The 230686-nt window shown below is 53.8% G+C and carries 219 protein-coding genes, 1 tRNA gene and 3 pseudogenes (2 of these 223 only partly in view); 133 read left to right on the top strand and 90 right to left on the bottom strand.

The window, feature by feature from the left end; all coding sequences use genetic code 11:
• Window positions 1–1098, top strand: partial view of a glycolate oxidase subunit GlcF gene (gene glcF / locus AADB16_RS05370; RefSeq protein ID WP_410801852.1) — the 3' portion only. 111 nt of this gene lie to the left of the window's left edge; the window shows 1098 of its 1209 coding nt (coding positions 112–1209); the start codon falls outside the window, past its left edge; its stop codon occupies window positions 1096–1098.
• A gap of 178 nt (window positions 1099–1276) precedes the next feature.
• Window positions 1277–2485, top strand: a complete 1209-nt coding sequence (locus AADB16_RS05375; protein WP_410801853.1) for a multidrug effflux MFS transporter — start codon at window positions 1277–1279, stop codon at window positions 2483–2485.
• A gap of 9 nt (window positions 2486–2494) precedes the next feature.
• Here the strand turns inward: AADB16_RS05375 and AADB16_RS05380 are convergent, their stop codons facing one another.
• Window positions 2495–4240 (bottom strand): SulP family inorganic anion transporter, encoded by a 1746-nt coding sequence (locus AADB16_RS05380; RefSeq protein WP_309043765.1) that lies wholly within the window; start codon window positions 4238–4240, stop codon window positions 2495–2497.
• An 80-nt stretch (window positions 4241–4320) separates the two neighbouring features.
• A complete protein-coding gene (locus tag AADB16_RS05385; RefSeq protein WP_309043764.1) occupies window positions 4321–4713 on the bottom strand; it encodes a globin in 393 nt (130 codons plus the stop codon).
• A 231-nt stretch (window positions 4714–4944) separates the two neighbouring features.
• On the opposite strand from AADB16_RS05385, the gene AADB16_RS05390 reads away from it, so the two are divergent.
• Window positions 4945–5100: a hypothetical protein gene (locus tag AADB16_RS05390; protein ID WP_309043763.1), complete on the top strand. Its 156-nt coding sequence runs from the start codon at window positions 4945–4947 to the stop codon at window positions 5098–5100.
• Window positions 5101–5109: 9 nt separating this feature from the next.
• Here the strand turns inward: AADB16_RS05390 and AADB16_RS05395 are convergent, their stop codons facing one another.
• Entirely contained in the window at window positions 5110–6225 is a 1116-nt protein-coding gene (locus tag AADB16_RS05395) for a sterol desaturase family protein (protein WP_410801855.1), read from the bottom strand.
• 201 nt (window positions 6226–6426) lie between these two features.
• Between AADB16_RS05395 and AADB16_RS05400 the strand changes: the two genes are divergently transcribed.
• From AADB16_RS05400 to AADB16_RS05445, 10 genes are all read left to right on the top strand, one after another.
• Entirely contained in the window at window positions 6427–8151 is a 1725-nt protein-coding gene (locus tag AADB16_RS05400; protein ID WP_410801857.1) for a diguanylate cyclase, read from the top strand.
• A gap of 300 nt (window positions 8152–8451) precedes the next feature.
• Window positions 8452–9738, top strand: a complete 1287-nt coding sequence (locus AADB16_RS05405) for a tyrosine-type recombinase/integrase (RefSeq protein WP_410801859.1) — start codon at window positions 8452–8454, stop codon at window positions 9736–9738.
• Window positions 9739–9769: 31 nt separating this feature from the next.
• A complete protein-coding gene (locus tag AADB16_RS05410) occupies window positions 9770–10045 on the top strand; it encodes a hypothetical protein (RefSeq protein WP_410801861.1) in 276 nt (91 codons plus the stop codon).
• 2 nt (window positions 10046–10047) lie between these two features.
• Window positions 10048–10731, top strand: a complete 684-nt coding sequence (locus AADB16_RS05415) for a hypothetical protein (protein WP_410801863.1) — start codon at window positions 10048–10050, stop codon at window positions 10729–10731.
• A gap of 88 nt (window positions 10732–10819) precedes the next feature.
• Entirely contained in the window at window positions 10820–11014 is a 195-nt protein-coding gene (locus AADB16_RS05420; protein WP_410801865.1) for a hypothetical protein, read from the top strand.
• A gap of 14 nt (window positions 11015–11028) precedes the next feature.
• The gene (locus tag AADB16_RS05425; protein ID WP_410801867.1) at window positions 11029–11403 is read left to right on the top strand and encodes a hypothetical protein; all 375 of its coding nucleotides are present in this window, start codon (window positions 11029–11031) and stop codon (window positions 11401–11403) included.
• The gene (locus AADB16_RS05430) at window positions 11384–13396 is read left to right on the top strand and encodes an AAA family ATPase (protein ID WP_410801869.1); all 2013 of its coding nucleotides are present in this window, start codon (window positions 11384–11386) and stop codon (window positions 13394–13396) included. The genes AADB16_RS05425 and AADB16_RS05430 overlap by 20 nt, the downstream gene beginning before the upstream one ends.
• 481 nt (window positions 13397–13877) lie before the next feature.
• Window positions 13878–14759 carry a TIGR04255 family protein gene (locus tag AADB16_RS05435; RefSeq protein WP_410801871.1) on the top strand — a complete coding sequence of 294 codons (882 nt, stop codon included), beginning with the start codon at window positions 13878–13880 and terminating at the stop codon, window positions 14757–14759.
• Window positions 14749–15363, top strand: coding sequence for a hypothetical protein (locus AADB16_RS05440; RefSeq protein ID WP_410801873.1), 615 nt, complete (start codon window positions 14749–14751; stop codon window positions 15361–15363). Before AADB16_RS05435 ends, AADB16_RS05440 begins: the two co-directional genes overlap by 11 nt.
• A gap of 103 nt (window positions 15364–15466) precedes the next feature.
• Complete coding sequence (locus AADB16_RS05445) at window positions 15467–16252, top strand: hypothetical protein (protein ID WP_410801875.1); 786 nt, start codon at window positions 15467–15469, stop codon at window positions 16250–16252.
• Between the two features lie 116 nt (window positions 16253–16368).
• Here AADB16_RS05445 and AADB16_RS05450 read toward each other — a convergent pair.
• From AADB16_RS05450 to AADB16_RS05465, 4 genes are all read right to left on the bottom strand, one after another.
• Window positions 16369–16444 (bottom strand) — tRNA-Phe (locus AADB16_RS05450).
• A gap of 121 nt (window positions 16445–16565) precedes the next feature.
• Window positions 16566–16838, bottom strand: coding sequence for an oxidative damage protection protein (locus tag AADB16_RS05455; RefSeq protein ID WP_298449145.1), 273 nt, complete (start codon window positions 16836–16838; stop codon window positions 16566–16568).
• A 70-nt stretch (window positions 16839–16908) separates the two neighbouring features.
• Window positions 16909–17976 (bottom strand): A/G-specific adenine glycosylase, encoded by a 1068-nt coding sequence (gene mutY / locus AADB16_RS05460; protein WP_410803590.1) that lies wholly within the window; start codon window positions 17974–17976, stop codon window positions 16909–16911.
• Window positions 17976–20177 (bottom strand): AsmA family protein, encoded by a 2202-nt coding sequence (locus tag AADB16_RS05465; protein WP_410801877.1) that lies wholly within the window; start codon window positions 20175–20177, stop codon window positions 17976–17978. Before AADB16_RS05465 ends, mutY begins: the two co-directional genes overlap by 1 nt.
• Window positions 20178–20380: 203 nt before the next feature.
• On the opposite strand from AADB16_RS05465, the gene AADB16_RS05470 reads away from it, so the two are divergent.
• From AADB16_RS05470 to hisF, 5 genes are all read left to right on the top strand, one after another.
• Entirely contained in the window at window positions 20381–20842 is a 462-nt protein-coding gene (locus AADB16_RS05470) for an SRPBCC family protein (protein WP_410801879.1), read from the top strand.
• 126 nt (window positions 20843–20968) lie between these two features.
• Complete coding sequence (gene hisB / locus AADB16_RS05475; RefSeq protein WP_200202910.1) at window positions 20969–21568, top strand: imidazoleglycerol-phosphate dehydratase HisB; 600 nt, start codon at window positions 20969–20971, stop codon at window positions 21566–21568.
• Window positions 21569–21607: 39 nt separating this feature from the next.
• On the top strand, window positions 21608–22249 hold the full coding sequence (hisH, locus tag AADB16_RS05480) for an imidazole glycerol phosphate synthase subunit HisH (RefSeq protein ID WP_309043747.1): 642 nt from the start codon (window positions 21608–21610) through the stop codon (window positions 22247–22249).
• Window positions 22243–22980, top strand: a complete 738-nt coding sequence (gene hisA / locus AADB16_RS05485) for a 1-(5-phosphoribosyl)-5-[(5-phosphoribosylamino)methylideneamino]imidazole-4-carboxamide isomerase (RefSeq protein WP_309043746.1) — start codon at window positions 22243–22245, stop codon at window positions 22978–22980. The genes hisH and hisA overlap by 7 nt, the downstream gene beginning before the upstream one ends.
• Before the next feature lie 14 nt (window positions 22981–22994).
• On the top strand, window positions 22995–23768 hold the full coding sequence (hisF, locus tag AADB16_RS05490; protein WP_410801882.1) for an imidazole glycerol phosphate synthase subunit HisF: 774 nt from the start codon (window positions 22995–22997) through the stop codon (window positions 23766–23768).
• Here hisF and AADB16_RS05495 read toward each other — a convergent pair.
• From AADB16_RS05495 to gpmM, 4 genes are all read right to left on the bottom strand, one after another.
• Window positions 23765–24556, bottom strand: coding sequence for a divergent polysaccharide deacetylase family protein (locus AADB16_RS05495; RefSeq protein ID WP_410803591.1), 792 nt, complete (start codon window positions 24554–24556; stop codon window positions 23765–23767). The genes hisF and AADB16_RS05495 overlap by 4 nt on opposite strands.
• Window positions 24557–24603: 47 nt before the next feature.
• On the bottom strand, window positions 24604–26001 hold the full coding sequence (locus AADB16_RS05500; protein ID WP_410801884.1) for a S41 family peptidase: 1398 nt from the start codon (window positions 25999–26001) through the stop codon (window positions 24604–24606).
• A gap of 97 nt (window positions 26002–26098) precedes the next feature.
• Window positions 26099–27241 carry a murein hydrolase activator EnvC family protein gene (locus AADB16_RS05505; protein ID WP_309043904.1) on the bottom strand — a complete coding sequence of 381 codons (1143 nt, stop codon included), beginning with the start codon at window positions 27239–27241 and terminating at the stop codon, window positions 26099–26101.
• Between the two features lie 20 nt (window positions 27242–27261).
• On the bottom strand, window positions 27262–28809 hold the full coding sequence (gene gpmM, locus AADB16_RS05510) for a 2,3-bisphosphoglycerate-independent phosphoglycerate mutase (protein WP_410801886.1): 1548 nt from the start codon (window positions 28807–28809) through the stop codon (window positions 27262–27264).
• A 159-nt stretch (window positions 28810–28968) separates the two neighbouring features.
• Here gpmM and AADB16_RS05515 point away from each other — a divergent pair, with 159 nt between their 5' ends.
• Both AADB16_RS05515 and secB read left to right on the top strand, forming a co-directional pair.
• Window positions 28969–29385, top strand: coding sequence for a rhodanese-like domain-containing protein (locus AADB16_RS05515; protein ID WP_298449127.1), 417 nt, complete (start codon window positions 28969–28971; stop codon window positions 29383–29385).
• Between the two features lie 152 nt (window positions 29386–29537).
• Window positions 29538–30041, top strand: coding sequence for a protein-export chaperone SecB (secB, locus tag AADB16_RS05520; protein ID WP_200202903.1), 504 nt, complete (start codon window positions 29538–29540; stop codon window positions 30039–30041).
• A 52-nt stretch (window positions 30042–30093) separates the two neighbouring features.
• Here the strand turns inward: secB and trmL are convergent, their stop codons facing one another.
• The 5 genes from trmL to traF all read right to left on the bottom strand — a co-directional run bounded on the left by trmL (window position 30094) and on the right by traF (window position 35132).
• Window positions 30094–30570 (bottom strand): tRNA (uridine(34)/cytosine(34)/5-carboxymethylaminomethyluridine(34)-2'-O)-methyltransferase TrmL, encoded by a 477-nt coding sequence (gene trmL, locus AADB16_RS05525; protein ID WP_309043742.1) that lies wholly within the window; start codon window positions 30568–30570, stop codon window positions 30094–30096.
• 6 nt (window positions 30571–30576) lie between these two features.
• A complete protein-coding gene (locus AADB16_RS05530; RefSeq protein WP_410801889.1) occupies window positions 30577–31755 on the bottom strand; it encodes an acetyl-CoA C-acetyltransferase in 1179 nt (392 codons plus the stop codon).
• Between the two features lie 130 nt (window positions 31756–31885).
• On the bottom strand, window positions 31886–32632 hold the full coding sequence (locus tag AADB16_RS05535; RefSeq protein ID WP_410801891.1) for a pteridine reductase: 747 nt from the start codon (window positions 32630–32632) through the stop codon (window positions 31886–31888).
• A 9-nt stretch (window positions 32633–32641) separates the two neighbouring features.
• The gene (locus AADB16_RS05540) at window positions 32642–33754 is read right to left on the bottom strand and encodes a multifunctional CCA tRNA nucleotidyl transferase/2'3'-cyclic phosphodiesterase/2'nucleotidase/phosphatase (RefSeq protein ID WP_410801893.1); all 1113 of its coding nucleotides are present in this window, start codon (window positions 33752–33754) and stop codon (window positions 32642–32644) included.
• Between the two features lie 118 nt (window positions 33755–33872).
• The gene (gene traF / locus AADB16_RS05545; protein WP_410801895.1) at window positions 33873–35132 is read right to left on the bottom strand and encodes a conjugal transfer protein TraF; all 1260 of its coding nucleotides are present in this window, start codon (window positions 35130–35132) and stop codon (window positions 33873–33875) included.
• A 259-nt stretch (window positions 35133–35391) separates the two neighbouring features.
• Between traF and AADB16_RS05550 the strand changes: the two genes are divergently transcribed.
• Complete coding sequence (locus AADB16_RS05550) at window positions 35392–35940, top strand: LPP20 family lipoprotein (protein ID WP_410801897.1); 549 nt, start codon at window positions 35392–35394, stop codon at window positions 35938–35940.
• Between the two features lie 98 nt (window positions 35941–36038).
• Window positions 36039–37247 carry a flagellar assembly protein T N-terminal domain-containing protein gene (locus AADB16_RS05555; RefSeq protein ID WP_410801899.1) on the top strand — a complete coding sequence of 403 codons (1209 nt, stop codon included), beginning with the start codon at window positions 36039–36041 and terminating at the stop codon, window positions 37245–37247.
• A 23-nt stretch (window positions 37248–37270) separates the two neighbouring features.
• On the opposite strand, the gene AADB16_RS05560 is transcribed toward AADB16_RS05555, so the two are convergent.
• From AADB16_RS05560 to yegQ, 8 genes are all read right to left on the bottom strand, one after another.
• Window positions 37271–37732, bottom strand: coding sequence for a SufE family protein (locus AADB16_RS05560; protein WP_410801901.1), 462 nt, complete (start codon window positions 37730–37732; stop codon window positions 37271–37273).
• Window positions 37733–38275, bottom strand: coding sequence for a putative Fe-S cluster assembly protein SufT (gene sufT, locus AADB16_RS05565; RefSeq protein WP_309043734.1), 543 nt, complete (start codon window positions 38273–38275; stop codon window positions 37733–37735).
• Between the two features lie 39 nt (window positions 38276–38314).
• Window positions 38315–38668: a HesB/IscA family protein gene (locus AADB16_RS05570; protein WP_309043733.1), complete on the bottom strand. Its 354-nt coding sequence runs from the start codon at window positions 38666–38668 to the stop codon at window positions 38315–38317.
• A gap of 13 nt (window positions 38669–38681) precedes the next feature.
• A complete protein-coding gene (locus AADB16_RS05575; protein ID WP_410801903.1) occupies window positions 38682–39935 on the bottom strand; it encodes an aminotransferase class V-fold PLP-dependent enzyme in 1254 nt (417 codons plus the stop codon).
• A 5-nt stretch (window positions 39936–39940) separates the two neighbouring features.
• Window positions 39941–41230, bottom strand: a complete 1290-nt coding sequence (sufD, locus tag AADB16_RS05580) for a Fe-S cluster assembly protein SufD (protein WP_410801905.1) — start codon at window positions 41228–41230, stop codon at window positions 39941–39943.
• A 12-nt stretch (window positions 41231–41242) separates the two neighbouring features.
• Window positions 41243–42031, bottom strand: coding sequence for a Fe-S cluster assembly ATPase SufC (gene sufC, locus AADB16_RS05585; protein ID WP_410801907.1), 789 nt, complete (start codon window positions 42029–42031; stop codon window positions 41243–41245).
• A 41-nt stretch (window positions 42032–42072) separates the two neighbouring features.
• Complete coding sequence (sufB, locus tag AADB16_RS05590) at window positions 42073–43521, bottom strand: Fe-S cluster assembly protein SufB (RefSeq protein WP_309043729.1); 1449 nt, start codon at window positions 43519–43521, stop codon at window positions 42073–42075.
• A gap of 244 nt (window positions 43522–43765) precedes the next feature.
• Window positions 43766–45085, bottom strand: coding sequence for a tRNA 5-hydroxyuridine modification protein YegQ (yegQ, locus tag AADB16_RS05595; RefSeq protein WP_410801909.1), 1320 nt, complete (start codon window positions 45083–45085; stop codon window positions 43766–43768).
• A gap of 157 nt (window positions 45086–45242) precedes the next feature.
• Here yegQ and AADB16_RS05600 point away from each other — a divergent pair, with 157 nt between their 5' ends.
• Window positions 45243–45599: a helix-turn-helix transcriptional regulator gene (locus AADB16_RS05600; RefSeq protein WP_309043727.1), complete on the top strand. Its 357-nt coding sequence runs from the start codon at window positions 45243–45245 to the stop codon at window positions 45597–45599.
• A 17-nt stretch (window positions 45600–45616) separates the two neighbouring features.
• On the opposite strand, the gene fabB is transcribed toward AADB16_RS05600, so the two are convergent.
• The 3 genes from fabB to AADB16_RS05615 all read right to left on the bottom strand — a co-directional run bounded on the left by fabB (window position 45617) and on the right by AADB16_RS05615 (window position 48742).
• A complete protein-coding gene (fabB, locus tag AADB16_RS05605; RefSeq protein ID WP_309043726.1) occupies window positions 45617–46828 on the bottom strand; it encodes a beta-ketoacyl-ACP synthase I in 1212 nt (403 codons plus the stop codon).
• 11 nt (window positions 46829–46839) lie between these two features.
• Window positions 46840–47349, bottom strand: coding sequence for a bifunctional 3-hydroxydecanoyl-ACP dehydratase/trans-2-decenoyl-ACP isomerase (gene fabA / locus AADB16_RS05610; RefSeq protein ID WP_309043725.1), 510 nt, complete (start codon window positions 47347–47349; stop codon window positions 46840–46842).
• Window positions 47350–47557: 208 nt separating this feature from the next.
• The gene (locus tag AADB16_RS05615; RefSeq protein ID WP_309043724.1) at window positions 47558–48742 is read right to left on the bottom strand and encodes an NnrS family protein; all 1185 of its coding nucleotides are present in this window, start codon (window positions 48740–48742) and stop codon (window positions 47558–47560) included.
• 126 nt (window positions 48743–48868) lie between these two features.
• On the opposite strand from AADB16_RS05615, the gene AADB16_RS05620 reads away from it, so the two are divergent.
• Entirely contained in the window at window positions 48869–49246 is a 378-nt protein-coding gene (locus AADB16_RS05620) for a SirB2 family protein (protein WP_309043723.1), read from the top strand.
• On the opposite strand, the gene AADB16_RS05625 is transcribed toward AADB16_RS05620, so the two are convergent.
• Complete coding sequence (locus tag AADB16_RS05625; RefSeq protein ID WP_309043722.1) at window positions 49202–50056, bottom strand: ion transporter; 855 nt, start codon at window positions 50054–50056, stop codon at window positions 49202–49204. The genes AADB16_RS05620 and AADB16_RS05625 overlap by 45 nt on opposite strands.
• A 104-nt stretch (window positions 50057–50160) precedes the next feature.
• The gene (locus tag AADB16_RS05630) at window positions 50161–51513 is read right to left on the bottom strand and encodes an MFS transporter (RefSeq protein ID WP_410801912.1); all 1353 of its coding nucleotides are present in this window, start codon (window positions 51511–51513) and stop codon (window positions 50161–50163) included.
• Window positions 51514–51804: 291 nt separating this feature from the next.
• On the opposite strand from AADB16_RS05630, the gene AADB16_RS05635 reads away from it, so the two are divergent.
• Together AADB16_RS05635 and AADB16_RS05640 are read left to right on the top strand one after the other, a co-directional pair.
• Window positions 51805–52266 carry a universal stress protein gene (locus AADB16_RS05635; RefSeq protein ID WP_309043720.1) on the top strand — a complete coding sequence of 154 codons (462 nt, stop codon included), beginning with the start codon at window positions 51805–51807 and terminating at the stop codon, window positions 52264–52266.
• A gap of 39 nt (window positions 52267–52305) precedes the next feature.
• Complete coding sequence (locus AADB16_RS05640) at window positions 52306–53811, top strand: MFS transporter (protein WP_309043719.1); 1506 nt, start codon at window positions 52306–52308, stop codon at window positions 53809–53811.
• Between the two features lie 70 nt (window positions 53812–53881).
• On the opposite strand, the gene AADB16_RS05645 is transcribed toward AADB16_RS05640, so the two are convergent.
• Entirely contained in the window at window positions 53882–55153 is a 1272-nt protein-coding gene (locus AADB16_RS05645) for a RidA family protein (protein WP_410801914.1), read from the bottom strand.
• A 243-nt stretch (window positions 55154–55396) separates the two neighbouring features.
• Here AADB16_RS05645 and AADB16_RS05650 point away from each other — a divergent pair, with 243 nt between their 5' ends.
• The 8 genes from AADB16_RS05650 to AADB16_RS05685 all read left to right on the top strand — a co-directional run bounded on the left by AADB16_RS05650 (window position 55397) and on the right by AADB16_RS05685 (window position 61310).
• Window positions 55397–56305 carry an urease accessory protein UreD gene (locus AADB16_RS05650; RefSeq protein WP_309043717.1) on the top strand — a complete coding sequence of 303 codons (909 nt, stop codon included), beginning with the start codon at window positions 55397–55399 and terminating at the stop codon, window positions 56303–56305.
• A 105-nt stretch (window positions 56306–56410) separates the two neighbouring features.
• The gene (gene ureA, locus AADB16_RS05655) at window positions 56411–56713 is read left to right on the top strand and encodes an urease subunit gamma (protein ID WP_100638258.1); all 303 of its coding nucleotides are present in this window, start codon (window positions 56411–56413) and stop codon (window positions 56711–56713) included.
• 11 nt (window positions 56714–56724) lie between these two features.
• Window positions 56725–57060 carry an urease subunit beta gene (locus AADB16_RS05660; RefSeq protein WP_200202876.1) on the top strand — a complete coding sequence of 112 codons (336 nt, stop codon included), beginning with the start codon at window positions 56725–56727 and terminating at the stop codon, window positions 57058–57060.
• Window positions 57057–58760: an urease subunit alpha gene (gene ureC / locus AADB16_RS05665; protein ID WP_410801917.1), complete on the top strand. Its 1704-nt coding sequence runs from the start codon at window positions 57057–57059 to the stop codon at window positions 58758–58760. The genes AADB16_RS05660 and ureC (AADB16_RS05665) overlap by 4 nt, the downstream gene beginning before the upstream one ends.
• Window positions 58761–58780: 20 nt before the next feature.
• Entirely contained in the window at window positions 58781–59311 is a 531-nt protein-coding gene (gene ureE, locus AADB16_RS05670; RefSeq protein WP_410801919.1) for an urease accessory protein UreE, read from the top strand.
• Window positions 59286–60008: an urease accessory protein UreF gene (locus AADB16_RS05675; protein ID WP_410803593.1), complete on the top strand. Its 723-nt coding sequence runs from the start codon at window positions 59286–59288 to the stop codon at window positions 60006–60008. Before ureE ends, AADB16_RS05675 begins: the two co-directional genes overlap by 26 nt.
• Before the next feature lie 31 nt (window positions 60009–60039).
• Window positions 60040–60678 carry an urease accessory protein UreG gene (ureG, locus tag AADB16_RS05680; protein WP_309043714.1) on the top strand — a complete coding sequence of 213 codons (639 nt, stop codon included), beginning with the start codon at window positions 60040–60042 and terminating at the stop codon, window positions 60676–60678.
• Between the two features lie 47 nt (window positions 60679–60725).
• The gene (locus AADB16_RS05685; protein ID WP_410801920.1) at window positions 60726–61310 is read left to right on the top strand and encodes a HupE/UreJ family protein; all 585 of its coding nucleotides are present in this window, start codon (window positions 60726–60728) and stop codon (window positions 61308–61310) included.
• A 94-nt stretch (window positions 61311–61404) separates the two neighbouring features.
• Here the strand turns inward: AADB16_RS05685 and AADB16_RS05690 are convergent, their stop codons facing one another.
• On the bottom strand, window positions 61405–62997 hold the full coding sequence (locus AADB16_RS05690) for an antiporter (protein WP_410801922.1): 1593 nt from the start codon (window positions 62995–62997) through the stop codon (window positions 61405–61407).
• 257 nt (window positions 62998–63254) lie between these two features.
• Entirely contained in the window at window positions 63255–64391 is a 1137-nt protein-coding gene (locus tag AADB16_RS05695; protein WP_410801923.1) for an NnrS family protein, read from the bottom strand.
• Between the two features lie 142 nt (window positions 64392–64533).
• On the opposite strand from AADB16_RS05695, the gene AADB16_RS05700 reads away from it, so the two are divergent.
• The 8 genes from AADB16_RS05700 to AADB16_RS05735 all read left to right on the top strand — a co-directional run bounded on the left by AADB16_RS05700 (window position 64534) and on the right by AADB16_RS05735 (window position 73040).
• The gene (locus AADB16_RS05700) at window positions 64534–65097 is read left to right on the top strand and encodes a Yip1 family protein (protein WP_309043710.1); all 564 of its coding nucleotides are present in this window, start codon (window positions 64534–64536) and stop codon (window positions 65095–65097) included.
• Between the two features lie 158 nt (window positions 65098–65255).
• A complete protein-coding gene (locus tag AADB16_RS05705; protein WP_410801925.1) occupies window positions 65256–66845 on the top strand; it encodes a hypothetical protein in 1590 nt (529 codons plus the stop codon).
• A gap of 1 nt (window position 66846) precedes the next feature.
• A complete protein-coding gene (locus AADB16_RS05710; protein ID WP_410801927.1) occupies window positions 66847–67779 on the top strand; it encodes a hypothetical protein in 933 nt (310 codons plus the stop codon).
• Entirely contained in the window at window positions 67776–69545 is a 1770-nt protein-coding gene (locus AADB16_RS05715; RefSeq protein ID WP_410801929.1) for a hypothetical protein, read from the top strand. The genes AADB16_RS05710 and AADB16_RS05715 overlap by 4 nt, the downstream gene beginning before the upstream one ends.
• Window positions 69546–69548: 3 nt before the next feature.
• Window positions 69549–70121, top strand: coding sequence for a hypothetical protein (locus tag AADB16_RS05720; RefSeq protein WP_410801931.1), 573 nt, complete (start codon window positions 69549–69551; stop codon window positions 70119–70121).
• Between the two features lie 2 nt (window positions 70122–70123).
• Window positions 70124–71467, top strand: a complete 1344-nt coding sequence (locus tag AADB16_RS05725) for a hypothetical protein (protein ID WP_410801933.1) — start codon at window positions 70124–70126, stop codon at window positions 71465–71467.
• The gene (gene pnuC, locus AADB16_RS05730) at window positions 71464–72048 is read left to right on the top strand and encodes a nicotinamide riboside transporter PnuC (protein ID WP_410801935.1); all 585 of its coding nucleotides are present in this window, start codon (window positions 71464–71466) and stop codon (window positions 72046–72048) included. The genes AADB16_RS05725 and pnuC overlap by 4 nt, the downstream gene beginning before the upstream one ends.
• The gene (locus AADB16_RS05735; protein ID WP_410801937.1) at window positions 72021–73040 is read left to right on the top strand and encodes an AAA family ATPase; all 1020 of its coding nucleotides are present in this window, start codon (window positions 72021–72023) and stop codon (window positions 73038–73040) included. Before pnuC ends, AADB16_RS05735 begins: the two co-directional genes overlap by 28 nt.
• A 136-nt stretch (window positions 73041–73176) precedes the next feature.
• Here AADB16_RS05735 and AADB16_RS05740 read toward each other — a convergent pair whose 3' ends face one another.
• From AADB16_RS05740 to AADB16_RS05750, 3 genes are all read right to left on the bottom strand, one after another.
• Complete coding sequence (locus tag AADB16_RS05740) at window positions 73177–76476, bottom strand: carboxyl transferase domain-containing protein (RefSeq protein WP_410801939.1); 3300 nt, start codon at window positions 76474–76476, stop codon at window positions 73177–73179.
• Window positions 76477–76612: 136 nt separating this feature from the next.
• Entirely contained in the window at window positions 76613–77278 is a 666-nt protein-coding gene (gene trhA, locus AADB16_RS05745) for a PAQR family membrane homeostasis protein TrhA (protein WP_410801941.1), read from the bottom strand.
• 92 nt (window positions 77279–77370) lie between these two features.
• On the bottom strand, window positions 77371–78072 hold the full coding sequence (locus tag AADB16_RS05750) for a Crp/Fnr family transcriptional regulator (RefSeq protein WP_309043699.1): 702 nt from the start codon (window positions 78070–78072) through the stop codon (window positions 77371–77373).
• Window positions 78073–78347: 275 nt separating this feature from the next.
• On the opposite strand from AADB16_RS05750, the gene AADB16_RS05755 reads away from it, so the two are divergent.
• Window positions 78348–78485, top strand: a complete 138-nt coding sequence (locus tag AADB16_RS05755; protein WP_410801943.1) for an ExbD/TolR family protein — start codon at window positions 78348–78350, stop codon at window positions 78483–78485.
• Window positions 78482–79282: an energy transducer TonB gene (locus AADB16_RS05760; RefSeq protein WP_410801945.1), complete on the top strand. Its 801-nt coding sequence runs from the start codon at window positions 78482–78484 to the stop codon at window positions 79280–79282. Before AADB16_RS05755 ends, AADB16_RS05760 begins: the two co-directional genes overlap by 4 nt.
• On the opposite strand, the gene AADB16_RS05765 is transcribed toward AADB16_RS05760, so the two are convergent.
• Both AADB16_RS05765 and AADB16_RS05770 read right to left on the bottom strand, forming a co-directional pair.
• Window positions 79283–81250 (bottom strand): TonB-dependent receptor plug domain-containing protein, encoded by a 1968-nt coding sequence (locus AADB16_RS05765; protein ID WP_410801947.1) that lies wholly within the window; start codon window positions 81248–81250, stop codon window positions 79283–79285.
• 195 nt (window positions 81251–81445) lie between these two features.
• Entirely contained in the window at window positions 81446–83128 is a 1683-nt protein-coding gene (locus AADB16_RS05770; RefSeq protein ID WP_410803595.1) for a cytochrome D1 domain-containing protein, read from the bottom strand.
• 332 nt (window positions 83129–83460) lie between these two features.
• Here AADB16_RS05770 and AADB16_RS05775 point away from each other — a divergent pair, with 332 nt between their 5' ends.
• Together AADB16_RS05775 and AADB16_RS05780 are read left to right on the top strand one after the other, a co-directional pair.
• Complete coding sequence (locus tag AADB16_RS05775) at window positions 83461–84249, top strand: CbbQ/NirQ/NorQ/GpvN family protein (RefSeq protein ID WP_410801949.1); 789 nt, start codon at window positions 83461–83463, stop codon at window positions 84247–84249.
• The gene (locus AADB16_RS05780) at window positions 84215–84589 is read left to right on the top strand and encodes a hypothetical protein (protein ID WP_410801951.1); all 375 of its coding nucleotides are present in this window, start codon (window positions 84215–84217) and stop codon (window positions 84587–84589) included. Before AADB16_RS05775 ends, AADB16_RS05780 begins: the two co-directional genes overlap by 35 nt.
• A 147-nt stretch (window positions 84590–84736) precedes the next feature.
• Here AADB16_RS05780 and AADB16_RS05785 read toward each other — a convergent pair whose 3' ends face one another.
• From AADB16_RS05785 to AADB16_RS05805, 5 genes are all read right to left on the bottom strand, one after another.
• Window positions 84737–84976 (bottom strand): cytochrome C oxidase subunit IV family protein, encoded by a 240-nt coding sequence (locus AADB16_RS05785; protein WP_410801953.1) that lies wholly within the window; start codon window positions 84974–84976, stop codon window positions 84737–84739.
• 12 nt (window positions 84977–84988) lie between these two features.
• Window positions 84989–85573 carry a cytochrome c oxidase subunit 3 gene (locus AADB16_RS05790; RefSeq protein WP_410801955.1) on the bottom strand — a complete coding sequence of 195 codons (585 nt, stop codon included), beginning with the start codon at window positions 85571–85573 and terminating at the stop codon, window positions 84989–84991.
• Between the two features lie 10 nt (window positions 85574–85583).
• Window positions 85584–87407 (bottom strand): nitric oxide reductase activation protein NorD, encoded by a 1824-nt coding sequence (locus AADB16_RS05795; protein WP_410801957.1) that lies wholly within the window; start codon window positions 87405–87407, stop codon window positions 85584–85586.
• A 92-nt stretch (window positions 87408–87499) separates the two neighbouring features.
• Complete coding sequence (locus AADB16_RS05800) at window positions 87500–88915, bottom strand: cbb3-type cytochrome c oxidase subunit I (protein ID WP_410801959.1); 1416 nt, start codon at window positions 88913–88915, stop codon at window positions 87500–87502.
• A gap of 10 nt (window positions 88916–88925) precedes the next feature.
• Window positions 88926–89375, bottom strand: a complete 450-nt coding sequence (locus AADB16_RS05805) for a c-type cytochrome (RefSeq protein WP_298449036.1) — start codon at window positions 89373–89375, stop codon at window positions 88926–88928.
• Between the two features lie 185 nt (window positions 89376–89560).
• Here AADB16_RS05805 and AADB16_RS05810 point away from each other — a divergent pair, with 185 nt between their 5' ends.
• Window positions 89561–90478, top strand: coding sequence for an AEC family transporter (locus AADB16_RS05810; protein ID WP_410801961.1), 918 nt, complete (start codon window positions 89561–89563; stop codon window positions 90476–90478).
• On the opposite strand, the gene AADB16_RS05815 is transcribed toward AADB16_RS05810, so the two are convergent.
• Window positions 90447–91094 (bottom strand): cation transporter, encoded by a 648-nt coding sequence (locus AADB16_RS05815; protein WP_410801962.1) that lies wholly within the window; start codon window positions 91092–91094, stop codon window positions 90447–90449. The genes AADB16_RS05810 and AADB16_RS05815 overlap by 32 nt on opposite strands.
• A gap of 88 nt (window positions 91095–91182) precedes the next feature.
• A complete protein-coding gene (cadR, locus tag AADB16_RS05820) occupies window positions 91183–91650 on the bottom strand; it encodes a Cd(II)/Pb(II)-responsive transcriptional regulator (RefSeq protein WP_410801964.1) in 468 nt (155 codons plus the stop codon).
• A gap of 145 nt (window positions 91651–91795) precedes the next feature.
• Between cadR and AADB16_RS05825 the strand changes: the two genes are divergently transcribed.
• Window positions 91796–93484, top strand: coding sequence for an HAD family hydrolase (locus AADB16_RS05825; protein WP_410801966.1), 1689 nt, complete (start codon window positions 91796–91798; stop codon window positions 93482–93484).
• On the opposite strand, the gene AADB16_RS05830 is transcribed toward AADB16_RS05825, so the two are convergent.
• A complete protein-coding gene (locus tag AADB16_RS05830; RefSeq protein WP_410801968.1) occupies window positions 93481–94719 on the bottom strand; it encodes a substrate-binding periplasmic protein in 1239 nt (412 codons plus the stop codon). The two genes, AADB16_RS05825 and AADB16_RS05830, sit on opposite strands and share 4 nt — an antisense overlap.
• 377 nt (window positions 94720–95096) lie before the next feature.
• On the opposite strand from AADB16_RS05830, the gene hemN reads away from it, so the two are divergent.
• The 5 genes from hemN (at window position 95097) to AADB16_RS05855 (ending at window position 100853) form a co-directional block, all read left to right on the top strand.
• Entirely contained in the window at window positions 95097–96515 is a 1419-nt protein-coding gene (gene hemN / locus AADB16_RS05835) for an oxygen-independent coproporphyrinogen III oxidase (RefSeq protein ID WP_410801970.1), read from the top strand.
• 453 nt (window positions 96516–96968) lie between these two features.
• Window positions 96969–98654, top strand: a complete 1686-nt coding sequence (locus tag AADB16_RS05840) for a sodium:solute symporter family protein (protein ID WP_410801972.1) — start codon at window positions 96969–96971, stop codon at window positions 98652–98654.
• Window positions 98651–98782: a putative transporter small subunit gene (locus AADB16_RS05845; RefSeq protein ID WP_309043680.1), complete on the top strand. Its 132-nt coding sequence runs from the start codon at window positions 98651–98653 to the stop codon at window positions 98780–98782. The genes AADB16_RS05840 and AADB16_RS05845 overlap by 4 nt, the downstream gene beginning before the upstream one ends.
• A gap of 156 nt (window positions 98783–98938) precedes the next feature.
• Complete coding sequence (locus AADB16_RS05850) at window positions 98939–99934, top strand: peptidase U32 family protein (protein WP_410801974.1); 996 nt, start codon at window positions 98939–98941, stop codon at window positions 99932–99934.
• Window positions 99935–99947: 13 nt separating this feature from the next.
• Complete coding sequence (locus AADB16_RS05855) at window positions 99948–100853, top strand: U32 family peptidase (protein WP_410801976.1); 906 nt, start codon at window positions 99948–99950, stop codon at window positions 100851–100853.
• On the opposite strand, the gene AADB16_RS05860 is transcribed toward AADB16_RS05855, so the two are convergent.
• The 5 genes from AADB16_RS05860 to AADB16_RS05880 form a co-directional block, all read right to left on the bottom strand.
• Window positions 100844–101536: an MOSC domain-containing protein gene (locus tag AADB16_RS05860; protein ID WP_410801978.1), complete on the bottom strand. Its 693-nt coding sequence runs from the start codon at window positions 101534–101536 to the stop codon at window positions 100844–100846. The genes AADB16_RS05855 and AADB16_RS05860 overlap by 10 nt on opposite strands.
• Window positions 101537–101571: 35 nt before the next feature.
• Window positions 101572–102033, bottom strand: coding sequence for a hypothetical protein (locus AADB16_RS05865; protein ID WP_410801980.1), 462 nt, complete (start codon window positions 102031–102033; stop codon window positions 101572–101574).
• 116 nt (window positions 102034–102149) lie between these two features.
• Window positions 102150–102644, bottom strand: a complete 495-nt coding sequence (locus AADB16_RS05870) for an SCP2 domain-containing protein (protein ID WP_410801981.1) — start codon at window positions 102642–102644, stop codon at window positions 102150–102152.
• A gap of 70 nt (window positions 102645–102714) precedes the next feature.
• Window positions 102715–103386 carry a two-component system response regulator NarL gene (narL, locus tag AADB16_RS05875; RefSeq protein ID WP_200368875.1) on the bottom strand — a complete coding sequence of 224 codons (672 nt, stop codon included), beginning with the start codon at window positions 103384–103386 and terminating at the stop codon, window positions 102715–102717.
• A gap of 65 nt (window positions 103387–103451) precedes the next feature.
• The gene (locus tag AADB16_RS05880) at window positions 103452–105314 is read right to left on the bottom strand and encodes a histidine kinase (protein WP_410801983.1); all 1863 of its coding nucleotides are present in this window, start codon (window positions 105312–105314) and stop codon (window positions 103452–103454) included.
• Between the two features lie 155 nt (window positions 105315–105469).
• Between AADB16_RS05880 and AADB16_RS05885 the strand changes: the two genes are divergently transcribed.
• From AADB16_RS05885 to AADB16_RS05950, 14 genes are all read left to right on the top strand, one after another.
• Window positions 105470–106738, top strand: coding sequence for an MFS transporter (locus AADB16_RS05885; protein ID WP_410801984.1), 1269 nt, complete (start codon window positions 105470–105472; stop codon window positions 106736–106738).
• Between the two features lie 129 nt (window positions 106739–106867).
• A complete protein-coding gene (locus AADB16_RS05890; protein ID WP_410801986.1) occupies window positions 106868–110611 on the top strand; it encodes a nitrate reductase subunit alpha in 3744 nt (1247 codons plus the stop codon).
• Complete coding sequence (gene narH / locus AADB16_RS05895; RefSeq protein ID WP_309043671.1) at window positions 110608–112179, top strand: nitrate reductase subunit beta; 1572 nt, start codon at window positions 110608–110610, stop codon at window positions 112177–112179. The genes AADB16_RS05890 and narH overlap by 4 nt, the downstream gene beginning before the upstream one ends.
• A gap of 9 nt (window positions 112180–112188) precedes the next feature.
• Window positions 112189–112941 carry a nitrate reductase molybdenum cofactor assembly chaperone gene (narJ, locus tag AADB16_RS05900; RefSeq protein WP_309043670.1) on the top strand — a complete coding sequence of 251 codons (753 nt, stop codon included), beginning with the start codon at window positions 112189–112191 and terminating at the stop codon, window positions 112939–112941.
• A gap of 23 nt (window positions 112942–112964) precedes the next feature.
• On the top strand, window positions 112965–113642 hold the full coding sequence (gene narI / locus AADB16_RS05905; protein WP_309043901.1) for a respiratory nitrate reductase subunit gamma: 678 nt from the start codon (window positions 112965–112967) through the stop codon (window positions 113640–113642).
• A 91-nt stretch (window positions 113643–113733) separates the two neighbouring features.
• Complete coding sequence (locus AADB16_RS05910) at window positions 113734–114540, top strand: peptidylprolyl isomerase (protein ID WP_410801989.1); 807 nt, start codon at window positions 113734–113736, stop codon at window positions 114538–114540.
• Window positions 114541–114718: 178 nt separating this feature from the next.
• A complete protein-coding gene (locus tag AADB16_RS05915) occupies window positions 114719–115468 on the top strand; it encodes a Crp/Fnr family transcriptional regulator (protein WP_309043900.1) in 750 nt (249 codons plus the stop codon).
• Window positions 115469–115491: 23 nt separating this feature from the next.
• Complete coding sequence (locus AADB16_RS05920) at window positions 115492–115893, top strand: ribonucleotide reductase subunit alpha (protein WP_309043668.1); 402 nt, start codon at window positions 115492–115494, stop codon at window positions 115891–115893.
• Between the two features lie 185 nt (window positions 115894–116078).
• Window positions 116079–118169: a transcriptional regulator NosR gene (gene nosR, locus AADB16_RS05925; protein ID WP_309043899.1), complete on the top strand. Its 2091-nt coding sequence runs from the start codon at window positions 116079–116081 to the stop codon at window positions 118167–118169.
• A gap of 69 nt (window positions 118170–118238) precedes the next feature.
• Complete coding sequence (gene nosZ, locus AADB16_RS05930) at window positions 118239–120134, top strand: TAT-dependent nitrous-oxide reductase (protein ID WP_298448993.1); 1896 nt, start codon at window positions 118239–118241, stop codon at window positions 120132–120134.
• A gap of 215 nt (window positions 120135–120349) precedes the next feature.
• Complete coding sequence (locus AADB16_RS05935; RefSeq protein WP_410801990.1) at window positions 120350–121615, top strand: nitrous oxide reductase family maturation protein NosD; 1266 nt, start codon at window positions 120350–120352, stop codon at window positions 121613–121615.
• A complete protein-coding gene (locus AADB16_RS05940; protein WP_410801992.1) occupies window positions 121615–122547 on the top strand; it encodes an ATP-binding cassette domain-containing protein in 933 nt (310 codons plus the stop codon). The genes AADB16_RS05935 and AADB16_RS05940 overlap by 1 nt, the downstream gene beginning before the upstream one ends.
• Window positions 122544–123374, top strand: coding sequence for an ABC transporter permease (locus AADB16_RS05945; protein WP_410801994.1), 831 nt, complete (start codon window positions 122544–122546; stop codon window positions 123372–123374). Before AADB16_RS05940 ends, AADB16_RS05945 begins: the two co-directional genes overlap by 4 nt.
• Window positions 123375–123421: 47 nt before the next feature.
• The gene (locus AADB16_RS05950; RefSeq protein WP_309043664.1) at window positions 123422–123964 is read left to right on the top strand and encodes a nitrous oxide reductase accessory protein NosL; all 543 of its coding nucleotides are present in this window, start codon (window positions 123422–123424) and stop codon (window positions 123962–123964) included.
• Here AADB16_RS05950 and AADB16_RS05955 read toward each other — a convergent pair.
• Entirely contained in the window at window positions 123961–125691 is a 1731-nt protein-coding gene (locus AADB16_RS05955) for a thiamine pyrophosphate-binding protein (protein ID WP_410801996.1), read from the bottom strand. The genes AADB16_RS05950 and AADB16_RS05955 overlap by 4 nt on opposite strands.
• A 142-nt stretch (window positions 125692–125833) precedes the next feature.
• A complete protein-coding gene (moaA, locus tag AADB16_RS05960) occupies window positions 125834–126826 on the bottom strand; it encodes a GTP 3',8-cyclase MoaA (RefSeq protein ID WP_410801998.1) in 993 nt (330 codons plus the stop codon).
• Between the two features lie 244 nt (window positions 126827–127070).
• Here moaA and AADB16_RS05965 point away from each other — a divergent pair, with 244 nt between their 5' ends.
• Genes AADB16_RS05965 through AADB16_RS05975 form a run of 3 tightly spaced genes read left to right on the top strand, consistent with a single transcriptional unit; the run spans window position 127071 to window position 128169 of the window.
• The gene (locus AADB16_RS05965; RefSeq protein WP_309043661.1) at window positions 127071–127286 is read left to right on the top strand and encodes a hypothetical protein; all 216 of its coding nucleotides are present in this window, start codon (window positions 127071–127073) and stop codon (window positions 127284–127286) included.
• A 47-nt stretch (window positions 127287–127333) separates the two neighbouring features.
• On the top strand, window positions 127334–127702 hold the full coding sequence (locus AADB16_RS05970; RefSeq protein ID WP_410802000.1) for a YbaN family protein: 369 nt from the start codon (window positions 127334–127336) through the stop codon (window positions 127700–127702).
• A gap of 29 nt (window positions 127703–127731) precedes the next feature.
• A complete protein-coding gene (locus AADB16_RS05975) occupies window positions 127732–128169 on the top strand; it encodes an RrF2 family transcriptional regulator (protein ID WP_298448977.1) in 438 nt (145 codons plus the stop codon).
• Window positions 128170–128204: 35 nt separating this feature from the next.
• Here the strand turns inward: AADB16_RS05975 and AADB16_RS05980 are convergent, their stop codons facing one another.
• Both AADB16_RS05980 and AADB16_RS05985 read right to left on the bottom strand, forming a co-directional pair.
• A complete protein-coding gene (locus tag AADB16_RS05980) occupies window positions 128205–129284 on the bottom strand; it encodes a fatty acid desaturase family protein (RefSeq protein WP_410802002.1) in 1080 nt (359 codons plus the stop codon).
• Window positions 129285–129294: 10 nt separating this feature from the next.
• Window positions 129295–130410: a ferredoxin reductase gene (locus AADB16_RS05985; RefSeq protein WP_410802004.1), complete on the bottom strand. Its 1116-nt coding sequence runs from the start codon at window positions 130408–130410 to the stop codon at window positions 129295–129297.
• A 196-nt stretch (window positions 130411–130606) separates the two neighbouring features.
• Here AADB16_RS05985 and AADB16_RS05990 point away from each other — a divergent pair, with 196 nt between their 5' ends.
• Window positions 130607–131227 (top strand): TetR family transcriptional regulator, encoded by a 621-nt coding sequence (locus tag AADB16_RS05990; protein WP_298448971.1) that lies wholly within the window; start codon window positions 130607–130609, stop codon window positions 131225–131227.
• A 29-nt stretch (window positions 131228–131256) separates the two neighbouring features.
• Here the strand turns inward: AADB16_RS05990 and AADB16_RS05995 are convergent, their stop codons facing one another.
• On the bottom strand, window positions 131257–132699 hold the full coding sequence (locus tag AADB16_RS05995) for a WS/DGAT/MGAT family O-acyltransferase (protein ID WP_410802006.1): 1443 nt from the start codon (window positions 132697–132699) through the stop codon (window positions 131257–131259).
• Window positions 132700–132914: 215 nt separating this feature from the next.
• On the opposite strand from AADB16_RS05995, the gene AADB16_RS06000 reads away from it, so the two are divergent.
• Window positions 132915–133805: a bile acid:sodium symporter family protein gene (locus AADB16_RS06000; protein ID WP_309043655.1), complete on the top strand. Its 891-nt coding sequence runs from the start codon at window positions 132915–132917 to the stop codon at window positions 133803–133805.
• 7 nt (window positions 133806–133812) lie between these two features.
• Here the strand turns inward: AADB16_RS06000 and AADB16_RS06005 are convergent, their stop codons facing one another.
• The 4 genes from AADB16_RS06005 to tmpT all read right to left on the bottom strand — a co-directional run bounded on the left by AADB16_RS06005 (window position 133813) and on the right by tmpT (window position 139544).
• Window positions 133813–135372, bottom strand: coding sequence for a SpoVR family protein (locus AADB16_RS06005; RefSeq protein WP_309043654.1), 1560 nt, complete (start codon window positions 135370–135372; stop codon window positions 133813–133815).
• Complete coding sequence (locus tag AADB16_RS06010; protein WP_410803597.1) at window positions 135369–136655, bottom strand: YeaH/YhbH family protein; 1287 nt, start codon at window positions 136653–136655, stop codon at window positions 135369–135371. Before AADB16_RS06010 ends, AADB16_RS06005 begins: the two co-directional genes overlap by 4 nt.
• Window positions 136656–136728: 73 nt before the next feature.
• Window positions 136729–138651, bottom strand: coding sequence for a PrkA family serine protein kinase (locus AADB16_RS06015; protein ID WP_309043653.1), 1923 nt, complete (start codon window positions 138649–138651; stop codon window positions 136729–136731).
• Between the two features lie 239 nt (window positions 138652–138890).
• Window positions 138891–139544, bottom strand: a complete 654-nt coding sequence (gene tmpT / locus AADB16_RS06020) for a thiopurine S-methyltransferase (protein WP_410802008.1) — start codon at window positions 139542–139544, stop codon at window positions 138891–138893.
• Between the two features lie 74 nt (window positions 139545–139618).
• Here tmpT and AADB16_RS06025 point away from each other — a divergent pair, with 74 nt between their 5' ends.
• From AADB16_RS06025 to lpoB, 4 genes are all read left to right on the top strand, one after another.
• Window positions 139619–140554, top strand: a complete 936-nt coding sequence (locus tag AADB16_RS06025) for a D-2-hydroxyacid dehydrogenase (protein WP_410802010.1) — start codon at window positions 139619–139621, stop codon at window positions 140552–140554.
• A gap of 63 nt (window positions 140555–140617) precedes the next feature.
• Window positions 140618–142105, top strand: a complete 1488-nt coding sequence (locus AADB16_RS06030) for a COG3014 family protein (protein ID WP_410802011.1) — start codon at window positions 140618–140620, stop codon at window positions 142103–142105.
• Window positions 142106–142157: 52 nt separating this feature from the next.
• Window positions 142158–142550 carry a YcfL family protein gene (locus AADB16_RS06035; RefSeq protein WP_309043649.1) on the top strand — a complete coding sequence of 131 codons (393 nt, stop codon included), beginning with the start codon at window positions 142158–142160 and terminating at the stop codon, window positions 142548–142550.
• A gap of 12 nt (window positions 142551–142562) precedes the next feature.
• Window positions 142563–143165 (top strand): penicillin-binding protein activator LpoB, encoded by a 603-nt coding sequence (lpoB, locus tag AADB16_RS06040; RefSeq protein ID WP_200202804.1) that lies wholly within the window; start codon window positions 142563–142565, stop codon window positions 143163–143165.
• Between the two features lie 31 nt (window positions 143166–143196).
• Here lpoB and AADB16_RS06045 read toward each other — a convergent pair whose 3' ends face one another.
• On the bottom strand, window positions 143197–144450 hold the full coding sequence (locus AADB16_RS06045; RefSeq protein WP_410802013.1) for an OmpP1/FadL family transporter: 1254 nt from the start codon (window positions 144448–144450) through the stop codon (window positions 143197–143199).
• Window positions 144451–144647: 197 nt separating this feature from the next.
• Here AADB16_RS06045 and AADB16_RS06050 point away from each other — a divergent pair, with 197 nt between their 5' ends.
• On the top strand, window positions 144648–145982 hold the full coding sequence (locus AADB16_RS06050) for a YihY/virulence factor BrkB family protein (protein WP_410802015.1): 1335 nt from the start codon (window positions 144648–144650) through the stop codon (window positions 145980–145982).
• Here the strand turns inward: AADB16_RS06050 and AADB16_RS06055 are convergent.
• The 4 genes from AADB16_RS06055 to AADB16_RS06070 form a co-directional block, all read right to left on the bottom strand.
• On the bottom strand, window positions 145960–147000 hold the full coding sequence (locus AADB16_RS06055; protein ID WP_410802017.1) for an HDOD domain-containing protein: 1041 nt from the start codon (window positions 146998–147000) through the stop codon (window positions 145960–145962). The two genes, AADB16_RS06050 and AADB16_RS06055, sit on opposite strands and share 23 nt — an antisense overlap.
• A 108-nt stretch (window positions 147001–147108) precedes the next feature.
• Complete coding sequence (locus AADB16_RS06060; protein WP_298448948.1) at window positions 147109–148338, bottom strand: DUF445 domain-containing protein; 1230 nt, start codon at window positions 148336–148338, stop codon at window positions 147109–147111.
• Between the two features lie 105 nt (window positions 148339–148443).
• On the bottom strand, window positions 148444–149178 hold the full coding sequence (locus AADB16_RS06065) for a 16S rRNA (uracil(1498)-N(3))-methyltransferase (RefSeq protein WP_410802018.1): 735 nt from the start codon (window positions 149176–149178) through the stop codon (window positions 148444–148446).
• A 15-nt stretch (window positions 149179–149193) separates the two neighbouring features.
• A complete protein-coding gene (locus tag AADB16_RS06070; RefSeq protein ID WP_410802019.1) occupies window positions 149194–150543 on the bottom strand; it encodes an adenosylmethionine--8-amino-7-oxononanoate transaminase in 1350 nt (449 codons plus the stop codon).
• Between the two features lie 181 nt (window positions 150544–150724).
• Between AADB16_RS06070 and AADB16_RS06075 the strand changes: the two genes are divergently transcribed.
• Together AADB16_RS06075 and AADB16_RS06080 are read left to right on the top strand one after the other, a co-directional pair.
• Window positions 150725–151213 carry a DUF2505 domain-containing protein gene (locus tag AADB16_RS06075; RefSeq protein WP_410802021.1) on the top strand — a complete coding sequence of 163 codons (489 nt, stop codon included), beginning with the start codon at window positions 150725–150727 and terminating at the stop codon, window positions 151211–151213.
• Between the two features lie 38 nt (window positions 151214–151251).
• Window positions 151252–151542, top strand: a complete 291-nt coding sequence (locus AADB16_RS06080) for a type VI secretion system PAAR protein (RefSeq protein WP_410802023.1) — start codon at window positions 151252–151254, stop codon at window positions 151540–151542.
• Here AADB16_RS06080 and AADB16_RS06085 read toward each other — a convergent pair.
• Window positions 151522–151713, bottom strand: a pseudogene (locus tag AADB16_RS06085) (hypothetical protein); the annotation flags it as partial. The gene AADB16_RS06080 and the pseudogene AADB16_RS06085 overlap by 21 nt on opposite strands.
• Window positions 151714–152045: 332 nt before the next feature.
• Between AADB16_RS06085 and AADB16_RS06090 the strand changes: the two are divergent.
• The 6 genes from AADB16_RS06090 (at window position 152046) to AADB16_RS06115 (ending at window position 159602) form a co-directional block, all read left to right on the top strand.
• Window positions 152046–154148 carry an acetate--CoA ligase family protein gene (locus tag AADB16_RS06090; RefSeq protein ID WP_410802025.1) on the top strand — a complete coding sequence of 701 codons (2103 nt, stop codon included), beginning with the start codon at window positions 152046–152048 and terminating at the stop codon, window positions 154146–154148.
• Complete coding sequence (locus AADB16_RS06095) at window positions 154145–154927, top strand: enoyl-CoA hydratase-related protein (protein ID WP_309043640.1); 783 nt, start codon at window positions 154145–154147, stop codon at window positions 154925–154927. Before AADB16_RS06090 ends, AADB16_RS06095 begins: the two co-directional genes overlap by 4 nt.
• 40 nt (window positions 154928–154967) lie before the next feature.
• Window positions 154968–155750, top strand: coding sequence for an enoyl-CoA hydratase-related protein (locus AADB16_RS06100; RefSeq protein ID WP_410802027.1), 783 nt, complete (start codon window positions 154968–154970; stop codon window positions 155748–155750).
• A 23-nt stretch (window positions 155751–155773) separates the two neighbouring features.
• Window positions 155774–156931, top strand: coding sequence for an acyl-CoA dehydrogenase family protein (locus AADB16_RS06105; protein ID WP_410802029.1), 1158 nt, complete (start codon window positions 155774–155776; stop codon window positions 156929–156931).
• A 69-nt stretch (window positions 156932–157000) separates the two neighbouring features.
• On the top strand, window positions 157001–158623 hold the full coding sequence (locus tag AADB16_RS06110; protein ID WP_309043637.1) for a BCCT family transporter: 1623 nt from the start codon (window positions 157001–157003) through the stop codon (window positions 158621–158623).
• Window position 158624: 1 nt separating this feature from the next.
• The gene (locus AADB16_RS06115; protein ID WP_410802030.1) at window positions 158625–159602 is read left to right on the top strand and encodes an NAD(P)H-dependent flavin oxidoreductase; all 978 of its coding nucleotides are present in this window, start codon (window positions 158625–158627) and stop codon (window positions 159600–159602) included.
• A gap of 56 nt (window positions 159603–159658) precedes the next feature.
• Here AADB16_RS06115 and AADB16_RS06120 read toward each other — a convergent pair whose 3' ends face one another.
• The 8 genes from AADB16_RS06120 to AADB16_RS06155 form a co-directional block, all read right to left on the bottom strand.
• Window positions 159659–160639, bottom strand: a complete 981-nt coding sequence (locus AADB16_RS06120; protein ID WP_309043635.1) for a GlxA family transcriptional regulator — start codon at window positions 160637–160639, stop codon at window positions 159659–159661.
• A 106-nt stretch (window positions 160640–160745) separates the two neighbouring features.
• Complete coding sequence (locus AADB16_RS06125) at window positions 160746–161492, bottom strand: amino acid ABC transporter ATP-binding protein (RefSeq protein WP_410802031.1); 747 nt, start codon at window positions 161490–161492, stop codon at window positions 160746–160748.
• Window positions 161493–161505: 13 nt separating this feature from the next.
• On the bottom strand, window positions 161506–162177 hold the full coding sequence (locus AADB16_RS06130; RefSeq protein ID WP_309043633.1) for an amino acid ABC transporter permease: 672 nt from the start codon (window positions 162175–162177) through the stop codon (window positions 161506–161508).
• A 91-nt stretch (window positions 162178–162268) separates the two neighbouring features.
• The gene (locus AADB16_RS06135) at window positions 162269–163027 is read right to left on the bottom strand and encodes a transporter substrate-binding domain-containing protein (protein ID WP_309043632.1); all 759 of its coding nucleotides are present in this window, start codon (window positions 163025–163027) and stop codon (window positions 162269–162271) included.
• A 217-nt stretch (window positions 163028–163244) separates the two neighbouring features.
• Complete coding sequence (gene metF / locus AADB16_RS06140; protein WP_298448915.1) at window positions 163245–164114, bottom strand: methylenetetrahydrofolate reductase [NAD(P)H]; 870 nt, start codon at window positions 164112–164114, stop codon at window positions 163245–163247.
• A 12-nt stretch (window positions 164115–164126) separates the two neighbouring features.
• Window positions 164127–165500 (bottom strand): adenosylhomocysteinase, encoded by a 1374-nt coding sequence (gene ahcY, locus AADB16_RS06145; protein ID WP_410802033.1) that lies wholly within the window; start codon window positions 165498–165500, stop codon window positions 164127–164129.
• A 60-nt stretch (window positions 165501–165560) separates the two neighbouring features.
• Window positions 165561–166751 carry a methionine adenosyltransferase gene (metK, locus tag AADB16_RS06150; RefSeq protein WP_309043630.1) on the bottom strand — a complete coding sequence of 397 codons (1191 nt, stop codon included), beginning with the start codon at window positions 166749–166751 and terminating at the stop codon, window positions 165561–165563.
• 177 nt (window positions 166752–166928) lie between these two features.
• Window positions 166929–167933: an ArsR/SmtB family transcription factor gene (locus tag AADB16_RS06155; protein WP_410802035.1), complete on the bottom strand. Its 1005-nt coding sequence runs from the start codon at window positions 167931–167933 to the stop codon at window positions 166929–166931.
• A gap of 256 nt (window positions 167934–168189) precedes the next feature.
• Between AADB16_RS06155 and tkt the strand changes: the two genes are divergently transcribed.
• The 21 genes from tkt to AADB16_RS06260 all read left to right on the top strand — a co-directional run bounded on the left by tkt (window position 168190) and on the right by AADB16_RS06260 (window position 189372).
• On the top strand, window positions 168190–170190 hold the full coding sequence (tkt, locus tag AADB16_RS06160; protein WP_410802037.1) for a transketolase: 2001 nt from the start codon (window positions 168190–168192) through the stop codon (window positions 170188–170190).
• Window positions 170190–171218 carry a type I glyceraldehyde-3-phosphate dehydrogenase gene (locus AADB16_RS06165; protein WP_410802039.1) on the top strand — a complete coding sequence of 343 codons (1029 nt, stop codon included), beginning with the start codon at window positions 170190–170192 and terminating at the stop codon, window positions 171216–171218. Before tkt ends, AADB16_RS06165 begins: the two co-directional genes overlap by 1 nt.
• A gap of 38 nt (window positions 171219–171256) precedes the next feature.
• Window positions 171257–172417, top strand: coding sequence for a phosphoglycerate kinase (locus AADB16_RS06170; RefSeq protein WP_410802040.1), 1161 nt, complete (start codon window positions 171257–171259; stop codon window positions 172415–172417).
• Window positions 172418–172479: 62 nt separating this feature from the next.
• Entirely contained in the window at window positions 172480–173544 is a 1065-nt protein-coding gene (fba, locus tag AADB16_RS06175) for a class II fructose-bisphosphate aldolase (protein ID WP_298448901.1), read from the top strand.
• 373 nt (window positions 173545–173917) lie between these two features.
• Window positions 173918–174076, top strand: coding sequence for a DUF3465 domain-containing protein (locus tag AADB16_RS06180; protein ID WP_410802042.1), 159 nt, complete (start codon window positions 173918–173920; stop codon window positions 174074–174076).
• Between the two features lie 113 nt (window positions 174077–174189).
• Window positions 174190–174558 (top strand): hypothetical protein, encoded by a 369-nt coding sequence (locus AADB16_RS06185; RefSeq protein WP_410802044.1) that lies wholly within the window; start codon window positions 174190–174192, stop codon window positions 174556–174558.
• Window positions 174559–174717: 159 nt separating this feature from the next.
• On the top strand, window positions 174718–175203 hold the full coding sequence (locus AADB16_RS06190; protein ID WP_410802046.1) for an RDD family protein: 486 nt from the start codon (window positions 174718–174720) through the stop codon (window positions 175201–175203).
• A gap of 305 nt (window positions 175204–175508) precedes the next feature.
• A complete protein-coding gene (locus AADB16_RS06195; protein ID WP_410802048.1) occupies window positions 175509–175880 on the top strand; it encodes a DUF805 domain-containing protein in 372 nt (123 codons plus the stop codon).
• A 148-nt stretch (window positions 175881–176028) separates the two neighbouring features.
• Window positions 176029–177069 (top strand): diguanylate cyclase domain-containing protein, encoded by a 1041-nt coding sequence (locus tag AADB16_RS06200; RefSeq protein WP_410802050.1) that lies wholly within the window; start codon window positions 176029–176031, stop codon window positions 177067–177069.
• A 9-nt stretch (window positions 177070–177078) separates the two neighbouring features.
• The gene (locus AADB16_RS06205) at window positions 177079–177738 is read left to right on the top strand and encodes a 2'-5' RNA ligase family protein (protein ID WP_410802051.1); all 660 of its coding nucleotides are present in this window, start codon (window positions 177079–177081) and stop codon (window positions 177736–177738) included.
• The gene (locus tag AADB16_RS06210) at window positions 177729–178811 is read left to right on the top strand and encodes an endonuclease/exonuclease/phosphatase family protein (protein ID WP_410802053.1); all 1083 of its coding nucleotides are present in this window, start codon (window positions 177729–177731) and stop codon (window positions 178809–178811) included. The genes AADB16_RS06205 and AADB16_RS06210 overlap by 10 nt, the downstream gene beginning before the upstream one ends.
• A gap of 132 nt (window positions 178812–178943) precedes the next feature.
• Entirely contained in the window at window positions 178944–179564 is a 621-nt protein-coding gene (locus tag AADB16_RS06215) for a TetR/AcrR family transcriptional regulator (protein WP_410802055.1), read from the top strand.
• A 321-nt stretch (window positions 179565–179885) separates the two neighbouring features.
• The gene (locus AADB16_RS06220; RefSeq protein WP_200205116.1) at window positions 179886–180755 is read left to right on the top strand and encodes a MaoC/PaaZ C-terminal domain-containing protein; all 870 of its coding nucleotides are present in this window, start codon (window positions 179886–179888) and stop codon (window positions 180753–180755) included.
• Window positions 180756–180770: 15 nt separating this feature from the next.
• Window positions 180771–181205, top strand: coding sequence for a MaoC/PaaZ C-terminal domain-containing protein (locus AADB16_RS06225; RefSeq protein WP_410802057.1), 435 nt, complete (start codon window positions 180771–180773; stop codon window positions 181203–181205).
• Window positions 181206–181256: 51 nt separating this feature from the next.
• Complete coding sequence (locus AADB16_RS06230) at window positions 181257–182876, top strand: class I adenylate-forming enzyme family protein (protein WP_410802059.1); 1620 nt, start codon at window positions 181257–181259, stop codon at window positions 182874–182876.
• A gap of 10 nt (window positions 182877–182886) precedes the next feature.
• Window positions 182887–184323, top strand: coding sequence for an APC family permease (locus tag AADB16_RS06235; RefSeq protein ID WP_410802061.1), 1437 nt, complete (start codon window positions 182887–182889; stop codon window positions 184321–184323).
• 50 nt (window positions 184324–184373) lie between these two features.
• Complete coding sequence (locus AADB16_RS06240) at window positions 184374–185264, top strand: transporter (protein WP_410802063.1); 891 nt, start codon at window positions 184374–184376, stop codon at window positions 185262–185264.
• 158 nt (window positions 185265–185422) lie between these two features.
• Window positions 185423–186286: a phytanoyl-CoA dioxygenase family protein gene (locus tag AADB16_RS06245; RefSeq protein WP_410802064.1), complete on the top strand. Its 864-nt coding sequence runs from the start codon at window positions 185423–185425 to the stop codon at window positions 186284–186286.
• An 89-nt stretch (window positions 186287–186375) separates the two neighbouring features.
• On the top strand, window positions 186376–188751 hold the full coding sequence (locus tag AADB16_RS06250) for a glycerophosphodiester phosphodiesterase family protein (RefSeq protein ID WP_410802066.1): 2376 nt from the start codon (window positions 186376–186378) through the stop codon (window positions 188749–188751).
• Window positions 188752–188945: 194 nt separating this feature from the next.
• Window positions 188946–189164, top strand: a complete 219-nt coding sequence (locus AADB16_RS06255; RefSeq protein ID WP_309043616.1) for a VF530 family protein — start codon at window positions 188946–188948, stop codon at window positions 189162–189164.
• Window positions 189165–189201: 37 nt separating this feature from the next.
• A complete protein-coding gene (locus AADB16_RS06260) occupies window positions 189202–189372 on the top strand; it encodes a hypothetical protein (protein ID WP_309043615.1) in 171 nt (56 codons plus the stop codon).
• Here AADB16_RS06260 and AADB16_RS06265 read toward each other — a convergent pair whose 3' ends face one another.
• Window positions 189373–190899, bottom strand: a complete 1527-nt coding sequence (locus AADB16_RS06265) for a helicase HerA-like domain-containing protein (RefSeq protein ID WP_410802068.1) — start codon at window positions 190897–190899, stop codon at window positions 189373–189375. It lies immediately after the preceding gene.
• A gap of 170 nt (window positions 190900–191069) precedes the next feature.
• On the opposite strand from AADB16_RS06265, the gene AADB16_RS06270 reads away from it, so the two are divergent.
• The 4 genes from AADB16_RS06270 to AADB16_RS06285 all read left to right on the top strand — a co-directional run bounded on the left by AADB16_RS06270 (window position 191070) and on the right by AADB16_RS06285 (window position 193608).
• A complete protein-coding gene (locus AADB16_RS06270; protein ID WP_410802070.1) occupies window positions 191070–191432 on the top strand; it encodes a VOC family protein in 363 nt (120 codons plus the stop codon).
• A gap of 3 nt (window positions 191433–191435) precedes the next feature.
• A complete protein-coding gene (locus AADB16_RS06275) occupies window positions 191436–191903 on the top strand; it encodes a DUF1643 domain-containing protein (RefSeq protein WP_410802072.1) in 468 nt (155 codons plus the stop codon).
• A 33-nt stretch (window positions 191904–191936) separates the two neighbouring features.
• Window positions 191937–192704: a metallophosphoesterase gene (locus tag AADB16_RS06280; protein WP_410802074.1), complete on the top strand. Its 768-nt coding sequence runs from the start codon at window positions 191937–191939 to the stop codon at window positions 192702–192704.
• A 157-nt stretch (window positions 192705–192861) separates the two neighbouring features.
• Window positions 192862–193608: a hypothetical protein gene (locus AADB16_RS06285; protein ID WP_410802076.1), complete on the top strand. Its 747-nt coding sequence runs from the start codon at window positions 192862–192864 to the stop codon at window positions 193606–193608.
• An 8-nt stretch (window positions 193609–193616) separates the two neighbouring features.
• Here the strand turns inward: AADB16_RS06285 and AADB16_RS06290 are convergent, their stop codons facing one another.
• Together AADB16_RS06290 and AADB16_RS06295 are read right to left on the bottom strand one after the other, a co-directional pair.
• Complete coding sequence (locus tag AADB16_RS06290) at window positions 193617–194300, bottom strand: response regulator (protein WP_309043609.1); 684 nt, start codon at window positions 194298–194300, stop codon at window positions 193617–193619.
• On the bottom strand, window positions 194279–195925 hold the full coding sequence (locus AADB16_RS06295; RefSeq protein ID WP_410802078.1) for an ATP-binding protein: 1647 nt from the start codon (window positions 195923–195925) through the stop codon (window positions 194279–194281). The genes AADB16_RS06290 and AADB16_RS06295 overlap by 22 nt, the downstream gene beginning before the upstream one ends.
• A gap of 182 nt (window positions 195926–196107) precedes the next feature.
• On the opposite strand from AADB16_RS06295, the gene AADB16_RS06300 reads away from it, so the two are divergent.
• From AADB16_RS06300 to AADB16_RS06315, 4 genes are all read left to right on the top strand, one after another.
• Window positions 196108–197085, top strand: a complete 978-nt coding sequence (locus AADB16_RS06300) for a Bug family tripartite tricarboxylate transporter substrate binding protein (RefSeq protein ID WP_410802080.1) — start codon at window positions 196108–196110, stop codon at window positions 197083–197085.
• On the top strand, window positions 197082–197528 hold the full coding sequence (locus tag AADB16_RS06305; protein ID WP_309043606.1) for a tripartite tricarboxylate transporter TctB family protein: 447 nt from the start codon (window positions 197082–197084) through the stop codon (window positions 197526–197528). Before AADB16_RS06300 ends, AADB16_RS06305 begins: the two co-directional genes overlap by 4 nt.
• Before the next feature lie 2 nt (window positions 197529–197530).
• Window positions 197531–199057 (top strand): tripartite tricarboxylate transporter permease, encoded by a 1527-nt coding sequence (locus tag AADB16_RS06310; protein WP_309043605.1) that lies wholly within the window; start codon window positions 197531–197533, stop codon window positions 199055–199057.
• Between the two features lie 89 nt (window positions 199058–199146).
• Window positions 199147–199971 (top strand): TSUP family transporter, encoded by an 825-nt coding sequence (locus AADB16_RS06315; protein WP_410802082.1) that lies wholly within the window; start codon window positions 199147–199149, stop codon window positions 199969–199971.
• A gap of 17 nt (window positions 199972–199988) precedes the next feature.
• On the opposite strand, the gene AADB16_RS06320 is transcribed toward AADB16_RS06315, so the two are convergent.
• From AADB16_RS06320 to AADB16_RS06365, 10 genes are all read right to left on the bottom strand, one after another.
• The gene (locus AADB16_RS06320) at window positions 199989–201170 is read right to left on the bottom strand and encodes an AAA family ATPase (RefSeq protein ID WP_410803599.1); all 1182 of its coding nucleotides are present in this window, start codon (window positions 201168–201170) and stop codon (window positions 199989–199991) included.
• Window positions 201171–201172: 2 nt separating this feature from the next.
• Window positions 201173–201802, bottom strand: coding sequence for a DUF2894 domain-containing protein (locus AADB16_RS06325; RefSeq protein ID WP_410802084.1), 630 nt, complete (start codon window positions 201800–201802; stop codon window positions 201173–201175).
• On the bottom strand, window positions 201799–202455 hold the full coding sequence (locus tag AADB16_RS06330) for an OmpA family protein (RefSeq protein WP_410802086.1): 657 nt from the start codon (window positions 202453–202455) through the stop codon (window positions 201799–201801). The genes AADB16_RS06325 and AADB16_RS06330 overlap by 4 nt, the downstream gene beginning before the upstream one ends.
• On the bottom strand, window positions 202455–204194 hold the full coding sequence (locus tag AADB16_RS06335) for a DUF802 domain-containing protein (protein ID WP_410802088.1): 1740 nt from the start codon (window positions 204192–204194) through the stop codon (window positions 202455–202457). The genes AADB16_RS06330 and AADB16_RS06335 overlap by 1 nt, the downstream gene beginning before the upstream one ends.
• Window positions 204191–204895 (bottom strand): DUF3348 family protein, encoded by a 705-nt coding sequence (locus AADB16_RS06340; protein ID WP_410802090.1) that lies wholly within the window; start codon window positions 204893–204895, stop codon window positions 204191–204193. Before AADB16_RS06340 ends, AADB16_RS06335 begins: the two co-directional genes overlap by 4 nt.
• 153 nt (window positions 204896–205048) lie before the next feature.
• On the bottom strand, window positions 205049–205786 hold the full coding sequence (locus AADB16_RS06345; protein ID WP_309043598.1) for a glutathione peroxidase: 738 nt from the start codon (window positions 205784–205786) through the stop codon (window positions 205049–205051).
• A gap of 200 nt (window positions 205787–205986) precedes the next feature.
• Entirely contained in the window at window positions 205987–206232 is a 246-nt protein-coding gene (locus AADB16_RS06350; protein ID WP_309043597.1) for a hypothetical protein, read from the bottom strand.
• Between the two features lie 170 nt (window positions 206233–206402).
• Window positions 206403–207020 (bottom strand): TPM domain-containing protein, encoded by a 618-nt coding sequence (locus AADB16_RS06355; RefSeq protein ID WP_410802092.1) that lies wholly within the window; start codon window positions 207018–207020, stop codon window positions 206403–206405.
• A gap of 54 nt (window positions 207021–207074) precedes the next feature.
• Window positions 207075–207860 (bottom strand): TPM domain-containing protein, encoded by a 786-nt coding sequence (locus tag AADB16_RS06360; protein ID WP_410802094.1) that lies wholly within the window; start codon window positions 207858–207860, stop codon window positions 207075–207077.
• Window positions 207861–208418: a LemA family protein gene (locus AADB16_RS06365; RefSeq protein ID WP_410803601.1), complete on the bottom strand. Its 558-nt coding sequence runs from the start codon at window positions 208416–208418 to the stop codon at window positions 207861–207863. It lies immediately after the preceding gene.
• A 251-nt stretch (window positions 208419–208669) separates the two neighbouring features.
• On the opposite strand from AADB16_RS06365, the gene AADB16_RS06370 reads away from it, so the two are divergent.
• From AADB16_RS06370 to AADB16_RS06435, 14 genes and pseudogenes are all read left to right on the top strand, one after another.
• Window positions 208670–211699 carry an EAL domain-containing protein gene (locus AADB16_RS06370; protein ID WP_410802096.1) on the top strand — a complete coding sequence of 1010 codons (3030 nt, stop codon included), beginning with the start codon at window positions 208670–208672 and terminating at the stop codon, window positions 211697–211699.
• A gap of 216 nt (window positions 211700–211915) precedes the next feature.
• Window positions 211916–213214: an urea ABC transporter substrate-binding protein gene (urtA, locus tag AADB16_RS06375; RefSeq protein WP_410802098.1), complete on the top strand. Its 1299-nt coding sequence runs from the start codon at window positions 211916–211918 to the stop codon at window positions 213212–213214.
• A gap of 98 nt (window positions 213215–213312) precedes the next feature.
• Window positions 213313–214917, top strand: coding sequence for an urea ABC transporter permease subunit UrtB (gene urtB / locus AADB16_RS06380; RefSeq protein WP_410802099.1), 1605 nt, complete (start codon window positions 213313–213315; stop codon window positions 214915–214917).
• 3 nt (window positions 214918–214920) lie between these two features.
• Complete coding sequence (urtC, locus tag AADB16_RS06385) at window positions 214921–216045, top strand: urea ABC transporter permease subunit UrtC (RefSeq protein WP_410802100.1); 1125 nt, start codon at window positions 214921–214923, stop codon at window positions 216043–216045.
• Window positions 216042–216866 (top strand): urea ABC transporter ATP-binding protein UrtD, encoded by an 825-nt coding sequence (gene urtD, locus AADB16_RS06390; protein ID WP_410802101.1) that lies wholly within the window; start codon window positions 216042–216044, stop codon window positions 216864–216866. Before urtC ends, urtD begins: the two co-directional genes overlap by 4 nt.
• 17 nt (window positions 216867–216883) lie before the next feature.
• Entirely contained in the window at window positions 216884–217582 is a 699-nt protein-coding gene (urtE, locus tag AADB16_RS06395) for an urea ABC transporter ATP-binding subunit UrtE (protein ID WP_410803603.1), read from the top strand.
• Between the two features lie 125 nt (window positions 217583–217707).
• A complete protein-coding gene (locus AADB16_RS06400; RefSeq protein WP_309043588.1) occupies window positions 217708–218010 on the top strand; it encodes an urease subunit gamma in 303 nt (100 codons plus the stop codon).
• A gap of 10 nt (window positions 218011–218020) precedes the next feature.
• Window positions 218021–218338: an urease subunit beta gene (locus AADB16_RS06405; RefSeq protein ID WP_309043896.1), complete on the top strand. Its 318-nt coding sequence runs from the start codon at window positions 218021–218023 to the stop codon at window positions 218336–218338.
• Window positions 218335–220038, top strand: coding sequence for an urease subunit alpha (ureC, locus tag AADB16_RS06410; RefSeq protein WP_410802103.1), 1704 nt, complete (start codon window positions 218335–218337; stop codon window positions 220036–220038). Before AADB16_RS06405 ends, ureC (AADB16_RS06410) begins: the two co-directional genes overlap by 4 nt.
• A 20-nt stretch (window positions 220039–220058) precedes the next feature.
• Entirely contained in the window at window positions 220059–220244 is a 186-nt protein-coding gene (locus tag AADB16_RS06415) for a hypothetical protein (RefSeq protein WP_309043586.1), read from the top strand.
• 25 nt (window positions 220245–220269) lie between these two features.
• Window positions 220270–220437, top strand: a pseudogene (locus AADB16_RS06420) (GTP-binding protein); the annotation flags it as partial.
• 65 nt (window positions 220438–220502) lie between these two features.
• Window positions 220503–221081 carry a HupE/UreJ family protein gene (locus AADB16_RS06425; protein WP_410802104.1) on the top strand — a complete coding sequence of 193 codons (579 nt, stop codon included), beginning with the start codon at window positions 220503–220505 and terminating at the stop codon, window positions 221079–221081.
• Window positions 221082–221251: 170 nt separating this feature from the next.
• On the top strand, window positions 221252–223789 hold the full coding sequence (locus tag AADB16_RS06430) for a TIR domain-containing protein (protein WP_410802106.1): 2538 nt from the start codon (window positions 221252–221254) through the stop codon (window positions 223787–223789).
• Window positions 223790–223854: 65 nt separating this feature from the next.
• Window positions 223855–224001, top strand: coding sequence for a DUF4174 domain-containing protein (locus AADB16_RS06435; protein WP_309043583.1), 147 nt, complete (start codon window positions 223855–223857; stop codon window positions 223999–224001).
• A gap of 20 nt (window positions 224002–224021) precedes the next feature.
• Here the strand turns inward: AADB16_RS06435 and AADB16_RS06440 are convergent, their stop codons facing one another.
• Window positions 224022–224345 (bottom strand): thioredoxin family protein, encoded by a 324-nt coding sequence (locus AADB16_RS06440; protein WP_410802108.1) that lies wholly within the window; start codon window positions 224343–224345, stop codon window positions 224022–224024.
• A 289-nt stretch (window positions 224346–224634) separates the two neighbouring features.
• On the opposite strand from AADB16_RS06440, the gene AADB16_RS06445 reads away from it, so the two are divergent.
• Complete coding sequence (locus AADB16_RS06445; RefSeq protein ID WP_410802110.1) at window positions 224635–225273, top strand: DUF1294 domain-containing protein; 639 nt, start codon at window positions 224635–224637, stop codon at window positions 225271–225273.
• Between the two features lie 267 nt (window positions 225274–225540).
• Here AADB16_RS06445 and AADB16_RS06450 read toward each other — a convergent pair.
• A pseudogene (locus tag AADB16_RS06450) lies at window positions 225541–225875 on the bottom strand (thioredoxin family protein).
• Between the two features lie 184 nt (window positions 225876–226059).
• On the opposite strand from AADB16_RS06450, the gene AADB16_RS06455 reads away from it, so the two are divergent.
• The 3 genes from AADB16_RS06455 to AADB16_RS06465 all read left to right on the top strand — a co-directional run bounded on the left by AADB16_RS06455 (window position 226060) and on the right by AADB16_RS06465 (window position 228192).
• Entirely contained in the window at window positions 226060–226470 is a 411-nt protein-coding gene (locus AADB16_RS06455) for a hypothetical protein (protein ID WP_410802112.1), read from the top strand.
• Window positions 226471–226545: 75 nt separating this feature from the next.
• A complete protein-coding gene (locus AADB16_RS06460) occupies window positions 226546–227040 on the top strand; it encodes a hypothetical protein (protein WP_410802114.1) in 495 nt (164 codons plus the stop codon).
• A gap of 222 nt (window positions 227041–227262) precedes the next feature.
• Window positions 227263–228192 (top strand): nuclease-related domain-containing protein, encoded by a 930-nt coding sequence (locus AADB16_RS06465; protein WP_410802116.1) that lies wholly within the window; start codon window positions 227263–227265, stop codon window positions 228190–228192.
• Between the two features lie 50 nt (window positions 228193–228242).
• Here AADB16_RS06465 and AADB16_RS06470 read toward each other — a convergent pair whose 3' ends face one another.
• Window positions 228243–229046: a DUF3750 domain-containing protein gene (locus AADB16_RS06470; protein WP_410802117.1), complete on the bottom strand. Its 804-nt coding sequence runs from the start codon at window positions 229044–229046 to the stop codon at window positions 228243–228245.
• A 154-nt stretch (window positions 229047–229200) separates the two neighbouring features.
• On the opposite strand from AADB16_RS06470, the gene AADB16_RS06475 reads away from it, so the two are divergent.
• Entirely contained in the window at window positions 229201–229917 is a 717-nt protein-coding gene (locus AADB16_RS06475) for an NYN domain-containing protein (protein ID WP_410802119.1), read from the top strand.
• Window positions 229918–230027: 110 nt separating this feature from the next.
• Here the strand turns inward: AADB16_RS06475 and ltaE are convergent, their stop codons facing one another.
• Window positions 230028–230686 carry the 3' portion of a low-specificity L-threonine aldolase gene (ltaE, locus tag AADB16_RS06480; RefSeq protein WP_410803606.1) on the bottom strand. Its footprint extends 352 nt past the window's final position, so only the last 659 of its 1011 coding nucleotides appear in the window; its start codon lies beyond the right edge, outside the window — the gene reads right to left on this strand; it ends in the stop codon at window positions 230028–230030.

The raw sequence follows: 230686 nt of genomic DNA on the forward strand, positions 1-230686 counted from the left end.
TACCAGGAACTCAACGACGAGCGCGACGGCCCCCGAGGCCGCATCTACCTCATGAAAATGTTCCTCGAAGGCGCCGAAGTCACCGAAAAAACCCGTGAACACCTCGACCGCTGCCTAACCTGCCGCAGCTGCGAAACCACCTGTCCATCCGGTGTTCAGTACGGTCGCCTTCTGGACATCAGCCGCAACCTTATCGACAAAGAACTGCCACGCCCCCCGAAAGAAAAGTGGGTGCGCTGGGCCCTGGCGCGAGTACTGCCCAATCGAGTACTGTTTGGGAACTTGTTGAAGCTTGGGCAAACCTTCGCCCCCATACTGCCCGCCAAACTGCGAGCCAAAGTGCCACCGAAAAAACAGGCAAGCCCCTGGCCGGCCGCAAGCCACAACAGAATAGTTCTGGCGCTGGCAGGCTGCGTGCAGCCCTCTGCCACACCGAACACCAACGCAGCTGCCGCTCGAGTGCTGGACAAGCTCGGCATCACCATGGTCGAAGCCCCGGAAGCCGGATGCTGCGGGGCGGTTAACTATCACCTCTCTGAGCACGAAAAGGGCCTTGAGCGCATGCGCCAGAACATCGATGCGTGGTGGCCAGCCATCGAATCTGGTGCAGAGGCACTGATTATGACCGCCTCTGGTTGTGGCGCCATGGTGCAGGACTACGGACACTTGTTGAGAAACGACCCTGTCTATTCTGCCAAGGCCGCGAGAGTCAGTGAGCTCTGCACCGACCTTGGCGCATATTTGCTGAATCAGAATCTCGAAAGCCTCAAGGTGCAGAACACCTCAGGCAAGGTTGCGTTCCATTGCCCCTGCACACTGCAACATGCAATGAAACAGAGCGGTGTTGTGGAGCAGGTGCTTACCAAGGCAGGCATCAACTTGGCCATCACCAAAGACAAGCATTTGTGCTGTGGTTCTGCAGGCACTTATTCGGTATTGCAGCCAGAACTAAGCCAGAAACTGCTGGGCAACAAGATCAAAGCGCTGACCGTGGATAATCCTGACCGCATCGTAACGGCCAACGTAGGTTGCCAAATGCACCTTGAGACCAAAGCTCAAGTGCCTGTGCAGCACTGGATTGAACTGCTGGATCAATAAGTAGTAGGGCTAGCCTGCTCTGTATTCCTTATGATGATTGTGATGCTCCCTCAGTGATTTCCGTCACTAAGGGAGTGTATCTTGCTGCTATGGGCTAGACTGCTAAGTTGTAAGCACGCTAACAATCAATCCACGGTTTCAGCAGCGTCTGCCTGGCCTCTCTCATTTGGATACCGATTTGAATACAACCCCTATGTCCCACCTTCAGCTAGCCGTCCTACTGGGCATGACCGTTGCATTGGGGCCCTTGGCACTTGATGCATACCTGCCGGCTTTTCCGGAAATTGCTGATGAGTTGGGTGTGGGCCATGGGGGCGTCGGCCTCACACTGAGCGCTTATATTGGTGCTTTGGGGCTTGCGCAGTTGCTGGGCGGGCCATTATCCGACCGCTATGGCCGACAGCGGATATTGTTCGCTGGGCTGCTGGTTTTTGCTATTGCCGCCTATATGGTTGCCCAGTCTGAAACCCTTGCAAACATGCTGGGATGGCGGATTGTGCAGGGCATTGGTGGGGCGTTTTGCGCAGTGTCCGTGCCGGCCATAGTTCGCGATCAAACCAGTGGTCAGGATGCTGCCCGGTTGTTCGGGTTGATTGGCTTGGTCATGTTCATTGCACCTGCGGCCGCACCCTCTATTGGCTCGGCATTACTGTATTTCAGCGAGTGGAATGTGATCTTTCTGATGCTGGCAGGTTACGCCGCTCTGCTGGCCGTTGTTCTGCATTTCCAATTGTTTCGGCGCCTACCTCCCCGCCAAACAGAACGCACCCCTGTTGCCACGCTGGTAACCAACTATGGGCTGGTGCTTCGCCATGGTGTAACCATGCGCTTTGTTGGGCTGCAAGCGCTGTGCTTCAGTTCCATGATGGTGTTTATCACACACGCATCGTTTATTTATCAGGAGTGGTTTGGGCTCTCAAATGCCATGTTTTCGGGGCTGTTCGCTGCAAATATAGTGGCTATGGCAAGTTTGAATCTGCTCAACCGTCGCCTGCTAAACAAATATGAATCCGTGCGCATTCTCAGAGTCTGCGTGTTCCTGCAGGCCATTGCTGTGAGCGCGCTGGTAATCTGCGCTTGGGCGGGCGCACCCTACTGGGTGATAGCAGGCTGCATTATTGTTGCAGTTGGGTTCATGGGCGCCATTATTCCCAACAACATGGCCAATGCCCTGGAGTTCTTTCCCCATCTTGGCGGCACTGCAGCAGCAATGTTGGGCGCTGCACAGTTCACGATTGCGGGCGTGATAAGCGCACTGTCAGCCACCCTGGCTGGTGGAGCCTTGTTGCCTATCGTGTTGGTTATGGCGGTGTGCATTTACGGCGCTGCTGTGCTGGCTGCTGGCGGGCCAGCAGCGATTGAGCGTAAGAAGCAGGCCTGGGGTTAGCTGGCAGAACTAGCTTTTGGCGCGCCGAGCCTTTGCAGCATTGCTCTGCTTGGCAATCGAAGCGCGGGAGCTAATACCCTGATCAATGTACAACACTGCATCTGTAATTTGAGGGAACATGTGCTCATTTAGCACATACGGCCCCAGTGTAGATGATTGTGTGAGGGTGTCGCGCACAGGGCCAATCAGGCTAACCAGATAGAATTCAATGCCCTGTTCCCGCAGATTTTCAATCACGCTTTCCAGCATTATTAACGACGTGGTATCGATGCTGCTAACCGATTGAGCATCGAGAATCACGCCTTTCAAAGCACCCTCCGGGCGCTTCTTGATAAGGCTGTATAGCCGGCTTTTGAAATAGTCTTTATTGGCGAAATAAAGGGGTGCATCGAAGCGGAAAATAAGCAGGTCTTTGCGAACGCTGGTGCTCTCGAATCGAGTTATGTTGCGATAGAGATCTTCGCCATCAAGTTTGCCGAGTTCAGCCATGTGCGGTGTTGTGCTGTTATAAATCACCAGCATCAGCGATACCGCTACGCCCACCAGCAAACCCTGCTGTACTCCCAACAAGATGGTGATAACAAAGGTGACCAGCAGAATCAGAAACTCTTTTCTGTCTTGCCGGAACAGCGCCTTCATTTCCTTATATTTGAATAGCCCCAACACCGACATAACGATAATCGCTGCCAGAGCAGCTTTCGGTAGGGGGTAGTCGGTGAACAGAGGCGTGAGGAAAATCACCGTGATCGCAATCAAGGCAGAAGAAATGAGCCCGGACACCTGAGTTAGTGCGCCCGCTTCCCGCATCGCCGCGCTACGAGAAAAACTGGCTGAAACCGGAAAACTGCGAAACATGGCACCCAGAGCATTGGCCAAACCGAGTGCAATCAACTCCTGATTGGGTTGGGCGCTGCGTTTGTCTTTAGGCGATTCCTGGGATTTGCAAATCGACATGGTGCCTACAAATCCCATCAGGGCTACGGTAAATGCCACCGGCAGCAGCTCACCAAGCTTTGCAAGATCAAAATCCGGGAACTGCAACGAAGGGAAACCCTGGGGTACAGAATTGATAACTTCTACACCCGCCTGCCCGGCATGGAAAAGCCCCGAGAGCAGCATGGTGCCAACCAGCAGAATCAGCGCGCTAGGCACCTTTGGCGCACGATGTTTACACAGATATATAAACAGCAGGCTTGCCACAGAAATAGCTACGGTAAGGCCATGCCAGTTGGCTATGTTCAAGAGTAGTTGGTAGCAAAGGTCGAGCACGTTGGCGCTATCAACATGCACTCCCGTCAGGCTTTGGAGCTGGCTACCTATGATGATCAGGGCCGCAGCCGAGGTGTAGCCAACAACTACCGGGTAGGAGAGGAAGTTGGCGATAAACCCGAAGCGAAGCACCCCAAACAGAAACTGAATCAAGCCAACCAGCAGGGTTAACTCAATGGCAAGCTGGAGGTATTGGTCTGAGCCAGGCTCTGCGAGCACGCTGAGGCCGGAGAGAATAAGAATGGCGTCTAGTGCCACCGGCCCAATGGAAATCTTGTTGGAGGTTCCCAGCAGGGCGTACAAAAGCGGCGGAAAGATCGACGCATATAGCCCAAACTCTGGTGGCAGGCCGGCCAGCACCGCATAGCCCATGCTTTGCGGGATTAGCATAACGCCAATAGCCAGGCCCGATACCACGTCCCGCCTTAATGTGTGGGCCGAGTATCCTTGCAACCAGAGCAAGCCAGGCAATAGTTTGAAAAGCATAAAAACAGTTTATCGCTTGAGGGCTGGCATTCAAGTGTGTGGAAATCGATGGGCTGAATCAAGAAGTATCAGTGGGGCGCTCAGTAGGCCCCGCGAATCAGATCGATTCCCGGGGTCAGCACCTCTTCCCATGCATCGCCAAGTTCTTTGGTGTACTCAGGATCATGCAAGCGAACGGTTTTCAGTAGCGAGTCCAGCCAAAACGAGTACCACTCAGGATTGATGTTCAGGTTTGAGCGGTTATGGCTCTCTCCAAGTGCTTTGAGTTTGCGGTCTGGCATACCACGTGCGGTAAGAATCAGTTGCAAAACGCCGTGGCGAAGAAGATGCCGTTGCGCGGGCATGTCTGTATTCACAAAGCGGTTCTTGATGGCATCGGCGCTCGACATGAAATGGTCGTAAAAATCGATAAAAAACTCATCACGGTTGCAGCACCTTCCGTAGCTTTGGAAAACCAGATCGGTGTTATTCATATGCGTTGAGAGGTCCTTCAAAAATAGGGGGCAATTGAGTAGGGCGCTAAGGGTAATGGCTGGCCGTCGTTTCTTCTGTTGAGTTTTGTAAACGAACGAGGAAGCACAGGGCTCGCTAAATACAGCAGAAGGCAGACAGGCTATGAGGTGCGTGTCTTTCCCTATATTCTTTGCAGTCTCGGTAACTGCTAAGATGCAGGGTTAAAACACAATGCCAATGGAGACATCACGATGGCGAAAAAGAAGCTAAGCCCCACAAAGCACAGTGCTGTGCAGCGGGAACTCAAAACCCCCAAGTATCAAATGCGCGTGGTCGAAGACAAAAGCAAATATCGCCGCAGCCGTGACAAAAATGGACGGATGGAGGATTTTCGCAAAGCTGCCTGAAGGGCTGTTTTACGAAAATCCTTCGTTTGTGCTGTTTGATGACACTACTTCAAGGGACTTGCGCTTAGTGCCATTGAGTAGATAGGCACAGCCGTAAAGACAGGCAACTATCACCACCGAAAGCACGGCCTTTTTCCACAAGGGCAGGCTGAACTGTTCAAACAGCAGGTGACTGATCAAAGGGAGGGTGGCTAAAAACAGGGCAATCGCCGTGATTTTTTGCCAGAGGCTTACTTCCGGGTCGTACTTTTTATAGTTCTCAATATCATAGGGCGTCCACGGATCGTTCTCGGTGACATCCGCAGGGCGCCAACCCGTGGGCATGAACCACAGCTTGATCTTGTCCGTCCACTTTCCGGTATTTACTGCGTCTTTCCAAAGCCTTGCCCACCAATCCACATGAGCGTTTAGCGGGTCCCAGCTTCGATAGGGTTTGCGCACACCGTAAACGCAGGGCTCATCATCCCGCTCTTCTGCCCAGGTACCAAAAAGCTTGTCCCAAAACATGACCACGCCGCCATAGTTCTTGTCGACATAGCGGGGGTTAACTGCATGGTGAACGCGGTGGGCAGAAGGCGTGTTAAAAACGCCTTCAATTAGAGGTACCCGGCCAATAGCTTTGGTGTGTATCCAGAACTGGAAGAACTTGTTCAGAAGCAATACCGTTGCGAAGACTTCGATTGGGCAACCCATAAATGCCATTGGAAGAAAGATCGGGAATACCAATGTGTCCTGCAGGGCGCCTTGGCGGAGGGCTACCGTAAAATTGTACTCCTCACTTTGGTGGTGGGGCAGGTGACCATTCCACATAAAGTTGATGGTATGGGACACGCGGTGGCCCCAGTAGTAAAAGAAGTCATAAACGAAGAAGAACAGAATCCATGTGAACGCTGAGCCCATGCTCCATTCAAACAGGCCGAACCTGTTGGACAGATAGGCAAAGATCAGGAACAGGCCACCTTTTGTAAACAGCTCGAAAATCAGCGTGATAATTCCGCAGCTCATGTTGGTTAGGCTATCGTTCACACGCAGCGGAGTCCGGTTTTTACGCCAGAAAAACAGTGATTCCAAACCTATAAACAGCAAGAAAAACGGAATGGAAAAAGCTACAAAGTGATCAGCCATTACTACCCTCATTATTTTTATTGATGGTTTGAAGTTACAGTGGCATCAAAACAAAAGCTTGCGCGAATGCGACACTTTCTTGTTGGTAGACGCGGCCTAACTAGCCACGACTAAAAAATTGCCGTTAAATACAGTTCAAGACGGTAAAGAACGCAGGGCAGGGTGACTTGTTTTGCAAGCACAAGGATAAGGACACCCTCCATGCCTCTCCTGATGAAATTCCCCGCTGCCCCTGGATTGGCGGCTTGTAGGGTTGTTGTGTGCATTATTCTGCTGTGGGTTGTGAGTATTGCAGCGCATGCGGTGCCAACCCTGGATGTAAGCGGTGACAGGGTCCACCTGAAGGACTTTTCCGTCGGGTATTTTGTTGATAGCTCACAATCGCTGAGTTACCAGGAAGCTCGTAAGGAGACTTTCGGGGCAGCAAACAGCACGGCCACTCTTGGTACCGGAGCATCGGTAACCTGGCATCGGATTGCGCTGCACAACTCAGGGGCTGAGGAAAAGGCGCTTTATCTGCACATGCCTATGGCGTACCAGGTGCGCGCAATCGATATTTACGAAGAGGGCTCCCAAGGCTGGGTGAGTCAGGCGGCGGTTGATCTTAACGAAGCCAGTGACAACCCATTGATGCACCGGGGGACGGTAGTCTATCCATTCTCGGTGCCTGCAGGAGAAACGGCGGTTTTATTTGTCCGAAGCCAGTTGTACTCACACCAGTGGTTTGCCGCGGAAATTTACGACGACAAGCATTCGCGAAAGGCCTTGGTGGGTGGGCATCTGGACATCGCACTACTGGTGGGGATGATGATGGCGCTGGTGTTCTATAACGGCCTGCTCTACTTCGCCACCAGCAAGAAAGAAAACCTGCTCTACTCCCTCTACCTCATTTCGGGTGTTGTCTGGATAGCCCTCTCCTACGGGCTGCTTGCCAAAGCGTTCAATATGTACGGAGATGCCGTGTTCATATTGAACCTATCTGTATTTACCATGCCGATTTTTCTTGTGCTGTTCATGATGGTGATTTTCGAAACCCGTGAGTTTTATGTTACCGAACATAGAATACTCAAGGGATTGCTGGCCCTACTGATTGCAGGCCTCGCTTACGGCCTCTTCGATATTGAAGGCGCTTTGATACCCGCAAGCAGCCTGGCAGCACTGATGATGGTGGTCACTTTTTCGGTAAGCCTCTCGATATTGCGCAAAGGCCACCCCTTGGCAAAATTCTTTCTCGTGGGGCATAGCTTCTTTGTCGTGTTCAACGGGTTTGCGGTGCTGTTCTACAAAGGCCTGATCGAGCCTAATTACCTCAACAGCCACGGTGTCGGGGTTGGTATCGTGCTGGAAGCGATCACTCTGGCATTTATCATTTCGTACCGAATCAAAGTGCTGGAAGATATCCGGTCCCAGCAGGATGAGCTCAAACGGCAGGCAGCGACTGATCCGCTTACCCAGCTTTATAATCGGCGGTTTTTTATGACCGAAGGTGAGCATCTGGTTCAGCAGGCGAGAACTACAGGGGAGCAGGTCTCTGTTATTGCCCTGGATATCGATCATTTTAAGGCAGTGAACGACACCTACGGGCACCACGCTGGAGACTTGGTTTTGAAAGATATGGCCGGCATTTTCCAGAAATTCAGCCGAAGCAGGGATCTGGTTGCCCGCTTTGGCGGCGAGGAGTTTGTGATTCTTTTACCTGGCGCCGATCAGGCAGAAGCCGAAGGCTGTGCTGAGCGTATCCGCCAAGGCGTTGAGAAGCATGTGGTTCAAGCCGGCGAAAACGTGACTATTCGGGTTACGGTAAGCTTGGGTGTTGCACAAGTGAATAGTCACATGGAATCGGTGGAGGATGCCGTCAAGAGGGCCGACAAGGCGCTATACGAAGCTAAAGAAGGCGGGCGAAACCGCGTGTGCTTTGTGGTTTGAAAGCGGAATTGCGAAGAATGGATGTTCAGAAACAACAAAACCCGCACAAGGCGGGTTTCATCTGAATTCTTAATGGTGCCCGGAGGCGGAATCGAACCACCGACACGAGGATTTTCAATCCTTAAAAGTGAGCATTTTTTGACGTTGATCTACTTCCCAAAAATACAACTAACTGCATGATATTCAACTAATAGTTGACAATTAAAACACTTCTTTACATTGACTCGCATACACCGGTATTCTCTGAATTTGCTTACATAGTGCTTACACGGCGCTTACATTTTTAGGGAAGGGTTCACGGTGCGAGTTAATCTGACGGCTGGAAGGATCGAGAGCTTCAAGTGCCCCGCTGATACGAAACAATGCTTTCTTTGGGATTCTACGGTGCCAGGATTGGGCGTTCGTGCCACCGTTAAGACAAAGGCTTTCATCTATCAGGGGCGGGTTGATAAAAAGGCAATCCGGCTAACCATTGGCGACGTTCGCACATGGGGTATAGACGAGGCCCGCGCTGAAGCCCGTAGACTGGGTACGCTGCTAGATCAGGGAATTGACCCACGCCTAGAAAAGAAACAGCGCCTTGATGATCTGAAGCAGGAACAGAGCGAATCAAAACGGGCTGATGCCACCGTTGCTGATGCTTGGTCGGATTATATCGAAGCGAGAAAACCCCGGTGGAGTGAGCTTCACCTGAAGGATCACCACAAGATCAGCCAGACCGGTGGTTTACCCCGCCAGCGTGGAAAGGGAAAGACACAACCCGGTGCATTAGCACCGTTGATGAAAATGAAGCTGGCGGACATAAACGCTGGCACCGTGGGGCAATGGCTGGCAAAGGAAGTTGAAACACGACCTACCCGCGCCCGATTAGCGTTTGCCCTGTTTCGCGCCTTCCTGAACTGGTGTGACGACAATCCCCGTTATCAGGGTTTAAGTAGCCCTGATGCTTGCTCAAAACGAATTGCTAAACAGACGTTACCCCGCAAAGGGGTGAAAACGGATTGCTTGCAGCGTGAACAGTTGCCCGCCTGGTTCAATGGCGTTCAGCAAATTCAAAACCCCGTTATTTCTGCATACCTTCAAATCCTGATGCTCACCGGTGCAAGGCGCGGTGAACTGGCAGCCCTGCAATGGTCAGACGTTGATTTTCGGTGGGAGAGTCTTTCTATTCGGGACAAAGTAGAAGGGGAGCGCATTATTCCGTTAACCCCTTATGTGGCTTTCCTGATCGACTCGCTACCGCGCCGGAACGAATGGGTGTTCTCTAGTCCAACGTCAAAGCGTGGGCACCTTGTAGAACCACGGGCACAACACCAAAGGGCGCTAGCGGTTGCCGGAATCGAAGGACTCACCCTGCACGGTCTGAGGCGGTCATTCGGGACGCTTTCGGAGTGGGTAGAAGTGCCCGCAGGTATCGTCGCGCAAATCCAAGGACACAAGCCTAGCGCCACCGTAGAAAAGCACTACCGCCAGCGTCCGCTAGACCTGTTGCGACAATGGCACGAGAAAATAGAAGTCTGGATTCTGGAACAGGCCGGAATTGAATTTGAACCACCGGTGGCGGGCAAACGTCTACGCGCCGTGTAACTGAAACCTGATAGTCGGGCAATTGGAGATGATGACCATAAAACAAGGCAATGTAGCAATCACCGGTGAGGTAACGGAACAGGAAGCCCGCCAGCTTGAACAGTCGCTAGAGGAAACACGATCCGGCAGACTTGGCGCGTTCAGTCTGATGATGTTGTCAGATGATGATATTCAGGAAGAAATGAAGCATGACCCGCTTTATGTTTCTGACTCGCTGGCGGATATACGGGAAGCCCTGGAAGCACACCGGAGGGTGACAGAGCTGATGGAAACAGCGGTGAACCGGCTGGAAGGAATGCGGGGGTAAGAGTGGCTTGGTTCCTGCGTTTGATGGGGAGTCCCATTCATATTGTGATGAGTGACGAGTGGGCTTCGCGTCACCGCCCTCTAACTTTTACGCTCCCTGCCGATGCTGCGTTATATGGCACTGCGGATTCGATAAAGGAGGGGCGAACACCTGAAGGCTATTTTCTGGCGTTTGATGTTGAGTTTTCACCGGATGGTATTTGCTTTGCCCTCGTCGGTGGGGAATTGTCGTTTGTGCCAGAGTATTGGGGGCAAGCATGGCAGGCATCATGCACACCGCCGAGAGTCCTAAAGTTGGCCGAGGTGGCGGATGACTGGTTGGCTTTTATGTTTGGATATCGAGAGTTTGATGGTAAACGGAAACGAGAGAAGAAGGACCGTGCGATTAAAGACTACCTAGTGAACACGGTACATGGGTTGCGATATTTGCACGAACAGGAAGAGGGGGAAGAGCTGACTGTACCCACTGCGGTTGGGCAGGTTGTTGAAGCCCTGACCGATGGGAAGGAGGGGGCGCATTTTCCTGATGACTCCCCGGTGCCCTGGCCTGAAAAATGGGGGATATCGGATAGCGAATCTTCAGACGCACTGCTGAAGGCCGTAAACAGCGACCGCAAGGAAGCAGCCGAAATAAAGGGGTGGAAGATCAAAAAGGGCAGGCCCAAAGGAAAGAAGACAGACGAATAGGGGGAAAATACTTTTTGTCCTATTTCCATTAATCCCTTCCGCTATCGTGGCTCCCGTTGAATGCAACGCAATCTAAGGAGCCATAGTCATGCTGACTACAGAACAACTCGCCGAAAAACTGCACGTTAAGCCCAACACTATCCGGTCTGCACTATGCCGCACCGGTTCGTATATGGGTATCCGCCCTACAAAACTCCCAAACCGCTTTCTGGCCTGGCCTGATGATGCCGTTGAACGGCTGGTGGCTCAGCCGCAAAGCAGCACCGAAAGCCAGCAAGCGTAGAGGGAGGGTTGATCATGTCTGTTATTCAAGTTGAAGCGTTTGAAGCGCCGCTGTCTTGGCCGGTATCAGAAAGTACAAGGATTGTCCTGAAGGACTCGGAGGGTCGTGTGTTCATTACACCCCGCGGTGCGTGTGTGCGAGATGCACGGGCTATTAAGAAGGCAAAAGCGGATGGTCAACCGATGTATGAAAGGAACGGCCGGGTATTCATGCCTCTGGATTGGTTGTTCTCCAATGCTTGGCCTAATGCGAAATTACCCAAAATCAGGAAAGTTTGTCCGGCGGATATTCCGGTGAAGTTTTACACCGCGATGACTGAAAAGTTACCCGGCAGACTCGTAGAGGTGAAGGTGGTAAGGAGCGTGTCTGATGTCTTCAGCAAACACTAAACAAACCACCCCGGAGAAGGCACCGGGGTTAATACCCCCGAACCTGGAAGCAGTGCCAGAGGAACTTCAGCAATACCGGCGATGGGTGGTTTGGAAAGCCGTAGCAATGACAAAGCGCGATGGCACCGTTAAAACGACTAAGGTTCCCCACAACCCGAAAACTGGAAAGCCTGCCAGCACGAAAAGGCCGGAAACGTGGGGCACCTTTGACGATGCCTGTGAAGCCTATTTGATGGATGGTTACACGGGGATAGGGTTTGTCTTCACCGCTGATGATCCGTTCGTGGGGGTAGACCTGGACAACTGTTTTGATGAGTCCAGCAATTTGCGAGATGACGCACGGCGGGCGGTGGATGAACTGCAATCATTCACCGAGAGATCTCCATCCGGTACCGGTCTGCACATTATCTGCGAAGGGGAGTTGCCCGGTGTCGGTCACTGCGACAACAAAGCAGGCCGGGAAATGTACCAGGAGGGGCGGTTCTTCACGATAACTGCTGATGTGGTGGAAGGGTTGGGCACCATTAAAGCAGGCGGTGCTCCCCTCAAAAGGCTGTATTCAGATTGGTTCGGACAATCCGCTAGCAATGATGAAAAGCACACCGTCGGTGATCTGGATTGGGATTCTGAAGCCCCGTTGGTGCCGTTAGAAGATATGCCGGTAGGGGAGAGCTGCAAAGCGCTGATTAGGGACGGTGAAGGGTTAGACAAATACACTGATCCTACCGGAAGTCCTGACCGTTCTGCTGCACTGTTTGCCGTGTGCCGTGAAATGGTGAATGCCGGTGTGAACAAAGAGTCGATCCTGACGGTACTCACCGATAAGGAACACTATTTAGCAAGTGCGGCACTGGATCGAAGGGGAGGCAACCCGGAATCAGCAAAAGAATGGCTGTGGAAATACACGCTGGCAAAAGTGCTGACGGATTGGCGGGAACTGGTGAACCTGTTTGATGACTTGCCACCATTGGAACGGAAAGAGCGGGCACCGGTTCGCCGTGGTTTTCGGTTTATTTCTGGTGCTGAGTTGATAGCCAATATCGCGCCCGTTCAGTGGTTGGTAGAGAAGTACATTGAAGCTAACGCAATGGTGATCCTTTTTGGTGAACCCGGTGTGGGTAAATCATTCGTTGCCCTTGATATGGCGTGTTGTATCGCCACCGGTGAAGCATGGCAGGGGCTACCGGTAAAAAAGGGGCCGGTTTTCTATATCGCTGGTGAGGGGCACGCCGGTATAGGCCGCAGGCTTGCCGCCTGGTGTAAGCACCGAGGGGTGAAGCTGGAAAACATCATGGTGAGCAATACCGCTGTAGCGCTCACCGAGAAAGAGAACGTGATGGCTATCGTGAGGATGATTCGACGGCTGATCAGTGAGCACGGAACCCCAGCGCTGATTGTAGTGGATACATTGGCAAGAAATTTCGGTGGCCTCGATGAGAACAGTAACAAAGATATGGGGCTGTTCGTTCAGCATATGGACCGGCTGAAGCATGAGCTGCATACCACCGTTTTAATCGTTCACCATACAGGGCAGGGGAATAAAGACCGCGCCCGTGGTGCCAGCGCACTGAAGGGAGCTGTTGATATTGAACTCCGGGTTGACGCGAGGCCTGGCGGAACAGTCGCCTTACAGGCAACAAAAATGAAAGATGCCGAGTTACCCGAATCGGTTTTGATGAGGCTTCACGGTGTTGATCTGGGAGAAATCGGAAGCAGTGCGGTAGTGGTCAAGGCTGACGAGTTCGTTGATGACCCCGAGCCACCAATGTCCAAACAGCAAAAGCAAATTTGGGAAATTCTGGTTCACGCAATTGATGAAACCGCCGGTGGTGTTCTGGACAACAAAGCGTTGGTTGAACGGTGTGGTAGTCAGGGAATAAATCCCGCACGGGTATCGGAAGCCAGAAAGCATTTTGAAGTTCAGGAATTGATCACCGTGGCCAAGGAAGGCAAAGCGATAAAAATCCATCGGAATGACCCGATTCTTGATTAACCCTCCCCTCTGATAGTTCGGAAATCCAACCGAACTATCTTTTTTCCTCATCTGGAAGTTCGGAATTATTCGGTTCGATAGTTCGGGAAAGCGAATAACCGGAATCCCTTGTGTCCCAAGCGGTTTGGCACAGGGGAGTTTTTTTGTTCGGTTCGGTGGTTCGGTGTCCCGCAATGTTCGTTCGGTGTACCCCCCTTTAGGGGTACCGAACATGCGAACCGAACTGAACTACTCGGTGATTAGTAACTGAATTGTGGTGCTATAGAGTTTTTGAAAATAACCGAATACCGCGCTCCGCGATCCCCCCGGTGGCTTAACTGGCTGGTAAGGACCCGTTTAAGGTGGGGATGCGAGCATGGTGAGTCTATGTTTTTCTTTAATGGTAAAATTTTCAGTGCTGCGCTATGGTGGTAAACAGTGTAAAAAAAGGTGTAAAATTTCTCGCCTTCATTCGCTGGCTGGCATCGCCAAAGGTAGGAAAATGAAAAAAGTTCTGGCTAAACCTCCACTCGTGCACGCGGTTATTCATCTTAGGTTCTCAGATGTTCCCGCGCTCACAGCTGCATCTCCAGAACTGCTTCATAGCTTGCACGTAAATATGATAGAGGCGGGGTTCTCGGAGAATATTGAGAGCCAGGCCGAGCTGGTAGATGTGATGATTGACTCGGCCACTCAACAAGTAAAACAGCGCAAAGAGTCTAGGAAGCGATACTTATACCGAGCTGCTGGAGAACAGGACATCTTTGAAATAACCCAGAATACTGTTGTTTTAAAAACCACCGACTACAAAACTTTCGAGGAGTTTAGTGGGACTTTCAAAAAGTTGCTTTGCATTTGCCGTGACGTAATTGTTGGTCTGGAAAAGGCTCTATTAAAAAGTATTGGATTAAGATACGTGGATGTGATTGCTCCTGACAATGAAAAAGAGCTCAGAGAGTTTATCTCAGAAGACATTCTTCCTGCGAATCTGAGGGCGCTTGAAGGCCGGCGGCATATACATGGCTTTACCGCCAAACAAGCCGAAACAGCTCCAGGCCAAACCATTAGGGTGGGGTTTGAAGAGTTGCCGTGCAATGATAGGAAGGTTCATAAGGTTCTGCCCGACAACCTTCTTGAGGCTGATAAGAGGTGTGCGTTACTTATTAGTGGCCATAAGGAGTGGTTGAGCGTATCTGGTGAGACTTATGGAATTCTTGACGTTGATCACATCAAAAATTTCATTGGTAGTCCGCAATTTAGTGTGGAAAGTGTCGTAGAGTCTCTTGCTCCTCTATATGAGGATGCGAACAAAGTGTTTTGGAATGCGATTTCTGATGACGCTAAGGATGCATGGGGATATAAGGAGGTCGGCAATGTGGACTAATTCAAGTGGTGTTGCTTCGGCAGCGATGGTAGGTGCATTTCTTTTCTCTACACACGCAGCGGGCATTGAGCTGCCTTCTGAGGATCTGCTGGAGTCACACTCTTATGTAGTGAACTTTGAGGAGGGGCATTGGAGTACTGCCAATATTAATGTGGATAGCGAAGCTGTCGCGAGCGAGCGTAGTGATGTTGCTGCATTAGGTATTGGTGATGTAATTCAAAAAGCGAAAATTTCGCTCGGCCTCCCGAATAAGGATATTGCGCGGATTTTTGGTGTGACGCGTCAAACTCTTTACTCGTACTCGAAAGGACTGGATTCGGAACGGACCGCAAATAGCCAAACTCGTCAGAGAGTTTTTCAGTTGACCCCGGTACTCGAAAGATTGGGGGCGATTTTCTCCAAAAGCCCTGGTGCAATGGCAAAGAACTATGTGATTGATGGTGTGACGTTATTCGATCTTTTAGTTCGAGATGAGCTGGACTTTGAGAAAATTTCTCAGGTGGCTCATGTTTTAAATGAGAAGCTTGAGAAAATCTCCGCATCTAGTTCTCGTCCTTCCGTATCTGGCGATGAGACCCTTCATGAGTTGAGCAAGCACGCATAAGGATTTCTTTGCAGTGACTTCACTGGGGCAGACTCTTTTTCACGACGTTTCACTCCGCCAAGGAAGCTATTTTCGGGTCAGTGACGTGGGAAGGGACGTCTGTGTGTCATGGTTAGACTCATTGCCTCGTGCTGACTTGCGTAAACGCCATAAGTTAATGCCCGAAAATGCACTTCTAGTTGTCATTTCTCAAGACTGCGATATTGCATGTCGTGCGGATAGTGCAGATCCGTGCATTGAATTGTGCGTGTTCAGGCCAATCAAAAGTCGAGACGTGTTTCACGGCAACCAATTCGTGCATAGCGTACGAAAGCTTCAACTAGTGGTTGAGGGGCAGTGGTTTGAAGCTAAGGTAGAAGCTATCGTCACTGTGCAAAAAGCAGAATTGGCTGAAGTGCTTGCCGGAGTGTGTTTGTCTGTGTTGTCAGAATTCGACCGTCAGTGCGTTGTGCGTTGGCGAGCCAATCGTTATTCCAGGACGGCGCTGCCGGACCAGTTCAATGAGCAGCTTTTCAAGGTTCTTGAGCCAGCGCTTCCCAAAATTGATGAGGCTGCGCGGATCGAGGGCTATGAAGGTAAAAGTTATATCAGAGCTTTGTATGTTTGGATTGACTCTCTGGTAGAAGCTGACTGTTACGACTTCGAAATTTTTGCATTGCTCCGCGACGATGTTGGCGATGAAGTCTTTTCAGCTATTCAGGATTTAATCGAGGAGCTGGCCGTAAGTCTTAGCGATGTTTCTGGGTTCAATGATGTAAGCGAAAATTACGTTGATCGAGACAGCCACACATTTGTTTCTTATCTTACAAGGTTTGTGAAATTGAACTTGGATTCTGAGTCTCTGAAGTCTGGTGACTCAGACACCGGCGTTGACCTTGATCCTTCCTGAGGATTGATTTGGCGGGTCCATCTCTTTCATCTTGACTGAACTTGCTTACATATTGCTTACAAGTCTGGCTTAAAAACAACAAAGCCCGCACGAGGCGGGCTAAGTCATTGAATTAGTGGTGCCCGGAGGCGGAATCGAACCACCGACACGAGGATTTTCAATCCTCTGCTCTACCGACTGAGCTATCCGGGCAAGTTGCTATACTGCTGTGCAACGGGGCGCTATTAAACCGGTTTCGGTGTAGTGAGTCAAGGCCGGCCCGGAAAAATATCTGATTCTTTTCAGGGTTGGTCAGGCTTTGATCAAACCGGGGTTATTTCTCCGGTGGTACATAGCCTTCGGCTTTGTCGAAAGGTTCGTTGTTAAAGAAATGCTCCATCTGAGCTTGCAGGTACTTGCGGGTGTTCGGGTCTATCAGGCTCAGGTGCTTTTCGTTGATGAGCATGGTTTGCTCGTGCTGCCATTCTTCCCAGGCCTGTTTGGAGATGTTGTCGTAGATGTCCTGACCCCTGGCGCCTGGCATGGGGGGGAAGCTCAGGCCTTCGAGATCTTTCTGGTGTTTACGGCAGAAAACGGTACGGCTCATGATCGCTCCTGTTGTCAAAGATAAGTAAATAGATGATATCAGATAGTGCCGGCTGAGCGGGCACAGGCTGTTATTGCAGTAGGCTGGCTTGCCCCGGGCTTGTGAGCAACGTGCGGATTGGCGCCGGTAAGCCCAGAGCCAGGGCTTCGTGCCGGTGCAGCCATTTCTGCTGGGCATCGTCCTTCACGGAGTTTTGCCTGGCGACGTTCAGCCGGGCGGGCTGAATGTGCAGATGGTAGTGGGAGAATGTGTGACGAAAACCATCGATCAGCTCCGGCTCTGTGCAATTAACCCCAAGGCTCCTCTCGCAGGCTTCCTGCAGCTCATCTGCTCCATAAGCCGGGTCCAACTCTGGCAGGCTCCAAAGCCCACCCCAAATGCCGCTGGGTGGCCGGCGTTCAAGCAGGATACGACCTTCCGAGTCTTCAAGTATGACCATCCAGGTGGTTTTTTCCGGCTTTGCCTTTTTCGGTTTTGACCCAGGGTAGAGGGTGGTTTCTCCTCTGGCGTACGCCGTGCAGCCTTTTTGCAGAGGGCAGTCCTCGCAGGCCGGGTGGGTGCGCGTGCATACCATGGCGCCGAGATCCATGATGCCTTGGGTATAGTCCCGAACACGTTCATCGGGTGTGTGTGCTTCTGCGTGCACCCACAGCTGCTTTTGTACGGAGGTTTGGCCGGGCCAGCCGGGAACGGCGTGATAGCGTGCCAGCACCCGCTTTACGTTGCCGTCGAGAATGGCAGCGCGCTTGTTGTGGGCCTGGGCAACAATGGCTGCTGCGGTGGAGCGGCCAATGCCGATGAGGCTTTCCAGCTCTTCTTGTGTGGCAGGGAAGGTGCCGCCAAAATCTTCCATAACGGCGCGGGCGGCTTTTTGCAGGTTGCGGGCGCGGGCGTAATAGCCAAGCCCGGACCAGTGGCTGAGTACGTCATCCGTTGGCGCATCCGCCAAGGATTGAACATCCGGGAAGCGCGCCATGAACGCTTGGTAGTAGGGTATAACCGTTGCTACCTGGGTTTGCTGAAGCATGATTTCAGAAACCCAAACCCGGTAGGCGGTGCGGTCGTGATGCCACGGCAGGTTATGCCTGCCGTGTTGGTCATACCATTTCAGAAGGTTGTCAGCGAAGCGGTCTGCTATCACTTGAACAAACCTTTGAGGGCATCCTTTACCTTGTCGCCTGCACCTTCGCCGAGCTTTTCTTCCAGCTTTTCACGTGCCTTTTCCTCAGCTTTATCTTTGGCTCTATCCACTTCCTCATTGGCCTTTTTACGCGCGGCATTTGAAGCGATGGTTTTCAGGGTGTCGCGGAAGCGTGAGCCATCAAAGGAGCACAGGCTGGCTGCACCGGCTGAGAAATCGCCACGGCATTCCACCGGTATAACCACGTCTTCCACGTACTCGGTAACGCGGCAGGCGTTGTCGCGGTGGATATCGCCCACAATCCTCAGGCCTAACTCGTAATCAACCAGTGTTTGCTTCAGGTCAACGGTGCCTTTGCCTTCCAGCTTCATACCGGCGAGTGACGCGACCAGGTCAGTGTTATCGAAGATGTTGCCGTTGATATCCAGGGTGCCGCGCATATCGTTGAATGGCGTAGTGTCGCCCCAGTCATCAGTTGATAGCTGGTCCTGGTTGACCAGGGCAATGCCTTGGCAGGCCAGGTGAGTCAGGTTCATTTTGCGGAACTCGCCTTCCGCAAGGTTGAAGCTGATCTGGCCGTCAGCTTTGTCTCTCAGAGCCGAGATGCGGTTGCCCGAGGTAGTGGCATTCACTTTAAGGTTGGCGCCACCGGCAAGCATGGTGATTTCTGCCAGATCTGCCAGCAGGGGAAGGGTTTGCACATTGCTGACATCTGATTTTATTGTCCATTTTGGAGTGTCGGTGCGGGCATCAATGGTGGCGTTTGCGCCAAAGCTGCCTTCATAGAGCTTGCCGCTCAACTCGTCCACTTTCAGCAGGCCCTTGCTGGCGGTTGTGCTGGCTTTGATCTCGTTGATGGTGAGATTGCTGACAATCAGTTCGCCCAGTCCGAAGTCGATATCCAGTAGCAGGCCGCGCAGGGTTTCCAGTGGCAGGAGATCGCCTTCCGGGCCAGCGGCGGCTGTTTTAGCTGGTTTATCGCTTTCAACATCTGCACCCTCAACCGCGGGGGGTAGGTAGCGGTCGGCATTGAGCGTGTCACCTTGCAAGTCGAACACAATGCCGCCGTTTTCAAGGTTGTAGCTACCCGAACCTTTGAAGGTGGTGTCATCCAGTTTGATTACCAGGTCAGACAACGCAGGTTTGCCTGCGGGGCCGCCGATGTTGGTGGAGAACGCGATGGCCTGCAGTACGGCTTCATCGGTTGTCTCAACCGCAGGTTGTCCCAGGTTTTCGAGCAGATCTTTAAGGGAAAACTCGTTGATGGCCAGTCTGCCTTTCAGGGCTGGCTTGGCGCCGAAGCCTTTAACGTCCAGATTGGTACTCAGGGTCAGGTTTGCGAGGCTGGCGGTAAAGTCGCTCAGCGTTGCTGTTTCATTTTCCAGGTTGGCCTTGGCCGAACCAGACATTTCGGCAGTTACGGATTTGCCACCGAATGGCTCGCCATTCATTTTGAATTCTGCTTTCAGGCCAGACATCGCGAAATCGTTCAGCGCTTCGTTGGCAGCAAGGCGGGCTTCTATGCTTCCGTCTACTGCGAACTGTGGCTGGGCTGTTTCTACACGGAAACCGATCTCCAGCGGAAACTCAGAGCCCAGAGTAATGCTGCTGGCGTTTACCGTGAAATCCTCAAGCGTCACTTTCTGGCCAGTGCCCAGATCGCTGTAGTGCACCTGGGCATTGCTGATCTGCACGTTATCGACATTAAAGTTAAGGGCCTCGCCGTCCTGTTCGTCGCTGGTGCCCGCTGCAGGCGTTTGTTCAGGTGTGCTGGCAACATCCTGCTTATCTTTCGCTTCGCCTTCTGCCGGCTCCGGCATGATGTGGGTCCAGTTGCCTTCGCCCTGCTCGTTGATGGTCAGGTGGGCCTCGAGCCCGTCGAGTACGAAGGTGTCTACCTGGGGCGACATGGCAATCAGAGACCAGAAGTCGATCTGTGCCACCAGTTTTTTCAATGCAACGAGTCGCTCGCCATCCAGAGTGGCCTCAACATCATTCAACTCAAGTCCGAGAGGGATGAAAGACCAACCGATATCGCCTTCCAGAATGAGGTCGAGGTTGGTTTTTTCCTCAACAACTTTTTCGATCTGCGGTTTGTAATCATTTGGGTCGATAACAACCATGGCAATAGCAATCGCGGCAATGGCGAGAACAATTACTGCAACGATGGCGATCAGCACATAACGTATGGCTTTCATGTTTCGGGCGTCCTTTCTTGTTGCGAGAACTGGTGCGATAGCTTTCAGGATTCAAGCCGAATCCGGGTGCGAATAAGCTAAAGGATAACGCAGGGTTAACAAATTAACAGGGTGGGAGTATGACAATGCCGTAGTGTTAGGCCAAAATACCCCCATTGTTTCCGCGCTGAGAATTATTGAATAACCATAAAAAGGAGTTCGCTGTGGCTATTACTGTTTCGATTGAACTGAACCGAGAGCTTGAAATACCGGGCAGTTATGACGAAGTATTCGACCTGCTGGCAGATGTGCCGCGCTCTGCAGCCCATTTCCCAAAAGTGAATAAGCTCACAGACTTGGGCGATAACACTTACCGCTGGGAAATGGAAAAGGTGGGTGTCGACAAGCACGCAATCCAATCTGTATACGCAAGCAAGTATGCTTCAGACAAAGACTCAGGGAAAATTACCTGGGAGCCTGTAAAAGGCGAGGGTAATGGCCTGGTGCGCGGGTCCTGGGTGCTGAATGCAAAAGGAGATAATGCCACCATTGCGAAATTCCAGACCAGCGCTGAGCTTACTCTGCCGCTGCCCGGGCTTTTGAAACTCGCCATCAGTCCTGTTATCAAGCATGAGTTCAACGGCTTGGTGGACACTTACATGGCCAATCTTAAGAAGGCCTTCTGATTTTTTCTGTTCAGACGAACTATCGTAGCGATTAATCCGGTTATGGGACTCCTGAGGGCATAAAAGGTATAATCCCGGAATTGATATTTTCCGGCGTTGTGCCACTTAATTTGCTACGGAGTCTCCATGGCCGAACGTAAGGCTCGGGTAGAACGAAATACCCTTGAAACCCAGATCACTGTCGACATTAACCTCGACGGTACCGGCAAATCCAGATTTGATACAGGCGTACCCTTTCTGGAACACATGATGGAGCAGATTGCCCGTCATGGGATGATGGATCTGGATATCGTTTCCAAAGGCGATTTGCACATTGATGACCACCACACAGTGGAAGACGTTGGCATTACTCTTGGCCAGGCGTTCAAGCAGGCGGTGGGAGATAAAAAAGGCATTTGCCGTTACGGCCATGCCTATGTGCCCATGGATGAGGCCCTTTCTCGCGTTGCGATTGACCTGTCTGGCCGCCCTGGCCTGATTATGGAAGTGCCGTTTACCCGCGCAGTTGTGGGTGGCTTTGATGTGGATCTGTTTGAAGAGTTTTTCCGTGGATTTATCAACCATGCCATGGTGACTGTGCATATTGATAACCTGCGCGGCAAGAATACCCACCACCAGATTGAAACTGTGTTCAAGGCATTCGGCCGTGCCCTGCGTATGGCGGTTGAAATGGATGAGCGCATGGCGATGGCGGGTGTTACTCCGTCTACCAAAGGTTCGCTGTAAGCTGCCGTTCCAAAGCCACTGAAGGACACAGAACCGACCATGAAAACCGTTGCCATCATAGACTACGGCATGGGTAATCTTCACTCTGCCCGCAAGGCGGTAGAGCATGTAGCCCCGGACACCAGAGTTCTGGTGACCGACAACGCAGACCAGATTCGTGAAGCTGACCGGGTGATTCTCCCCGGTGTCGGCGCCATACGTGATTGCATGGCGGAAATTCGCCGGCTGGGTGTGGATGAACTGGTGCGCGAGGTGTCTCGCGACCGTCCGTTTCTCGGTATTTGCGTCGGCATGCAGGCGCTGATGTCCCGCAGCGAAGAAAATGGCGGTGTTGATTGCATAGGCCTGTTTCCTTCTGAGGTCCGCTATTTTGGCGACAACCTGGTAGTCAACGGTGAGCGCTTGAAAGTGCCCCACATGGGCTGGAACGAGGTTTACCATTCGGTTGAGCATCCTCTTTGGCAGGGCATTCCCGATGGCGAGCGCTTCTACTTTGTGCACAGTTACTATGCTGAGGCAGAAGGTAATGCAGACATTGCCGGGCGCAGCCATTACAGCGTTGATCTGGCAGCGGCAGTCGCCCGCAACAACATTTTTGCAGTGCAGTTCCATCCGGAGAAAAGTGCCGGGGCAGGGCTGCAACTACTCAAAAACTTTACTGACTGGAACGGAACATGCTGATTATTCCCGCCATTGATCTGAAAGACGGCCGATGCGTGCGGTTACGCCAGGGCCGCATGGAAGATTCCACTGTGTTTGGTGGTGACCCGGTTGATATGGCCACCCGCTGGGTGGAAGCTGGTGCCCGCCGTTTGCATCTTGTTGATTTGAACGGCGCATTTGCAGGCGAGCCGGTTAACGGAGAAATCGTAAAGGCCATTGCCCGGAAATACCCGGATTTGCCCATACAGATTGGCGGCGGTATTCGTTCAGCAGAAACCATTGAGGCCTATCTCAAAGCCGGCGTGCAGTGGGTGATTATTGGCACCAAAGCGGTTAAAGAGCCTGAGTTTGTGACGGAAATGTGTAAGCGCTTCCCAGGCCACATTATTGTAGGCCTGGATGCCAAAGACGGCCGCGTTGCAACAGATGGCTGGGCTGAAGTCTCCGAAGTGATGGCCGTTGATCTGGCCAAGCGATTTGCCAACGATGGCGTAGAATCTATTGTTTACACCGACATTAACCGTGACGGCATGATGCAGGGCGTTAACGTGGAAGCCACGGCTGCTTTGGCAGAAGAGGGTGGCATTCCGGTAATCGCTTCCGGTGGCGTAACCAATATGGATGACCTTAAGCGTTTGGCGCCGGTTGCCCATAAAGGCATCATCGGTGCGATCACTGGCCGGGCGATCTATGAAGGCACACTGGATGTTGCTGAAGCCCAGGCATACTGCGACTCCCTGCAAGGCTGAATAAGGCACATACTATGACATTGGCTAAACGCATTATTCCTTGCCTGGATGTGGATAAAGGGCGCGTTGTAAAAGGCGTGAATTTTGTGGATATCCGGGATGCCGGAGATCCCGTAGAAGTCGCTCGCCGCTATAATGAGCAGGGCGCCGACGAGATCACCTTTCTGGATATCACCGCAAGCAGTGAAAGTCGCGATACAACCTATGAAATGGTTGAACGCATGGCGGCAGAGGTCTTCATACCGCTTACTGTAGGCGGCGGTGTTCGTGCTGTTGAGGATATTCGTAAGCTGTTAAATGCTGGTGCAGACAAGGTTGCGATAAACACCGCGGCCGTATTCAATCCTGAGCTGGTAAAAGAAGCCGCAGAACGGTTTGGAAGCCAGTGCATTGTGGTTGCGATTGATGCCAAGCAGGTAAGTGCTGAAGGCGAAGAGCCCCGCTGGGAGATTTTTACCCATGGTGGGCGTAAGCCGACAGGGCTGGATGCCGTGGAATGGGCGCGCAAAATGGTAGAAATGGGTGCCGGCGAGCTTTTGCTTACCAGCATGGATAGAGATGGAACTAAAATCGGTTTTGATCTGGGGCTGACCCGTGCAGTCAGCGATGCGGTATCCGTTCCTGTGATCGCTTCAGGCGGTGTGGGCGAGCTTCAGCATCTCGCAGACGGCGTTACCAAAGGCGGCGCAGATGCGGTGTTGGCAGCTTCGATATTCCACTTCGGTGAGCACACCATTCCCGAAGCAAAGGCCTTCATGAGGGCCCAGGGAATTGAGGTTCGGGATTAGTCTTTCTTGGCAAAGGCGGGCCGTATGGTCTGCTTTTCCCCTTCTGCAAACATTTTCTGGTTGTTGTTACGAATAGCCCAGAGCCCGCTCACTGTAGCAATAGCGATCCCCTGCTCATCCAGCAGGGGCAGGTGCTTTTCCAGGTAATCGACCGTCACTGTATGCGGGTGGCCAATGCCGATTGCGCTGCCATTTTCCTTCGCTTGCCGAATCAATTCCTTGAATTGCCGATCTACAAACTCTTCTGTTTGCTCGTGATCAAGAAATACGTCCCGGGTCATTGTAGGAATCTGGTAAGCCGTGGCGACGTCACCTGCAACGGATGATGCAATGGTGCGGCTGTCGACAAAATAGACCGGGTAGCGGTACAGCTCTTTCATAACCCAGTCCATAGGTTTCAACTGCTGGGTTAGCAGGCTGCCCATGTGATTATTCACCCCTTGCACGTAGGGGATGGATTGCAAAGCACGGCGCAGGGTTATGGTTGTCGCCGACTCGTCCATATCCGGCGTTAAGCCTCCTGGCCCAAGGCTGAAGTTCCGGGTGTTGGCCATAGGTATGTGCAGCATGATTTCTTTGCTGCGACTATGTGCCAGGCGCGCGAGCGGGTCTGTGTGGCGGCGATAGGGCAGAAATGCCAGAGTGAGCGGCTGATCCAGGTTGGCCAGACGCTCGCCCTCGTGCAGGTTGTGCCCCATGTCATCAATAATGATGGCGATGGTTGGCGGAACATCCTGTGCCACTGGGTCTGCTGCTGCACTTGTAGCAACGCCCACCAAGGTAGCCAGTGTCAGTCTGGCCAAAAAGGTGGCCAGAGTTAAGCGAGAGAATGCCTTCACTGTGCTGCGTCGGCTCCCTTACGGTTCAGAATGCTCAGTCCTTTCAGCAGGTTAAGTGCTGACCGTAGCTGATAATCCCTGTCTGCTATGGAGCCAGGCTGATCTTCGCTCTTCGATTGTTTGTCTTTGCTTTCCGTTTCTTCGTCCTGACCTATCAGGTGGCCACTCAGATCCGCTTCAGTGAAGAAAGGGCGGCTATCCAGCTCTTTCAGTTCGGCCGGCTTTACTTCAATGTCTGGCTTAATGCCGGTGGCCTGTATGGAGCGACCGTCGGGGGTGTAGTAGCGCGCCGTTGTCATTTTGATGGCGTGGGTTTCGTCCAGCGGGATAACAGTCTGAACGCTGCCTTTGCCAAAGGACTGTGTGCCCATTATGACGGCTCGCTTGTGATCCTGCAGGGCACCGGCAACAATTTCAGATGCAGACGCCGAGCCGCCGTTTATCAATACAACAATGGGCGTGCCTTCCATCAGATCGCCGTCTTTGGCGCTGAACCGAAGGCGGGAGCTTTGAATTCTGCCTTCGGTGTACACAATCAGCCCTTCATCCAGAAGAGCGTCAGCGGTTGCTACGGCTGCCTGCAACACACCGCCTGGGTTGTTGCGAAGGTCTATCACCAGCCCGTCCAGATCGCCGTCGTGCTCTTCTTTCAGTTTGTTAAGGGCTTTCGAAAACTGCCCGCCGGTTTCAGCCTGGAATTGAGTCACGCGCACATAGCCGTAGCCGTTTTCGATCATGCGGCTCTTCACGCTGGTTACCTTGATAACTGCGCGCTCAACATCAATTTCTAAGGGGCCGCTCTGGCCCTCACGCATGATGGTCAGCGTAAGGATGGTGCCAGGCTTGCCACGCATAAGTTGAACGGATTCTTCCAGGCTCATGCCTTTTACGGGCTTTTCATCAAGCTTGATGATCAGATCACCTGCCTGAACGCCGGACTGCTGAGCAGGTGTGTCATCAATGGGGGCAATAACCTTTATAAAGCCATTCTCCATGCCCACTTCAATGCCCAGGCCGCCAAACTCGCCAGAGGTGCTTTCCTCCAGCTCTTCATAGTCCTTGGGCGCCAGGTAAGTAGAGTGCGGGTCGAGATCGGATAGCATGCCTTTGATGGCGCTTTCCAGCAGTTGGCGATCGTCTACCTCTTCCACGTAGGCTGCCTTGATGCGGCTGAACACCTCAGTGAATTTACGCAGATCGTCCAGGGGCAGTTGTTTTTCCGGGTCCGGCAGCGTGATTTCAATACGCTCACCGTCCTGCATACCTTCCAGTACCTGGGAGCTATCTGCCGCGTAATCCTGGGCGAATGCAAACCCGGGTAGGGAGATGAAACAGGCGGCGAGGATGGCTGAGCGCAAAGGTGAGGCTTGGAGTGTACGTCGGACCCGTTTCATTCACATATCCCGTGGTTATTCCGGTAGTTGGGCTGAACCTGCTATATCCCGACAGTATGGCGTCAGCGGGCCCGTTTGTCAGCCCCGCTGCGGGTGTTCAGTTAGTCAGCCAGCGCCCCGGGTTGTCCGGTTTGCCATTATGTCGAACTTCAAAATAGAGTGCCGGCGCTTCGGTTCCGCCTGTGCGGCCCGCTTGTGCAATGGCTTCCCCTGCTGCAACCCAGTCTCCAGGGCTGGTGAACAGGCTACTGCTGTGGCCATAGAGTGTCATGTAGCCATCTCCATGATCAATAATTGTTATCAGCCCGAAGCCCCGGAGCCAGTTCGCAAAAACAACCCGACCATAGTGAATGGCTTTGATCTCAGCTTCTTCGCGGGTCTGAATGATCAGCCCGTTTCTGCGCAGTTTGCCATCGGCGTACTTCTCGCCAAAACGACTAACCACTCTGCCCTGTGCCGGCCACGGCAATTTGTTGCGAAGCGACTGAAAGGGGGCGGATTCATTGGGAGATGGAATGCTGGCGATGGCTTGCTGAACTTCCGAAAGCAGCTTTTCCAGCCGCTTGCGATCGGATTCCAGCTCATCCTTTTCGCTGCGATGGCTGCGGATGTCCTGGTCAAGCGCTGCGAGCGTCTTCTGGCGCTCCAGACGAGAGGCTTTTAGCGCTTGCTGGCGTTTAATAACCCCTTCCTCTGCGCTCGCAAGTTTGGCGCGGGTGCTTTGCACGGCGGCTTGCGTGACCTTTAGTTCTTCCAGGTTCTTATGGAAGGTTTCCAGTCGCCGCACTGTGTCGCGGCTGAGGTATTCGTAATAGGTCATGGTCCGGGCAATGTTGTCCGGATTGATTTCGTTGAGCAGCACTTTCACGGCGGGAGCGTCGCCTTCCATCCAGGCGGTGCGTATCTGCTTTTTCAGGCTTTCCCTCTGGCGCTCCAGGGTGCGCGTCAGTTCCCGTTCTTCACTTTGCAAAGTAGCCAGCTGTTGTTGCTGCTCTTTTACCTGCTCCCCCAGAGATCTGCGCTCGTGAGTCAGCCGGCTGATGGTGCGTTCAGCCGCAGCCAGCTGTCGCTCCAAGGCGGAGCGGTCCTTTTCAGCGTCCGCCAGCCATTTGTCGATTCCCTCAATGCGTTTTTTGAGGGCTTCGATCTGGGCTGGCGTTACCTCTTTCCCAAACGCTAATGGCGCAGCAGCACCCACCAGAAACGTGAGTGCCAGCGTCAGTGCCGCCGTCAATCGCAATGCTGTGGCCTGTTTCCGGATCAACCGATTTTAACCAGGCTGTGCCCGGTCATTTCCTTCGGCAGTTCCAGCTCCATCAATGCGAGCAGGGTGGGGGCTACGTCGCTCAGGCTACCGTCATCACTCAGGCTTACCTCGCGGCTACCTGTGTAGACAAGAGGTACGGGCCCAATGGTGTGTGCTGTATGAACCTGGCCAGATTCGGGGTCAGTCATCTGCTCGCAGTTGCCGTGGTCGGCTGTTATCAGTGCCTGACCATCGACTTCTTCCAGCGCCTCGACTACTCGCTGTACGCACTGATCCAGGCACTCTACGGCTTTTACGGCTGCATCCAGTTTGCCGGTATGGCCCACCATGTCACCGTTGGCGTAGTTGCATACCACCAGGTCATATTTTCCACTCTTGATGGCTTCTACCAGCTTGTCGGTGACTTCCGGCGCGCTCATCTCTGGCTGTAGATCGTAGGTTGCCACTTTAGGGGATGGCACCAGAATTCTATCTTCGCCCGCAAAAGGTGTTTCCTGCCCGCCGTTAAAGAAGAAAGTGACGTGGGCATATTTTTCGGTTTCGGAAATGCGCAACTGTGTTTTACCGAGCCCCGCCAGATACTCGCCCAAACCGTTGACCAGTTGCTCCGGCGGGTAGGCGCAGGAGGTTTTGATATCTGCCGCGTACTCGGTGAGCATCACAAAATCTGCAAGCTTAGGATGTTTCCTGCGCTCAAATCCGTCAAAACCCTCATCTACAAACGTGCGGGTCATTTCCCGGGCCCGGTCAGCCCGGAAGTTCATGAACAGAACGGCGTCGCCATCGTTGATCGTGGCAGCGGGCTCGCCCGCGTTCTGAATCAGGGTTGGTTTAACAAATTCATCGTTCTCGCCGCGCTCGTATGCCTGTTCCAGGCCCGACACCGGGTCTGTAGCTACGAATTCTGATTCGCCCAAGGTCATCAGGTTGTAGGCTGTTTCTACTCTGTCCCAGCGGTTGTCCCTGTCCATAGCGAAATAGCGACCAACAATGGAGGCCACGCGACCTACGCCCAGGCTGTTCAGCTTTGCAGCAGCCTTCTCAAGGGATGGGCGAGCACTGCGGGGTGGCATGTCGCGGCCATCCAGGAATGCGTGAATATATACTTCTTTCGCACCTCGAGCGGCAGCAAGCTCGGCGGCTGCGAGCATGTGGTCTTCATGGCAGTGAACGCCGCCGGGAGAGAGCAATCCCATAAGATGAACGGCGCCGCCATTGCTGATGGCTTTGTCGATTGCTGCGCAAAGAACCGTGTTTTCGTTGAAGGTTCCTTCCTCTATGTCTTTGTCGATGCGCGTCAGGCTCTGATAAACCACGCGACCCGCACCAAGGTTCATGTGGCCGACTTCGGAGTTGCCCATTTGGCCTTGTGGCAGGCCTACAAACATACCGGAGGTGTTGATGAGGGTTTTAGGTCTGGAGGCCCAGAGCTTGTCCCAAAAAGGCGTATTGGCGTTGCTGATCGCGTTATCTTCAGCGGGGTTACGGTGGCCCCAGCCGTCTAGAATTATCAGTGCCGTCGGCTTGCGCAATGCTGTCATCATTCAGTCCGGAGGTAGAGTTGCAGTAAATTTTCAGAAGTAGGCGTGAAGCTTATCCATTTTTACACTTTGAGGCCACAGTCGTCACCTGTATGGTCACCTTCTGTCGGGCGTGCAGGCTGTGTATAATCCGCCCAAACTTATTTTCAGGGTAACCTCATGGATCGGTTGTTTGAATTTGTCGTTAACCACTACATTCTCGCTTCGCTGTTTGTAGCCTTTCTGATCGCTATTCTTGTGTTGGAGTCCCGGCGGGGTGGTGCCAAGATTTCTGCACAGGGTGCTGTTAGCCTGATCAACCGGGACGAAGCCATAGTGGTGGATATCCGTGACCGCAAAGAGTTCGGCGAAGGCCGCATTACCGGGTCAATCAATATTCCGCTGAGCAGCCTTAAAGGCCGTGCTGCCGAGCTGAATAAGCACAAGAGCAAGCAGATTATTGTGGCGGACAAAATGGGGCAGCATTCCGCTATGGCCGTCAAGCAGCTGAACGCAGAAGGTTTCACCAATGTGGTGCGACTCAACGGCGGGGTCAGCGACTGGAAGGCCAGCAATTTGCCGCTGGTAAAAAAATAGCAGCGGCAGCATAACTTGATCTGAGCGCCGATCTGCCGCACTGTTTCACATAACCGATCGTCGCCAGGCAGTAGACTGTCACGGCAGATGTAACTATAACAACGGGCCCTGAGCCCTCTCTAAGACTCCCTACTAAAGCAAAAGGACTTAACATGGCTGAGAATCCGCAAGCCGCCGCAGGCAACGAAAACCAGAATCAAGCTCAGTTTGCGCTTCAGCGTATCTACGTGAAGGATCTGTCTTTTGAGTCCCCGAATTCACCGGTGGTATTTCAGGAGCAGTGGAAGCCGCATGTAAACCTGGATCTGAATACCGCTCACACAAAAGTCAGTGACAACCAGTACGAAGTTGTTCTGTCGCTGACCGTTACGGCGAAAATTGACGACAAAGTTGCTTACATTGTCGAGATTCAACAGGCGGGTGTGTTCCTGGTTTCTGGTATTGACGGGCCGCAGCTTGGCCAGATGCTGGGTGCCTATTGCCCCACTATTCTGTTCCCCTATGCCCGTGAAGCAATTGATGGTGTTGTTAACAAGGGTAGCTTCCCGGCATTGATGTTGGCGCCTGTTAACTTCGACGCTATCTATGCCCAGGCATTGCAGCGCAAGCAGGAAGAGGCAGCCGGTGAAGCCGGTGCCGAGCAGAAAACTCACTAAGCGTTTTGCTCTATCCTGATTAAAAAAACCCGGCAGTTGCCGGGTTTTTTGTTTATGACGTGCTGCCTGGTGAGCCCTCGAACCCTAGCTGCCTCCAGGCTTCGTAAACTACCAAAGCCGCGGTATTGGAGAGGTTGAGGCTTCGGCTATTCGGGCACATGGGTACCTTCAGGCAGTGCTCTGCAGATAGACCCTCGCGTACATCTTCTGGCAGACCGCGGGTTTCCGGGCCGAACATCAGGTAATCACCTTCCTGATAGGCCACCTGGTGATAGTAACGGTGGCCTTTCGTGGTGAGACCAAACAGGCGCTGAGGCTGCTCACTGTCCAGGAATGCCTGATAGTTCTTGTGCACTTTAACTGTGGCGTATTCGTTATAGTCCAAGCCCGCACGCCGCATCTGTTTGTCCTCCAGAGTGAATCCCAGAGGCTCAATCAGATGCAGATTGCAGCCGGTATTGGCGCACAGTCGGATGATATTGCCCGTATTGGGCGGTATCTCCGGCTCGTATAGCACCACATTCAGCATTTGGCTTTAGCGCTCAACTGCAAGGGCAACACCCATACCGCCACCGATGCATAGGGTTGCCAGACCTTTGTGCGCATCACGGCGTACCATTTCGTGCAAAAGTGAAACCAGTATGCGACAGCCAGAAGCGCCAATGGGGTGGCCCAGAGCAATGGCGCCGCCGTTGACGTTCACCTTGTTGGTGTCCCAGCCCATATCGCGGTTTACGGAGATGGCTTGGGCCGCAAAGGCTTCGTTGGCTTCCACCAGATCGAGATCGTCAACGCTCCAGCCCGCCAGTTTCAGGCAGCGTTGGCTGGCAGGAATTGGGCCGGTGCCCATAATAGTGGGGTCTACGCCGGCATTGGCGTGGGCCTTGATGGTTGCCAGAGGTGTCAGGCCCAATTCTTTTGCTTTTTCAGCGCTGCACACCATGACTGCTGCCGCGCCATCGTTCAGGGACGAGGCGTTGCCTGCAGTCACCGTACCGTCTTTTTTGAACGCAGGGCGGAGTTTGCCAAGGCCTTCGGCGGATACGCCGTCGCGGGGCCCTTCATCCTTGCTCACAACAATCGGGTCGCCCTTACGCTGGGGTATAGAAACGGGCACGATTTCACCATCAAAGCGACCGGCTTCTCGGGCGGCAACCGCCTTTTGTTGAGAGGCTGCTGCGAACTCGTCCTGCTCGTCGCGGCTGATGCCGTATTTCTCGACTATATTCTCCGCCGTGATGCCCATGTGGTAGTCGTTAAAAGCGTCCCAAAGGCCGTCGGTAACCATGGTGTCGATCATGGTCCAGTTACCCATGCGCTGGCCGTTGCGGCTGTTGGGTAGCACGTGGGGCGCCTGGCTCATGTTTTCCTGACCGCCCGCAATAATCATTTCAGCATCGCCACAGCGAATTGACTGAACGGCCATATGAACGGCTTTGAGGCCGGAGCCGCACACCTTGTTGATGGTTATAGCGGGTACAGATGCGGGCAGCCCAGCATTGATGGCCGACTGGCGTGCCGGGTTCTGGCCGGAGCCTGCGGTCAGAACCTGGCCCAGAACGACTTCATCGATCTGGCTGCCGGCAACACCGGTTTCCTCCAGCAGTGCTTTAATAACAGCGGTGCCGAGCTGGTCCGCACGAAGGCTGGAAAGGCCTCCGCCAAATGCTCCAATAGCTGTACGCCGGGCGGCAACGATGACGACATCACGCATAGGAAATCTCCAGTCAGGTGAGTGTGCTTCGGCAGGGCGCTGTAACAAGCCTTGCTCACACAGAGTATAAAGTTGCGCGCATTGTAGCCGGAAAGGACGAGCGGGCAAAAGCGTAGGCCCAAACCTCGGCCTACATGTTGAGGCTGCGACCTCCGTCGACGGAAATGATTTGCCCGGTGATAAACGGCGCTTCCGCCAGCAGAAACACGATGGTGCGGGCGATATCGTCTGGTGTGCCGGTTTGATTCAGGGGCGTTTTTGCCAGTATTAGACTTTGGTAGTCCGCATCAACGGCCGCGTCGCCCTCGGGCCAGAGAATGGCACCGGGAGACACGCCATTCACCCGCACCTCTGGAGCCAGATCTTTGGCCCAGGCGCGGGTGAGCGCCGCGAGCCCTGCTTTGCTGGCGCAATAGAGAGGGTGGTCTGCCAGCGGCTTTTCACTGTAGATATCAATGAGATTTACGACACTGCCTGAGCTAGCTTGCAAAGCCGGAAGACACGCCTGCAGCAAGAAAAAAGGCGCCCTCAGATTGGTGTGCATGATGCTGTCCCAATCGTCTTCCGTGGCTTCAGGCGTCGGGTTTGGGTAAAACACCGATGCGTTGTTAACCAGTGCATCCAGCCGCCCCCACTGAGCCGTGGCTTCGGTACCCAAGTGCCTGGTGCCGGAGGTGTTGCTCAAGTCCGCCTCCAGTGCCACGGCAGAGTTTGGCCGCTGCTGATTCATTGATTCAGCAAGGCCGAGGGCCTGAACTTCGCGGCTACGATAATGGATGACGATGTTCCAGCCCCGCTCATGCAGCATTTGCGCAGTGCGAGCGCCAAGGCGGTGGGCCGAACCGGTAATCAGGGCGACAGGTGCATGTTCAGGCATGATGGTTCCTCAGGATAGTGATGTCTGGCTTATGCGCGCCAGACGCTCGGACCGGATTGCATCGCCCAGCTCTTTGCCTGAAAAGCCTTGGTCCATCAGCATTTTCGGGTCAATGCCTGATGCAGCCTTTGCTGCGTTATTCAGTGCTTCCAGTTGTAACCGATTCGTGGTGCCAAGAGCGCATTCAAGCACATTGATCAGTCCCGCAAACCGTTCCGGTCGCCGCCACAAGTCGGCCTTTTCCAGAAGTTGTAGCAAAGTGCCTGCATTTGGCTGCAGCGGGTCGAGCTGATGGAGTGCGGGGATGAAAATCATCGTCAGCCGGGCAAGCTGTTGGCAATCGTTGGGTGCTTTCAGTGCCTTGGCTCTTGCTGCCCCCGTGGGTTCATCAAGTGCGCAAAATAGTGAAGCAAAACGCGCTGCGGTTGAACCCTTGCGGGCGTGAATCCGCTGCAGTGCATCAATCGCCGCGCCAAAGTGCGCCTCAGGTGAAAGTTCTGGAATCAACACGCCGAGCGCGCCGCAGTCTCTCAACACCTGAAAAAACGTCCCGGGGGCATTTTCGTGCAGAGCCCGCTGAATCTCCTGCCATACCCGCTCAGGCACCAAATGTCCCACTTCGCCCTCGGCAACCATAGAACGCATCAGCTCCATGGTTTCTGCGCTAACACGAAAACCCAGGGGCTGAAAACGCGCCGCAAATCGCGCGGTTCGCAAAATTCGGAGGGGGTCTTCTTTAAAGGCCAGTGAAACGTGTCGCAGCTCTCTTGCCTCAAGGTCTTTGCGGCCATTAAAGGGGTCGCTCAACTCGCCCTGTTCGGAGCGCGCCATGGCGTTGATGGTGAGGTCCCTGCGCAGCAGGTCTTCTTCCAGCGTTACATCCGGGGCACTGTAAACCGAGAAGCCATGATAGCCATGCCCCTGCTTGCGCTCTGTACGGGCAAGGGCATATTCCTCATGAGTTTTCGGGTGCAGGAATACGGGGAAGTCTGATCCTACCTGGGTAAAGCCAAGGGCGAGCATTTGTTCCGGGGTTGCACCGACAACTACCCAGTCCCGATCTTTAACGTTCAGGCCCAGTAGTTCATCGCGAACAGCGCCGCCAACCAGATAGGTTTGCATGGGTGGTTCGGTTCCTTTCCGAGAAGTGTCCGGGAATTATCCGTTTCCCGGGCGGGTCAGGCAAACCCGTATATTCTGGTGAGTTCGCCTGACACCGGAAGAAGTGTTTACAAAACAATCAGAATGCTGTGCCCAGCTCCAGAGATGCGCCCATATCCGCATCGCTGAACAGGGCGCCAAGATCAAAGCGAACGCCTAGTAGATTGACTCCCAAACCAGCCGTGAACTGGGTTTCTTCGGCAATGCCATCGTTGTCATCGTTGCTTGCAAGGTTGTAACGAACACCTGCGCGAAGCTGGGCATAGCGGAATGCGTCGAATTCTGCGCCCAAGGCGAGCCACTGGGTGTCATCTTCGAAGCCGAAGGCTTCTTTTTTGGTGAGGTCCAACTCTGCGGTAACAACGTGGTAGTTGCTCGTGTGGGCGATGCCGACGGTTGCCATGGGGCCAACTTTTAGCGTTCGCACTTCCTCACCAAGATCTCTCCGGCTTGCTGCAGAATCGAGCTTCATGGGAATCAGGTTTTTTACCAGAATTCCTGCGTTCCACTGCTTCTCATCTCCAAACGCATACGCAGCACCGATATCCAGGTTAAAGCCGCTTTTATCCGTTTGGGAGTCATCACTGTCGAAATCGTTGTCATCAAAACCGGAAACGGTTTCCGTGTACTGGAAGGTTTGCAGTTTTACGTATTTTGGGGAGAAGCCCAGCTGGAGAGTTTCGCCGTTATTGAGCTTCAAAGCGTGAGCAAAGCTCAGACCCGCCTCCACCACCGCTGAAGCGAGGACCTTGCCGCGGGAATTGAGGTTGACGGTTTGACCGGGAGGAATGACCACCGTGCCGTCTTCAATGTCCTCCAGTACTGCGTCGTCCCTTTCGTCATACTCACCCCTGACTGTAGCGGTCAGATTGCCATTGCTGAAGACACCGACCGAAATCTTCTTTCCGGGAACGGCAACAGCAAGACCCAAGCCGAGGTTTGCGCGAACGGTGTCTTTATCGAAGGCGGCAAGTTGTTCACGCAACTGCCCCGCATGTCGTTGCACTTCGGCTGGATTAGCAGAGTCGATGGCATTCTCAAGCTGATCAATAGAGTCCTGAATGTCATCAACCTGATCAACGGTTTCTTCTTCATCGGCAGCTCGCGCGTTGACAGAGGGCAGAGTGAGGCCAAAATCATCAGCCCAGTCGTGCTGGTCTGCAGCCATCATTGCAGGGTTTGCAGAGGTGGCCGAGGCTGGGTGAGCAATAGCTACGCCAGTGCCACCCATGGCAAAGGAACGTGAAGACATAAACGACTGCGGACTGGCGAGCGCGGAGGAGGTTGCAACGGACAAGCCCACGGCAATGAACAGTCTGGACAGACGATATTGATGCATTTCGGTACCTTTGGGATAAGTATGTGTTTATGAACAATGAGATTACTGAAAGGTTAGAGCAATATGCGTACGGGAACACGGCATAACCGGTAACGGTTTGTTTTTGATATGTAAACGGAGGCAGTTATTTGCCGGTTTAGCGGGCTGTTTTGTGGCTTTAGTAAAGAAGTTTAATTTTATCAGCGTGTTAGGAAAGGTGGCGTGATTTTTTCATGGTTATCGGAAACGGCAAGTTGAAACGAATTCTGGAGACGAAATAATGGCCATCCGCTGGATAATTGTTCCTCTTATGGCTGTCATGCTGGCGGCCTGTGCGCCAGTTGGTGGGCACCGGGACAGCGATAAAAGCAAAATACAAACTGAACCCAAACTTGAGCCTATTACAGTTCGAGTCAGTGGTTTTGGTACCTATGAAGACGCAAGTAAGGATCGGCTGAATACCCGCAAGCGCTTGATGGCGCGCCGTGCATCCCAGGTGGACGCGTACAGAAACCTTGCAGAGCGGGTGTATGGCACGGTTGTGTATGGCAGCTCTACCGTGAACGACTTTGTGCTTCGAAACGACAGTTTCCGAACATACGTGGACAGCTATATTCGCGGTGCAAAGATGGTTGCTGTTAACGAACACAGCGACGGAGTGGTTGAGACCGTAATGGAGCTAAAACTGGAGCCACGTTTCAGGGCTTGTGTATCTAAAGTAGATGCCGATCAGGTACAGGATCTTTGCCCTATACCTATGCCCAGTTACAACGACAGCGTGGGTGATGTTCAGAGCAAAAATGTAGACTCCCTGTACTATCTCGACTGATACCGCTGGTCCCCCTACCGGGTTGTGCCTATGACGGGCCTATGGCTCTTGAAGTGTGAGAAAATTGGAAAAGCGGGTATGAAGCGATGCGTGGGTTTATGAGGCAGTTTGTTCGGTTATCACTTTGGTGTGTTGTACTGCCACTGATGCTGGCTGCCAACGCTCAGGCTGTTGTTCTGGAAGGTGTGGGCCATGCCAGTATCCATAATGAGGATCTTGCGACAGCACGCGCGGAAGCCCGCAATGCGGCCATGCGTGATTTGGCCCTTCAGTACGAAGCACAAGTGAGTACGAGAGACACCATGGAAAACGGTGTTCTTACCGAATCCAGCATTCGCTTGGCTTCCAGCGCGAGGGCGCGGAATGTAAAAGTGATTGATGAGCATCGCATCGGCAACCTCATGCGTGTGACCGTGCGGGGAGAAATTTCTGCCGGGCAAGCCAGCTGTGGTGGCGGAGACGCAGGGCGTTTGAGAAAACGAGTAGCGGTGGCCGGGTTCCCGCTTCTACACCCTGAACAGGCCCGTGTGGGGCGTATTGATGACGCTGGTGAGGTTCTGCCGCAGTTTTTGCAGCAAGGCTTGCGGGAAACTGGGAACTTGCAGGTGTTATCTGCCTCTACCTCTCGTTTGTTCCCCGATTTGCTGAATGCGCCCTCACTGCAGCAGGGGAACAACCGCCTTACCAATGTGATCCAGGTGGCCCGTGAGATGGGCGCCCAGTTTGTCGTGACAGGTGTTATACGGGATCTTGGCGTTGCAGACCCTACAGCTTGGGGCACATCGGTTCTGGACAAAGTTCAGAGAGGTATTGGTGTCGCGGATATGCGTCGGCGTTTCGCGGTGGATCTTGTTGTTCTCGATGGCTTCAGTGGCTCGCCTGTCTATCAGCAACGCTTTGAAACGGCCGCAGTCTGGACTGCCGACGTGGGTAGCTCTACCGGATTTGGCTCCGAAGGATTTCGTAAAACCCAATACGGAAAGGCGGTGGCTGGGGTCCTGGGAGATATGACGCAGGCCGTAACTGAAGCCTTGGCATGTCAGCCGTTTATGACCCGGATTACCCGGGTAGATGGGCAGTTGGTAACGCTGGCCTCAGGAGCAACCGCAGGTTTACGCCCTGGCGATGAGCTGCACCTGTATCGCAGTGCCCGGTATTTTGATTCTTTGGGAGGGACGCCGGAATTGAGTGACAGCCAGATGACGGTCACCCTGAACAATGTTCATCCGGACTTCAGCAATGGCAAAATGCCCAGCATAGGTGGGCAGGTGAACATTCAGCGAGACGATATTGCCATAATCTGGTAACTCGCCCTAAGTCTGTGAACTGGTCACTCAGTTGCTTGTGCCGCAGCAATATCGCGGATCTTCCCGATCATGGAGCGCAAACCGTTGCCGCGGGTCGGGGAGATGTGGCGGAACAGGTCCAGTTGCTCAAACAACTCGTCTATATCGGTGGCCAGCAAGTCTCTTGGGGTTTTCCCGTTCAGCGCAATCAGAATCATCGCGGCAAGGCCGCGTACGATCATTGCGTCGGAATCTATCAGGAGATAGAGCTTGCCACTGGCTTCGTGGAAGTGGGAAATCACCCATACCTGGCTCTGACAGCCGTGAACGTAGTTTTTTTCAATCCGGGCATCGTCCGGAAAAGCCGGTAGCTGTTTGCCGAGATCAATAATAAACGCGTAGCGCTCTTCCCAGTCGTCCAGAAACTCAAAACCGTCGAGTACGTCTTCCAGAGTCGGGTTTTTTCCGAGCGGGTTGTCCAGAAAATCCTGTTCTGTCGCTGGCATTTACAACATTCCCAGTTCGAGTTTGGCTTCGTCAGTAAGCATATCGTTGTTCCAGGGCGGGTCAAAGGTAAGCTCTACGGTTACCTTGTCCACGTTGGGTACGTGCTCTACTTTTACCTTCACATCTTCAGTAATGACGGGCCCCATACCGCAGCCTGCAGCGGTGAGAGTCATCAGGATATAAACGTGATTGCCTTCGGGCGTGCCGTTTTCGATCCGACATTCGTAAATCAGGCCCAGATCCACCACGTTAACCGGAATTTCCGGGTCGTAGCAGTTGCGTATGGCTTCCCATACCTGGTTTTCGTTGATGGATCCGTCTGCCGGCGTGTCAAAACTGCTTTCCAGTGGCTTTTTACCCAGAGCGTCGGCGTTGTGGCCTTCGATGCGAGCGAGGTTGCCATTGACCGCAACGGTAAAGGTACCGCCCAACGACTGCGTGATGGTTACAAAGCTATCTGCCGGAATCATGACTTCTGTTCCGGTGGGAACAAGGCGGGCTTCCACCTCGCGTTTGGTCAGGACGACTTCACGTTCTTGCATGCCTGGTTAAACCTCGTTTGGCGCGGAGAGGGGGCGGAATCAGCTTATGGTAAAGCTCTCACCACACCCGCATTCGGCGGTGGCGTTTGGATTGCGGAACTGGAACATGGAGTTTACGCCTTCGGTAACGAAGTCGATCTCGATGCCATTCACCAGGGAAAGGTGTTCCTCTTTCACAAACACATCAACCCCGTCAATGTGGAATATTCTGTCGTCGGATGAGGCTTCGTCCACCCACTGGGTTTCGTACTTGAAGCCGGAACATCCGCTTTTTCTGATCGCCAACCGAATACCTTTGGCGCTCGATGCTTTGTCGAGTTGCTTGCGTACGTGCTTGACGGCACTTGGCGTCATGGTGACGCCTACGGTCGGTGTGAAGACTTCTGCTGTCATGGTGTCTCCTCCATCAGGCAAACAGGCGCTGGACTTTCTGTAAGGCGGCAAACAATTGTTCCACCTCATCCAGTGTATTGTAGAACGCAAAGGAGGCCCGTGCTGTACCGGGAACTCCGTAGAAATCCATCAGCGGCATTGCACAGTGGTGGCCAGTACGAATGGCGATGCCTTGCTGATCCAATAAGGTTCCTATATCACTGGGGTGCAAGCCCTCGATTTTAAAGGACATTACGGGAACTTTTTGCTTTGCAGTGCCGATAATGCTCATGCCTGGAACGGTTTCAACCAATTGGTTGGCGCGCGCCATCAAAGCATTCTCTGCCGCTTCCATTGCTGGCCTGTCGAGCCCGTTAAGGTAGTCGATTGCAGCACCCAAGCCTACAGCTTCTGCGATTGCGGGCGTACCTGCTTCAAATTTGTAGGGCAGAACGTTCCAAGTGGTGCGTTCAAACGATACCCGTTCAATCATCTCGCCGCCGCCCTGATAGGGAGGCATGTCTTCCAGCAGCGCGGCTTTGCCATAAAGCACGCCAATGCCGGTTGGGCCGAACAGCTTGTGAGATGAAAACACGTAAAAGTCACAGTCCAGTGCCTGCACATCCGGCTGGAAGTGGGGGACTGCCTGGGCGCCATCCAACAGGGTAATCACACCACGAGCCTTCGCCTTGCCCACCAATTCGTTTACCGGATTGATTGTGCCCAGAACGTTGGAAACGTGAGTGATGGCCAGTATACGGGTGCGGTCGTTCAGCAAACGATCAAAGGATTCAAGATCCAGTTCGCCCGCAGGCGTAACCTGAATCGGCACCACTTTTGCGCCAGTGCGTTCGGCAACCATCTGCCAGGGCACAATGTTGGCGTGGTGCTCCATGTGGCTCACCAGAATTTCGTCGCCGGCTTTGAGCTTGGGTGCCAAGCCATTCGCCACCAGGTTGATGGCTTCTGTTGTGCCTTTTGTCCAGATGATTTCCCGGGTACTGCCTGCATTCAAAAAGCTGCGAATGGTTTCCCGGGCACCTTCAAATGCTGCAGTGGCACGGTCGCCAAGGGTGTGGGCACCCCGGTGTACGTTTGAGTGCATTTCCCGGTAATAACGGTCCATGGCATTCAGAACGACGAGCGGCTTTTGTGCCGACGCACCGTTATCCAGATACACCAGTGGCTTCCCGTTCACCTGTTGCGACAGTATGGGGAAGTCCCGGCGTATGGCTTGTACATCAAACGCCGTCTGGGTGGCTGTGTTTGCCATGGACAGGTCATTCATACCGGTCAGACCTCCTGGAATGCTTGATCAAAAAACTGGTTGAGGCGGATTTGCACCGTATCTTTCACGGCATCCACTGGAATCTGGGCAACCAGTTCGTTGATGAACGCCATGGTCAATAGTACGTTGGCTTCACGGATGCCGATGCCCCGTGATACCAGATAAAACAGCGATTCTTTGTCCAGTTGACCGATGGTGGCGCCGTGGGCGCATTTCACGTCATCAGCGTAGATTTCCAGCTCGGGCTTGGTATCGATCTCTGCACCGGTAGAAAGCAGCAGGTTCTTGTTGCTCATATTCGCGTTGGACTTCTGGGCATCCGGGTGAATATGAATTCTGCCGTTGAACACTGCGTGAGATTTATCCGCTGCAATGTTGCGGTAGGTTTCTTCACTGTCGCAATTGGGTGCTACGTGCTCAATGGTGGTGTGGTTGTCGTAGTGCTGTGTGCCTTGGGTTACAACAACGCCGTTGAGTTTGCACTCGGCGCCTTTGCCTTCCAGTCGAACCCGCAGATCGTGGCGCCTTAGAGGGCCACCAAAGCCTACGCAGTGGCTCTCGAAGCGGGAGCTACGTTGCTGGGTTACGCCAGTGGCGCCGATGTGTTGTACGTTCTCGCCGCCCATGCTCAGGCGAATGTTGGTAACATTTGCGCCCTCAGCAAGGGTGAACTCGGTTACGGAGTTCACGAATACTGCTTCCTGGCCGCTGGAAATAAACTCTTCCACCAGTGTGATCTGGCTGTTACGGCCTGCCTCAACAAATATGCGTGGGAAGGCAGATCCGCTGGCGTCGGCGGTCACTTCATGAATGATGAACAGTGGCTGATCAAGAACTGCGTCTGGTTTCAGGCGAATGACGAGGCCGTCTTCAAAACGCGCAGTGTTCAACCCTGCAAATTGCACCGCTTTTGCGTCCAGGGTGCTGTCCAGGCGCTCTGCCAGCTCGCTGGCTTCAGCGTCTGACAGATCACTGAACCGCTGAATAAGAATATCGTTCAGATCCGGGTACTCGCTGGCTTCTGGCACCATTACGCCATTGACAAAAGCCACCTTGTAGCCGGGCACAGCAAGAGCACTGCCGGTTTTGCCCGCAGTGGGCAGTGAGGTAGCCATCTCGTCAGTCAGCTTCAGATACTTGCTGGAGTATTTCCAGTTCTCGGTTTTCCGCGTTGGCATGGGCATGTCTACCAAGGCGGCGCCGCGTTGTTTACGCAGAGCAAGCAGTGGTGCGGGTAGTGCCTGGCCAGCCGGCTGTAGAAACGCGCTGGAAAGAAGACTTGGTGCTGGTTTCATTCCGCGGTCTCCTTAGTTGGCTGAGTTGGAGAGGGCTGAACTGGCTGCAGTTTCATCGTCCTTGATGCCAAGCCATGCGTAACCACGCTCTTCCAGCTCCAGGGCCAATTCACGGCCGCCAGACTTCACAATCTTGCCTTCGGCGAGAACGTGAACGAAATCAGGAACAATATGGTCAAGCAGGCGCTGATAGTGAGTGACCATCAAAATGGCCCGGTCTTCGGCACGCAGAGCGTTAACGCCGTCAGAAACAACCTTGAGTGCGTCGATGTCCAGGCCGGAGTCGGTTTCATCCAGGATGGCCAGCTTTGGTTGCAGCATCAGGGCTTGCATGATTTCGTTACGCTTCTTCTCGCCACCGGAGAAACCTTCGTTTACACCGCGCTTGAGAAAAGCAGGGTCCAGATCCACTTGCTTGGAAATTTCCCGAGCCATCTTCATGAATTCAGCGGCGTTCATTTCTGATTCGCCCCTGTGGTGGCGCATGGCGTTTACCGATGTGCGCATGAACTGCAAGTTGCTAACGCCCGGAATCTCTACCGGGTACTGAAACGCCAGGAACACACCATCCCGTGCCCGCTCTTCGGTCGCTTTTTCAAGCAGGTCTTCACCGTGCATGGTGACGCTGCCAGAGGTAACTTCAAATGCTTCGTTGCCTGCAAGCACTTGGGCCAGCGTACTTTTGCCCGAACCGTTCGGGCCCATAATCGCATGTACTTCCCCGGATTTGATCTCCAGGTTTATACCCTTGAGGATTTCTTTGCCCTCAACGGAGGCGTGCAGGTTTTTGATGCTCAGCATTTGTGGCTTCTCTCTTTAATCTGAAAATCTGTGTATGTAATTTAACCAACAGAACCTTCAAGGCTGACTTCAAGAAGCTTGCCGGCTTCAACCGCAAACTCCATGGGAAGTTCCTTGAAAACGTCCTTGCAGAAACCGTTCACAATCATGGACACGGCCCGCTCCATATCAATCCCGCGCTGGCGGCAAAGGAACATCTGCTCGTCGCTCACTTTCGAGGTGGTGGCCTCGTGCTCAACGATGGCGGACTTGTTCAGGCTCTCAATGTACGGGAAGGTATGCGCGCCGCACTGGTCACCGATCAGCAGCGAATCACACTCGGTAAAGTTGCGAGCGCCATCGGCGCGGGGGCCGAACTTGACCAGACCACGATATACGTTGGAGCTTTTACCAGCCGAAATACCTTTGGAGATGATGGTGCTGGTGGTGTTTTTGCCCAGGTGAATCATCTTGGTGCCAGTATCGGCCTGCTGGTAGTTGTGGGTAAGCGCTACTGAGTAGAACTCACCAACGCTGCCTTCACCGCGCAGGATACAGCTGGGGTACTTCCAGGTAATGGCCGAGCCGGTTTCCACCTGAGTCCAGGAAACCTTGGAGTTCTTGCCGATACAGGCTGCGCGCTTGGTGACAAAGTTGTAGATGCCGCCCTTGCCGTTCTCATCGCCCGGGTACCAGTTCTGTACCGTGGAGTATTTGATCTCTGCATCGTCCAGAGCGATCAGTTCAACCACCGCTGCGTGCAGCTGGTTCTCGTCGCGCATCGGGGCGGTACAGCCTTCCAGATAGCTCACGTAACTGCCTTCGTCGGCAATAATCAGCGTGCGCTCGAACTGCCCGGTGTTTGCCGCGTTGATGCGGAAGTATGTGGACAGTTCCATGGGGCAACGAACGCCCTTGGGGACGTATACAAAGGTTCCGTCCGAGAAGACTGCTGCGTTTAGGCCGGCAAAGAAGTTGTCTGTATGGGGAACAACAGTGCCGAGGTATTTTTGCACCAGTTCAGGGTAATCGCGCACGGCTTCTGAAATAGAGCAGAAGATAACGCCTGCTTTTGCCAGTGGCTCTTTGAACGTGGTAGCCACTGAAACGGAATCGAATACTGCGTCAACGGCTACGCCGGCGAGCTTTGCGTGTTCGTGCAGCGGGATTCCCAGTTTTTCATAGGTTTTAAGCAGCTCGGGATCTACATCGTCGAGGCTCTGTGGCATGTCTTCTTTGCGCTTCGGGGCCGAGTAATAGGAGATCGAGTTGTAATCGACTCGCTCATAGCCCAGGTGAGCCCAATCGGGTTCTTCCATTTCAAGCCAGCGACGATAAGCCTTGAGGCGCCATTCCAGCATGAACTGTGGCTCTTTCTTGATTTCAGAAAGGCGGGTGATAACGTCTTCATTCAAACCGGGCTCGAAGGTATCTACTTCGATATCTGTTACGAAACCGTGTTCGTATTCCCGTTTGATCAGTTCGTTCACCTCTTTGTTGGCGGTCGTCATGATCGTCGCTCCGTATTCTCTCTCGCGGGCTCTGAGGCCCTTTGATTTGCCGGCAACCAAAACTGGTTTGCGGGGCCTGATCTGTTGCTTCTGGTTCGTAATTGTACAATACCAGACTAAATTAGTCAGGTATTAAATTGGGGGGAATGGCAAGTATATCGTAATACACCCGCCAGACGCTAAATCTGACGGGTTTGGAGCGGTTTTGATAGGCGTATATACGGAGTCGATCGCTCCGTGAACGTTAGGCTTCGGGTGGCAAAATGCGGGTGAGGTAACTGTGTTTCAGTGCTTCAGGTGTGTGCGGTGGGCGAGGGATGCGAACTATGTGGCCGCTGCCCGGTGCGCAATCCATAGCGATGCCGTTGCGGTTCTCCATAACCGGTATCGAAAACTGCAGATTGCCAGAAGGTGTAATCAGTTCCATTTGGTCGCCTGGGGAGAATTTGTTTTTCACATCGATGGTGAGCCATTGCCCGTCATCATCGGTGATGGTGCCCACAACTTGTTGTGTGCCCAGATAGGAGGAACCACGCTCGTAGGTCTGGTATTCCTGTGGCATGTGCCTGCGTAGAAAACCTTCCGTGTAGCCCCGGTTGGATAGCGCTTCCAGATCGTTCATCAGCGCCATATCAAAAGGCTTGCCTTGTGTCGCCTGATCTATGGCGCTGCGGTATACCTGAGTGGTGCGGGCAACATAATAGGTGCTTTTTGTGCGGCCCTCGATTTTCAGGGAATGCACGCCCATGGCCGCCAGCTCCGCCACGTGCTGCACCGCTCGCAGATCCCGCGAGTTCATGATGTAGGTGCCGTGCTCATCCTCATAGGCGGGAATAAAGCTACCGGGGCGGTTAGGTTCTTCCAGAAGAATTTCTTTCGGCTCGAAACTTTGAACATCCGCTGCGGCCGATGTGGCAATCAGGTCGCCGGTCTGGTCCTGGGTGTGGGTAACTTCCTTGTAGTTCCAGCGGCAGGCATTGGTGCATGCGCCCTGGTTGGCGTCTCTATGATTCATATAGCCTGAGAGCAGACAGCGCCCGGAGTAGGCCATGCACAGAGCACCGTGAACGAAGACTTCCAGTTCCATATCCGGAACCCGCTCGCGTATGTCACGAATTTCACCCAGCCCCAGTTCCCGTGAAAGAATCACCCGGCTGATGCCCTGGCGGCGCCAGAACTCCACAGTTGCCCAATTAACGGCATTGGCCTGCACCGAGAGGTGGATGGGCTGATCCGGCCATTTTTCCCGCACCAGCATGATCAGGCCGGGGTCGGACATAATTAGCGCATCCGGCTTGTACTCCAGCACCGGTTCCAGATCCCGCAGGTAGGAGCGCACCTTGTCGTTGTGGGGCGCAATGTTCGACACCAAATAAAACTGTTTGCCCAGTTCATGGGCGCGCTGGATACCAGAGCCCAGAGCGGCAGTATCTTTGAAGCTGTTGTTGCGCACCCGCAGGGAATAGCGGGGCTGGCCGGCGTAAACGGCATCTGCCCCATAGGCGAATGCGGTCTCCAGGTGTTCAGGGGTGCCGGCGGGTGCCAGCAATTCCGGGATATTCATGTGGGCTCCGGGTAAATCAGTGGTTGGCTATTTTGCCGCAAGCTAATGTGCTTTCCCTTGATCCCGCTCAAACGTCTTATTGATTATTTTCAGCTAACATGTGTACGCTGTAAGTTGTGATGAGAGTTGGATAGATATGAATCTGGAGGATAAAAAAATGGCGTCAGGCCCCCTGAGCCAGGATGCAGTGCGGGTTTCGTTGGGTAACAGAGTGAGTTCGCTTATCAGCAGTCAGCTTGCCCGAGGCAAGGTGGGCGTTGAGGTGGTGGCGTCTCAGTTGCACATGAGTCGGTACACGCTCCACAAGAAATTGAAGCGGGAAGGTTTGACATTTGCCCGTATACTGGAGGATGTGCGCCGTAAGCAGGCGCTAACTTACATGCAGGATAAAACCAAGCCGCTGGTGGAAATTGCCGAGCAGCTTGGGTTTTCAGAATTGAGTGCGTTCAGCCGGGCATTCAAGCGCTGGATGGGCACGTCCCCGGCTGAATATCGCTCTATCAGGTTGTCCTGAACTTTAATTGCGAGACATCAGAACTTTTTAAATACCAATGTTGCGTTGGTGCCACCAAAGCCAAAACTGTTGCTCATAACGAGATCCAGGTTCTGGTTGTCCAGGCGCTTACGCACGATTGGATAGCCTTCGGCGCCTTCGTCGAGGTTCTCGATGTTAGCTGAGGGCGCGATAAAGCCGTCCCGCTGCATGATTAAGCAGTAGATGGCTTCATGAACGCCTGCCGCACCAAGAGCGTGGCCGCAAAGCGGCTTGGTGGAGCTTAGCGGTGGGATTTTGTCACCAAAGGTCGCTTTCAGCGCCTTCAGTTCAGTTACATCACCAGCAGGTGTACTGGTGCCGTGGGTGTTGATATAGCTGATTTCGCCATCTAGGTTTTTCATGGCCTGGTGCATACAGCGAATAGCACCTTCACCGCTTGGGGCAACCATGTCGGCGCCGTCTGATGTGGCGCCAAAACCAACCAGTTCTGCAATGATGTTCGCGCCTCGCGCCTCTGCATGCTCCAGAGCCTCGATCACCAGGGTACCGCCGCCGCCGGAGATAACAAAGCCATCACGGTCTGCATCATAGGTGCGGGATGCTTTCTCAGGCGTATCGTTGTATTTGGTTGAGAGTGCGCCCATGGCGTCAAACATCAGGCTCAGGGTCCAGTGGATATCTTCGCCGCCGCCGGCAAGCATTACATCCTGACGCCCCAAAGCAATCTGGTCTGCAGCATGGCCGATGGCGTGTGCGCTGGTGGCACAGGCTGAGGTAATGCCGTAGTTGATGCCTGTAATGCCGAATGCCGTTGCAATGGTCGCGTTGATTGAGCTGCCCATTGTGCGGGGTACGCGGTAAGGCCCAACGCGACGAATGCCTTTGGCGCGGTGGGTGTCGATTGCATCGAGAAGCTCAACGGTTGACGCGCCGCCGGTGCCAAATACGGCGCCGGTGCTGTTAGCCGTGAGGTGCTCATTGGTTAGTCCAGCCTGCTCAATAGCTTCACAGGCTGCGAGATAGGTGTAGGCCGCAGCAGGGCACATGAAGCGCAAAAGCTTGCGGTCAATCAGTTCGGGCAGGTTCAGATCAATCTGACCACAAACGTGGCTGCGCAAACCATTGTCACGAGCTTCTTCACTGAAGCCGATTCCAGGAATGGACTCCTTCAGGGAGCGTGTGACTTCTTTTTGATTGGTGCCTAGGCTGGAGACAATCCCCATGCCGGTGATAACAACACGACGCATCTTGTTAACTCCTAGAAATCATCGGTGGAAGTGAACACGCCAACCCGCAGGTCTTTGGCGGTGTATATTTCTTTGCCATCCACTTCCATGCGTCCGTCGGCAATAGCCATTGTAAGCTTACGCCGGATTACGCGTTTGAGGTCGAGGTAGTAGGTTACCTTTTTGTTGGTCGGGAGAACCTGGCCGGTGAACTTCACCTCTCCAGCGCCCAGCGCACGGCCCTTGCCTTCACTGCCGCCCCAGGCCAGATAAAATCCCACCAGTTGCCACAGAGCATCAAGGCCCAGGCAGCCAGGCATAACGGGATCATCTACGAAGTGGACTTTAAAGAACCAGAGGTCGGGATTGATATCCAGTTCAGCTACCAGGCTACCTTTCCCGTAGATGCCGTCATCTGTTCCTATGTGGGTGACGCGGTCAACCATTAGCATCTCGTCTATGGGCAGCCGCGTGGCGCCCGGGAAAAGTTTGCCATGACCACACTTAATCAGGTCTTCCTTGTCAAAATGATCCGGGTTCATAGTGCCATCGTCTCTGTTACAGAATGATTTATTGTTACTTTAGCTGTTATTTCGAGAGTCGCTATTGACCATTAGTGGATGATTAACGCTTAAGCGGTGCAGTTGCAAGTTCGGTTTGTTCTCCGGGGCGGGTTGTAGCGCAAAAAAAACAGGCTCCTGCGAGCCTGTTCATTCTTCAAACCCCTTGGGAAACCTCATCCCCAGGGTATCAGCCTGCGCGGCCATCGGGTCTCGGGCTTGCCAGTATTTTCGTGTAACGCACCAGGAACATGCCGAAGGCGAATATCCAGAGCAGGCTACTGCTGCCAATTCCAGGGTGCCAGGGAACTATGTCGAAGGCCGTTAGTACGCGAATCGTTGCCGCCAACTGGATCGCAATGAATGCGGTAACCATACCTTTGGGCAGTACCAGGGGGCGGCCGGTATGGCCAAGTGTTACCCGGGCGATAACGCCCAGAATGAGACAGCTGATGGCGCCAGTACCTGCAGCATGGCTCCAGGCGTTAGACGGCCAGCCTGCGAAAATGGTGCCAGCCAGAAGGTATAGGGAAACCGGGATCCAGAGAATAGAGAGGTGAAGAACCCATAGGAGGGGTTCTTTGCGAGCCAGCCAGCCCTTCCAGTTAGCGAGGCGCACCAACACAAGAGTGCCGGCAACGACCGCCAGCATGCCTGTGATGGCTTGCCAACCGGTGACCAGTGAGGCCATAAGCAGAATCATGGAAAACAGTGACGCCATATCCAGCGCCGGGATATTCTTTACCGCATCAGCAGTCAGCCCGCGCTGGCGCAACCAGCCAGTGGTGAATGCAGGCGTTATGCGCCCACCCACAATGCTGATCAGTGCCATGGCTGCAATCAGTGCTCCGTGGCTGTATGTCATGTCCAGGCGAGTCACAAAACCAATCTGCATGAGCCACAGCAAGCCGAGAACTACCAACAGCATGAGCTGACGCTTTTGTTTCGCATGCCAAACTCGCCATCCTGCATCCAGCATTACCAGAGGGAGGAATGCCAGGTTGACGCCTTGTACTAGCCACTCTGGCAGATCTGCACCCAGGGCTAGCAGCAGTCGCCCTGCCAGCCATACTCCCCAAAGCAGAAACAGCCGAATGCCATGAGTGCGCTCAGTCTGGGTCCAAACACAGACTGCAGTCAGTAAAAAACCTGCAATCGCAGCGGTCAGAAAGCCAAACAGCATCTCATGCTGGTGCCAGAACAGCCCCGGCATGGCTAATGGCATATTGATAGTGCCTGTTACCTGCAGCACCCAGAGCGGTATGGCGAGAAGTGCCAGTACTGTCATGGACAGGAAGAAAATACGAAACGGATAGCCGAAAAGCTGACTGAAGCTGGCGGACCCAGCGTTAGGGGGTGTTGAAGTAGCCTGCATGTTGGTTCCTGCCGATACATATATGTGAGTTATATGTTAAACGGCTGGGCGCAGAATTAACATACCCGGTTGGTGGTATCTATGCGTACAATGTCTCTATCGTTTTGATTCACAATGGAATGGTTTATGAACTCATACATGATACTGAAGCACCTTCACATGACGACAGCCTACCTCACCGTAGTCCTGTTCACACTGAGATTGCTGCTGGATGCCGTGGGCCGCCCCGGCTGGCGCGCAACCCCGCTGCGCTGGATACCCCACGCCAACGACACAGTGTTGCTGGTCGCAGCCATCAGCCTGCTATTTGTGGGTAGCTGGAACCCGCTTGAGCAGGGCTGGATTCTGGCAAAAATTACACTGTTGCTAGGCTACATCGCCGCCGGATTATTCGCCCTGAAAGTTACCGTGTCACGCCCGGTTCGTGTTGTGGCGGCTGTTCTGGCTTTAGTCCAGGTGTCAGCTATCTTCCATCTTGCCATGGCCAAGCCTGTTCTGTTCTGATTTGGAGAGGCTGACCAGTTCTGCCAGCTGGCTCTGCACGTCTCGCAACTGGCGCGTAATCTCATCGCGCTCATCGTGAGCTTGCTGAGCCTGCTTGGCATTTTGCTCCTCGCTCATCACCTCCAGAATCGCCCCGATCATCATGTTCAGGAACACGAAAGCTGTTAGGAAAATGAACGTTAGATAGAAAATCCAGCTAAGCGGGTAGTGTTCCATCGTTGCATACATAACATCTGTCCAATCCTCGAACGTGGCCACACGGAACAGCGTGAGCATGGAGATGGCAACATCTCCCCAGAGATCGTCATCCACTTTGGCGAAGAACATCGAGCCCATGGCGGCATAGATGTAAAAAATAATGAACATCAACAACGCGATGTACCCCATCCGTGGGATGGCTTTGAGCAGGGAGTTGATCAGGAATCGCAGCTCCGGCACCACAGAGACCAGACGCAATACCCGGAAGACCCGCAATAATCTGCCAAGTAAAACCGCCTCCGAGTTATCCAGAGGAATGAGGCTGCCAATCACGACCAGCGTGTCGAACACGTTCCAGCCATCCATGAAGAAGCGACGCTTGACGGGGCTCGCGGCGAAGCGGAAAAGAATCTCGATCAGGAAAAACAGTGTAATAGCGGCATCCATAATACCCAGTGACTGCTCTACCAGGGGTGGTAAGTCGTAGGTTTTCGCGCCAATGGTCAGGGCGGACAGGATGATTATGGCAATCACTACGCCCTGAAAGAGCGTGCTGGATTCAATACGGTGCAGCTGGTTGAAGCCTGCCGTAGGAGAAAGTTCCAGGGACATGGGGGTTACTGCTCCAGGTGAAATCGAGTGTGCGGATTCTAAAGGCATGGCCAGCGCTGGAACAGTACTGTTACAGAGATTTCAAGAAACTCGCACCAAACAACTTACTGCGGTGGTGATTCTGTGCTGCCGTCCCGGTGCTGCTTGCGATTCAGGGGGTAGAACAGTTGAGGTGATGCGAGCTCCGGCAGGTCGGTTTGCTCCTGGTTGGCAGCCCACTCAACGCGCTCTGCAGAGCGGATGGCGTAATGCATCCAGGCCAGCGCCGCAGCGGCAATGATGAACATCAGCATAAAGCAGCTCTGCCAAATGCCGGTAACGTCGTTCAAAACTCCGAAAGTGAGCGGCAGGATGAATCCTCCCAGTCCACCGATCATGCCTACTACACCACCAACAGCACCCACGTGCATGGGGTAGTAAACAGGGATGTGTTTGTAAACCGCCGCCTTGCCCAGCGACATGAAAAAACCCAGGGTGAAAATCAGAACAATAAACACCGGGAGGCTCATTTCAAAAGTGAAACGAACGTCTCGATCAATTCCGTGTACCACGTAATCTGTAGGGGGATAGCTCAGCAAAAAGGTACAAATAACCGATGCAATAAACGTCCAGTACATCACCCGGCGCGCCCCGAAGCGATCTGACATCCAGCCACCCAGAATGCGGAACAAGGAAGCAGGGATAGTGTACAGGGCCGCAATCATGCCTGCGGTTGTTATATCAAGGCCGTAAACGCCTATCAGGTAGTGGGGCAACCAAAGAGCCAGTGCCACAAAAGCCCCGAATACGAAGAAGTAATAAAGCGCGAAACGCCATACGCGCAGATCCCGCAGGGGCTCCATTTGCTCCATAAACGAGCGTTGCTGCTCGTCTTTTTTTCGGCCAGCTGAGATAGGGTCTTCCTTTGCCAGAAGCATGAAGACGATGCCCATAACCGCTAGCACAGAAGCGTAAATCTGCGCCGTTGTTTCCCAGCCGAAGGCCACCAACAAAAAAGGTGCACCAAAGTTGGTGACTGCGGAGCCCACGTTGCCTGCACCGAAGATACCTAACGCTGTGCCTTGCCGGGCGGGTTCAAACCAGGCAGCTGTGTAGGCCACACCCACAATGAACGCGCCACCGGCAAGGCCAACGCCAAGAGCGCCAACCAACAACATCAGGTATGTAGTGGCAAAGGTGAGCAAGTAAACGCAGGTAGCCGTGGTCAGCATGAGTATGCCTAACACCCAGCGACCGCCGTATCGATCCGTCCAGATTCCCAGGAATAGCCGGCTGATTGAGCCGGTCAGGATAGGGGTGGCCATAAGCAAGCCAAGCTGTGTGTCAGACAGGCCCAAGTCTTCCGCTATGCGGATGCCAATGATGGAAAAAATGGTCCAAACGGCGAAGCACAGGGTGAAGGCCAGAGTGGAAAGGCCAAGTGCGCGATGTTGTTGTGGTCTGGTTGGCGAGTTCATTGCTGCGGCCCTATCTGTCTGCACATACCGGCTTTTTCAAAGCCTCTGTAACCATATCAAAAGTGGGTTTTTCCGTGGGAAAGCATTGGGGGTACCTCCAGCAGGGTGGGCGGGTGGTAGGTGCTGGCAGGGATTTCCTGGGAGGGGGTAGGGCTTCGATTGCTCTGGAGGGGTACCCGCCGCTGAATTTGACTTAAATCAAATATACGCCGCTGAGGAATGTGGGCTAATGCTGAGCAATATCAATTGGCGGAGTGCCCGTGTGGGGTGTGGCCGCCTTCGGAGACTGCTATGAAAATCATGATTGCCTACGACGGCTCCAGGAACGCAAAGCTGGCGCTGGTTCAGACGATTACGATGTTTCGCGAGCTGAAACCTCAGATCACCCTGGTGGCTGTGGCGGAAAACCCCAGAGACATCACTGCCAGTAATGAAGATATGTTTCAGGAAGAGTTGACGGATCTCAAGCGGCACCTTCTTGAGGCGCAGGAAGTTTGCGAGAAAGAGGGCGTCACCTCGGAAACGCTACTTCTGGAAGGCGATGCCCGGAAAATGTTGCTGTATGCCGCAGAGAGCAAAGTTAAGCCCGGCATGATGGTTATTGCCCGCCACAGTGAAGAGGTAGATGGCGGGTTGATTGCTCGTTCATTGACCTACTTTGTGGATGAACTGGATTACATGACATTCGGCAAAGTCAGCTCGTTTCTGGCGCGCCGGGTGCAGTGCCCCCTACTTATCCTGCCCAGCCGCTAACAGCCACTGGCACTGAACTGTAAGCCCCCGGAGGGTGAAATGAGAGTTGCAGACGTATTCCGCTTCAAAAATCCAGAGATCAAGGCACTGCACCTGACCTGGATAGCGTTTTTTATCACATTTTATGTGTGGTTCAACATGGCGCCGCTGGCGTCCAGTATGCTCAAAAGCGTCGACTGGTTGACGGCTGATGATCTACGCCTGTTCGCCATCTGTAACGTGGCGTTGACGATCCCCGCACGAATCATTGTGGGCATGGCCCTTGACCGCTTTGGCCCGCGCCGGGTGTTTTCCATACTGATGGTCCTGATGTCGATTCCGGCACTCACCTTCGCCTTTGGCGACACCATGACCCAGCTGCTGGTCAGCCGCTTGGTTCTAAGCTCCATCGGTGCCAGCTTTGTGGTGGGTATCCACATGACTGCCATGTGGTTCAAGCCTCGCGACATTGGCTTTGCCGAGGGCTTCTACGCAGGCTGGGGTAACTTCGGTTCCGCAGCGGCGGCGTTGACTCTGCCTACCATCGCGCTGCAAATGTATGGCGGCGATGACGGCTGGCGCTGGGCCATTGCCCAGAGTGCGATTGTGATGGCGCTCTACGGTGTTTACTACTGGTTCGCCGTAACAGACGGCCCGGTGGGAACCGTGCACCGCAAGCCCCGCAAAGCCAGCGCGCTGGAGGTTAGTACCTGGGGCGACATGGTAAAACTGATTCTGTGGACCATCCCCTTGATCGGCGTTCTTGCTATCTTGGTATGGCGCATCCAGAACATGGGCTACCTGAGTGTGACCGGTGCGGTGGTCGCCTATGCAGTCATCGTTGCGATTGTGCTCTACCAGATTGTGCAAATCCTGCGGGTGAACTTGCCTATTCTGAAAAAGGGTGTGCCAGAAGACGACAAATACCCGTTCAACAGTGTTGCTGCACTGAACAGCACCTACTTTGCCAACTTTGGTGCTGAGCTTGCGGTGGTTTCCATGTTGCCAATGTTCTTCGAAGAAACCTGGAGCCTGAGTGCGGCAGCCGCCGGTATGGTTGCAGCCTCCTTTGCCTTCGTTAACCTGGTGGCACGCCCCATGGGTGGCATGGTTTCCGACCGCATGGGTAACCGCCGCTTCGTGATGCTCAGCTATATGTTCGGTATTTGTGTGGGTTTTGCGCTGATGGGCTTGCTCAATTCGAGCTGGCCACTGATTATCGCCGTAGGCATTACTGTCTTCACTTCCTTCTTCGTGCAGGGTGCTGAAGGTGCAACCTTCGGTATTATCCCGTCGATCAAACGCCGCCTGACTGGGCAAATATCAGGCATGGCCGGTGCTTATGGCAACGTGGGGGCGGTGGTCTACCTGACTATCTTCACCTTCGTTACCCCTAGCCAGTTCTTCTTTATCATTGCTGGCGGAGCCTTCATAAGCTGGGTGCTTTGCCTGATGTGGTTGAAAGAGCCTGAGTCTGGCTTTGCGGAAGAGTATGAAGTGTCTTCTGTCGATCTGCAGATTGAGGAAGAGGAGCGCCAGCGCCAGGTAGCACTTGGCAGGGCGTGATGCCAATATCAATATCCTGAAGTAACAAAGCCCGCCGGAAGTGATTTCGGCGGGCTTTATTTTGTGATTGTCACGGACTGGGCGGTGTACCTTCTCCGTTCGAAAGAACGGCATCGATTTGAACCAAAGCACCCTCAGGAATAGCTGAAACGCCAATGGTTGTTCTGGCAGGAAGATCACTTTCGAAGAATGTTGTGTAAACCTCGTTTATAGAGTCGATGTCTGCAATATTTTTTACCTGGATCGTTACCTTAACGATATCGTCCATCACGTGATCAGTGCTTTCTATAATTGCCTTTATATTTTGCAAACATTGCCCGGCTTGTTCTTTTGCGCCTCCTGCGACCATGCCACCGGTGCCCGGGTCTAGAGGTAGTTGGCCAGATAAGTGATTGTAATGGGAAAATGCGACTGTCTGTGTAGACAGAGAACTCCGGGGTGCCCGTTCCGTATTGTGTGCTCTTATGACGATTCCGTGCCTGTCTTCGACGGCCTGCGGGGGCGTGCCGTCTCCATGCGATACAACCGCATCAATCTGCACTAACGCATCCAACGGCAATCCTGATGCTGAAATTATTGTCCGTGCCGGTACATAGGCAGCGGCTCTTGCTATAGCTGAGTCAGGGAAAAACGTTGTGTAAACTTCATTTACTGCATCAACATCAACATCCGTTATGTTTCTAAGGAATATGTTGATTTTGACAATGTCGTCAAAAGGAACGTCGATACTTTCTAAAATTGCTTTGAGGTTTTTTAAGCATTGCGCGGTTTGAGCTTTTACACCGCCTGTAACCAACTCGCCAGATTCGGGATCAATCGGTAATTGGGCCGAAATGTTGTTGTAGTGAGAGAATGCGACGGTTTGTGTTGAGGACGAGCTTTGAGGCGCGGCTTTCGTGTTTTTTGCCGCTTTCAAGAGGTCGCATGGCTGTTGTGGGGGAGTGCCTTCACCGTTCGAAATGATGGCGTCTATTTGCAACAATGCGTTTTCCGCAGGCAAAGCTGAAACCGCGACGGTTGTTCGTGTAGGGAGATAGTTCTGGAAGAATGATTTGTACACTGCCTCTACAGCGTCAATATCGGAGATGTTTGTCAGGAATATATTGATTTTGACGACGTCGTCCATAACATGATTAATGCTTTCTATAATTGCTTTTATGTTCTCAAGGCACTGCTTTGTTTGATTTTTGATCCCACCCGTAACCACTGCACCCGTTTCGGGGTCTATTGGTAGTTGAGCTGAAATATTATTGTAGTGAGAAAATGCCACTGATTGCGTCGATGACAGGTTTTTGGGTGCATTTTCCGTATTTCTTGAAACTTTAACGATGTTGTCGCTCATATCGATAGTGCCCCAATGTCATGGCATTTTATGTGGGCTCGAGTCTTGCCACCCCCCGAAATTAATCTTAGACGACGCATTGATCTCTTGCCTGCCATAGAACTTTTTTTGTGTTGTGCCTCCCTCTGATAGCGCACATGGGCGATTGCACTGCTATCTTAATTTGAAAGCCTTGCCATATGGCAAAGTGGTCGATTACCCAGAAGCGTCCACTCCAGGCCACTAATTAAGGTGTTTGACAGAATGACTGTTCTATTTTCTGCACCCGGAAAGAATCAGGTGATTTCGGACTCCGGGCACCGTTTCGATGCGACTCGCCACTGGGCAGCCTCTTTAACTCTGGGCTTCCGCGCCTATGTGGAGGGCGATGCCAGTATCACCCGCATGAGCACCGCTCGCCATTATGGCCCCCTACGAGTGCAGCGGCCGTTCTATCCAGAAGGCCGCGACGGCTGCTGCCACGTGTATTTGCTGCACCCGCCTGGCGGCGTTGTCAGTGGCGATGCGCTCAATATCGATGTCACTGTTGGTGCAAACTCGCACACTCTGTTAACTACACCTGCAGCCAACAAACTTTACAGAGCTGACAGTAACGGCGTTGCCTGGACACAGCACACTCATCTCAAGGTTGCCGATGGCGCTACGCTGGAATGGTTGCCCCAGGAAACCCTGGCATTTGACGGCTCCCGCGGCGAACAAACCCTGCATGTTGATCTAGACGGCAGCGCCAAGTGCCTTGGCTGGGAAATTCTCGGCCTCGGCCGGCCCGCCAGCGACCTGCCATTCGTAAATGGCCGCCTTGAGCAACGCTTTCAGCTCACCCGTAATGGCCGCCCTTTGTGGTTGGAGCGTCAATGTATAGACCCTCATCACCCGCGCTATACCGGAAGATGGGGGCAGGGCGGTGCCACTGTGCATGCCACACTCTGGGCCGTAGGGTTGAGTGAACCGGCTGAAGCCATCTCAATGCTCAGGGAGCAACTACCATCGGGCAGTCATTGGGCTGTTACTTTCCGGCGGAGTGTATTGCTGCTGCGGTACCTGGGTACTGAGCGTAACCAAGCCTGGGAATTGTTTCAGCAGGCACGAAGTATTCTTCGACCACGACTGACGGGGCATCAAGCCATTGTGCCGCGCATCTGGCTAACCTGATTTATACATTACGCCGAGGCAGTCGCTTGGGTGCTGAACAGCGCTTTTGCCCGTCAAATGGCAAGAGCTTTAGAAAAAGCGATTTGGATAACAACGGAGTTAACAATGGAATTAGCACCAAGAGATAAAGACAAACTGCTGTTGTTCACCGCTGGCCTGCTCGCTGAACGCCGTAAGGAAAAAGGCCTCAAACTAAATTACCCGGAATCGGTCGCGCTGATCAGTTGCGCCATTATGGAAGGTGCCCGCGAAGGTCGCACTGTGGCAGATATGATGAGTGCCGGCCGCGAAATACTGACCCGTGATGATGTAATGGAAGGCGTTGCCGAGATGGTTCAGTCCGTCCAGGTAGAAGCAACCTTTCCCGACGGCACCAAGCTGGTCACCGTCCATAACCCCATTGTCTGAGGAGGCGCACCATGATTCCTGGTGAATATCAGTTGAAGAGCGAAGACATTGAGCTGTGCGTGGGGCGGGAAAGCATTTCTATGAGCGTCGCCAACACCGGCGACCGCCCAATACAGGTCGGCTCCCATTATCACTTTGCGGAAACCAACCCGGCTCTGCGCCTGGATCGCAAAAAAGCATACGGCTACCGCCTGGCTATCGCTGCGGGTACCGCTATTCGCTTTGAGCCCGGCCAGACTCGCGAAGTGACGTTGATTCCCTACGTGGGTTTGCGTCGCATCTATGGCTTTCGCGGTGAAGTGATGGGCCCGTTGGATAAGAACCCGAACGAGGGAGCAAAATCATGAAGATTTCCCGGCAAGCTTATTCAGACATGTACGGTCCTACCACCGGCGATCGTATTCGCCTGGGTGATACGGAGTTGTGGATCGAGATTGAAAAAGATCACACCCATTACGGCGAAGAGGTGATGTTCGGTGGCGGCAAGGTTATTCGTGATGGTATGGGGCAAAGCCAGCGCTGTGATGATGCGGTGATGGATACCGTGATCACCAACGCTATTGTTATTGATTGGTGGGGCATAGTTAAAGCCGATGTGGGGCTGAAAAACGGGCGCATTGCCGCTATTGGTAAGGCTGGAAATCCGGATACCCAGCCCGATATTGACATAGTTATTGGTGCCGGCACTGAAATCATCGCCGGAGAAGGCCAGATTCTTACCGCGGGCGCTGTTGATACCCACGTTCACTATATTTGCCCGCAGCAGGTTGATGAGGCCTTGATGAGCGGTCTCACCACCATGATCGGCGGTGGTACCGGGCCAGCAACGGGTTCCGTTGCGACCACCCACACCCCTGGCCCCTGGCACCTGGGTAAAATGATGCAGGCGGTGGATGACCTGCCTATCAATATAGGTTTTCTCGGAAAAGGCAGCGCCAGTGCGCCAGAGGCGCTGGAGCAGCAGGTGAAAGCCGGAGCCATGAGCCTGAAAATCCACGAGGATTGGGGTGCTGCGCCGGCCTCGATCAGCAACGCACTGGATGTGGCTGATCGTTACGACATACAGGTCGCCATCCACGCCGATAGCCTGAACGAATCGGGGTTTGTGGAAGATACTTTGGCTGCATTCAAAGACCGCTGTATCCATACCTATCACTCCGAGGGAGCTGGGGGTGGTCACGCGCCGGACATTATCGTGGCCTGTAGCCTGCCCAACGTGCTGCCATCGTCCACCAACCCTACCCGCCCATACACCATCAACACAGTTGATGAACATCTCGATATGTTGATGGAGTGCCACAACCTGGATCCAAATATTCCGGAAGACGTGGCCTTTGCGGATTCCCGTATTCGTCGTGAAACCATCGCCGCCGAAGACATCCTCCACGACATCGGCGTGATCTCCATGATCTCGTCAGACTCCCAAGCTATGGGTCGTATTGGTGAGGTGGTTTGCCGCACCTGGCAAACCGCCCACAAAATGCGGGTTCAACGAGGCTTACTGCCGGAGGATCAAGAACGCGGCACCGATAATTTCCGGGTGAAGCGTTACATCGCCAAATACACGATTAACCCAGCCATTACCCACGGCGTTGGCCATGAGGTTGGCTCTGTGGAGGTAGGTAAGCTGGCGGATCTGGTGTTATGGAAGCCGGCCTTCTTCGGCGTTAAGCCATCGATCATCCTCAAGGGCGGCATGATTGCCGGCGCAGCTATGGGTGATCCAAACGCTGCTATCTCCACACCACAACCCGTGCATTACCGGCGCATGTTTGGAGCGTTGGGCAGGGCTGCAGCAGCAACCCGAATGACCTTTGTAAGCCAGGCGGCAATGAACACTGGGCTGGAAGAAAAACTGGGTCTGAAGAGCCCATTGGTGGCTGTTAAAAACGTCCGCCAGATGCGCAAGAGCGATATGAAGTTGAATAGCGCCTGCCCAAAACTGACGGTAGATCCGCAAACTTATGAAGTTCATGCAGACGGCGAGCTACTGACCTGTGAACCCCTCACAGAAGTGCCACTGGCTCAGCGCTATCACCTGTTTTAACCGTTTGTAAGGACATCAAAATGCTTGAGTTAACACAAAGGCTGGATGGCAGTTCTGAAGGAGAGATCTACGACACTCTGACCTTGCCATACGAATTGCGCATCCGGGGACGGTTACGGGCCAAGACCGATAAGGGGCGCGACGTCGGGCTGTTCCTTGATCGTGGCCCTGTGCTGCGTCACGGCGATCTGTTGCGCTCCAGTGGAGGTGAGACAGTTCGTGTTTGCGCTGCTGATGAGTCGGTCACGACCGCCTATATTGAAAATGGATTGCCCTTGGCGCGCCTGTGTTATCACCTTGGCAATCGCCATGTAACGCTCGCGCTGGGTGTTGAGGCAGACGGGCGCCATTGGGTCAGGTTTCCGCCAGACCACGTGCTGGAAGAGCTGGCGCAGCTATTAGGGGCAAGCCTGGAGCATCATCTGGCTCCCTTTGATCCAGAGTCCGGTGCTTATGCCCATGCGGGGCGGGAGCACTCACATGGGCATACCCACAGCCACGACCATTCCCATGGACATAGCCATGATGAAGAGCATAACCGTGCACACTGACAACCAGCCCACCGTGCCGAGCGACCTGGCGTTGCTTGGATTGATGCAGCTGGTCAGCCCGGCTTTACCGATAGGAGCTTTTGCTTGGTCGCAAGGCCTGGAAAGTGCTTTTGAGATGGGCTGGGTTCGAAACGAAGAGGAATTGGGGGAGTGGTTGGAAGGCGTGCTTGAAGATGGCTTGAGCCGGTGCGAGTTGCCGGTGTTGTTCAGGCTACAAAACTGCTGGGCCAACGGGGAAAGCCGTGGCCTCGTATACTGGAACGATTGGCTGCATGCCAGCCGGGAAACAGCCGAGCTGAGTGACGAAGGAACACGTTTAGGGCTTGCATTGCTTCGCCTGCTTACCAGTTTGCAGCTTGAGCCCCAAGCTGGGAATGGCAGTGCTCAACTACCCGAAGAGCCGGATTACGTGACGGTGTTTGCCTGGACGGCGTACCAGCGACGAGTGCCAGTGCGCCATAGCATGCTCGGCTTTGTGTGGGGGTGGCTTGAGAATCAGCTCGCCGTTGCGTGTAAGGCCTTGCCTTTAGGGCATACCGCTGCTCAACGCCTGAACGAACAGCTACGCCCGAAACTGGTGGCTGCGGTTGAAAACGCATTGTCGCTACCTGACGAACAAATGGGCCCCATTCTGCCGGGGTTGGCTCTTGGCAGTGCCCAGCATGAAACCCAATATTCAAGACTATTCCGAAGCTGACTGCTTTGAGTACACAGAGGGACAAACAACAATGAAACATTGTTTACGAGTAGGCGTTGGTGGACCGGTAGGTTCCGGGAAAACGGCCCTGTTGCGGCAGTTATGCAGTGCTTTGAAAGATCATTACGACATAGCGGTGGTTACCAACGACATCTACACCCGTGAAGATGCTGACTTCCTGCTGAAACACGAGGCCCTGCCTGCAGATCGCATTTTAGGAGTGGAAACAGGAGGCTGCCCGCACACGGCTATCCGTGAGGATGCGTCCATGAACCTGGCAGCCATTGATGATCTCCAGGCGCGTCATCCAAACCTCGAGCTTGTGTTGGTGGAATCTGGTGGCGACAACCTCGCAGCTACGTTCAGCCCAGAGCTGTCGGATTTGACCCTGTACGTTATCGATGTTGCGGCTGGCGACAAAATCCCCCGTAAAGGCGGCCCCGGCATCACCAAGTCGGACTTGCTGATCATCAACAAGATCGACATCGCTGAATACGTGCACGCATCGCTGGATGTGATGGAGCGGGATTCCAAAAAAATGCGTGGCGATCGCCCCTTCGTTTTCACCAATCTGTATGACGGTGTTGGCCTGGAAGAGATTATCAGCTTCATTCTGAAGCAGGGCATGCTGCCCGAACGTCGACCTGAAAAGCTCACCGATACCGCCTGAGTGCACACAAGCCTGACAACAAACGCAGAGAATAGACGGAGAGTACTATGACTAGAATAACCAAGTTGCTGATGACCGTTGGTTTGATGTTGACCGCTACCCTCGCTGTGGCGCACCCGGGTGAGGCTGGCCACACCCATAGCGGTTTTCTCAGTGGATTGTTGCACCCGATATTGGGCATAGACCATTTGCTGGCCATGGCCGCCATTGGTTTCTGGAGCGTTCGGCAGAACCAGATCATGAAAAAGGCAACGCCGTTATTCGTGGTGGGAGGCATGGTGCTGGGCGCAGCTATCGCCTGGGGTGGTGTTAGCCTCGCGGGTGTGGAAACCGGCATTGCCATGTCGGTGCTACTGGCCGGTGTGCTGATTGCCACCATGGCAAAACTGCCAACTGTTGTCGGTGGCGCGTTGGTTGCACTGTTCATGGTCACCCATGGTTATGCGCACGGCACTGAAATGGCTGCAGGTGCAAGCTTGATGGCATACATGGCCGGCTTCGTTGTGGCTACTCTGGCGATTACCTTTGTGGGGCGTGGCCTGGGAGCTTTGATGTTGAAGGCCGATAACCGTGTTACCCGTGCGTTGGGTGGAGTGGTTGCGGTTGTAGGCGGTGTGTTGGCCGCAGGCTGATGCCTTTGGATAGATAAAGCGTTTTAATCACACTAAAAAGCCCGCCGGGGATATCCTCGGCGGGCTTTTATTTGTCTACGGTTTACTGAGCGTTTTAAGGGTTCTTGATGTATGCGCCCTTGCGCAGATAGAACCACCAGTTAACGATCAGACAAAGCGCATAGAACACTGCGAACCCGTACATAGCCACTTCTGGAGTGCCTGCCTGGATCTGCTGCCCTAGCAGCTTGGGCGCAATGAAGGCACCGTAGGCGGCGATGGCACTGGTCCAGCCAAGCACTGGGCCCTTCTGCTGCTGGTCAAAAATATACCCGATGCTGCGGAAGGTAGAACCATTGCCGATGCCGCTGGCGGCAAACATCACAATGAACAGGATCAGGAACAGCGCGAAGTAGCTGTTGGGATCAGTGGAGTTGTAGGCCAGCATCATCACATAGCCGGTGGCCACCGACGCCACAACCATTACCACAGAAATGATCTGGGTAACGATGGAGCCGCCCATCTTGTCAGAAATCCAGCCACCCACCGGGCGAATCAAGGCGCCTACGAAGGGCCCCATCCAGGCCCAGGTCAGTGCGCTGGGGGCATCCGGGTTCACAACACGGGTAACGGTGCCGTCGGCAGCGACTTCCATCATGTTGCCGAAGATAACGCCAATGGACAGGGGCAGTGCTGCCGAGAAACCAATGAAGGATCCAAAGGTAAGGATGTAAAGCACGGTCATGGACCAGGTGTGCTTGTTGCTGAAAATAGAAAACTGGTTCTTGATGTTGGGCTTGATGTCACCAGGAATCAGGCGCAGAAGAACAACAGTCAACACAATGGTTAATGGCAGGGCCAGCCACATGTTCATAATGCTCAGAGCCCAGACGCCTACAACAGATGTCAGAATTCCCACGCCATAAAGCCCGAGGATCTTGCCGAAAGCTGAAGCCGGATTGCCCGGGTTGGGGGTGACAACTTTCAGGTTGTTCATGCCGAACCAGCCAGCAAAGGCCAAGGGGATCAGGAAAACCAACCAGATAAAACCAGCGTTCTGGATCCAGGTATCTGTGCCGGCTTCAATCCGGCCAATCAGCGTACCACTTGGGCTTTGCAGCTCCATGGGGCCGCCCGCCAGAAAACCGAACATGCCAACGGTCATTACCAGCGGAATCAGGATCTGCATGGTGGTAACGCCGAAGTTGCCCAAGCCGGCATTCATGCCCAAACCATAGCCTTGCTTGCTCTTGGGGTAGAAGGAGCTGATGTTGCTCATGGAGCAGGCGAAGTTACCGCCACCAATACCGGATAACAGCGCCAGTGCCTGGAAGACGATGAACGGTGTGTCCGGGTTCATCAACGCAAAGCCGGTGCCCGCCGCAGGGATCATCAGCAGGGCTGTGGTCAGAAAGATGGTGTTACGGCCGCCGGAAATTTTGATCATGAACGACGCCGGTATCCGCAAAGTGGCACCAGACAAGCCAGCAATCGCCGAGAGAGAGAACAGCTGTTCAATGCTGAAATCAAACCCCAGGTTCTTCATCTGGGTGGTGATCATCCCCCACATCAGCCATACCGCAAAACCCAGGAGCAGGCTGGGAATGGATATCCACAGATTGCGGGAGGCAACTCTCTTGCCTTCTTTCTCCCAGAATTCTTCGTTTTCGACATCCCAGTGTTCGATGTCGGCGTTGGTTTTGGCCATAACAATACTCCCTTGGTTACCCTGCCCTGTGCCGCATTGGGCGCGGTTACCGGGCTTCATGGTTCCATTGTGCAAAGTGAGATGCCCGTGTATTCATGATATTAGTCAAGGAAAAGGTTTTAGCGATGAGGGTCGTATTTTTTGTCAGGGGTGTGGGGTGGGGTGGTTGTTTTAAGTGATTGATATATTGATGGATATGTTGGTGATATCACCAAGGAGGTAGGCGTTTTCGAGCATGGCGCAGGAGAGGTAGCCATTCATTTCCTGCGTTTTTTAGAGTATTTGGCAAGGTGCAGAAGCCTGACTGTTACCCAAAGATAGGCCAGCGCCCAGCAACTTGCGGATAGCCATAACAGCATAGGTGCGCCAAACGGCGAGGGGCCTGCAATGAACCGGCTGATTGTGGCGATAGCAATGAGTGCCGCAATAGAGAAAACTTCTCCCGCAGGCGGTGGCGTGCGATGGCTTCGTTGCCAAGCCAGGCGAAGCATCACGCTGGCGGACAGGGTGCCCAATGCGCCAATGGTAATCAGGTGCAAAGCAGCGGCGGGTCGGGTGCCTTGAATCAGCGCCAATCCTGTAACGAAAGCCCCGATGGCAAGCCAGGAATAGCCCAGAGCCAATACCAGCAAATCAGGGCGCTCCGGGCACAGCCATAGCTTCCAGCGTAAGGTGCGAATGGCCAGTAATCCTGACGCTAATACGAACAGGCTACCTGTTATCGGGTTTGCGGCGGGAAATGCCATAAGGAAAATGGAACACCCCAGAATGAGGATTAATAAGCCCTCGATTCGAGGCTGAACCCGGGCTTCCAGCGGTATACCCTTTTTCTCCAAAGTTCCTGCAACCGCTGGCGCAATGAGGCGCCCTCCCATGAAGGTCATCAACAATAGTAGCCCGGCAATGGCGGAATGCATGAGCGGGAGTGGGCCGGGCAACCAGGCCGCCAGGGGAGAATACAAGGCCGTAGAAAGCCAGAAAACGAGTGTAAGCAGGCAGATCAGCAGAATCAGCGGCCCGACCATTCTATTTCGCCATTTTTTCGCGGCGTTGAAACGGGGCACCACATGCCAGGCAAGCAGCAACGCGAAGGCTGGCCCCAGAAGCTGTGCCAGAAGCGTCTCTGGTATCAGAATCCAACTCAGCCTCGCAGCTAGCCACAGCCCCAGAAGCGGGTAGAGCACCGACACCGGCTGTGGGCCAAGGGTGTAGCCGGCCACAAGGGCAAGCGCAAAGCCGAAAATCAATTCATGGCCATGCCCGGCGCCCAGCAACCCGGCCGGCCAACCTGTGCCTGACCAGACAGCCCAAACAGAGAGCGGAACTGCAATGGCGGCCAGTAGGCTTGCGGCCGGAAAAAACAGCCAGAAGGCCTGAGGTTTCTGTTTACGCATGCTGTTTGAGTTGCTCAAAGTCATCCCGGTTTATTGACGGTTAGGCAAAAGGCGCCTAAAAAGTATAAGTAAAAGTCATCATAATATTGCAAAAGCTGTCCCGTGTGGCAAATGCGCCCGCCTGAGAGCAAGGAGATTCAACATGAACGTTTCAAGCTTGCTTAAACTCCCGTTTTCCAGCAATGGGGGCTGGGATGAACTGCAGCAAAGACAGCTTTCCATACCCGTGCTCGCTTGGTGTGTTGTGGTGCCCATGTCGCTCCTGCCGCCTGTGCTGCTTTACTACGCCGGAACCCATTATGGCGATGATTTTATTGCAGGGTTCGGCGGTAAGGAGTGGCGCTTCATTACCACCATCCTCTTTCTTGCAGAATTATTGACGTTTTTTGTGATGGGTTGGCTGATTCATAGTGTGGTAGAAGGCCACAAGTTGGAGATCAGCTATAACGATGCCTATTTGCTGGCGGCGATTGCCCCCCTGCCTCTTTGGTTGTCATCACTGGCGCTATTGGTGCCGGCAATAATGCTCAGCGTGGTAGCGGTTATGGTCGCGATGGTGCTGTCCTGCACCCTTGTGTATCAAGGCCTGAGAGCCTTGTGCCACCGCAGCCCGGATGACGTGCTAACCATGTCCGTTACTTACACTGTTATGGCTGCCTCACTGCTGGCCTGGGGTATTTTGATGGCATTGGTCTGGGCGTATTAGAAGTTACCGATAAGGCTTCGCAAGTTGCAGTTTGATGTCGATGCCAATTGGTTTGATGAGGGCCGGGTTAGATCCTGAAGTAGCCAATGGCTGATTTTCTGGCATACTGTTGCCGGTTTCAGCTATGGGTTTTGGATTCAAATGGATTTTGGACTTAAATGAAAGGATTAAACCCGTTTTCTCGCATATCTGCATCGCCAACCCGCCCCTCAGCGCGCAAAGCTACCGACGCAAAGTTTGACGTTGCCGCTTTGGTGAATGGTCCGTTCGGCAGTTATGACCAATCGGCTGAAGAGCCATCTTCGGCTCTCGATGAAAAGCTTCGCCAAGCGTACTTCTGGATCGTTAATTATGCGGTAATCAGTCCGCATTATGATGTGGAATATAACGTTTCGGCGCCACAGCCTATAGCGTTTGGTGATAGCCGGACCCCCTTGTATTTGCCAACAGATCAAAGTTATTCCAGCTTCATTCTGCTACCCGTTCTGACCTTTGCAGCGAGACGCAAGTGCCTGTTTATCGGTGGCCCGGGTCGAGGCAAGACAGCCTCTGCTTTATTGATGGGGCTCCTCGCTGGTTACAGTCCCAAAACCGTGAGACGCTCCATGCAGCATGGGCACCCGCAGATGACGGTTGCTGACTTGATCGGCAATCCAATGCCCGCAGACCTGATGAGGGCTGACCAGGAATCGGACATCCGCATCAGCTGGCGCAGCTGGCTGGACATGCGCGTCAAGATTGTCGACGAGTACAACCGCATTCCCACACGCACCCAAAGCGCACTGCTGACCGTCTTGGGGGACAATTACGCCGAGATGTTCAACCAGGTTCATGAGTGCCCGCCGGCAGCCTGGTACCTGACTGCGAATGACGATCAGGGGGGTGGCACCTATCCTGTCATAGAAGCGCTGAAAGACCGTATTGATGTCGTCGTACAGGCTTTGCCGTTCAATCCGAGGTTTCTGGACGAGTTGCTGATCCGCATTGAAGAAGGTGTGGACCCTGCCGATTGTCTGCCTGAGGCGTTGCAGTTTTCAGAAACTGAAATGGACCAGATGGAGCAGAGCATCCGGGCTGTTGTACTTCCATCCGAATTGCGTCAGCGCCTGGAGTTTTTTGCCAGTCAGTTTGAGTTTAGCGAGTATTCCGGTCAGCAGTTTGAATACAAGAGCAAGGACACTTCACGGCTTGCAGGCGTGCCGCGCCACCAGCTAGCGATGCTGGAAAATGGTCGTGACCGCCTCGCAGATCTGGGTTGCCAGACGCGCAATGGGCTGTCCGTGCGCAGCTTGATGTCTCTTGTTATCTACGCCAAAGCAATGGCTTACTTTCGTGGCAATGCCGAAGTTGAGCTGAATGACATAACCCAGATGTTGCCTTTTGTCCTGCATTCGCGTCTTTTTGCTGACGCTGACGCCCCTTTCTTCCAGCAACCCGAAAACGCTGTTCTGTTGAGTGACAAAATTGGCTGGCTGAGGCATTTGTTTCAGCTCAGTTGTCGCGAGTTTGAGCGCCAGGGCCGGCACCGTAATGATGAAGTGGCTGAGTTGAAAGCTGAATTGGACGAAGGCCTTGAGGGGCTCTCATTGAGGGCTTGTCGAAAACGCCTCGAAAAGATCGAGCGAACGTTGCAGCGAATGGCTGAAGGCAGCAAATTGTCAGGTGCTGTTCACGATGATGCGATGACACTCAAATACATACATCAGCGCTATAGCAATTATCAGCGTTGGTTAACCAGTCAGGGTTAATATGCACTCTGGCTGGCTTGCACATTATCTGGTGCGACGGGCCGAGCCGCTCAATCAAGCCTATCGACTTGCACGACAGGGCGACCCGGTTCAGTTCGCAAATACCTTCAGTTGCTTCATTCGGGATGCGCTTGATCCCTTGATGTCAGAACTCGATTGCTGGTCATCAGAGCACAAAGCTGCGCTGACGGAAACGGCGTATCATTGCGGTCTGGCTATGGTTCGTCATGGTTGGTTGACATCAGAGCATCAGGCGGTATCCATCCCTTTGTTCCGTGAGTTATTACCGGCTTGGCTTGCTCCATACCCGGAAGATGCTCCCGGAATGTTAACCCGGTTGCTAAATGCGCTGTCGCACCTTTCCGGTAGCAACCAGCGGGCCCATCTGTTGGCATATTGGAAGACCTGCCTGCCAACACCTGAGGCCGCTCCCGACACCTTGCTGGTTCTTGGCTGGATGTCGGGCCTGCCGCAATTTCGCGAAGCCGCCCTTGAGGGTATGCGGCGTCGCCCTGAGCTGACAGTGGTGCTCGGTCTGGGCGACCCGACACTATTCCAAAACCCTTGGTGGCAAGGGTCACAAGGGCAGTGGTATACCAGCCCTGTTGTGTTGGGCGCATCGGTTTGGCTCGGCGGTGAATTCAGTTCCCGGCCGCAACTATTGACCGATTCGGGGCATACCTTCATCAAGGCAGGAAGCGACTGCTGGCAGTTACATGTGGATGCCTTTGGACAAGCGCTGTTACCTCAGCGTCAAGATAATTTAGAGGGTGTTCCTGCTTTGGAGTATAGGGCAGCCCAGCACCGGCTAGCTCCAAACTGGCGTGAGTTCGACGAGCCCTGCCAATGCCTGGAGCGCCCATATGACTGGGTAGTCAGCTTCCACAATCGCTATGCCGTAATGGTCATCCCGAAAGCCGGAGATCTGCGATGAGTAACCAGGCGAGCCTGGCGCACTGGAAAAAGGAGTGGCAATCCGCGTTGCGTTTGTGGAGCGATCATTTGCAACTGCAAGATCCGCTCTGGTTGTTTGATTTCGGGGAGGCGAAGGAAGCGGGCCTGACGGAAAGTTTTGCGGCCATTCGCCTGACTTCGCAACGGGTCCTGGTGAATCTCCAGGAAGTCGCCGAGCGCAACCTTTCAGACTGTTCGCTGGAAATCCTGGCACACGAAATCGGTCATCATGTGTATGCGCCCGCCAACATGACCCAGCATCTGCAATTACTGGCTGTTATTCGCCAAGCTCTTCCCAGCGTCGAGCATCTGGCGCCAATGGTTGCGAATGTCTATACCGACCTGCTGATTAACAATCACCTGCAGCGCAATACCCGGTGTCGGATGGATAACGTGTATCAACGCCTGAAAGCGGTCGGGGAAAGCCAGTTCTGGGCGCTGTATATGCGTATTTACGAGCGGCTCTGGCAACTGACTCCCGGAGCACTGACGGCGGCCGATATCAGCGCGGAAATGGAAGGGGATGCTTGGCTTGGCAGCCGCATTATCAAGGTTTATAGCAAGGACTGGCTGACGGGTGCCAGTCGCTTCGCCACCCTGGTGTTGAGTTATCTTATTAACGGTGAAAAAGAGGCTCAGGACGCCTTTGCTGCGTTGAGCGATACCGCAGAAGCCGGGTTGGGTCACAGTGGTGCTGGCGTGATCCAGTTGCCCGCCATAAGTGTTATGCATCCCAGTAAGGATCCGAACCTGGCTGATTTGCCACACCCGCCGAGCCCGGGCAGTGAGTCGGAAGACACCGACAACAAACGGCGAGCGGCGGGGCAGGCTTTGCAGCCTCAGGATTATTATGAGGTGATGAGGGCCGCCGGTGTTGATCTGTCCCCGCACGATGCTGCCGTTGGTTACTACCGCGATGCCGTGCGTGCCTACATATTGCCCTTTCCGACCCAGCGACTGCGCGGCCCCAGCGAGCCGCAGCGAGAAGGCACGGAAATCTGGCAAGTTGGCGAGGATCTGGCCGAAATTGACTGGTTTGCCACCCTGCTTGCAGGGCGTGAGCCAATCCCGGGCATCACCACCCACAAAGCAGTGTATAGCCAGGAAGAGATTGAAGACTCTCCACACCAGGTTTGTGATCTGGATTTGTACGTTGATAGTTCTGGCTCCATGCCCAACCCTCAGCAATGCATCTCCTATCCCGCATTGGCGGGCGCACTGCTTTGTTTATCGGCACTGCGGGCAGGTGCCTCGGTGCAGGTCACGCTATGGAGCGGCCCCCACGACTGCCTGACCACAGATGGCTTTGTTCGTGATGAGGTCAGTGCACTACGAGTCCTGACCGGCTTCTTTGGACATGGAACCAGTTTTCCTCTGAAAATGCTGCGCACTACCTATGCCCGCCCCCGTCTGACACCAACTCAGGTCGTGGTTTTGTCAGATGATGGCATCACTTCAATTTTTGATAATGATGAAGAAGGCACGCCCGGAGCGAAAATCAGCGCTCTTACGTTAAGCCACTGCAAGGGGGCAGGGCACTGGGTGCTGGATTTGCCGTACGACTTGGATGGCCCCGAGGTACAGCAGTCTCACTGGCGCAAAAAAGCCGTCGAGCCTATTTTGTTTGGCCAGCAGCAGGGATGGCATGTGCACCGGGTGAGTGGGCTCGAACCCATGCTGCAATTCGCCCGGGCCTTCTCCACCCAGTACTATCATGCCGATGCCAACTCGCAGGATGGGGATTAGGGTATGTCCAATTTGCAGACAGGTCCGGCCATGCATCGTTTGCATCAGCGCCTCTTGGCCTATCCTGAAGGTTCCGCGCCTCAGGGGCAGGATTTGCTCGCTTTGATGCACGATCTGGTCTATCTCCTTAGCCCTGAAGTGACAGGTGCGGAGTTGGCACCACTCGCCAGATTGCCGCAATGCCAGCCTGATGCGATTCCCGCCAGGCGGCCATCCACGCTCATCCTGATGCTCTGGCTGTTGACTGATCCAGTCTTCCAGAAACCCGTTCTGAACGCGGCAGAGTTGGTTGGCTTGTTGCTTTTCGCCGATACTCTGATGGCCGGCGCCTACCCGGACCTTCAGGACGAAGATCAGCGCGAAGAGCTCATTCGGCTGACTCTGAATGGGCTCCGCTTGAAGCCACAGGATGAAACCGATACTCAGGCCAGGGACCGTTTGCTTATGGTCAGTTCAAGTGAGCGCGCCCGGGTTATAGCCGCATCACGGGCCGCTGAAGAGAGGGCGGAGGCCATTCGCCAAGCCCTGGCCGAAAAGCGTGCTCGCGAAGCGGCTGACAAGTACACGCGCGAGTAATTATGAGCGTGCGCCATAGCATTCCAGCACCCTGGCTCGATAGCGAACGACTGCCTGGGCTAAACGGCCGGGCAGCAAGACGCTTGCGCCAGTGTATTGAGCACCCGGATGCCCCTTACTTTACAGGCCGGAGCGGCCACCGGTTAAGCGCTCAGAACATTCGGCAATTATTGGCTGATAAAGCCGCTTACCAAAGCCCCGGGCAACCATGGCTGGCCTCTTTTCTGTCTCGTTGCCGGCAGAAAGTTCCGCATTACCGCAATTACCCCTGGCATCTCAATCTTGATGACTTTCCATGCACAAATCGTAGTGACCTGAGCCGAAACATCGCGGCATTTGTACCTGATGACATTGAAGTGGGACAGCTCATTGCCTATGAAACCAGTGGCACTACCGGGCACCCACTCACGGTTCCATCACTTCCTCTGGTTGCAGCGCGCTACCATTGCTTTCACGAACGGATACTCGGTTGGCACGGTATTGACCTGCAATCGCTTCAGGGCGATACGGGTGTCATGCTGGTGGGCGACCAGCAACGCTGTTTTACCTATGCCTCGGTATTACCATACTGGCACGACAAAACTCTGCTTAAAATCAATCTGAACCCGGCCGATTGGCCAGAGCCGTGCGCCCGGGGTCGCTACATTGATGCCTGTAAGCCGTTGCTTATGACGGGTGACCCACGCAGCCTGAGCACTTTGCTAGGTATGGAGTTCGAGCATAAACCAGTCGCCATCCTGTCCACCTCCATGACATTACTGCAAGGCCTGAAAGACCGGCTGATTCGGCGCTTCGGATGCCCGGTAATCAATGTGTATTCGATGAACGAAGCCGGGCCCATTGCCGCCGATGATGGCAGCGGCCGGGGCCTGCGCCTTGTGCAGCCGACCATGCAGGTTGATGTTCTGAACAGAAATGATCAGCCGGCGGGCCCGCAGAATCGAGGAGAAATTACACTGACCGGTGGGTTTAACCACTGCTTGCCGCTGCTGCGTTATCGCACCGGGGATTATGCTTGCCTGGTGCGTGACGAGCAGGGGCGGTGTTATCTGCAGCAGTTGGATGGCCGCCCCCCTGTGCGCTACAAAACAGCTGATGGTTGGCTTAACAACGTTGATATCACACATCTGTTGCAGCCCTTTGGGCTGGCACAATATCAACTGCATCAGGATCAAAGGGGTGGCCTGACGTTGCGTGTGGAGGGCGAGGTAGATCAGACAGCCCTGGAAAGCGCACTGGTTCAGGCATTCGGCCCCGGTTATCCGGTATGTATTGCAGGTTACCGGGGTGCGACAGAAAAACTCATTCAATACACCAGTGACTATTCAGGAGCCCATGACGGATGACTGGCCTGACCTTACTCGAATATAGCGCCAATGGATTTTTTTTAAGCAGTGTATTTTTGGCCGCCCGCAATCACCGCCATACCTGGACGCTCGGAGTCATTGGCTGCGTGCTGTTTGCAATGCTGTTCTATAAGGTCCAGCTCTACGCAGATGCTACTTTGATGATGTTCTATATCGGAACCAGCCTGATTGGCTGGCAGCAGTGGCAACGGGGTGCTCCAGCGGCTGAAATTCAGCGCACCTCCTGGCAGCTCGTTGGCTTGTTCGTTCTGGTCGCGGTTGCCACCATGCTTGGTTACGGTTACCTGTTGTATCTAAACACGGATGCATTCGCGCCTTTTGCGGATTCGGGTGTTCTCACCTTCAGTGTTGTGGCGCAACTCCTGTTGATGAAGCGGCGCCTGGAAACCTGGTGGTTCTGGCTGCTAGTCAACACCATTGCCGTCCCGCTCTATGCCTCCCGTGGTCTGACATTGACATCGTTGGTTTATGCCTGCTTCTGGCTAAATGCCTGTTATGGCCTGTGGCGCTGGCATCAAGAGTTAAGGACATCATGTCAAAGCGTTTCCGAACCGGCCTAGTTGTCGGTAAATTCTCGCCCCTGCATCTGGGCCATCGTTACTTGCTTGCCAGCGCCCAGGCGGCTTGTGAGCGGTTACTGATCATTAGTTACTCAAGGCCGGAATTTCCAGGATGCACTGCAGATCTGCGTCGGCGCTGGTTAAACCGTTATTTTCCGGACAGCCAGTGCCTGGTTGTTGATGCTGTCGATGCACTAACTCTTGGGCTTGAAATGCCGCTAAACACCGCCAGTGAAGCGTGCCAGCGTCAGTTCTGTGCGGACCTGACTGACCGCTGTTTCGGTTTGCCCGTGGACGCAGTTTTCAGCAGTGAGGACTATGGTCAGGGCTTCGCTGATTATCTTGCTGCGCACTGGCGGCGCCCTGTCTCGTCTGTCCTGGTTGACCGGGATCGGAGCTCCTATCCCGTCAGTGGCTCAAAGTTGCGCGATTGCCCCGATGCCAGCTGGGTGGATAGCGAGGTGTATGCCGCCCAGAATTGCCAGAGAATCGCGCTGGTAGGTGCTGAATCGACTGGCAAAACGACGCTCAGCCAGTGGCTGGCCCAGGAACATGACGGGGTTTGGGTCCCGGAGTTTGGGCGTCAGCATTGGCATGACTGTGGTGGTGTTCTGACATCGGCCGATCTGCTGACCATAGCTCGCACTCAGGTGGAAAACGAGAACCGGGCCGTAGAAGGTGCGCTGTTTGCTGGCAAGACCGCGGTTGTTTGCGACACAACACCCCTGACCACACTGATCTATCATAAGCTGATGTTTGATGAGCCACCTCCGGCAGAACTGGTGGCGCTCGCAGAGCGTCCCTATCACGCCTTATGGTTGTGCGCAGCTGACTTTCCAATGATTCAGGATGGCACACGTAGCCCAGAGTCTTTTCGCCTGCAACAACAGGCTTTATACCACTCGGAGCTGACACGACAAAACATGGCTCACCAGGTGTTAAACGGGCCGATTGAGTGGCGCAAGCAAAGCCTCAGGTCCCACAACATATAAAAACGCGGTCGCAGCCAATACAATGTGAACCCCATAGCGGGCATTAAATACCTGAACGGTTTATCTGCAGAAGGCGCTTGCTTAGGCATCTTAGGTGTGTGCCGTTGTGGCTTTCCTTGTTCTTGAAATAATCTGCTTACCAGGTATCGATCATAGGTCTGCGACGACCCCGCCTTGGCCCAACTTTCTTCGCAGACTTGAGCCCCCGGATAATCCAGCTTCGGGTTTCAAGCGGATCAATCACCGCGTCAATCTCCAGCGAAACCGCCATGTTCAAGGCTTTGCCTTGCTCGTAGTGCTTGGCCACCAGTTTTTCGAAAAGCGCTTTTTGTGCAGCTTCGTCACCCGCTTTCGCAAGCTCATTCTTGTAGCCCAAGCGAACAGCACCTTCGAGCCCCATGCCGCCAAACTCTCCGGTGGGCCAGGCCACGGTGAAGAAAGGATTGTGGAAGGAGCCCGCGGCCATACCCATGGCACCAAGCCCATAGCCTTTGCGCAGCACAAGGGTGAACACAGGAATCTGCAGGCTGGCAGCAGTCACAAACAGGCGGCTGGTGTGGCGAACCAATCCGGATCTCTCAGCCTCTGGTCCGACCATGAACCCCGGGGTGTCGCACAAGCTTACCAGTGGCACATCAAAGGCATCGCACAGCTGCATGAACCGTGCGGCTTTGTCTGAACCCTTGGCATCAATGGCGCCGCCAAGGTGTCTTGGATCGTTGGCAATGATTCCGACGGGGCGGCCTTCAATACGGGCAAAGGCGGTGACCATGCCTGAGGCGAAATCTGGCCTTAGCTCAAGGTAGCTGCCGGTGTCGGCCAAGGTGCGAATCAATGCACGAATGTCGTAGGAGCGCAGGCGGTTTTCCGGAATGCTTGAACGTAACAGGCGTTGGTCGTCGCATTGCCAATCAGCGGTGGCACCCTGGAAATAGGACATGAGCTTGCGGGCTATCTGAGCGGCCTCTTGCTCATTCTCGACCAGGCAGTCCACTACACCATTGGCCACCTGTACCGACATGGGGCCAACATCTTCTGGCGCAAATACACCCAAGCCACCACCTTCAATCATTGCAGGGCCTGCCATGCCTAAACTGGCGTTGCGGGTGGCGATCAACAGATCACTGGAACCGGCGAACACCGCGTTCCCGGCAAAGCAGCGGCCAGACACTATGGCAATGCGTGGCGCCAAAGCGCTTAACCTTGCGTATTGCAGAAAGCTGGGGGTGTGCAGGCCAGCGATCAGGGTTGCGTCATCGGTATCACCGGGTCGTCCGCCACCACCTTCTGTGAAGAAAATGACCGGCAGATGTTGCTCTTCCGCCACATGCAGAATCCGGTCAGTCTTGCGGTGGTTCATGGTGCCTTGGGTGCCGGCAAGCACATTGTAATCGTACGCCAGCACTGCGCAGCGAGCCTGGTCTTCGCTGAAACTGTCACCGTTCACCGCGCCCACGCCCGTTACCAAACCGTCGGCCGGTGTGGATTGCATCAACTCCTCTGCTGACCGACGCTTGCGCTGGGCGGCGAAGGTGAGGGCGCCGTATTCCATGAAGCTGCACGGGTCGCAGATATTGGCAACGTTTTCCCGTGCCGACAGCATGCCCCGCTTGTGGCGCTTGGCCATTACCTCCGGGCGGGCTTCATCCTGAGTCAACCGGTGGCGTTCGAAGGACTCTGCCAGATCCGGGCGTATGTGGTTCAGGTCGACCACTTTCTCCGCCGTCTCTATGTTTTTGGTGCCCTCGCCAGGCTCGATATAGGCAATCGCCTGGCCTTCGCTCACGTAGTCGCCATGTTCAAGTGGAAGACTATGAACACTGCCTGCAACGGAGGCTTGTATCTCATGCTCCATTTTCATGGCTTCAATAATGGCGAGGGTTTGGCCTTTGTGTACGCTTTCCCCTACCGCCACCAGAGCTTTGATCAATTGCCCTTGCATGGGAGCCAAGGCAGCCTCTGTACCTTCCGGAGCCTCTGTTCCGGGCTTGGTGTTATCGGTTTTTTGTGCAGGTCCTGTGGTGGAAAACAGGCGAGGATGCTCCTGCTCGCAGTTGGCAACCAGTGCCGCCATGTGGTCGTCCACATAGCGGGTATACACACTGTTATCTGCAACATCGGATTGGGACAGCAAAGCCTGCAAGAAGCTGATGTTTGTTCTGACACCTTCAACCCGGAACTGGCACAGTGCCCGGTAGGCTTTTCTTACCGATTGGGCGTAATCCTGTGAGCGGCTGTGCACGATAACCTTGGCTAACAGGGAGTCGAAATTAGGGTTGGTGGTGTACCCGTTGTAGCCGTATGTATCGACCCGCACACCCGGGCCACCAGGCGGTTCGAATACACTCAGCGTGCCGCCGCTTGGGCGGGTGGCTCCACTGGCGTCCAGGGACTCCATGTTGATACGACACTGAATGGCAAAACCGTTTGGTGCAGGGATATCGGCTTGTTGTAGCTGAAGACTCTGAAGCGTGGCACCGCCAAACACAGCAATCTGCGCCTGAACCAGATCAATTCCGGTGATTTCTTCAGTAATGGTGTGTTCTACCTGAAGCCGGGGGTTGGCCTCCATGAAGTAGAAGTCAGAGCCGTTTGCATCCACCAGAAACTCAAAGGTACCAAGGCCTGCGTAGTTTACCTCCTTTGCCAGGCGTAATGCCGCTTCCAGAAGTCGGTTCCGGGTAGCTTCGGAGAGCGTGGGGCTGGGGGCTATTTCAATCAGCTTCTGGTTGCGCCGCTGAAGGCTGCACTCACGCTCCCACATGTGTACGGCGTTTCCAAGGCCATCGCCCAACACCTGAACTTCGATATGGCGAGCTCGCTCAATGAGCTGTTCAACGTATAGATTGTCGTCGTCGAAAGCCGCCTTGGCTTCACGGGCACAGGCGTGGAAATTGGCTTCAATATCATCGCCTGGCTGAACAATTCGCATGCCCCGGCCACCGCCGCCGGATATCGCCTTAATTACAGCTGAGGCATTGCCACTCTGGTTGGCAATGAACGCTTTAACCTCGTCGAGGGAGGTGCGGCCTTGGGTGCCGGGCGTAATGGGCACGCCACACTTCTGTGCGAGCTGCCGTGCTGCAGCCTTATCCCCAAGCTGTTCAAGCGTGTTGGCATCGGGGCCGATAAACGTGATGCCTTGCTGCAGGCAGCGGCGAGACAATTCCGGATTCTCGCTTAAAAAACCGTACCCTGGGTGCAGGGCATCGGCACCTGCCTCAATCGCGGCCGCTATGATCGCCTCAATATCCAGATAGGCCTGAGCACCTTTACCGGGAAGCTTTATAGCCTGAGCCGCGTGTTGGATATGCAGGGATTGGCTATCGTCTTCAGAGTAGACCGCAACACACTCCAGCCCCATATCTCCGGCTGCTCTGGCGATTCGAATGGCGATTTCGCCGCGGTTGGCGATCAGTAGCTTGTTGAATTTCACTCACGCACCTTTTGTTCTGATTATCTTGTTCCGTGATTATGCGGTTGCCCAGGATTGTCTGGGCCTGGAAATAGCCAGCATAAATGAATGTGGATTCAATACATCAGAAGGGTAGCACGCTTATTAATCGCTGCCATCATGTAGCGTAAGGAAGGACACCATAATAAATGGCACTGAAATGGCAGGCACTGCCGCCGATTACGAACAGGTGCCAAACCGCGTGCATGTAGGGAATGCGGTCGGCCAGGTAAAAGGCAACGCCGGCGGTGTAAACGATACCGCCAGCAATCGTGAGGGTGAGCGCGGTTTCGTTCAGGCTTGCCACCAGATCTGAGGAGGCAAACGTGATGAGCCAGCCCATGGCTATATAGATACCCACCCGTGCCAGTTTGAAGCGATTGGCGAAGATAACTTTCAAGACGACACCCGTTATAGCAAGCGACCAGATTATTGCAAAGAGCGTCCAGCCCACGGTGCCGCGCATGTTTACCAGCAGGAATGGGGTATAGGTACCGGCAATCAGCAGAAATATGGCGCAATGGTCGAGAGTTTTGAAGGCTTTTTTAAGTTCAGGCCGGCGTGAGCCGTGATACAACGCGGAGGCCATGTACAGCAGAATCAGAGATGCGCCAAATATACTGAAACTGACGATTTTCCAGGTGTCGTTTAACTGCGTGGCGCCAACAATTAACGCGATGGTTCCGATTACGCTTAGCAGTGCGCCTATGCCGTGGGTGACGCTGTTCAGAAGTTCTTCTATTCGCGAGTGCACTGATTTGGAAGAAGGTTGTAATGCAGCCATTGGGATAAAGTCCGTGTTTTATCGTGGCAACACGGTACTTCAGCGTACACGTGTACGCAATGACTAACGGTAGCAGTTTTGCGAGCTATTCCTCAGTACTTTATCGCGCCGGTTTTGAGCCGGGAAAAGGTTGCAGGCACCACGCCCAGCCATGAGGCAAGCTGGTTGTCTGGCACACGTTTTACCAGCTCGGGGTACTCTTCAAGCAGCAATTGATAGCGTTCTTTGGCCGACATGGTGTGCTTACGAAACTCCCGCATGCTGGTAAGTTCTGCCAACTCTTCGGTGAGCGCCATGGCAAACTTGGGCCAGATGCCATCACCGTGAGAATGAATTGCGGCGCGGAAAGCCGCGAAGTCGGCGACCCATACGGTGGCGGGTGTGACCGTGGTGAGGCAAAGAGTGTTGCGTACCGTGCGGCTGCGGCCAAACACCGGCCACACCATATCGCCTTCGGTAAAGAAGTGGTGTATTGCCACCTTGCCACTGGGTGATTCCCGGAACAGCCGCATGATGCCGTGCTGAATCAGGTATACATTGGCCCAAGGGGTGTCGTGTTTTTCCATATCCGCTTCGGCATCGACCCGGCGTTGGTGAAACAGTCGCGTCAGGTCGCTTAAAAACCGTGCTTCCGGGGTGTCTTGCTTTTCGGTCAGGCGTATTCCAAATACGCGGCTCAGCCCGTTGAGCAAGGCCATTGACTGTGGCGCTGTCCCGTACTCGATGATGTCCGGGTTGTTTTCTCCGAGCATGCAGGGGGAGGAAGACAGTTCTGGGGTGGTGCTGCGGGTCATTGCGTAGTCGCCATTGGAATATGTGTCAATTATCCTAGCAGAGAGATGCTACAGGAAATGACTTAAATCATTAAGGCTTTTTCATTCACTCGATAATGACTTAGTGGCTGGTGAATTCTGGTCAGGCGGTTAAGATGGATTTCGTGTGGCGTTCGCGGTTGTGATACGCAATTTGAACGATCACAATTTGTTGAAATGTAACGGCCGGCAGGCAGCACAAGGCGGGTATCCCTGGCGGGTGTTGCTCGTTGAATTGAGCGCATCGGAAACACCTTATGAGAATTTCTCCGCCGATAGCCCGGCGCGACTTCAGTAGTAATGACAATCTGGTGCCGCTGATCAACATTATCTTCCTTCTACTCATGTTTTTTATGATCGCGGGGCGTATTGCCGTAAGTGATGTGGTGCCATGATTTGTCATCGACACTGGGCTGTGGCCTTTGTTACCTCTGTGGCGTTGCACGCATTGGCGTTTTCGGTGTTAGTTCTTAAGCCTGATCAAGGCGCAGGCTTGCCTGGTCACTATGGCATTGAGGTGGAGCTGAGTATGCTGGGGGAAGGGGCGCAGGCCAGCGGAGAAGATAAGGAGCCGCAGGCGGATGTGGCACCACCGGCTGAGCGGGCCTCCAAAGTCGAGCCTGAATCCGCACTAGAGTCAGAACCCGAACCCGAGCCCAAACCTGAATCTTTGCCTGAGCCTGTACTGAAAACCAGACCTGTGCCGGCGCCAGAGCCAAAACCAGAGCCCAAACGGAAGCCCGCGCAAGCCTCAGCCGAGGTTTCAGACAAGCCGATAGGTGCCGAGGTCAGCCCGGCAATCCCCAGCGCTGGAGCTGGCGTGAGCTCAGGCCCTGAGGACGCAAGGTCTGGAGGTGACAGCGCAGGTGGCAGTGCTGCGGGGGCCGGGGCCAAAGCCGCTGATGCGCGCAAATTATGGCATGCAGAAGTGGCAGCGCATCTGGCACGCCATAAGCACTACCCCATGCGGGCCCGGCGTATGCGGCAAGAAGCGGTGGTCACCCTGAGCTTTGTGGTTGCCCGTGATGGCAGTGTCAGAACATCTGAAATTACCGGGCCTTCAGAGCACGCTGAATTGAACCGTGCGGTCGAGGAAATGCTGCAGCGGGCGGAACCTCTGCCCCGGTTCCCGGTTGATTTACCGGGGCAGGAGGTTCGCATGACCATTCCAGTTGAATTCAAACTACGGTAATCAGAAATTTAGCTGAGTACTCACGTAAACCGTCCGACCCCTTTCAACATGGCGATAGTTCGGCGACTTGTCTGCCAGGTGCTCATCCCCAATGTTGTCAATGCCCGCGCGCAAGGTGACATCTTCGCCGAAGTCTTTGGCCACGCTGGCGTTCCAAAGTGTGTAGGCGGGCAGGTCGTCGGTGTCGGCACGGTATTGGCTGCCGGTGTACTCTGCGTTCAAGCGGGCCGATAGACTAGCGGTTGCTTGCCAGTTCAAAAACGAGTTAAAGGTTCTACGTGGCCGGTACTCCAGTTCATCCCCGGTACCCAGGTCTTTGGTTCTGAGCCAGCCGAAATTGTTCTGCCAGGCAACAACAGGGTGGAGTTGCCAGGAAAACCCGGCTTCCAGTCCTGTAAGGCGGGCTTCGTCAACGTTGGCGAACTGAAATACAGATGTTTGTGGCGGTCTGGCTATAACAATTGGCTTGTTGATAATCAGGTCGCTTGCTTCGCTATGAAACACAGTAGCATTGAGACCTATAGCTTCGCCCTGCCAATCGATCGATAATTCATAAGAATCGATTTTTTCCGGCTTGATATCGCTATTGCCTATAAATTTGAAAAAGGGCACCGGTGTACTTTCATAGCTCGGTGAACTTTGCTTCAACGTTGGCGCACGGAATCCGCGGCCATATCCGCCCTTAACGATAAGCTGTGGTGTTGCTTCCCAAACCAGATAGGCGCGCGGGCTGGCTTCGCTGCCATAGTCTTCCTGGTGATCGTAACGCAGGCCTGCCGTCAGCAGCAGTTGCCCGGTCAGAGCGACCTCATCCTGCAAAAAGACAGCGGTATGATCAGCGTCGCTTTCGCCACCCTCAAGCTCGGTATTTTCAAGAGTTTCATGCCGTACTTCGGCGCCCACCGTTAGCCAGTGGTTACCAAGGGCGCGGCTGGTATGGGCATCGATAATTTCATCGGTAAGCGTTTGCGGGTCTGTGGCGGCTATGCCGGCTGTGCGCTCATTGCTAACCTCGACGTTGCTGCGGTAGGCCCGCACCTGGCTCACCCAGTTGGTAAACTCACCGTTCCAGGTTAAACCGAACCCGGATCGATCCACCTCGTAACGATTCTCATAATAAACCGGTGGTGCGGGTGGTCTGCTTCCTGCTTGGGCGTCAAATTCGCGTTCCTCGTTACTCATCGAGAATTGCAGTTCCAGTGTTTGCTCAGGCGTAAGCTCCAGGAAAGCCGCAACGCTGCCGCGATTGGCCTTGCTGCCTTCGAGTTCACTCTGGCGGTTGTCTGCCGGATTCTGCGTTCTGTCCTGGCGCGACGTCTCCCCGGTAAAGCGCAGTCCCAGGCGCTCGGTAACAAGGCCCGAGGTGTATATGGATGTCAGTCCGCCGTTCACACTGTCATCACTGGCTTCACTGTTTGCCAGCGTTGAACCACGCAGCAACAGGTTGGTTTCCCATTCCTTGCCAGGCTTGCGGGTAATCGTATTGATGACGCCGCCCAGAGCGTCGGAGCCGTAGAGCGTAGACATAGGGCCACGGATGATCTCGATGCGCTCTACCGCCGACATAGGGACCCAGCCGTATTGGTAGTCGGCGTGGCCGAATACATCATCACTGGCAGGAATACGTCCCCCATCTATGAGTGTGAGCACGTGCTTGCTATCCATGCCGCGCAAGGAAATGGATTTGCGCCCTATGCCACCACCCTGCGTGAAGGCAACTCCGGGCTCGCCAGCAACTGCAGACGGAAGGGAATCGGCATGGCGCGCGTCCAATTCTTCACGGGAAATTACGGAGCCGGAAGCCGGTGCCAAGCGCGTGTCAACGGGTGATAACGTGGCCGTTACCGAAATGGTATCTAATGTAATGGCCTCTGACGGTAGGGATTCAACAGCCTCTTGTGCCCACAAAGCGGGGGCTGGCAACAGAACTGCAGCAAGGCACAAAAGGCCTGAATGGTTGTTGGTCACGGGTCGCACCAAGTTACTCAAGACGAAAGATATGGTTTTGAAGCTCAACTCGCTATTCCTAATGCCTGGTCGCAAACTCAGTTGGCAAGGCCAATACTGAGGGCCGGAGGACGGTTAATGCGGGCGGCTACCATATTCAGATACTGTTCTGGAGCCGCCACGTTCGCCAGCAGGCTTGCGCCTGCTTAACGTTTTCTAGTAGACGTCGTGCTGGGTGTTATAAACGTTGAACTTGCCAGTCGGAGTGACCAGACGTTCGTCGTCGATAACCTTCAGCAGTTTGCGGGTTTTGTCATCCACCACCACAATGGCTGACCTCTGCTCTTTGCCATTCCATACAGAGAACCAAACCTCGTCACCTGCCACGTTATATTCTGGCTGAACGACACGCTTGGGGCCTTCGCCCAGGTTCGCCCACTCTGCAATCGGCAGTACTTCGTAGCCGCCTTCGAGGTTGTCGATGTCATACACCGCAACGCTCTGGCTGACGGATTCTGCAGGGTTTAGCGCCGTATCAACGTACAGGTTCTTAGACTTGGGGTGAGTTTTGATGAACAGTGAGCCGCCGCCCTGACCGTTGAGGGTGCGAACGACTTTCCAGGCTTTATCCGGATGTCCTTCGGGATCGGTACCAATCATCTGGATGGTGGGGTCGCCCAGGTGGCTGGTTGCCCAAACCGGGCCATGCTCAGGATCTACAAAGTTGGCGCCACGGCCAGGGTGAGGGATTTTCCCTACATCCACCAGGGCTTCCAGATCACGATCTTTGGAGTCAACAACGGCAATCTTGTCGGACTGGTTTGCGGCAGTCATGAAGTAGCGCATGCTGCTGTCCCAGCCGCCATCGTGCAGGAATCGGGCAGCATCAATGGTGGTGGTACTCAAGCTGTCGAGGTTTTCGTAATTGACCAGCATGATCTTGCCGGTTTCTTTGATGTTAACAATGAACTCGGGGTGCGCATGGGATGCCACAATAGCGGCAACCCGAGGCTCGGGATGATACTCCTGGGTGCCCACGGTCATGCCCCGGGTGGCCACGATCTTTTTAGGCTCCAGGGTTTGGCCATCCATAATTACAAACTGCGGTGGCCAGTAGGCACCGGCAATGGCGTACTCGTCTTCATAACCTTTGTACTTGGAGGTTTCGACCGAGCGAGCTTCCAGGCCAATCTTGATCTTGGCAACGGTGTCAGGATGCTCCATCCACAGATCGACCATGTTGATCAGCGCATCGCGGCCAATAACAAACAGGTAGCGGCCAGAGGCCGACATGCGGGAAATGTGTACCGCATAACCGGTTTTGATAATTTCCACGATTTCTTTGGTGTCGCCATCAATCAGGGCAATCTCACCGGCATCCCGCAGAGTGACGCTGAACAGGTTTTGAAGATCCAGGTTGTTCATCTGTTTATTGGGGCGATCTTCAGGCGCTATAAGCACTTCCCAAGTGTTTTTCATGTCGGCCAGGCCCCACTCTGGGGGCGCGGGTGGCTCGTGCATCAGGTACTTCGCCATCATCTCGACTTCGGCTTCACTGAGCTCACCCGAAGTGCCCCAGTTCGGCATGCCGGCTGGTGAGCCGTAGGTGATGAACATTTTGAGGTAGTCGATACCCCGCTCCTGGGTAACGTCTGGCGTCAGTGCCGAGCCAGTGGCACCTTTACGCAGTACCCCGTGACAACCTGCGCAGCGTTCGAAGAAAATCTTTTTGGATTTTTCAAATTCAGCGTCAGAGAGATCGGGGGCTCCTGGGGAGCGGACGATCTTGGCCGACTCCGAGTCAATGGGGCTTGGGGTGCCTTCGTATGCAGCTTCTGTGGAATCGGGATGGGTAGTTGCAGCGCTTGCATTCATCACGCCAAAAGACGCGACAGACATGGCAAGCACCAGTGGTTTTAATAGTGGATTGTTTGCTCTCATCAGGCTATCTCCTTGAATTAGAGTGCTATTAGATTTCTCTTCTTTAGTCTGATGAACATTGATTAAAATCAGATGTATGCCATTTGATTAATGGGTACCCACCCATGGGTATAACCAAAGAGTTGTTGTAGTAGAGAGCGTTTTTAACCAGTATTATGAATGCATTTAAAGGGCGGTAGAATCTATGCCTATCGCTGCGCCGAATGAATGAAAAACAGGTGCTTGCAGTTTTCCTGAATGGGTTTGCGGCTTTGCCAGAACTGATAGTCAGTAACAGAGGGTTGTGATACATGACGTTTTACCAGCCAGTTGGTAATGAAATAGAGCTGTTCCAGGCAGCAGCCGATAACGGCCTGCCGGTTCTTATCAAAGGCCCCACAGGCTGCGGTAAAACCCGGTTTGTGCGCTATATAGCGGAGAAACTCAATCGTCCCGTTTACACCGTTGCCTGCCACGACGACCTGACGGCGGCTGATCTGGTTGGTCGGCACCTGATAGGCCCCGAAGGCACCTATTGGCAAGACGGCCCCTTGACCCGAGCCGTACGCGAAGGCGGTATTTGCTACCTCGACGAAGTGGTCGAAGCCCGAAAGGACACAACCGTGGTACTGCACCCGCTGGCAGACGACCGCCGGGAGCTGCCCATAGAACGTACCGGTGAGCTGCTTACCGCTGCGCCCGGCTTTATGCTGGTGGTCTCCTACAACCCGGGCTACCAGAGCCTGCTCAAGGGCATGAAGCCCAGTACGCGCCAGAGATTCGTATCACTGAGGTTTGATTACCCCTCTGAGGAGGCGGAGCAAACCATCGTGACGGAAGAATCCGGATGCGACCGTGATCTTGCCAAGCAGTTGGTGAATCTTGCGACAGCCTTGCGCAACCTGAAAGATCACGATCTGGAAGAAGCTGCATCAACCCGGCTGCTGATACATACAGCGCTATTGATTCGCGCTGGCCTGCCAGCGGCGGAAGCCTGCCGCGCAGGCATGATCGAACCATTGTCAGACGACGAAGCAACCGTTATTTCATTGATGGAGGTGGTATATGCAGTATTCGGGCGCCCAGAAGAAACCCGCTAGCGGAGCGATTGTTCCCGTTGTCTGGTATTTGCTGAACTTGTTGGCAACGCCGGTAATTGGTTTCCTGGCTTTGCTCTGGCTGTTTATGAACAGTTCAGAAACGAATGGACTTCGCAGGGCTCATACCCGTGCCGCTATGTTCATGTCGCTGCTGGGCTTTATTCTGATCAGTACCGGGATAGCTCTAAGCTGGGTGTTCATCGGCGATGTGGGCCACTTCGGTACATTTGCTCTGGTATGGGCAATCGCGCTTCACACAGGGTTTGTATTGTGGGGAATGATTTCCCTAGCGCAGGCTATGTCTGAGAAGATGCCTTATTTCCCGGAGAAATGGCTCTAACTCCAATGTTGATGGCGTCAGGGAAGACAGCTTTCCAAAACTGTGCGGAGCCAAGCGTACACGGACGTATTCACAGCGTGTTTTGGAAAGCTGTCTTCCCTGACGCCCTGCACGGTGTTTGATCAAAGCTTGGAGGGCTGACTCTCATCATGTGATCGTATGAAACCCCGCAATTGCAACAATCACCACCGGCGCCCAGGACTGGGCAATCATCCTCCACCCGCGTGGTGCATTCTTCATCTCCATGAAGTGATCTACCAGGAGCATGGCTTTCACAATCACCATTCCGAAAACCAGCCAGGCCAGAAACTCAGGCCCGATACCGGCCTTTAGAGCGATCACCGGCAAGGCCGTGCAAATCATTAAAGCAAAATAGACAGTCAGCATCCCAAGCCCTCCCTAGGCCAGTACGTAAATCATCGGAAACAACACCAGCCACACCAGATCCACCATGTGCCAGTATGAAGCGCCAGACTCCATGCCGTTCATATCCGAACCGTCGTAGTCACCGTTGCCGACTTTAACCGCAAGAATAACCAGAATGACCTGCCCCAGAATGACGTGCATGAAGTGAAAAAACGTCAGAAAAAAGTAGAACATGAAAAACGTGTCTGTACCCAGGTTGTAGCCCTGGCTGTACAGGTTCACGTATTCGTACATTTTGCCCACGGTGTAAATGCAGGAAACCGAAATTGCCAGCCACAGCCGCCATTGCACACCCGAGTGCCTGTTACGGAGCTGATGGACAGCCGTTGCGACGAAATAGCTGGCGGTGATCAGCGCAGCAGTATTCAGCAGCCCGATTAATGGGTGCAGCACTTCGCGGCCAGCGTGGAAGGTGGCTGGGTCCATACTGCGGGCAACGGCAAAGCCGATGAACATAATGCCGAATACCGCCAACTCGGCGAAAATGAAGATCCATACGGCGATGTCACCGGGAAGCTGGCGAGTATCGGTTTCTGGAGCAAGGTTAAAGTGAGTCATATCGCTCCTGTCATTGCGTGAGATTCAGGTAGAGTTTCGGTAGCTGCAAGGGCAACTGTGCCGGGTCGCGGATGACCACGAAGTTGCTGCTGCCGAATACATAGGGCAGGTATTCGCTAGCCTCGTCATCAATGGTGACGCAGAAGGGGGTCAGCCCGGCTTTCTGTGCTTCCTGCACTGCCATGCGTGTATCTTCCACGCCGTAGCGGCCCTCGTAGATATCCAGATCGTTAGGCTTACCGTCGGTCAGCAGCAACAGGATTTTTTGATGCTCATGGCGCGTCTCCAGCAATTTTGTTGCCTGGCGAATGGCGGCACCCATGCGGGTATAAAAGCCCGGTTCCAAAGCCTGTATCCGGCCCCGAATGGTGCTGGTATAGGGCTCGTCGAAGCTTTTTAGATGGTGAAACCGTACATGGTCGCGGCGCCGGGATGAAAACGCGAACAGGGCAAAGGGATCGCGACTTGCCTGCAAGGCTTCACTGAGCAGTTGCAGGCCGTCACGGGCAACGTCGATAACACGCTGATGGTTGTTAATGTAGGTTTCGGTCGATAGCGATATATCCGCCAGTACCAGGCAGGCAAGGTCGCGCTGGCTTTGCTGGCAGCGGCGGAACAGCTTTTGGTCGATAATGCCCCGGCCGCGCCGGTGTTGTACTTCCCGTTCGAGGCAAGCGTCAAGATCCAGCTCGTCGCCGTCCAATTGCCGTTTTTGCCACTGTTTGAGTGGCTTAAGCGCGCTGAACTGCCGTTGCAGACGCTTGGCAGATCGCCGTAGTGCCTCGGGAAGCTCTGCGGGCACAGCGTCCTTTGCGAGCAGTGGCTGAAGGCAGCAGAAGGCCTCGCGGTAGCTTTGGCTGCGCCAGTCCCACTCTGGCAAGTGAATGCCTGGGCCGAGGTGCAGGTCATCATGCTCTTCTGAGGGTAGATCCAAATCAAATTTGATAGCTGATGACGTTTCTTTGCGGTCGTTGGATACGGAGATCATGTCCATGTCATCTGCCACGGCTTCTGCATCTTCTTCGTCGGTATCATCCCCCGCCCGGTCAACCGGAATGAACTCAGTCCAGGAGAACAGGCTTTCTAACCGGAAGATCATCAAACCCTGATTGCGGTCAAAGGCTTCTACCCGCTCTGCCTGCTTGCGCTTGTTCTTTTTTGTGAGGCCGCCCGGGCTGGACTGAGTGTCTTCATCGCCGGTTACCTGTCCGCTGGATTTTCCTTGCTCCAGAGCCGGGTAGAGCCAGAGGATGACAGGCCAGGGATCCGTGTCCGCAGGCGGCAGGGCAGGGACACTGCCCGGGTGAATCAGTGCCTGGCAGATAGCCTGTTCGCGGATGGCTTCCGGGTCGGTCAGGCTGTCCGGGTCAGGGCGCCAGTACAGAACATGCTTGACCAGACGCTGGTAAACATTTTCCAAGCCTGGCCAGCGTGAGAGAACATCCTGTACCAGAGCCTGGTTGCCGGTAAACCAATCACTGTCCGCTGCGGCCGGGGTGGCCGCAAGTGCAGCCAGCCAGATGTAGAGATCCCGGTTTAACTGCTTCGATGGGAATCGGGCAACTTTTTCAGGCAGGCGTAGGTTTTGGTCGTCCCGCCATGCCAGCTCAAATTTACGATGTGTTCCTGCAAGCTTGTGCAAGAATTTACGGCGCAGGCGAAAGTGTCGGGGTTCTGCAGTCACCAGGCTGAGCGCCGGGTCGCCTCCAAAGGCACGGAATACAATGCCCAGGCTGCGAGCTTCGTCTTTCAGGTAAACGGCGTGCTCGGGGAACTCACCCAGAGCCTGGCGAGTGATGTACTCATGCCATTTGTAGCCGACCCACTCTTCCATTTCGAGTTCCTTTTAGGCCCGCGGACGGACGAGTTTGCTGGAAAGCAGGGCCGGAAACGAGTTCCGGCCCTGTGGGTTGGAAGGACGTTGGTTTATGCGTCCTGAATAGCAGCGCCGCGAACTTCCTCGTCAAAAGACGCTTGTCCCTTGATAAAGAAGCTACCGAAATACACCACCAGACCCGCCATAAAGAAACAGCCTGCAATCATGCGTGCCCAGTAGAAGAGTACGATGTTGTCCTGGGTAGCCATGAAGGACAGCGCTTCACCGCTTTCCGGAATACGCTGCAGCCAGATTTGCAAGATGCCCGCACCGGTCAGGAACAGCGTGATGAACACCATGGAGATGGTCATCAACCAGAAGCCCCACATTTCCACAACCTGGGCAGTATTACTGTTGCCGTAGGGTCGGCCGCGCATGATCGGCATGGCGTAGGAAATGATGGTGAGCACAATCATCACATAAGCACCGTAGAAGGCCATGTGGCCGTGGGCTGCAGTGAGCTGGGTGCCGTGGGTGTAATAGTTGATGGGTGCCAGTGTGTGAAGAAAGCCCCACACGCCTGCGCCGAGGAATGCCATTACAGCCGTACCCATGGCCCAAAGCATCGCTGCCTTGTTGGGATGGTTGCGCTTGCGCCGGTTGATCATGGTGAAGGCAAACAGCACCATCATGAAAAACGGCAGGGGCTCCAATGCCGAAAACACAGAGCCCAACCACAGCCAGTACTCAGGTGGCCCAATCCAGAAGAAGTGGTGACCGGTACCGATGATGCCGGTAATCAGCGCCATAGCGATGATGATGTACAGCCACTTCTCGATCACTTCCCGGTCTACACCGGTGATCTTGATCAACACGTAAGCCAGAATCGCGGCCATGATTAATTCCCACACACCTTCAACCCACAGGTGCACCACAAACCACCAGAAGTACTTGTCGGTGGTGAGGTTACTTGGGTTGTAGAAGGAGAACAGCCAGAGTACCGCCAAGCCGATCAGGCCGGTAATCAGTACAATGTTGACCACGGTTTTGCGGCCTTTCAGGGCAGTCATCATGATATTGAACAGGAACCCGACCACCACCAGGGCTATGCCTACTTTGGTAATCGTTGGCTGCTCAAGGAACTCCCGCCCCATGGTTGGCAACAGCTTGTTCATGGTGATGTCTGCCAGAGTGGCGTAATCCACAAACAAATAACCAAGAATGGTCAATGTGCCAGCAACGGCAAAGACCCAGAACAGAATCCAGGCAAGCAGCGGGCTGTATAGCTCGGTTTGTGCTTCTTCTGGCACCAGATAATAGGTGGCGCCCATAAAGCCGAACAATAGCCAAACGATCAGCAGGTTGGTATGAACCATTCGCGCAACGTTGAAGGGAATTTCCGGGAACAGGAAATCGCCCACTACGTATTGCATGCCCAGCACCAAACCGAACACGATTTGGCCAGCGAAGAGCACCAGGGCAAAGATGAAGTAGGGCATGGCGACCCGTTGAGACTCGTATTTCATGTTTTCTCCTTTACCCTTCGATGTTTGGTGGCCAGCCGTTGTCGTCGATCTTGGATGTCCATTCGAGGAATGAGGACAGATCGTTGATTTCCTGGTCGGTCAGGTTGAATTGCGGCATCTGCCGGCGGCCGGGCACGTTCGTGGGCATGGCGTTCATCCAGGCGTTCATGTATGCCTTGAAGACGTCGCTGTCGGCCGCGCCACGACGGTCGAATACGTTGGCAAGTTCAGGTGCAAAATACGCACCTTCGCCCATGAGGGAGTGGCAACCTACGCAGTTATTGTTTTCCCAGACGTGTTTGCCCCGGACAACCTCTTCGGTAAGCTGATCCCTGTTATCTCTTTCGGGCATAGCCCGGGATTGGGTGTCAAAAGTCAGAACCAGAAACAGCAGGATGAAGAACGTGCTTCCTCCCAGATATATGTTTCTGGCCATGCTTTTGGTAAAGCGTTCGGCCATTGGTCTCTCTCCTTGGTCGTTGTGGAATACCTGACTGCATTACTAGGATATAAAGATGTATCCGAAATACTGTTGACGATTATCAAGCAAAGTCAGAAATCACACCACTGCGCAGGGGAGTTACCTCTTGATGGGTAGCTGTTAGACTTCACGCCCTGTTTTTTGCCTAAATACCCGGAGAAATAATGGCCGCAGCACTGGCGTTGTTTATCAAGCTGATTCCGCTATACGTAACGGTTGCTCTTGGATGGGTGGCGGGCCGTTATCTGGAGGCCAGTGGCAAGCATATTGCGGGCATCATGCTTTACATTGTTACGCCCTCTGTGGTGTTCTCCGGCGTGATGGCTGCACCGCTTTCGCCGGAAGTCATCCTCCTGCCATTTTTGGTGTTCGGGTTTGCAACGGTGATTGCTCTCGCTCACCTGAGGTTGGCGAGACGGGTGTTGACCGACGGCAGTGCCGGCATGGTTCCCCTATGTGTCGCTTCGGGGAATACGGGGTATTTTGGCGTACCGGTGGCGTTGCTGTTGTTCGGCGAAGAAGGGCTGGCGATCTATATCGTGTGCATGCTGGGTGTCACCCTGTTCGAAAGTTCGGTGGGGTATTACCTTGCAGCACGGGGCCGGCATGATCTGAAAGATTCACTTTTGCGCGTCGTCAAATTGCCCTCGGTATACGCCTTTCTGGTCGCCGTCGTACTTAACCTTACAGAAATTGGTATTCCTGAAGTGTTTGTACCGCTGTTCGATAATCTGCGCGGTGCCTACAGCATTCTGGGTATGATGATTATTGGTATGAGTATCAGCAGTTTTCGTGGGTTGGCGGGCAATATGCGGTTTACGGCGCTGGCGTTTTTCGGCAAGTTTGTGGCCTGGCCGGTACTGGCAACGGTGTTCTGGTGGCTGGACTCACAGTTTTTGGGCGTTTATGAACCGGCCGTTCATAAAGCCATTTTCCTGATCTCCATTACCCCCATAGCCGCCAACACAGTTGTCATTGCAACCTTGCTGGATACGTCCCCACGGCAGGCCGCGGGGACGGTTATGCTGTCAACGTTGTTTGCTCTGGTGTTTATACCGGTGATGATTTCGCTGGCGTTTTAGCGTGCTGGCTGGCTACTGCAATATCTTCCCGGGCATGACGCACCACGCTCACGCCGGCGGTGATTGCGAGAGTGCCCATAATGGCGGCGACCACAAGGTCTGGCCAGGCGCTGGCGGTCCCAAACACACCCAGTGCAGCCGCCATTACAGCCAGGTTGCTGATGGCATCGTTCCGGCTGCATAGCCAAACCGAACGCATATCCGAATCACCATCGCGAAATTTGAAAAGAATAAGTGCCACAGACAGGTTAGCGACCAGCGCCAGCAGGCCAACTGAGCCCATGGTGAAAGCTTCTGGCGTGGTGCCCTGCTGTAAGACCCATAGAGCGCGAGCCCAGACAATCGCACCGAAAACCGTCATCGTAATGCCTTTGACCATCGCCGCGCGGCCACGCCAGAGCAGGCCCATGTTCAGTACGCAAAGGGACAGGATGTAGTTGGCGCTATCGCCGAAGAAGTCGATGGCATCCGCCATGAGCGACACCGAGCCAGAAGTAAGGCTGGCAACACCTTCCACGAAAAACATGGCCAGGTTCACCCAGAGCGCAATCCAGAGCGCGCGACGAAAGCCGGTGCCAGGGGTTTTCAGTTCCGGGCCAGGGCAGCTACAGGCCATAAAACACCTCCTTGATTAGGTAGGCTTGTATTAAAAACCCTGTAGCTACTATAGGGTCAACCCCCTGAGCTTACACTTTATCAAACCGTTAACTTTTCCCCGGCTTGTGGGTTCCGGGAACGTGGTTTTCATGGTCGCCAGCGTCACGTGGTGAGGGTTCAAGGTCAGCGCTGCTAAGCCCTCCCATAATGCCGCACTCCTGCACGGTTCCCGCATCTGAGCAGGCCCTTTGCAATTGCTGCAGAGTGTTTTCGAGGTTTGTGAGTTCCGTGAGTCGCTCCCGCACATGGCTGAGATGGCTGGCCAGCAGTTCATCCACCTGTTGGCAATCTGCTTCGGGGTTTTCAGAAAGCCGGATTAACTCGCGTATTTCATCCTGAGCCATATCCAGATTGCGGCAGCGCTTTATAAACAGGAGTCGATCCAGGTGTGCTCTACGATAAGCGCGGTAGCCGCTAGCGTCCCGTTCCGGTGTCGGCAACAAACCGATTTTTTCGTAATACCGGATGGTTTCCACGGCAACGGCTGAGTGTTGGGATATCTCACCGATTTTCATCGTATTGGCACTTCCTGAGTATTATTGACCTGGTGTGTGTCAGGGTTGGGCTGTTTTGGTTATGGTAGAGGGTAACCCTACTATTTGTGAACTAACTGATGGATAGCATCTGTCTATACGCCTCTGAAATGCCAAAGGACTGTTTATGGACCGCATGAGTGAGCGCCTATCTGTTCCTTCGGTGCTGATACTGGATTGGCACGGAACCTTGGTGGACACCCACGACGCCATGTTCAGCGCCATGGAGGAGATGCTGCCGCAGCTGGAAGAACTGGGGCTGGTGGATCAGCTGCTGCCGGAGCAGCAGTGCCGCACTGAAGACGATGCGAGGCTGGTTCGCTACATACGTATTTTCAGGCGCCTGCACCCGCGAATTCTGGCGGAGCGCAGGGTGTCGAGAACAGACATATTCAATGCCATCTTTGGTGATAACACAGCGGCCAAGCTGATTGCGCACCAAGCCTACAATCAAGCGTACCGGCGTTACTTCGGGCAGGTTCGACCCTTTCAACCGGGCGCTTATGAATACCTGTCGGCCCTGAAAGCCATGGGCATTCGTTTGGCGGTGGCCACCAACAGAAACCGGGAGTTTTTTGATAAGGAATTGAAAACCGTTGATGAGGGGCGCTGGCAGGATCTGTTCGAGGTGGCGATTTGTGCCGATGATGTCACCGAATACAAGCCTGACCCCCAGATAATCAATACAATTCTTGAGAAGCTGAACCTCCCCGCAGACCAGCGCGCCTGGTACCTTGGCGACAGCTACGTGGATATGCTGACAGCGCATCGAGCAGGCATTTCAGGTGTTTTTTATAACGGTGCCCAATGGGAAGCGGATCGAATTCGCAGTTGGTTTACCCGCCGGGACGAGCCCGTGGCGGTTCTGGACAGTTTTGAAGAATTGATGGATCTGCTGGCGCTGATTGAGCGGGATGAACCTGAGCAATTCCTGCAACTGCCAGCAGAAGTGCGGCCGGCTCCCTTCCCGCCACCGGAGCGCCCGGAACCCCGCATAGAGCCAGACTGGCACCCCGCAGTGGTCAAGCTTATACGGCCCGAAGTGATCCTGTTTGATTGGCATGCCACTCTAGTGGACACCCTCGATGCCATGTACCACGCCGTGGATGACATGTTCCCGGATTTTCACAAGCTCGGGTTGATGGAGCGCATGGTGGCGCCGGAAGACAGCAAAACCCCGGAAGATGCCAAACTGGTGGCCTATGTTCGCGAGTTTGCCAAGCTGCATCCCAAGGTAAAGGCCGACCGAAAAATCTCCCGCACGGATATTTTTGAAGTGCTTTTTGGTGATGATCAGGACGCAAAGCAGATCGCCCACAAGGCCTTCAATCACCATTACCGCAACCACTACGGCACGGTTAAAGCCTTTGAAGCGAAAGTGCGGGCAGTGCTGGAAGGGTTGCGGCGCCTGAATATCCAGGTGGGTGTGATCACCAACCGTGATCGTGAGTTTTTCGAGCACGAACTGGCAGCTGTTGAAGACACGGGTTGGGTGGAGCTGTTTGATGTGGACGTGTGTGGTGATGACACACCTCTGCGCAAGCCCCATCCGGACCAGCTCTTGCTGGCGGTGCAGAAATTGGATTACCCGCCCGATCCCAGTGTCTGGTACGTGGGTGACAGCACCACCGATGTGATTGCGGCCAAACGTGCGGGCATGACCTCCGTATTCTTCAACGGTGCACAGTGGGATCTACCCTGGCTGAACCGTATATTTCCGGGCACCCACAAGCATCCGGACAAGCCCGATGTGGTGGTGAATGATTTCTCGGAATTCTGGGCACTGGTGCTTGCCTGCGAGATTGGGCCGCCCTAAATGCCCATGGCTTTTTCTATATCCAGGCCGATTACGATAACACCGTTGGGTGTGCTATCGCCGCCAGAAAAGACCGGCGAACTCACGGTAATCTGAAATCTTGTGGTTGATTGATCGTAACGTATGGGGGAGATGAAAAACGGTTTTCGATCCCGTGGGTCGACCGCCAATTCGGGCCCTGCCACCTCCAGAAACTTGAGCTCATCGCCCTGCCAAAAGTCCGAGGTGAGCTGGCTCATGGCAGCAATGCTTCCAATGCTGTTGACTAGCATGACCTCTGTGACCAGACCCTGATAGGAGTTCTGCCAGACTTCCAGGGTTTTTGATGCTGGCAGGGCCAGAATATGTGCTGCCAGTGACGGCGTAGTTTTTGATGCCAGAGCCTGCCATTTGCTGTCGATGTTGAGTACTTCGGCGAGCGTGTCTGGTTGCGGGCCGGTTTTCAATGCCTGTTGTATGTCCAGCAACTTAGTCAGCTCCGCCAACAATCGCGCGGTCAGAGTTTCAATGTGTTTTATTTCCCGGCTGGTAGGTGTCAGTGTTTTGACCGTGCAGCTTGAGAGTGCCTTATTGAACTCGGGTAAAAATTCCGGGTGTGCCTTTTGGAAGGTCTCAGCTACGTAAAAGTGAAGAGGTGCATAGCGGAGGAAGTGCGAATTGAGGCTCTCTGTTGAGAGTTCATTCCTGGCGCGTAGCCATATCATAACCCGCTCATCCATTAGGGCAGTATCAATTCGCCCTCTCTCCAGTAACGCGACGAGCTGCGACGGCGAAGTGACGCCCAGATACACCTCGTAGCCATTTGCCAACAGCCAGGCTTCCTCGTTACTGCCATCCACAACACCTATGCGTCGCAGACCTGGTTCGGCAGTTGGGTCTTGAGTGAAGAAGTACCATTTCTCCAGCGCAACGGGATAACTGCGGCTGGCGATGGTGTCCAGCTCTGCAGAAGGGTCTGCTGCGAAATAGCCGTTTACGCTGTTCTTTTGGAGTGAATAGATAGCCCGCTTCTGGGGCGCGAGGGTAATGTTGGCAGACCATCCGGCCAGTTGTGCGGCACAGGTTACCGTGTCTACGGTTTCGCCGGTTATGCTGCGGTGCCCGTTTCCAATTATTTCAACCACCTGATAGGGCGGGGCATCAAAGGTGACAAGCTCCAGTTCAGGTGGCTGGGCCAGGCATGCTGGAACAATAAGAAATGCAAGGGTGCCGAGTGCCCGTGGCCGGTATTCCATAGTGACCGCTCATTCCATTGTTTCGGCTAGATGTGAAGTGCATAGGACACTAGCAGTTGTAGTACTTTTTTCAAATAATTTCAATCTGCTGCAACAGGCTCTCTCCCCGTTTGAGCAACGCCTCACGCTTCTCCGGTATTTTTGACAGGCTATTTTTGGCTTGTTTTCGTGAGAAACATTTCCGCAATTAACCCATTGTAGGTAGCCTGAATACGCACTAGGCATAAGGGTGGTTCAGTTGCCAAGCTGTTAAAATCCGGTCAATGGTATGCACACAGCTGTCGAAATGACTCGCATCAAGATGTGCTCAGCCTGCATAGCCTAAAATGCGCGGCTATCCGGCTGGTACCACACATCACGCGCTCAGAGCTTGAATTATGACCTCCAAACCCGCACCGCAAACTTCTGAATCAACCCTTCCTGAGTTCATGTGGGATGATGCGCTGATCAAGCGTTACGATCTCAGCGGTCCGCGTTATACATCGTATCCGACGGCTGTGGAGTTTAATCAGAACTACCCGATTGAGCAGATGGTAGAGGCCGCTGCTCGCAGCAAGGCCAGCAACCGCCCACTGTCTCTGTATACCCACCTGCCGTTTTGTGCGCACCTTTGTTATTACTGCGCCTGCAACAAGGTGATTACCAAGAAGCGCGACAAGGCCATGCCTTATGTTGAGCGTGTTCTGAAAGAGGCCGCCATGCAGTCCAAACTGTTTGGTTCGGACCGCCCGGTAAAACAGCTTCACTGGGGTGGCGGCACGCCAACATTTTTGCCTAACGATGTTATGCAGGAGTTGATGGAAGGCTACGCCGAACTGTTCAACCTGCAGAGTGATGATGAACGTGACTACAGCGTGGAGATTGATCCCCGTGAAGTAGATCAGGACACCCTGCCAACACTTTGGAAGCTTGGCTTTAATCGCATCAGCCTGGGTGTTCAGGATGTGAATCCGGAAGTTCAGAAAGCGGTTAACCGCATCCAGCCCCGGGAAATGACCGAAGCGGTGTTGCGGGAGGCCCGTCAACTCGGGTTCCGGTCTATTAACCTTGATCTTATTTACGGCTTGCCGCACCAGACTCCGGAGAGTTTTGCGGAGACACTCGAGGCGGTTCTTGAGATGTCACCAGACAGGTTGTCCGTATTCAGCTACGCGCATCTGCCAGATCGTTTTTATCCGCAAACGCGCATTAAAAATGACACGCTACCTTCCCCGCAGCAGAAATTGACCATGCTGCATAACACCATCAACCGGCTGCTCGAGGCGGGATACGAGTACATCGGTATGGATCATTTTGCCAAGCCGGATGACAGTCTGTCTGTGGCACAGCGTGCCGGACGATTGCACAGAAACTTCCAGGGTTATACCACTCACTCGGACTGCGATCTGGTTTCCCTGGGTGTGTCTGCCATCGGTCAGACAGACGATGCCTACTTCCAGAACAACCACGATCTGCCTGCCTGGGAAGCGTCCATTGATGCTGGCCAGTTGGCGATAACCAAAGGCGTCAATCTGACCCGGGACGATCGCATTCGCCGCTGGGTGATTGGGCAGCTCATTTGTCAGTTCCGTCTGGATCGCCAGCAGTTTTCAGCTGACTGGCAGGAAGATTTTGATAGCTACTTTGCTGACGAGCTTTCTCGCCTGAAACCGATGATGGCCGATGAACTTATTGGTGATAATGGACAGGTGTTGCAGGTAGAGCCCGCAGGCCGCCTATTAATTCGCGCCATCTGCCAGATATTCGACTTTTACCGTAAAGAGGGCGCCAGCCAGCGGTTTTCACGCATCATCTGACTTTTCCATTTGCTCTATTCCCGGGGGCGCCAGTGCCCCGGAGAATTGTTATGACCTCTAAACACTGGACTCTTTTCTGTATATCGAGTAACTTCTAGTGCTTCCTTTCAGAATAAATGCTCTGGATTAAAGGCTTTGCGCTTGTAGTAATTCTTTTGTGACCCTCATTTTTGGTCTAAAAACAGCCGCCGCCAGATAAATTCAGGGCAGAAGAGGCTGTAATTGCAATGACGACTAAACAAACTTCAAGGCTCTATATTCACTTCCGCTTTCTTTAGCGTCCCTCATGCCTTGGCGAATTAGCATCGTTGCTGTTCGCTGACACCCCTTGGTGTTCCCGTAATTTTCATTTTCCGCGCTCTGCGGTCTTTCTGAATACTTGTGCCCCAAGTAATCGAATATGTGTGTTCGCACGCTGTTCAGATGGCACTGTGGTAGTAAAGAGGTTTTGGTTTGAACGAAAGTGGCTTTGTTCAGTTCTCAATACTGACAATCGTGATTTTGCTGGTCGGCTTTTATGGCGGCACCTACCTGCTCACGCTGCTGATCCGCAAAAAAGAAGAAGATACCTCCGGTTTCATGGTGGCGGGGCATAACGTTGGCTTTGGCATGGGCGCGTCCAGCATGACCGCCACCTGGATATGGGCGGCCTCCTTCTACGCCGCGGCCACCTCCGGTTATACCTATGGTGTATCCGGGCCGATCCATTATGGCCTTTGGGGCGCCTTGATGATTTTGTTCATCTACCCCTTTGGCCGGCGTTTCCGCAAGCTGGCGCCGAATGGCCATACCCTTGGCGAGCTCATCCATGCCCGCCACGGATCATCCAGCCAGTTGATCCTGGCCGGCTCCAACATTCTGGGCAGTATTATCAGCCTGATGGTGAACTTCACCGCTGCAGGCGCGTTGGTATCCGTGCTTTCGCCCCTGTCTTTCCAGACAGGCGTAATCGTTGCCGGAGTTGGGGTGCTCAGTTACACGCTTACATCAGGATTCCGGGCCTCTGTATTTACAGACTTTGCGCAACTAGTCGCGTTGATGGCTATTACAGTTGTCATCATCCCCGCCGTACTGTTTTCTGTTGGCGGGCCGTCTGTAATGGTTGATGGCATGAAGAACCTGACGAATCAGCAGGCTGACTTCCTTTCTGTCGATGCGATCATGAATCAAGGCGCGCCTTTCTTTGTGGCGGTGCTTGCCTATGCCATTGGTAACCAGACCATCTCCCAGCGCTTGTTTGCGGTGCGGGAAAAACACATCAAACGAACTTTTGTTACCGCAACACTTGGCTATGGGGCCATCGTTATCGGCCTTGGCATGATTGGGTTGATGGCATTAACGGTCGGGGTGGAGCCGGTAAACGGCAACATGAACAACCTGATACCTCAGATGGTGTCCACTTACTTACCTCCGGTATTTGTAGGCCTGTTTTTTGTGTTGGTGATTGGTGCCTTGTCGTCCACCGCCGATTCAGATTTGTCAGCCTTGTCGACCATTGTGATGGCCGATATTTATGGCAAAAACATCGCAGGGGACAATCCTAATCCCAAAACAATGCTGCTGATTGGTCGCTCCACCATGATTGTGGCAACCGTGGCCGGTTTGATTTTCGCCAGCTTTTCACTGGATATTCTGGTGATGCTGGTGTTCGTTGGTGCGCTTTGGGGTGCGATTGTATTCCCGGTCATTATCAGCTGCTACTGGGACAGGGTAACCAACGCGGCATTTACATGGTCGGTTGTTGTCGCCATGGCCCTGTTCTGCATCGCTCGCTTTGAGCTTCTGGAGATGACCGGTGCAACGGTGCTCTTCTTTGAAATACTGGCCTCGGTTGGTGGTGCAGTTGTGTTCGGACTGATGGCGTTTGGTTTCTTTGGCCGCGTGGTAGGCCTGATTGTCGGGGCTGTTTCGGCCGGCATTTTGCTGATTTATGCCACCGGCTTTCTGCGGGATTACATGGTTCTTACGGCGTCCCTGACAGCTTATGGTGCCAGCGCCATCGTGTGCACAGCCATGACCTTGCGCAGCAAGGAAAGATTTGATTTTGACCTGATTAAACAGCGTGTCGGAAGTTATGACACGGCTGCAGATGAAGATGAAAATGAACCCACAATGATCCCTCAAGGAGCACGTTCATGAGTGAACTCGTCTATGGAACTTATATTCTGGTTTGGCCGGCACTGACACTGGGAGTGCTGGCCGTGATTTGCAGTGCGGTTGTCAAAGATGCCTTGCAGGCGCGCAAGTCTGACAGTGATATGGTCTGACGATTGAACCTGTGAAACGGGAGCCTTCGGGCTCCCTTTTTTTTGGCCAGAGGAGACATTCACCCAGTCAGTATTCTCGGCTCTGCTGACAAAGGTCAATGCCTCTAATCCCTCTCCGGCGTATGGTTTGTGCAACTTTTACGGGGGAGAGCGTCTATGGAACTTGTTTGCCCGGCCGGCAGCCTGCCGGCATTGAAAGCAGCGGTGGATAACGGCGCTGATGCGGTGTATCTCGGGTTCAAAGACAGCACCAATGCCCGCCAGTTTGCAGGACTCAACTTTAACGACAAGCGTGCAGGTGAGGGGATTGAGTACGCCCACAGCAAAGGCGCGAGAGTGTTCTGTGCCATCAACACCTACCCGCAACCGGATGGCTGGGAAACCTGGAAGTCTGCCGTTGATCGGGCTGCTGCCCTCGGTGTGGATGCAATCATTCTGGCCGATATGGGGCTGTTGGAGTATGCCGCCAACAAACACCCGCAGGTACACCGTCACCTTTCGGTGCAGGGCTCTGCTACCAGTTATGAGGCCCTGCGTTTCTATAAAGACAACTTTGATATCCGCCGCGCTGTGCTGCCCCGGGTGTTGTCTATAGATCAGGTGCGTGGTGTTGCAAAGCACAGCCCTGTAGAGCTGGAAGTGTTTGCCTTCGGCAGCCTGTGCATCATGGCCGAGGGGCGCTGCTACTTGTCTTCCTATCTTACCGACGAATCCCCCAACACTCGTGGTGCATGCTCGCCAGCCAAGGCTGTGCGCTGGCAGGAAACACCAGACGGCCTTGAATCCCGGCTTAACGATGTGCTGATCGACCGTTATGGCAAGGGAGAGTCTGCGGGTTATCCCACCCTGTGCAAAGGGCGTTTTGAGGTGGAGGGCAGCGTTTATCACGCCATCGAAGAGCCGGTTAGCCTTAATACCCTGGATTTGCTGCCAGAGCTGAAAAAGCTGGGCGTCAGTGCAGTGAAAATTGAAGGCCGCCAGCGTAGCCCGTCTTATATTGCGGACGTAGCTCGCACCTGGCGACAAGCGCTGGATCGGGTAGGTTCCGACATTGAAGGCTTTCGTGTGGACCCCGCATGGAATAGTACCTTGGCGGGTTTGTCGGAAGGTGGCCTGACCACCATCGGCGCCTACCACCGCAAATGGAAATAAGGCTGAGCAACCCATGATGAAACTTTCTCTGGGCCCGATCCTCTGGTTCTGGTCCAAGCAGTCCGTGTTTGATTTTTACGCTAATGCTGCTGAATGGCCGATTGATACGGTGTACCTGGGGGAAACTGTCTGTTCCCGCCGCCGCGAGCTTCGGCTGGCGGATTGGCTGGAAATTGCCGGTGTGCTCAAGGAATCCGGTAAGCAGGTGGTGCTTTCTACGCAAACGCTGATCGAATCGGAGGCTGACCTGCGGGCGCTGCGCAGAATTTGTAGCCAGCAGGAGTATCTGGTTGAGGCCAATGACCAAAGTGCGCTGCAGTTGGCTACCCAGAATAACCTGCCATTTGTGACCGGCCCTTCAATGAACATCTACAACAGCGCAACCCTGAAGCTATTGGTAAAGCAGGGGCTGAAGGGATGGAGCTTGCCCGTCGAGTTGGGCCAGAACACCTTGCAGCAATTGATTGCAGAGCTGAACGCAGACGGGTTGGATTTACCTGCGGAAGTGTTCGCCTGGGGTTTTCTCCCACTTGCGTGGTCATCCCGCTGCTTTACGGCCCGCCACTACAACCTGCCTAAAGACAATTGCGAATTCCGCTGCCTACAGCATCCGGATGGGCTGGAATTGCGCTCCCGGGAATCCCAAGAGCTGTTTCGCCTGAACGGCACCTCCACCTTGTCTGGCTCACGGTATGACCTGATGCGGGAAATGCCGGATATGGAGCGAATGGGCGTGGCCACCGTGCGCCTGAGCCCGGAACACCAAGGTATGGAAGAGGTTGTTCGCCGTTTTGATCAGGTTCGTCGTGGAGAGATACCCGCGGCCGACCCATTACAGCTGGTGGAAGCGCCGCCTTGTAATGGGTACTGGTATGGCAAACCAGGCATGGATCTTGTGACTGGCCAGGCTCAGGCCTGACCAAAAAGCCGTCTTCCCCAATCCTCAACGTGCCGCGTTTCAAGACGCTGTTTTGCGAGTTGTTTCAGGTTGGGGGAGAGCTCCTTGATATCGACCATCGATGCAAGCGCAATTAGGTCGAGAGGGCGCTCATAGAGCAAAGACAGTACCCGGCTAAGTGGCCAGTCGTCATGTGGCCGGTCCTTGAGCAGAAGAGCGTCACCTTTGCTGATAATGCCGGGTTGCAATACCCGGTAATACCATCCTGTTCTCAGGCTGCTTTGCAGGCGCTGGGACATATCGGGAATGCCAAAGCGCAGATTCAGTCGCCAGCAGGGCTGCCGAGGTTGGGATACCTGAATAATGGCCTCACCAAGTGTAAAAATATCACCAGCGCACACATCCGTTTCTGTGAATCCTTCCGTCACCAGATTTTCACCAAAGGCACCCGGTTGGCAATATCCGGAAGCGGGCTCAGGAAGCAGCCGCCGTAGTCGGTTGTAGTGATCTGAGGCAAAGTGATGCAGAGCTTTCTCGGGCCCGCCATGGTGGCGTTTGTCACCCTGATGGTCATCACCCAGGCCGTTCACGTCCAGGTAGGCGGAGCCAACTTCCTGTTTGTGTATGCCGGTGAGTATTTCGGTGCCTGCGAGTTGTGTCAGGTTACCGGTTCTGAGTTGCCTGATTACAATGCCTCTTTCCATGTGGATTCTCCAAAGCCTCCCGAACGGGCACTGTATCACCAGATTGACAGCATGGCGCCGCTACCCAGAATCAGCGAACCTCCCACTTCAGCCACAATCAAAGCCACCATAAAGCCGTGAACGATCCAGGACGGCAATGTCATGGTTCCCAAACGATGAGGTTTGCGCAGCTGGTTGCTGGTATCCCGCAAAAAACCATGGATGAGATAGGTGCCAATAGCGAGCGCAAAAAAGCCCAGTGCGCACACGGCGGCCAGAGTATTCAGCCAATCCGGGTACACACTGTGGCTGGCAAACCAACCCAGTAACATGGCCGCAAAGCTGTACATGAGGGAGCTGCGATGGGCGATGTCCACATACCGGGGCGCCGCGGCCTTCGGGCTAGTGGCCATGCACCAGTATTTCCAGATGCCAGTTAAAAGCCCGGTCATAAAGAAGATGAAGGCCGCGGTAAGGCTGAGTTTTTCAGCCAGAGTTATTATTTGAACTTCGTCCATTCCGTGCGCTCACTGTGTGAATCCGTGGAGGATTCTGTGTAAAGGTTCTGCGTGTCTGCTATTGAACCATCGCACAGGATCGCATGGGTTTGATATGGCTCCAGTAACAGAGGGTGTCAGAATAAATGCAACTTCGGGAGTTTGAAATCCCACTCCAGACTGTCCAAAAGGTTTTTTAACCCCAGCCCCAGTTCGGTATCCCCCTCAACCACCAAGCGTCTTTGAAAGAACAGTTGGTCAGGATCTTGCCGGCGCTCCGCGAGGGTTTTGAAGGCCAAAAGGGAGCCTCTGATGGTGGCTTCGCCAGGGCCGTCCAGCACTCGGAGCCTGCCTGCCCAAAAACCGAATGTAATGCCCGGGTGACCGCCGTTTATTTCCAGGCGGATACGGCGGCCTGCAAAATCGTCAAATTCACCATCTGCAATGGCCTCAGCAAAAAAGCGATTCAGAGGTGCTTCGGCAACCAGTTGTTTTATGGGAATCGGGATCGACCGGTCTATGGCGCCAAGCAAGGGAAATGGCGACGGGAGGTGTTCAGAAAGCAATGCCAGTGAATCGCTGATCAGGGGTTTGGGGGGTAGTGGCAAGGTAATAGACAAGGGCAGGGCCATAATCAACTCCGGGCAGTGAATTCGGTCTGCCCAGAGTAAACAAAATGCGCCGTGTTTGATTTGATATAGCTCAGCCCTTGTGAAGGCCTTCTTCTACCGCCCAAACAGCAACTTCCACGCGGGAGCGCAAGCTGAGCTTTTTAAGCAGGTGCTTTACGTGCACTTTTACCGTGCCGTCACTGATATCCAGTTTGCGGCCAATCATCTTGTTGGAAAGGCCTTCTGCGATAAGCCGAAGAATGTCCTTTTCCCGGGGCGTCAGGCTGTCGAAGTCCGGGCGCGAGGCCTGTTGGGGCTTGTTGGAGCGCAGGGCCTCAGCAAGCAGTGTGGTCAGCCTGTCGCTGATGACCATCTTCCCCAAGGCCGCCTGGCGCAACTGGGCAATCATGTCTTCCGGTTCCATGTCTTTCAGAAGGTAGCCGTCGGCACCGGCACGCAGAGCAGCGACTACGTCATCTTCCTGGTCAGACACCGTAAACATCACGATGCGCGAGCTTACATTCAGTTCCCGCAGTTTTTTCAGGGCGTCAATGCCGCTTACTTCCGGCATGTTGAGGTCCATCAGAATCAAGTCGGGTTCGAGCTCGGTTGCCAGCTGTATGCCGTCGGCGGCATTGCTCGCCTCGCCGGCTACTACCATGTCCCCTTCCATTTCGACGAGCTGTTTGATGCCTTGGCGCAATAATGGGTGGTCGTCGATCAGCAATATGCTGGCGGGTGTGTCAGACGCTACATCGGGCATGGTACTTCGCTTCCTCTCTCTTGATTGCATGGCGGCTCATGTGAATTGCCGCTTTTTTTTGATATTCAGGCGCTCGGTGCTTCGGTGGGAATCAGGTGCCGGCTTTTCGGAACGAATGTCAGGATTACCTCAACGCCACCGCTTTCGTGGTTTTGTACCACAACCTGCCCCCCGAGAGTACGGGCACGGTCCTGCATGATGATCAGCCCGTAATGGTTGACTGGCTGACCGTCCTCCGGCAAGCCCTTACCATTGTCTCGTATTTTTGCCTTTACCTGGGGCGACTCAAATAGTATGTCCACGCTAACTTCTGTGGCGTCTGCATGTTTAACCGCGTTGGCCAGGCCCTCACGCACAATTTGCAGTGTGTGTATTTCCTCGTTGGGCGACAGGGCTTGGGGAGGTAGATTGTAATTCAACCCTACGGGTTTCCCCAAACGCGTTGAAAACTCCTCAATAGTTTTGCGCAGAGCTGTGAGCAGATCAGGAGTGTCCAGCTTCAGCCGGAAGGTGGCCAGCAATTCCCTTAGCTGGCGATAGGCACTGTTCAGCCCCGTGCTCAGCTCGTCCAGAATGGCCTCGTGGGCGTTTTTCTGGTCGCCCTCAATGTTCAGCCTGCGCATGCGGGCTACCTGCATTTTCAGATAGGACAGCGATTGTGCCAAAGAATCGTGGAGCTCCCGGGCGATGACGGTGCGCTCCTCGGCCAGTGTGAGCTGTTGCTCTTCGTTAATCTGACGTTCAAGGAAAATGGCGGTTGCCAGTTGGTCGCTAAGCGTTTCCAGCAGGCGCCGAGCGGTATCCGAAAGCCCGGTTTCTACAGGGTACCACACCTCCAAAGTGCCCAGGAGTTTGCCGGGTGTACGTATGGGCAATAGCAACCTGCGCCCATCGTTATCTTCTATCGGAAGCTCGTCGTAGATTTCCGGTGTAACCAGACAAGCGTTGCAGTGGTGGTCACGGCAATAGAAAGGGCGGTCTGTTGAGGCGGTAGTAACAACCTGCACAGGCTCTGCAGCTTCTTTGTCGTGAAGGTAAAGCCGAATTGGTCCTATATCCAGGAGCTGTTCCAGCTCTTGCAACATGGGCACTGCGCCGCTGCACAGATCATGGTTGGCAAACAGGTTGCGGCTGGCAGTATGGAGCAATTGGAGGGCCGCATGGCTTTTTTCCAGTTCATCGGTTTTGCTGCGAGCGCGCTCTTCAAGCTCGTTGTACGTGAGTGCCAGCTCGCTACTCATTTGGTCAAAGGCGCTGCCCAGCTGGGCCAATTCGTCACTGCCCTTCATATTGGCTTTCTGGGAAAAGTCCTGCTCACCCACCGCTGTAGCAATAGTGACAAGTTTGCGCAGCGGCTTGAGAACCCGGTTTCTCAGGTCTACAAATAGGGCAATAATTATGAGTATGGAAAACGCGAGGCTGATGATCTGGATAAGGTGTAACAAACCGATTCGTGCTTCTGTGCGCCGTTCGAGCATGCTGACGAGTTGGTTTACGGAGCTTACGTAATCTTCTGTGGCCGCAAGCATCTCGACGTTGACGGGGGCCCCCTGAGGATGATTCTCCAGTGCCGGGCGGAGGGTCTGCTCCCAATAGGTTTTGACAGCGCGGTACTGGGTTGCAAGCGGGTGATCGGTCGAACCGGGAATTGCGCGGGTAATCAATCTGTCAAGAAGGCTGGCTTCATAGTCGTTCGCGAGGCTGCTGATGTTGCCTTCTGGAGTATTGTGGCTGTCCCCAGGGCCTGCAACGTGGGCAAGCAATCGAAATGCGCCCATGCGTAGAGCACCAGCCAGATTAATAGCCGTCGCGTTCCCTTCAATGCTTTTTGAAACCGCCAGCGTTGTAGCCATGCTGACAATGGATGTCAGCACAACGGCACACACAACGATAGTAATCCGGTTAACAAGAGGGCTTCTGGGTTTCATTGAATCTCGTCTTTGCGGGCGCCGGAGTCGAATACCTCCTTGAGGATAGTCAATTACCCCAATGGTTGGTATCCCATCATAGTCTTTGACCTGTCTCAGGGCAAAAGCTGACACTGAAAGACGGTGTGAATAGTGGCTCAAAAAGGCGCTGTAGGATGGGGTCAGAGGCGGATCAGGAAGACGAACGGCTGGCATCACTTGCCGTTGTTTTGCCGCTTGCAGTAACAGGCTTTGTTATTGCGGCTGGCTGCTGGACGCTGTTTGCGGTGGCTGGAATACATCTGAGAGCCGAACTCAGCCTTGGCAATCTTCAGTTTGGCCTGCTGCTCGCCATGCCAATGGCGGTTAGCGCTTTGCTTGCCGTACCCGCTGGGCTCGCCGCCCGGAAATTTGGTGCCCGGCGCATAATGCTTATTTGTCTTGCCGGGCTTGCGGCCTGCATGGTGGTTTTGCTTACCACAAATACCTTCATTGGTTATCTGCTTGCGGCGGGTGGGCTGGGGCTTGCCGGTGGGTTCTACAGTGCCGGGCTGCAGTTTGTAACCAGCAACTGCCAGCCCATGAGGCTTGGCCTTGTCCTGGGGGTGTTTGGTGCTGGCGTTACCGGTGCCGGGTTTACCTATTACCTCGTGCCCCTTTTTCATGATGCCTTCTCCTGGCATGGCGTTCCTCTGGCTTATCTGATTGTGCTCGTGTTAGTGCTGGCTCTGTTGCTGTTGCTTACCGATCCGGAGGACGCGGCTGCAGATCCGCAAACAGAAACCTCCCTGAAAGTGTTGTTCCGGTACCTCAATCAGCAGGGGATGTGGCAGCTGGTGGCCTATTTTGGTGTGGTAGCCGGAAGTTTTTTTGCGTTGGCTTTGTGGCTTCCGGATTACCTTTCCTCACAGTTTGGGCTTCAGGTCGGGTCGGGTGCCAGGCTGGCGCAGTGGTTCATCATACCGGGGGCTCTGGCGCAGATTCTGGGCGGGGGGCTGTCTGATCGCTATGGCAGCCCTAACGTTATTAGCCGGTCGCTCTTTATTGGCCTGGTAGCACTGGTGGTGTTGTCTTACCCGCCCATGACGCTATTCATTCGAGGTGTGGAGGCAACCATCAGGGTTGAGTTTGCGCTACCCATGAATATTGAAAGAATCTTTGTGGTGGTGCTCGGAGTGGCGCTTGGAAGTGCCATGGGCAGTTTGCAGAGAATGGTGATTATTGAGAGTCGCCAGAATGCTGCATTTGTTGCCGGATTACTGCTGGTCGGCGCCTGCTCAGTGGCTTTTTTGTTGCCGGTTATTTTTGGTGCGGTGAACCACTGGTTGGGGGTTCGCAGTGCCGTATTCATGATCGTGTTTGTTCTGCTTTGTGTTTGCCAATTCATGTTTGCCCGCTTTAACCGCCGCCACGAACGTAACGCACTTCTCCATCCGGGGATATAGCAGCTATACCTCCTCGGTGGTAGAGCAGGGTTATGTAGTAGTAACCACGCAGATTTCAGGGTTTTTCTCCCACACAATAGTTCCAATTCGGAAAAACGATCCGCAGACGGGTTGATGGAGAGAGAGACCATGAGTCATTTGATCGATAAGCTGAGCTACTTCAGTAAAAAGCGCGAGTCCTTCGCGAACGGCCACGGCGAAACCCACGACGTAAACCGCGACTGGGAAGACAGCTACCGCCAACGTTGGCAGCACGATAAAATCGTTCGTTCCACCCACGGCGTAAACTGCACAGGCTCCTGTAGCTGGAAGATCTACGTCAAGAATGGATTGGTGACCTGGGAAACCCAGCAAACCGACTACCCCCGCACCCGTCCGGACCTGCCTAACCATGAGCCCCGTGGTTGCCCTCGTGGTGCCAGTTATTCCTGGTACATGTACAGCGCTAACCGTCTGAAGTACCCACTGATGCGCAAGCATCTGATGAAGCTTTGGCGTGCGGCACGCATGCAGTTCAATGACCCGGTTGAAGCCTGGGCGTCCATTGTTGAAGACCCGAAAAAAACTGCGGAGTACAAACCCCGTCGTGGTATGGGCGGATTTGTGCGTTCCAGCTGGGACGAAGTTAACGAACTGATTGGCGCAGCAAACGTTTACACGGCCAAGAAGGTTGGCCCGGATCGTATTATTGGCTTCTCTCCAATTCCTGCCATGTCGATGGTTTCCTACGCGGCCGGTAGTCGTTATCTGTCGATGATCGGCGGCGTGTGTTTGAGTTTCTATGACTGGTACTGCGATTTGCCGCCGGCTTCTCCGCAAGTGTGGGGTGAGCAGACCGACGTTCCTGAATCTGCAGACTGGTACAACTCGGGCTACATCATTGCCTGGGGTTCCAACGTGCCTCAAACCCGTACTCCGGACGCCCACTTCTTTACCGAAGTGCGCTACAAGGGCACCAAAACTGTTGCCATTACTCCGGATTACGCCGAAGTCTCCAAGCTGTCTGATGAGTGGCTGAATCCCAAGCAGGGTACAGATGCGGCTCTGGGTATAGCTATGGGGCACGTCATTCTTAAAGAATTCCACCTCGACAACCCCAGTGAGTATTTCACCGATTACGTGCGCCGTTATACCGACATGCCGTACCTGGTAAAGCTCGACAAAATGGAAGATGGCCGCTACGTACCTGGCCGATTCCTGCGCGCCAGTGATCTGGTGGGCGGCTTGGGTGAAGAGAACAATCCTGAATGGAAAACCATTGCCATTGATGAAGCCAGCAACCAGCTGACAGCGCCTAACGGCTCTATCGGTTACCGTTGGGGCGAAAAGGGCAAGTGGAACCTCAAGCAAACTGCCAAAACCGACGAAGTCAGTCTGCAGCTGTCGTTGGTTGAGAAACACGATGAAGTTGTCGATGTAGCCTTCCCGTACTTTGGCGGCATCAAGCACGACCACTTCAAGTCGGTTGAAATCAGCGACACTCTGACTCACAAGCTGGGCAGCCGCAAAATAGAGCTGGCCGATGGTGGCGAAGCTCTCGTGGTTACCGTGTACGACCTGATGATGGCCAACTACGGAATTAGCCGTGGCCTGGGCGATGACGATGGTGCAACCTCCTACGATGAAATCAAGCCGTACACTCCGGCCTGGCAGGAGAAGATCACCGGCGTACCCGCTGAGAAAGTGATTCGTATTGCCCGTGAATTTGGTGAGAACGCCCATAAAACCAAGGGCCGTTCCATGATCATTGTTGGTGCTGGTATGAACCACTGGTATCACATGGACATGAACTACCGCGCGCTGATCAACATGCTGGTCATGTGTGGCTGTATCGGTCAGAGCGGTGGTGGCTGGGCTCACTACGTGGGTCAGGAAAAACTGCGTCCGCAAACCGGTTGGCAGCCGCTGGCCTTTGGTCTGGATTGGCAGCGTCCACCACGTCAGATGAACGGCACCTCGTTCTTCTACGCTCACTCCGGGCAGTGGCGCTACGAGAAGCTGGATGTGAGTGAAATCCTTTCTCCTCTGGCCGACAAGTCCAAATTCGGTGGCAGCCTGATCGATTACAACGTACGCGCAGAGCGTATGGGCTGGTTGCCATCGGCACCTCAGCTGAACCGCAACCCGTTAGGCATTGCGGCCGAAGCTGAAAAGGCCGGTATGGATGTACCTGCCTACGTGACCCAGTCCATGAAGGACGGCTCACTGGCCTTTGCATCGGAAGATCCGGAAGCGCCGGAGAACCACCCACGCAACATGTTTATCTGGCGCTCCAACCTGCTGGGCTCCTCCGGTAAAGGTCACGAGTACATGCTCAAGTATCTGCTGGGTACCACCAGCGGCTTGCAGGGCAAAGACCTTGGCCACAATGGCGGCATGAAGCCAGAAGAAGTGAAGTGGCATGACGAAGCACCTGAAGGCAAGCTGGACCTGTTGGTTACACTCGACTTCCGCATGTCCACCACCTGCTTGTACTCAGACATAGTTCTGCCTACCGCTACCTGGTACGAAAAGAACGACCTGAATACATCTGACATGCACCCGTTCATCCACCCGCTGACCGCTGCGACTGACCCGGCATGGGAATCCCGTAGTGACTGGGAAATCTACAAAGGCATCGCCAAGTCCTTCTCCAAGGCATCGGAAGGCCATCTGGGTGTTGAAAAAGACGTGGTTACTCAGCCACTGATGCACGATGCAGCAGCCGAGCTGGGCCAGCCGTTCGATGTGAAAGACTGGAAGAAAGGCGAGTGTGAGCTGATCCCGGGCAAAACAGCGCCGAACTTCGTCACCGTAGAGCGGGATTACCCGAACACCTACGCGCGCTTCACTTCGCTTGGGCCTTTGATGGACAAGTTAGGTAACGGTGGCAAGGGTATTAACTGGAATACCGAAAAAGAAGTGAACTTCCTGGGTGAGCTGAACTACAAGCACATCGACGGAGCGAACGCAGGTCGTCCGAAAATTGAAAGTGCGATTGATGCTGCAGAAGTGATTCTGACGCTGGCACCGGAAACCAACGGCCACGTGGCGGTTAAAGCCTGGGCTGCGCTGTCGGAGTTCACCGGGCTGGATCACAGCCACCTTGCGGTAGGCAAAGAGCACGAAGCGATTCGCTTCCGCGATATCGTGGCACAGCCCCGCAAGATCATCTCCAGCCCGACCTGGTCTGGCCTGGAAGACGACCACGTGTCCTACAACGCCGGCTACACCAACGTGCACGAGCTGATTCCCTGGCGCACATTGACCGGCCGCCAGCAGTTCTACCTCGACCACGAGTGGATGCGGGCCTTTGGTGAAAGCCTGCTGGTGTATCGCCCGCCGATCAATACCAAAGCGGCTGCACCTCTGCTGAATGCCAAGCCTAACGGCAACCCGGAGAAAGCGTTGAATTTCCTGACGCCGCACCAGAAGTGGGGTATCCACAGTACCTACAGCGACAACCTGTTGATGCTGACCCTGTCTCGCGGTGGCCCCATTGTATGGCTGAGTGAAGACGACGCCCGCGACGTGGGTGTGGAAGACAACGATTGGGTAGAAGTGTTCAACGCCAACGGGGCACTCGCAGCGAGAGCCGTGGTCAGCCAGCGGGTTATGCCGGGCATGATGATGATGTACCACGCTCAGGAACGGATTGTGAACATTCCCGGCTCGGAAGTGACCGGAAGCCGCGGTGGTATCCACAACTCAGTCACCCGGGCTTGCCCGAAGCCCACGCACATGATTGGTGGCTACGCGCAGTTCTCCTACGGCTTTAACTACTATGGAACCGTGGGTTCCAACCGCGATGAGTTCGTGGTGGTGCGCAAAATGAAGAACGTTGACTGGCTTGATGGCGAAGGCAACGACACTGTTCAGGAGGCTGTAAAATGAAGATCCGTTCCCAAGTAGGCATGGTGCTGAACCTGGACAAATGCATCGGTTGCCATACCTGTTCAGTGACCTGTAAAAACGTGTGGACCAGCCGTGAAGGCATGGAGTACGCCTGGTTCAACAACGTCGAAACCAAGCCCGGTATTGGTTACCCGAAAGAGTGGGAAAACCAGGACAAGTGGAAGGGTGGTTGGATGCGCGATGCCAGCGGCAAGATCCGCCCGCGCATTGGCGGCAAGTTCCGGGTATTGGCGAACATTTTCGCCAACCCGGACTTGCCGGAAATTGACGACTATTACGAGCCGTTTGATTTCGATTATCAGCATCTGCATACCGCAGGCGACAGTAAGCACCAGCCGGTTGCACGGCCACGCTCGCTGATCTCCGGCAAGCGCATGCAGAAAATCGAGTGGGGCCCGAACTGGGAAGAAATTCTCGGTACCGAGTTTGCCAAGCGTCGTAAGGATAAAAACTTCGACCAGATTCAAGCCGACATTTACGGTCAGTTTGAAAGCACGTTCATGATGTACCTGCCGCGCCTGTGCGAGCACTGCCTCAACCCGACCTGCGTGGCGGCCTGCCCAAGTGGCGCCATCTACAAGCGGGAAGAAGACGGCATCGTACTGATCGACCAGGACAAGTGCCGCGGCTGGCGGATGTGTGTCTCCGGCTGCCCGTACAAGAAAATCTACTTCAACTGGAAAACCGGTAAGTCTGAAAAGTGCATCTTCTGCTACCCGCGTATTGAGGCTGGTATGCCGACCGTGTGCTCCGAGACCTGCGTAGGTCGTATCCGCTATCTGGGTGTGTTGCTTTACGATGCCGACCGCATCGAAGAAGTGGCCAGCACTCCGGGCGAGCACGAGTTGTATGAAAAGCAGCTGGAAATCTTCCTGGACCCGAACGATCCGAAGGTGATTGAACAGGCTCAGAAAGACGGCGTGCCAATGAACGTTATCCAGGCAGCCCAGCGCAGCCCGGTGTACAAGATGGCGGTGGACTGGAAACTGGCCCTGCCTCTGCACCCGGAATACCGCACTCTGCCAATGGTCTGGTACGTACCGCCACTGAGCCCGATCCAGTCTGCAGCAGAAGCCGGCAAGGTTGAGTTCGACGGCATACTGCCGAAGATCGAAAGCCTGCGTATTCCGGTGAAGTATCTGGCGAACCTGCTCACCGCAGGGGACGAGAAGCCGATTGTGCGCGCGCTCAAACGCATCATGGCAATGCGCCTGTACAAACGAGCAGAAACCGTAGATGGCGTTGAAGATCTGCGGGCATTGGAAGAAGTCGGCCTGACTAAGGCTCAAGCTGATGAAATGTACCGTTATCTGGCCATTGCGGATTACGAAGATCGCTTCGTGATTCCCACCAGCCACCGTGAACTGGCGAAGGAAGCTTTCCCTGATGCACACGGTGAGCGCGGCGGTTGCGGCTTCAGCTTCGGCGACGGTTGCAGCGGTGGTGACAGCGAATTCAGCATGTTTGGTGGTCGTAAAAACACCACGTCCATGGTGCAAAAGCTGACCACTGTGAAGCAAGTCGACCCCAAACAGCTACAGAAGTAAGGAGGCCGCATGAAACTGTTGAAAGTACTGGCACGGATTCTGGAGTATCCCTCCGCTGAACTTCAGGCCTCCAAAGACGCCATGGTAGCTGCTGTCCTGGAGGACAGCCGGCTACCACGGAAAAACAAGGAGCAGCTGCTCCAGTGTATCGACCGCCTGTGTGAGGGCGATCTGCTGGATCTCGAAGAGGCCTATACCGGCACCTTCGATAAAGGCCGCGCCACCTCACTGCTGTTGTTTGAGCACGTGCACGGTGAATCCCGTGACCGTGGTCAGGCCATGGTTGACCTGATGGAGCAGTATCGGGCCAACGGGCTGGAAATCGACGCCAAGGAATTGCCGGATTACCTGCCGCTGTTCCTGGAGTATTTGTCGACCCGCCCCTGGGAAGAAATCCAGAACTGGTTGGAAGATATCCATCACATTCTTGGCCTTCTGGGCGAGCGGCTGTATCAGCGTGAAAGCCTGTATCACGTAGCCATGGACTCGTTGCTGGAGCTGTCTGGTCGCACAACCGATCGCCAGGAGCTTGCACAACTCGTGGCCTCGGAAGAGCGTGACGACACAGCAGAAGCGCTGGATAAGGTCTGGGAAGAAGAAATGGTGAAGTTTGTGGATGACCAGGGAAGTTCCTGTAACACCGGAGGCGTTGTTGGCCAGCGCCGCCGCGAAATGGAACAAACCCAGACCATTCACCTCAGTGATCATCTGATGACGGATGTAACGCCCGCTCAGGCGCGTGCCGCCGCGAGAGACGCCTGACGGCGCAGGAGGAGACCAAGATGATGTCTTATCTGAATACATTGATTTTCGGGATTTATCCGTACATCGCTCTGGTGGTGCTGGTTCTTGGCACTTGGGCACGATACGACCATGGGCAGTTCACCTGGAAGGCTCATTCCAGCCAGATGCTGCGCAAGAAAAACATGGTCATGGCCAGCGTGTTGTTTCACGTAGGCATTCTGGTGATCTTCTTTGGCCACCTGGTTGGGCTGCTGACGCCACACTTTGTGTACGAGCCCTTCATGACCGCAGGTACCAAACAGGTACTGGCGATTGTTGTGGGTGGTATTGCTGGAGTCATGTGCCTGATTGGTGGCGCTATGTTGGCCTATCGCCGGTTAACGGACCCGCGGGTCAGCGCAAGCAGTACCTTTGCCGATAACATGGTCATCATCATCCTGGTTGTTCAGGTGGTGCTGGGGCTGGCAACCATTCTGCCAACACTGGGACACCTTGATGGCGGCACCATGCTGCAATTGGCTGGCTGGGCACAGGCCATCTTCACCTTCCAGGGCGGGGCAGCCGAGTACATGGTGGGCGTACATTGGATCTACAAGCTGCATATGTTCCTGGGCTTGACGATCTTTGTAATCTTCCCGTTCACCCGTTTGGTGCACATGTTGAGTGTTCCGGTGGAGTATTTCGGCCGGAAGTACCAGGTGGTAAGGAAGCGGGCGTAAGGAAAAATTGGGCCTTGCCCCCTCTCCCCAACCCCTCTCCCCTTGCGGGAGAGGGGACAGCCCCCACTGAACAAACCTACGGAGACCAACCATGCAACTGATCCCCACCGGTGAACCCGAAAAACCCAGAAACCAGTTTCCGCCAGTGTATGTGGGTGAAACCCTGATACCTGAGGATGATATCGCTCGGGAAATGCAGCACCACCCGTCTGAAGAAGTAGCTGAAGCCTGGCATGAAGCCGCCAAAAGCCTTGTTATTCGAGAGCTGCTTCTGCAACAGGCTAAAGTATTGAAACTGCCAGAAGAGCTGGATGAAGAAGCTGCGATAGCACAGGTGCTCGAGCAGGAGCTCGACGTGCCCCAGCCCAGCGACGAAGACTGCGAGCGCTTTCATGCAGCCAACCCCGGCCGTTTCCGCAGTCCGACATTAATGGCTGTAAGCCACATTCTGCTGGCGGCAGCACCAGACGATGTGCAAGAACGCATGCGGCAGGAAGAAATCGGGCAACAGTTACTTACCTCTTTGATTGAGGGACGGGCCCAGTTTGCGCCGCTGGCCAAGCAGTACTCTGCGTGTGAATCCCGTCACCAGGGTGGTAGCCTTGGGCAGATCAGCAAGGGGCAGACCGTCGAAGAGTTTGAGCGGCCAGTGCTGACGCTCAAAGAAGGCCTGAATCCGGAATTGATTGAAAGTCGTTATGGCTGGCACATCGTGCGGGTAGACCAGCGTATTGATGGCGAGCAGCTGCCATACGAGCATGTAAAACCGCAGATTCGCCAATACCTGAGCGAAAGCGTGACCCGTCGGGCATTTCGTCAGTATTTACAGGTGCTGGCCGTCGAAACAGGTGTTCAGGGGGTCGATCTTGAGCTCCCCGACTCGCCCTTGATGCAGTGATTTAAAGAAAGACACGGATGTCATCCCGGAAAATAGGTAGTAATGCGAAATATTGCGTTAAGTCAATTATTACCAAGTATCCGTGATACTACCCCCATGGGGGGAGCGATTTTTCAGGAGTATCCTCTTATTATCTAAAACATGATTTTGAATGCATGATATGAAAGGGGATAACGCAATGATGGCTACGCAACCTGCACAAACCCGCTACGCCAAACCTGTTGTGTTGGCTGTGAATGAGTTGACCAACGGCGAAAGCGTACTGCAGCCCATGCGCAGCCACGCCCTGTTCAACACGCTCAGCGACGCAGACTTTGAGAATCTCGTGCTCCAGTCCCGCCGGCTTCGCTTGGGGCATCATCAACTGCTCTACCGGCAGGACATGCCAGCCCATCACTTCTTCTTTGTGGTATCCGGGCGCTTGCGGCTATACCGGCTGGATTCCTCCGGAATTGATCGAACACTCGATAGTATTGCACCAGGTGACTGCTTTGCAGAAGTAATGATCTACGCTGACCCAGCCCGCTATGCGTGCTATGCCGAAGCATTGAAATCCAGTGAAGTTCTGATGATTCCCGTGAAAGCCTATCAGGAACTGCTCGATAGCAAGCCTGAGTATGCCAACGCGGCCCTCCGTCACTACGCCATGCGTGCGGTTTCCCGGTTCCACGATCTTGAAATTATGACGGTTCAAAATGCCCGTGATCGTTTGATCCGTTACCTGATCGATTTGCTGCCAAATGGTGTTTCCGAAGGCGGGGAAGTCGAATTGCCATTGCCAAAGTGCCTGGTAGCGTCTCGGCTTGCGATGCAACCGGAAACCTTCTCGCGGATTTTGGCAGATTTGAAATCCAACGGGCTTGTGCGGGTAAACCGGAGCAAATTGTTTATCTCTGATCCCAAGCGATTGATCGAAATCAGTCAGTAGAAAATTGAAAGGATATCGCCTTCATGATTAGCAGTTACAGTGATTTGATCAAAACAGCAAAAAGTGAACACGAACCCCAGCGCCTATTGTTTGTTTTCTGTCGGGCAGAACTGCCAGATGACGCATCGGCTGACGAAAAAGCCGCATTTGAGCGGGGTGAGGGCGGCGCACTTACGCCCGTTATATGCGTGGACAAAGCCCTGGAAGAAGTCTTGGAGTTTGCTGTACTGGTTGAAGAGTCCAAGAGCACTGGCCAGTCATGGGATGTGGTCTTCGTTGCGGCCATGTCTGGCCGAGGGGGCACAGCACCATCGTCCGACGAAGCCCAACAGCCACTGACCATGATGGTGGAGTCGATTCGTTTGGGGCATGTCAGCAATTATCTGCCACTTGATAGGAGTGGGAGAGCGGTCAACCTCGGCTAGCCAGGATGCCTTTTTGCTTCTTGCGAAAAAGACATATCCATATAGAGGTATTTGAATTATTCCTCGATCGCATAGGCTGTTTAACTCAGGCGTAGGTGATTCGCTGTTTCCGTTGGGGGCTTGTTTTGAACGTTATTTTTCGCAGTGTCTTTTGTATTTTTACCCTGCTTCTCGCAACTGTTTCGATGGTTCAGGCAGCACCGCTCAGCCAGTATGAGCCGGTGTCTGGCAGGCAGGTTATCCAAAAGGCCTTCCCGGAAGTAGATCGGGTTGAACCACGGGAAGGCAACCGCGCTATCCAGGAGTTGTATGCCGCTGACGAACTGAAAGGTTATGCCTATCAATCCCTGGATTTTGTGCAAACGCCTGCCTATTCCGGCAAACCACTGAACGCTATGGTGGTGCTGGATACCGAAGGCACTATCCGCTTTGCCAAAGTGATTCACCATGATGAGCCCATACTTCTGGTGGGCATTCCCGAAAGTAAGATGCACGCATTTACCGATCAGTACACCGGCTTGAAAGCAGATCAGCGGGTTACTGTCGGTGGCACATCTACCGAGCGCAAGATTGCTGTTGACGGGCTCTCCGGTGCCACAGTTACGGTTATGGTGATCAATGAAGTCATTATGCGCACCGCGCACCGGGTGGGGGTTGAACTTGGGCTGGTAGAAGGCAGCGGCACCAAGCGACCGCCAGCGGCTGAGGTTGTCAAAGATGGTTTTCAGCCTCGCACCTGGGAAGAATTGACCGGCGACGGCTCGATTCGCCGCATGCTGCTGACCAAAGGCCAGGTAGATGACTCCTTCAAAGGCACCGAAGCAGAGGGCGTTGAAACAGCTGCACCTGATGAGCGTGATGAGCCACTGATTGATCTGTATGCAACTTACCTGGATTCACCGGTGATTGGTCAGAATCTGCTGGGTGAAAAGCAGTATGACTGGTTGATGTCCGAGCTGAAGGAAGGTGAGCAGGCGATTGCCGTATTGGCTAACGGTGACTATTCCTTTAAGGGCTCAGGCTATGTGCGCGGGGGTATCTTCGACCGCGTTCAGATTCGACAGTACGGTGATACCTTCAACTTCCGCGACATGGACTTTTTTCGCCTAAGCGATGTTTACGCGGCAGGCATGCCCAGCTTCAAGGAAATGGCGATTTTCATAGTTCGCCAGCAGCACAACTTTGATCCGGGGTCACCCTGGACTCTGGAGCTGACGGTAAAGCGCCAGACAGGCCCGCTGGACAGTGAGTTCCAGGTGTTTCCTCTGGAATACCAGCTGCCGGAACAGTATTACACCCGTGCAGAACCGGTGCTCACAGACGAAGAATGGCTCGAAACCCAGCCGCTATGGGTTCAGGTTTGGTATCAGCGCCAGTTCCAGGTGATTGTTCTGGGGATTGGTATTGGCGTGCTGTTGTTGATTTTGTTCTTCCAGGACTGGCTGGTGAAAAAGCCTAAGGTGACGCGCTGGATTCGCCACGCATTTCTTACCTACACCGTGTTTTTCATTGGCTGGTATGCCTTGGGCCAACTGTCGATCGTTAACGTTTTGGCATTTGTGCATAGTCTGGTCAGCGGCTTCACCTGGGAAACTTTCCTGATTGATCCGATTATATTTGTGCTCTGGGCTTCTGTGGCGGGCATCGTGTTGCTCTGGGGGCGAGCTGTTTATTGTGGTTGGCTGTGCCCGTTTGGGGCGCTGCAGGAGCTGATCAACGAGATTGCACGCTTCTTCAAGGTTCCCCAGTACAACGTGCCCTGGCCTATTCATGAGCGTTTGTGGGCGGTGAAGTACATCGTATTGCTGGTGCTGTTCGGGGTGTCTCTGGACTCGCTGGCAACCGCTGAGAGGATGGCAGAAATCGAGCCCTTCAAAACCGCAATTACCCTTCGCTTTGATCGCAGTTGGCCGTTTGTCACCTACGCGGTTCTGCTACTCGTAGTGAACATTTTTACTCGCAAGGTTTTCTGCCGCTACATGTGCCCGCTGGGTGCTGCACTGGCGTTGCCGACCAAGTTGCGTGTTTTCGACTGGCTCAAGCGTCGTAAGGAGTGCGGCAACCCTTGCCAGCTGTGTGCCAAGGAATGCGAAGTGCAGGCTATTCACCCTGACGGCACCATCAACTACCAGGAATGTCACTACTGTCTGGACTGCCAGATGACCTATTTCGATGACCACAAATGTCCTCCGCTTATCGTCAAGCGTCGTGGCAAGCGTCGTGGTCATAACGCCCCGGGCCGCCCTGAGGAGATTCCAGTGGTTCAGGTGACGTAGCAGTGTAAAACCAAAAATAAAATAGAAATAGAAATAGAACCGCCATTACCAATAACGGAGTTCAATGCTATGAAAAAGAAAGAAGAGTTAGGAAAGGATCTTGCCGAAAATGGCGAAAGCGGGTTGAGCCGTCGTCGCTTCCTGGGCGCGACTGCTCTGGCTGGCGCAGTGGGTGCTGCAGGCCTTGGTGGCGCTGTAATGACCCGTGAGTCATTTGCTGCTGCAGCGAAGGAAGCTCAGAACAAGATTCACGTAGGGCCGGGCGAACTGGACGAATACTACGGTTTCTGGAGCGGTGGCCACCAGGGTGAGGTTCGTGTTCTTGGCGTTCCATCCATGCGTGAAATCATGCGGATCCCCGTATTCAACGTTGATTCAGCCACAGGCTGGGGTATCACTAACGAAAGTAAGGATATTCTGGGTCGCGACAAAACCTACCTGAACGGCGATTGTCACCACCCGCACGTTTCCATGACCGACGGTCGTTACGATGGCAAGTACCTGTTCATCAACGACAAGGCCAACACCCGTGTTGCCCGTATCCGCCTGGATATCATGAAGTGCGACAAGATTACTCACGTTCCGAACGTGCAGGCCATTCACGGGCTGCGCCTGCAGAAAGTGCCCCACACCAAGTATGTGTTCTGCAACGCAGAATATATGATTCCGCACCCCAACGACGGTAGCGATTTCTCCATGGAGAACAGCTACACCATGTTTAACGCGCTGGACGCGGAAACCATGGAAGTCGCCTGGCAGGTGATTGTAGACGGCAACCTCGACAACACAGACGCCGATTACACTGGCAAATATGCGGCGTCTACCTGCTACAACTCCGAGAAAGCGACGGATTTGGCCGGTACCATGCGTAACGACCGCGACTGGGTAGTTGTGTTCAACATTGAGCGCATTGAGGAAGCCGTCAAGAATGGCGATTTCAAAACTCTGGGCGACTCTAAAGTTCCAGTGGTTGATGGCCGTGGTAAATCCAGGCTGACCCGTTATATTCCTGTGCCAAAGAACCCGCACGGCGTTAACACGTCACCAGATGGCAAGTACTTCATTGCCGCCGGTAAGCTATCGCCAACCTGTTCGGTGATCGCCATCGACAAGCTGGACGATGTGTTTGATGACAAAATCGAACTTCGTGATGTGATTGTTGCCGAGCCGGAGCTGGGTCTTGGGCCTCTGCACACAACCTACGATGGTCGCGGTAACGCTTATACCACGCTGTTTATCGATAGCCAGGTAGCCAAGTGGAACATTGCGGATGCCATCAAGCACTACAATGGCGAGAAGGTGAACTACCTGCGCCAGAAGCTGGATGTGCATTACCAGCCAGGCCATAACCATGCATCTCTGACAGAATCCCGCGATGCCGATGGTAAGTGGCTGGTTGTGTTGTCCAAGTTCTCGAAGGACCGCTTCTTGCCGGTTGGCCCTCTGCACCCGGAGAATGACCAGCTGATCGATATTTCTGGCGAGGAAATGAAGCTGGTTCACGATGGTCCTGCGTTCGCAGAGCCGCATGACTGTATTCTGGTTCGCCGTGATCAGATTAAAACCAAGAAGGTTTACACCCGTGACGATCCGTATTTTGCCGGTGCCCGTGCTCAGGCGGAGAAAGACGGAGTTGCTCTGGAGTATGACAACAAGGTGATTCGCGACGGTAATAAGGTTCGCGTTTACATGACGTCGGTTGCACCTATGTTTGGCCTGACTGAGTTCAAGGTGAAGCAGGGCGATGAGGTAACTGTGTATGTTACTAACCAGGATACCATTGAGGATGTGACTCACGGTTTCTGTATGGTAAACCACGGTGTGGGCATGGAGATCAGCCCTCAGCAGACCTCTTCGGTGACCTTCATTGCGGATAAGCCTGGTGTTCATTGGTACTACTGCAACTGGTTCTGTCACGCTCTGCACATGGAGATGACGGGTCGGATGTTGGTAGAGCCGGCTTGATTTAGTAGATGTAACCGGAGCCCTGTATCGGGCTCCGGTGTTTTGATCGTAATTCGGAGAAGCAAATCAAGGGAAGAGGGTCTTTCAAAACACGCTGTGGATACGTCCGTGTACGCTTGGCTCCGCCATCCCTGGCTCCGCACAGTTTTGAAAGACCCTCTTCCCTTGCTTTGCCAGACTGTTTAGTTAGCCTTGAACTTACTGAGTAATCGTTGATGCACCACAATTTGCGTTTAGGGGTGGCCCTGACAGTCGCCTTGCTATCGCTGACCGCCCAGGCTGATATTCAGCAGCAGCTGGATGATCTGGAGCCGGGCGCTTCCTTTGACCTTCCTTCTGAAACCCTTCCGTCTTTGGCCATTCGGGTGCCGGGGGTGGTTGTGGCCTGTGCTCCGGAAACGCTGATTGATGGTGGCGGTGCAGGCAGCGCAGTGGTTATTGAAGCAGAGGATGTAACGCTTTCAGGGTGCCGTATTCGTAACTGGGGTACGGATTTGAACCAGCTGAATGCCGGGGTTTTCGTTAAGCGGGAGGCCCGTGGCGCGACGGTGGAAAACAACGATCTGCAGGGTACTGCGTTTGGTATTTGGTTGGATGCAGCGCCAGATGCGACGGTGAAGAATAATACGATTCGGGGGGATGCGACGGTTCGCCCGAACGATCGGGGTAATGGCATTCATCTGTTCAATACCACCGGGGCTTTGATTGAAGGCAATGATATTCGTCAGACTCGGGATGCGATTTATATTGAGACGGCGAACAGGAACAGGATTCGCAATAACACCATGGCGGATCTGCGTTACGGGATTCACTACATGTATTCCATGGATAATCTCCTGGAAGGCAATGTGACCCGGGGGACCCGAACGGGTTATGCCTTGATGCAGAGTAAGCGTCTTACGGTGATTAATAACCGTTCCGAGAACGATGAGAATTACGGCATTCTTATGAACTTTATTACCCAATCGGTGCTGCGGGGGAATGTGGTTTCGGGGGTGTCTCAAGGGCAGACCGCCGGGGTGTCGGTTTCCGGCGCGGAAGGCAAGGCTGTTTTCATCTATAACTCTTTGTATAACACCTTTGAAAACAATGTGTTTCGGGACAGTGGGGTGGGTATTCATCTGACCGCCGGCTCGGAAGATAATGATGTGTTCCGCAATGCGTTTATCAATAATCAGCGCCAGGTCAAGTATGTAGCCCTGCGTACGCAGGAGTGGTCGAAGGAAGGCGTGGGCAATTACTGGAGTGATTACCTGGGCTGGGATCGCAACCAGGACGGTGTTGGTGATGTGCCTTATGAGCCTAACGATAATGTTGACCGACTGTTGTGGACCTACCCTGAAGCAAAAATCCTGATGTTCAGCCCGGCGGTGGATACGCTGCGCTGGGTTCAGGAGGCGTTTCCTGTGGTTAAGGCCGCGGGTGTAAAGGATTCTTACCCGATGATGAGCCCCCCTAAAATGTTACAACCGGAGTCCTGATGAGCTGTTTTCGTCTTGAGAATGTGAGCTACCGGTACGATAAGGCGCTGGTACTGAATGGCGTTGATTTGCGCCTGGAGCCCGGGGAGATTCTCGGTCTTTTCGGACACAACGGCGCTGGAAAAACCACGAGTATCAAATTGATTCTGGGGCTGATGACGCCGTCGCAGGGCAAGGTTTCCGTGCTCGGTGGCGAGGCCGGCGATCCCAAAATCAGCCAGTACATCGGTTACTTGCCTGAAAACGTAATGTTTTATCCACAGCTGACCGGCCGTGAAATTCTCGCCCACTTTGCCCGCCTGAAAGGCGCCAGTCTGCGGCAGGTTCCTGAGTTGCTGGGGCAGGTAGGGCTGGATGATGCCATGGATGCCCGGGTCAAAACCTATTCCAAAGGTATGCGCCAACGCTTGGGGCTTGCCCAGGCCTTGCTTGGAAAACCGCGTTTGCTGATGCTGGATGAGCCCACGGTTGGTTTGGACCCAATAGCTACCGCGGACCTCTACCGTTTATTACGAACGCTGCGGGACGATGGAACGGGTGTTGTCCTATGCTCCCATGTACTTCCCGGCGTGGAACCTTACATTGATCGGGCTGCGATTCTGACGGATGGCAGCCTGAAGGCGTCGGGGGATCTCGCATCCTTGCGCCGGCAAGCCAACATGCCCACAACCCTTTCTATAGAGCCTGAAAACACCGTGGCGGCGCTGGAGGCGGTTGTAAATAATGCCCCGGCTTCAGCAGGGCTGATGATGCATCAGGCCAACGGGCGGCTGCGCGTAGATGTTCGACCAGCAGAAAAAATGGAGCTGGTGAAAGCTTTGGTTGCATCGGGCGAAGTGCGTGATTTGGGTATTTACGAGCCAACTCTGGAGGATGTGTACGTGCACTTTATCGGTTCGGGTGGGCTTGCCCATCGTGGAGGTGCTCAGTGAATAGCATCTGGACAATTGCACGTAAAGAATTAAGCGACAGCCTGCGGAACCGTTGGCTGATCGCCATTGCTTTGGTGTTTGCCACGCTTGCGGTGGGCATAGCCTGGTTTGGTGCAGCGGCCTCGGGGCAGGTGGGTTATGCGTCTACCCCTGCAACCATTGCCAGCCTGGCGAGCCTGGGTATCTTTCTTATTCCGCTCATTGCGCTGCTACTGGCTTACGACGCCATTGTAGGTGAGGAAGAGGGCGGTACGCTTTTGCTGCTAATGACGTATCCGCTAAGTCGCGGGCAGTTGCTGTTCGGGAAGTTTCTGGGGCACGGGCTGACATTGGCTTTGGCGACCTTAATAGGCTTTGGCGTAGCAGGCGTTGCTATTGCCTTGTTGGTAGAAGACGTTGCCGTTGGTGCTCTGACTGTCGCCATGTTGCGCTTCATTATTTCGACAACGTTGCTGGGTTGGAGCTTCATTGCACTTGCCTATGTGGTCAGCGTGCGGGTCAGTGAGAAGCCGATTGCTGCTGGCTTGGCCCTGGCGATCTGGTTCTTCTTTGTGCTTATTTTCGATTTGTTACTGCTGGGCACGCTGGTCGCCAGCCAGGGCGAGTTAAACCCGGAATTACTGCCATGGCTTCTGTTGCTCAACCCGACCGACATTTACCGGTTACTGAACATTGTTACCTTCAGCGACAGCACTCAGCTTAGCGGTGTTCTCAGTCTTGGCTCTGATTTGCCAATTGGCCCGGGCGGGCTTTGGCTGGCACTGATTCTCTGGTTTGTTATTCCTTTAGCCGGCGCCTGGGCATTGTTCCGTGGCCGTCGCATCTGATTTCCGCAACCACACTATGGCAATTACACTACACTATGGAGAGCTCCATGAAGTCTGCTCAAATCAAATCCCTGCCGTTACTGTTGATGTTCGCATTGCTTCTGGTGGGATGCTCGGGCGAAGCGGAGAAGGTCGTCGAAAAGCCTGCGCCAGTGCATATTGAATCTGGTGACGAATGCCACGTATGCGGCATGGCCATCACCCGTTTCCCCGGCCCCAAGGGCGAAGTGATTACCGAGAAAGAGCAAACAGTCCACAAGTTCTGCTCCACCCGCGATATGTTCGCTTGGGCGTTGCAACCCGAGAACGTCGTGCGCAAGCACACCCTGTACGTTCACGACATGAGCCAAACCGAATGGGCCAGCCCGGATGATGCCGCCCTGATCGATGCCCGCGAGGCTGTGTACGTGGTGGGGTCTGAGCGTAAAGGCGCCATGGGCAAGACCCTGGCATCCTTCTCCACAGAAGCGGCTGCCCAGGGATTCATGGCGGAGCATGGAGGAGAGCTATTAACTTATGACGCAATCACCCTGGAGCATCTCAACACAGAGATGCCCATGGGAGATATGCATGGTGATATGCAGCACTAAGGTCGAACTTTTCTCCAAAGCGCCCGCCCCACAACCCTAACCTTGTCTCGGGTCGCCATTCTGCCAAGGTTGGTTTTTACCACGCCTTTGGTGAACCGGGTCGGTTTGGAATAGTCGATGCGTACGTCTACCAGAACCGGCCGCCCGGCGGCCGATTTCAGCATAGCGATCTCCAGACTTTCAGAAATATTCTGATTTCCAGCCATTGATACAAACTCGACACCCACGGCTTTGGCAAAGGCCTCATAGTCCATCGACCCGAGCACGGTGCAGGTTTTCTGGTTGTACGGAATTTGCTGCGCCTGTGCAATCTGCGACAACTCACCATCGTTGAATACAAAAATTATCAGCCCGACTTCCAAGCGTGCAGCTGTTACCAACTCCATGCCGGTCATCAGCAGTGCACCGTCGCCTACGATACCGACGACCTGACGAGTGGGATTCGCCAGCTTTGCGCCGATGGCACCAGGAACACAGTAGCCCATGGCGTTGAAGTCGCTGGGAGACATGTAGTTCCGCGCACCCAATATCGGTAATAGCTCGGCCACCAGGAACGTATGGTTGCCATCGTCTGCGACGACAATTGCATCATCTGCAAGGCGTTCGCGTAATTGGCTGAAAAATAGCTCCGGGTTTACCCGGTCGCCGCTGTCGTGATCCCGCCACTCTTTCTTGTAGGCGGCTTTGTCTTTTGCAATCTCCTCGCGAATGCCGGTGTTGGATGCCGAGGGCTGCAGGGCTTTTACAGCCTTGAGAAGCGCGGGCAGTGTAACTCTCGCGTCTCCCTCAATCGTATGGCTGGCTGGGTAGTTGGCGCTGAATACCTCGGGGTTGATGTCCATGTGAATCAGCATTTTTGGCGGGCTGATGCCGTAGCTTCCCGTGGGGATTTCCGAAAACCGCGTCCCTATCGCTAACAGGCAATCTATCTTGGCAAAGGCATTGGTTGCTGCCGGAACCGCGTAATTGCCCATGCCCATGCCGGTGTGCAAAGGATGGTTACCCGGGAAGGCGCTTAGTCCCTGAAGAGTTGTTGAAACAGGCGCATCCAGTAGCTCTGCCAACTCGATCAGCTCAGCCTGGGCATCAACAGAACCCCAGCCCGCGAAAATGCCCGCTTGCTTAGCCTGCACCAGTGCCTGAGCTGCTGCATCAACCAACGCCTGATCTGGCTGTACTGGTGGCGGCGGTGCCTGAAAAAGAGGCATGTCGTCCACGTCGCCCAGAAAGTTGCTTATGTTGACCGGAATTTCGATAAAGACGGGGCCGGGCTCGCCGCCCATGGCCACGTTATAGGCTTCGTAAAGTGTAGGGATAATTTCCCGATGACTGGCAATGCGCCAGGTTTTCTTGGTAATCGGCTTGAGCAGAGCGTGCTGATCCATCTCGTGGAGTTGGTATCTGTGCCCGGATTCCGAATGAATCCCACCAGAAATAATCAGCATGGGTATACCGTCAATGCCCGCTTCGCCAATGCCGCTTGCAGCATGGGTAACCCCCGCGGCAGGCACAATCAGAAGTGTGCCCAGTTCAGCACCGGTGCGGCTGATGGCATCGGCCATGAAGGCGCCACCACACTCATGGGTAACAAGTGTTGGCTCAATGCTTTCAGAGCGGTTCAGCTCATCATAGATTTCGGTGGTATGGACGCCGGGAATGCCGAATGTGCGACGTATACCGAGTTGCTCCAAAGCGTGGCGAACGAGAGTCGCGCCGGTTTTTTTCATGAATATGCCCTGAGTATTATTGTTTTGAGTTCAAGAGCTTAATGCTTAACGATCAATCAGGCCAGTGAAGTGGAGAGTGTTAAGGCGTGGAAGAGTTTTTAAGCGGCGGGGTTGGGCGGGAATGAGCCCGGCACCCGGGGGATCATCCCCCGGTCATATTCATGAAGCGCAGAATCTGTACATCGCCGTTGCTGGAGAAATGATGGCGTTCCGGCTTCAGATCCATGGAGTCGATGATGGTTTGCCGTAGTTTGTCGTCGGTTACCGGATGGCCACGAAGTACTCGGCGAAGGTCCACAGAATGCTCATTGCCCAGACATAGGAGTAGCCGGCCTTCAACGGTTACGCGCACGCGATTGCAGGTGGAGCAGAAGTTGTGGGAGTGGGGTGAAATGAAACCCACCTTGATGGGGCTGTCCGACATCCGGTAATAACGCGCGGGGCCGCCGGAATCTTCGGGGGTGGGCATCAGATCGTGGTGTTGGCGAACAATGTCGCGCACCTCATCACTGGTGCACAGTGCCTGCCCGCGATCGTGCTCGGAAATCTCACCCAAAGGCATTTCTTCGATAAAGGTAATGTCGATGTTTTTCTTCCGGGCAAACTCGATCAGATCCGGAACTTCGTGATCATTGCCACCTTTCATTACCACGGTATTCAGTTTAATGCCTTTAAAACCGGCATCTCTTGCAGCGTCTATACCTTCCAGCACTCGCGACAGTTTGCCTGTGCGGGTAATGCTGGCGAATTTTTCCGGGTCCAGAGAATCCAGGCTGATATTCAATCGTTTCAGGCCGGCTTTGCGCAGGGGCTCTGCCATGGTAGACAACTGGCTGCCATTGGTGGTCATGGCAAAATCACGCAGGCCGTAGGTGCCTATCTCCCGAACCAGTTCGAGAATGTCTTTGCGAACCAGCGGCTCGCCACCCGTAAGGCGGATTTTTTCCGTGCCCAGAGAAACAAATGTTTTGGCAACCCGGGCAATCTCCTCAAGTGTCAAAACCTGTTGCCGGGGCAGAAAAGTCATCTCTTCTGCCATGCAATAAACGCAGCGGAAGTCGCAGCGGTCGGTAACGGACAGGCGTACGTAATTGACGGTTCTGCCAAAACGGTCTGTCAGCTTGCTGTTGGACATTGGCTTCTTTCCTGTAACTGCTGAATGCGCGCTTACGGATTGAGTATAGCTCCAGTATCGCAGAATCAAACCCTGAATCAGATACCCCTCGCGGGGTAAGCCTGGTGGCGCTCGTTTACAGTAAACATTGTGCGGGGATTCTTTATTCAGTCAGAAAGTGATTGATTTTCGCTCAAAACATGATTATAAAATACATGTTAATGGTTGGCGGCATAAGCCAAAAAATAGTTTGCTGGAGAATAGAATGGAAAAACTGCTGTTTCGAGCCAATAGTGCGATGGTTTGGTCTTTGATCGGGTTGATTGCCACAGTCTTGATGGCGTACCCCCTGGCCGGCCGATTCCCCATGATGATTCAGGTACTGGCCCATGTGGGTACCTTACTGTTTGCCGTTGGTATCAAAATATCCTACGTCGCTCGGTTGGTGTTTTTAAGTCGCTTGGGAAGACCTGTTCACTGATAAACGGTAGAATAGGTGAAAGATTGAACAATGCTGAGGTCTTCGCTATGACCGTGCGACCCGGAAAAACAGGTTTCAGGGTTCTTGCGTATATATCCATAGGGTTAGCCGCCATCGGTGTGGTGTTGCCACTATTGCCGACCACGCCTTTTGTTTTGCTGGCAGCGTTTTTTGCGAGCAAGGGTTCCCCGGCATTTGCCAGTTGGCTTGAAGAGCACCCGTCGTTTGGCCCCGCCATCAGAGACTGGCGTCGGAATAGGGTTATACCCTTAAGGGCCAAAGTGCTCGCTTGTGGCATGATGGCGTTGAGCTGGGGAATACTATTCGCGATGGGTGCGGCTACTGTGGTTTTGGCCATCTCGGGAACTTTCCTCGCGGGCGTAGCGTCTTATTTGCTTACCAGGCCTTCGTACTGATCGCTTTCATAGAACAACCGGAGTGTTGAATGCATATTACCCGTTACACCGATTACTCGCTTCGCGTGCTGATTTATCTGACGGTGCAGGGGGATCGCCTGACAACTATCCAGGAAATTGCAGACAGCTATGACATCTCCAAAAACCACCTGATGAAGGTGGTGCACCAGCTCAACAAGAATGGCTACATAGAAACAGTACGCGGAAAAAAGGGCGGTATGAGGCTGCACAGGGCACCTGAGGATATCAACATAGGTATGCTGGTGCGTGATACTGAGCACGACCTCAGTATTGTTGAGTGCTATTCCGATAAGAACACCTGCAAAATCTCTCCGGTTTGTGGGCTTAAGCCCATATTCGGAGAAGCCCTGCAGGCATTCCTTTCGGTGCTCGACAAATACACATTGAAAGACATCATGAATGATCAGCACCAACCGCAATTATTAAAACTGCTGCAAATCGCCTGATCACCCTCCTTTCTGTCTTTCTACCCTGGCAAGTTTCAGGCCGGTTGGCTCTCAAGCCTCATCCGTAGCCGGTCTGGTAACGAGTATTTCAGTATTCTTTTTACGACCGTGCCGTATTGGTGCCTGAAGCTGCCGGTGTCGTAGTGGATGCCATACTTACGGCAGACTTCCTGAACTTTCTCGGAAACCTCGGGGTATCGGTGTGCTGGCAGGTCCGGGAAAATGTGGTGCTCGACCTGATAGCTCAGGTGCCCGCTAAGCAGGTGTATCAATTTATTGCCGGTAAAATTTGAAGAACCGGTAAGCTGGCGCAAATACCAGTGTCCTTTGCTTTCATTTTCGCAGTCTTTCTCGTCGAAGGTTTCTGCATCCTCAGTGAAGTGGCCGCAGAAAATCACTGTGGACGACCACAGATTGCGCATCAGGTTGGCGCCGAGGTTTCCGGCCAACACAATGGGCGCTACCGGAAAGGTAATGAGGGGGAAGAACACGTAATCCTTGAAAACCTGTCGCCCACCTTTTCGCAGCGTGTCTTTCAGGAATGGAATCTTGTCGCGCATGCGGATCTCTCCGCGCCTTACCCGTTCAAACTCCAATTCATGCAGGCTTACGCCCCACTGAAAGAAAACGCTGAGCACTATGTAGTTCAAAAATTGCAGGAGGTGGGCCGGATGCCATTTTTCATCATCACTCAGGCGCAGAAGCGCGTAACCGTAGTCCCGATCTTTGCCGATGATGTTGGTATAGGTGTGGTGCTCATAATTATGCGTGCGACGCCAGGAATCGGATGAGCACGCGGTATCCCACTCGTAAGTTTGTGAATGCAGGGTGGGATCGTTCATCCAGTCATACTGGCCGTGCATCACGTTGTGGCCAATCTCCATGTTCTCAATGATTTTGGATAGGCCCAATGAGACCGTTGCAGCCACAAATACCGGCGGGATAAAGCCGAATGGCATCATTACCCGGCCACCCACCTCAAGAGCACGGTGTAAGCGAATCACCCGACGAATGTAGTTGGCATCCCGCTCTCCAAGATCCGCGACGATTTCATCCCGAATGCTGTTCAGGTCTTGCGCCAATTCCTGGAGTTGGTCTTCGGTCATCTGTTTCATGTTTTGCTCCTTAAATCTCGATGCTCACAGGGCCGTGGGGAATGGATATACAAAGTTGAACGCTTTCTTCCCCCGGTCCTGAGGCCTTGCCTGTGAGCCTGTTAACGACTGTGCCGCTGGTTTTGCGACAGCTGCATTGATGGCAAATGCCCATACGGCAGCCGTGGCGGGGCGAAAGGCCTGAGGCCTCTGCAATTTCCAGAAGGCTGGCATCGCCCTCGGAGCTGGCTTGCAGGTTGCTCTTTCCAAACTGCACCTTGCCGCCAAGAGCCTGGTTCGCAAGATCTGCGTTCAGTGCCGGAGCTACTGTAGAAAAGAAGGTGCTGTGAATATCCGTTTCGCGAACGCCATGCTCGTGCAGTTGTTTGTTGGCCAGGTCCATCAGACCCATAGGGCCGCAGAGGAACACCTGTCTGGCTTTGAGTCCGGGCACCGCTTCCAGGTCCTGACTTTTTAAATACCGGGGCTTGTCACTTTCATCCGTCTGGATGATTTTCAGGGTTAGTGCGGTGTAGCGGCGCTCAAGAGCGTGCAACCGCTCGGAGGCTATGATGTCCTGCTGGGTGCGCACGAAATAGAGCAGGGTGACCGGTGCCCGGAAGTCCTGGGCTGCCATGGTTTCCAGATGACTCAAAACAGGTGTGATCCCGCTACCGCCTGCAATAAACAGCACAGGCTGCGCCGTTTCAGGCAGTAGAAAATCGCCGAAAGCCTCGCCCAGCCCCAGCACCTGACCGTCTCTCAGGTTGTCGTGCAGCCAGTTGGTTACCAAACCACCGGGCAGACGCTTGATGGTCAGGGTGACAAGCCCCTGTTTGGCCCATAACTCCGGTGAACTTGAGAGACTAAAGGTACGGGTGCGCAAGACGCCGTTGATCTCAACGCAAATATTGACGTGTTGACCGGCCTGAAAACCCGCCCAACGTGCTGCAGGTTTTAGTACAAATGTGCGTGTGTCAGCGGTTTCCTGAACTATTTCCTCAACCCGTGCGAGCGTTTGACCCTGCACCAGCATGGGGTCAACTGTCTCTAACAGTGGATCGAAGAAGGCAGCCGGATCAGTCCGGTTAAAAAGCTGCTTTCCAAGCCAGTGCAGAGCTCTTGATTGGGGGATTCTTGCCAGCATGATGTTTTCTCCTAATGCGGCCATGACTTCATGTGTACACTTGTTCACATGTTGTGTACGACTGTACACATTGGTGTATGGGGGCACAACGGGGGTCGTTTGTTTGGCGCAATATGACAAGTCCTCGATGCTTTAAAGTCCTCGCATGTGTACACTTGTTACTTGGATTCAACGATAACTGCGGTATGGACAGGCAATGTCAGAACGAAAAAAGCGCAAACCCGGTGAAACCCGTGAAAAGCTGATGAGTGCTGTGCTCACGCTCGTGGGAAAAGGCAGGCATTTTGCCAGCCTTGGTATTCGTGAGGTGACCCGCCAGGCTGGCGTGGTGCCCACTTCTTTTTACCGGCACTTCCGCAATATGGATGATCTGGGGCTGCAGCTGGTTGATGAGCTTGGGCTAGTGCTGCGACGAATGATGCGGGAGGCGCGTGAAAACGTGCTTCAGGCCGATAAGCTGATTGAAGAGTCGGTGGGTATCTTTGTCAGTCACGCCCAGGCAAACCGCAGTTATTTTTTGTTCATGGCGCAGGGGCTGGCGGGTGAGAGCCGGGCTATTCAGGACGGTATACGCAGTGAAATGCGGTATTTTGCCAGCGAGCTGGCGAACGATTTGCGGCGGCTGAAAATGGTGGACCACCTTTCCGATGGCGATCTGGATATGACCTGCGATCTGGTGGTTCGCAGCGTAGCCTTCAGTCTTACGGATCTAATTGGTGTGTCGGCGGATGACGAGTATCAGATAGAACAAATAAGAAAGCGGACATGCCGCTTCCTTCAGCTGATCTTCGTTGGTGCGGCACACTGGGACAGGTAGCCCTGAAAACAGAGCTGCCTGCATTCCATTCAAGGCTTCGTGCTTTTGCCGGCCCGTGCTTTTTTTGGCTTACGTTTGGGCGGAAGTATCAGCTTCTCTAATTCATCCAAAGCTTCGCCGGTGTACACCGCCAGTTTTTGCATGCTAGGCAGGGTATCCCGGCAGCCGGTAAACCCGAAGTTTAACGATCCCGCGTAGCTCAGGCAGGTAATATTCAGCGCGCCGCCGTGTGCAATCAGCGACACCGGATACATGGCTTCCAGCTTGGCACCCTCGTAATACAAGGGCTCCTGAGGGCCGGGTACGTTCGAGATGGTCACGTTGAACACTGGGCGCATACGACCGCCAAGGCCGGATAATAGCTGCAAAATATACGGCGACATCAATAGCATAGTGTATTGGGTGAGGGCGCTTTTGGGCAGCTTTTGCAGGTGTTCCTTGGCCTGGTGTGTGGACGATTTTATGCTCTGCAAACGGGTCAGCGGATCGGATTCGTTTGTCGCCAGAGAGGCGATCATGAAGCTGATTGCCGTGCCCGTGCCCTGATCATCCGCCGGCCGAATGTTTACAGGAATGCCCGCTGTAAGAGCAGTGGTTGGCAGATCGTTTTGCTCTATCAAAAAGCGCCGGAGCGCCGTGCCGCATAGATAAAGAACAATGTCGTTCAGGGACGATTTGGATGCGTGGGCCAGATCTTTCAGGCGATCAAGTTGATAGTGCTGGGTAGCGAAGCGGCGCTGGCCGGTTACCCGGTGATTGATCTTTGAAACAGGCCCCGCAAAGGGGGCAGTAAGGCCCTCTTCCGGGTGGCGGCTGGATTGCAAGAGGCGGTTGCCTGCACGCCAGAGCGTGGGTGCCATGTCGGCCTGCAACTTGACAGCGTCCACCGCCTGAGAAAATACAGAGGGAACGCTTTGTCTGCTCTCTCCTTTGGCAGGCTTGAGTGTTTCCGGGCGCATGGCCCAAGGTGGCAACATGCCGCGTTCATCCGGGTTTGTGCTCAATACCCTTTGAAGCAGGCGCACGCCGCTGATGCCGTCAATCATTGAGTGATGCATTTTGGTGTAAAGCGCAAAGCGGTTGTTTTCCAAACCCTCGATAACGTGGCATTCCCAGAGCGGACGTGCAAAATCCAGAGGGTTGGAATGCAGACGCGATACCAGAACGCCGAGTTCTCTTTCGCCGCCAGGCTTAGGGAGGGCTGAGTGGCGAACGTGGTAATCAAGGTCAAGATTCTTGTCGTGCTTCCAGGCGGGCGCAAGTAGCCGGCCGATCGCGCCGGACCATGCCAGCTTTGAACACCAGGGAGGCGCAATTTCCCCGGTTTCTTTCATGCTGAGCACCATATCGCGCAGGAAGGTGTCCGGTGCACCCTCCGGTAAAGAAAAGATCAGCATGTTGCCGACATGCATCGGGGTGTCTTCGGTCTCTACGGCTAGCCACGAGGCATCCAGTGTTCCCAGGCGTTTCATTCCTTGCGCACCTCTGCCCAAAATAGGGGCTTCAAAGTTAGACTTTTAGTTGTTGCTTGCAAGTATACGGGTTGCAGACCAAACAGACGATCACCCTGGCGAAAAAAATGCAAGGCAGACCTACGGACTTTTGTTGCTTTCATGCTCCCGAAAGTGGAATGCTTGTGGTAGGTTCACACTATTGAATTAATAAAAACAACAACATCGGAGGCACTGTGGAATCCAGTCCCCTTATCTCAGCAGGTCTGCCGCTCGCCCTGTTTATTATTATGATCGGTATAGGTATGACCCTCACCCTTCGTGATTTTCGCCAGGTGGCCGTCTATCCCAAAGGCATGATCATTGGAACTGTGGCGCAAATCCTGTTGATGCCACTGGTGGCGTTTGCGCTTGCGTCACTGCTGGCAGTGCCGCCAGCCATTGCGGTGGGCCTGGTTATTATTGCCGCCTGCCCCGGAGGAACAACATCCAACCTCTTTGTGTTACTTGCCAGGGGCAATATTGCGCTGTCCATAGTGCTGACAGTTAGCGCAAGCCTGATCACCATTCTCACGCTACCGCTGTTCACCAATATCGCTCTGAAATTCTACATGGGCACGGAGCACGACATTGTATTGCCGGTATGGAAAACCATCGGCATGTTGACGGGTATCGTTCTGTTCCCCGTGGCAATCGGCATGCTGGTGCGTTCACGCAAACCTGAGGTGGCGCGTAAAGCCGAGAGTATTGTGAGTGTGTTCGGTGGTGTTGTGTTGGCTGTTTTGATTGCTGTCATCGTTTACGGCGTGCGGGATGAAATATGGGATCTGTTGAAGCAGGCAGGGCCTGCAACGATTCTGCTTAATGTGGTGGGCATTTTCATCGGTTTGCTCGCAGGCCGCGCGGCGAGCCTGACTCAGCGGGAATCCTTGGCTGTTGCGGTGGAGCTGGGGGTTAAGAATGGCACGATCGGCCTGATGGTCACGCTCACGCTTCTGGAGTCCAGTGCCATGTCCATTCCCGCTGCGGTGTATGGTGTGCTGATGTTTCCTATCGGGTTCTTGCTTGCCATGTACGGCCGGCGCCTCATTCCGAAAGCCACCCCTGATATTGCGGAACAAGGGTAGGCAGCAGTCAGGGCGTTAATGGCGGCGGGTGCGGGCAATGATACTCTTCGACTACCGTACCCTCGTCGACACTTTCAAGATGCACATCAAAGCCCCAGAGCCTGTGCGCGTGGCGCAGTACTTCTTCTGTATCTTCGCCCAAAGGCACTCTGTCGACCGGCACATGCCGGAGCATCAACGAGCGGTCGCCGCGTAAATCCACGTTCCATACCTGAATGTTGGGTTCGCGATAACTAAGGTTGTATTGGCGCGCCAGTTTCTCCCGCAGCTCGCGGTAGCCCGGCTCGTCGTGAATGGCCGTTACTGTATAGCTGTCTTCCATGTCATCATCTTCAATGGCAAACAGCTTCAGATCCCGCATCACTTTGGGCGACAGGAACTGCTGTATAAAACTCTCATCCTTGAAGTTGGCCATGGCAAAGTGCAGGGTTTTTACCCAATCAGTGCCGGCGATATCCGGGAACCACTCCCGGTCTTCATCGGTGGGCGCTTCACAGATTCGGCGCAGGTCGATGAAGATGGAAAAGCCAAGCGTGTAAGGGTTGATGCCGGAATACCAGGGGCTGTTGAACGGCGGCTGGTACACCACCGCTGTGTGGCTCTGCAGGAACTCCAGCATGAAGCCATCTGTCACCAGGCCTTTCTCGTACATCCTGTTTAACAGAGTGTAGTGCCAGAAGGTGGCCCAGCCTTCGTTCATCACCTGAGTCTGGCGTTGCGGATAAAAGTACTGCGCCAGTTTGCGCACAATCCGGATGATTTCCCGTTGCCAGGTTTCCAGTAGTGGCGCATTCTTTTCGATGAAGTACAGCAGGTTCTCCTGGGGTTCTTCCGGATAGCGCTTTTTGCGTTTTACCGGGTCTTCATCTTCGTCCAATTTCGGGATGGTGCGCCAAAGATCGTTCACTCGGCGCTGCAGGTATTCCTCCCGCTCCTCTTGGCGCAAGGCTTCCTTTGCAGCAGAAATTGGCGAAGGCCGTTTGTAACGGTCAACGCCATGATTCATCAGCGCATGGCAGGAGTCCAGTATTTGCTCAACCGCATCGACACCGTGGCGTTCTTCGCATTCGGACACATAATTCCGGGCAAACACGAGGTAATCAATAATGGCGCTGGCGTCTGTCCAGGTTCGGAACAGGTAGTTGCCCTTAAAGAAAGAGTTGTGGCCGTAGCAGGCATGGGCAATCACCAGCGCCTGCATGGGCAGGGTGTTTTCTTCCATCAGGTAAGCAATGCAAGGGTTGGAGTTGATGACTATTTCATAGGCCAGGCCCATTTGGCCGCGCTGGTAGCCTTTGGAGGTGCTGAGAAACTGCTTGCCGAAGGACCAATGGTTGTAGCCAACGGGCATACCAACAGAGCTGTAGGCATCCATCATCTGTTCGGCACTGATCACCTCAACCTGATTTGGGTAGGTGTCTAAACCGAACTCGGCAGCGCACTTGGCAATTTCTTCATCGTATTGCCGGATCAGCTCGAAGGTCCATTCCGAACTGGTGGAAACCGGTTTGCGAATTGCAGGGCTCTCAACATCCGGTGCATTGGGGCGGTCGATTGCGTCGCTCATGCCGCTTTCCTCTCAAAGAGCCGGCGGAACACCGGGTAAATCTCGCTCGGGTCAGCAATTTGCTGCTGGGCAAAGCTTCCGGGGAATTGCGCCTGTACCTGTTCGTATTCGTGCCAGAGCATCTGGTGATCCTGAGGCGTAATCTCAACATAGGCGAAGTACTGCACCAAGGGAAGAATGCGCTCGGTTAAAAGCTTGCCGCAGATGGGCGAGTCGTCGTTCCAGTTGTCCCCGTCGGAGGCCTGAGCTGCGTAGATGTTCCACTCAGCAGGGGAATAGCGGGAGTCGATGATCTTGTGCATCAGTTTCAGGGCGCTTGAAACAATGGTGCCACCGGTTTCCCGGGAATAGAAAAACTCCTCTTCATCCACTTCCTTGGCGCTGGTGTGGTGGCGGATAAATACCACATCGATTTTCTTGTAATTCTTCTTCAGGAACAGATACAGCAGGATGAAAAACCGCTTGGCGGTGTCCTTGTGCATCTGGGTCATCGAGCCGGACACATCCATCAGGCAAAACATGACGGCGCTGGTGGCTGGCTTATGCTGCTTCAGGTGCTGACGGTAGCGCAGGTCGATTTCATCAATGAAGGGGATGCGTTTTACATTGGCTTTCAGGCGGGCAATTTCGTCCTCAAGTACCCGGATTTGATCGTCGTGGCTAAAGGCAGCGTCCAGATCGGCAGGCGCGCTTTTGAGATCCGCAAGCTGAGCTTCAAGTTCACGGATTTTTTTCCTGCGAGCACCACCCAGTCCCAACCGGCGAGCATGGGCGCCACACAGCGACCGGATAACGTCGAGCTTGGCGGGTACGCCCTGGGTGCTGAACCCGGAGCGCACATAGTTGAAGGACTCGGTATCCTTGAGTTGCTTTCGGACAAGGTTCGGGAGTTCGAGGTCATCGAACAGGAAGTTAAGGAACTCGTCCTGGGTAATCTGGAAGGCAAATTCATCCATGCCTTCGCCATCGGGGCTGGCATTGCCTTGCCCCTGACCTTGGCCGCCGCCCTCTGGCTTGGGTAGCCGGTCCCCCGTTACAAAGTCCCGGTTGCCCGGATGGACCATCTCGCGATGACCGCCCTGGCCGTGATGGAAAACGGGTTCATCAATATCCCGCTTGGGAATACTGACATTCTCCCCCCGTTCTATGTCGGTTATCGAGCGCCGGTGAACCGCTTCAGCAACGGCCTTCTTGATGTGATGCCGGTAGCGGCGCAAAAACCGCTCACGGTTCACCGCACTCTTGTTTTTGCCGTTCAGTCGTCTGTCGACAATGTGGGTCATACCCATAATTCACACTCCACTTACACGTTCGGGGCTATAGCTGCCGGCTGGAATTTCCAGCCATGCCGCCCTGCTAGTGGGACTTGCGAACTCGCAGATACCACTCTGCCAGCAGGCGTACCTGCTTCTCCGTGTAACCCCGGTCGACCATGCGTTCGACAAACTGTTTGTGCTTACTCTGATCCTCCTGGCTGGCTTTGGGGTTGAATGAAATAACTGGCAACAGATCTTCGGTGTTGGAGAACATCTTTTTCTCGATCACGCTGCGCAGTTTTTCATAGCTGAGCCAGGAAGGGTTTTGCCCTTGATTATTGGCTCGTGCCCGCAGCACAAAGTTGACCACCTCGTTGCGGAAGTCCTTGGGGTTGCTGATGCCTGCGGGCTTTTCGATTTTCTCCAGTTCCTCATTAATAGAGGAGCGATCGAGAATCTCGCCAGTTTCCGGGTCCCGGAATTCCTGATCCTGAATCCACAGGTCGGCATAGGTCACATAGCGGTCGAACAGGTTCTGCCCGTATTCGCTGTAGCTTTCCAGATAGGCTGTCTGGATCTCCTTGCCGATAAACTGAACGTAGTGTGGGGCCAGGAATTCCTTAATGAAGCGCAGGTAACGCTCCTGAATTTCTGGCGCAAACTGCTCCTGTTCTATTTGCTTCTCGATCACATACAACAGATGGACCGGGTTGGCGGCCACTTCGGTGGTGTCGAAGTTGAACACCTTGGAGAGAATTTTGAATGCGAAGCGAGTCGAAAGGCCGTCCATACCTTCGTTAACGCCTGCTGCATCCCGGTATTCCTGAATGGATTTGGCTTTGGGGTCTGTGTCCTTGATGTTCTGTCCATCATAAACCCGCATTTTCGAGAAAATGCTGGAGTTTTCCGGATCCTTGATCCGTGAAAGCACCGAAAACTGAGCCAGCATATCCAGGGTGTCCGGAGCGCAGGGAGAGCCCGCAAGAGAGCTGTTTTTCAGCAGTTTTTTATAGATCTCGATCTCTTCTGTAACTCGCACGCAGTAGGGCACCTTGACGATATACACCCGATCAAGAAATGCTTCGTTGTGCTTGTTGTTGCGGAAAGTTTGCCATTCCGACTCGTTGGAGTGCGCCAGAATTACACCATCGAATGGCACCGAACCCATGCCCTCGGTGGTGTTGTAATTGCCCTCTTGGGTTGCGGTTAACAATGGGTGCAGCACTTTGATGGGCGCTTTGAACATCTCCACAAATTCCATTAGCCCCTGATTGGCCTTACACAGACCACCACTGAAGCTGTAGGCATCCGGATCATCCTGGGAGTAGTCCTCCAGCATGCGGATGTTCACCTTGCCCACCAAGGCTGAAATGTCCTGGTTGTTGTCATCCCCCGGTTCTGTCTTCGATACGCCGATCTGGTCAAGAACAGAGGGGTACTTTTTCACAACGCGGAATTGGCCAATGTCGCCACCAAACTCGTGCAGGCGCTTGACGGCCCAGGGCGACATAATGTTCTTCACGTAGCGCGCGGGGATTCCGTATTCTTCTTCCAGAATGGCAGCGTCTTCTGCCGGGTCAAAAAGCCCAAGGGGCGATTCGTTAAGCGGGGAACCCTTGATGGCGTAGAAGGGCACCTTCTGCATCAGGTATTTGAGTTTTTCCGCCAATGAGGATTTACCGCCGCCAACCGGCCCCAGCAGGTAAAGGATCTGTTTCTTTTCTTCCAGACCCTGAGCTGCGTGCCGATAAAAAGACACTATGTTTTCTACAGCTTCTTCCATGCCATAGAACTCGGAAAACTCCGGATATCGCTTGATGATTTTGTTGGAAAAAATGCGCGACAGGCGGGCGTCGCGGGAGGTATCGACAAATTCGGGTTCGCCGATGGCGATCAGTAATCGTTCTGCGGCCGTGGCGTAGGCCGTTGGATCCTTCTTGCAGATCTCGAGATATTCCTCGAGGCTGTATTCTTCTTCCTGGGTGCTCTCATACCGGTTTTTAAACTGCTGCAGTATGCTCATGGGTAGCCCCTCGCTCGCTGTTTTTCAGCTTTTAATACACGCAATATCCCCGTTGGAGTTACGGTCGCCATGCAGGCGATTCGTTTTGGTTATGGGTGGATGGAATCAACATTTACGGCCGGCCGCGATCTGTGTCGGGTTTCGGCCTGCTCAACCTGAGCTTAGTTCACGGTCATCAAGTTGGACAGGCAGTAAATGGTTAAGGTTCATTAAATTATGTTATTGCCGAGGCTCCAGCCTCACCGTTTGGTAAGCTGGAAAACACTCTCCGTAGCACTGGCAAGGCCTTTACGTTTGGTGAACGGATTGTCGCTGGCAAGGGTGTTGGTAAGAACACGCTTGATGTCATAGTCGGCGCGGTAGAGCTCGTGAACTTCATCATCGCTCACGTTGAATGGCGGCCCGGTGATGTTTGCGTTGTAATCCAAAGTAATGAGTAGAATACGAGTGTTATCGGGGATGATGGCCGTAAGATGGTCTACATAGGCCTTGCGCATTGAGGGGGGTAACGCGATCAAGGCCGCGCGGTCATATACCAAGCGGATGTGTTGCAGGTCAGCTGGCACCAGTTGAAAGAAATCACCACACCAGAGTTGCAGGCTGTCGTGCGCGAAGGTGGTAAATGGCTCGCTTGGGTGCACCATGGCCTTCTCGCCAGCCTCGGCAAAGAAATCCTTGCAGGCGATTTCGCTCAGCTCTACGCCGATGACCGGGTGCCCGCGATCATGCAGCCACCACATATCGTGGGCTTTGCCGCACAAAGGCACCAAAACACCTTCGGTGCCGCCGCCAGAGAGTTCGGGCCAGTGGTCGTACAGGTATTTGTTCACGGAGCCTTCGTGGAAACCGATTTCTTTTTTGCTCCAGCGTTCGTGCCAAAAGTCATGTTCCATGGTTGTCGCTCCCTTACTTGGACGTTTGATTCAGTCTACCCTAATCTTTGCGGATATTGACGAAGGACAAACCTATGAAAGCCGTGTTTCTTGATGTCACAACCCTTGGCAACGATGTCGATTTGACCCCCATTGAGCGGGTTACCGGCGGCATGGTGAAGCATGCCGCAACATCACCCGGTGACGTGCTTGAGCGAATTCGGGGCTTTGATACGGTGTTGGTGAACAAGGTGGTGCTTGCCCGGGAGCATATCGAACAATGCCCGGAGCTGAAAACCATAGCTGTTGTCGCCACCGGACTGAACAACGTGGATCTGAAGGCGGCCAAAGATTACGGCATTCGAGTGCTTAATGTTACGAATTACGGGCGTTCAACGGTGGCCCAGCACACCATGGCACTGATGCTGGCACTGGCAACTCGCCTGTTGGATTATGACCGCGATGTGAGGGCAGGGCGCTGGGGAAAAAGCGACATGTTTTGCCTGATGAACCACCCGATCCTGGAGCTGGAAGGCCGAACTCTGGGTATCATCGGCTATGGCGACCTGGGGCAGGGGGTTGCTGAGCGGGCCAAAGCCTTTGGCATGAAGATACTGCTCGGTGCTCGCCCCGGGCAGGCGGCGGGGGAGGTTGACGGCTACTCGCGGATACCGCTTGATGAGTTGCTGCCACAGGCAGACGTGCTCTCGTTGCATTGCCTGCTCACGGAGGAAACCCGACATTTGATTGGTGCCCGAGAGTTACAGCTGATGAAGCCGGATGCCTTGCTGATTAACACAAGCCGCGGTGGTCTGGTAGATGAACAGGCGCTTGCTGATGCGCTTCGCAACGGGGTAATCGGAGGCGCCGGATTCGATGTGTTGACGGAAGAGCCGCCGCGAAATGGCAACCCGCTACTCATTGATGGAATTCCGAATCTGATTGTTACCCCGCACTCGGCATGGGCCAGCCGCGAAGCGCGGCAGCGGATTGTAGAGATTACCGCGCATAATCTTGCATCGGCTTCTTGATGGATCAGCGGGCAGGGGGCGATAGAGGGTGACAGGGGGTTATGGTTTGCAAGGTATGACGGTTTGATAAAACCTTGGCACGTGGTTTTTGCAGTCATTGCGGCGGCCGTCCTTTCAGGATGTTCGACAGCTCAGCATCGTGACCAGTTGGCCTTATTCAACTCAGCCTATGCTACTGGAGACTACAGCTCCGCACTGAAGGCTGTGAGCTTCAACGAGTCCAAAAACAAGCCTGTGGATGCCGAGGCACACCTGCTCGAATTGCTGCATCAGGGTGAAATGTACCGCCTGACCGATCGCAACAGTGAATCTATAGCGGCTTATGATCTGGCTGAAGAGGGAATGAAAAACCTCGACACGGCGGGGCTGCTTGAAAACACCGTGGAAGGGTTGATGGCGGTGATGGTTAACGACTCCGAGCGCGACTACAAGGCGCTGATGTCTGAGGCGGTTCTGGTCAACACCTATAAAGCACTGGCGTTTCTGGCTGAGGGCAATAGTGACTACGCCAGAGTGGAATTTAATAGAGCCAATGATCGTACCCGCCGCGCCGTCGACTTTTTTCGCAAAGAAATCGCGGAGCAGCAAGCAGTGCTGAAAAATGAGGCCCGGAGCGGGAACGAAAAAGCCTCTATGGTTCAAAGCAGCCTCAACAGTAAAAGTTTTCAGTCGGCGGTCCATAATCGCTACGGATCATCCTCGACCTGGTCGGTTTTTCCCGAGTTTATTGTGCCTGCAAGCACCTGGCTCCATGGCATCTATTTCCTGGCGAATGCCGAAGGCGGAGCTGATTACGAACGTGCTGCCACCTCACTCAAACGGGTGGCAGAAATGAGTCCACAAAGCGTGATGCTGCAAGCCGATGCAGATTTGGCCACGGGCTTTGCCTCAGGCGCCCAGAGCCTCGCAGCCCTGCCTTCCCAGGTATGGGTTGTGTATGAAAACGGGCTCGGCCCGGTTCTTCGGGAAGCGCGCCTGGATGTACCTCTGCTGCTGCTTCACGGCAATCAGCAAGTGCCGGCCTATTTTGGTATCGCGCTACCAGAATACGCTGAGCGCTCTGCTATACCTGGAAGTATTGGTGTATCAGACGCAGCTGGCCAGGTGATACAAACAGAACGAATTTCGGATATGGGCAAGGTGTTTCGTACCGAAATGAAAGAGCGCTTTCCGGGTGTGTTGGCCCGGGCCGTTACATCGGCGATTGGCAAGGCGGTTCTGCAAAAGGAAGCTGCAGACCAGTTCGGCCCAATAGGGCAGCTTTTCGCGACTGTATTAACTATCGCAACAACCCAGGCCGACTTGCGCAGTTGGCAGGCATTGCCCAACCATTGGCAGGCCGCTCGCATTGACCGCCCGGACGATGGGCGCCTGACACTGCTGGGTCATCGGGGAAAAGTATTGGGCAACCTGGAAGTTCCACAGCAGCCCTTTACCTTGGTATATGTTAAACAACCGACCATACAGGCGCCGGCAACGGTCATAATCATGGATTTGCAGGGTAAAACGAATGCGACGTTTGCACGCTTTCCCAAGGAGCATGAACCTTAACGGGTTTCCCGGATCAAGTAGTTCAATACACCAGAAAAGCAGGATGTTCGTTATGAAATCGTTAGTCTTCGCCAGCATGCTGGTTCTTGGTTTGGCGGGCTGTGCCACTCAACCAGAAACCAACAGTACAATGATCGACCGACAAGAACTGAGGGTCGATCCCGAAGTGGTCTACACCGCAGATGTAACAGAGCTCTTTAAATCGAGGCTGACACTGCCCGATGGCGGCAGCCTTCTGCAAGTGCAGTTCGCAGTAGAAGCGAGATCAGACACTGAGCTGGGGTGGAAGGTTACCTGGTTTGATGACATCGGTATGGTGGTGAAGGGTGTCGGCGAGAGCTACCGCCAAGCGACATTGCTAACCGGTCAGACTCGATATTTCAAAGCGACCGCTCCGCATTCACGAGCTACCAGCTTCCAGTTACATCTTCGCGAACCCAAATAAAAGGAAAAACCAATGTTGATACGTGCCCTTGCCATCTCTGTAGGTATTGCCGTTTTGGCCGGCTGTGCCGCGCCCACTCGTTATATTGATCCGGCTGCAGACGATGGCCCTGTAGCAATGACCATGGATTACCGGGACTTTGAAAAAGCGGCAACCGACGCAGTAGAAGATATGCTTTCCAGCGGTGCCGTGAACAACCCGGACGGCAGCCGTTACATCATGGTGGTAAGCCGCATAACCAACGACACCATGCAGCGCATTGATACCGACCAGCTCACCAAGAAAATCCGCGTATCACTGCTGCGCTCAGGCAAGGTTGTGACTACCACCGCTGTTGGTCTCAACGGTGCTGAAGATGAAATGAATATGAAGGCGCGAGAGCTGCGAGATTCCGAGGAGTTTGATCAATCTGGCGTGCAGCGCAAAGGCACGCTCCAGGCGCCCGACCTGAGCCTTTCCGGCAAGATTCTCCAGCGTAACCACAAGGTAGGAAAAGAGCAGCAGGTTGAGTATTACATCCAGCTGTCTTTGACAGAATTGGCGTCTGGTCTGGCCATTTGGGAGGGTGAAACCCCCATCATCAAACGGGGGTCTGACAAGTCGGTTACCTGGTAAAAGCAGGCAGGGGTGCCCGCCTGCTTTAAGCTCAGAACTGGTAGCCAACGCTCAAAGAGGTACCGATCTGGGTCATACCCAGTTCAATTTCCTGGCTGGGGCCCATGGGGTTGTCGCCCCGGACGTTTTTACGCGGTGAGTAAAATGCCATGCCGGACACTTCCAGGCTTTCGCTGACGTGATGGGTGAAGCCGCCGGTGAAGTGCCACTCCTGAACGCCCGGTGCAAGGATATTAAACAATACTTCCTCATCGGGAATCGGCTGTTTGCCGTAGCTGACACCGGCGCGCCAGGTTTGAGCTTCGTCTTGCTGCCACTGCCAACCCAGTTTGACGATGGTCATGTCGTCCCAGCCAAAGCCGGCACCCTGATCGTCGCCCAGTTGAGCTTGCATCAGATTAGGCATCATCGGGTTGCCGACGCTGTTGATGTCGCTGTAACGGATGTGCTGAACATCCAGCAGAAGCCAATGGTTTTGAATGCCAGACCAGGCAACGCCTGCATTGAACATTTGTGGAATATCGAAACCACCTTGCTCGGCAAACAGACCTTCGTATTTGCTGAACTCTTCCATTTCGATAATCGTGCGCCAGCTAGCCCCAGCGCGAAGAGTTTCTGTTACTTGCCCTTGCCAGCCAATCTGAAGGCCATAGCCCCAGGCATCATCGGTGCCGTTGTTGGTTAATGCGTTCGAGTTGGAGGAGAAGCCAGAAAAATTGCGCAAACCTTCGGCCTTGAAGCGCTGGTAGGCGATCAGAGGCGAAATGCCCAAAGCTTGCCCTTCAGAGATCTCCCAGGACCAGGTGGGCGCAATGAAAACCTGCTCCAGATTAACCCCGGTTTTACCCCCTCCATAGGTGCCGCCATTGTCACCGCTGTACTCGGTGTTCATGCCGCCATTGGCAAATATAGACAGGCCCAGGCTGTGGCCGTTGTCCAGATCACGGTTATAGCCAAAGTGAGGAATGAAAAAGGCTTTGTTCTCACTGGATACAGTGCCAGGCGCCAGATAGAAGGTCCCCGGTGTGCTGGGGCCTCCACCTTCCACGGTGTAGCGGCGGCGAGGAGAGAAAATTTCCAGCCCGCCGTCTGTCCGGCTGCCGACAAATGCCACCCCCGCCGGGTTAGTAGCTGCCGCCATGCTGTCTTGTGATAACGCAGAACCTGCGCCTGCCATACCAGCGCTGATGGTGCCGTAGCCGTGGCTGAAATAGCCGTTTGTTGCCAGAACGGTGGTTGGGAGGGTTGCGAGAGCGAGAGCTCCTAAAGCAGTTTTAATGCGCATGTGATGGCCCGGTTGGTTAAGCGACATATCGTTGGTAGGCGTCTTTTTACAGAAATATTGTTATAAGGGAAAGTGAAAAATATCGATATGGTTATATCGAGTTGAGCGCCTCGCAAAAAGCTGTTAATCAGTCATACTTGAGCGACATCGGATATCTAGCTGATAATCTGAACAAAACAGGAACAACAGGATCTAAAGTGGCTTCCATCCAGTTCAAAGAACGACTCCAGGCAGCAGAGACATGGATTCTTGCAAACCCGAATCCGCCGCAAACCTGGCCTTGGACCCTGTTATATAAGGCCGGGCGTTCCATTTATGCGCTCATACGTGATGTTGTCAGCGGCCAGTTAACTTTGCATGCCATGAGCCTGGTATACACCACGCTGTTGAGTATTGTGCCGCTGCTGGCTTTGAGTTTTTCAGTGCTGAAAGCGTTGGGTGTGCATCAGCGTATGGAACCTTTCCTGTTTCAGTTCTTCCAGCCCATGGGGCCTGAAGGCGTTGAGATGGCGGAGCGTATACTCGGCTTCGTCGACAACATGAAGGTGGGGGTTCTGGGTTCTGTGGGCCTGGCTCTGCTCGTATACACCGTGGTGTCGCTGGTGCAGAAAATAGAGCGATCGTTCAATATGATCTGGCGGGTGCCAGAAATGCGCTCGGTGGCTCAGCGTTTCAGTAACTACCTGAGCGTTATCATGGTCGGGCCACTTTTGATGGTGTCGGCTATTGGCGTAAGCGCGACGATTTTCTCTTCATCGTTTGTTCAAACCCTAATTGCCATTGAGCCGTTTGGCTCACTGATTCTTGTGCTTAGTCGCTTTACGCCGTTCTTTCTGGTGGTGGGTGCCTTCACTTTTGTATATGTGTTTATGCCCAATACCCGCGTAAAGCTGCGGTATGCGTTTATTGGTGGCCTGGTGGCCGGGGTTTCCTGGCAAGCTGGCGGAATGTTGTTTGCGTCGTTTGTCGCAGGTTCTGCCAAGTACGCGGCGATATACTCCAGCTTTGCGATCGGCATTATCATGCTGACCTGGATATATCTGAACTGGATGATTCTGCTTTTGGGCGCCAGCCTGGCGTTCTACTTGCAAAACCCGGGTTCGGTTGCCAAGCGCAGTCATGTTCAACTGTCTCCGGAGCTTCAGGAAAAGGTTGCCTTGGCGATGATGTGGCTGGTGGCTCGCCCGTTCAGTGAGGGCGGAAAAGCACCGCAGCAGGAGGTTCTGGAGCAATCCTTACGAGTACCGGGAGAGGTTACGCGAGGCGTAAGTGACAAGCTGATTCGTGCCGGCATGCTCACGCTTGCCGGACGCCAAGGTGATCAGTTGGTACCAGGGCGGGCGTTGGACCTTATTACGGTGGGGGATGTGCTGAAAGCCGTGCGCCATGACGAGGATCGCGTAGTTGATCGGCTGCCTCCGGTGTTTCCCCCTGAATTGCTCAAAGGCGAGCGGGAGAATGAATCCACCACGTTTGCTGCCTTGCTCAAAAATGGCATTGCCGCAGAGGTTAGCCCCGAGCGCCTTCGCTGAGCGCGGCTTTCAAGGCTGCCCGCACGCGGCCTGTCTGTTCAGAGTTAAGACTTATGATTTTCTCCAGGTCTTCTTCAGGCAGGTTGCGTTGGTGGGCGTGGCGCAATACTTCACGGCTGCCTAGCACCATACCATCCACCAGTGTTGCTCCGTCCCGAGCGGGCGCTGGGCGTTCTGCAGACAAAAGGTACGCGTGGTATTTGGGTGGAAGCCCCCACTCACTTGCAATCACCTGAGACGCTACCCACTGGTAGCGTGCGAGCGCTGTGCGAATCAACACCAAATCCGGTTCCCCGGCGCCAGGCTGAGCCTTACAGATATGCTGCAGCTCCCTGCGAAGGGTAATATAGGATAGTGCCGGTAGCAGACCAACGGTGAAGCATGTGCTTGCATCCTCCCCACGAAGTTTTGCTATAAACTCTGCTGCTCGAGCGCAAGTAAGGCCCCATTGCCAGGCACGCTGGGCAAACAGTGCTTCCCGGCTATTTCGGGCTGCCATCATGGGGCGCATAACGGCCGCTGAAATCACGTTCCGTATACCATCAATACCAAGGATGAACACAGCTTGGTCGACGGATTCAATGGTGTGATCGCCGGTGCGGAAATAAGGGCTGTTGGCAATCTGCAGTATTTGATCGGTGAGAGCGGGGTCACCCAGAATAATCTGACTCAGCTTCTGCCGGTCGCCGGACTCGTCCGAAAGCGCTCTCATAAGCATGGGGAGCGTCATGGGCTGCCGTGGCAGCTCTTTCATTTTTCTGTTCGAGAGGCGGTATTCGAGCTCTTGAAGAGCGCGTTCGGATAACGATTGTTCATCGCGCAGCTTGGAGGGGCCGGTATCGAGTAGCCAGCAGAAGAGGTTTTCTTCAAGTTGCATCGTCAGGCTTTGTGCGGTCTGGACTGATTCGGTGGGCTCAGCAGTTTTTGCAGGATTGAACAGCCGCGCCTCAGGAGCCGGAGGAGATGGCGGTTGTTCGGTTTTAAAAAATCCTGCTATCCAGGAAAAGAAACCTGGCATCCAATGCCTCCGATTGAATCAGTCGTGAAACTGTACGTGCCTGCAACTTGCAGTATAGGGGGCCATTGTTGCATTGCACAGGCCAAACCGTTGCTGCCAGTAAACTATTTAGATCACTGCTCCACCGAATACAAAAATGAGCTGGCAGACACCTGCCGAAAAACCAAGAAATGCGCCCACAAGAATCAGCTTGATTTCGTCTTCCTGGAAGCACGGGCGGAGCAAATCCTGAAACTCTTCCGATGACAGGGCAATCATTCGCTCCACCATAATGGCTTCGACCGCCCGGGCTCGGTCAGTTTGAAACATCGGGTTGTTAAAGGATGTTTTTGATATCTCGATGGCCTTTTCGCCCACCTGGTTTTTCAAGGTGGCAAAGCCGGTTGGGCCGAATGCCATTTGGGTTAGCGCTTTGCCCATACCCGCGGTTTCATCCACCAGTGGCTTGATGTGTTTCTTCACCATGTTGCGTGCGCGATCGCCCTTTGGGCCTTCCATGATGGCGCCTATGATGTTGCCAACCGTGAGGATTTCGTGGGTGATGATGTGGCAGAACGATTGAGCCACTTCGGGTTGGCGCTTGAGGAATAGACCTTGAATATTGAACGGGCCAATCTTTTTTGCATGGAGCGGCCGGAAGATAACGTTCAGTGCAATCCAGTTAGTTGCCCAGCCCACCAGCAAACCGAAAAATGGCAGTACCCACCAGCTTTGGTAGGCATACCACACAGCCATTTGAATAAGGCCGAACAGGAAGCCGAAATAGAAGCCGGAGTTCACAATAAAACGAAACTCTGCATCGCCGCACTCGAGGAAGATGCGGTTCAGAAGCTGCTTGTCGGCTGATAATTTTTCGATGGTCATGGTTTTGATATCGAGCAGATCTTCGATGTTGTTGGCAATATCGTCGACCAGGTTGTCCACGAGTTGCGGTGTTGACCTGCGTACCCTGTCGTAGACCATTTTTCGAGCAGAGGCGGGTAGGTTCTCCCAGAATGTCGGGTACTCCCGCAGCATCATTTCATCCACATATTCTTCGATGCGGGGCTCAACCGAGTGGACAATGTGAGCGGCGAGTACCTTTGGGTCAATCTGCTCGAAAATTTCCCGCACAGTGCCGATTTTGGAAATGGTGGCATCTACGGCGATGGCGGCCATTTTCTCGGCTTTTGATGGAATAATGCCCTGCCAGCCCAGCAGCGGAGGTTTGCCAATAAACTCCAGGGGGAAGAAGGTCATTTTGATGGCCAGCCAGTTAGTGATCCAGCCAATCAGGGCGGCAATAACGGGAATACTGAGGTATTGCCAGAATTCAGGGTTGTTTAACAGGCTTGTCATCCGGAGGGTGCACTCGCTTTTTTGTTTGTGTCTGCGGGTTGAAGCATGTTTGGAAGGTGCGCGGCTGTCAATGACCTAAAAGCCCGCCCGGGATGGCGGAATGATCTAGCCTGCCATGTCACCCCATAGCCACTGACACAAAGCCATGGCGGCAACGGGTGCTGTTTCTGTTCTAAGCACTCTCGGGCCGAGAGCCACAGGCAAAAATCCCTCTTTCTCCGCTTGGGCAATTTCATCGGCGGAGAGACCGCCCTCGGGCCCGATCATCAGGGCTACGCTGGCAGGCTTGGCCACAGAGCCCAGCGACTGTTTCGTGCGGTGATGCAGAACCAGCCGCAGGTCGCAGGTACGGCTGTGTTCCAGCCATTGCGCTACGGTCATAACTGGCAGGATTTCCGGGATGCGAGCACGACCGCATTGTTCTGCAGCGCTTATGGCCATCGCCTGCCATTGCCGCAAACGTTTGTCTTCCCGGTCGCCTTTCAGTTTTACCTCACAACGCTCAGTGGTGAGCGGCACGATTTGCGAAACCCCCATTTCCACCGCTTTCTGAATGGCATAATCCATGCGATCACCCTTGGATAACGTTTGTCCGAGGGTGATCTGCAAGGGAGATTCGGTATGGTTGGGCTCGGGTGCCGCTACAAGTACTTCAACACGCTTCTTCCCGGCTTCCGTGATGGTTGCCGGGTAATCCTGGCCATCCCCGTTGAAGAGCCTCAAAGCCTGCCCGGGCTGCATGCGCAGCACCCGGCCGACATGCTGGGCCGCATTCTCATCCAGATCTGCGTGAGAGGCTTCGCTCAAGAGCGAATCGGTATAAATTCTGGGGATGCGCATTCGTGTGTACCTTAATCAGCCCCTAACGGCGATATCGATGCCTTCGGTCGCAACCTGAGCCAGATGGCGTATCTGATCTTCAGTGATAACGTAAGGCGGCATGAAGTAAACCACATTACCCAGGGGACGAAGCAAGGCCTGACGCGTGAGAGAGTGCTGATAAACCCGAACACCCCGGCGCTCCTGCCAGGGGAAGGGGGTCTTCGACGCCCTGTCTTTCACCATTTCTATCGCCAGGGTCATTCCGTGCTGGCGGATATCCCCCACATTGGGGTGATCGGCAAGGTGAGCTACGGAATCAGCCATGCAGGTCGAGAGTCTGCGGTTGTTTTCAATAACGTTATCATCCCGGAAGATGTCGAGTGTGGCCAGTGCCACGGCACAGCCAATGGGGTTGCCGGTGTAGCTGTGGCTGTGCAGGAATGCTTTAAGGGTTTCATAATCATCGTAAAAAGCGTTGTAAACGGTGTCCGTTGTCAGCACAACCGAGAGGGGTAGGTAGCCGGCGGTAAGGCCTTTAGATAAACACATGAAGTCTGGCGTAATGCCGGATTGCTCGCACGCAAACAGGGTGCCGGTGCGGCCAAAGCCCACGGCAATTTCATCCGCAATCAAATGCACGCCATAGCGATCACAGGCTTCCCGCAACTTGGTGTGGTAAATCGGGTGGTGCATGCGCATGCCACCGGCGCACTGAATCAGCGGCTCCACCACAACTGCACAGATTTCATCGTGCTTTTCTTCCAGTAGCTTTTCCATGGCCTCAAACTGGCGCAGGGCATAGGCCTCGTCTGTTTCGCCTTCTTCCTTGTTGTAGGCATCGGGCGATGGCGCTGTCAGCACTTCCATCAGTAGTGGCTGGTAGGTGTCCTTGTACAAAGCTACATCCCCCAGCGCCAAAGCACCCAGGGTTTCACCGTGATAACTGTTGCTCAGGTTAACGAAGTTCTTTTTGCTGGGTTTGCCCTGGTTCTTCCAGTAGTGGAAGCTCATCTTGAGCGCGGCTTCGATGGCCGATGACCCGTTGTCAGCGTAGAAGCATTTGTTAAGGCCTTCAGGGGTCACCTCAATCAGCCGTTCGGAAAGGTTAACTACGGGTTCGTGGGTGAATCCGGCAAGAATAACGTGCTCCAATTCGCCAATCTGCTTCTGGATGGCTGCGTTAATTCTGGGGTTGGAGTGTCCGAACAGGTTAACCCACCAAGAGCTGACTGCATCGATAAACCGATTGTTTTCAAAGTCCTCCAGCCAAACACCTTCGCCCCGTTTGATAGGCACCAGCGGGATGGTTTCGTGATCTTTCATCTGGGTGCAGGGGTGCCATACAGATTTGAGGCCGCGGGCGATGAGATCGGCATTGCGCATAGAGAGTCTCCGGTAAGGCGATGGTTCTGAACAAGTAATGTGTTGGCTGTTAACCAGTGTGGATAATACAGTTAACGGCGACTACTGACTACCGTGCCAAAGGGTATCGATCGGTAGGCCAATGCGCGCACCAGGCTCTGGGAAGACAATTCCTGAAAAATAAAACAGAGGCGAGTTCAATATGGAAGTTCAACTGACCCATCCTTATCAGGCAGGCATTAAACACGTGCTTGGGGCATTCTTCAGCGAGGATCATATCCTTGAACGAAATGCCTTGTTGGGCTCCCGTAACGTGCGTGTTGCAGAGCTGGAAAAGGGCGATTCTACGGCGAAGTTGGTGATTGAGCGGGAAGTGACAACCTCTCAGGAAGTGCCGGGTTTTCTGTCGCACTTTCATCGTGAGTGGAATCAGGTGAGGCAAGAAGAGCACTGGTTTCGCAAAAGCGACAGCGAATGGCATTGCGAATTCCGTGTTCACGTTGAAGGTGTGCCGGCGAAAATCAAAGGCATGATGAGGCTGGAAGGCTCAGATGAAGCCTGCACCAATCACGTTACCCTGAGCGTGCGCTGTGATGTGCCGCTGGTGGGCAAAAAGATCGCAGCATTTCTGAGAGATGATTCACACGCCAAAATAGAGCGTGAGTACGAAACCATACAACAATTGCTATAATGCGCGATCACGGATGAAAACAACGCAAAGGATGCGGTATGAGCAAACCAGTAGTGCTTCTCGGAGACTTGGGCTCTGACCACCAGGGCTTCCCTCCCACACCGGTACTCGCCGGCTCCCCCGATGTATTGATAGATGGCAAGCCAGTAGCCCGTGTGGGCGATCCACTGGCACCACACTCCAAACCGAAACATCCCCCGCACCCCCGTGCTATTGCAGCTGGGTCTGGCACTGTGCTGATCAATGGCATGCCTGCCGCTGTAACCGGTGGGGCTATCACTTGTGGTGGCGTGACGATTGGGTCTGGGTCAGTAGTTGTTGGCAGCTAATACAGATTCGGGGTGTTTGTTGATTTTTCGGTAACGTACACAATAAAGCCCTCGTTTCTGGGGGTTATCAAACACGTCGTCTGGCTTTCCTTCCTCCACAATCTGGCCTTGGTGAATGTAGATCACACGGTCGGCCACTTCCCGAACGAAGCCCATTTCGTGGGTGACTATCACCCTCATTTTCTTTTCCCTCCTGATGAACGATTAGAAAATCGTCGGTAGCGGGTGCTCCTTCAGGCTCGCCGTCTTTATAAATAGTCTTCAGTCGCAGACGGATATTGTCGGAGGTGATCGCGCATAACACAGAGATCTGGTTCAGGAGCTGGAAAAATGTCGCATTATCGCCCTTATCCGTCGATTTTTGATAATTAGCCATGTCGGTTTGTGAGTGACACTGATGCACATGCCGATAACAGCTCGTATGGAACTTTATTCACATCGACTTTTCGGCAAAAGGCGAATTAAAGCAAAAACAATAGTCGAAAGCCGGAGTGATTCTATCCATGTTATCTACACGTTTCCTGCACCCTAAATCCATTGCTGTTTTTGGCGGTCGTGAAGCAAAAAAAGTGATTGAACAATGCGAAGCGGTTGGCTTCACCGGAGAGATTTGGCCGGTTCACCCTAAGCATGATGAAATTTCCGGCCGTAAAGTTTATCGATCAGTAGCCGAGTTACCCGGTAGCCCTGATGCGGCCTATATTGCGGTTAACCGCGATTTGAGTATCCAAATTGTAGCTGAACTGGCGGCTCGGGACGCAGGTGGAGCAGTGTGTTATGCCACGGGGTTCTCTGAAGCCGGTGAGGCTGGAAAAGCCCTTGAGCAGAGCCTGTTGCGAGCCGCCGGCAGCATGTCGTTGTTGGGCCCGAATTGCTACGGCTTTCTGAACTACATTCAGGGCGCCATGATGTGGCCGGACCAGCAGGGTGGCCGTCGGGTAGACCGCGGCGTTGCCTTTATCACCATGTCCAGCAATATCGCTTTTAACCTCACGATGCAGCGCCGCGGCTTGCCAGTGTCTTACTTGGTGTCACTGGGCAACCGGCTCAAGTTTGATCTTCACGATGCAATTACCACCTTTGCCCAGCAGGATGAAGTGTCGGCGATTGGATTATATGTCGAGGGAATATCCGACCCACGGGCCTTTCAGCAGGCCGCCGAGATTGCTCGCCAGTTTGGCAAGCCTATTGTTGCCCTGAAATCCGGCCATTCAGAAATTGCCAGTCAGGTGGTGATGTCTCATACCGCAGCCTTGAGTGGTTCCGATTCCTTAATCGATGTGTTGTTTGAACGCTCCGGGGTCGCTCGGGTGAGCTCGCTGGAAACTCTGGTTGAAACCTTGAAGTTGTTGCATGTGCACGGCCCCCTCAGCGGCGTTCGAGTCGGCGCGATGAGCACGTCTGGAGGCGATATGTCTATTTTGGCTGATGCCATAAGCAAGACATCGCTGACGCTACCGCCACTGTCAGACAGCGGAGCTATGGCTTTAAAGCGGGTTGTGCACGAGCGAATGGTGGTAGCTAACCCGTTGGATTACCAACTGTTTGATTGGGGTGATCGGGAAGGCTTGCGACGCACCTACGAGGCGTTTATGAACGAAGGCTTCGATCTGGCGATCAGCATGCTGGATCTGCCTCGAGAAGATCGCTGTGACGCTTCTGATTGGGAAAGTGCGGAGGCGGCCATCATCGAGGCAGCCAAAAGCCTGCGATATCCGGCCGCCGTAATGTCAACGCTTTCTGACAACCTGCCAGAAACGCTGTCGTTGCGGTTGCTTGATCACGGCATTGCGCCACTGAATGGCATTCAGGCGGCAATCCCCGCCGTTGAGGCGGCTGCCAGGATAGGCCAGCTCTGGGCCTGCAAGGAGCCCTCGCAGTTAATTCTGCCAGGTGCCTCCATTGAAATGGCGGGTGAGCATGTTATTGACGAAGCACGTGCCAAAGACGCGTTATCGACGTATGGCTTGAGCGTGCCGAGGTTCCGAGTGGTGGCGTCGGCGACCGAGGGTGTCATTGCGGCCGAAGAACTGGGTTATCCGGTGGCTGTCAAAGCTTTAGGTATCGCCCACAAAACTGATGTTGGTGGTGTCCGGTTAAACCTGGCTTGCCCTGTCGAAGTTACAGCAGCAGTGACACATATGTTGGCGATGGGTCGCAATGTTTTGATAGAGAGCATGGTTTCCGGCAGCGTCGCCGAACTGATTGTAGGGGTCAGTCGCGATGAACAGTTCGGCCTGCATCTGGTGGTGGGTGCTGGTGGCATTCTGGTGGAATTGCTCAAGGACAGTCAGCCCTTGCTGTTGCCAACCAACCGCACCGAGGTGGAGAAGGCGTTGCGCTCACTGCAGACCTCTAGCCTGCTGTTCGGTTTTCGCGGGCGGCCGGAGGCAGATCTGGAGGCTGTGATCGATGCGGTCATGGCGATTGCGGCCTACGCCGAACGCCACGCGGACTCACTGATTGAACTCGACGTTAACCCACTGATGGTGTTGCCGGAAGGGCAGGGAGTGGTCGCTGCGGACGCCCTGATCCGGTGTGTTCCCGGCCATCATCAAACCACTCAACCCGTGAATTTTTCTGACACTCAGGAGACTGTCCAATGAGTGAATTTCTGGAGCTGGAACGTCGTGGGGCTGTGCTTGAGATTACCCTTAGCCGCCCTAAAGCCAACACCATTGATATCCCCCTTAGCCTTGAGCTGGGACGCGTCTTTGCAGAATTTCGCGATGATCCGGAATTGCGGGTTGCCATCATGACCGGTGCGGGTGATCGCTTTTATTCTGCGGGCTGGGATCTGAATGCGGTCGCCGAGGGCGAGGAGTACATAGGCGATTTTGGTGAAGGTGGCTTTGCCGGTTTCCCCGAAATGAAAGACCTCAACAAGCCGGTGATTTGTGCGGTGAATGGTATGGCGGTCGGCGCCGGATTTGAAATGCTGATGCGGGCTGATTTTGTGGTGGCGGCTGAGCACGCCGAGTTTTTGCTGCCGGAAGTGCATATCGGCATTGCACCGGATATTGGCACCTTTATGTTGCCCAAACTACTGACCCGACAACGGGCGATGGAAGTGCTGATGACCGGGCGCCGGTTTTCGGCCCAGCGAATGGCGGCCTGGGGTTTGGTGAATCAGGTTGTGCCGGGATCGGAGTTGATGAGCGCAGCGCGGGCGCTGGCTGAGAGCTTGTTGAAAGCTGCCCCCTTGTCACTGGCAGCGATCAAAGAGGTGGTCAACAGTACCGAAACCAGCACTTTTGCGGAATGTTATGAGCGCTTGCGCACAGACACCTGGCCGGCGTTCAAAACCATGCTGGAAAGCGATGACTCGATGGAAGGAGCCAAAGCATTTGGCGAGGGCCGTGAGCCCCGCTGGGTTGGCGAATAAATATCGATTTCAAAATTCAGAACAAGAAAGGAATATACCGATGTCCGAATATCTGCACGCTGTGCGTAATGGCGAAATTTTCGAAATCACTCTGGATAAACCCAAAGGCAATGCTGTCAGCGCGGAGCTGAGTAGTGATATGGGCAAGTTATTCGCGGAGTTCCGTGATGACCCTTCGCTGCGGGTGGCCATTCTTACTGGTGCCGGGGAGAAGTTTTTCTGTGGTGGTTGGGACTTGAGTTCGGTCGCCGAAGGGGAAGAGTTCATCGGCGATTTTGGTGAAGGTGGTTTCGGCGGCTTTATTGAACTGCCGAACCTGAACAAGCCGGTTATTTGTGCGGTTAATGGTTACGCCATCGGTGCCGGATTCGAAATGCTGCTGCGTTCAGACTTTGTTGTGGCCGACGAATCCGCGCAGTTCTGGTTGCCGGAGGCGCAACTGGGGGTTGCTCCAGATGTGGCTACCTTCTTGCTGCCAAAATTGCTGCCGCGACAAAAGGCCTTTTCCATTCTGATGACTGCACAGCGTCTATCCGCGCAAGAGCTTATGGACCTTGGCTTGGTTAACACCGTTGTGCCCAAGGGCGAGGCCATGTCCGCCGCCCGTGAGTTGGCACATGAGCTGATCAAGGCTGCACCACTTTCTTTGGCGGCCATCAAGGAAGCGATCGAACTGACAGAAGGTCTGACCTTCGCTGAGAGTTATGCGGCCCTGCGGGCAAAAGAGTGGCCGGCATTTATGGCTATGCTCGACAGCAAAGATGCTCAAGAGGGCGCCAAAGCGTTTCTTGAAGGGCGAGCCCCTGAGTGGACTGGACAATAACAATATCTGATTGGGAGAAAACTATGGATTTCCAGTTGACCGAAGAGCAAAACATGCTGGTAAGCACAACAGCAGCTTTTGTCGAAAAAGAACTGTTGCCACATGAAGATGCCGTTGAAGCCAGCGGCGAGGTAAGCCCGGAGCTCGCTGCGACCATCACGCAGAAGGCACTGGAGGCCGGCCTGTATGCGTTTAATATGCCCGAATCAGTGGGAGGACTGGGTATTGATCACGTTTCCCAGGCTCTGATTGAGCGGGAGTTGGCAAAAGTCTCGTGGGCGCTGCAGGTGTTTGTCGCGCGCCCAAGCAATATCCTGATGGCATGCAGAGGGGAGCAGATAAACGATTATCTGATGCCGTGCGTTCGCGGCGAGAAAGCGGACTGTTTTGCTCTGACTGAGCCAGGTGCGGGTTCTGATGCATCGGGTATCACCACCCGTGCGCGCAAAGACGGCGACAGCTTCGTGATTAATGGCGGCAAACATTTTATAAGCCATGCGGGCGAAGCCGACTTTGCTATTGTGTTTGCGGTTACCGGTACTGATAACTCGTCGGGACGTCCCCGTAGTCAGGTTACCTCGTTTCTGGTGGATAAGGGCACCCCGGGTTTCACCGTCCGCCGTGGCCCCATCTGCGTCAGTAACCGTGGTTACCACCAGTATGAAATGTTTTTTGATGATTGCCGGGTACATGAGTCCAAAGTTCTGGGTGACGTGGGTAAAGGCTGGGATGTGGCGAATGCCTGGCTGACCGCGGGACGGGTCATGGTGGCTGCTCACTGCGTTGGCCAAGCTCAGCGTGCGCAGGCGCTTGCAACGCAATGGGCTGCCGACAGAAAACAATTTGGCAAAGCGATCGGTGCCAATCAGGGTATTTCGTTCAAGCTGGCAGACATGGTCACTGAGATTCGGGCGGCCGAGTTGATGACGTTGCATGCTGCCTGGAAGATGGATCAGGGCACGATGACCGATGGCGACGCCGGCATGGCAAAGCTCTATGCCAGTGAAATGCTGGGGCGTGTGACCGATGAGGCGGTACAAATCTACGGTGGTATGGGGCTAATGAATGAAACGACCGTAGAGCGGTTGTGGCGAAATGCCCGAATCGAGCGAATCTGGGAAGGTACGTCGGAAATTCAGCGTCACATCATTTCCAAGGAACTGTTGAGAGCTCAAGCGTAAAAACGATTATTGCCCAAAGAAAGCTTTAGATCTTCTAATAATAAATAGGTCGCATAGAGGCATTTAGTAATGAAATCAACAACAAACGTGGTTAAAAAACAGGAGGCCCAGATAGATCGACATATCTTCTGGCCTGCGTGCATCATTGTTACCGCCGTTATCATCGTGATGATCGTGTTCGAAAGTCAGACGCAAGCAGCGATCAAGGTTGCGTTTGAGTTTGTCACCAATCAACTGGGGTTCGCCTATATCTGGGCCGGAGCGTTTTTCTTTGGTGCGGTGTTATGGCTCTCACTGGGGCGCTACAACCAGGTTCGGCTCGGTGGACCGGATGCCAAGCCGGAATTCTCGAGGCTTAGCTGGATTGTGATGTTCTTTTGCTCCGGTATAGGCACGTCGCTGATATTCTGGTCGTCCATTGAGTGGACCTACTACTTTACTGCGCCACCGTTTGGTCTGGAGCCAAAAAGTGATACGGCGGCTGACTACGCTGCGATGTACGGCATGTTTCACTGGGGGCCGTTAGCTTGGGCGTTTTATTGTCTGACGGCTTTCCCTATAGGCTATGCGTTCTATAACCGTAAACAATCGCAGTTGCGCTTGAGTGCGGGTTGCGCGGGCCTCATTGGTGATAAAAATGCCAACGGTCTTGCGGGCAAGGTAATTGATATTGTGATGGTGTTTGGCTTGGTCGGAGGCATTGGTACCGTGTTGGCTTCAGGCACGCCAATGTTGGCTGAAGCCGTTAGTCGTTTGTTTGGTATCGAACACACCTTCAATGTTGACATTGGAGTTGTGCTGATTTGGGTTGTCATTTTTGTCACCTCAGTTGTGCTGGGATTAAAGCGCGGTATTCAGCGCCTAAGCCAGATCAATCTGTATGCTCTGAGTATCCTCTGCGTCATGATTTTCATTGGTGGTCCGACTTTCTTCATGCTGAACAGCTTTACCAACAGCGTGGGTTTGCTGGTCACTGAGTTCGCTCATATGGCGTTCTACACCGATCCCGTGGCCGAAAGCATGTTCCCGCAATGGTGGACCATTTTTTACTGGGCCTGGTGGGTCGCAATGGGGCCTTATATGGGCATTTTTATCGCTCGGATATCCCGTGGCCGTACCTTCCGTGATATCGGGCTGACGGTGCTGGGAGCCGGCAGTGCTGGGTGCATTTTATTCTTTGTCCTGTTTGGCAGCGTTTCCATGCATGCCGAACTGAGCGGTACCTTTCCGGTGATCGAGACCATCGCCAGCGACGGTCCTTCGGCTGCCATTTTAGGCACGTTGGAGCAGTTGCCATTCTACGACATTATTTTGGTGCTATTTATCATGGTGGGCTTTGTGTACTCCGGTACAACGGTTGATTCGTCCGCGTATGTATTGGCTTCGGTAACCTCGCGCAACCTTGGTGAGGGTATTGAGCCAAATGTTGCTAACCGGTTTTTCTGGGCAGTAGCGCTGGGGGCCGCAGGACTGGTGTTGATGAATGCTGGTGGACTGGAGCCGCTAAAAACCGCAAGCCTCGTTGTTGGCGTGCCCTTAATGGTGGTGATGTTTATGTCCTTCGTCTCGCTGTTGCGCTGGTTGCGCGTGGATTACCCGGAGTTGCAGTCATCACTGACTCAGGTGAGCAGGGGCGTAGTGGTTAAAGCATCACCAATCAGGGTCAGAGAACCTTTAGCAGGAGCGAAATAGCATGTTTAAAACGCGGATTACGGAACTGTTTGGAGTTGAGCATCCCGTCCTTCAGGGCGGGATGCAGCGAGTGTCAACGGCAGAGCTGGTTTCAGCAGTTGCCAATGCGGGCGCAATGGGGTTTCTTACCGCACTGACACAACCAACGCCCGAGGCCTTGGCGCAAGAGATTGTTCGTACTCAGGCAATGACCAACAAGCCGTTTGGCGTAAATCTCACAATTTTGCCCACGCTTACACCACCCCCCTATGCGGAGTACGCACAGGTCATCATTGATTCTGGCGTCAAATTTGTCGAAACCGCGGGGCGCAGCCCTGAGCCATTCATGGCGGCGTTCAAGGCTGCCGGCATCAAAGTGGTCCACAAATGCACCTCGGTACGCCATGCACTGAAGGCGCAAGAGGTTGGTTGCGATGCGGTGATCATTGACGGTTTTGAGGCCGCTGGGCATCCGGGCGAAGATGATATTCCATCACTGGTGTTAGTGCCGAGCACGGTGGATGCGCTGAGCATTCCTGTCGTTGCCTGCGGGGGCTTTAGTGATGCCCGTGGCTTGGTCGCAGCCCTGGCCATGGGTGCCGAGGGCATGAGCATGGGCACCCGCTTCTTATGCACGGTGGAGGCTCCGGTGCATCAGAACTTGAAAGACAAACTAGTGGCGAGTAGCGAGCGGGATACGCAGCTTATTTTCCGTAAATTCCGCAACACCGCGCGGGTGCATCGTAATGCTGTTGCAGAAGAAGTGGCACGCATTGAACAGCGGGAAGGCAGCGAGTTTTCGGATGTGGCTGAACTGGTGGCAGGCAAGCGCGGTGCGATAGTGCTGGAAACAGGCGATATGGAGCAGGGGATTTGGTGGGCAGGAATGTCTCAGGGCTTGGTCCATGATATTCCAACAGTCGACGAATTGGTCAAGCGTATTGTGTCGGAAGCGACCGAGATTGTTCGCGGACGCCTAGCCGGGCTAACAATTGCCTGATACGAAATGAGTTGAGTTGAGATGTTTTATGACTTTGGCCCCCTCGGGGGCTTTTTTTATGATTCGTCTGGGGACGTTGTACGTAGTTTATGCAGCTTACGATCGGCTGACGGTGTGCAGTTATAGGTGGAGCGGTAATTTCGTATGAGTGCAGCAGACGAGTTAAAGCCAGTGCGCACAGCAATTTGAGTAATGCTGAAATTCGTTTCCCGCAATAATCGCCGGGCTGCAGCCGCGCGCAGAAAAATATAGTAGCGGGCTGGTGTCGTTTCTAAAATGTTGCGGAATTCCCGTTCCAGTTGTCGCTGTGACGTACCCACATGCAGTGCTAGGTCCGAGATGGCCAGCGGCGTTTCAATATTGGCCTCCATAACTTTAACCGCTTTGGCCAGGCGTGGTGCTCGCATACTGAGCCGTGCGGAAGTAAATTCCCGTTGCTGGCTGCTTCCAGGGCGCTCGATATCAAAAATCAGGAACTCAGCAACCTCGATCGCCAGTTGCTCGCCGTGGTGCCGGCGAATCACTTCCAGTATCAGATCCATCGACGTGCTGGCGCCCCCGGTAGTGATTCTGTCTCGGTCAATAACGTAACGGTCGGCACACACTTTGATCTCAGGGAATGCTTCCTGGAACACTTCAAGCTCTGCCCAGTGAATGGTCGCCCGGTAGCCGCTTAACAGGCCTGCTCTGGCGAGCGCAAACGCCCCCGCATCCAAACCGGCGATTTGTTTGGCATAGGGCTTCAGTTTCTTGAGTTGGTGAACCAGCTCAGGCGTGATGTAAGATTTGTAGTTGTAGCTGGCGAGAACAAACAGAATGTCCAGCGGAGCCGTGTCCGGAATGTCGGAGATGCTTTTGTTAACTGGAAATGTCAGGCCGCTGGTGCTTGAAACACTGTGACCATTAAGAGAAAACAAGTGCCACTTGGCGACCGGTTGGTCAGATAAGTCATTGGCGGCCCGGAGCGGCTCTATGAGGTTAGAAAAGCATAGATTGCTGAATTCTGGTAATAAAAGGATGCCGTAGTTTTTGATCACGACGCTGTTATCCTGAGTTATGCTCTTGGTTTTAATATTAAATTAAGAAATAAAGCCCCTGTGAAGGGGCGATATCAAAACCTGACAGTGGTAACCCAGCAGTCTATCAGCGCACCAGAACCCGCGATAAAAACGCCTGAGTCCGCTCGTTCTGAGGGTTATCAAACACGTCGTCTGGCTTACCTTCCTCTACAATCTGGCCTTCGTGAATGTAGATCACGCGGTCGGCCACTTCCCGGGCGAAGCCCATTTCGTGGGTGACCACCATCATGGTCATGCCTTCTTTTGCCAGTTCCCGCATTACGTCGAGCACTTCACCGATCATTTCCGGGTCCAGCGCGGAAGTAGGCTCGTCGAACAGCATCAACCGCGGTTCCATGGCCAGGGCGCGAGCGATAGCAACTCGCTGCTGCTGGCCACCAGAGAGGTGGCTGGGGAATTTATCTGCCTGGCTGCCAATGCCCACCCGTTCCAGTAAACGCTCGGCTGTTGCGTTGGCAACCACCTGCGGTGTGTCTTTCACTTTCTGGGGTGCCAGCATGATGTTCTTCTTCACCGTTAGGTGAGGAAACAGGTTGAACTGCTGGAATACCATGCCCACTTCTTTGCGAATTTCCGCAAGGACCGTCTGATTGCCGCCTTTCGGGGCCAGGGCCTGGCCATCTACTTCCAGATGGCCGGATTCAAACTCTTCCAGACCATTAACACAGCGGATCAATGTGGATTTACCAGAGCCACTGGCGCCTATGATTACCACCACTTCGCCCTGTTCTACGGTTAAATCGATTTCTTTAAGGACATGCAGTTTGCCGAAGTACTTGTTCATGCCCTTCATTTGTACAATGTGATTCATGGGTCAAGTTCCTTCAGACAGAGGCCAGTCCGCGCCGTTCAACCAGGCGGAGAATCAGGGACAGCGAGAGGGTGATGGCCAGATACATAATCGCGACCACGAAATACACCTCAAAGGCGGTGAAGGTACTGGCAATGTAAACCTGGCCCTGACGAACGAGTTCGCCCACGCCAATAACCGAGAACAAAGAGGTGTCCTTGATGCTTACAATGGCCTGATTACCAAGCGGCGGAATCATGCGCCGGAAGGCTTGTGGCCAGATGATCGACCAGAATGTCTGAGTGCGGGACAAGCCCAGAGAGAGCCCGGCTTCTGCCTGGCCTTTATCGATGGACTGAACGCCACCGCGTACCACTTCAGAAATGTAAGCGCCCGAGTTCAGCGCAATCGCGGCGATACCCGCGGTAAGAGGGTCGATAGGGCCTCCGATCAGATCTGGCAGGCCGTAAAAAATAAACAGAACCTGAACAAGAATCGGGGTGCCTCGGAAGATTTCGATATAGGCCGTTGCAGGCCATTTCAGAAACCATTTTTTATTGATGCTCAGCAAGCCAAAAAGAATACCCAGGGCAAAGCCGATCATCAGGCCGCCAAAGGAAATCATCAGGGTGTAGGGAATCCCCTTGATAAGGAAGGGAATCGAGTTGATGGCTGCTTGCCAGTCGAATTGGAACTGGGAATCCACAGTGTGCGTCTCCGCAGGGGTTGGGGGCAGAAGTCGCCGGAGCAATTAGCCCCGGCGCTACAAATCAAAGGGCCTGGCGGCCCTTTAGCCTTTACTTGCCTTCCGGCATGGGGCCAAACCACTTTTCGTAAATGGTTTTGTAGGTTCCATCTTCTTTCATTGAAGCGAGGGCCTCGTTGACCTCGTCAACCCACTCACTGCCGTCTTTCAGCGCGATGCCATACTGCTGGCCTTCGTAAAGCTCGCCGACGGTTTTCACCTTGCCTTTGCCCTTGGTGCTGGCGAAGTAGCCAACGTTCGGGGCGTCGTAGAATACAGCGTCTACCGCACCAGACATCAATGCCATGTACATGTCTGAGCTACCTGGATAGGGCGTAACACCGCTATTTTTATCCAGGTTCTTTTTCAGGAAATCGTAACTGGTGCTGCCAATTTTGGAGCCGATTTTCAGGCCTTCAAGATCGGAGATCTCTGTGACTTTATCGTTGTTCTGACGAACCAGAATTCTCAGGCCGGAGTCGTAGTACGGGTCGGAGAAATCAACGATTTTTTCACGCTCGTCGGTGATGGTAATGCCGGCAATGGCGATATCCACGTTGCCTGTTTGCAGGGCCGGAATAATGCCGTTGAAGTCCATGGTGTTGAGCTTGTAGTCAAAGCCGGCACGCTTGGATACCTCGGCGATGATTTCCATGTCGAAGCCGATCATTTCACCGGTTTCTTGATCCAGCATCTCAAACGGAACAAAACTGGGGTCGGTAGCCACTCGCAGGGTTTCAGCGCTTACGGTGCTAGCTGCGATGGTAAGGGCCAGACCTGTACCCAGAGTTTTCAGCCATTTCGTGCTCATGCTTTCTCCTTTCGTTCTTATTGAGGCTCCGTTTGCCCGATAAGGCAGGCCGGGTGGTTCACTGTTGATGACCGTGACCCTAGGGGAGCATTAGTGGAACTGCATCACGTACACTTTAGACTATGACTCAGGTGAACGCCGGAAATCAAATGCTTGGAGGGGGAAATCCCTCTCCGCTTGCGGGAGAGGGATGGGGGGAGGAGCAGAGGAGAAAGCCTCAGAAAGAGATTCTTTCCCGCTCACTGATACCCAGGTTTTTCCAGATGCTGATGCTCGGCTCAGCCTGGTTCAGGGTGTAGAAGTGCAACCCTGGAGCGCCGGCTTTCAGCAGCTTTTCGCACATATCTGTGATCACTTCCTCACCGAACTTGCGGATGCTGGCAGTGTCGTCGCCGTAGGCTTCAAGCTGCTTGCGAATCCAGCGTGGTATCTCTGCTCCGCACATGTCAGAGAAGCGCACCAGGCTTGAGAAGTTCACGATAGGCATAATGCCGGGTACCACTGGAATGGTAACCCCGAGCTTTTCCAGCCGATCAATGAAATAGAAGTAGCTCTCCGGATTGAAGAAGTACTGAGTAATGGCGCTGTTGGCACCAGCCTCCACCTTGCGGGCGAAGTTTTTCAGATCTTCTTCAGCGTTCCGTGCCTGCGGATGAAACTCCGGGTAGGCCGCTACTTCCAGGTTGAAGTGATCGCCGCTGTGCTCGCGGATAAACTCAACCAGTTCGTTGGCATAGCGCATCTCGCCAGATGCGCCCATACCGGAAGGCATGTCACCGCGAAGGGCAACAATCCGGTTGATACCGTTCTCTTTATACACATCCAGCAGTTCCGCGATTTCTGCCCGCGTACCACCTACGCAAGAGAGATGTGGCGCTGTGGAAATGCCCTGCTTGTGCAGGTCAACCACGGTTTCAATAGTGCGGTCCCGAGTGGAACCGCCCGCACCGAAGGTAACCGAGAAAAAATCCGGATTCACCTCGGCCAACTGATCGCGAACAACCTGAAGCTTTTCCTTGCCCAAGTCGGTCTTGGGTGGGAAGAACTCAAAGCTGAAGCGGCGTTTAAATTGCTTCTGGGATTGCATCTTGTTACCCGATTAGTACTTGTAGCTTTCTGGCTTGTACGGGCCTTCGACCGGTACACCAATGTATTGCGCCTGTTCCGGGGTCATCTTGGTGATTACGCCACCAAAACCTTCAACCATGGCGAGGGCCACTTCTTCGTCGAGCTTCTTCGGCAGAACCTGAACATAGATGCCTTTCTCGCGGGCTTCTTCCGGCAGATCTGCGAACTTACGCTCGAACAGGTACATCTGCGCCAGAACCTGGTTGGCAAAAGAGCCATCCATGATGCGTGAAGGGTGGCCCGTCGCGTTGCCCAGGTTTACCAGGCGGCCTTCGGAAAGCAGGATCAGGTGGTCGTTAACAGCTTTGTCACGGTAGATCACGTGAACCTGAGGCTTAACTTCGTCCCATTCCCAGTTCTTACGCATGAATGCAGTATCGATTTCGTTATCGAAGTGACCGATGTTGCACACAACCGCACCGGATTTAAGGGCCTTGAGCATGTGCGCGTCGCACACGTTCATGTTGCCGGTGGTGGTGACCAGAATGTCGGTGTTTTGCAGCAGGGCTCTGTCGATGCCTGCTTCGGTGCCGGTGTTTACGCCATTGATGTACGGGGAAACAACCTCGTAGCCGTCCATACAGGCTTGCATGGCACAGATAGGATCAGCTTCAGTTACCTTAACGATCATGCCTTCCTGGCGCAGTGAAGCGGCGGAGCCTTTGCCCACGTCGCCGTAACCGATTACCAGGGCTTTTTTGCCGGCCATCAGGTGGTCAGTGCCGCGCTTGATGGCGTCGTTAAGGCTGTGACGGCAACCGTACTTGTTGTCGTTCTTGGACTTGGTAACAGCATCGTTCACGTTAATAGCCGGAACTTTCAGAGTGCCTTCGCGCAGCATTTCCTGCAGACGGTGTACACCCGTGGTGGTCTCTTCGGTCACACCGTGGCAGTTGGCCAGGATTTCCGGGTACTTGTCATGGAGCAGGGCAGTCAGGTCGCCGCCATCGTCCAGGATCATGTTGGGTTCCCAGCCTTCTACGTCTGCACCAATCGTGCGCTCGAGGCACCATTCGTATTCTTCGTCGGTTTCGCCTTTCCAAGCAAAAACAGGGATGTTCTGGGCAGCGATGGCCGCAGCAGCCTGATCCTGTGTGGAGAAGATGTTGCACGATGACCAGCGCACGCCAGCGCCCAATTCGATCAGGGTTTCGATCAGTACGGCTGTCTGGATGGTCATGTGGATGCAGCCCATGATGTTGGCACCTTTCAGCGGCTGCTCGGCTTTGTACTTCTCGCGCAGAGCCATCAGGGCGGGCATTTCGCCTTCGGCAATTTTGATTTCTTTGCGGCCCCAATCGGCCAGGTTGATATCGCGGACTTTATAGTCGTTGAAGTTACTCATTGGTGTTCTCCAGTCAGTTCCGTTTAGGCGTATGAAGCCATTCATACGCCTGAAAATTGTTTAGATACCTGCAGCGTCTTTAAGCGCGGCTGCACGGTCAGTCTTTTCCCACGGGAAGGTGGTGAAGGTCTTGCCGGCAACGGTTACTTCTTCTGGCTCGCGACCGAAGTGGCCGTAGGCTGCAGTGGCCCGGTACATGGGGTGCAGCAGGTCGAGCATGTTGGTGATGGCATAAGGTCGCAGGTCGAAGTGCTGGCGTACCAGTTCGATGATCTTGTCGTCGCCAATAGTGCCGGTGCCGAAGGTGTTTACGGAGATAGACGTTGGCTGTGCCACGCCGATGGCGTAGGACACCTGAATCTCACACTTGTCGGCAAGGCCAGCGGCGACGATGTTTTTAGCAACGTAGCGGCCGGCGTAAGCGGCAGAGCGGTCAACCTTCGAGGGGTCTTTGCCGGAGAAAGCGCCGCCACCGTGGCGAGCCATGCCGCCGTAGGTGTCTACGATGATCTTACGGCCGGTCAGGCCGCAGTCGCCAACGGGGCCACCGATAACGAACTTGCCAGTCGGGTTGATGTGGAACTGGGTGCCTTTGTGCAGCAATTCTGCAGGCAGCACGTTCTTGACGATCAACTCCATTACGGCTTCTTTCAGATCCGCCTGGCTAACGTCCGGGTCGTGCTGGGTTGAGAGAACAACCGCATCAATACCCACAACCTTGCCGTTTTCGTAGCGGCAGGTTACCTGGCTCTTTGCATCCGGGCGCAGCCAGGGCAGCACGCCGTTTTTGCGAGCTTCGGCCTGGCGTTCTACCAAACGGTGGGCAAAGGTGATCGGTGCAGGCATCAGCACTTCGGTTTCATTGCTGGCGTAGCCGAACATCAGGCCCTGGTCGCCCGCGCCCTGATCTTCAGGCTTCTGGCGGTCAACGCCCTGTGCGATATCAACAGACTGCTTGCCGATGATATTGATAATGCCGCAGGTGTCGGCGTCGAAGCCTACATCTGAGGAGGTGTAGCCGATGTCTTTGATTACGCCGCGAACCAGGTCTTCCAGATCAACCCAAGCGCTGGTGGTGATTTCACCGCCTACGATAGCAACACCGGTTTTTACCATCGTCTCGCAAGCAACGCGGGCGTGAGGGTCTTCTATGAGAATAGAATCCAGAACCGCATCGGAGATTTGGTCGGCCAGTTTGTCCGGGTGGCCTTCGGAGACCGATTCGGAGGTGAAGATGTTGTAATCAGACATAGCGTTGCTCCTTTGTGAGCGTTTCGAAATCTTGCCGGAGGCTGGGTGCTGCTGCAGGCGCCGGCTGAGTTATTTGTTTTGGTTCGAGGCGTGTAAGTACTACTACGTACGCCAATATCAAAGTTTTTTGATATTCCACGCCAGAGGGCGGAATGTCAGGGTTTGATGCGTATTCGGTTATCGCAGCGGTAACTGGGTTTTCCAGAACTCCCTTACCTGAATCTGGAAGCCGTTTCGCAAGCCGATAAACAGCTGCTCGCCGGCCTTCAAGCCCGCCGCAGTTGCCCATGCGGTAAGCTCTTCCGGTTCGAATCCAAGCCACAGATCACCGCAGTTTTCTTTCGCCCAAATCTGGTCGTGCCGGCACAGATCGCTGATCATCAGGCAGCCGCCGTTATTCATCAGGGCTGCCGCATCCAGAAAAATGTCTGCCGGGCTAGGCACGTGGTGCAGCACCATATTGGCCACTACAAGATCAAACGCATCCCCTCGGGCTAACAATGTGTCGGTAACACCCTCAATCAAATCAACATTATTCAAATGCTCGTCAATGCAGGTGCGTGTTGCCTTCGCGAGCATGTCCCGGCTGTTATCCAGGGCCGCAACGTGGTCGCACAGCTCCGATAGCACCGGCAAAAAACCACCTTCGCCGGGGCCGATTTCCAAGGCTGATTGCCAGTGCTTTTTCTTCGTTCGTTTGCGGATCATATCCGCGACAGGCCCGGCGTACAGGTCGAATGCGGCAATCAGCTCCTGCTGCTCCCGGAACTGCTCCGAATGCCGCGAAAAGAACGCCTGGGACTGGTCCGCACGCTGATCACGAATGGATTCAATCTTCTCCTGCAGGTGCGCGGGTAAAGGCGCGCGGTCCACTGCTTCAAAAATCTGACGAATGGTCAGGTCTGTTGGCTTGTCGTTGTCCAGGTGCAGCGGGCGACGGTAAAAAATCGCGTTGCCTTCACGCTGAGGCTCTACAAGCCCGGCCTTATGCATCACTTTCAGGTGATGGCTCATGCCGGATTGGCGCATATCGAACAACTGGCTCAGTTCCAGCACGCCAAATGTATCCCGGCGCAGCACCCGCAGTACTTCCAGGCGCAATGGGTCGCCACTTGCCTTGAAGATCGGGGCAAGGACGTCCACGGAGGATATTTGGTGAGAGTGCGTGCTTAAGCTTGTCATGGTTGCGGAGTGTAAGGGGGTTGGGGCGCTCAATCAATAGGCATATCAAAGTTTTTTGATATAGATTTATCATTCTTTGAAATCAGTCTCTTTCGGTAATTCCCAACAGAATAACCCGAGATAAGAGGTACACCGATTTGCCCCGGCACACCCTAATCGGCGAAAATACGCGCCTTATTTTTAAGCAGCTTTTTATTGCCCTTTGAAAAGCACTGGTTTGTTACTTACTTCCTTGAAAAACATTGGAGAAACGTAAATGCCCTCTCGTAAAGATCTCGCCAACGCCGTTCGCGCGCTGAGCATGGATGCGGTTCAGAAAGCTAAATCTGGCCATCCGGGTGCGCCCATGGGTATGGCGGATATCGCCGAGGTGCTGTGGAACGATTATCTGAGCCACAACCCGGCCAATCCTGAGTGGGCCAACCGCGACCGCTTCGTACTCTCCAATGGTCACGGCTCCATGCTGCAGTATTCACTCCTGCACCTGAGCGGTTACGACGTCTCCATTGAAGACATCAAAAACTTCCGGCAGCTGCACTCCAAAACGCCGGGCCACCCGGAATACGGTTACACCCCGGGCGTAGAAACCACCACTGGCCCGCTGGGGCAGGGCATTGCCAATGCCGTAGGTTTTGCACTGGCAGAAAAAACGCTGGCGGCGCAGTTCAACCGCCCTGGCCATAACGTAGTAGATCACTACACCTACGCTTTCCTGGGCGACGGTTGCCTCATGGAAGGCATCTCCCACGAGGTGTCCTCACTTGCCGGCACTTTGGGCCTTGGCAAATTGATCATGTTCTACGACGACAACGGCATCTCCATCGACGGAAAGATCGAAGGCTGGTTTACCGATAACACGCCGCAGCGTTTCGAGTCCTATGGCTGGCAGGTAATCCCGAATGTAGATGGCCACGATGGCGAAGCTGTACGCGCAGCGGTTGAAAAGGCGCGCGCTAACACCGATCAGCCAACACTGATCTGCTGCAAAACCGTGATCGGTTTTGGTTCCCCCAACAAGCAGGGCAGCGAATCTTCCCACGGCGCGCCTCTGGGCGACGACGAAATTGCACTGACCCGCGAAGCACTGGGTTGGACTCACGGGCCGTTTGAAGTTCCAGCTGACATCTACGCTGCTTGGGATGCCAAAGAAAAAGGCGCCAAGGCTGAAAGCGACTGGAATGAAGCCTTCGTAGCCTATGAAAAAGCCGAGCCAGAACTGGCGGCCGAGCTGAAGCGCCGTATGGCGGGTGAGCTGCCTGCCGACTTCTCTGAAAAAGCCCAGGCGTACATTCAGGAATGTCAGGACAAGAGCGAAACCATCGCCAGCCGTAAGGCGTCCCTGAACACCCTGAACGCCTACGGCCCAATGCTGCCGGAACTGCTGGGCGGCTCTGCCGACCTGGCCGGCTCCAACCTCACTATCTGGGGTGGCACCAAAGGTCTGACTAAAGAAGACGCCAGCGGCAACTACGTTTATTACGGCGTTCGTGAATTCGGCATGGCAGCCATCATGAACGGTGTTGCCCTGCACGGCGGCTTTGTGCCCTACGGCGCAACTTTCCTGATCTTCATGGAATACTGCCGCAACGCCGTGCGCATGGCGGCACTGATGAAGCAGCGCTCCATCTATGTATTCACCCACGATTCCATTGGTCTTGGCGAAGATGGCCCCACACACCAGCCGATCGAACAGCTGGCCAGCCTGCGCACCACGCCGAACATGAGCACCTGGCGCCCGGCCGACGCAGTAGAATCTGCCGTCGCCTGGAAAGCCGCTCTTGAGCGTAACGACGGCCCGAGCGCTTTGATCTTCTCTCGTCAGAACCTGCCAGCCCAAACCCGTGATGCACAGCAGTTGGCCGACGTAGCCAAGGGCGCTTACGTGCTGTCTGACAGCGAAGGCACTCCGGATCTCATCTTCATCGCTACTGGCTCTGAAGTGGGCCTGGCACAGGATGCCGCCGCCAAACTGCGCGAGCAGGGCAAAAAGGTGCGCGTTGTTTCCATGCCCTCTACCGATGTGTTCGACGCCCAGAGCGCCGAGTACAAGCAGCAGGTACTGCCACTGGAAGTCACTAACCGCATTGCTATCGAAGCGGCGATTGCGGATTACTGGTACAAGTACGTTGGCCTGGACGGTCGCATTGTGGGCATGACCACCTTCGGTGAATCGGCACCTGCCGGCGAACTGTTCAAGGAGTTCGGCTTTACCGTAGAGAACATCCTGGAAGTGTCTGCAGAGCTGCTGGACGCCTGATGACAGACTCCGTGCCCTTTCGTATTGCCATCAACGGGTATGGCCGTATTGGCCAGTGCGTGTTGCGTGCTCTGTACGAAAACGGTTTTCGCGATCACCTTCAGGTGGTCGCGATTAACGAGCTTTCTGATATCGACACCATTGCACACCTGACCCGCTACGATTCCACCCATGGCCGGTTCACCGGAAGCATTGCCGTGCAGGGGCAGGATTTGATCATCAACGGTGATCCTATCCGCATACTGCGCCATGCAGATCCGGCGGAACTGCCGTGGAAAGAACTGGATATCGATCTGGTACTGGAGTGCTCTGGTTCATACACCGACCGGGCCACGGCTGAATTACACCTTCAGGCGGGTGCGAAGCGACTGCTGTTCTCCCAACCGGCAGAATCAGACGTCGATCGCACCGTGGTGTTTGGCATTAACGAAACGGAAATCACCGCAGACGATCGCATAGTGGCAGCAGGCTCCTGCACCACCAACTGCCTTGTTCCGGTGATAACCGTATTGGATAAAGCCTTTGGCGTGGAGCAGGGCAGTACCACCACCATTCACGCTGCCATGAACGACCAGCCGGTGATTGATGCCTATCACCAGCAGGATTTGCGGCTTACCCGTAGCGCACTGCACAACATAGTGCCGGTAGATACCGGGCTGGCGCGGGGCGTAGAACGCTTGCTTCCGCACATGGAAGGCCGCTTCAGCTCAGTGGCCTTGCGCGTGCCCACCATGAACGTGTCTGCCATCGACATGGTGTTCAACGTGCGAGAAGCCACCGACGTACCCTCGGTAAACCGTGTATTGAAGGATGCCGCCGATGGCCCGCTAAAAGGCATACTCGGATACACCGACGAACTGCTGGCCAGCTCCGACTTCAACCATGATTCCCACTCCGGCGTAGTAGATGGCGGCCAAACCCGCGTAACCCGGGGCACCATGGTGAAAGTGTTATGCTGGTTTGATAACGAATGGGGATTTGCCAGCCGCATGCTGGATGTAAGCCAAAGCTGGCTATCCCGGCTTTAAACTCTTTGCCAATTAATTGAACTAACGGAACCCAGATCATGGCCATTAAAAAAATGACCGACCTGAACCTCGCTGGCAAGCGGGTTCTGATCCGCGAAGACCTCAACGTGCCGGTAAAGAACGGCGTGATATCCAGCGATGCCCGCATCCGCGCCTCCCTGCCAACCATCAAGGCCGCCAGAGACGCTGGCGCCAAAGTGATGTTGATGTCTCACCTGGGCCGCCCGGAAGAAGGCGTGTACGACGAAGCCTCCTCCCTCAAGCCCGTTGCAGAAAACCTCACCAACGCTCTGGGCCAGGAAGTGCGCCTGATTAAAGATTACCTCGGTGGTGTTGAAGTGGCCGACGGTGAAGTGGTTCTGTTTGAAAACGTTCGCTTCAACAACGGCGAGAAGAAAGACGATGAAACCCTGGCCAAGCAATACGCAGCCCTGTGCGACATCTACGTGATGGACGCCTTCGGCACAGCCCACCGCGCCCAGGCTTCCACCCACGGCGTTGCAAAGTTTGCACCAGAAGCTTGCGCAGGACCATTGCTGGCGGCAGAGCTGGAAGCCCTGGGCAAAGCCCTGGATAACCCGGCCAAACCTGTCGTCGCCATTGTTGGTGGCGCGAAAGTATCCACCAAGCTCGACGTACTCAACGCGCTGGAAAAAGTGTGTGACCAGATTATTGTCGGTGGCGGCATCGCCAACACCTTCCTGGCCGCAGCCGGCCACCCGGTAGGCAAGTCCCTGTGCGAACATGAACTCTTGGACACTGCCAAAGACATCGCTTCCCGCGTTAACATCCCCCTGCCGGTCGACGTAGTGGTGGCCAGTGAGTTTTCAGAAAACGCCACCGCCACTGTTCGGAACATTGAAGACGTTACTGAAGACGACATGATTCTCGACGCAGGCCCTCAAACCGCTGGCCAATTCGCCGAATTGCTCAAGAGCGCCAAAACCATTCTGTGGAATGGCCCGGTAGGCGTGTTCGAGTTTGAGCAGTTTGGCAACGGCACCAAAACCCTGGCCGAAGCCATCGCCGAAAGCGACGCCTTCTCACTGGCCGGTGGTGGAGACACAGTGGCGGCCGTTGACAAATACGGCATAGCTGACAAGATCTCATACATTTCCACTGGCGGTGGCGCCTTCCTGGAGTTTGTGGAAGGCAAAGTGCTGCCAGCCGTAGCCGTACTGGAAGAGCGCGGCGCGTAAGCATTCGTTCCAAACAATTTTGAAACTGAAACTTTAAAAGCTAAAACCAAGGAGACAACCAAATGGCCCTGATTTCGCTGCGGCAAATGCTGGATCACGCCGCCGAGCACGGTTACGGTGTGCCAGCCTTTAACGTAAACAACCTGGAACAGATGCGCGCCATCATGGAAGCCGCCGACAAAACCGATTCCCCGGTTATTGTTCAGGCCTCTGCAGGCGCCCGCAAATACGCCGGAGCCCCCTTCCTGCGCCACCTGATTCTTGCGGCCATTGAAGAATGGCCACACATCCCGGTGGTAATGCACCAGGATCACGGCACCAGCCCGGCCATTTGCCAGCGCTCCATCCAATTGGGCTTCAGCTCCGTAATGATGGACGGCTCACTGGGCGAAGACGGCAAAACGCCTATGGACTACGACTACAACGTAGACGTAACCCGCCGTACCGTTGAAATGGCCCACGCCTGTGGCGTATCTGTAGAAGGCGAGCTGGGTTGCCTGGGCTCTCTGGAAACCGGCCAGGCCGGTGAAGAAGACGGCATTGGCGCGGAAGGCACTCTGGACATGAGCCAGATGTTGACCGATCCGGAAGAAGCCGCGGACTTCGTGAAGAAAACCCACGTAGACGCACTGGCCATCGCCATCGGCACCAGCCACGGCGCTTACAAGTTCACCCGCCCACCCACGGGTGACATTCTGGCCATCAACCAGATCAAAGCCATCCACGCCCGCATTCCAGACACCCACCTGGTAATGCACGGCTCCAGCTCCGTACCCCAGGAGTGGCTGAAAGTAATCAACGAATTCGGTGGCGAGATTCCCGAAACCTACGGTGTACCGGTTGAGGAAATTGTAGAAGGCATCAAGCACGGTGTGCGTAAAGTAAACATCGACACCGACCTACGCCTCGCAAGCACCGGCGCAGTGCGCCGCTTCATGGCCCAGAACCCGGCCGAATTCGACCCACGCAAATTCCTGCAGGCCACCATGGTAGCCATGACAGACATCTGCGTAGCCCGTTACGAAGCCTTCGGCTGTGCTGGTCAAGCCAGCAAGATCAAGCCCATCAACCTGGAGCTGATGTATCAGCGCTATGAGTCTGGTGAGCTGGACCCGAAAGTTAAGTAAGCTGCTTTGAAACAGCCCTGGACGTCTTGCCTGGGGCTGTGTTTTACCTTCCTGATTTCCTTCTCGTTAACTCCCCCATCATAGAATTAACTAAATTTTGCAAAAGCCGAAGGTAAATTGTCGCGATATAGTCTAATGTAGCTAGCTATTCGCAATGGACGCGCTTGCTAGTTAAGGATAACGGCCGATGACCTCTTCAGTACGACTCCAGATTCTCGATTTCAATTCCGGGTACTTCGCCTCATTTATGCCTATTGGCCACAGCTATGCCTGTGGCTGGTTTACGGCTGTTTGAAAGAAAACTTAGACCGGCTATGCGAAATGGTAAGGCGGCCAACGAACATCGGTATTGCAATAATGGCGAGGTCACGCGATGACAGAGTGTAAAAAGCTTTGGTTATCTATATCTATCGAGTTTTATGGAGAGTATGAGTGGAACTCTAAAGGTGGTGTGGTTCATTGGATGCATCATGACCCTGCAGGTCGGCACGAAGTTGGTTGGCTTAAGCATAATGTGGTTGTATACAAATAGACCTATAGTAAATAGCTGCATAGGCTCGCCAGTTAATTCGGAAAAAGACTGGCCGTATTTATTAAATGGCCAAGAGTAAGTAATTATAACCCTGGCAATTTAGGATGTTGATTTTGAAAAAAATAGTAACGGTATTAATGGCTGTCGTTATCTCTGGCTTGGTTCAGGCTCAGGAGGTAACGAAAGAGCAGTGGGTTTCAGCTATGAAAATAGTGTTGCCAGCAGCAATGTGTCAATCGGCCGAGTTTTTCAGACAGTGTTATAAAGTTTCAGCAGTCGAGTGTGAAGAAGTGGCTTCATCTACAACACGCACTTGTCTTAATAATCTCGATGCTAAAATGCCTTCTAAACTTGTCCTGCCTAAAGATGGAGCGTTTTGGGGTGATAAGGTCGGCCAGTGTGCCGGTGTTGCATATAGCACTGTGATTCAAGAAAAATTCACAAATAATGAAAACTGCCTAAATCCCGGAAACTGGCAATAGATTAGGTGTGTGGCAGCGAAGTTGCGTGAAATATGAGATTGTGTTTTATGAGATTTTCTGCTGTTTATCGAACATGAAATGTAATTGCTTTGTTTCTTATTTTCTACACGTCATGTAAAACGAAAAAATCATCAACCATAAACTCGTAAAGGAGTTGAAATGAGCAGTAAAGCAATAGAGAAGTTTGGAGCGGCTTACGAATATGCGGGCTTTTGGATCAGGGCTGGAGCATCGTTGATTGACGGGGTTATTATTTTGTGTGTTACGGTTCCCATTTTATACATGATCTATGGGGACTCATATTTCTATTCTGAGGATTTTATATTGGGTGGCGCTGATTTTCTGATTTCCTATGTGCTGCCTTTTATCGCGACAGTGTTGTTTTGGATGTATAAGTCAGCCACGCCAGGGAAAATGGCGGTAAAAGCTATTGTTGTTGACGCACGTACTGGAAATAGGCCTACGGTTCAACAGTCGGTTATTCGCTATATTGGATATTTTGTTTCTACCATTCCTTTATTTTTGGGTTTGTTCTGGGTGGCGTGGGATAGCAAGAAGCAGGGTTGGCACGACAAAATGGCAGGTACCGTCGTGATCCGCCCAAAGAATAGAGGCGTTCAAAGTGTTGAGTTTACAGAAAGCTAAGAGCTAGCTCATAACAATCAGGCGCTGGATTGCGCATGCGACACCTCTGTTTTGTACGCTATCTTTAGGAAGTTAATAAAATATAGCTCACTTTATGTAGCAAGGTATGCTTTAGCTCTAAATGTGCTTTTCCAGTGCTTTCAAAAATTATTAGCTGTGTTTCCATTTGGTAAAAGGCATATGGCAACAATCGGACTTTGCCCTGATATTGATAACGTAATATCGAATGTGCACCTACCACCAGCCGACAGCACGCCCCTCTGTCGCCTGGCCAATGAAAACTGGGGCATAAAAAGGGAATTTGAATGAACTGGTATCTGGAAGTTTTGAAAAAATACGCCATATTCAACGGCAGAGCGAGAAGAGCGGAATATTGGTGGTTCGTTTTGTTCAATATCATCATCAGTCTTGCTCTTGGAGCAATTGATGGTGTTACTGGGACGTTTAGCCCAGAAGCCGGGTTGGGCTTGCTTGGCGGGTTATACACACTGGCTGTTTTGCTCCCCAGTCTGGCGGTAACCGTGCGCAGGCTTCATGACACTGGCCGGAGTGGCTGGTGGTTTCTAATGGTATTTGTCCCGCTTATCGGTGCAATCGTGCTGCTGGTGTTTATGGTTCTGGATAGCAAGCCCGGGCAAAACCAGTACGGTCCGAATCCTAAGGAGGCGACGGCCTAACCAGATTACTCAGCGGGTGGGCTCGGCCCCCGCTGAGCCCCGTCTTTCTGACTAAAGTGCCTCATTTTACTTTCGTCACTTGTGATAAGCGCGAAGAGCAGTATTCTATTTAGAAACCACTGAATTTCGGCCACGACAGAGCTTGCGTATGGAAGTTAGCGCCAAAGCGCCAACCGCTTTAATCGAAGCAGGGTACTCGGTTAGCCCCATTTTTTTCTGGAGTGTGTCCCTGATTCTGTTGATATTGCTGTTGGCTGGCGCTTGGTGCCTTCTGCGTTACCGCCGTGCTATGGCTGCTCAAAGTTTGTTAGTGCAGGAGCTGCGCGAGGGCGCGGATTCGTTTCGCTATCTTGTTGAAACTGCCCACGAAGGAATTGCCGTGGTGCAAGATACACGGCTGGTATACCTGAACCCGCGCATGTGTGAAATGAGTGGGTATGGTGAAGCTGAGCTCAAGGCGTTGCCGTCGTTCATGCCCCTCATTCATCCCTCTGCACGGGATGAAATGATGGCAAATTATCAACGCCGTATTGCAGGGGAGGGAGCACCGCATCGTTACGAAAGCCTCTTTTTACGCAAGGATGGCACCAGCTACCCTATTGAAATAAGTGGCGCGGCTATTGTTTGGGGTGGGCAGCCAGCAACGCTGAATATGCTCTCCGATATTTCCGACCGTAAGGCGGCTGAAGAAAAGATTCTGTACCTGGCGCACCACGACAGCCTCACTGGCCTTGTAAATCGCTCAGTGCTGAGGGATCGCTTACAGCACACCATTGGTTTGGCGCAGCGTAGTAAAGATCCGTTTGCCGTGTTATTCATCGACCTTAATGCCTTTAAGCAAGTAAATGATACCTACGGGCACGAGGTGGGAGACGCTTTGCTGCAGCAGGTGACTCAACGCATCAAGCAGCAACTGAGAGACACGGATACCTTTGCCCGTATAGGCGGCGATGAGTTTGTAGTCTTGCTGCCTCAAATAAAGGATAGCCAAGGGGTGAGGCAAATCATGGCCCGCATTGAAGAGGCTATGGCTGAGCTCTTTCAGATTCAGCACCATACGCTGCATTGCCATGTGAGCCAGGGTGCAGCGCTATACCCTGAAGACGGAACATCGGTACAAGCGTTGTTGAGCCAGGCTGATAAAAATATGTATGCGGATAAATGTAATTACTACGTAAGCAATAACTAGCCCTCCGGCATGGTGTTGTTCCTGCGCATTGGTGGTGTTTTGTTTATGTTTTCCGATTTCCTAAACCATAAAACGACCCACGAAACCGAGCTGCGAGACTTTCCCGAGTGGCATGGGGGCATTGAACATTTTGGTTTCTGGGCGATTGAGGTATCAGACGTCGATTGCCTGAAGAAAATAAGCGCTCATCAAGAATATCTTTCCGATAAATTGCATTCTGGCTACTTACGACAGCCTCATATAACTCTGGCTCTGGAGGGGTTGCTGGAGGATGGCGATCGCCTTGGGCCCTCGATAATGAAAAATGTTAAGCGGTTGGAGGCGTGCAATCTGCAGGCTTTCCCCTTGTGGTTAGCCCGCTGCAACAGTTTTTCCACCTGTCCTTATCTGCAGGTTATTGATCCAGATGATAATTTAAACGATATACGTAGATGCTTGAGCAGTGTTCAGCATGCCGGTGACCCAAAAATCTACACGCCACATGTCACCCTTGGCTTTTATAACAAAGCCTACGATACCTTTCGTATCTCAAAGGACTTATCAGAAATACAATCTCCAGATATAGAGTTCATGGTTAATGAGATCGTATTCGCTCAATATAGAACGAGTGAAGTGCAAGGGCCTTATCGGGTTTTACACCGTATCAGATTGGGGGGATCATGGATTTAGTCGTTTTAATCGCTTCCGGCTTGCTGGTAATGGCTACGTTACTGCCAATATGGCGTCATCCACATTGGTTGATAAGGGGATTGGATTTCCCTCGCCTGCAACTGGCCGCCGTTGCGGCGCTACTAATCATGATACAAGTCCTCCTCCTTGATCATGCAAAAGCTCAGACTTGGATTCTTGTGGGTGTCACAACGCTTTGCCTGGCCTGGCAGCTGTGGTGGGTCTTGCCCTATACCGCTTTCTGGCGAGCAGAAGTTAAAACAGCAAGGTCCCCCAGCCCAGATCGTAAACTAAGCATTCTGACGGCGAATGTACTAACGCCTAACAGGCAAGCTGATGTGCTGTTGCGCTTGGTCAACCAATACAAACCGGATGTACTGGTAACGCTGGAGTCTGATGCCTGGTGGCAGGGTCACCTCGATACGCTGCAACAGGGCATGCCCTACAGCATGAAATGCCCTCTGGATAACCTGTACGGCATGCATGTGTACTCTCGCTTGCAGCTGGATGAAACAGAAATATCCTACCTCGTTGAAGAGGGTGTTCCATCAATGCACGCCTTGCTCAAGCTGCGAACGGGCGACCAGGTACGTGTGCATTTTCTTCATCCCACGCCACCAAGCCCCACTGAGAATCCTGAGTCCGCCGAACGGGATGCTGAGCTGGTGATTGTTGCCCGAAAGATCGTAGACAGCGACCAGCCTGTGATCGTGACAGGGGATCTGAATGATGTGGCCTGGTCAGAAACGACTCGGTTGTTCCGTAAGCTCAGTGGGTTGCTGGACCCGCGGGTGGGGCGCGGCATGTTTAACACGTTTCACGCTAAATACCCTTTCCTGCGCTGGCCACTGGATCACCTGTTCCATAGCCACCACTTCACCCTGATTTCGATTAAACGCATGCCTTATTTCGGCTCGGATCATTTTGCGCTGTTCACGGAGTTGTCGTTCAGTCCTGTGCGGGGTGAGGATCAGGAGGGGGTGAAGGCCGACGCCGATGACAAGTCCTGGGCTAACTCTATTGCTGACGAACAGGATGTGGATTCGAAGGATGTACCCGCGCCTGGTGAATAGATAATGATCTGAATGCCGCTAATGGCGTTTATATAATTGGGAGCCCGAGCGTTGCCCCATACACCTGCAGTTCTTGGCGAGATGGGCTAAAATCCGCTGCATCAAATACAGCGTAATGAGGATCCAGCTCGCATGAGTGAGGCCAAGGGGTCAAAAATGTATCGCCAGCCTGTGCAGTCTCGTGCACAGCGTTCAGTGCGAAAAATTCTTGATGCGGCACTAGAGGTGCTAAGCGAAGAAGGTTACGCCGGATTGACCACGAACAAAGTAGCCACTCGTGCAGGGATTAATGTGGCTACGCTTTACACCTACTTCCCCAACAAAGCCGCAATCATCATCCAGGTGGCTAAAGAGTTCGAAGAAGCGCGGCTGAACTATCTGATTGATAACACCGAGCGTTTTGAACACACTGGAAATTGGCAAATATGGTTGCAAGACGCCATTGATTCACTGGTGCAGTTTCGGTGTGATAATCCGGATAGCCTCTATTTGCGCGCAGCCATTATGAGCGCCCCTGAGCTCCGCTATCTGGATGAAGAAACGAATGCTCGTGCCATTGATGCGCTTCTCCCTGGGCTGCAGGCCCATAGTGACGCACTACCTACGACCCTGCTTTCGGCCATAGCTCGAACTGTAACACTTACAACAACAACGGTAATAGATGATGCGTTTGCGTTGTCGCCCTATAACGAATCCCTCATACAAGAATTGAAACTGCTGCTGCTGAATTATCTCAAGTGCTACCTGAAGTAGCCGACTGCGGTTCAGTATGAGCAGAAACTGCTCGCCTCTATCCTGCCATCACTAGCCCTTATTCCTGATCGTGTTCTGTGGCGTCCTTTCGATGTTTTTATAGCCTATCTGTTTCTGTCCGGCACGCCAAAAAAACAGTAAAAGCTTATGTTTTCAGTCAGTTATTTCCTTCTGTAAATCCTGTGTAAACCGACTAACTAATTGAAGTGTAATAGTCATTGCCATGGCCTTCTGGGTTTGCTAGCCTTGAAAATAAGTAATTACTTGGGTTTGGGAGTTCCTTGGTCATCGGGTGGCTTCAATAACAAGAGGAAGAGATACATGCCGTTGGATATATCGATGATTGGCCTGGCAGGCCCTGGTGTTTCTGAGACGCTGGAAGACCGCTGGCTAATGAATTACGCCGCATCTGTTGGTGATGAAAACCCGGTTTATTTAGACAACCGAGGTGGCAAATTGCTGCCCGCGCACCCTGCGTATTTGTCGCACCTGGAGTGGGAGGCGATTGTTGGGCTGCATGAATGTTTGGAGATGCTGCTGCCGGAAGAGCGTGATCGTGGTGTGCACAGCTATAACGATACGGAAATTATTCGGCCTCTTCGTAGCGGCGACAAGATCAGCTGTGTGGCGAGTGTGGAGTCTGTGTTCGAGCATCCCGCAGGTGCCTGTCTCGGCATACGGGTTAACACAAGGGATGGTAATCAGGAATTAGTTGCTTCTTCGTTAACGCAAATCATCTACCGAGGCGTGCCGTTGGCTAGCAAGGCTGAAGGCCCTGCGCCTGTGGAATATCTGGAGAAACATACCTTTAGCGAGCAACCTGATCGAAGCGAAAAAATTGTTCTTAGCCCAATAGCTGCTCATGTGTTTTCTGAGTGTGCCCGCGATTACAACCCCATTCATACCGATATAGCCGTGGCTGAATCTATTGATTTGCCGGGTCTTATCTTGCACGGCACCGGCACGTTCGCTTTGGTGGTGAGCTCGCTGGTGAATCATGAAGCGAAGGGGCATCCGCAGCAGGTGCAGCGTTTTGTTGGCAGGCTGGCCGCGATGGTGCTTTGCCCATCTGAGGTCACGCTAAATGTCTATGCCGCTAAAAACCAGCCTTCGCATTTCCGCTTTGAGCTCCTGACTGACGCAAACAAGCCGGCTATTAGCAGCGGTTACTTTGCACTGGCCGAACACTAATTCGAGAGGTTAGCCGTGACAGACACTCAAACCCCAGCACCGTATTTCACCAGCGAATGGTTGCTGGTTGAAGAAGAGCCAGTTCGCCAGTTCGCCACATCCACTTATCTCAATGAGAAGCATGTGGATATGGCTGTGAGCCGCAACAACCCGTTGGGCGGCGACCTGGTAGACGGCTTTTGGATGTTAAGCATGTTGCTTTACTTCCATTTCAAGTACGTGGAGCGGCAGTCAGACAAAGAATATGGCTTCAACTACGGCCTCAACAAAGTGCGCTTTATTACCCCTGTGATGATCGGTGATGAAGTGCGCGTGACATCAGAATTTCTGGATGAAAAGCCGCATGGAGAAGGGCGCCTGATTACCACGCGCAACACCATGCACGTTCGTGGCAAAGAAAAGCCCTGCATGGTGGCTGATCTGCTCTTGCTGCATCTGAAGGCGGATTAGCGCTGCTCACGATCGTTTATTCACGTATCCAGTTAACACAAGAGAAAGATGATGACCCAGTCAAAAAACTGGTGGGCAGATATCGACACAAGTGCTCTGCCGCCTGTCTTTAAAAACATCGAGCACTATGCACAGACGGACCCCGAGATGACGGTGTGCCTGTTTAACGAACAGGCCCTGTCTTACGCGGAGCTTTGGCAGCAGGTTGAAGCCACCGCCAAGGCATTGTTGGCACTTGGCATTCAGCCCGGCCAGCGTGTTGCCACACTGTGTACCCCGCGCCCGGAGTTTCTTGTTACCTACTTGGCAGCCAGCTCAATTGGCGCGGTGTGGTTGGGGCTTAACCCAAGATATACCGTGCATGAGCTAAGTCACGTTATTGGCGATGCTGAACCCGCTCTTGTGTTCACGCTTGTGGGTGACAGTGCTCCGGAATTATTGCAGCGCCTCGAAGCGGTTTATGAAGGCCTTGGTGCTGAGAAAAAGCCTCCTGTTGTTGCCTTAAACCAGTGTGATGATGCGGTAAGCAATGTGGAAGGCATCATACCCTGGACGGCGTTCATTGAAGAGGCGGGTCGTTGTGATGCAGCGGTTCTGCAGCAAGCGCGTGACAGCGTAGCACCTTCAGATACGGCGATGATTGTGTACACGTCCGGCACAACGGGTAAGCCAAAAGGCGCCAGGATACGCCATTCCGGGCTGTCGCGCTTAGCGCATGTGCAATCACTGAAATGGGGTGTCAAGCAGCCTCGCGTGCTGGTTAACTTGCCCATCAACCATATTGGTTGTGTAGGTGACTTGTGCACCGTAACGCTCTATAGCAAAGGCTCTTTGGTTTTTTCTGAAAACTTTAACGTGGAAGAAAACCTGGCGCTGATTGAGAACAAAAAAGTATCGGCGCTGTTCCAGATTCCCACCCAGCTGCAAATGCTGGCGGCCAGCCCAAACTTTAATACCTATTCATTAGCCAGTTTAGCGCTGGTGGGCTGGGGCGGCGGTCCACTTTCCCTTGCAGTGATCGATAAATACCGTGCCAAAGGGTGTCGTGTGATGACCACCTATGGCCTGACGGAAGTCGGCTCCTCTGTGAGTTACACCCCGATCGATGCCAGTGAGGAAGTACTCACCAATACCGTTGGTAGACCGGATCCACAACTGCAACTGCGTTTTTTAGCGGAAGACGGCAGTTGGGCAGGTGATCAGGGGCCTGGTGAAGTGTGCGTTAAGCACCCCAGCGTAATGGCGGGGTATTTGAATTTACCCGATGCCACTGCGGAAGCGTTTACTGCGGATGGTTGGTTGCGCACTGGCGACATAGGTGAATTGCGCGATGACGGCAACCTGGTTCTGTTTAGCCGCGTTAGCGAAATGTACAAATCCGGCGGCTATAACGTCTATCCGCGTGAAATAGAGCAGGTCTTGGAAAGCTATCCGGGAATTGAAATTGCGGTAGTGGTTTCCAGGCCCGATCCAAAATGGGGCGAAGTCGGTGCTGCGTTTCTGGAAGCGGTAACAGACATCGATGTTGAGCAACTACAGCAGCACGCCCGGAACAGCCTTGCCAATTACAAAATACCTAAAACCTTCTCGGTGATGACTTTGCCACGTTTAAGCAATGACAAAATCGACAAACAAAAATTGCGCGAGATCGCTCGTAAGCAAAATAAATAGAGGTGTCATGATGGCTGAACTAAAAAAAACGTTAAGCGGAACCGCGCTTGTTGCGGTGGGTGCGGCGGGACTTATTGGCTCAAGTTTTGTGTATTTATCAAGCCAGTTATTTGCTGAGTTTAGTGCGGGTGGTGTGATCATTGGCATGCTACTGGCAACCTTCCTGGCGTGTTGTGTGGCTTTAGCAATTAGTGAACTGACCTCCAGCTTTCCTAGGGCTGGTGGAGAGTTTGTTTATGCTTACCTTGCGTTTAACCGCCCTGTTGGTTTTCTCATGGGGTGGCTCGCAGTGGGGGTGTTTTGCGGGATCGTTGCATTTTACGTGACCGCAACGGGCTTCCTGTTGGGGCAAGTCATTCCGGCACTCAATACCATCCCTCTTTACAGTATTGGTGGCGAGGCCGTGCACCTGCCGGTACTCATGATCGGACTGGGTATGTTGTTTCTTACCCTATGGATGAATTGGTACGGCACAACGGTCGCCTTTTCTATCCAGGTAATGATGTTTATCACCATTGTTGTGCTCGGGCTTGCTGTGGTTTTTGTGGGCTTTGACCATGGTGATATTAGTAACTTTCTCCCAGCGTTTAACGAGGAGCTAACAGGAAGAACCAGCTGGAGCTCGGTTTTCTCCTTCGTGTTGCCTGCTTTGGGGTTCCTGACAGGGTTCAGCATCGTGGCGATTCTCGCAGAAGAGGCGAGCGTGTCTGCACGCCAGGTGGGCAGGATCGTCATCCTTTCCGTAGTTATTGCGGGTGCTTTTTACACCTTAATGTTTATGGCCACAGCGTGGGTGATTCCCTGGGAAACAACGGCCTCGTTTTCTAGCGGTACCATTGATGCGTTCCGACACGCAGGTTTTCCGATTGTGGCGTACCTGGCTTTTGCCATCGGCGTGCTAGGGCTATTAACAACCTTTCTTGCTGTGTTTTCCTCCGTATCCCGCCTTCTTTTTTCGCTCGCAAGAGCAGGCTTGCTGCCTAAGTTTTTAGCGCGCATTGATAATGAACAGCGCATTCCTCGTAATGCGCTGTTGTTTACCACGGTGATTGGTATTGCGTTGGGTTGGTTAGGTCCGAAAAGCCTGGTGTGGTTGTTGAATGTTGGTGGCGTTTATGTGGCCATGATGTGGCTGTTGACGGTGCTTACGTTCTATCGCCTGCGTAAAACCCTGCCCAGTTTGCATCGTCCTTATCGGGTCAGATTAACGTGGCTCCCCGCTATTGGTGGCGTTGCGGCGCTGCTGATTATCGCTGCAAATTTATTGCCTGGTACGGGCATGACACTTAAAAGCAATGTCGAATACATGATTTTATGTAGCTGGCTAGTGTTTGGTGTCCTGGTGTATTTATTTACCGGAAAAGATAAGTCTCAGCAGGCCAACCTGGAAGATATGTTGGGTGATAGTTATGAGGCTTTTGCTAAAGCAAAAGCGCAGAATTCATAAAATTAACCATTATAAATATAAATATCGAGAAATTTATGAGTCTATATAAAATGAAAAACATTGTTGGTTCACTGCTGTTCATAACATCACTCGTATTTGCAAATAATGCTTTGGCAGATTTTGGTGATGCGCAAACACGTGACTATACGTCTATGCCAGCAGGGACCACCTTTATGGTGAACTTTCTGCGGGCAGGTAAGGCAGATCGCTTTTATAGCGATGGCGAACGTGTCACTGGGCTGGGTTTAGAAGCTGATCTTCTGGCGGATACACTCGTAGTGGGGCATTTTTATGAGTTGTTTGGTTTGACAATGATGGGCAAAGTGTCGGGTTCGTTGATTAGAACCAAACTAAGCTCTAATTTTGACAGCCCAGAAACAACGACAGGCTTTAGTGATCCAGTGTTTTCAAATGCGGTATGGCTTGTTGACAACAACGAAGATGGAATGTGGTTTGTTATCGAGCCATATATCAGTTTTCCTTGGGGAAGCTACAACGAGAACAAGCCGGACACCTCGCCTGGCGAAAATGCCTACAAAGTACTAACGGATATTAACTTCACCAAACGGTTTGGAAGTGGCACATACGTTGAACTGTGGTATGAGTTTAAAAAGAACAGTCCTAACGATCGCTATTTTGGACAAACATTAAAGAAAGATCGCTCTGATCGATACGCAGTTTTGTTTTCGCAAGATCTGCCCGCAACAAGTTGGACAAATAGTCACTTTTTAGGCATGCGCTATGCCTGGAGGCAAGGTGGCCAGGAGTATCTTGATGGTGTTAAAGCCGGCGGTCGTGATAATAACCAGGATCTAACGGTTACATATGCAGCCATTATTGGCCAGCGAGACCAGCTGAAGTTATCGTATTTGCACAACACCAAGGCACGTAATGGCTTTGCTGTAAATGGTGTTGAGTTGCGATGGGCGCGTATGTTCTAAGTCCTGCCCCTGGAAAGAAATTCAATATTGAGCGGCTGTTTGCTTGGCAAGCAGCCGCTTTTTCTTTGGTACATTAGTCAGTTGGCGTTATCCTGTTTCATAAACCATCTTCCGAAGCCCTGGAGGCTTCCGACGCTCGTTATCAGGAGCACTCGAAAGTGAATCAACCCAAAAACATTGATTCCGTAGTTGAGTTGCAAGGCGACCTTGCACGCAAACACAAGGCCTATGTGCCCACTGAGGCGGAAGCAACCAAAGCGCTGGTTGCTCAGGATTTCGAAACCCTTCAGAAAAACGGCTATGTGATTATCGAAGGGTTGCTCAGCGATTCAGAGCTGGAATCAATCCGTGCAGAAGCCTCGCCGCTGCTGAATAAGCCCGGCCGCAATAATTTTGAGGGCGTGAAAACACAGCGGGTTTACAATGTTCTGGAGCAAACCCGGGTTATTGATTCCCTTGCCGTTCACCCGAGAATTACCGGCCTTCTGAATCGGCTTTTTCAGCCAAACTATCTGCTTAGCCAAGCCCAAATCATAAATATCTTGCCTGGGGAAGACGCCCAGCCGTTGCATTATGATGATGGCTTCTACCCTATACCACGCCCACGCAAGCCCCTTGGAGCCGCTACGGTATGGGCGATTGATGAGTTCACAGAAGATAATGGTGCAACGGTACTCATCCCGGAAAGCCATCTGCTTGGCCAGGAGATAGTCACCGATCGCAGCAAAACCATTCCAGCCGTTATGCCTGCGGGATCGGTTGTTTTCTTTCTCGGTACAACTTGGCACGGTGGGGGTAGCAATCACTCAGCAACATCCCGGCTGGCAGTTACATGCCAGTACTGCGAGCCTTGGCTTCGCCCGCAGGAAAACTTCTTTCTGGAATTAAGCCAGGAAACCTTGGCCGCCATTCCTGAACAGCTACTGAGTATGGTTGGCTATTCGATTCATCCGCCTTTTATGGGCATGGTGAATGGTATGCACCCCAAGCGTACTTTGAGTGGTAAGGCAAAAGGCAGCTAACACAGCGCTTTGTCTTATTCCTGCAACAGCCCCGTCATTTTCCTTCCGTATGCTGCCCTCTCGATTTGAGCAGCAACGGAGAGTGAAGCATGAGCAAGCAGTTCCTTTACGTGATGATGCTGGCGGCCATCGCCGGCCTCGCCGGGTGTAACAGCGATTCAAACAGCGGCAGTGTTGATTCACCAATAATCAAACCAGACCCGACGCCTGATCCGGAACCAGATCCAGAGCCGGAACCCAATCCTAAAGTGTTGTTGGAGGAAAACTTTGAAGCCGTGGCCGACGGCAAGCTGCCCGAAGGTTGGGTAGCCATGAGCGGCACGGAGGATATGTTTTACACCAACAATGGCAGCCTGTTTGTAGACGGCCGGGGAAATAACTACACCCCCGTCAGCCTGAAATTGCCCGAGTCGCTTCAGGATAAAAGCAACTACCGCATTGATGTTGTGTTTACGATTCAGGAAGCAAACACCAACACTCGCTGGGTTGGTTTTCAGTATCGCGTAGGCATGGGTGTTGAGCCTTACTATCAAATGGCGATTCGCCAGAAAGCCACAGCTGAAAACGGTACAGAGCACGCGCTACGCAACCAGGGCGAGTGGGCGATCGTAGACAAGCAACGGTATTCAGAAAACATTGCGTCGGACCAGATGTACACCGTCACAATTGTGGCCCATGGCGATCGGGTTCAGCACTTCCTGAATGGGCAGTTGATGCAGGATTCTGAGTTGGACAGCCAGTTTGCCCAAGGGGGCGTGGCTTTCCAGGCGGCCGGTAGTCTTCTCCGGGTTGATGAAGTTACCGTGACCGAGCAATTAACAGCACTGCCGCCATTGTCGCCTATGGCTGAAGTAGCAGAGCTGGATACTGGCGCTTCCATGGCTCCGAGCATTGCTACCGCTGTGCCGACCCTTGCTGAACTGGCGCTAGAGCCGTCCCTCCCGATTTTCCTGAAGCTCGATGACCAGTTGATGCTGACAACCGACGACGGCGGCAGTTTGGGCTATTTGGATAGCCTTCTTGAAGGTGAGCAGTTCAACGCATTGCCGATGTTTTATGTGACCTCTCAGACCGCAGTGGATGCGCTGGTTCCCGTGGTTGAGAAGCATCAGCTGTTCGACATCACCCTGGTATCAAACAGTGCAGAGCTTTTGCGGGATGCACGGGTAAAAATGCCGATGATTCGCGCGGCGATGGATTTCACTGGTGCGGGCCTGACAACAGCTCCGGCAGATCTTTTGAGCATCACGCAGGAAACCAATCGGGCTAAAGCCAAGATTGCGATACTGCCTGCGCTTTTGCTGGATAAAGCATCTGTGACCTACCTTCAGAACCGCCTGGTATCTGTTTGGGGCAAGTTGGGAGCACCAACCAGTGAGCAAACCACTGACGCGCTTCTGGCCGGTGTGAACGGCCTGGTAACGGATTCGCCCGAACAGGCCCAAGAGTTCCTGGCCAAGTTGCCAGAAAACACTCTGTTGAGAAAGCCGTTGATAGTCGGTCACCGAGGTGTGCCTTCACTGGTGGCAGAAAACACCGTGGCAGGCGCCGTGAAAGCTGCCGAATTGGGAGCGGATGCGGTTGAATCCGACATCTACCTCACCAAGGACAACCACATTGTGGTGATACACGACGGCACCGTGGACCGGACCACTGACGGCACAGGGCCGGTTGAGGAAAAAACGCTGGATGAACTGAAAGCGCTGACGGTTGAAGGCGCACACGATGTGCCGACAATGGACGAGTTCTTTACTGCCTTGAAAGGTAAAGAGGTGGTTCACTTCATCGAGATAAAGAGCGGCAAGCTTGAGATAGTGGAGTACCTGAAGCAGGCGATCGATCGCAATGACGTTTGGGATCAGGTCATCGTAATTTCATTCAACTCCGATCAGTTGCTGAAGTTGCAAGAAGTGATGCCCGGCGTCTCCGGTGGTTTCCTGACGGGCTTTGCGACCGACAGCAATATGACGAAAAACCTGCGTCAGATCCTGAAAGCGACGCAGCTGTATTCGTCTACGTTCAACCCTTCCTACAAAAACCTGTCGCCGTCGGTTATGGAGGCGTCCAAGCACCGTGGCACAACCTTCTGGCCCTGGACGTTCCGGGATCAAACCGAAGCAGAAAGCTACTACCTTGCCGGCACCCATGGCATGACGACGGATTACGCCCAGTGGTTTAGTGATTACCCCGTGAGCGTTGATCCGGTGGAGAGTGCAATCAGTGTGGCTGCAAATGTTGGTGTGACAGCGGATGTGACCCTGACCACGCAGCTGGGTGAAACCCAAGTGGCTGAAGCTAGCCGTTTCATTGTGCTGGCCAGCACAGTGGACTACACCAACGATGGTGCTTCGCTTATGTTTACTGCCCCTGGCACGGCGACCGTTCTTCCCGTGTATGAGTACACGCTGGGCAGCGGAGCGGCTTATCGCGTGATTGGCGCACGGGTGGCAGTAACCATTAACTAAAATGAGTCTTGGGTAGCACCAAGCGTTTTTACTATCTTTAAGGCATGGGGCTTGCGCCCCGTGCCTTTTTTGTTTGGTTTATGGAAGGATTACCAGGCAACCGGCCGCTTTTCCTTTAGTTCTGTGGTCAATTGGCGTTACGCTATTCCTGTGAGGCAAGAGAAAGGGCAGCTAACCAATGGTGAAATTACAGTATGAGCAATGAGCAACCGAATAACCCTCTGCACGGCATCACGCTTGAGCAAGTCGTAACACGGCTGCAGGAACACTATGGCTGGAATGGGCTGGCCCAACAGGTCAATATCAATTGCTTCAAAAGCGACCCGTCGATCAAGTCATCACTGAAGTTTTTGCGCAAAACCCAGTGGGCCAGAGATAAGGTTGAAGGCCTTTATATATCGACGTTTGTTTGAGTTAGCTGCCCATGCCATTCGCTATCAGGAATATTTCATGTCGAAAAAATTAGTCACGTTTGAGTACGAGAAAGAAACAAAAAACAGTGTGCGCTTCAAGGAAGTACCTGAAGAGGGTACCGCTCCTGTTGTGGGTACTTTGTATGTTCAGAAGTGGTTTGCGGGAAGCAGTAAATCGATTGAGATAACGATCGATAAAAAAGACTAGCTAACGCCCTTTAAACAGCGAACCTAGCAGGCCCCGCAGAAGTCCCCGCGACATCTCCCGCCCCATCGTACGCGCTATGCTTTTCATCAGGGTTTCAAATACGCCCTGGCGATTGGATCGTCGTGGTTGAGCGGGTTTTTTGCCTTTATTGCCAGGTGCCTCGTAAACCCGGTTATTATCAAGGTCAGCCTGCTCCGCTTCTTTCGCGGCCTTGTTCGCACGCTTTTGCAGTATTTCGTGGGCAGACTCCCGGTCTATTACCTCGTCGTAGCGAGGGCCAAACTCACTGGCGCTGAGAATGAGTTTACGTTCTGCAGCCGTTGCTGGCCCCAGACGTGAAGAGGGAGGGCGGATAAGCGTTTGGTCCACGATGGAGGGCGACCCTTTGGCATCGAGGGTGGAGACCAGGGCTTCGCCGACACCGAGTTCTGTTATGACTTTTTCCGTGTCCAGGGCAGGGTTTTGCCTGAACGTTGAGGCGGCAGCGCGAACCGCCTTTTGATCGCGAGTAGTGAAGGCTCTTAGTGCGTGCTGCACCCGGTTCCCGAGCTGCCCAAGTATTTTGTCGGGGATATCGGTAGGGTTTTGTGATACAAAATAGACGCCCACGCCTTTGGAGCGAATTAAACGCACCACCTGTTCGACTTTTTGCAGCAATGCTTTTGGAGCATCCTCAAACAGCAGGTGAGCTTCATCAAAAAAGAATACGAGCTTGGGTTTTTCAGGGTCGCCAACTTCGGGCAACTCTTCAAACAACTCGGCCAATAGCCAGAGCAGAATGGTGGCGTATAGCTGAGGTCTTTCGATCAATTGATCAGCGGCCAGCAAGTTAATGTGCCCGCGCCCTTTCGAATCGCAGCGCATCAAATCGGCCAGCTCCAGTGCCGGCTCGCCAAAGAATTGATCTCCGCCTTGCTGCTCCAGTTGTAACAAGCGGCGTTGTATCGCGCCTACCGACGCTTTGCTGACGTTGCCGTATAACGCCGTGAGCTCCTTCGATTGCTCCGCCACAAAGGTCATCAAAGCGCGCAGGTCTTTAAGATCCAGCAAGGCCATGCCGTGGTCATCTGCAAGTTTGAAGGCTATGTTGATCACGCCTTCCTGGGTGTCGTTCAGTTCCAGAAGGCGGGAGAGCAACAGCGGGCCCATATCGGAAATGGTGGCGCGCATGGGGTGCCCTTGTTTGCCAAATACGTCCCAGAATACGGTGGGGAAGCCTTCGAAGTTGTAGGGTTCAAGGTCAATCTGCGCCGCGCGCTTGGAGAGAAATGGCTTGGTAGTGCCGGGTTGTGAAATGCCAGATAAATCGCCTTTCACATCAGCCATAAACACTGGCACACCCTGGGCAGAAAAGCCTTCCGCCAGTATTTGCAGGGTAACCGTTTTGCCAGTGCCCGTTGCCCCGGCAATCAAGCCGTGGCGGTTTGCGCGACGCAACAACAAACTTTGAACATTAGTGCCTTTGCCAATGAATACTGAATCTTCCTGCACCGGTTTTGCCTCTTTTTTGTTATTAGTTGAATTCATCGCCGGCCATGGACAAGGGCAGCCCATAATCTGTTTGCCCGGGAGTGTGCGAGATTTATCAGTATGGTTGAAAAACTGATCAATGGTTAATATGGGTTTGATGAGCCTTAACTCGGAGGGCGACAGGGGTAGCACGATTAACATCAGCGATACGCATAAGGGAGAACCCCGTGAAAGAGACTGGTAAAATCAACTACGTGGAAATGCGGTCACGAAACCTTGAAGCCACAAAGAGGTTCTTTGGTGATGCATTTGGGTGGTCGTTTATTGACTACGGCCCTGAGTACGTTGCAATTCAGAACGCAGGTCTGGATGGCGGGTTTTTTAAATCAGACCGTGTGGCGACGACCAGCAACGGAAGTGTGTTGGTGGTTCTTTATAGTAGCGATCTGGAAGCCACGCTCGATAAAGTGAAGCAGGCTGGCGGGAAGGTTGTTCTGGATATATTCACTTTCCCCGGGGGTCGCCGTTTTCACTTCAGCGATCCGAGTGGCAATGAATATGCTGTTTGGTCAGAAGGGAGCAAAGAGTAAGCATTGAAAAACACAGCTAAATTATCCGAGTGCAGGAAATACCGTTTCGCCCTGTGGCGAACATGGGATGAATCGAAACCCTATGTGATGTTTGTGGGGCTCAATCCATCCACTGCGGATGAGACGACTGACGACCCAACACTAATCCGATGCATCAACTATGCAAAATCCTGGGGGTATGGTGGTGTGTGCATGGCGAACATTTTTGCGTTTCGAGCCACTGCGCCAAATGATATGAAGGTGGCATCAGATCCAGTAGGCTCTGAGAACAACGAGTGGCTAATAAAGCTGTCTGGCGATGCGGGTTTGGTTGTGGCTGCATGGGGAAATGATGGTTCATTTCTTGGCCGCTCTGATCAGGTGAAGGGGCTTCTGCCGAACCTGCACTGCTTGAAGTTGAACAAATCAGGTGAGCCGGCGCACCCGCTGTATCAAAAAGCGGATAGAAAACCCGTGCCAATGAGTGATTAAAAACCGCGATTTATAGCGGTTCTCCGAGGAGATGTGACGTTGCGCTTGCGAATACTGTCTGATTTGCACGTTGAGTGTTTTCAGGAAGGCCGTGAGCTGCCCGAAGTGGCCGCAGATGTGGTTATCCTTGCCGGTGATATTCATCGCACAACGGAAGGCCTTGCTTGGGCAGCAGAGCGGTTTGGCGGGCAGGAGATAATTTACGTTGCGGGTAACCATGAGTTCTACGGAACCAGTATGCCCGAGGCCCGCGAAGCATTGCGAGCCGAAGCCCAGCGGCTGGGGATTCATCTGCTTGATAACGATACGGTAGACATTGATGGTGTGCGGTTTCACGGCACCACGTTATGGACAGATTTTGGACTCTACCAAGGCCAGCCGAATGATGATCCGGTGGGAACCCGTCAACGTGCACTGGCGTTTATGCCGGATTTTCGAATTATCCAGCAGCCAGCCGGTGAGGTGTTTACAGTTGATGAGAGCCAGAGGTTGCATGGGGAAGCCATCGCCTGGCTTGAAGCGGAGTTAAGCCAACCCGCACCTGGCCCCCGAGTGGTGGTTAGCCACCATGCTCCGTTACCAGAGTGCATTCCGCCCAAGTACCAGGGAGACTCCTTGTCGCCAGCCTTTGCTTCGAACTTGCAGGCGCTGATGGGGAGGATGGATCTGTGGGTTCACGGCCACGTTCATGAGCCCGTTGATTTACAGGTAGAGGGTACTCGCGTATTCGCCAATCCGGGCGCTTATCCCAGAGAATACGACCCACCGCTCTTTGCTGCAGATAGAGTTGTTGAGATCTAAGCCGTTTCTCTTGCAGTTCTGTTCCCAATGGTCGCGTTGTATGGTGAGCAGTAAAAGTGCACCCAATGGAGTTGCAGTGATCGCGTTTCGCAAACAATTGCTCATACTATTTGCCGCTGGCTGGGTTTCGACTGCCGGCGCGAATGAAACTTGTCTGGTGTCTGCTCAGTCGGACCTCGAACGCATGTACTGCGAAATTGTCGAGCGCGGTGGCGGTGCGGGCCTGCCTTCCATGGCGGATTTCAAACGCAATGATCCAAAGGTGCAGGCGCTGTTGTTACGGCAACCTGCCAAGCGTTTGAGTCTTACATTGCCCGAGGTTGCGGCCAAGCCTGAGCCTAAACCCAAGCCCGAGCGCAAACCAGAGGCGGCCACACCGCAGCGGGAATTCGCGAAGGAGTCCGTCTCTGAACCGCCGATTGCCCAAGGCTTGGCGGATTGCCGATTGAGCGGTGAGCTGATTCAGTGCCCGAATGCGGCCTATACGCTGGCGGGCAATCGCTCTCTGGCATCACTGGAAAATGGTGTTCTGGAGCCGGGTAACCGCCTCGGAATCGAGCCGTTCGATGGTGTGCGTAACGATGATGAAGCCGTGCGAGGCTATCTTTCGGCCGCTTATGATCGTTACATCCCAAAAATGCTGGCCATTGGTCTTGGCGCAAACACCATGAGTTTCACGGCATTTCATAACGCCTTTTACACCCTTGAAAGCGGTGGCGTGGATTTCTCCGAGCGTATGGATCAAACCTACGAGTTGCTCAAGCAGGATCGAAAAACTCTGGGCGTGAAAGCCCGCTACCACGATGAACTGCCAGAAAGCCTGGCTCAGTGTGTGACCATCGATCGCAGTATCATTGTGTGCGACAACGTCGGGACCAACTGGGTGTTTGTTCGCACAAAGTAGAGGTTGGTTTACAGCTTTTTGTAGCGCCGTTCTGGTCGGCCGATGCTGCCATAGCTGACTTCGGCCACAACGGTGCCTGTGCCGGTCATGTATTCCAGATAGCGCCTGGCAGTTGTGCGGGATGCGCCCATGGCGCTGCCGACTTCTTCCGCGCTCCAGGGCTTGCCGCCTGCAATCAGTTCACGAATCTTATCGAGGGTAATAACATCAATGCCTTTTGGCAGGCGGTGATGGTGATCCTGGTTTGTGTCGCCGGTGTTGCGTGGGAGTAGGGCGTCTACTTCATCCTGCCCCAGGTGTTTTAGTGCCGACAGGCGCGCAAGGTGGTCGCGAAACCGGTTGATGGCTTCTTCCAGCCGTTCAAATACCAGTGGTTTCAGAATGTAATCAAACACGCCGCCGCGCAGGGCTGTGCGTAGTGTTTCCACTTCTTTAGCAGCGGTGATCAGAATGATATCGGTGCTGTTGTCACTGGCGCGAAGCTCCCGCAATAAATCCAATCCGCTGCCGTCGGGAAAATACACGTCCAGCAATATCAGGTCGGGCTGCAGTACCTCAGCCTGTTCCCGGGCATCGGCCAGGGTATGGGCTATGCCGCACAGCTCCACCTGGTCCAGGCGCTGAACAAAGCGGCGTTGGATTTCCGCAATCTGGCGGTCGTCTTCGGCGATCAGCAGTCGGATGGGGGGCACGATGGGCTCCTGCCTGTTGGTTTTTTGGGTAAGTATAGAGTGAAGCGGCTGCCACCAGCCACGCTCAGGTTTTCCACCGTAATCGAGCCGCCCCAGCTATCCAGAAACTTGCGTACCAAATGTAGCCCATATCCGTGTTTATGGCCGGCTTTGCTGGTTACGCCCTTCTCAAAAATCTGGTTTTGCAGTTCGGGCGCCACACCCGGGCCCTGATCTTCCACTTCAAAGATCAGTTCCTGGCCAAGATCTGTCATAGATAACTGCACCCGACCGTTTGCGCCTGTGTGGCGGCGGGTGGCTTCCAGAGCGTTATCAATCAGGTTGCCCAGCACGCTCACTAGCTGATCCCGTGGCAGGTTGTCTGGCAGGTCCGTCATCTGGCTGCCAGGGTCTATGTCCAGGTGCAGGCCCATTTCCCGCGCGCGGTTGTGTTTGCCCAGCAGGCAGCCAGCAATGATCGGGTCTGGCACGGCTTCCAGTAGCAGGTGAATCAGAGCCTGGTGGCTGCTCACTTCGCTGCCGATAAGCCCTAGTGCATCGTCGTAAGCGCCCAGTTGGATCAATCCGGCAATGGTGTGCAGTTTGTTGGAGTATTCGTGGGTCTGGCTACGCAGCGTATCGGCATATTGCTGAATGTGGGTGAGTTGCTGGCTAACGTGATCCAGCTCGTTGCGCAGGCGGAAGCTGGCCACTACCCCGATAATGTCGTCGCCTTGGCGCATGGGTAATCTGTTGACCACCATCTGCTTGTTGCGAAGCCATATCTCACGATCGAAATCCGGTATGCCACTGGTTAACACCGACATCAGGTCGCTTTCCGGGATTATGTCGAGAATGGGCCGGCCGGCTATCGGCGTGTTTTCATCCAGGCCCAGGGTGGTCAAAGCGGCGAGATTAACAGTAGTTATAACACCATCGCGATTGATGGCGATGATGCCTTCACGCACGGATTGCAGAGTGGCGTCCCGCTCCTGGAACAGGCCGGCAATTTCTTCCGGTTCCAGGCCAAAAATTGCGCTTTTAAAACGGCTGGCAATCACCACAGCGGCCAGAATACTCACCAACAACACGACGCCCAGAACGCCGTAAAGTATGAAGTTGTAGTGCTGCACAGTGGCCTCAACCTGGGCCACGCTGTACCCCACCGACACTATCCCGATGATGGCGCCGCTGGCGGGGTCAAATACCGGTGCTTTGCCGCGCATGGACTCGCCCAGATTACCCAAGGCCCGGGCGATATAACCCTCACCCTCTACCAGTGCTTGATAGCCGTGATCGCCATCGTCGTCGGCCATTGAGTGCCCAATGCGGCTTGGCGAGGGATGAGCCAGGCGGATGGCATCGTGATCGCCAATTACAATAAACAGGGCTTCGTTGGTGGTGGCTAGAGTGTGGGTGAGGGTGTTCAGGTCTTCAATGTTACGTTGCTGAATGCCATCTATAATTGAGGGGCTTGCGGCGATGGTTTTAGCCACCATCAGAGCGCGCTGGCCAATCTCGTTATACAAGGATTCGCTCAGGTAGTAACCGGCAAACAGGCCAATAAACAGGGTTTGTAATGCGCTCAGCAAACCCAGGGTGAGAATCATGCGGGTTTTGAGCTTTGTGCGACGCTTTGCAGGCATAGGCTTCAATCAGATTCGTCTATTGGCGGCAACGTTCAGAGTAAAACACCCTAACCGGGTTTGCCCGTGAACTTTATGAACAAAAAGCGCATTAGTTTTTTTAAGTGAATTACGCTCGCAAACTTCAGAAAATACGGATTGCCTTCTAGTCTGTTTATTGAAACAACAATGAGGTGATGAATATGTTTTTCAAAACAACAATAGCATTTGCAGCAGCGGCTGCGTTCAGTATGTCAGCCATGGCATGGGAGCCCAGCGGAAAAGTTGAGTGCCTTGCACCGGCTGATCCCGGCGGCGGTTGGGATTTTACCTGCCGCAGTGTGGGTAAGGTTATGCAGGATCTGGACTTGGTAAGCGGCTCTGTTCAGACAGTAAACATGGCGGGTGCAGGTGGTGGCGTAGCGTATGCCCACACTGTAAGTAAGCGTAAAAACGACGAAAAACTGATTGTCGCGGCCTCTACCGCTACAACTACGCGGTTGGCTCAGAAGCAGTTCCCCGGTATGGATGCTTCAATGGTGAAGTGGGTCGGTGCACTAGGCGCAGACTACGGCATCATCGCAGTGAGTAAAGATTCCAAGTACGAAAACCTGAACCAGTTAATGGACGCGCTGAAAGAGAACCCGCGTTCGGTCAAGTTTGCTGGTGGCAGTGCCCGTGGCGGCTGGGATCACCTGAAGGTGCTTATCGCAGCAAAAGCAGCTGGTGCTGAAAACCTCCCTTCTATTCCTTACCTGTCGTACAACAACGGTGGCGAAGCCATGACCCAGGTAGTGGGTGGCCAGGTGGATGCGTTCACAGGTGACGTATCGGAAGCAACCGGCTTTATGGATTCCGGTGATCTGCGCGTGATTGCAGTGCTTTCTGAAGAGCGCCTGCCGGGCAAATTCAGCCACATCCCAACCGCTCGCGAACAAGGCATTGATGCGCTTGGCCCCAACTGGCGTGGATTCTATATGCCGAAAGAGACCTCTGCAGAAGCTCAGAAGTACTGGGTAGATGCGGTAGACACCTTGTACGCCAGTGATGAGTGGAAGGCGGTAATGAAGAGCAACGGCCTGATTCCGTTCCACCCGAAAGCCGGTGAGTTTGAAAGCTTTGTAACCAACCAGGTGCAGGACATTGAAACCCTGTCCCGGGAAATCGGTCTACTGAAATGACTGGCCTGGGCGACCGTATTCTGGGCTTGTGCCTGTTGGTGGTAGCGGTTGCCTATGGCTGGGTGGCGCAACAGTGGCCTGAACCCTTCGGTGGATCCGAAGGGGTAGGGCCGGAAACCTTTCCCACCATGCTGGCCGTTGTGCTGGCGGTGGGCAGCCTGTACTTGATGGTCAAACCGGATGCTGATACCCAGTGGCCTGTAGGAAAAACAGCCCTGGAGTTGGTGGTTTCGATCATTGTACTGGTGATTTACGCGCTGCTGCTTGAGCCATTGGGCTTTGTTATCTCCACTACCCTCGCGGTTGGCGCTTTAAGCTGGCGCATGGGTGCACCTGCTAAATCCGCGTTTGCAGTTGGTCTGGTCAGTGCCATTGTGGTGTTTGGGCTATTTAACTATGGCTTGTCTCTGAGCCTGCCCACTGGCTTGTTGGGAGACTTTTGACCATGGAAACACTTGGCTTTCTGATGGACGGGTTTGCGGTAGCGTTAACGCCGTACAACCTGATGTTTGCGCTCTTTGGTGCCTTTGTGGGCACGTTGATTGGTTGCCTGCCAGGCTTGGGCCCGGCAAACGGTGTGGCCATTCTGATACCTCTTGCCTTTACCTTGGGCTTGCCGCCTGAAACAGCAATGATTCTGCTCACATCGGTTTATGCGGGTGCCATGTACGGCGGCCGGATATCGTCGATTCTGCTGAATATTCCGGGCGATGAACCCGCCATGATGACCTGCCTCGACGGCTATCCCATGGCGCAAAAAGGTCGGGCGGCAGATGCCTTGGCCATATCGGCGATAGCCTCCTTCGCGGGCAGTTTGATCGGTACCATAGGGCTGATCATGTTGGCACCGGTGCTGGCGCGCTTTGCGCTGACCTTCGGGCCGGCGGAGTACTTCGCGCTGTTCTTGCTTGCCTTCGCTACGCTGGGGGGTATAACCGGCAAGAACCCGATGAAGACGGTGATTGCAGCTGCACTGGGCATCATGATTTCCACCGTGGGAATCGATATCTCTACCGGCACCCAGAGGTACACCGGGGGTGTGCTGGAGCTGTATGAGGGCATCGACTTCATCTTGGCGATTGTGGGCTTGTTTGCCATATCCGAGCTTCTGTTTTTTGTAGAAGCACGCATGGGCAAAGGCCGCAGCAAAGTGAAAATGGGCAAGATGACGCTGACCTTCAAAGAGGTCGTGTCGACAGTACCCACTCAGTTGCGTGGTGGTTTGCTCGGCTTTATCGCCGGAGTGCTGCCAGGTGCGGGAGCCTCTCTGGGAAGCTTTATCAGCTATACCCTTGAGAAGTCGGTACTGGGCAAAAAAGGCCGCTTTGGTGAGGGCGATATTCGTGGTGTTGTGGCGCCAGAAGCCGGTAACAATGGTGCGGCGTCGGGTGCCTTGGTGCCCATGCTAACCTTGGGTGTCCCAGGAAGTGGGACTACAGCAGTATTGCTGGCGATGTTGATTTCCCTCAATATTACGCCTGGGCCTCTGATGTTCACCCAGAACGCTGATATTGTGTGGGGCGTTATTGCCGCGCTGCTGATCGGTAACGTGCTGCTGCTGATACTGAACATTCCGATGATTGGCGTGTTTGTAAGGCTGCTGTCCGTGCCGCCGATGTACCTGCTGCCGATAGTCACCATGGTGGCGTTCGTGGGCATCTACTCCATCAGCCACAGCACCTTCGATCTGTACTTCATGATTCTGTTTGGTGTTGGCGGGTATCTTCTGAGAAAGCTGGAAATTCCCTTGGTGCCCATTATTCTGGGCCTCCTTTTGGGGCCAGAAATGGAGAAGAACCTGGGCCATGCGCTGATACTGTCGGATGGTGATTGGACCACACTCTGGTCGAGCCCATTGTCGATAGGATTGTGGCTGGTAGCCGGCCTTGGTTTGGTGTTGCCAACGCTGGTTGGGCCGATTCTGCGCCGCCGTATGCGTAACGCTATCAAGGAAGGGCCTGTTAGCGACTAAGCGCAAAGGTCAGCCGCTTCGGCGGAAAATAGGAAGGATGTGCACCGGGCTTTGCCCGGTGTTTTTTGTTTTCCACAGCACAGGAAATTATGTCCGATTTTTCTCTAATCCAGTATGCCTTGGTAGCCCTTATCTTCATCTGGAGTGGCTTCGTGCGCTCAGGGCTGGGCTTTGGCGGTGCGGTGTTGTCGCTGCCTTTTCTGTTGCTGGTGAAAGATGACCCGCTAATATTTCTGCCTATCATTGCAGTGCACCTGCTGTTTTTCTCTTCTTTGACCATCTGGATGAACAATCGTAAAAGCCGCACCAGAAAAGCCGGCGATGGCAGCCAGAAGCTGACCGGGTTCGGGCCAGATGCAGCCGCTAAAGCCCCCGAGGGCACGGTTGACTGGCCCTACCTCTGGCGGATGCTGGGCATCATGCTGGTACCCAAACTGATTGGCGTCTTTGGCCTGTTTACGCTGCCACCCCATGTACTGAGTGCGATTATTTTCGTGATTGTTGCGATCTACTCAGTGTCATACATCATCAACCGACCTTTCCGCAGCAGAAGTAAAACCGTGGATGTGATCTTGCTGATGGCCGGTGGTTACATCAGCGGCACCTCGCTGATCGGCGCGCCGCTGATCATTGCGGTTGCCTCCCAGCATGTGGCACGGGAGAAGCTGCGCGATACCTTATTTGGCCTTTGGTTTATTCTGGTGTTGATCAAACTGGCAGCGTTCATCTGGGTTGGGCTTGATCTGCAGTTGATCCATCACCTTTGGTTACTGCCGTGTGCTGCGGTAGGGCATGTGATCGGGCTACGTTTTCACGAGCGCATTCTGAAGGCGGAAACACCGGTGTTTTTCCGCATGCTGGGTGTGGTGCTGTTGGTGGTCAGTAGTGTGGGTATGGTTAGCGCGTTTCTGTGATGTTCAAAGCATCAACATTAATCAGGCCATTGCCAGGGTGGTGCGTCCAATAACCCCTGGCCCACAACAACGGTTTCACCCAGTTCTTTGTTCAGGGCAATCGAGTTGCAGTCACCATCCCTTTCCAGTGTGGCTACCAGCCGTGGTGCGTGGGAAACCACCCAAACCTGAGTCTCCCGCGAGGCACGGATAATCAGCCGCCCAAGTGCAGGAAGCAGATCTGGGTGCAGGCTGGTTTCCGGCTCGTTCAACACCAGCAGGGAAGGGGGCCGGGGTGTCAGTAAGGCTGCCACCAGCAGGAGGTAGCGCAGCGTTCCATCAGAAAGTTCTGCCTGGTTCAGAGGCCGCAAAAGACCATCCTGAAGGAACTCCAGAACAAAGCGATTACCTGAGTCTGCAGAAAAGTTTATTGTTGCGCCGGGAAAAGCATCCTCAATCGCGTGGTATAACGCTTGGCGGTCGCCTATCTCATGGATGGTTCGCAGAGCAGCAACCAGGCTATGGCCATCGTGGTCGAGTACAGGGGTTCGTGTGCCTATCTGTGGCGTACGAATGATGGAGTCGGGATCGGTTCTGAACTGATCGTAGAAGCGCCAGTTGCGGATCGTTTGTCGCACCGCGTGCACCTCAGGCACAGCCACCGGGTCGCTGATTTCGTTGAGGATGCTTTCGTAGGAGTTGAGGTGAGCGTTATACACTTCCCATTCTCGGCCGGAGCGTACTTTTACGATAGGCCCGACCCGGTCGATCAGGCAGCTGCTGGGTCGGCAAACATCGCCCACCCAAATGCATTCGCGTTTTATTTCGGGGTCGAACTGAAACATGGAGGGATCTTTGTAGCCGGCAAATCCCTGTGGTGCTGGCATTCCCAATGATATGGCGTAACTGAACTCTTCACCCGCAAAGCCCAGCCTCAGGCGTGAGTTGTGTTTTCGTGCAGAGCCTTGAACAGGTGCGGAGCCTTCTCTCATGCCGCTGGTAATGTTGTCAGGCCCGGCCCAGAAGGTGTAATCCAGCCCGCCTTCCTGTGCGATCGACGAAATCAGGTTTCCTTTCGCTGCTTCTGCGAGCAGGCGCAGAGATTTGTACAGGTTGGATTTGCCGCAGCCGTTTGGGCCCGTAACCACATTAAGACCCGCCAAAGGCGCGACAACGCTCTTCAGGCTGCGGTAGTTTGATACTGCGAATGCATTGATCATGCTCACGAGCTCAATCCCTTTCGCCCCAATCTTTCCAGCGCCATCAGCGTATCGGTGTATTTCACTAGCCGGTTCAAATATTCCGGTGACAACCTCTGCATTTCGGCCATTGCCAAGCTCACCAGGCGGTGGGCATTCATAGGGCCAGCATCTTCAGGAGCCTGTTCGATAGCGTTGCGAACACGGTCCTGGAGGGCTTGCTCGCCACGGTCCGCCGATGCTCTGGTCATGGCTTTTAGTGGCTGACGGGGATTGGCAGTTGCAGCGCGCTGAGGAGCTTCTGAGCCTTCTTCGGACACTCCAAACACCAACTGTTCCAGTGTCGACTGGGGTTGTGTTTGAGGTGCACTCTGGGTTTGATTGAGCCTGTCCAGCAGAGCTGAGAGCAGCGAAGATGCGCGGGTTTCAATGGCTTGTGTTGACTGCTGGGGTACTTCGAATCGTGTTTTGTAGTCGGCGACTGCCTGCTCCAGCTTCTGCCAGTGCCGGGTGTGCTGCAGGCCTTTTGCTTCCAAGCGCATCGCCAGAGCTTCAAGATAGCGAAAGCGAACCGGGTTCATCTGGTCGGCTCCGGAGTTTCGAAGGTCTTCCAGTTGCGTATGCAAAGCAGTGGCTTCCGCTATCGCATTCATCTGTCACCAGATTCCGCTTCGGGATTTGCAGGTGCTTGAGGTGCCAGAGGCACAGTGCTGATTTCTACCCGCCGGTTCTGAGCACGGGATTCAGCATCAATATTGGGCACCGCCGGGTGGTGCGGGCCAAAGGCGGCGGCGAATACCCGGTCGTTAGGCAGGCCAAGTTCGATTAATGTTCGGGTGACTGTCAGCGCTCTCTGGGCAGACAGCCCCCAGTTGTCTTGATACCGGTTGCCGCTGTGCATGGGGAGGTCATCGGTGAAGCCGCTGATCATCAGCAGTTCCTGGTGCTGAGTCAGATAGGTTTGCAGCGGGGTGATGAGGGTTTCCAATACTTCTACGCCGTCGGCCTGCAGCTGATCCGAGTTCAGTTCAAACAGCACGTTGCCGCTGATGCCAATGCGGCCGTTGTGAAAGGTTACCAGGCCTTTGGTGAGCGGGTCTTCCAGTGCTTGCTCCAGGGCAATGCGCTTCTGTTCTTCGGCTTCCCGCTTGGCTTTCTCTTCCTCCAGGGATTGGCTCAGTTCCAGTTGAACGCCAATCACCCACACCAGTATCAGCACCAGAATACCCACCAGCGCGGCCATCAGGTCTGAGAATATTGCCCAGATTGGAGTGGACTGCTGTTCACCGTCTTCCAGATATTCCATCAACTGGCTCCGCTGGTCTCGGCGTGATTGGCGATCAGAGCCGAAGCCGCATCAATCACATCTTTCTGGGAGCTTACGGAGAGGTCGATGACTTCTCGGGCCTGGGCAACGTAATAGGCCAGTTGTTCGTCGTGGCGGTTGCCGGCGTTATCCAGTGCTTTCTGGATGTTAGTCAGGCTTTCCTGCAGCTGGGAGTTGGACGCGCTGAACAGTTCCACTGCGGCAAGGAAGGATTCACTGAGGGCGCCGACTTCCTGGCTGCTGCCGGTGATGTCTTCGCCCAACTTGCCGAGTTGCTGGCTTTGCTCCTGGATCAGAACATTGAAGCGTTCGCTTATGCCTGTGAGGGTCTCACCTGCGCCGCTGATAAGAGAATCCACCGCCTCGCGCTGGCTGTCTGCGTTGTTGCGCTGGGATTCGAGAAGGCTGTCCAGTTCCTGAACCAGCCGCTGGCGCTCTTCCAACAGTTGGTTTTCCCGTTCGCTGTTGCGGGTCATCTCGCTTTGCAGCTGCGAGATTACCTGGGCGGCGGCTTTCGGGGTTTCCGACGCGGTTTCTATCAAGCGGGTCATGGGGGCTTCCAAGCCTGCGCCCAATTCAGTCAGGTGCTTGGTGACGATAACTTCAAGCTGGGCCAAACGGTCATTGGCTGCCTCGCCTCGGGCCGCTTCTTGCTTATGCAATTGAGAGAGCTGCTCGCTGATACGGGTGATGAGAGTATCCAGGCCTTGTTGCTGTTGAGTGGCAAGCTTGGTGCTTTGCGTCTGGAAGATTTCGGTGAGTGCAGTTAGTTGTTGCTTGGTGGTGGCAGACCAGTCTTCGTGCAGCTTTCCGGCGCTGGACTGTAGGCTTGCCATGGCTTCGGTAACGATCGGCTCTATGCGTTCAGCGGCCAGGCGGCTGCTCGATTCCAGAGCTTTCTCAAGTGACTCGGCCACGGACGTTGCCAGAGTCTGGTAGTGGCCGCCAACGGTTGTGTGGAATTCCTGTTGATTTCGGGTAAGGGATTGCTCCAGCTGCTGGCCTAGCTGCTCCATGCGGGCGGTCATGGATTCCATAGCCGTAGCCATTTGGGGCAGGGCATCCGCTTGGGATTCCAGTGCTTTGAAAGCCTGTTGGCGCTGGTAGTCCGCCGATAGGTGGTGCAACCGCTGGCGCAGGGTTTTATCCAGCTGGCGGGAGACCTGTAACAGTTCCCGGCGGCTGAGGGTGGAGGCCAGCCCCAGCATGGCAGACGCTGCCACGCCGGCGATGGACGTGCCGAAGGCCAGGCTCAGGCCGGCAATCGGGGCCGCCAGTGCGCTGCGAATCACACTGAGTTCGGTGCTGCCATCCAATGCAGATGCCGCACCGCTCAAGGTCACAATCATGCCGGCAAAGGTGCCCAGCAGGCCGAGCATAACCAGTAAGCCGACCAGGTAGGGCGTAAACTGCGGGCTTGGCAGTGCAGCAAAGTGCCCGTCAATGCGTCTCTGCACTGAAAACTGCACTTGCTCAGGTAGGCCAGAGAGCCAGCTTGTAACTTGTTCGCGGCTTTCCGGTGTGGTGCTCAGCTTCTGTTGCAGTTTCCGGGTTGTGCTCCGGAACCCCATCAACTCAACAAAGCCCAGCGTGTATACAGCTGCAATGATGACCGTGACGGAAAGCGCCAGCAGGTCAGAGCCTAAAAAGCGCTGGCCAATCCAGGCCGTTACCGCCAAACCTATGGCAAAAGCGAAAAAGAAGAAAAGTCTGCTCATGGAGAATCCATTACCTCGTTGTGGCAGGCCTCAAGTAACCCCAGTACTGGCTCCAGCCGAACATCCAGTTCAGCGAGTAAAAGATTCTGCGCTTCTTCGCAGTAACGGTGAAGCCAATCATCCGGCGCAATACCGGTTTCGAGGGAGTGGTCAGAGGTTGTTTGTTCTGCTGGGGAAAGCGCCTGGAATCGCTGCTCCAGCACTTTGGAAATATGAGAGAAACACTGGCTGGTGTACCCGGTCATCGCGTGGTCGAAGGTTGAATCCAGCTCTGCCAGCCTGGCCAGATTCTGGTTGTGCTCCTTCATCGCCTTTCGGGTTTTGTCGCGAAGTTGGCGGCTTGCGCCGACCACTCTGCGTTGCAGGGTGAGCCAGCTATTCAAATACAGTTCAAAATCCACATTATTTGTTGGCTCGATGTCATCGCCGTACGTGGAGATTTTTCGAACGAGTGCTGTGCGAGTGGTGGCCAGTTCCTGAATGATTCGTTTAAACGTTGGCCCTTGGTTCATGCCCGGATGGCGGGTTCGAAAGGCAATCGCAGAATCCAGAACCAGGGTGTCTGAAAGCCCAAACAGTCGCCCCAGGCGCTCGCCGCAACAGGGCAGCGGGCCGTCGGCAAGCGGCGCCCCGGATTGGGCCAGCAGTTGCAGCAGCCTTGGCGGTGAAACCCCGGCAGAATGTGAGGGTGATTGAGTCATCAAATAATCGCGCACAGGTTTGGGTAGCCGAAAAATACCGGGCTTTCCGGGGCGACTATTCTAAAGGGTATGGGGGGTGATTGATAATGACTGAATTGCCAGAAATATATGCCCGAACAGGCTATGCCCGGGCATATATACATTGCAGAGCAATCAGCGCTTGGCCATCAACGCTTCGAGTTCATCGGCGCCGCCAACCAGCTTGCCGTCGATAAATACTTGCGGGGTTGTGCCCTTGCCGGTTACTGCTTGCAGGGTGCTGTATGACAAGCCGCCACTGCCCAGCGTAATCTCTTCATACTTGAAACCCTTGTTCTGTAGCAGCGATTTAGCGCGGGTACAGTGGGGGCACCCGGGTTTCGTGAATACTGTTACCCGTGCAGGCAAGGTTGCATCCGGCTTGATATAGTTGAGCATTGTGTCGGCGTCAGACACTTCAAACGGGTCACCAGGGCTGTCTGGCTCAATGAACATTTTCTCGATGGTGCCATCTTTTACCAGCATGGAATAGCGCCAGCTGCGGTCGCCAAACCCGATGGCACTCTTGCTGACCAGCATGCCCATTTCACGGGAGAAGTCGCCGTTGCCATCTGGAATGAATTCGATGTTGTCGGCGTGCTGATCTTCAGCCCACGCCTGCATAACGAACGGATCGTTCACCGACAAGCAGATTACCCGGTCTACGCCCAGTTCTTTGAATACCGGTGCCAGCTCGTTGTATCGCGGCAAGTGAGTGCTTGAACAGGTGGGTGTAAACGCGCCCGGCAAGGCGAACACAATCACCGTTTGCCCGTTGAACAACTCGTCACTGGTTACCGACTGCCATTCGTTGTCACGACGAATGGGAAACGTAACCTGGGGGACTTTTTTACCTTCCGATGAACTTAACATTTAAAACTCCTTGGAGTTTGTGGGGTGTTTGCTTCATAGCGAAACTGTATCTCAATCAATCCCTTCGGGACACAGTGGGTTTCCGAAGTGAACTGTGTCGTTCGATCGCTTTGGGTTTCATTCCATATGGAATGCCAACGCGCCGACATTAAAGTCAGCAGCGAGGGCAGTGGTGAGGTCAGTACTAGAGAATGGCTGGACTACAGGTTGGCAAAAGCTGCATCAAAATCTTTTGCCGCAGCATCGGTGAACTCAAAGTGGCTCCTGATATAAGTCAGCGTGGCCTTTTCTGTTTCCGTCACACCTGCGCCGTCACTGGCGGACTTGAAAAGATCTGCGACCTCGTCTTTGGATAGCTTACCTTCACCCTTTCCAGTGGTGTGCTTGCGGGCAAGTTCCAGTAGTTCTTTTTCGTATTTTTGACCGTCTATTGTTTCGTATGCCATAACAAAGCCAACTCCTTTTAACAGTGATTCTGGGCCGCCCGACGCCGGGCGGCCCCTCTGCAGGCAGGCCAGTAAAAAACGATTCCATCCGGCGGACCTGTGAGATTAATACAAGCACAGGGTTCGGGGTTGCGCAAATAATGAACTGGGCGGCTATCAGTTCACGCCACTTACGACAATATAACCAGATGGTTTGGCAGTTCATCTTTCTGGCGAGTGGCTGGCACCTTGGATTTGAGATGCTTTCCACAGTCTTCAATGCAGGAAATAAAGCCTTTCAGTGTTTCGCCCTGTTTCACCTGTTTGGTGAATGCTGCAATGATGTCTTCCCAGGCGTCGTTATCAATTTGGCTCGATATGCCCCGGTCTACCAGAATCTCAACGTAACGCTCGGCTTCAGAAACGAAGATCAACATGCCCGTAGCGCCTGCGGTGTGGTGCAGGTTCTGTTCCAGAAACTGACGCCGGGCCAGGTTCGAAGCACGCCAATAGCCCACAGAGCGAGGAATCAGCCGCCTGTTGATGCCGGGTATCCGGAACACCAGGCTGAGCAGGGCAAACACGCCCCATTGGCTGAGCAGCAGTACATCTGCCGACAGCCAGTTGGTAAGGTAGTTAATAATACCGGGCACCAAAAGCGCAAAGATCCCCGCCCAGAGCAGAGGGATGTATGCGTAATTGTCGGCTTGGGCGGTTAGAACCGTTACCACTTCTGCGTCGGTTTCCCGCTCAACTGCGGTGATAGCGGCCGCAACTTGTTCCTGTTCCTGTTTGTTTAGTAATGTCATGGGGTATCACTGTTTGTTGGGTTGAAGGTTGCCTTTCGGATGCCTGCTTGTTCGCTACCAGCCACCAGATGCACCTCCGCCGCCGAAGCCTCCGCCCCCGCCGCTAAAACCACCTCCACCGAAGCCGCCACCGCGGCCACCCATGCTGGCGCCGAGCAGTGCACCACCTACCAGTGCCGCGCCGGTGCGTCCGCCACGGCCGCGGCCACCACCAATGAAGAAAATGACTGCCATAATGAATAGGAAAAACATCAGCACCGCTTTTGGGTTGGGTTTTTCCTGGGGACCGGTACCGGTTCTGCCTGGTACCGCCAGGGGCTCACCGCCAAGAACCTGCACCATGGCGGCAGCGCCATTGGCAATGCCCTGTTCAAATTGGCCTTGCTTGAAGTCGGGCGCAATAATCCGATTGATGATGGTGGCTGAAGCCGCATCAGTGAGGCGTCCCTCCAGGCCGTAGCCCACTTCGATCCGGATCCGTCGTTCCTGCTTGGCAACGATCAGCAGTGCGCCATTATCCTCACCCTCCTGACCGATTCCCCAATGCCGGCCTAGCTGATAGCCAAAGTCTTCTATTCCATAACCCTGAAGATCCGGCACTGTGACAACCACAACCTGTTCTGTCGTGCTCTGTTCGTGGGCCTCAAGCATTTGGGCTATCTGGTTTTCGGTGGCAGTGCTGAGCATGCCTGCATTATCCACCACCCGGCCAGTCAACTCCGGAAACTCCGGCGCTGATTGCGCCAGCGCCGCTGATACCGGCAGTACGATCAGCGCAAGTATGACCGCGACAGGGTGGCGAAAGGCGCAGCGCGAAGCGTGACGAGAGAAAAGTTGCATTTAAAACGTCACCTTAGGAGCTTCGTCAGCATTTTGTGCAGTGGCCTCGAAGTTTTCACGCACCTCCATTTCGCTATAGAGAATGCTGTGCCAAATTTTGCCTGGGAAGGTACGGATCTCGGTGTTGTAACGTTCTACTGATTGAATGAAATCGCGCCGAGCCACCGCTATGCGGTTCTCGGTGCCTTCAAGTTGCGATTGCAAGGCGAGGAAATTTTGATTGGACTTCAAATCCGGGTAGCGCTCAGAAACGGCCATTAACCGGCTAAGTGCGCTGCTAAGCTCACCTTGGGCCTGTTGAAACTGTTGGAGCTTCTGTGGGTTGCTCAAAATGCTTTCATCAACTTGAATAGAGGTTGCCTTGGAGCGTGCCTCAATAACTGCCGTCAGGGTTTCTTTTTCTTGGGCCGCAAAGCCTTTAACGGTTTCTACAAGGTTAGGTACCAGATCTGCCCGGCGCTGGTATTGGTTTTCAACCTGCGACCAAGCGGACTTAACCTTTTCGTCAAAGGTGGGAATGTTGTTGATGCCACAACCGGTTAGCAACAACGCCAGCATGAGCAAGGTTGCCAGTTGCCGTATTGAGCGCAGGGGTGTGTAGGTTGGCTGTGTTTGCATGGTGTTAGAGTTCCCTGAAGATGACCAATGCCCCCGAACTAAGGGCCGTGAATGAAAGAAAGGGTCTCACACTCAGCCATTTCAAAACAGCCTGCTAGACTATCAATTGATACGGATATCCGTGTGGATGTTCCAGAATATACTGGTCGGCGCACCGGGTTTATCCCAGGCATTGAAAAAGGAAGGGTGTCATGCAGGGGGTAAGTTGCCCGCATAAAGCTATAGCTCCGGGCTTACAGGGAATTTACAGGCGCGTCGTTCATCGGATTGGCTGGTTGGTCATCGCCATCGCTGTTCTGGTATTGGTGTCCTGGGTGTTTGATATTGAGGCAGGAAAACGAATACTGCCTACTTTTCAGTCCATGAAGTTCAATACTGCACTTTGCTTTCTCGCCTGTGGGCTTCTTTTGCAGTGTAAAACGCCCTCTGACAGTGCCTCGAACAGAGATGTTTTCGTTGTTTTGCTGGCTGCTTTCGTACTCTGTGTGTCGGGTATGACACTTCTAGAGTATGCAGTGGGCTGGCAACTGGGCATTGATGAACTTGTAGTTAAGGATCTTGCTACCGCAGCGAGCAATTGGCCCGGGCGCATGTCCGCCGCCACAGCGTTTTGTTTCAGCATGATAAGCGTCGCCTGGCTGGCCACAGGGCTTCGGCTGCGCTACGCCACTCTTATTCTGCAGGCTCTTGCCCTGGCGATAATCATGATCAGCAGTGCGGTTCTGATTGGTTATGCGTTCGGAGTGCAAAAGTTCAGGCTGTTTTTTTTCTCTACCATGGCGCTGCACACATCTCTGTTATTTGCGCTCTCCGGTGTCGGCATGCTCTTCGTGCGACCAGATCACGGCCTGATGGGCTCCGCTGCCAGTTCGTACATTGGCGGGCGTTCCCTGCGTCGGCTAATGCCTTTCATTATTGTAACGCCCGTATTAACCGGTTGGCTTAGCATGCAAGGTGTAGCGGCGGATTACTATTCCGCGGCCTTTGGCTTCGCACTGAGCAGCCTCTGTAGCATTCTGATACTTGGTTTTGTCGGTTGGCGTGGTGCGGATGCCCTGAACCGCGAGGAAGAACGTTTCCGTTCGACGGTAGATTCGTCTCCTGTGGCCATGATCATGACCGACGACAGCGGCACCATCCAAATGGCTAATAAACTCGCCCACTCATTGTTTCGCTATCCCGCAGGCCAGTTATTGGGCCAGTCGGTAGAGCAGTTGGTTCCAGAAAGGGCTCGCCACGATCACGTAGGCTATCGCCATGACTACCTGCGCAGCCCTGAGCAACGAATGATGGGGGCTGGTCGAGACCTTTTTGCCCTGCGCCAGGATGGAACGGACTTCCCGGCTGAAATCGCGTTGAACCCGGTTCAAACGGCCGATGGGCGCTATGTGTTGGCTGCGATTGTCGATATTACAGAACGTGTGGAGGCCAAGCGTAAAATCCTGCGGTTGAACCGTATCCACAAAGTTCTTAGTGGAATAAACACACTGATCGTGCGCGTTAAATCCTGTGATGCGTTATACGAAGAAGCCACACGAATTACCGTGGAAGAGGGCGACTTGCCAGCGGCACTTATAGTGCAGCAAGAAAGGGAAACGGGTAGGTGCGACATTCTGTACGCCCACGCTTCCGATGAACGACTTCAGGCCCGCCAGTTGTCTAACTATGAGATCAATACCGTTCGCGAATGCCTGGGCCATCATCGGGTCGCTATTCGTAGTGATGTGGCAGAGCATTGTGACAGTGCTGATTGTTACGGGCTGGCTGGCCTTGGTGTGCGAGCACTGGGAGCCTTTCCATTGACAGCAAGGGATAGCGCCCTGGGTGTAGCGCTGGTGCTCTATCGGGATGAACCGTTTTCCTTTGATGAAGTGGAAATGAAGCTTCTTCACGAGGTTGCGGGTGATATCGCATTCGCGATCGACAATCTCGAGAAGCATCGGCAGCTGGAGTACCTGACGCACTTTGATAGTCTGACGGCACTTCCGAATCGTCTTTTGCTGGCCGATCGCGTGCAGCAGGCTTTGCTCCAGGCCGATAGCCATCAGGGCGTTCTCAGCATTCTATATGTCAACATCGATCGCTTTAAGCAGATCAATGACAGCTTGGGGCACTCTGGCGGTGATGATGTGCTTCGAGAAGTGGCGCGAAGGATAGGCAATTGCGTAGGCAAGGCCGATACCGTATCCCGCTGGGGGGCTGATGAGTTTATCGTTTTGCTTCCTGGGCAGGGTGCTGCAGAGGTATCGGATGTCGCTAAATGCATAGTGGGCGAGTTGCACTCAGTCATCGTGATGGAAGATAGCCGGGAGCTCTTTGTCTCGTGCAGCATGGGCATTGCAGAATACCCACGTAGCGGGAAGGACATGGATGCGGTGATCAACAGTGCCCGAAGCGCTATGATCGCTATCAAGGCGCAAGGCGGTAATGACTATCAGCACTTCGATCCCGGGTGCGACAATACCTCCGGTGATGGGCTGGCGCTGGAGACATCGCTAAGGCTCGCTCTGGGTCGCAACCAGTTCCAGTTGCATTATCAGCAGCAGATTGAAATTGCCACCGGGCAGGTTGTGGGCATGGAAGCCCTTTTGCGCTGGAATCACCCGGGGGAAGGCCTGGTAGCGCCAGACCGCTTTATCCCTCTGGCAGAAAAATCAGGGCTCATCGTACCCATTGGTGAATGGGTGCTGCGCGAAGCCTGCCGCCAGGGCGCCGCCGGGGACGGGCTGAAAATGGGTGTGAACCTCTCCGCCCGACAGTTTCATCAGAAAAATCTCGTGGGGGTTATTCAGCAGATCCTCGAAGAAACCGGCATGCAGCCGGCTAACCTGGAATTGGAGATCACCGAAAGCGCTCTTCTATACGACGTTGAGTCGGCAATAGAAATAATGACAGAGCTGGCTGGTTTGGGCCTGAGCATTTCCCTGGATGATTTTGGTACGGGTTACTCAAGCCTGAGTTACCTCAAGCGCTTCCCTATCGATACCCTGAAGATCGACAAATCCTTTATCGCCGAAGTCACTACAGATCCGGACAGCAAGGTGATTGTAAACACCATCATCGCCATGGCTCATGCACTGGAGCTCAAAGTCATTGCAGAAGGTGTGGAAACCGAGGAGCAGTTGGCACTGCTGTATGAGCGCGGCTGCGACCAGGCCCAAGGTTATCTGTTTGCCCGGCCGTTGCCATACGATGAGGCAATAAACGCAGGGCGGTCTTGATCACTTCACTTTTTCATCGCCACCAGGTTGCACCATAACAGAGCGCCTTGCTTCCAGGTGCACGTTATTGGGCTCCTGGCGATTGGTTATAGAGCCTCGTTTTTCATTCTAATTTATTGAAAAAACATAAGTTTTTATGCCATGGAACGGCTGATGCAGAAGAGGGTTGCGTTACTGACGAACGGCGCAACCCACTCGAATGCAAAGGACGATGAAATGAGCATCAAAAAACACGTGAAGCTGGGCCTCTCTGCACTGGCATTTTCCATCTCGTTCAACTCCGTTGCCGCGGAAGATCCTATCAGGGTCGGCATTCTGCATTCCCTCTCCGGCACCATGGCGATCAGTGAATCCACCCTGAAAGACACCATGCTGATGCTGATCGAAAAGCAGAACGAAGCCGGCGGTGTGCTGGGCCGTCAGCTTGAACCGGTGGTTGTGGACCCTGCTTCCAACTGGCCGCTGTTTGCGGAAAAGGCGCGCGAGCTGCTGGCAAAAGAAAAGGTAGACGTAATCTTCGGAAACTGGACCTCGGTGTCCCGCAAATCCGTACTGCCGGTGATCGAAGAGCTGAATGGTTTGTTGTTCTATCCGGTTCAGTACGAGGGTGAGGAGTCCTCCCAGAACGTGTTCTACACGGGTGCAGCGCCCAACCAGCAGGCCATTCCAGCGGTTGATTACCTGATGAACGACATCGGCGTTGAGCGCTGGGTTCTTGCAGGCACTGACTATGTGTACCCCCGCACCACCAACAAGATTCTTGAGACCTACCTTAAAGATAAGGGCGTCGCGGCTGAAGACATCATGGTCAACTACACGCCGTTTGGTCACTCCAACTGGCAGGCCATTGTTTCCGACATCAAGGCATTTGGTGGGGCCGGCAAGAAGACTGCAGTGGTTTCAACCATCAACGGTGATGCAAACGTGCCCTTCTATCGTGAACTGGGTAACCAGGGTATCGATGCCGCAGACATTCCGGTGGTTGCTTTCTCCGTGGGCGAGCAGGAGTTGTCTGGCATAGACACTGGCCCACTGGTGGGTCATTTAGCGGCCTGGAACTACTTCATGAGCGTGGAGAGTGATGCCAACTACGGCTTCATTGATGCCTGGGTTGCTCATACCGGGAACGAAGAGGCTGTTACCAACGACCCCATGGAAGCCCACTACATCGGCTTCAATATGTACATTGAAGCCGTTAAAAAGGCCGGCACTGCGGACGTGGACGCAGTGAAAGACGCCATCATTGGTGTATCCGTTCCTAACCTCACCGGTGGTTTCGCCACCATGATGCCGAACCACCACATCACCAAGCCCGTGCTGATTGGCGAAATTCAGGACAACGGCCAGTTTTCTGTGGTGTGGGAAACGCCGTCTACCGTTGCCGGCGACGCCTGGTCTGATTTCCTGCCGGGCTCCAAAGACCTGATCAGTGACTGGCGCAAGCCGCTGTTCTGCGGAAACTTCAATGTGGTTTCCGGCACCTGTGGCGCCCAGGCGAACGTGGCTAACAAGTAGCGTTTGAGTCGAACTGAAGCAGGTGGGGGCTTTCCTCGCCTGCTCATTAACATGGCGTTTTTCCCATACCCTCTTATTCAACCGGACAGGACTCAATGATGAGCACCTCCAAACTGCTCGGCCGTGCGCTGTTTGCTTGTTTTCTTTTGTGGGCCGGCGATTTGCTGGCGCAAACAGAAGACGCCGAAGCACACCAGTTGCTCACGGTATTGGCCGAATCTTCATCCACGCAAAAGAAAGCGGCGGTTCTCCAGATTGCTGGAAGTGGCGATGTGCGTGCTCGAGGCTGGCTAGAATCGTTTGCCAACAACAAGCTGGGCCGCATCGAATCCAGCGGTCAATTCATAATTGTGCTGGAAAACCGGGGCCGGAATTGGACCGTGGAAAGCGCACTCACCGGGAAGAACCTCGGTGAAATTTCCCGCCGCGACATAGACACCGTTCGTGTAAACAATGCCTTGCGTAATGAGCTTGAAGGCATTCTCTCGGTGATTGATCTGAAGAGCCCGGAAGAGCACAGCCGCTTAACCGCCGCCCGCGCTCTTAAAGGCAGCGTGGATGGCACTCTCGCCGAGCGACTGCCCGAACTGATGAACGACGAAAAGAGCGACGCCGTTCGGGCGGCGCTGACTGAAGCCCTGGCGATTTATAAAGTGGCAGAGCAGGGCGATGTTGCGGCTGTAGCGACCCTCTCCGGCAGCCTTAACTCAGAAGCCCGCGCTGCTCTGCAGCAGGCTATGCGCAGCGACGATGCTGCATTGGTTGCTGCCGCCGCCGAAGCTATGGCGAGCATCGAACAAAAGCTGAAGCTGAACCGTGCCGCCGAAACCCTGTACTTCGGCCTGTCTCTCGGTTCCGTTCTGGTGCTGGCGGCCATTGGCCTTGCGATCACTTTCGGTGTGATGGGCGTTATCAACATGGCCCACGGCGAACTGATGATGCTGGGTGCCTACACCACTTGGGGCATGCAGCAACTGATGCCGGGTCAGCCCGGTTTGGCGTTGATTCTGTCCATTCCTACAGGTTTTCTGGTGGCGGCATTGGCAGGCGTCGCTATAGAACGCACTGTGATCCAGCACCTGAAAGGCCGACCGCTGGAAACCCTGCTGGCCACCTTTGGTGTCAGCCTGATTCTGCAGCAGCTGGTGCGCACTGTGATCTCGCCCCTCAACCGCACCGTGATTACCCCGGATTGGATGAGCGGCTCGGTGATGATCAACGAAGCGCTGTCACTCACCCTGAACCGCCTTTACGTGATCGGCTTTGCCCTGGTGGTTTTCGCCGGCCTGATGTTGATCATGCGCAAGACCCGCCTTGGCTTGGAAGTGCGCGCAGTCACCCAGAATCGAGCCATGGCCCGCTCCATGGGCATCAAAGCCACAAAAGTGGACATCCTTACCTTTGCGCTGGGTTCCGGCGTGGCGGGCCTGGCCGGTGTTGCGCTCTCCCAGATCACCAACGTCGGGCCCAATCTGGGCCAGGCCTACATTATTGATTCCTTCATGGTGGTGGTGTTCGGCGGCGTGGGTAACCTCTGGGGCACCCTGTTGGCGGGTATGGCGCTGGGCACCATCAACCAGCTTCTGGAGCCCTGGGCTGGTGCCGTGCTCGCCAAGATTCTGGTGCTGGTATTCATCATCCTGTTCATTCAAAAACGCCCCCGGGGACTCTTTCCCCAGAAGGGCCGTGCAGCAGAGGGCTGAACTATGTGGTTAACGAGACCTTTGCAGGAGCGTTCTACCCGTATTTTTTTGGGCGTTCTTTTCGCGGCCCTGGCGATTGTCAGTGTGCTGCATGTGTTCATGCCGCAGAACAGCGCCCTGTATGTAAGCGCCTACACAGTGACGCTGCTGGGCAAATACCTCTGCTACGCGCTGCTGGCCGTGGCGGTGGACTTGGTGTGGGGTTACCTCGGTATTCTCAGCCTGGGCCACGGCGCATTTTTTGCGCTGGGTGGCTATGCCATGGGCATGTACCTGATGCGCCAGATTGGCGATCGCGGCGTGTATGGCGACCCGATCCTGCCGGATTTCATGGTGTTTCTGAACTGGCAGGAACTGCCCTGGTACTGGCTGGGTTTCGACATGGCCTGGTTCGCGTTCATTATGGTGCTGCTGGCGCCGGGCCTTCTGGCCCTGGTGTTTGGCTTCCTCGCCTTCCGCTCCCGGGTAACCGGGGTGTATCTCTCCATCATCACCCAGGCGCTGACCTTCGCACTGATGCTGGCCTTTTTCCGCAATGAGATGGGCTTCGGCGGCAACAACGGCCTGACCGATTTCAAAGACATCCTTGGCTTTGATCTGCGCACCGACGCCACCCGGCTTGGCCTGTTCATCGCCACCGGCATTGCACTGGCCATTGGCTATGTGATCTGCCGCGGCATTGTGACCAGCAAGTTGGGCCGCGTGAGTGTGGCCTGCCGGGATGCCGAGGCACGCACGCGTTTCCTCGGTTACCGAGTGGAGCGGGTGCAGCTGTTCGTGTTTGTGGTCTCCGCCATGCTCGCCGGTGTGGCGGGCGCGCTCTATGTGCCGCAAGTCGGCATTATCAATCCCAGTGAATTCTCGCCGCTGTTCTCTATCGAGATAGTGGTCTGGGTGGCACTGGGTGGGCGTGCCACCTTATACGGAGCCGTTATCGGGGCGATATTGGTGAACTACGGCAAAACCGTGTTCACCGGCATCATGCCAGACGCCTGGCTGTTTGCCCTCGGCGGCTTGTTTGTTCTGGTAACCGTGTTTCTACCCAAAGGCATTGCCGGCCTCTTGTTCAAGCCAGGCAAGTCCCGCGACGCCAGTAACACGCCCTCAGCACAGGAGGCTGCGGCATGAGCATTTTCCATGAGCTGACCAACCGGGATCAGGTATTTGAATTTCTCACGCCGGCAACATCCCCGGTGGATGTGCGGCACGGCCCCATCCTGTATCTGGAAGACGTGAACGTGAGTTTTGATGGCTTCAAAGCCATCAACAACCTCAACCTCACCATCGACGATGGCGAACTGCGCTGCATCATCGGGCCTAACGGCGCCGGCAAAACCACCATGATGGATATCATTACCGGCAAAACCCGACCAGACACCGGCTCGGTGTGGTTTGGCAGCCGCCACAACCTGCTCACCCTGAGCGAACCAGACATTGCCTCCCTCGGCATTGGTCGCAAATTCCAGAAGCCCACGGTATTTGAAGCGCTGACGGTATTTGAAAACCTGGAACTGGCTATGGCTGCAGACAAGCGAGTGTTCCCGACGCTGACGGCCCTGATGAAACCCGAGTACCGGGAGCGCATCGACGAAGTATTGGAAATGATCGGCTTGAAGGAGCTGCACCACGCTCTCGCCGGCATCCTCTCCCACGGCCAGAAACAGTGGCTGGAGATCGGCATGCTGCTGATGCAGAAGCCGCGCCTGCTGCTGGTGGATGAACCAGTGGCTGGCATGACCGAACAGGAAATGGAACGCACCGCCGAACTGCTCATCAGCCTTGCCGGCAAGCAATCGGTGGTAGTGGTGGAGCACGACATGGGCTTCGTGCGTTCCATCGCCCGCAAAGTGACCGTTCTGCATCAGGGCAGTGTGCTGGCGGAAGGTTCTATGGACCAGGTGTCAAATCACCCGGATGTGATCAAGGTATACCTCGGGGAGGAGGCGTGATGACGACTGAAAGCACGATGCTCAGAATCGACAAGCTCAACCAGTATTACGGCGAAAGCCACACCCTCTGGGATCTGGAACTGGACGTACCCCAAGGCCAGTGCACGTGTGTAATGGGCCGCAACGGCGTGGGCAAAACCACGCTGATGAAATGCATCATGGGCGAGGAAAGCGTGAAAAGCGGCTCACTCGCGTTCGCCCAGGATGTGGAGCTCACCCAAAGGAAAATCGAAGACCGCTCACGCCTCGGCATTGGCTACGTGCCCCAGGGGCGGCAGATTTTCTCGCTGCTGACCGTGGAAGAAAACCTCCGTACCGGCTTGGCCGTGCGCAAAGACGGTCTTAAAACCATTCCCGAGCGGGTGTATGAGTTGTTTCCGGTACTGAAAGAAATGCGCCACCGCCGGGGCGGTGACCTTTCCGGCGGCCAACAGCAACAGCTCGCCATTGGCCGCGCGCTGGTGATTGACCCCCGCCTGTTGATCCTCGACGAACCGGGGGAAGGCATTCAGCCCAACATCGTTGCCCAGATTGGCGGGGTTATCCGCAAGCTGATTGAGGAGGACGGCCTCACAGTTTTGCTGGTGGAGCAAAAGCTGCCCTTTGCCCGCAAATACGCCGACCGCTTCGCCATTCTCGACCGGGGTCGACGCGTGGCCGAAGGGAAAATTGCATGCCTGACCGATGAACTGATTAAAAAGCACCTGACAGTGTGACGATTTTTCAGCGGGCAGAAGCTTTCAAACAACCGGAGCCTTCCAATCAGCTGGGCCAGGGTTTCCCGAATCTGGGTGACCCGAACACCATTTGATTTGCGTAGCGATAAACGGAGTGAAAGATCATGGAATTGACGCCTAGAGACAAAGATAAACTGATGTTGTTCACAGCGGCACTGCTAGCCGAACGCCGCAAAGCCCGAGGCCTGAAACTGAATTACCCCGAAGCCATCGCCCTGATCAGCGCTGAAATCATGGAAGGTGCAAGAGCAGGGTATTCCGTTGCGGAGCTAATGAGCAGTGGAACGGAGATTCTGACTCGCGAAGACGTAATGGATGGCATCGCAGACATGATCCTGGATGTGCAGGTAGAAGCTACCTTCCCGGATGGCACCAAACTGGTCACCGTCCACAACCCCATTGTTTGAGGAGCGCGCCATGATTCCCGGAGAGTACAAGCTCAAGGACGGCGACATCGAACTCTGCGCTGGTCGCGAGCGCATCACGCTGGACGTAGCCAACACCGGCGATCGCCCGGTTCAGCTTGGATCCCATTACCACTTCGCCGAGGCGAATCCTGCGCTGATTTTTGATCGCGATAAAGCAAAAGGCTACCGGCTGGATGTGGCTGCGGGTACGGCTATCCGCTTCGAGCCCGGCCAGTCGCGGCAGGTCACCCTGGTTCCCTTTGCCGGCCATCGCGAGATCTACGGTTTCCGGGGCGACGTTATGGGCAAGCTGGAGGTGCAGAAATGAGGATCACACGGCAGGCATACGCCGACATGTACGGCCCCACCGTGGGCGACCGCGTGCGGCTGGGCGATACCGAGCTCTGGATTGAGGTCGAGAAGGACCACACCTACTACGGCGACGAAGTAAAATTCGGCGGCGGCAAAGTCATCCGCGATGGCATGGGGCAAAGCCAGCGCGCCGACGATAGCGTGATGGACACCGTCATCACCAACGCCCTGATTCTGGATTGGTGGGGCATTGTTAAAGCCGACGTTGGCCTGCAAAACGGCCGCATCGCCGCCATCGGCAAAGCCGGCAACCCCGATACCCAGCCAGACGTTACCATCGTGATCGGCCCCGGCACGGAAATCATCGCCGGCGAGGGCAAAATCCTCACCGCCGGTGGTGTGGACCCCCACATCCACTTCATCTGCCCCCAACAGGTAGAAGAAGCCCTGATGAGCGGCATAACCACCATGCTCGGCGGCGGCACCGGCCCGGCCACCGGCACCAACGCCACCACCTGCACACCGGGTGCCTGGCACATGGGCAAAATGCTGCAAGCGGTAGACAGCCTGCCCATGAACATCGGCTTTCTGGGCAAAGGCAACGCCAGCCTGCCCGAAGGCCTTGAAGCACAAATCAAAGCCGGAGCCATCGGCCTAAAACTGCACGAAGACTGGGGCACCAGCCCGGCCAGCATCGACAACTGCCTGACCGTGGCCGACCAATACGATATCCAGGTGGCCATCCACACCGACACCCTGAACGAATCCGGCTTCGTGGAAGACACACTGACCGCATTCAAAGGCCGCTGCATCCACACCTTCCACACCGAAGGCGCAGGCGGCGGCCATGCACCCGACATCATCACCGCATGCTCCAAGGATTACGTACTGCCGTCGTCCACCAACCCGACCCGGCCCTACACCGTCAACACCGTGGACGAACACCTCGACATGCTGATGGTGTGCCACCACCTGGACCCCAGCATCCCCGAGGACGTGGCCTTCGCCGACTCCCGCATTCGCCGGGAAACCATCGCCGCCGAAGACATCCTGCACGATATCGGCGTGATCTCCATGATCTCCTCCGACTCCCAGGCCATGGGCCGGGTGGGCGAAGTGGTGTGCCGCACCTGGCAAACCGCCCACAAGATGAAAGTTCAGCGCGGCCTGCTGCCGGAAGATGAAAGCCTGGGCGCCGACAACTTCCGCGCCAAACGCTACATCGCCAAGTACACCATCAACTCCGCCATCACCCACGGGATCGCCCACGAAGTCGGCTCGGTGGAAGTGGGCAAGCTGGCGGATTTAGTGCTGTGGAGCCCCGCGTTCTTTGGCGTGAAACCGGCCACCATCCTCAAAGGCGGCATGATTGCGGCCGCCCCCATGGGTGATCCGAACGCCTCGATCCCCACACCGCAGCCGGTGCACTATCGCCCCATGTTCGGTGCCTTCGGCAAAGCCGCCAGTGCCACCCGCCTGACCTTTGTAAGCCAGGCCGCGCTGGATGCAGGCATTGGCAAAGAACTGGGCTTGGACAGCCCGCTGGCGGCCTGCAAGAACGTGCGGCAGGTGCGCAAGAGCGATATGAAACTGAACGACGCCTGCCCGCACATCACCGTAGACCCGCAAACCTACGAAGTGCATGCAGACGGCGAACTGCTTACCTGTGAGCCCGCCGCTGAACTGCCGCTGGCTCAGCGTTATCACCTTTTCTGAGCCGGAAACCGGAGAACCTTATGCTGGAACTGAATGAACGGATCACCAACGTGGGAACTTCGGAAATCCACGATAACCTGGTCCGGCCTTATGAATTTCGTAGTTGGATTCGCATTCCGCCCGATCACGCTTTGGAGGAACTGGCGGAGCGCCTTACACGAAACCCAATAACCGCGGCTTTTGAGAAGCTGAAGACTCAACACTGATTACAAAAAAAATTGAGAGCGCACCATGAAGCATTGTTTGAGAGTTGGAGTCGGCGGCCGGGTAGGCTCCGGCAAAACCGCCCTGTTGCGCCAATTGTGCAAGGCCCTGAAAGATCACTACGGCCTAGCGGTGGTTACCAACGATATCTACACAAGAGAAGACGCCGACTTCCTGCTAAAACACGACGCTCTGCAAAGCTTGCTGAAACAGCCTGACGGCCCGGTAAACAGACCCTATTGAAAACCTGGAGAAACACCATGAAAGCAATCGCCCGAGTACTGATGGCCACCGGCCTGATGGTTACCGCCACGGCCGCATCAGCGCACGCCGGCCACGACGCAGGCAGCGGCTTCGCGAGTGGTCTGCTACACCCCATGCAGGGCCTGGACCACCTGTTGGCTATGGCCTCAATTGGTTTCTGGAGCGTGCGCCAGTCCTCCACACTAAAAAACAGCACACCCCTGTTTGTAATTGGCGGGATGATCCTTGGTGCAGGCATCGCCTGGGGCGGCTTTAGTCTGCCTGGTTTGGAAGCAGGCATTGCACTCTCCGTGCTACTGGCGGGTATTCTGATTGCTACCATGGCTAAGCCACCGACGGTTGTGGGCGGAACACTGGTTGCGGTCTTCATGGTGTTTCATGGCTTTGCCCATGCTACCGAAATGCCGGCAGGGGCTGCGTTGGTGGCTTATCTGGCTGGATTCTCTATTGCCACGCTGGCGCTTACGTTTGTAGGCCGGGGGCTTGGTGCTTTGATGCAGAGAACGGATAACCGGTTTGCCCGAGTGCTGGGTGGAGTGGTTGCTGCTACTGGAGCATTGCTGGCTGCTGCGTGAGAACTTTGGTTTAGAAAATAGAGTCAAAACATGGAGCTGTGAGGGAACACGACATCGCTCTTTAGCATCTAAAATGCAGGCAGTGATGAGCAAGATGATCTATTCTAGTCGACGAAATCCAGTCGCGTCAGAGTCGCACAGCAAGCATTTACAGGGAAGGGTTGTTATTGATGGGCAAAAAACTATTTATTAGTTATTCGCATAAAGATGAAACCCACCGTGAGGATTTCGAAGATCACCTTTCTGTTTTAAAAAGACGAGGGGTTGTGGACGTATGGCATGACAGGCGGATTGTTCCAGGTTCTGAATGGAAGGGAGAGATTGATCGTAATCTAGAGGAAGCTGATATTGTCGTGTTGTTGATCAGTCCGAGCTTTCTGGCATCAGATTATTGTTTCGATGTAGAGCTTAAGCGAGCCATGGAAAGGAAGGATGACGGAGTCGCTGAAATAATCGCCATTCTCGTAAGACCATGTGACTGGAGCGATTGTGAGTTCTCAAAGTACCAAGCAGTGCCGAAAGACGCAAAACCAATAACAACTTGGAGCGATCCTGACAGCGCTTGGTTAGACGTTGTAAATGGCTTAAAAAGCCATATCGAAAATTTCGAGCCGAAGTTCATAGAGGAAGATGTTCCTAGCATAGCGGGTAGTGTAGGAGTAAGTGTTTCATTTAAAACATGGTTAGATGACACAGAGATCGCACTTACTCACAGGAAGGTCGATACGGTTTCTCTGGCAGACATTTTTGTGATGCCGGACATTGAGCTTGATGAATCTTCTGATTCAGAAATTGTTTCTATAAAAAGTATTGATTCGGTTATTAAAAATTCTGGCTTCTATCTGTTGTCTGGAGAAGAACAGCAAGGTAAGACCTCTATTTTAAAGCGATTGTGTTCAAGGTTTTATGACGATGGTTTTGTACCTGTATATTTGAACGCAATTGATATAAAAAAATCAGATTTGATTGAGGTTATTAGTAAGTCTTTAAGTTGGCAATATGAGAGTTTTTCGTATTGCGATTTAATCGATTCTGGTAAGTCGATTATTTTAATAGATAATATTGATGAAATTGGGTTGAATAGCAAGTACGCAGGTAGGCTTATAGAAGAGTTAAACTCTTTGTTTGGGTTCGTAATTATGACTTGCCATAGCTCATTTAGCTATGTTCAAGGTGAGATTAGGGGTCTTCATGACTATGTGCATGGTGAGGTTCTATCATTAGGGAACAAAAAGCGGGAAGAGCTTGTAAGGAAGTGGGTAGCGCTTGGTCAAGAAGAAAGTATAGATGATTTCTCTTTGTATTCAGAGTGTGATGAGCTCAAAGCCAGATTAGATACGGTTATTAAAAAAAATATTGTTCCTCCGAGACCAATATATATATTGATGCTTCTTCAGATGTTTGAAGCGAATAGTCAGCTAAATCTTGATCTTACATCATATGGCCACTGCTATCAGCAGTTGATATACCAAGCCTTTGATAAGGCCGGTATCAAGAAGGTTGAGTTTGATAAGTATATAAATATATTAACCGAGTTTTCGTGGGAAGTGTTTCAGAAAGATGGCGGGTTAGACGAAGCGAGGGTGGAATATTTCGTTGATTCTTACTCGAAAAGATTTTTGTCGGTAGATTTTGTCGATGCTTTTTCAAGATTACGATCAAACTCTATTTTAACAGATCGTGACCAATTTTTATCTTTTAAGTATCCTTATCTTTACTATTTTTTTGTTGGAAAGAAGATTGCGGAGTCATACTCGGAAGTTAGTGAGGTTAAGCGTTCTGTTGAGGCTTTATTAAGAAATTTACACAGAGAAGATTATGCAAATATTTTGATATTTATCTCTCATCATACTAAGGATTCTTGGGTTCTTGATGAAATTAAGTCAACGTTGCGTGAACTTTTTGATGCCCATGTGCCTACATCACTTGAGCGCGGTCAGTTGGCCTTTATGAATGATTTTATGAGGAAAATACCTGAGCTGGTCATAGAGCAAAGAGAGATTCAAAAAGAGCGAGATGATCATAATGAAAATCTTGATAGACTGGAGCGCAGTGAGGAAGTTCAGCAAGGTGAGCCACATGACTTACTTGGAAATATTAACAAGGCGTTTAAAGGCATTGAAATAGCAGGTCAGGTTATTAGAAATCGTCACGCCACCCTTACGAGGTCATCATTATTTGAATTGGCTGATTGTGGTGTTAGTACTGGGCTTCGTTTTTTAAAATACTTTATTGAGATTTCCGATTCCGCAAAAAACGAAATTATAAAAATGATCGCTGTGCATCTTTCGGAATCACCTGGTATTTCAGATCGTGAGATTGAAAAGCAGGCGGAAAATGCATATTTACATTTAACGTATGGAGTAATAAATTCCGTCGTTCGAAAGGTTGCCGGATCCATAGGTTCAAAAGAAGCGCTTGAGATTTATTTTCTTCTGGAAAAGGAAAAGCAGACCCCAGCGTTTACGCTTATAAGGCAGTCAATTGAACTCCAGTTTAATAAGTCGCTAGATATTAAATCTCTTTCTAAAAGTTTGTCGTATCTGCATGACAACCCAGTTGGAGTGCGAATTTTAAAAGAGATGGTTGTTCAGCATATTTATATGTTTCCAGTGGATTATAAAGAGAAGCAAAAACTCTCCTCGAAGTTAGGAATTTCTATACAGGGGCAACGATTCTTAGACCAACATAAGCTTGGCAAGGGTTGAAAAGTGCCGAACCATAACGAACACCGGGACAGTTCTATTTTCTGATGCTTTGCGGAGGATCTGATTTGAACAGCGGCCGATGGTTTTTGGCGATGCTGCTGATCGGAAAAGACGGCGGGATCAAAAGCTGCGAATCCAGCCTCAACCTCAACGCAGTTTTCCGCCGGATCGATGCCATGCCGATGCGCATTCGTGAGATGCGCACCGATTGAGCTAATTGCCAGCGCCTGCCTTAATGAATCTTTAGCAGTGCATCTTCGATGTCGCTGCTGTCTTCTGGGCGGACGACCCGAGCTATTTCTTCACCATCCTTCAAAAAAATCAGGGTCGGCCAGAGCTTAACGCCAAACGTCCGCCCCAATCTGCGGCCTTTGCCATCCTCAACCTTTACGTGCGGAACGTCTGGGTGATTGTCCATTGCCGCCTTGATGTCCGCCTGAGCACCCTGGCAGATCCCGCACCAGTTGGTGCCGAATTCGATCACCATTGGGCCCGTGCTCTGGTCCAGCTCATCACGGCTCAGGGTTTCGAGTGTATATCGGCTGGTGTACGACATGGTGCCTCCTTGTTGGGCTATCCATCTGGAAAATAAATCTGTCCCGGTTTTCTCTATTCCTTGAGCCGGACAAGTAACCGGCCATCCTTAACCTGAGTATAATCCACACCCGCTGCAAAGGACTGCCAGAATCCCGGATTGCCGCCGGGTGTTCCCAGCCCTCAACAATTTCAAATGCTAGGGCAAATGGTGGGTAATCGACATTGGCGGCAACAATATACGGCTGATTGCTTTCATTGAGCGATCTGTGTCCCGCCAGTTCTGATCAGCCATTGAAGGGAGAAATGAATTGAACCAAAAAGGATTACTCACCGCATGGAACGACGCCAAGGGTTTTGGCTTCATTACTCCTGAGGGCGGTGGTGAGCGGGTCTTTGCTCATATCAGCACATATGCTGGCCGGGGGCGGCCCGTTTCAGATCGCAAGGTAGCCTATACTATCGCGAAGGATAGTCAGGGCCGGCCGAGAGCAGGGCGGTTTCAGTACGCTGGAGCGGCAAAGGTTGGCGCCAGCATTGCTCGGGGAGTCTGGGTGGCCGCGGCGGTTGTTCTAGTGTTCTTCACCATTCTGGCGGGTCTGTTCCATCGAGGTAATTTGCCGGTCTCTATCCTGGCTGCCTATGGCGGGGTGAGCCTGGTGTTGTTTGTGATGTACTGGATCGATAAACGCGCGGCGCAGCGGGGTGGGCAGCGTACGGCTGAGAACACGCTGCACCTCTTTGAGCTATGCTGCGGCTGGCCCGGAGCACTTATGGCTCAGCAAGTTTTTCGGCACAAAACACGAAAGGGGAGCTATCAGTTCGTTTTCTGGCTGGCGGTTCTCGCTAATCTGGGCGCTCTGGGCTGGCTGCTTGTCGCGCCGGAAGCAGCCACTTTGCGGCAGCAGTTAGACTTTGATTTGTTGAATTCTTTACGGGACCCCAAGTGATTAAACCCAGTTGTTACAGCTGTCGGAAAAAGTTTGAGCCATCTGAGCTCCGGGTTTCTTACTCGAAAAACTACTGTGAGGGCTGCGGTGTTGGGCTGTTTGGTGAGGATTATTTCAGTTTCACAGCTAAGCCCGCGCCAACTATCCGGAAGAGCCTGGCTGTCCATTCTGCAGTACTTATTTTCGGGGTTGCTGGCTTGTTGTTATGGTTTTTGACTGGCAGGTCGTGAGCACTCGAAATCGGGGCCATCAAGCGGAAAAGATTTATCAGGCCATGCAGTAAAGGCCAGCAATTGCCAGCGGCGGCCATAGTGAATTGTCACCGGGGCGGACGACCCGCGCTCTTTCTTCACCATCCTTCAAAAAATAAGGGTCGGAGAGAGCTTAATGCCAAACGTCCGCCCCAATCTGCGGCCTTTGCCATCCTCAACCTTTACATGCGGAACGTGTGGGTAATTGTCCATTGCCGCCTTGATGTCCGCCTGAGCGCCCTGGCAGATCCCGCACCAGTTGGTGCCGAATTCGATCACCATTGGGCCCGTGCTCTGGTCCAGCTCATCCCGGCTCAGGGTTTCGGGTGTATATCGGCTGGTGTACGACATGGTGTCTCCTTGTTGGGTTATCCGCCTGGAAAATAGATCTGTCCTGGTTTTGGTCGATGAAGATGCCACAGTCGTTGCAGCGTCTCTGTGAAACCGCGTAAAACCTGGGCGGATTGATCATTAACCGTGGACTCACCACAAATGTCTTAGGTAAGCTTCCTAATGGCTTTCAATGGAGTGAGTGATGTCCTGGTTTAAGGTTTTCTCCGCCGTAGTAGTTGCCAATATCGTGTCGTGGGTCATCATAAGCATCATTGGCTGGTTTATCTTCTTTATGGTCTTGGATACCTTCAACGGTTCGCTTAGCGAAAGGCTTTCTACAATCGGCAAATCTGAGTTACCAACGATTTCTGTCCCGTATTCTTCGCAGCCGGTGCCTACTGCAGAGGAAAGAGCAGCTCAAAAGGCATGGGAGAAGCGGTTGGCGGCTGATCGACACCGTGCGAGAAACGAGGCAGGGCAGAAGCGAAGTGCAATTGCGAGCAGTAAAAAAACGTGTGATTTCTGGACTGCTGAGTACCTCAAAGATGGAAACCCTAAGAGTCAGGCATATAAAGAAATGGCCTGCTCTCGTTACCGTAACTTACTTAATTGAGTCAGTGCTCCAGATGCATTGTTACGACCGCTGTCTCTTTAAATCCAACGTGTCTGATCAAAGGAGTTTGAACACGTGACTGAAGTAGATCAAAAAGCCTCAGGTACACCAGGCGGTGGACTCCTGGCTAGCCTCATAAACTTTGTTTTTCTCTCTGCGTTGGTTTTCGTGATTCTCTGGAATTGGGACGGTTTTTGGCAGACAGACATCGGCCCACTTACCCGGGTTCAGCAATCAGTTTTTCCTGTTAAGTACAACGAGGAGCAGCTAAAGGTCTCTCGGGTTCAGAACAACAATCAGTTAATTGAACAAATTGAACGTCGGGTAAATAGATACGAAATAGCGGCGGTTGAGGCACAAAAGGCTGCCAGGGAAGCGCAAGCGCAGTTGTCTGCTGTCGTGAGCCAAGAAAACGAAAAATGCCGTTATTACGATACGGCTTTGCGGATGATTGATCTTTTGACTCGGAAGTATTCTGAGGACGAGCTTAAGCGGACCCTGAGTTGTACCAGCCCTGAATGTGAAGAAATCCTGATGTCCAAACACCAAGCGTACGAAGTATGCACTTGATTGGAAATCCGAGCAGATTAATTTTCTGATGCTTTGCAGAGGATCTGATTGGAACAATGGTCGACAATCGATAGAAAAGACGGCGGGATCAAAAGTCGCGAATCCAGTCTCAACCTCGACGCAATTTTCGCCCGATTGATGCTATTACAGGCCGGGTGAAAACCTTGAGTTGTTTGTCTTGGTGTGAGCACTCAACGAATTATTATATTGGGAAGCACAGTAATGCCTGATTACAAAAGGATAGCTGGGGAACAACAGGAATCGCAGGTTTCGTACTTCCTTGACCGATACTTTGGTAGTGACGATAACTACGGAATACTCAACAACCTTGTGATTGAGATAAACGGTTTTAACTCCCAGATTGATCATCTGATCATTTATAAAGCCGGCTTCATCGTCGTTGAAAGTAAGAGTATTCAGGGGTCGGTGCGGGTAAATTCTCTGGGTGAGTGGGAACGATCCTACAAAGATGAATGGTTCGGTATTCCCTCCCCAGTGCAGCAGGCAGCGGTGCAGATTGATAACCTCAAGGCTCTTCTTAGGGAGAATAGCTCAGAGCTTCTGGGTAAGCTTTTGGGTCTGCAAAAAGGCTTTGGTGGACGCCAATACAAAACAGTGATTGCGATTTCCAGTTCCGCGCGGTTGGACCGTGACAATATCCCTACTGATATCTCGCAACATATCGTTAAAACTGAGTTTCTTGTCGATAAGATCAAAGACCTCACGCAAGCTGCGAATAGCGGGCTGAAAAGCTTCGCGAAGACTGAGCCGCGCTTTACAGCTGATGAGATGGATAGGATCTACGAGTTTTTGAAGAGCTACCAGCAGCTCAGCGCGCCGGTATTAAAATCGGAAACCAAGCCAGCCGTGAGGCGCACTGAAGTGTCAGAAGTCCCTGATTGCGGGCTTCTGAAAGTGAGTTGTAAAAAATGCGGTGAGATGGAAGCCCTCTCGGCTCAATATGGCCGTTTTGGTTACTACGTGCAATGTGTCAAATGCTCAACAAATACCGCCCTGAAGCACGCTTGCCCAGCCTGTGGTTCAGGTTCCACCAAGACCCGGAAATCGAAATCCGATATGTACCTGGATTGCCAGTCTTGCAATACGAGCACCCCGTTTGCTGTTAAGTGGGGTGTTGCCGCCCCTAGTTAGAAAAACCGGGACAGATTTATTTTTCAGATGCCTGGTCAATGGTGTCCCCGTCAATTAGCACCTGAAACCTGCTCCACGACCGGCGCTTTGTGCCACGTCGAGCGATCCATCCAGGGGTCGCGCAGGCCAATGTGCCCGATGCCGGGTAATTTGACGGCCAAAGCCAGAGGGTCAATGCCAATGTTGAGGCCGAGAATGTTCAGTTCAACACCTTCCCGGATACTCGCCATAAGGCCGAAATAACCATTGAGGGAGAACTGGTAGCCCGAACCGCTGGGCGCTTTCGCAAATACTCCGTCAGCGAGATAGTCTTTTCCGATAGCAATATTGGGCAGTGCAACATCCAGTTCGGGTACCTGCCGGATTATCCAGGCTACGAAGGTATTGCTGTTGGGCCCGGGCCAGGCTTTGTATTCTTTCGGGAAGGGGTAGGTGTCGATAGCTTTCCGGATATTGATGATGGCGGCGTCTGCTTTCTCACCACGGAGATCTGCCAGCAACATCGGCGGGTTGCCGTACCAGGCGGTATCCGGCTCGCCGGGGCGGGACCGCACCTTCTTGTGACCCCAGCCAGTGACATCGTGAACCTCGTAAGTAGATGCCCCGCCCACCTTGGTCGCAATCCAGGTATGGACCGCAAAATTGCCGCGCCAGTTATACGCTCGAGCACCATAAACCTGCACAATGGCTTCTTCAGTCTCACCAGGAAGCGGCGCAATGCCTGCACTGGAGCGATCGGTGTCCCGCCAGTTCTGGCCAGACTGACTGCTGCAGGCCGCAATCAGCGCGGGGCCTGCCAGCAGAACCAACAAAAATACTGTGGTCCTGATCAGCCATTGAAGGGGTTTAATCATTCCAGGGGTGCCTCGGGCTGTATGCATTGGTTGGTGGTAAAAAACCAATTTGTATATTCCGCAGGTGCTGCTGGCATTATATACAAGGAGTCGTCACAGATTATGTCCCTTCCTGACCTGCTAGCACCATGCTTTCAAAAAGGTATAGATGTAAATGAGTGAATCCAAGCAAAAAATTGCGTTGTTTATTGATGCGGATAATGCACCAGCGAGCAAGTTTGAAGCCGTTCTGAGTGAGGTTGCGAAGTATGGTGTGGTAACCATCAGAAAGGCATACGGTAACTGGAAAAAAGCGTCCCTGAAGGGCTGGGAGGATCACCTGCATGAGTATGCTATCCAGCCCATTCAGCAGTACGACCTTTCCAAGGGGAAAAATGCCTCCGATATCGCATTGGTGATAGACGCCATGGATGTGATGTACACGAAAGACATAGATGTTATGTGCTTTGTGTCATCCGACAGCGACTTCACACCGATGGTTACCCGTGCCTTGGCTGAAGGTAAGGTGGTTCTGGGATTTGGTGAGCGGAAAACTCCATCGCCTTTTGTGAACGCATGCTCCAAGTTTTTGTTTCTGGATAAAGAAGTTAACAACAGCGAAGCAGCACCTGCTGAACCCAAAAACATTAAATCTGATACCAAGCTGGTAAACCTGCTGCGCCAAGCGATTGAAGCCACGGAGGAGGACAACGGATGGGCTGCTCTGGGCCCTGTTGGTGCGCACATATCGAACAAAACGTCGTTCGATACCCGAAACTATGGCTACAAAAATCTGAGCAGTCTCATTAAGGCAATAGATTTGTTTGAGCTAAAGCGTGGGCCGGGAAATTCCTATTTGGTAAAAGATGTGCGAAAGAAGAAGGGCGCATAACACAGTGCTGCTTCTGGCGTTGGCATTCCTTCCATGCCAGTTAGTCCAAGAGCAAGGAAAAATTGATGCCAAGACAGGTCAGAGCTTAACGCCAAACGTCCGCCCCAATCTCAAGATTGATAGAACCGCCGAATAGCATCCAGCAACTGGTCGACATCCTGGCGGTTCACATCCAGGTGCGTCACGAAGCGAATGGGGTTGCCTGCCGTGATCAGGATGTTCTGTTCAACCAGGTAGTCACGCAGTTGCGCAGCTCTGTCGGACCGGCAGCGGGCGTAGACGATATTGGTCTGGGTGCTTGCGGGGTTGATTTCCAGCTGCGGGATTCCGGCCAGTCCGGCGCTGAGGTATTCGGCGTTTTGGTGGTCTTTAAACAGCCGTTGTGGTCCTTGTTCCAGAGCAATTCGACCGGCAGCGGCCAGAATGCCGGCTTGGCGCATGCCACCACCCACCATTTTACGCAGCCGTGTTGCCCGCTCGATAAAGGCATTTGAACCCAGCAGCAACGAACCAACAGGCGCGCCCAGACCTTTTGAGAGGCAGACACTGACCGAATCATAGTGTTGGGTTATCTCGGTGACATCACAGTTGGATTTCACCGCTGCATTGAACACCCGGGCGCCGTCCAGGTGCAGCATTAAATTGTGGTCGTCGCAAAAGGCGCGAGCCTGGCGCTGGTAATTCAGTGACAGCACTTTGCCACCAATGGTGTTTTCCAGTGAGAGCAGGCGGGTAGACGCGAAGTGGACGTCGTCGGCCTTTATGGCAG

Origin of the sequence: Marinobacter sp. KMM 10035, assembly GCF_046537445.1 — a bacterium.
In the GTDB taxonomy this organism is placed as follows: Bacteria; Pseudomonadota; Gammaproteobacteria; order Pseudomonadales; family Oleiphilaceae; genus Marinobacter; species Marinobacter sediminicola.

Bases quoted from the DNA above. Each gene is read 5' to 3' on its own strand.
- AADB16_RS05380 (WP_309043765.1), bottom strand. From the start codon at position 4,240: ATGCTTTTCAAACTATTGCCTGGCTTGCTCTGGTTGCAAGGATACTCG.
- AADB16_RS05385 (WP_309043764.1), bottom strand. From the start codon at position 4,713: ATGAATAACACCGATCTGGTTTTCCAAAGCTACGGAAGGTGCTGCAAC.
- AADB16_RS05390 (WP_309043763.1), top strand. From the start codon at position 4,945: ATGGCGAAAAAGAAGCTAAGCCCCACAAAGCACAGTGCTGTGCAGCGG.
- AADB16_RS05395 (WP_410801855.1), bottom strand. From the start codon at position 6,225: ATGGCTGATCACTTTGTAGCTTTTTCCATTCCGTTTTTCTTGCTGTTT.
- AADB16_RS05400 (WP_410801857.1), top strand. From the start codon at position 6,427: ATGCCTCTCCTGATGAAATTCCCCGCTGCCCCTGGATTGGCGGCTTGT.
- AADB16_RS05410 (WP_410801861.1), top strand. From the start codon at position 9,770: ATGACCATAAAACAAGGCAATGTAGCAATCACCGGTGAGGTAACGGAA.
- AADB16_RS05420 (WP_410801865.1), top strand. From the start codon at position 10,820: ATGCTGACTACAGAACAACTCGCCGAAAAACTGCACGTTAAGCCCAAC.
- AADB16_RS05425 (WP_410801867.1), top strand. From the start codon at position 11,029: ATGTCTGTTATTCAAGTTGAAGCGTTTGAAGCGCCGCTGTCTTGGCCG.
- AADB16_RS05430 (WP_410801869.1), top strand. From the start codon at position 11,384: ATGTCTTCAGCAAACACTAAACAAACCACCCCGGAGAAGGCACCGGGG.
- AADB16_RS05435 (WP_410801871.1), top strand. From the start codon at position 13,878: ATGAAAAAAGTTCTGGCTAAACCTCCACTCGTGCACGCGGTTATTCAT.
- AADB16_RS05440 (WP_410801873.1), top strand. From the start codon at position 14,749: ATGTGGACTAATTCAAGTGGTGTTGCTTCGGCAGCGATGGTAGGTGCA.
- AADB16_RS05455 (WP_298449145.1), bottom strand. From the start codon at position 16,838: ATGAGCCGTACCGTTTTCTGCCGTAAACACCAGAAAGATCTCGAAGGC.
- AADB16_RS05465 (WP_410801877.1), bottom strand. From the start codon at position 20,177: ATGAAAGCCATACGTTATGTGCTGATCGCCATCGTTGCAGTAATTGTT.
- hisB (WP_200202910.1), top strand. From the start codon at position 20,969: ATGGCCGAACGTAAGGCTCGGGTAGAACGAAATACCCTTGAAACCCAG.
- hisH (WP_309043747.1), top strand. From the start codon at position 21,608: ATGAAAACCGTTGCCATCATAGACTACGGCATGGGTAATCTTCACTCT.
- hisA (WP_309043746.1), top strand. From the start codon at position 22,243: ATGCTGATTATTCCCGCCATTGATCTGAAAGACGGCCGATGCGTGCGG.
- hisF (WP_410801882.1), top strand. From the start codon at position 22,995: ATGACATTGGCTAAACGCATTATTCCTTGCCTGGATGTGGATAAAGGG.
- AADB16_RS05500 (WP_410801884.1), bottom strand. From the start codon at position 26,001: ATGAAACGGGTCCGACGTACACTCCAAGCCTCACCTTTGCGCTCAGCC.
- gpmM (WP_410801886.1), bottom strand. From the start codon at position 28,809: ATGACAGCATTGCGCAAGCCGACGGCACTGATAATTCTAGACGGCTGG.
- AADB16_RS05515 (WP_298449127.1), top strand. From the start codon at position 28,969: ATGGATCGGTTGTTTGAATTTGTCGTTAACCACTACATTCTCGCTTCG.
- secB (WP_200202903.1), top strand. From the start codon at position 29,538: ATGGCTGAGAATCCGCAAGCCGCCGCAGGCAACGAAAACCAGAATCAA.
- trmL (WP_309043742.1), bottom strand. From the start codon at position 30,570: ATGCTGAATGTGGTGCTATACGAGCCGGAGATACCGCCCAATACGGGC.
- AADB16_RS05530 (WP_410801889.1), bottom strand. From the start codon at position 31,755: ATGCGTGATGTCGTCATCGTTGCCGCCCGGCGTACAGCTATTGGAGCA.
- AADB16_RS05535 (WP_410801891.1), bottom strand. From the start codon at position 32,632: ATGCCTGAACATGCACCTGTCGCCCTGATTACCGGTTCGGCCCACCGC.
- AADB16_RS05540 (WP_410801893.1), bottom strand. From the start codon at position 33,754: ATGCAAACCTATCTGGTTGGCGGCGCTGTTCGCGATGAACTACTGGGC.
- traF (WP_410801895.1), bottom strand. From the start codon at position 35,132: ATGCATCAATATCGTCTGTCCAGACTGTTCATTGCCGTGGGCTTGTCC.
- AADB16_RS05550 (WP_410801897.1), top strand. From the start codon at position 35,392: ATGGCCATCCGCTGGATAATTGTTCCTCTTATGGCTGTCATGCTGGCG.
- AADB16_RS05555 (WP_410801899.1), top strand. From the start codon at position 36,039: ATGAGGCAGTTTGTTCGGTTATCACTTTGGTGTGTTGTACTGCCACTG.
- AADB16_RS05560 (WP_410801901.1), bottom strand. From the start codon at position 37,732: ATGCCAGCGACAGAACAGGATTTTCTGGACAACCCGCTCGGAAAAAAC.
- sufT (WP_309043734.1), bottom strand. From the start codon at position 38,275: ATGCAAGAACGTGAAGTCGTCCTGACCAAACGCGAGGTGGAAGCCCGC.
- AADB16_RS05570 (WP_309043733.1), bottom strand. From the start codon at position 38,668: ATGACAGCAGAAGTCTTCACACCGACCGTAGGCGTCACCATGACGCCA.
- AADB16_RS05575 (WP_410801903.1), bottom strand. From the start codon at position 39,935: ATGAATGACCTGTCCATGGCAAACACAGCCACCCAGACGGCGTTTGAT.
- sufD (WP_410801905.1), bottom strand. From the start codon at position 41,230: ATGAAACCAGCACCAAGTCTTCTTTCCAGCGCGTTTCTACAGCCGGCT.
- sufC (WP_410801907.1), bottom strand. From the start codon at position 42,031: ATGCTGAGCATCAAAAACCTGCACGCCTCCGTTGAGGGCAAAGAAATC.
- sufB (WP_309043729.1), bottom strand. From the start codon at position 43,521: ATGACGACCGCCAACAAAGAGGTGAACGAACTGATCAAACGGGAATAC.
- yegQ (WP_410801909.1), bottom strand. From the start codon at position 45,085: ATGAATATCCCGGAATTGCTGGCACCCGCCGGCACCCCTGAACACCTG.
- AADB16_RS05600 (WP_309043727.1), top strand. From the start codon at position 45,243: ATGGCGTCAGGCCCCCTGAGCCAGGATGCAGTGCGGGTTTCGTTGGGT.
- fabB (WP_309043726.1), bottom strand. From the start codon at position 46,828: ATGCGTCGTGTTGTTATCACCGGCATGGGGATTGTCTCCAGCCTAGGC.
- fabA (WP_309043725.1), bottom strand. From the start codon at position 47,349: ATGAACCCGGATCATTTTGACAAGGAAGACCTGATTAAGTGTGGTCAT.
- AADB16_RS05615 (WP_309043724.1), bottom strand. From the start codon at position 48,742: ATGCAGGCTACTTCAACACCCCCTAACGCTGGGTCCGCCAGCTTCAGT.
- AADB16_RS05620 (WP_309043723.1), top strand. From the start codon at position 48,869: ATGAACTCATACATGATACTGAAGCACCTTCACATGACGACAGCCTAC.
- AADB16_RS05625 (WP_309043722.1), bottom strand. From the start codon at position 50,056: ATGTCCCTGGAACTTTCTCCTACGGCAGGCTTCAACCAGCTGCACCGT.
- AADB16_RS05630 (WP_410801912.1), bottom strand. From the start codon at position 51,513: ATGAACTCGCCAACCAGACCACAACAACATCGCGCACTTGGCCTTTCC.
- AADB16_RS05635 (WP_309043720.1), top strand. From the start codon at position 51,805: ATGAAAATCATGATTGCCTACGACGGCTCCAGGAACGCAAAGCTGGCG.
- AADB16_RS05640 (WP_309043719.1), top strand. From the start codon at position 52,306: ATGAGAGTTGCAGACGTATTCCGCTTCAAAAATCCAGAGATCAAGGCA.
- AADB16_RS05645 (WP_410801914.1), bottom strand. From the start codon at position 55,153: ATGAGCGACAACATCGTTAAAGTTTCAAGAAATACGGAAAATGCACCC.
- AADB16_RS05650 (WP_309043717.1), top strand. From the start codon at position 55,397: ATGACTGTTCTATTTTCTGCACCCGGAAAGAATCAGGTGATTTCGGAC.
- ureA (WP_100638258.1), top strand. From the start codon at position 56,411: ATGGAATTAGCACCAAGAGATAAAGACAAACTGCTGTTGTTCACCGCT.
- AADB16_RS05660 (WP_200202876.1), top strand. From the start codon at position 56,725: ATGATTCCTGGTGAATATCAGTTGAAGAGCGAAGACATTGAGCTGTGC.
- ureC (WP_410801917.1), top strand. From the start codon at position 57,057: ATGAAGATTTCCCGGCAAGCTTATTCAGACATGTACGGTCCTACCACC.
- ureE (WP_410801919.1), top strand. From the start codon at position 58,781: ATGCTTGAGTTAACACAAAGGCTGGATGGCAGTTCTGAAGGAGAGATC.
- AADB16_RS05675 (WP_410803593.1), top strand. From the start codon at position 59,286: ATGAAGAGCATAACCGTGCACACTGACAACCAGCCCACCGTGCCGAGC.
- ureG (WP_309043714.1), top strand. From the start codon at position 60,040: ATGAAACATTGTTTACGAGTAGGCGTTGGTGGACCGGTAGGTTCCGGG.
- AADB16_RS05685 (WP_410801920.1), top strand. From the start codon at position 60,726: ATGACTAGAATAACCAAGTTGCTGATGACCGTTGGTTTGATGTTGACC.
- AADB16_RS05690 (WP_410801922.1), bottom strand. From the start codon at position 62,997: ATGGCCAAAACCAACGCCGACATCGAACACTGGGATGTCGAAAACGAA.
- AADB16_RS05695 (WP_410801923.1), bottom strand. From the start codon at position 64,391: ATGCGTAAACAGAAACCTCAGGCCTTCTGGCTGTTTTTTCCGGCCGCA.
- AADB16_RS05700 (WP_309043710.1), top strand. From the start codon at position 64,534: ATGAACGTTTCAAGCTTGCTTAAACTCCCGTTTTCCAGCAATGGGGGC.
- AADB16_RS05705 (WP_410801925.1), top strand. From the start codon at position 65,256: ATGAAAGGATTAAACCCGTTTTCTCGCATATCTGCATCGCCAACCCGC.
- AADB16_RS05710 (WP_410801927.1), top strand. From the start codon at position 66,847: ATGCACTCTGGCTGGCTTGCACATTATCTGGTGCGACGGGCCGAGCCG.
- AADB16_RS05715 (WP_410801929.1), top strand. From the start codon at position 67,776: ATGAGTAACCAGGCGAGCCTGGCGCACTGGAAAAAGGAGTGGCAATCC.
- AADB16_RS05720 (WP_410801931.1), top strand. From the start codon at position 69,549: ATGTCCAATTTGCAGACAGGTCCGGCCATGCATCGTTTGCATCAGCGC.
- AADB16_RS05725 (WP_410801933.1), top strand. From the start codon at position 70,124: ATGAGCGTGCGCCATAGCATTCCAGCACCCTGGCTCGATAGCGAACGA.
- pnuC (WP_410801935.1), top strand. From the start codon at position 71,464: ATGACTGGCCTGACCTTACTCGAATATAGCGCCAATGGATTTTTTTTA.
- AADB16_RS05735 (WP_410801937.1), top strand. From the start codon at position 72,021: ATGTCAAAGCGTTTCCGAACCGGCCTAGTTGTCGGTAAATTCTCGCCC.
- trhA (WP_410801941.1), bottom strand. From the start codon at position 77,278: ATGGCTGCATTACAACCTTCTTCCAAATCAGTGCACTCGCGAATAGAA.
- AADB16_RS05750 (WP_309043699.1), bottom strand. From the start codon at position 78,072: ATGACCCGCAGCACCACCCCAGAACTGTCTTCCTCCCCCTGCATGCTC.
- AADB16_RS05755 (WP_410801943.1), top strand. From the start codon at position 78,348: ATGAGAATTTCTCCGCCGATAGCCCGGCGCGACTTCAGTAGTAATGAC.
- AADB16_RS05760 (WP_410801945.1), top strand. From the start codon at position 78,482: ATGATTTGTCATCGACACTGGGCTGTGGCCTTTGTTACCTCTGTGGCG.
- AADB16_RS05770 (WP_410803595.1), bottom strand. From the start codon at position 83,128: ATGTCTGTCGCGTCTTTTGGCGTGATGAATGCAAGCGCTGCAACTACC.
- AADB16_RS05775 (WP_410801949.1), top strand. From the start codon at position 83,461: ATGACGTTTTACCAGCCAGTTGGTAATGAAATAGAGCTGTTCCAGGCA.
- AADB16_RS05780 (WP_410801951.1), top strand. From the start codon at position 84,215: ATGCAGTATTCGGGCGCCCAGAAGAAACCCGCTAGCGGAGCGATTGTT.
- AADB16_RS05785 (WP_410801953.1), bottom strand. From the start codon at position 84,976: ATGCTGACTGTCTATTTTGCTTTAATGATTTGCACGGCCTTGCCGGTG.
- AADB16_RS05790 (WP_410801955.1), bottom strand. From the start codon at position 85,573: ATGACTCACTTTAACCTTGCTCCAGAAACCGATACTCGCCAGCTTCCC.
- AADB16_RS05795 (WP_410801957.1), bottom strand. From the start codon at position 87,407: ATGGAAGAGTGGGTCGGCTACAAATGGCATGAGTACATCACTCGCCAG.
- AADB16_RS05800 (WP_410801959.1), bottom strand. From the start codon at position 88,915: ATGAAATACGAGTCTCAACGGGTCGCCATGCCCTACTTCATCTTTGCC.
- AADB16_RS05805 (WP_298449036.1), bottom strand. From the start codon at position 89,375: ATGGCCGAACGCTTTACCAAAAGCATGGCCAGAAACATATATCTGGGA.
- AADB16_RS05810 (WP_410801961.1), top strand. From the start codon at position 89,561: ATGGCCGCAGCACTGGCGTTGTTTATCAAGCTGATTCCGCTATACGTA.
- AADB16_RS05815 (WP_410801962.1), bottom strand. From the start codon at position 91,094: ATGGCCTGTAGCTGCCCTGGCCCGGAACTGAAAACCCCTGGCACCGGC.
- cadR (WP_410801964.1), bottom strand. From the start codon at position 91,650: ATGAAAATCGGTGAGATATCCCAACACTCAGCCGTTGCCGTGGAAACC.
- AADB16_RS05825 (WP_410801966.1), top strand. From the start codon at position 91,796: ATGGACCGCATGAGTGAGCGCCTATCTGTTCCTTCGGTGCTGATACTG.
- AADB16_RS05830 (WP_410801968.1), bottom strand. From the start codon at position 94,719: ATGGAATACCGGCCACGGGCACTCGGCACCCTTGCATTTCTTATTGTT.
- hemN (WP_410801970.1), top strand. From the start codon at position 95,097: ATGACCTCCAAACCCGCACCGCAAACTTCTGAATCAACCCTTCCTGAG.
- AADB16_RS05845 (WP_309043680.1), top strand. From the start codon at position 98,651: ATGAGTGAACTCGTCTATGGAACTTATATTCTGGTTTGGCCGGCACTG.
- AADB16_RS05850 (WP_410801974.1), top strand. From the start codon at position 98,939: ATGGAACTTGTTTGCCCGGCCGGCAGCCTGCCGGCATTGAAAGCAGCG.
- AADB16_RS05855 (WP_410801976.1), top strand. From the start codon at position 99,948: ATGATGAAACTTTCTCTGGGCCCGATCCTCTGGTTCTGGTCCAAGCAG.
- AADB16_RS05860 (WP_410801978.1), bottom strand. From the start codon at position 101,536: ATGGAAAGAGGCATTGTAATCAGGCAACTCAGAACCGGTAACCTGACA.
- AADB16_RS05865 (WP_410801980.1), bottom strand. From the start codon at position 102,033: ATGGACGAAGTTCAAATAATAACTCTGGCTGAAAAACTCAGCCTTACC.
- AADB16_RS05870 (WP_410801981.1), bottom strand. From the start codon at position 102,644: ATGGCCCTGCCCTTGTCTATTACCTTGCCACTACCCCCCAAACCCCTG.
- narL (WP_200368875.1), bottom strand. From the start codon at position 103,386: ATGCCCGATGTAGCGTCTGACACACCCGCCAGCATATTGCTGATCGAC.
- AADB16_RS05880 (WP_410801983.1), bottom strand. From the start codon at position 105,314: ATGAAACCCAGAAGCCCTCTTGTTAACCGGATTACTATCGTTGTGTGT.
- AADB16_RS05885 (WP_410801984.1), top strand. From the start codon at position 105,470: ATGGGGTCAGAGGCGGATCAGGAAGACGAACGGCTGGCATCACTTGCC.
- AADB16_RS05890 (WP_410801986.1), top strand. From the start codon at position 106,868: ATGAGTCATTTGATCGATAAGCTGAGCTACTTCAGTAAAAAGCGCGAG.
- narH (WP_309043671.1), top strand. From the start codon at position 110,608: ATGAAGATCCGTTCCCAAGTAGGCATGGTGCTGAACCTGGACAAATGC.
- narJ (WP_309043670.1), top strand. From the start codon at position 112,189: ATGAAACTGTTGAAAGTACTGGCACGGATTCTGGAGTATCCCTCCGCT.
- narI (WP_309043901.1), top strand. From the start codon at position 112,965: ATGTCTTATCTGAATACATTGATTTTCGGGATTTATCCGTACATCGCT.
- AADB16_RS05910 (WP_410801989.1), top strand. From the start codon at position 113,734: ATGCAACTGATCCCCACCGGTGAACCCGAAAAACCCAGAAACCAGTTT.
- AADB16_RS05915 (WP_309043900.1), top strand. From the start codon at position 114,719: ATGATGGCTACGCAACCTGCACAAACCCGCTACGCCAAACCTGTTGTG.
- AADB16_RS05920 (WP_309043668.1), top strand. From the start codon at position 115,492: ATGATTAGCAGTTACAGTGATTTGATCAAAACAGCAAAAAGTGAACAC.
- nosR (WP_309043899.1), top strand. From the start codon at position 116,079: ATGGTTCAGGCAGCACCGCTCAGCCAGTATGAGCCGGTGTCTGGCAGG.
- nosZ (WP_298448993.1), top strand. From the start codon at position 118,239: ATGAAAAAGAAAGAAGAGTTAGGAAAGGATCTTGCCGAAAATGGCGAA.
- AADB16_RS05935 (WP_410801990.1), top strand. From the start codon at position 120,350: ATGCACCACAATTTGCGTTTAGGGGTGGCCCTGACAGTCGCCTTGCTA.
- AADB16_RS05940 (WP_410801992.1), top strand. From the start codon at position 121,615: ATGAGCTGTTTTCGTCTTGAGAATGTGAGCTACCGGTACGATAAGGCG.
- AADB16_RS05950 (WP_309043664.1), top strand. From the start codon at position 123,422: ATGAAGTCTGCTCAAATCAAATCCCTGCCGTTACTGTTGATGTTCGCA.
- AADB16_RS05955 (WP_410801996.1), bottom strand. From the start codon at position 125,691: ATGAAAAAAACCGGCGCGACTCTCGTTCGCCACGCTTTGGAGCAACTC.
- moaA (WP_410801998.1), bottom strand. From the start codon at position 126,826: ATGTCCAACAGCAAGCTGACAGACCGTTTTGGCAGAACCGTCAATTAC.
- AADB16_RS05965 (WP_309043661.1), top strand. From the start codon at position 127,071: ATGGAAAAACTGCTGTTTCGAGCCAATAGTGCGATGGTTTGGTCTTTG.
- AADB16_RS05970 (WP_410802000.1), top strand. From the start codon at position 127,334: ATGACCGTGCGACCCGGAAAAACAGGTTTCAGGGTTCTTGCGTATATA.
- AADB16_RS05975 (WP_298448977.1), top strand. From the start codon at position 127,732: ATGCATATTACCCGTTACACCGATTACTCGCTTCGCGTGCTGATTTAT.
- AADB16_RS05980 (WP_410802002.1), bottom strand. From the start codon at position 129,284: ATGAAACAGATGACCGAAGACCAACTCCAGGAATTGGCGCAAGACCTG.
- AADB16_RS05985 (WP_410802004.1), bottom strand. From the start codon at position 130,410: ATGCTGGCAAGAATCCCCCAATCAAGAGCTCTGCACTGGCTTGGAAAG.
- AADB16_RS05990 (WP_298448971.1), top strand. From the start codon at position 130,607: ATGTCAGAACGAAAAAAGCGCAAACCCGGTGAAACCCGTGAAAAGCTG.
- AADB16_RS05995 (WP_410802006.1), bottom strand. From the start codon at position 132,699: ATGAAACGCCTGGGAACACTGGATGCCTCGTGGCTAGCCGTAGAGACC.
- AADB16_RS06005 (WP_309043654.1), bottom strand. From the start codon at position 135,372: ATGAGCGACGCAATCGACCGCCCCAATGCACCGGATGTTGAGAGCCCT.
- AADB16_RS06010 (WP_410803597.1), bottom strand. From the start codon at position 136,655: ATGACCCACATTGTCGACAGACGACTGAACGGCAAAAACAAGAGTGCG.
- AADB16_RS06015 (WP_309043653.1), bottom strand. From the start codon at position 138,651: ATGAGCATACTGCAGCAGTTTAAAAACCGGTATGAGAGCACCCAGGAA.
- tmpT (WP_410802008.1), bottom strand. From the start codon at position 139,544: ATGGAACATGACTTTTGGCACGAACGCTGGAGCAAAAAAGAAATCGGT.
- AADB16_RS06025 (WP_410802010.1), top strand. From the start codon at position 139,619: ATGAAAGCCGTGTTTCTTGATGTCACAACCCTTGGCAACGATGTCGAT.
- AADB16_RS06035 (WP_309043649.1), top strand. From the start codon at position 142,158: ATGAAATCGTTAGTCTTCGCCAGCATGCTGGTTCTTGGTTTGGCGGGC.
- lpoB (WP_200202804.1), top strand. From the start codon at position 142,563: ATGTTGATACGTGCCCTTGCCATCTCTGTAGGTATTGCCGTTTTGGCC.
- AADB16_RS06045 (WP_410802013.1), bottom strand. From the start codon at position 144,450: ATGCGCATTAAAACTGCTTTAGGAGCTCTCGCTCTCGCAACCCTCCCA.
- AADB16_RS06055 (WP_410802017.1), bottom strand. From the start codon at position 147,000: ATGCCAGGTTTCTTTTCCTGGATAGCAGGATTTTTTAAAACCGAACAA.
- AADB16_RS06060 (WP_298448948.1), bottom strand. From the start codon at position 148,338: ATGACAAGCCTGTTAAACAACCCTGAATTCTGGCAATACCTCAGTATT.
- AADB16_RS06065 (WP_410802018.1), bottom strand. From the start codon at position 149,178: ATGCGCATCCCCAGAATTTATACCGATTCGCTCTTGAGCGAAGCCTCT.
- AADB16_RS06070 (WP_410802019.1), bottom strand. From the start codon at position 150,543: ATGCGCAATGCCGATCTCATCGCCCGCGGCCTCAAATCTGTATGGCAC.
- AADB16_RS06075 (WP_410802021.1), top strand. From the start codon at position 150,725: ATGGAAGTTCAACTGACCCATCCTTATCAGGCAGGCATTAAACACGTG.
- AADB16_RS06080 (WP_410802023.1), top strand. From the start codon at position 151,252: ATGAGCAAACCAGTAGTGCTTCTCGGAGACTTGGGCTCTGACCACCAG.
- AADB16_RS06090 (WP_410802025.1), top strand. From the start codon at position 152,046: ATGTTATCTACACGTTTCCTGCACCCTAAATCCATTGCTGTTTTTGGC.
- AADB16_RS06095 (WP_309043640.1), top strand. From the start codon at position 154,145: ATGAGTGAATTTCTGGAGCTGGAACGTCGTGGGGCTGTGCTTGAGATT.
- AADB16_RS06100 (WP_410802027.1), top strand. From the start codon at position 154,968: ATGTCCGAATATCTGCACGCTGTGCGTAATGGCGAAATTTTCGAAATC.
- AADB16_RS06105 (WP_410802029.1), top strand. From the start codon at position 155,774: ATGGATTTCCAGTTGACCGAAGAGCAAAACATGCTGGTAAGCACAACA.
- AADB16_RS06110 (WP_309043637.1), top strand. From the start codon at position 157,001: ATGAAATCAACAACAAACGTGGTTAAAAAACAGGAGGCCCAGATAGAT.
- AADB16_RS06115 (WP_410802030.1), top strand. From the start codon at position 158,625: ATGTTTAAAACGCGGATTACGGAACTGTTTGGAGTTGAGCATCCCGTC.
- AADB16_RS06125 (WP_410802031.1), bottom strand. From the start codon at position 161,492: ATGAATCACATTGTACAAATGAAGGGCATGAACAAGTACTTCGGCAAA.
- AADB16_RS06135 (WP_309043632.1), bottom strand. From the start codon at position 163,027: ATGAGCACGAAATGGCTGAAAACTCTGGGTACAGGTCTGGCCCTTACC.
- metF (WP_298448915.1), bottom strand. From the start codon at position 164,114: ATGCAATCCCAGAAGCAATTTAAACGCCGCTTCAGCTTTGAGTTCTTC.
- ahcY (WP_410802033.1), bottom strand. From the start codon at position 165,500: ATGAGTAACTTCAACGACTATAAAGTCCGCGATATCAACCTGGCCGAT.
- metK (WP_309043630.1), bottom strand. From the start codon at position 166,751: ATGTCTGATTACAACATCTTCACCTCCGAATCGGTCTCCGAAGGCCAC.
- AADB16_RS06155 (WP_410802035.1), bottom strand. From the start codon at position 167,933: ATGACAAGCTTAAGCACGCACTCTCACCAAATATCCTCCGTGGACGTC.
- tkt (WP_410802037.1), top strand. From the start codon at position 168,190: ATGCCCTCTCGTAAAGATCTCGCCAACGCCGTTCGCGCGCTGAGCATG.
- AADB16_RS06165 (WP_410802039.1), top strand. From the start codon at position 170,190: ATGACAGACTCCGTGCCCTTTCGTATTGCCATCAACGGGTATGGCCGT.
- AADB16_RS06170 (WP_410802040.1), top strand. From the start codon at position 171,257: ATGGCCATTAAAAAAATGACCGACCTGAACCTCGCTGGCAAGCGGGTT.
- fba (WP_298448901.1), top strand. From the start codon at position 172,480: ATGGCCCTGATTTCGCTGCGGCAAATGCTGGATCACGCCGCCGAGCAC.
- AADB16_RS06180 (WP_410802042.1), top strand. From the start codon at position 173,918: ATGACAGAGTGTAAAAAGCTTTGGTTATCTATATCTATCGAGTTTTAT.
- AADB16_RS06190 (WP_410802046.1), top strand. From the start codon at position 174,718: ATGAGCAGTAAAGCAATAGAGAAGTTTGGAGCGGCTTACGAATATGCG.
- AADB16_RS06195 (WP_410802048.1), top strand. From the start codon at position 175,509: ATGAACTGGTATCTGGAAGTTTTGAAAAAATACGCCATATTCAACGGC.
- AADB16_RS06200 (WP_410802050.1), top strand. From the start codon at position 176,029: ATGGAAGTTAGCGCCAAAGCGCCAACCGCTTTAATCGAAGCAGGGTAC.
- AADB16_RS06205 (WP_410802051.1), top strand. From the start codon at position 177,079: ATGGTGTTGTTCCTGCGCATTGGTGGTGTTTTGTTTATGTTTTCCGAT.
- AADB16_RS06210 (WP_410802053.1), top strand. From the start codon at position 177,729: ATGGATTTAGTCGTTTTAATCGCTTCCGGCTTGCTGGTAATGGCTACG.
- AADB16_RS06215 (WP_410802055.1), top strand. From the start codon at position 178,944: ATGAGTGAGGCCAAGGGGTCAAAAATGTATCGCCAGCCTGTGCAGTCT.
- AADB16_RS06220 (WP_200205116.1), top strand. From the start codon at position 179,886: ATGCCGTTGGATATATCGATGATTGGCCTGGCAGGCCCTGGTGTTTCT.
- AADB16_RS06230 (WP_410802059.1), top strand. From the start codon at position 181,257: ATGACCCAGTCAAAAAACTGGTGGGCAGATATCGACACAAGTGCTCTG.
- AADB16_RS06235 (WP_410802061.1), top strand. From the start codon at position 182,887: ATGGCTGAACTAAAAAAAACGTTAAGCGGAACCGCGCTTGTTGCGGTG.
- AADB16_RS06240 (WP_410802063.1), top strand. From the start codon at position 184,374: ATGAAAAACATTGTTGGTTCACTGCTGTTCATAACATCACTCGTATTT.
- AADB16_RS06250 (WP_410802066.1), top strand. From the start codon at position 186,376: ATGAGCAAGCAGTTCCTTTACGTGATGATGCTGGCGGCCATCGCCGGC.
- AADB16_RS06255 (WP_309043616.1), top strand. From the start codon at position 188,946: ATGAGCAATGAGCAACCGAATAACCCTCTGCACGGCATCACGCTTGAG.
- AADB16_RS06260 (WP_309043615.1), top strand. From the start codon at position 189,202: ATGTCGAAAAAATTAGTCACGTTTGAGTACGAGAAAGAAACAAAAAAC.
- AADB16_RS06265 (WP_410802068.1), bottom strand. From the start codon at position 190,899: ATGAATTCAACTAATAACAAAAAAGAGGCAAAACCGGTGCAGGAAGAT.
- AADB16_RS06295 (WP_410802078.1), bottom strand. From the start codon at position 195,925: ATGCCTGCAAAGCGTCGCACAAAGCTCAAAACCCGCATGATTCTCACC.
- AADB16_RS06300 (WP_410802080.1), top strand. From the start codon at position 196,108: ATGTTTTTCAAAACAACAATAGCATTTGCAGCAGCGGCTGCGTTCAGT.
- AADB16_RS06305 (WP_309043606.1), top strand. From the start codon at position 197,082: ATGACTGGCCTGGGCGACCGTATTCTGGGCTTGTGCCTGTTGGTGGTA.
- AADB16_RS06310 (WP_309043605.1), top strand. From the start codon at position 197,531: ATGGAAACACTTGGCTTTCTGATGGACGGGTTTGCGGTAGCGTTAACG.
- AADB16_RS06315 (WP_410802082.1), top strand. From the start codon at position 199,147: ATGTCCGATTTTTCTCTAATCCAGTATGCCTTGGTAGCCCTTATCTTC.
- AADB16_RS06320 (WP_410803599.1), bottom strand. From the start codon at position 201,170: ATGATCAATGCATTCGCAGTATCAAACTACCGCAGCCTGAAGAGCGTT.
- AADB16_RS06325 (WP_410802084.1), bottom strand. From the start codon at position 201,802: ATGAATGCGATAGCGGAAGCCACTGCTTTGCATACGCAACTGGAAGAC.
- AADB16_RS06330 (WP_410802086.1), bottom strand. From the start codon at position 202,455: ATGGAATATCTGGAAGACGGTGAACAGCAGTCCACTCCAATCTGGGCA.
- AADB16_RS06335 (WP_410802088.1), bottom strand. From the start codon at position 204,194: ATGAGCAGACTTTTCTTCTTTTTCGCTTTTGCCATAGGTTTGGCGGTA.
- AADB16_RS06340 (WP_410802090.1), bottom strand. From the start codon at position 204,895: ATGACTCAATCACCCTCACATTCTGCCGGGGTTTCACCGCCAAGGCTG.
- AADB16_RS06345 (WP_309043598.1), bottom strand. From the start codon at position 205,786: ATGTTAAGTTCATCGGAAGGTAAAAAAGTCCCCCAGGTTACGTTTCCC.
- AADB16_RS06350 (WP_309043597.1), bottom strand. From the start codon at position 206,232: ATGGCATACGAAACAATAGACGGTCAAAAATACGAAAAAGAACTACTG.
- AADB16_RS06355 (WP_410802092.1), bottom strand. From the start codon at position 207,020: ATGACATTACTAAACAAACAGGAACAGGAACAAGTTGCGGCCGCTATC.
- AADB16_RS06360 (WP_410802094.1), bottom strand. From the start codon at position 207,860: ATGCAACTTTTCTCTCGTCACGCTTCGCGCTGCGCCTTTCGCCACCCT.
- AADB16_RS06365 (WP_410803601.1), bottom strand. From the start codon at position 208,418: ATGCTGGCGTTGTTGCTAACCGGTTGTGGCATCAACAACATTCCCACC.
- AADB16_RS06370 (WP_410802096.1), top strand. From the start codon at position 208,670: ATGCAGGGGGTAAGTTGCCCGCATAAAGCTATAGCTCCGGGCTTACAG.
- urtA (WP_410802098.1), top strand. From the start codon at position 211,916: ATGAGCATCAAAAAACACGTGAAGCTGGGCCTCTCTGCACTGGCATTT.
- urtB (WP_410802099.1), top strand. From the start codon at position 213,313: ATGAGCACCTCCAAACTGCTCGGCCGTGCGCTGTTTGCTTGTTTTCTT.
- urtC (WP_410802100.1), top strand. From the start codon at position 214,921: ATGTGGTTAACGAGACCTTTGCAGGAGCGTTCTACCCGTATTTTTTTG.
- urtD (WP_410802101.1), top strand. From the start codon at position 216,042: ATGAGCATTTTCCATGAGCTGACCAACCGGGATCAGGTATTTGAATTT.
- urtE (WP_410803603.1), top strand. From the start codon at position 216,884: ATGCTCAGAATCGACAAGCTCAACCAGTATTACGGCGAAAGCCACACC.
- AADB16_RS06400 (WP_309043588.1), top strand. From the start codon at position 217,708: ATGGAATTGACGCCTAGAGACAAAGATAAACTGATGTTGTTCACAGCG.
- AADB16_RS06405 (WP_309043896.1), top strand. From the start codon at position 218,021: ATGATTCCCGGAGAGTACAAGCTCAAGGACGGCGACATCGAACTCTGC.
- ureC (WP_410802103.1), top strand. From the start codon at position 218,335: ATGAGGATCACACGGCAGGCATACGCCGACATGTACGGCCCCACCGTG.
- AADB16_RS06415 (WP_309043586.1), top strand. From the start codon at position 220,059: ATGCTGGAACTGAATGAACGGATCACCAACGTGGGAACTTCGGAAATC.
- AADB16_RS06425 (WP_410802104.1), top strand. From the start codon at position 220,503: ATGAAAGCAATCGCCCGAGTACTGATGGCCACCGGCCTGATGGTTACC.
- AADB16_RS06430 (WP_410802106.1), top strand. From the start codon at position 221,252: ATGGGCAAAAAACTATTTATTAGTTATTCGCATAAAGATGAAACCCAC.
- AADB16_RS06440 (WP_410802108.1), bottom strand. From the start codon at position 224,345: ATGTCGTACACCAGCCGATATACACTCGAAACCCTGAGCCGTGATGAG.
- AADB16_RS06455 (WP_410802112.1), top strand. From the start codon at position 226,060: ATGTCCTGGTTTAAGGTTTTCTCCGCCGTAGTAGTTGCCAATATCGTG.
- AADB16_RS06465 (WP_410802116.1), top strand. From the start codon at position 227,263: ATGCCTGATTACAAAAGGATAGCTGGGGAACAACAGGAATCGCAGGTT.
- AADB16_RS06470 (WP_410802117.1), bottom strand. From the start codon at position 229,046: ATGATTAAACCCCTTCAATGGCTGATCAGGACCACAGTATTTTTGTTG.
- AADB16_RS06475 (WP_410802119.1), top strand. From the start codon at position 229,201: ATGAGTGAATCCAAGCAAAAAATTGCGTTGTTTATTGATGCGGATAAT.